This is a genomic window from Leifsonia araucanica (genome assembly GCF_051161895.1).
Lineage (GTDB): Bacteria > Actinomycetota > Actinomycetes > Actinomycetales > Microbacteriaceae > Leifsonia.
Genome location: NZ_JBMBTW010000002.1, coordinates 170,720 through 397,478 on the forward strand (window position 1 = coordinate 170,720; position 226,759 = coordinate 397,478).

A 226,759-nucleotide genomic window follows, 5' to 3' on the forward strand; every position below is an offset into this window, starting at 1 on the left:
GACCCTGCCACCAGCGAGGCGGGCAAGTCCGTCGCGCTTCCCCCGCGCTCGCCGCGGGTCGACATCTCCGGCGACCACGTCTCGCTGCTCTCGCAGGCGACGGGGCAGCTCTGGCTGACGACGGTGCCGCAGCTCGACCAGTTCAACGCGGGCTCCGGCTCGACCATCGACCTCGGCGGACGGACCATCGCGGCGATGGGTCCCGCGGGAGCGTTGTTCGCCTACCTGCCGGACACGAAGACGGTCACCAGGATCGACGTGACGGGCTCCGAGCCGACGACCACCTCGCAGAAGGTGCCGACGACGGGCGACGGAGCCTCGGCGGCGCTCACCGTCGTGGGTGGCAAGTGGGCGCTCTTCGATCCGGATGCGCGTGCCGTCTACCTGGCGGGGAGGACCGTCGACCTCTCCGGCTTCCTCCGCACCGGCGACGACGCCGTCGTGCAGCAGCCGTCCGCCTCCGGGGACGCGGTGTGGATCGCGACCAACTCCGGACTCATCGAAGTGCCGCTCGACGGCACGAAGCCGTCCCGCGCGTTCGCTGACGCGTCCGGCGCCCCAGCGGCTCCGATCACCGTCGGCGACTGCACGTACGCCGCGTGGGCCGGAGGAGCCGCGTGGTCGACCTGCGACGCATCCGGTGCAGGAAAAGCCTCGACGCTCAGGGAGGTTCCCGGCGGAGCGGCGCTCGCCTTCCGCGCCAACACGGGCAGGGTCGTGCTGAACGACGCCAAGTCCGGCGTCTCCTGGGCCGTGCAGAGCGGCAACACGCGCATCGACAACTGGGACGAGCTCGTCGCCAAGAAGAACACCAAGGAACTCGTCGACCAGTCCAGGCAGGACACGACGCCGCAGTACGAGAAGCAGCAGCAGCCTCCAGTGGCCGTCGACGACCAGTTCGGCGCGCGGCCGGGACGCGTGACGCCGCTGCCCGTGCTGCTCAACGACTACGACCCGAACGGCGACGTGCTCACGATCGACTCGTTCACCGGCATCCCGGTCGAGCAGGGCACCCTCGAGCTGACCAACAGCAACCAGCAGCTGCAGATCACCCTGCCGGACACGGCGAGTGGCACGATCGCGTTCGACTACACCATCTCGGACGGCAGGGGAGGCACGGCGTCCGCCCACGTGGTGGTGAGCGTGCGCCTGCCCACCGAGAACTCCCCGCCGGTCTGCGCCAGGGCGGCGAAGGCCGTCGTGCAGGCGGGAGGCCGGGTCACCAGCTCGGTGCTCAGCGAGTGCTACGACCCGGATGGCGACTCCTTCTTCCTCGCCGGGGCGAGCGTTCCCGGCCCGGACACCGTGACGTTCACGCCGCAGGGCCAGGTCGCGTTCTCCGACCACGGCCAGGGCGGCGACCTCAAGGACGTGAGCCTGGTGGTGTCCGACGCCCTCGCCCAGGGGACGGGGACGCTCGCCGTCACCGTGCGCGCGCCCGGCCAGGTGCCGATCATCGCCGACCCGTTCGCCGTGCTCGCCTATCAGGGCCAGGAGGTGACGGTGCAGCCGCTCGCGCACGTGCGCGGCGGGAACGGCACCGTGCGGCTGAGCAACGTCCCGAGCAAGGCCGACGCGACGATCACGCCCGACTACCAGGGCGGCACGTTCCGCTTCGACTCCGACCAGGTCGGGACGCACAACATCGAGTACACGGTCTCCGACGGCGTCGTCACCTCCACCGGCACCGTCCGGATCGACGTGAAGGCCCCGCCCGGCGCCAAGACGGCGCCCATCGCCGTGCCGCACACCGCGTTCATCCGGGAGCAGACCACCCAGGACGTGGATGTGCTCTCCACCGACATCGACCCGTCCGGCGGCGTGCTGCTGGTCACCGGGGTGACCGCGCCTCCGCCGACCAGCGGCGTCCGCGTCGAGATCCTCGGCCAGCGCACACTGCGCGTGACGCTCAACCGTCCGCTCGCCGGCCCGATGGACTTCCACTACCAGCTGAGCAACGGGCTCGCCGACGCGGTCGGCACGGTGACGGTCGTGCAGCTGCCGCCGCTGACCGTTCACCAGCCGCCGATCGCGGCGCCGGACTCCGTCTCGGTGCGCGTGGACGACGTGGTCGACATCCCGGTGCTCACCAACGACATCCAGCCGGACGGCGACAAGCTCACCCTCGACCCGACGCTGGCGACGCCGCTGCCGTCCGGCGCCGGCCTGCTCTTCGCGAGCGGCAGCCAGCTGCGCTACCTCGCGCCGTCGAAGCCGGGCAACTTCACGGCGGCGTACAAGGTGTTCGGCGAGGACGGCCAGTGGGCGACCGCCGAGGTCAACATCGCCGTCCGCGAGCGCGACGAGGCCACGAACAACCCGCCCGTGCCGAAGACGGTGACGGCGCGCGTGCTCGCCGGTGACACGGTCCGCATCACGGTGCCGCTGTCCGGCATCGACCCCGACGGCGACTCTGTCCAGTTCATCGGGCAGGAGACGAACCCGCAGAAGGGCGCCGTGATCGCCTCCGGCGCGGACTGGATGGACTTCCAGGCCGGAGACTACGCGGCAGGCACCGACACCTTCAGCTACGCGGTGGTGGATGCGCTCGGCGCGCGGGCGACCGGAACGGTCAGGGTCGGCATCGCCCCGCGCGTCGACGGAGCGCGGAACCCCGTCGCGGTCGAGGACGACGTGACGACCAGGCCGGGCAAGACCCTGAACATCCAAGTGCTCGCCAATGACAGCGACCCGGACGGCAGTCCGCTGACGGTCACCAAGGTGTCGTCGCTCGACGGCAAGGCGAAGGCGAAGATCACCGACGACATCGTGGTCGTCACCGCGCCGAAGGCCGAGGGGACGTACGGCTTCCTCTACACGATCCAGAACCAGCGCGGCGGCACGAGCGAGAACTTCGTGCGCGTGACGGTCAGCGCGAACGCCCCTCCCGCGCGTCCGGTGGTCTCCGACACCTCGCTCGGCCTGTCGGACATCCTGGGCAAGGACAGGGTCAACGTCAATGTCCTGGCCAACGTGTTCTTCGCGGACGGACCGGTCTCCTCGCTCAAGCTGCAGCTCGTGCCCGGCTACGGCACCAGCGCCCAGGTGACGGCCAACAAGCGGATCAGGATCACGATCGGCGCCAAGAGCCAGATCATCCCGTTCAAGGTCACCAACCCGGACGACGAGTCGATCTCCGGCTACGGGTTCGTGCACATCCCCGGATACAACGACGCCCTTCCGCAGGTGAAGCGCGGCGCCCCCGACCTCACCGTGGTCAGCGAGAAGACGCTGACGATCCACCTCAACGACTACATCGTGGCCGTCGGCGGACGCAAGGTGCGGCTGACCGACGCGGCGACCGTGCGGGCGACGCACGCGAACGGCGACGACCTCGTCGTCAACAACGACACCCTGCAGTACACGAGCACGTCGCGCTACTTCGGGCCGGCATCCATCTCGTTCCAGGTGACGGACGGCACGTCGGCCGGCGACCCGAACGGCAACGTCGCCACCATCGTGCTGCCGATCCAGGTCACGGCGCGGCAGAACCAGCCCCCGGTGTTCACCGGGGCGCTGATCGATTTCGAGCCTGGGCAGACGAAGACGGTCGACCTCACGAAGCTCACCAGCTACCCGTATGCGAAAGACCAGAACGAGCTGGCCTTCAGCATCCAGGACCCGAAACCCGACGGCGTCTCCGTCTCGCTCGACGGGCGCAAGCTCACGATCGCGGTCGCCGCCGGCACCGCGAAGGGCGCGCATCCCTCGATCGCGATCGGGGTGCGGGATGCGGTCAACGCCGGGCAGCCAGGACGCATCGACCTCAACGTGGTGCCGTCCACCAGGCCGCTGGCGAGTCCGCAGTCCGACACCGTGATCGCGCCCCGCGGCCAGACGACGAGCGTGGATGTGCTCGCCAACGACAAGGCGACCAACCCGTTCCCCGACAAGCCGCTCAGGGTCGTCGGCGTGCGCGGGCTGGGCAGCAGCGACCTGCCGAGCGGGGTCACCATCACGCCGAGCGCGGACAACTCGACCCTGAGCATCCAGGTGTCTGCGACGGCGGCGCCCGCCGACGCGACCGTGCAGTACGAGGTGGCGGATGCGACGGGCGACCCCGACAGGTACACCTGGGGAACGGTCACCGTGTCCGTGCAGGACAAGCCGGCCCCCGTCTCGAACGTGCAGATCACGGCGTTCGCCGACCGGTCGCTGACGGTGTCGTGGATTCCCGGCGCGTTCAACAACTCTCCGATCACCGGATTCGAGGTGACGGTCGCGAACGCGGCGACGGGCCAGGTCTTCTCCACCACGCCGTGCGCGACGACCAGCTGCGCCGTCCAGACGCCGGGCAACGGCCCGGACAACGCCGTCACCATCGCCGTGCGGGCGAAGAACGCGCTCGGGCTGTCCGACCCGACCGCATACACAGAGCCGGTCTGGTCGGACGTGATCCCCGGAGCCCCGTCCGGGCTGTCGTCGCAGCCGCTCGACCACGGACTGCGGATCAGCTGGACCAAGCCGGCCGACGTGCCGGGCGCCAGCCCGATCAGCTCGTACGTGGTCACCCTCGGCGGACAGACCGCCTCGCTCGCCGTGCAGCGCGGCGACGCGGTCGGCACCCAGTACTCGCTCAACCTCGCGGACGGCAGCATCGCGAACGGCGCGGCCATCGGATACGCGGTGTCGTCCCGCAACGACTTCTACGCCGGGCGCACGAGCTGGAACCAGAGCCAGAGCAGCGGCGTGCCCGCCGGCGCTCCGCTCGTCACCGGCCCCGCGCCGACGGCGACGCCGAGCATGACGGACGGGTCGACGGCCACGCTGAGCTGGCCGACGGTGTTCAGCGACAACGGCAAGGCGATCACGCGCTACTACGCCGGTGTCTTCCAGGGCTCGGCGATACCGAACTGCACGGTCACGGGTGTCGAGTCCGGCAACCCCGTGCTGCAGGTGGACCCCACCTCGTCGTCGTTCGTCGCGACGACGGGCACGAGCACCACCTTCCGCGGGCTGCAGCCGAACACGAGCTACAACTTCGTGGTCTACGCGTACAACGGACAGGGATGCACGCGCAGCACCTTCGCGACGGCCACCCCGCGGCAGGCACCGGGGGCTCCGACCGCCGTGAGCGTGTCCGGGCCGGTGTCCAGCTTCCCGGACCGCTACGACTTCCGGCTCGACGGCGTGACGTACCGCGCCGGCAGTGGGGCCAACCCGGTCGTGTCCTATCGGCTGACCGGTGCTGGCGTCAACGAGTCCGGCACGATCAACGGCACCTCGGGGCTGCTGACGGGAACAAACGGCAACCATTACGGCATACCGCTCACCCTGACGATCATCCGGATCTGCGAGGGCTACCCGGACGGCTCCACGCTCTGCAGCGATCCGGGCGCCCAGCTCAGCGTGCCGCTCGGCGTGGCCGTCGCGACCGACCTCGGCGGGGTCCGGTTCACCACCACTCCGGTCCCGGACACCGACCCTGTGACCTACACCTACGCGTACACCTGGACGTCGTGGCCGACGGGCTCCTACGACGCCGTGACGTACAGCTGCGACGGCGGCGTCACCCAGACGCCGATGCCCGCCGTCGGTCAGACCGCATCCTGTGCCCCGGTGGACCCGAGCTTCCCGCTGGTCGTCTCCGTGACCGTCGGCGGCAGCACGTACACCCAGAGCTACGCGAGTTCTGCCGTGCCGCAAGGGTAGGAACGGCCATACTGAATGACAATGCCCGCAATGCAGACGAACCCCCACGGCACCGGCCGCGGCACCACCAGAAGACGCTGAGAGGCCACGCATGACAATGACCCCCGAGCAGGCGACGTGGTTCTCCGGCGTCTTCGAGCGGCTGGTGTCGAACATCGACAGGGTGCTGCTCGGCAAGGCGCACATCATCCGGCTGTCCCTCACGGCGCTGTTCAGCGAAGGGCACCTGCTGCTGGAGGACTTCCCCGGCACGGGCAAGACGTCGCTGGCGCGCGCCATCGCGCAGAGCGTCCGCGGCACGAGCAACCGGGTGCAGTTCACCCCCGACCTGCTGCCGGGCGACATCACCGGCGTCAACATCTTCGACCAGCGCACCGGCGCGTTCGAGTTCCACCGCGGCCCGGTCTTCGCGAACATCGTGCTCGCCGACGAGATCAACAGGGCGAGTCCCAAGACCCAGTCGGCGCTGCTCGAAGTGATGGAGGAGGAGCAGGTCACGGTCGACGGCGTCCGCCACCAGGTCGGCGCCCCGTTCATGGTCATCGCCACGCAGAACCCGATCGAGCAGGCGGGGACGTACCGGCTTCCGGAGGCGCAGCTCGACCGGTTCCTGATGAAGGCGTCGATCGGCTACCCGGACCACGAGGCGACCCTGCGCATCCTGGAGGGGTCGGAGCACCGGGCGCACGAGATCGTCGTGCCGGAGGTCATCTCGGCGGCCACGGTGGTGGAGATGGCCGGCATGGCGCGCACGGTGCACGTCGACGCCACGATCAACGACTACGTCTCCCGGCTGGTGGATGCGACCCGCACGGCCGACGAGATCCGTCTCGGCGTCAGCGTGCGGGGCGCCCTCGCGCTCGTGCGCGCGTCCAAGACGCTCGCTGCGTCGGCCGGCCGGTACTACGTGACGCCCGACGACGTGAAGGCGCTGGCGGAGCCGGTGCTCGCCCACCGCCTCGTGCTCGACCCCGAGGCCGAGTTCGAAGGTGTGACAGCGTCGAGCGTGGTCGCCCAGATCCTGATCGAGACGCCGCCGCCCGGGGATCGGGTCGCCGTGTGAGCACCACCGTCAGTCGCACCCAGGCGGAGCTCACCAACGCCAGGGCGAGGATCGTCGGCACCAGGGACGGATTCCTGGCCGACGTGATCGTGCTGGTCGTGCGGTCGACCTCTGCCGCCTGGCGGGCGGTCTCCGGGGTGGCGCGCAGGATCGGCTCGGTGGTCACGCCGCTCGGCTGGGCTCTCGCCGTCGTCGCGATCCTCGGGCTGACCTCCGGCTATGTGTACGGCTGGCTGGAGGCGGTGGTGGTCGGCTGGTCTGCCGTCGCCCTGCTGGTGGTGGCCTCCGGCTACCTGGCGGGGCGAAACGCGTACCGGGTGCAGCTGGCCCTGCCGTCGAACCGCGTCGTGGTGGGGGAGAAGGCGCCCGGCGAGGTGATCGTGCGGAACCCCGTGCGTCGCAGGCTCCCCGGTGTGCGGGTCGAGGTGCCGGTCGGGCACGGCCTCGCCGAGTTCGCCGCTCCGTCGCTGGCCGGAGGCGAGGAGCACTCCGACGTCTTCCTGGTGCCGACCACGCGCAGAGGCATCGTACCGATCGGCCCCGTGCGCACGGTGCGCGCCGACCCGGTGGGCGTCGTGCGGCGCGAGATGGTGTGGGCGGAGTCGCTCGACCTGTTCGTGCATCCCCGGACCATCGCCATCCCGAGCATGAGCACGGGGTTCGTGCGCGACCTGGAAGGCGCCCCGACGCGCGACCTGACCGCGAGCGACATCGCGTTCCACGCGCTGCGCGAGTACGTTCCGGGCGACGAGCGCAGGAACATCCACTGGAAGTCGACGGCGAAGACCGGCAGCTACATGGTGCGGCAATTCGAGGAGACCAGGCGCAGCCACCTGCTGGTCGCCCTCAGCCTGTCGAGCTCCGACTACGGCAACGACGAGGAGTTCGAGCTGGCGGTGAGCGCCGCCGGTTCGCTCGGCGTGCGCGCCATGCTCGACTCGCGCACCGTATCCGTGGTCGCGAGCGCACGCACGCCGGACTTCGCGAAGAAGATCGTGCACACCGTCCGACGCCTCAGCGTCGTGAACAGGGGCAGGCTGCTCGACGACCTCGCCAGTGTCGAGTTGGCGCCGACGGCACTCCGACTGCCGGAGCTCGCGCAGATCGCGGCGGAGGAATCGACGGGCACCTCCATCGCGTTCCTCGTCTGCGGCTCGACCGTGACCGCCACGCAGCTGCGCGCCTCCGCATCGCACTTCCCGCTCGGCGTCGACGTGGTCGCCGTGGTCTGCGACGAGGGGGCGGTGCCCGCCCTGCGCAGGGTGTCCGACCTCAGCGTGCTCACCATCGGCTACCTGGAAGACCTGCAGAAGAGCCTGGCGAAACGGCTGGCGACCTGATGGCAGTGCAGCAGAAGACGAAGCGCACGACCGTCCCCGCCGTGGATGCGCGGAAGCGGCTGGCGGGCGCCGCCGTCGACACCACGTTCGCGATCGTCGCCACCGGGCTGGCCGCCGCGGCCTTCTGGCCGGTGTACCAGTCGTCCGCGTTCGCCGTGATGCTCGGCGTGACCCTCTTGGTCGGGGCGGCCATCGCCGTGCTCGGTGCGGTGTTCCGCTGGCCGAGCATCGTCGTCGCTCCGCTCGTCGTACTGGTGTACCTCGGTCTCGGCACCCAACTGGCGGTGCCGGGCGAGACGACGGCGCGCGGCCTGCTGCCCACCGCGCAGGGCTTCGGCGACCTGGTGCGCGCCACCTGGCTCAGCTGGAAGCAGCTCGTCACGATCTCGCTGCCGGTCGGGTCGTACCAGGCGCTGCTCGTCCCCGCGTTCATCCTGATCCTCGTCGCCGTCGTGGCGACGGTGTCGACAGCACTGCGCGCCAAACGAGGAGAGCTGGCCGCCATCCCGCCCATCCTCCTGATGCTGGCGGGCATCCTGCTCGGCTCCGGCACCTCCGCCGTCCCGCTCTGGCTGGCGCTGACCCTGTTCGCGGTGCTGCTCGGCTGGATGATCCGCTTCCGGCTGCGCAGACGGGCGGCGTCCGTGCGCAGTCTCACCGAGCAGAGCGGCGTCATCGTCGAGTCGGCCCGCGACAGGAGGATGACCGTCGGCCGCACCCTCGTCGGCGCTGCCGTCATCGTGGCCATCGCCTGCGTCGCCGGCACCGCCGCCGCCGTGCTCGCCCCGCCCGACCGCGAGCGCCAGGTGGTGCGCACCGCCGTCGAGCAGCCGTTCGACCCCCGCTCGTACCCGACGCCGCTGAGCGGCTTCCGCTCCTACCTCGAACCGGCCAAGGCCGACCAGCCGATGCTCACCGTCGACGGGCTCCCGTCCGACCGCCGGCTGCGCATCGCGACGCTCGACACCTACGACGGAGTGACGTACTCGGTCGGCACCGACGCGGTGACCAGCGCATCCGGATCGTTCACCCGCGTGCCGTACCGGATGGACCAGAACAGCGTCACCGGAACGCGCGACACCATCGCGGTGACCGTGCGCGACTACCGCGGCCCCTGGGTTCCCGGCAGCGGCCAGCTGCAGCAGATCACCTTCCACGGCTCGAACGCGCCGACGCTCTCCGGCGCGTTCTTCTACAACGACGTCACCGGCACAGGCGCCGTCACCCGCAGCCTCGCATCCGGCGACAGCTACACGATGGATGCGGTGGTCAAGCCCGAGGTCACCGCCGCCGGCCTCACGAAGGCGGAGCCGGGTAGCGCCGTGGTCCCGAAGCCCGCGATCATCCCGGACGAGCTCTCGCAGACGCTGCAGAAGTACACCGCCGGGGTGACCGGCGCCGGCGCAAAGCTCGCAGCCGCGCTTGACGGGCTCGCGGCCGACGGGTACATCAGCCACGGCATCGGACCGGACGAGCCGCCGAGCAGGTCGGGGCACGGAGCAGACCGCATCACGGAGCTGCTCACCGACATCCCGATGCTGGGCGACCAGGAGCAGTACGCCGTGACCGCTGCCCTGATGGCGAGGCAGCTGGGGTTCCCGGCCCGCGTCGTCGTCGGATTCGTCGCTCCGAAGGACCAGGCGAGCTCGGCGAGCGTCACCCTCACCGGTTCGGACATCTCGGCGTGGATCGAAGTGCAGACGGCGGACGGCTGGGTCACGGTCGACCCGACCCCGCCGCTGCGGCCCGTTCCGCCGAAGCAGCCGGACCAGCCGACGCAGATCACGCGCCCGCAGACCAACGTGCAGCCTCCCGTCGACGACACGCCCGCGCAGCGCGACGACCCGCCGCAGGCGCAGGTCGACAAGAGCAACACCCCGCAGCCCAACCCGCTCCTGGATGCGATCCTCACGGTGCTCACCATTCTCGGCTGGGTGGTGCTCGGCCTGGCGATCCTCTCCGCGCCGTTCCTCGCCGTCCTCGCCGCGAAGTGGCGGCGCAGGGCGCTGCGCAGGCGGGCGCCGACCTCGGTGGAGCGCATCGCGGGAGGGTGGCGCGAGTTCGCGGACACCGCGGTCGACCACGGCTACGACCCGCCGCCCGCTGCGACCAGGAAGGAGTTCGCCGGCACCATCGGCGGCTCCCGGGCGAGCGCCCTCGCGGCGGTCGCCGACCGGGCGGTGTTCAGCCCGATCGCCCCCACCGAGGAGGAGGCGGACACGGTCTGGAAGGCCGTCGACGAACTGCGCGGCCAGCTCGGCAAGCGCGACACACGGTGGAAGCGCCTGCTGGCGGCGGTTTCGCTCCGCTCGCTCGGCTACCGTGGGTGGAAGGGCAACGGAAGGAAAGGCAGACGATGAACTGTCGGGTGTGTGGCAGCGAATTGTCGGACGGAACCCTGTTCTGCGGCAACTGCGGAAGCTCGGTCACGGCGGCGCGCGTTCGGCCGCCTGCCGTCGCGGACTCCCGGCCCTCCGACACCTCCATCGTGGAGCGGCTGCCCAAACCGGCGGTCGCCGGACGGTTCCCGGGAGCGGAGCCCCTGGACGACGCGCCGATCCTGGTCGAAGACCTCGACACGGCGCCGCCGGTCGAGCAGGCACAGGTGACGTACACGCTCAGCTTCTCCACCGGCCCGAGCGTCGAGGTGTCGGGCACCGGCCTGATCGGCCGCCGCCCGATCACGCAGCCGGGGGAGCAGGTCGACCAGCTGATCACCGTCGACGACCCGGCCAGGAGCGTCTCGAAGACGCACCTCGAGTTCGGCATCGAGGCGGGGGAGCTGTGGATCTGCGACCGGTACTCCGGGAACGGGACGGTCGCACATCCACTCGGCGGCGTCGCCCGCCTCTGCGAGGCAGGACGACGCTACCGCGTGACGCGCGGCACCCGCGTGGAGATCGGCGACCAGTGGTTCGACGTCAGCTGAGCTGACGCCGCAGCGCCCCGCCGGGATGCGCGGCTAGGCGAGCGCGTCGGCGACCGTCCCGGAGGTGAGGCCGTGGGCCTCTGCCACGGCGGAGTTGGTCACCGTGCCCGCGTGCACGTTCAGGCCGAGCGCGAGGGAGGCGTCAGCAGACAGCGCCTCGCGCCAGCCGCGGCTCGCGATGGCGCGCGCGTACGGCAGCGTCGCGTTGGTCAGCGCGTACGTCGAGGTGTGCGGCACCGCGCCCGGCATGTTCGCGACGCAGTAGAACAGCGACTGGTGCACCGTGAACGTCGGGTCGGCATGGGTGGTCGGGTGGGAATCCGCGAAGCAGCCGCCCTGGTCGACGGCGATGTCGACGAGCACGCTTCCCGGCTTCATCCTGGACACCAGCTCGTTGCTCACCAGCTTCGGCGCCTTCGCGCCGGGAACGAGCACGGAGCCGATGACGAGGTCAGAGGCGACGACCGCCTTCTCGATCTCGAAGCTGTTCGAGGCGATGGTCTTGATGCGGCCCGCGTAGAGCGCATCCAGTTCGCGCAGGCGGGCGATGTTGGTGTCGAGCACCGTCACCTCCGCGCCGAGGCCGACGGCCACCGAGGTCGCGTTCGTGCCCGCGACACCGCCGCCGAGCACCGTGACGACGGCCGGGTGCGTGCCGGGAACGCCGGGGACCAGGAGGCCAGGGCCGCCGTTCGGCTTGAGCATGGTGTTCGCGCCGACGATCGGGGCGAGGCGGCCGGCCACCTCGCTCATCGGGGCGAGCAGGGGGAGGGCGCGGGACGGCAACTGCACGGTCTCGTACGCGATGGCGGTGACGCCGGAGTCGATGAGCGCGCGGGTGAGGTTCTCCTCCGCGGCGAGGTGCAGGTAGGTGAACAGCACGAGGCCGGCTCGGAAGTGCTGGTACTCGCTCTCGATCGGCTCCTTGACCTTGAGCACCAGGTCCGCGATCTGCCAGGTGGATGCGGCGTCCGGCAGGATCGTGGCGCCCGCCGAGGCGTAGAGCTCGTCGGGGATGGAGGAACCGACACCCGCCTCGGTCTCGACGTAGACCTCGTGCCCGTTCGCGACGAGGTCGTGCACGCCGGCCGGGGTGATCGCCACCCGGAACTCGTTGTTCTTGATTTCGCGGGGGATCGCGACCTTCATGGGGCTCCTTACACGTCGACGTGGTGGTTCGATGATCACCCTAGCCCGAACACAACGACGATTTCGACTGTCCGTTGGTCGTATTTGTGCTGATTTCGTGAATTCGCAGGGGAGAGGGTGCGGATTCCGCCAGCGCGTCTCCCTCGGAAGGGGCTGCACAACGGTTTCCCCGTCGAAAACGACGATCCGGAACGGATTTCGTGAAGATTGTGTTTCGGAATGGACGTTTTCCCCATTGGATGATGCGCACAGCACCGGCCATGTGCCAGTATCGACCCACCGCACGGGCACATCGAAGTGCCGGCGGGTTGTTGTGCGTGATCGTGTTCGACCCCGAAGGAGCACCACTCGTGAATTCCAGGCAGCTTCCGCAAGACCCGATGATCCAGAAACTGGTGGAATCCGCCAGGCGTTCTCAGATGACACGCCGCGGGCTCCTCGCCGGTGCCGGCGCCAGCGCTGCGGCGCTCGCCCTGGCCGCCTGCTCCACCGGCGGAGCGTCGAGCAAGCCGACCGCGGCCAAGGACGTGTCGTCGTCGGACAAGACGCTGACCTGGGCCAACTGGCAGGCATACCTCGACCAGGACGACAACGGCAAGTACCCGACGCTCATGGCGTTCGAGAAGCAGACCGGCATCACGGTCAAATACGACGTGGCCGTCGACGACAACAACACCTACTACGCCAAGGTGAAGGACCAGCTCGCCCTCGGCAAGGACATCGGGGCTGACACCGTCTGCCTCACCGACTGGATGGTCGCCCGCCTCATCCGGTTCGGCTACGTGCAGACCTTCGACGAGTCGGCCATCCCGAACAAGAAGAACCTGTCGCCGTCGCTTCAGGATGCCGACTTCGACCCTGGACGCAAGAAGTCCCTGCCCTGGCAGAGCGGTTTCGCCGGCATCTGCTGGAACAAGTCCAAGCTGCCGAACGGCCTCAAGTCGGTCGACGACCTGTGGAAGCCCGAGCTCAAGGGCAAGGTCGGCGTGCTGAGCGAGATGCGCGACACGATGGGGCTGCTCATGCTGCAGCAGGGCGTCGACATCTCGAAGAAGTTCAGCGACGACGACTTCAACAAGGCCATCGACAAACTGACCAAGGAGGTCAGCGACGGGCAGATCCGCAACATCAAGGGCAACTCGTACCTCAACGACCTCAAGAGCGGGGACACCCTCGCCGCGATCTGCTGGTCGGGCGACATCACCCAGCTGAACGCCGAGGCTGGAGACAACTGGGAGTTCATCCTGCCGGAGGCGGGCGGCACCCTGTGGAGCGACAACTTCGTCATCCCGATCGGCTCGCCGCGCAAGGCGAACGCCGAGAAGCTGATCGACTACTACTACCAGCCGGAGGTCGCAGCGGAGGTGGCCGCCTGGGTGAACTACATCACCCCGGTGGTCGGTGCGAAGGAGGCCGCGGTCAAGATCGACCCGGAGCTCGCAGACAACCAGCTGATCTTCCCGGACGACACCACCCTCTCGAACGCGCACATCTTCCGCACCCTCACCCCGGCGGAGGAGCAGAAGTACCAGGCGGCGTTCCAGAAGGTCATCCTGGGCGCCTGATGGCACGCGGAGCATTCGCCGAGTCCGGCGCCGACCTGCAGCTGGTCGGGATCAAGAAGCGCTTCCCGGGGTTCACGGCGATCGAGAACCTCGACCTCACCATCCCGGCCGGTTCGTTCTTCGCCCTGCTCGGGCCGAGTGGATGTGGGAAGACCACCACCCTGCGCCTCGTCGCCGGGCTCGAAGAGCCGACGGAGGGCCAGATCCTCATCGGCGGCAAGGACGTCACCAAGACCAAGCCGTTCCAGCGGCCGGTCAACACGGTGTTCCAGAGCTACGCGCTCTTCCCGCACATGACCATCCTGGAGAACGTGGCGTTCGGGCTGCGCCGCCGCAAGATCGGCGACCCTGTACAGAAGGCGCACGAGGCGCTGCGCCTGGTGGAGCTCGACCACCTCGCCTCCCGGCGGCCCGCCCAGCTGTCCGGCGGTCAGCAGCAGCGCGTCGCCCTGGCCCGTGCCGTCGTCAACCGGCCCGCCCTGCTGCTGCTCGACGAGCCGCTCGGCGCGCTCGACCTCAAGCTGCGCCGTCAGATGCAGCTGGAGCTGAAGTCGATCCAGAACGAGGTCGGCCTCACCTTCGTGCACGTCACGCACGACCAGGAGGAGGCCATGACGATGGCCGACACCGTCGCCGTGATGAACAAGGGCGAGATCGAGCAGATGGGCGCACCCGCTGTGCTCTACGAGCTTCCGGCCACGGTGTTCGTGGCGAACTTCCTCGGCCAGTCCAACCTGTTCGTCGGCCCGATCCTGGACGGGGGAGGAGACGTGCTCGGCGTGGATGTGGCCGGGCAGCGCATCCAGGTTCCCCGGTCGCGCGCTCAGCGGCACACCGGAACGGTCACGGTGGGCGTCCGGCCGGAGAAACTGTCGCTGTTCTCCGACCCGTCCGCGATCCCCGGCGGCTCGAACATCCTGGGTCCAGGCCGGGTGATCGACGTGTCGTTCAGCGGTGTGAGCACGCAGTACCTGGTGCAGGTGCCCGGCGCGGGCACGATCGTCGTGTTCGCGCAGAACCTGTCGAGCGGTCCCGTCGCCACCCTCGGCGGCGAGGTGTGGATCGCGTGGGACCCGTCGCACACCTTCGTGCTCGCCGACGAACCACCGGCGGACGGCCGCTTCGCCGACGACTCCGACACCCAGATGATCGCGACGCAGGCCAAGGAGCGCATGCTGACGGAGCTCGAGGAGGCCTGATGGCGCTCGCCACGTTCTCGTCGGCCGCACCGCCGACGGCGCAGGACCAGGAGCCGCCGCAGCGGCGCAGGAGCGGCATCGCGCTCGTGCTGCTGCTTCCGGGCATCCTGTACCTGGTGCTGTTCTTCCTCACGCCGCTGGTGTCGCTCATCATCACGTCGTTCCAGACTCCCGTGGTGGATGGGGACATCGGGCAGTACCAGGCCGCCTTCCAGTGGCAGAACTACACGGACGCGATCGCGGAGTACTGGCCGCAGATCATCCGGTCGTTCGTCTACGCGATCATCGCGACGGCCGCCGCTCTGGTGATCAGCTACCCCCTCGCGTACTTCATCGGCGTGAAGGTGCGGAAGTACCCCCTGCTGCAGAACCTGCTGATGACGCTCGTCATCGCACCGTTCTTCATCAGCTTCCTGCTCCGCACGCTGGCCTGGAAGCAGCTGCTCTCCGACGACTCCTGGTTCACCAGCTCGCTCAAGGCGCTGTCGATCCTGCCACCGGATGCGCACGTCACCGGCACGGCGTTCTCCGTCATCTTCGGTCTGACGTACAACTTCATCCCGTTCATGACGCTGCCGCTGTACTCGACGCTCGAACGACTGGATGTGCGCTACCTGGAGGCGGGAGCCGACCTGTACGCGAGTGCCTGGACGACGTTCCGCAAGGTCACCATCCCGCTGTCGATGCCCGGCATCGTCTCCGGCACGCTGCTGACCTTCATCCCGGCGGCCGGCGACTACATCAACGCGTCGCAGGACTTCCTCGGCGGCTCGGACACCTCGATGATCGGTAACGTCATCGAGACGAACTTCCTGGTGCTGCAGAACTACCCGACGGCCGCGGCCATGTCCGTGGTGCTGATGGCGGTCATCCTGGCGGTGGTCGGCGTCTATGTGAAGCGCAGCGGGACGGAGGATTTGCTGTGAAAGGCTTCCGTTTCAAGGGCCTCGGCCTCGGCGTCTACGCGTTCCTCGCGCTGGCGTTCCTGCTCATCCCGATCGTCTACACGTTCATCTTCTCGTTCAACGACGCGCTCAAGAACAACATCGCCTGGCGCGGGTTCACCTTCCGCAACTGGACGAACGTCTGCGACGCCGCCGGCATCTGCGACGCGTTCATGGCGAGCATCATCATCGGCATCGTCGCCACCGTCATCGCGACGGTGCTCGGCACGATGATCGCCATCGCGCTGATGCGCTACCGCTTCCGGTTCCGGTCGCAGACCAGCCTGCTGCTGTTCCTGCCGATGGCGAGCCCGGAGGTCGTGCTCGGTGCCGGCCTCGCCGCGCAGTTCCTCAGCCTCAGCGTGAACAAGGGCTTCGGCACGATCATCATCGCCCACGTGATGTTCTGCATCAGTTTCGTGGTGGTCACGGTCAAGGCGCGCGTCGCGAGCCTGGACCCCGCCCTGGAGGAGGCCGGACGCGACCTGTACGGGTCTCCGATCGCCGTGTTCTGGCGCATCACGTTCCCGCTGCTGCTCCCCGGCATCCTGTCGGCGGCGCTGCTGTCGTTCTCGCTCAGCTTCGACGACTTCATCATCACCAACTTCAACGCAGGTGCCGTGACGACGTTCCCGATGTACATCTACATCGCGGCGTCCCGCGGCATCCCCGCCCAGGCGAACGTGATCGCCTCCGCCGTGTTCATCATCACCATTCTCGTGGTGCTGATTACCCAGCTCACGGCGGCGGCACGAGCGAAACGGCTCGCCAGGAACGTGGGCTGACCGCTTCCGGTACCCGAGCCGAAGCACCCAGACCCCCAAAGGCGAGACGGCCCGACAGCACCCAGCTGCCGGGTCGTCACGTCGTTCAGAACAGGACGCCCGGGCCCCGCAGCACCCCGGATGCCGCTGCCCCGGCCAGGATCGCCGCCAGCACGGCGAGCGAGACGGCGAAGAACACGGCGTCCGTCCTGCCGAGCGGGACCGGCCGCCAGACGGTCCTCGGACTGCGGCCGAGTCCGCGCAGCTCCAGCGTGCCTGCCACCCGTTCTCCCCGGCGGATCGAGCCGACGAGCAGCGCGAACACCGCGGCGGCCAGCAGGCGCGGTCGCGCCCTGCGTCGTCCGGAGCGGCCGACCGGGCTGCGCACGAGCTGCGCCTGCCTGATCGTCGTCCACTCCGCTCCGAGGTCTTGGAGCATCCGGTATCCGGCGAGGATCGCGTATGTGACGCGCACGCTGAGCCCGGCGTGCTGGTGCAGGCTGTTCACCAGGGCGACGCCGTCTGTCGAGACGAGGAACGCGACGGCGAGCAGGCCGGTCAGCATGGTGCGTCCGGCGAGCGCGAGCCCGACCAGCACGCCCTCGGTCGTGACCCTGAGCATCCCGGCCTGCCAGAGCACGTCGCCCGGCCGGGTGAGGACGTTCACCACGAAGACGCTGACGGCGAAGAGCAGGAATGGCGCGAGTGACCGGGCGAGCGCCGTCACCCGCATCCCGGTGCCGGCCACGACGGCGGTGAACGCCACCAGCAGGAGCACGGCGGGCGTGACGGGGTCGAGCACGAACATCACGGCGACGGACACCACCAGCATCAGTAGGAGCTTGACGCTCGGGTTGCGTCTGGCCAGCGGCGAGTCGGCCACCTCCCGCACGAACGACGCGGTCACGACGGCACCCGCGCCCGGTCGACGGCGGTGACCGCCGCGCGCAGCTGGGCGGCGGTGTCGCAGCGGGCGGCGAACCAGCGCAGCAGCCGGGAGGGATGCACGCCCGCCGCGTCGACCAGGGCCGGCCGGGCGAGGAGCCCGGGCAGGTCGCCGTCGTATGCGATGCCGCCGTCCGCCACGACCACGACGCGGTCGGCCAGAGCGGCGACGAGCCGGAGGTCGTGGCTGGCGAACACGACGGCGCGCCCGGCGTCCGCCGTGCGGCGCAGCACCTCGGCGACGGCGACGGTGTCCCTCCTGTCGAGACCGAAGGTCGGCTCGTCCGCCAGCAGCACGCCGCGGGCATGGGCGAGCATCGCCGCGAGGCTCAGGCGGCGTTTCTCCCCGCCGGACAGCTGGTGCGGGTGCCGCTGGGCGAGCGCGGTGAGGCGGTGCTCGGCGAGCACGCCCTGCACGTCGAGGCTCCGGATGCTCCGCGCATCCAGGCCGCAGACCAGTTCGCGCTCGACCGTGCCGGCGACGAACTGGTGCTCCGGATTCTGGAAGACGAGCGCGGGACGGTCGCCCTCCACCCGCCCGGCGAGCGGCCGGAGCAGCCCGGCGAGCGTGCGCAGCACCGTCGACTTGCCCGCGCCGTTGGCGCCCAGCACCGCGACCGTCTCCCCGGCGTGCACGGCGAGGTCGATGCCGGAGACCGCCGGGGCGCCGCGGCGGCCCGCTGTGACGCCCACCGCCGTGAGCGCCGCGTCACCGAGCGGGCGCCCGGCCGCCTCCGCTTCCGCCTCTGCCCGCTCCGGGATGCGCGAGGAGAGGAAGCCGTCGAACGTCCCGTCCTCCACGCGGCCCTCCCTGCCCGTGATGGCCTGCAGCTCGGTGTCGAGCGGCAGCCAGCAGCCGAGCGCGTGCAGCCGCGCCGCGTTGGCGGAGAGGACGGCGTCGGTCGGTCCCTCCATCAGCACCGTCCCGTCGTCGCCGAACGCGACGGCCCGCTCCGGCAGCCCGGCCGTTCCCGCGTCGCCCGCGAACTCGTCCAGCCGGTGCTCGACCAGCACGACGGCCGGGCGCGTCTCGCGCACCGCGTCGTCGATCGCCTGCCGGACGGCGCGCACGCCGCGCGCATCCAGCATCGAGGTCGGCTCGTCGAGCAGCAGCACGGGCGGTTCGCCGACCACGGCGGCGGCCAGCGCCACCCGTTGCAGCTCGCCGCCGGACAGCTCCGCCGTCGAGCGCCCTTCGAGCGCGGCGGCCCCCGCCATCCGGAGGGCGGAGCGCACCCTGCCGTCGATCTCGGAGGGAGGGACCGCCGCGTTCTCCAGGACCAGGGCGAGTTCGGCATCCACCCGGGGGAGGCACACGCCCGCAGCGGGATCCTGACCGACCATCCCGATGACGGGAGAGCGCTCCACCACCGTGCTCGCCTCCGTGACGCCGTCGCCGATCCGCACCGACCCGTCGAGCACGGCGTGGACGCTGTGCGGGATGCTTCCCGCCAGCACCTGCAGCAGCGTCGACTTGCCGGACCCGGACGGCCCGAACACCAGCACGCGCTCACCGGCGGCGACCCGGAGGTCCACGCCGTTCAGCACGGGATGCTCCTGCAGCCGGTAGCGGACGGCGACGGCGTCGAGCGCGATCACCTGGCCGCCGCCGCGTCCCGTCCGATGGCGAAGTTGTCGACGGCGCCGGTGCGCTCCACCGCCCGCACCAGCACCTTCGCGAGCAAGCCGCCGATGATCGCGCCGGACAGCACCTGGATGATCAGCCTGGTCCAGAACAGGTCGGTGCCGTACCAGCCCGACCGGAACGCCGAGTAGAAGAACACCGCACCGGCCCCGAGCGCGCCGGACAGCGTGTACCGCAGCCAGCCGAACCGCCGGTAGCGCCCGGCCGCGAACGGCAGCTCGCTGCCAGCGCCCTGGATGGCGGCCGCGATCAGCAGCGTCGGTCCGACGGCCGAGCCGAGGAACACCACCTCGATCACGGAGGCGATCACCTCCGCCAGCACGCCGGCGAACGGCCGCCGCACGATCGCGATGGCGAGCGGCGCCACCAGCAGCCAGCCACCGAGGAGCACGTGCTGCACCAGGTCGCCGAACGGTCCGGCCAGCGCGGACAGGGCGATCCAGCCCTGCACCAGCGCCCAGTAGAGGAAGCCGAAGACGACCCCGAGCACGACGACCAGCATCAGGTCGCGCAGCGACCAGCCTCGCCGGACACCGGCGCTCATCGGGTCACGCTCGGGCTGTTGACGGAGATGGTGGCGTGCGTCGTCACGTGCGCGACGGAGCGGCCGACCGCCGCCCAGGTGCCGGCGATGGTGCCGACGATGTCTGCGAGGTCGCCGGAGAGCCTGGTGACGTAGTGGTCGCTGCCGACGTACGTGCCCGTCGCTTTCGCGTCGTCGATGGCCGCGTAGATGTCGCGCATGTGGTCGGCGGTGCGCTCAGGGGTGCCGTGGTCGTCGAGCGGGTAGAGCGCCCACTGGGCCAGCGCATCCACGCCGGTCCGCGGCACGTCCAGCGGGGCGTCCGAGAACACCGGGGGATGCTCTGGACGCTCGCAGGTGACCTCGCCCGGGCAACCGCGGGAGAGCATCACGGTGGCGACGACGTGGTGGCCGCCGGCGGAGGCTGCGGAGATCAGCGCGCTGACATAGCGCGCGATGTCCTGCTCGTGGCCGGTGACCCAGGTGCTGATCGGGTCGGTCTCGACCGTCAGCCCGGTGCTCGGCGTCGCGCCGAGAGCGCCGAGGATGACCTCGACGTAGTCGTCGCTCATCACCGAGAGGGTGATCCTGCCGCCGACGCCGAACGCGCGCGGCTCGATGGGTGGGGTGGGTGTTGCGTGCACTGTCGTGCCCTTCCTGTCGGAGGTGGGGCACGGGAAACACCGTCGCGGACGCGACGATATGCGAGAATTCAGCCTCCCTGCGCTGGCATGATCCAGATCAGGTTCGACGGTCGAAGCGTTCGACGCTTCCTCTCAGCCCGGTTCACCGGACTCCCGTGTTCGGGACCACCTTAGCGCGGTCCCGGACACGGGGCGTACGTCACGGGGCGTGCGTCACACGTACGACGCGCGGATCTCCCCGACCTGCTCGCCGCGGCCGTACACCGCGAGGTCGAGTCTCGGAGCGATGGCGTCGACCGCCTGGCGCTCGATCGCCCCGGCGTCCGCCAGCAGCGACAGGGCGACGATGCTCGCCGCGCGCAGGCTGCCGTCGAGGATCTTGAGCGCGACGGTGGTGCCGTCGGGGGCGGCCATCACCATCACGCCCTCTGCGCCGAGCTTGGCGAAGACGCCGAGCTCGTCGATCACCAGGGTGTTGGCGCGTCCGGGGCCGTCGATCGCCCAGCCGTTGGCCAGCACCGCGTTCTTGAGCGTCGCCGCGTTGCGGTAGAGCGCGAACGGGGAGCCCTCCGATGCGGTGGCGATGCGCTGGATGCCGCGGGCGAGGGTGCTGAGGGCCATCGCGAAGACCGGGGCTCCGCAGCCGTCGATGCCGGTCGCGACGACCTTGTCCCCTGTCAGCCGCTCGACCACATCCCGCACCTGCTGCTGCATGGGGTGCTGCGGGTCGAGGTAACTCTCGGTGGGCCAGCCGTTGACCATGCAGGCCAGCAGCATGGCGGCGTGCTTGCCCGAGCAGTTCATGAACAGCGGCTGCTTGTGGTCGCCTGCCCGGATCGCGTCGTCGCGCGCCGCGAAGTCGAGCGGCCAGTCGTTCGGGCACTGCAGGGCGTCCTCGGTGAGCTGCGCCTGCGCGAGCAGGCCGCGCACGACGGACAGGTGGGCGGGCGTCCCTCCGTGGCTGGCCGTGGCGAGCACGGCCGCGGCGCCCTCCAGCGGGACACCGGCGCCCATGACCGCGATGGCCTGGAACGGCTTCATGCTCGACCGGGGGAAGACGGGAGCGCTCGGAGCGCCGAGCGACCGGACGACGCTGCCGTCCGGTCCCAGCACGATGGCGGAGCCGACGTGACGGGACTCGATGAAACCGCTGCGCTCGACGACCGCCAGCTCGACGGCCTCCTCGCCGGTGAAGACCGCGGGGCTCACAGGGCGGAGAAGGCGTCGTCGAGCACCTGGACGGCGTCGGCGATCAGTGCGTCGGAAACGGCCAGGCTGGGCAGGAAGCGCAGGACGTTCCCGTACGTTCCTGCCGACAGGACGAGCAGCCCGTGCTGGGCCGCGTACGCCACGATGGCGGTGACGGCCTCAGGGTTCGGCTCCTTGCTGGTGGAGGCGGTGCCCGGCTGCACCAGCTCGATCGCCAGCATCGCGCCGATGCCGCGCACGTCGCCGATGATGTCGTACTTCTCCTGCAGGGCGAGCAGCGCCGGCTTGAGGGTGTTCTCGATGCGCTTGCCCTCGGCGAGGAGGTGGTTCTTCTCGATCGACTCGAACACCGCGACGGCGGCCGCAGCGGCGACGGGGTTGCCGCCGAAGGTGCCGCCGAGTCCGCCGGGCTGCGCGGAGTCCATGATCTCGGCGCGGCCGGTGACCGCCGCGAGGGGGAGACCGCCGGCGATGCCCTTGGCGCTCAGCACCAGGTCGGGCACGAGACCGAAGTGCTCGCTGGCGTAGTACGCACCCGTGCGCGCCATGCCGCTCTGGATCTCGTCGGCGATGAACACGACGCCGTTGGCCGTGCACCACTCCTGCAGGGCGGGCAGGTAGCCGTCTGCCGGAACCATGAAGCCGCCCTCGCCCTGAATGGGCTCGACGACGAGGCAGGCGAGGTCGGATGCGCCGACGACCTTCTCGAGGTATGCGATGGTGCGCGCTGCCGCCTCCGCACCGCTGAGACCGTCGTGATACGGGTACGAGCTGGGTGCGTGGTAGACGTCGCCGGCGAACGGACCGAAGCCGGTCGCATACGGCATCGCCTTGAAGTTCATCGCCATCGTGAGGTTGGTGCGCCCGTGGTACGCGTGGTCGAGCACAGCGACGGCACGGCGGCCGGTGTGCTTGCGGGCGATCTTGACACCGTTCTCCACGGCCTCCGCACCCGAGTTGACGAGCACCGTTTTCTTGGCGTGGTCGCCCGGCGTGTGCGCGGCGAGCAGCTCGGCGACGCGCACGTACTCCTCGTACGGCGTGATGGTGAAGAGCGTGTGGATGACGTCCTGCAGCTGAGCGGCAGCAGCATCCACGACGGCCGTCTCAGTGTGGCCGACCGTCGTGACGCCGATGCCGGCGCCGAAGTCGACGAACTGGTTGCCGTCGACGTCGACCAGGATGGCGCCGTTCGCCTTGGCGATGTAGACGGGAAGGGTGGACGAGACGCCGGTGGGGACCACAGCCAGGCGTCGCTGGTGCAGCTCCTGGGACTTCGGGCCGGGTACGGCCGTGACGATTCGGCGTTCTTGCGCAACGCTGTAAACGGGCGCGCTGGTGCTCAGAGTGTCGGTCATGATGAGACGAGTTTAGCTCCGGTGGCAGAATCGGACCATGAGGCTCGAGCACAGCTACGCGATCGACATCGAATGGACCGGCAACCGTGGAACCGGGACGAGCGGCTACAAGGACTACGGGCGGGAGCACGTCGTCACGGCCGAGGGGAAGCACCCCATCGAGGGCTCGGCGGACCGCACGTTCTTCGGCGACCGCGACCGCTGGAACCCCGAGGAACTGCTGCTCGCGGCGCTCAGCCAGTGCCACATGCTCAGCTATCTCGCCGAGGCGGCACTGGCCGGGGTCGTCGTGGTGGGATACACGGATGCGGCGACCGGAGTGATGGAGCAGACCGGCAACGGGGGAGGCCACTTCACCAGCGCCACCCTGCGCCCCCGCGTCACGATCGCCGACCCTGCTCAGGCCGAGCTGGCCGCCTCGCTGCACGCCCCTGCCGCGGCCAAGTGCTTCATCGCGGCGTCGGTGAACTTCCCCGTCGCCCACGCCCCCGAACTCCTCACCCTCGCCTGAAAATCGAGTCCGAAGTTATTCACGCGACGCGCCGGTTGCGGGCGTGAACAACGTCGGACTCGATTGCTATGCGTGGCGGGTGCGGACGGAGGCCGGGGTCGGGGTGGGCGCGGACGCGCGCTCCTCCTCTGCCCAGCGGTGGATGGCGGCCGCCCAGCGGCCGTCGCGGGTGAGCGGTGGAGGCTGCTCGGTGCCGGAGTCGCGGCGGGTGCGGAGCAGTGCCTGTTCGCGTTCGCGCTCGCCGAGTTCGGCGATCGACGTCAGCCACAGAGTGAGCGGATGCATGATAACCACCTAACTTGTTTTGGTGGTTAGAGCATACCGTAACCAGTTATCGAGTTACAATGGTTACATGCGTACGAATGCAGTCGAGCTCGGTGCCGACCTCCTGGTCGACTTCCTCAACACCTACGACGTCGAAGACGGCGTCGACGCCATCGACGACGCCGCCGGCTTCGCCGCCTGGGCGCAGGCGCGCGGCGTCGAGCCGGGCGACACGGAGGAGGCCAGGCGGGTGCGGGATGCGCTGCGCTCCGTGATCGACGGGGACGCAGCATCCCTCCCGTCCGTCGAGCTGCAGACCACCTGTGGGGAGCGCACCGTCGGCCTCATCGCCCGCACCGCGGCGCAGGCGGCGGTCGCGAGCTCGGTCATCCTGAGCATCCAGGGCAGGCTCGAACGCGTGAAGCTGTGCGGGGCGGACGACTGCCGCTGGGCGTTCTACGACAAGTCGCGCAACGGATCACGCACCTGGTGCAGCATGGGCGTCTGCGGCAACAGGCAGAAGGCGCGCACCTACCGCTCGAAGGCGACGGATGCGGATGCCGACACCGACGCTGACACCGACGCCGCCGGCGCTACCGACGCTCGGGGTGGAACGCCCGCTTGACGCGCTCGACCGCGTTGGCCGGGGGAGCCTCGTTGTACCGCTCGGCCAGCTCCTGCCCGGTGAGCCCGTGGATGGCCGCCATGATCTCGTCCGTCGCCTGACGGCGAGCGCGACCAGACTCCGCCGACCCGTACGTGCTCACGTCGATCGGCTCGCCGAACTTCACCGTGAACTTCCGGATGCGCGGCACCTTCGAGCCCACCGGCTGCAACTCGTTCGTGCCGATCAGGCCCACCGGCACGACCAGTGCGCCCGTGGTGAGGGCGAGCCAGGCGACGCCCGTCCGCCCCTTGTACAGGCGTCCGTCGAGCGACCGCGTGCCCTCCGGATACAGCGCGAACGCCGCTCCGGTGTCGATGATCCGCTTGGACTGCTCCAGCGCATCCTGGGCGGCCTGCCCTGCGCCGCGCTCGACGCCGACGGCTCCGATCGCCGTGAAGAACGTGCGGGAGACCCAGCCCTTGAAACCGGTGCCCTCGAAGTAGTGCGACTTGGCGAGGAACTGCACGCGCCGCGGAGCCATCAGCGGGATGACGATGCTGTCGATGAACGACAGGTGGTTGCTTGCCAGGATGATCTTGCCGGTGCGCGGCACGTTCTTGCGGCCGATGATCGTCGGCCGGTAGAGCAGCCGGGCGACGGGCCCGATGACCGAGCGTCCGAGCAGGTAGACGAAACCGGGCTTCTTCACCTCGGTCGTCCCATCGTCGGGTGCGGTCTGTGTCACGGATACGAGCGTAGTCTCGGGTGTATTCCGCGAACGGAATGCGTGCGGCCTCACCCGCCGTCGAACGGCCGGACCGGTTCGCAGCCGAACCCGCCGGTGTAGATCAGGCAGGCCGGAACGAACCCGGCGAACCGCACAGCGAGCGGCGAGCCGAACCAGGCGTTGTACAGCCGGGAGAAGTTGAGGTTGCCGAAGGTGGAGCACGCGCCGGCCGGTCCCGTCGGCTTCGCCAGCGTCTCCGCGTTCGGCTGGTACGGCGTGTAGTTGTAGAGGTTGGCCGTCGCCTGGTTGGCGATGGTCACCGTGCTCGTGCCGCAGGTGGCGTCCGGGTGGTACTGGATGGTGTTCTTGCCGATCCGGTATCGCCAGTCACCGGGATGCACGGTGTACTCCCGGAACTGCCACGCCGCCCGGTACACCTGGTTGAAGAACCCGAAGAACTTCGCGTCGCACTCCGCCGTGTCCGGGCACGCGTATCCCGTTGCCTTCTGGTATCCGGATGCGCTCGGCGCGGTGAGCAGCGACTGCTCCTTCTGCAGCAGCACGAGCAGCACCCGCGGGCTGATCGTGCACGCGGCGGCGACCCGCGCGATGACGTTGCTCGCCCGCTCGTTGCGCTGGCCGCGGAGGGCCGTGCAGCGCTCGGGGGAGGCCGCGACATCCGGTGTGTCGACGCGGTAGCGCGACAGACAGGGCACGCCGTCCTTCGGTTTGCACGGGCGGGCGGCCAGGAACTTCTGGATGTCGGCCTGCGTCATCGCGTTCGGGTTGAAGAAGCTGTCGTCGCTGATGATGTCGCCAGGATCGAACGACGCCTTCTGCTCGGCGAACACGCCGACGGCGGGCACCAGGGTGAAGACGGCGGCCAGGGCGGCCACCCCGGAGAGTGCGCGCCACCGTCGGCGAAGGAATCCCACGTCAGGCTCAGCCGAAGGTGGCGAGGGCTTCTTCGATCACGGACGCCGCGTCGTCGATCAGCTCCTCGCTGATGACGACCGACGGCAGCAGGCGCAGCACGCTGTCCCAGCTTCCGGCGTCGAGCGGGATGACGCCGTTCGCGGTCGCGTGCGCGAGGATCGCCTTCAGCGCGTCCGGGTTCGGGTTCTTCGTGCCTGGGATGACCAGCTCGACGCCGAACATCGCCCCCTTGCCGCGCACCTCGCCGACCACGGCGAAGCGGTCCGCCCAGTCGCCGATGCGTGCCCAGAGCGCCTTCTCGACCCGCTGCGCCTCGGCGAGCAGGTCCTCCTTCTCGAAGACGTCGAAGACGGCGAGCGCTGCCGCGGTGGAGACCGGGTTGCCGCCGAAGGTTCCTCCGATGCCGCCCGGCTGCACAGCATCCATGATCTCGGCGCGGCCGGTGACCGCCGCGAGCGGGAAGCCCCCGGCGATGCCCTTGGCGCTCGTGATGAGGTCGGGGACGACGCCGTGGTGCTCGATCGAATACCAGGTGCCCGTGCGGCCGATGCCCGCCTGGATCTCGTCGGCGACGAAGACGATGCCGTTCTCCGTGCAGAACTCGGACAGCCGCTTGAAGTATCCGGGGGCCGGGATGATGATGCCGCCGTCGCCCTGGATCGGCTCGACGAACAGCGCGGCCAGCTCGGTGGCTCCGATGTGGGTGTTGATGTAGTCGATGGTGCGCTCTGCCGCCTCCTCGCCCGTCATCCCCTCCGGGTCGCGGAACGGGTAGCTGATCGGCACGCTGTAGATCTCACCGGGGAACGGGCCCATGCCCGCGCGCTCCGGCCAGGGGCGGTACGTCATAGCCATCGTCAGGTTGGTGCGGCCGTGGAAGGCGTGGTCGAGCGTGGCGATGGCGCGGCGGCCGGTGAACTTGCGGGCGATCTTCACCGCGTTCTCGACGGCCTCCGCACCCGAGTTGACCAGGATGCTGTGCTTCTCGAAGTCGCCGGGGGTGATCTCGGCCAGCTTCTCGGCGACGCGCACGTAGTTCTCGTACGGCGTGACCGTGAACAGGGTGTGCGTGAGCTTCGATGCCTGCTCGAACGCGGCGGCGGCGACCTCGGGATGCGCGTGGCCGATGGTCGTGACGCCGATGCCGCAGCCGAGGTCGATCAGCCTGTTGCCGTCGACGTCGACCAGAATCGCTCCGGAGCCCGACTCCATGTAGATGTTCGCGAGGGTGCCCGCCCCGCGGCTGACCGACGCGACCCTGCGCTCCTGCAGCTCGATGGAGCGAGGGCCGGGAAGAGCGGTGACGAGGTTGCGGGTCTGCGGGACCGAGAATTCGCGAGTCATGTGTTCCATCGTATGCGGCGCTCGCTGTCAGGTTGGGCAAAGGAGGATGCGGCAGACTGGGTACTCCTGCCCGCATTCCGGAAAGTATCACTGTGCGCAAAACTCTCTCGATCGTCACCGCCGCCCTCGTCGTGGCCGGGCTCGCCGCCTGCAGCTCGGGGGCGCCAGAGCCGTCGGCGACACCGGCGGCGAACGCGTGCCAGAACGTGAAGGCGGGCGACGCATCGAAGTCGATCAAGGTCTCCGGCGACTTCGGCGCTACGCCGAAGGTCACGGTGCCGACTCCGCTCAAGACGACAGACATCGAGCGCAGCGTCGTCATCACGGGCAAGGGCGCTGAGGTCAAGGGCGGATCGTCTGTGGCGATCGCGCTCGCCGCGTACAACGGCATCACCGGAAAGGAGCTGACGCCCGCCGTCGGCTTCGACGGTCAGGCGCCGCAGACCATCCAGGTCGATGACAAGACATACGTTCCCGGCCTCGTCCGGGCCGTCGAGTGCCTTCCGCTCAAGTCTCGCGTCGTGCTCACGGCAACGGCCAAGGAAGCGTTCGGCAGCCGAGACATCTCCACGCTGAACATCAAGCCGACCGACCCGGTGGTCTTCGTCGTCGACCTCGCGAAAGAGGTGCCGACGCGGGCGGATGGCAAGTCGGTCACGCCTCCCGCGGGCTTCCCGACCGTCAAGCTCAGCTCGAGCGGCGAGCCGAACATCACGATTCCGAAGAGCGACCCGCCGACGGAGACCAAGATCGGCGTGCTCAAGCAGGGCGACGGCGACGTTGTGCAGCCGGGCGACACCGTCACCGTGCAGTACAAGGGCGTCCTGTGGAGGAACGGTCAGACCTTCGACTCCAGCTGGAGCCGCGGTGAGTCCGTGTCGTTCCAGACCACCGGCGTCGTCGTGGGCTTCAAGAAGGCTCTCGAAGGCCAGAAGGTCGGCTCGCAGGTCATCGCGATCGTCCCGCCCGCCGACGGATACGGTGCGAAGGGCTCCGGGGACATCAAGGCCACGGACACGATGGTCTTCGTCGTCGACATCCTCGACACCAAGCGCTGACCTTTCCGTAGCGCTGACCTTTCCGTAGAGCTGACCCTTCCATCGCGCTGACCCTTCCGTAGGCTGGACCCGTGCGCAGAGTCATCATCCTCGGTTCCACCGGTTCGATCGGCACCCAAGCCCTCGACGTCATCCAGGCGAACCCCGACCGCTTCACCGTGGTCGGGCTCACCGCCGGCAGCAACGCGGACGAGCTCGCCGCGCAGGCCGAGCGGTTCGGGGTGCGGGAGACCGCGCTCGGGGCCGACGACTCCGAGCGGCTGGTGCGCGGCGTCGAGGCCGATGTCGTGCTCAACGGGATCACCGGCTCCGTCGGCCTGGGCCCGACGCTCGCCGCGCTGGAGACGGGGGCGAGCCTGGCGCTCGCCAACAAGGAGTCGCTGATCGTGGGCGGGGCGCTCGTGAAGGCGGCGGCGGCTCCTGGGCAGATCGTCCCCGTCGACTCCGAGCACTCCGCCATCGCGCAGGCGCTGCGTTCCGGCACGCACGGCGAGGTGCGGCGGCTGGTGCTGACCGCATCCGGTGGGCCGTTCCGGGGCAGAACCCGCGCATCCCTCGCGGACGTCACGCCCGGGGAGGCGCTCGCGCACCCCACCTGGGACATGGGGCTCGTCGTCACCACGAACTCGTCGACCCTGGTCAACAAGGGGCTCGAAGTGATCGAGGCGCACCTCCTGTTCGATGTGCCGTACGACAGGATCGAGGTCACGGTGCACCCGCAGTCCGTCATCCACTCGATGGTGGAGTTCGTGGACGGCTCGACCATCGCGCAGGCTTCTCCTCCGGACATGCGGCTCCCGATCTCGCTCGGCCTCGACTGGCCGAACCGGGTGCCGGGCGTCGGCGTCCCCCTCGACTGGACCGCCGCGCACAGCTGGACCTTCGAACCGCTCGACGCCGAGGCGTTCCCCGCCGTCGCGCTGGCGAAACGCGTCGGAGAGGCGGGGGAGACGTACCCGGCCGTGTTCAACGCCGCGAACGAGCAGGCCGTCGCCGCCTTCCACGCCGGGGCCATCGGCTACCTCGACATCGTCGACACCGTCGAACGGGTGGTGGAGGCGCACCGCCCGGCCGGCGAGCTCACCCGCGAGAGCCTCGCGGAGGCCGAGCGCTGGGCACGGGATGCCGCCGACCGGTTGATCGCCGCCGCATAGCTCTGCCGCATAGCTTTACCGCATAGCTTTCCCCCGGCTGGTTCCAAGCTGATCGCGGCTAGCCTGTAGCCGTGGAATCCGTGCTGCTCTTCGTCCTCGGCGTCGTCATCATCCTGGTGGGCGTCGCACTGTCGATCGCGCTGCACGAGATCGGCCACCTCGTGCCGGCGAAGCTGTTCGGCGTCAAGGTCACGCAGTACATGATCGGCTTCGGCAAGACGCTGTTCTCGTTCCGTCGCGGCGAGACGGAGTACGGCGTGAAGGCCATCCCGCTCGGTGGCTACATCTCCATGATCGGGATGTTCCCCCCAGGCAAGGAGGGCGGCTCCGGCCGCAACGCCACCACAGGGTTCATGCAGTCGATGGCCCAGGATGCGCGGTCGGCGAGCGCGGAGACTGTGCTCGTCGGCGAGGAGAACCGCACCTTCTACAAGCTGCCGGTGTGGAAGCGCATCATCATCATGTTCGGCGGACCGTTCATGAACCTCCTCATCGGCGTCGTGCTGTTCGGCGTGCTGCTGATGGGCTTCGGCACCGCGCAGCAGTCGACGACGGTGGCGACGGTGAGCCAGTGTGTCATCGCGTCGAACAGCGCGCGCCAGACCTGCGCGGCCGACGATCCGACCGCACCGGCCGCCGCGGCGGGCATCAAGCCGGGCGACACCATCGTGAGCATCGACGGCACGCCGATCACCAGCTGGGCGCAGTCCACCAAGATCATCCGCGAGTCCGCCGACCGCACCCTCTCCGTCGTCGTCCTGCGCGACGGCGCACAGAAGACGCTGACCCTCACCCCCAAGACCAACACGGTCGCCAAGACCGACGCATCCGGTGCCGTCGTCAAGGACGCGGACGGCAAGGTCGCAACGCTCACCGCCGGATTCGCCGGCATCGGGTCGCTGCAGAAGCTCGTGCCGCAGCCGATCACCTCGGTGCTCCCCGCCGTCGGGGCGCAGACCGGAGCGGTCGTCGGCGTGATCATCCACCTGCCGCAGCGCATGGTCGACGTCTGGAACGCGGCGTTCGGCTCGGGCGAGCGCGACCCGAACGGGCCGGTGAGCCTGGTCGGCATCGGGCGGGCGGCCGGAGAGCTCACGGCGCTCGACGGCGTACCGGTGATCGACAAGGTGTACTCGATGATCGGGATCCTGGCGTCCCTGAACATCGCCCTGTTCGTCTTCAACCTCATCCCGTTGCTCCCGCTCGACGGCGGACACATCGCCGGGGCGGCGTGGGAAGGCATCCGGCGCACGTTCGCGAAGCTGTTCAAGCGTCGCGACCCCGGGCCCGTCGACATGGCCAAGCTGATGCCGCTGACCTTCGCGGTCGTGATCGTCCTCGGCGGGATGAGCGTGCTGCTGATGTACGCGGACATCGTCAAGCCGATCAACCTGTTCGGCTAGGCACCGCACACCCCGCGCCCAGCCGGTTCCCAAACAGCCGCGTAGGATTGGGGACGTGGCAGCAATCAACCTGGGGATGCCGAAGGTTCCCGAAACACTCGCACCCCGACGCAAGTCCCGTCAGATCAAGGTCGGCAAGGTCCTCGTCGGCGGCGACGCCCCGATCAGCGTCCAGTCGATGACCACGACGCCGACCACCAACATCAACGCGACCCTGCAGCAGATCGCCGAGCTCACCGCATCCGGATGCGACATCGTCCGGGTGGCCGTGCCGAGCCGCGACGACGCGGAGGCGCTGCCGATCATCGCGAAGAAGAGCCAGATCCCGGTCATCGCGGACATCCACTTCCAGCCCAACTACGTCTACGCGGCCATCGACGCCGGATGTGCGGCCGTGCGCGTCAACCCGGGCAACATCCGCAAGTTCGACGACCAGGTCGGCAAGATCGCCGCAGCCGCCAAGGCCGCGGGCGTCTCGCTGCGCATCGGCGTCAACGCCGGATCGCTCGAACCCAGCCTGCTGCAGAAGTACGGCAAGGCCACCCCGGAGGCGCTCGTCGAGAGCGCGGTCTGGGAGGCGAGCCTGTTCGAGGAGCACGACTTCCACGACTTCAAGATCTCGGTCAAGCACAACGACCCGATCGTGATGGTCAAGGCGTACCGTCTGCTGGCCGAGCGCGGCGACTGGCCCCTGCACCTCGGCGTCACGGAGGCCGGGCCCGAGTTCCAGGGCACGATCAAGTCGGCGACGGCGTTCGGCATCCTGCTCTCCGAGGGCATCGGCGACACCATCCGCGTCTCGCTCTCCGCTCCTCCCGCGCAGGAGGTCAAGGTCGGCCTGCAGATCCTGCAGTCGCTCAACCTGCGCGAGCGCAAGCTCGAGATCGTCTCCTGCCCCAGCTGCGGGCGCGCCCAGGTGGATGTGTACAAGCTCGCCAACGACGTCACCTCCGGCCTCGAAGGCATGAGCGTCCCGCTGCGCGTCGCCGTCATGGGCTGCGTCGTCAACGGACCGGGCGAGGCCCGCGAGGCCGACCTGGGCGTCGCATCCGGCAACGGCAAGGGCCAGATCTTCGTCAAGGGCGAGGTCATCAAGACCGTGCCGGAAGCCGAGATCGTGCAGACCCTGATCGCGGAGGCCAACCGCCTGGCGGCCGAGATGCCCGACGTGACCTCCGGCGAGCCGACGGTCACGGTGGGCGCGCACTAGGCGCACGACTTTCACAACGGCGGAGTTACGGGGCGACTCGCCGCTGTCCACTCCGGTATTGCGGAGATCAGCCCGTCGTGCTTCCGTTTCTCCGCTGGAACGGAAGCGGCGGCGTCTGCCGCACCGACTCCGTTGGAACGGAGAAACGGCGTCGGTGCGCCCGCTTCTCCGTTCGGGCGGAAAGGCGGGCGGCGCGTCGCGCGCATTCTCCGCGCGAACGTAACGCCCTACACGACGACCAGCGCCACCCGCCCGTCCGGGATGCTCGCGGCCGTGAGGCGCACCCGCACGACCGTTCCCGGCAGCACGGAGTCCGGGCGCGGCATCGACGCGACCACGGCAGGGTCGGCCAGCTGCACGGTCATGTCGCCGTTCCGGATGGCCAGCACCGTCGCGTCGAACTCGTCGCCGATCCTGTCGCTGAGCAGGGCGGCCTCGACGCGGTCGACGCTCGCCGCGCCCAGCTGCGCCGCGACGCGCGACGACGTCCCCATGATCGCGGGAAGCTCGCCGAGCGAGTCCGTCACCCACTCCGGCACCGGTCGCCCAGCGCTCAGCGCCTCGCAGATCACCAGCACCCACCGGTCCACGAGCCTGCGCAGGGGAGCGGTGGTGTGCGCATACGGAGCGGCGACGGCGGATTGCAGCGGGTCGGCGGGCGCCTCGCCCGCCATCACCACGTAGCCGGCCCCGCGAAACAGCCCGGTGGCCGCCTGCATCACCGCGAGAGCGCGCGGGTCCCCGTGGTCCAGGGTGCGCAGATACTCGCCGTACGACACGTCCTGTGGCCAGGGAAGGCCGAGTGCTGCCGTCTGCGCGCGGAACCCGGCGACCGCGTCGTCCGAGGGAGGCGGCATCGTGCGCAGGATGCCGACCCGCGCATCCAGCATCAGTCCGGCTGCGGCCATCCCGGTGAGCAGCGAGATCTGCGCGTTCCACTCCTCGACGGGCAGGGGAGCCCGGCGCTCGAGCGTGTACGCGCCGTCGCGGAACACGATCTCCTCGTCCGGCGCGTTCAGGCTCGCGCCTCCGCGCTCCCGCTCGCACTGGATGCGCAGCAGGCCCACCGCCTTGAGCAGCTGCAGCGTCTCCGGGCCTGAGCCGTCGTCGATCGCGGCCTGCGCCTCCGGATACGACCACTGGCGTCGCGACCGGATGGCGGCGCGGGCGACGGAGACGGAGACCTGGCGGCCGTCGGCGTCCAGGGCCAGCTCCCAGACGTACGCGCTGCGGTCCTCGCCGGCAAGCAGCGAACCGGCGTGCTCGCCGATGGCCGGCGGGTGCAGCGGGATGCGGCCGTCCGCCGCGTAGATCGTCTGCCCGCGCTTGCGCGCCTCGCCGTCGACCGCCCCGCCGGGATGCACAAGTGCCGGAACGTCGGCGATGGCGTAGCTGACCAGATAGCCGTCCGTCGTGCGCTCGATGTGCACGGCCTGGTCGAGGTCGGTCGAGCCCTCCGGGTCGATGGTGAGGAACTCGACCGCCGTCAGATCCCGGGAGGGGAGTCGCAAGCTGCCCGCCGCGGCCGCCGCTTCGTCCTCGACGGCGGCCGGGAAGCCGTCGGGGAGGTCGAGCGAGGTGCGCAGCGCAGCCAATGCCTCCGCGAGCTCGCTCTGGGCTGCTGAGGCGGTGACGTGCGTTCTGCGGTCGGGCATGCGGTCAGCCTATTCCGGCGGTGCGACACCGCCCCGTCCCCGCCGTCTAACATGGAACGGTGCCTACACGCCTGACGAACTACTTCCTCCGCACCCTCCGTGAAGACCCCTCCGACGCCGAGGTCACCAGCCACAGGCTGCTGGTTCGCGCCGGATACATCCGACGCCAGGCGCCGGGCATCTTCGCGTGGCTGCCGCTCGGCCTGCGCGTGAAGGGCAAGATCGAGGCCATCATCCGCGAGGAGATGTCGGCCGCGGGAGCGCACGAGGTGCACTTCCCCGCGCTGTTGCCGCGCGAGCCGTACGAGGTCACCGGCCGCTGGGAGGAGTACGGCGACGGGCTCTTCCGCCTGCAGGACCGCAAGGGCGCGGACTACCTGCTCGCGCCGACGCACGAAGAGGCGTTCACGCTGCTCGTGAAAGACCTGTACTCCAGCTACAAAGACCTGCCGCTGGCGATCTACCAGATCCAGGACAAGTACCGCGACGAGGCACGCCCCCGCGCCGGCCTCCTGCGCGGCCGCGAGTTCACGATGAAGGACGCGTACACCTTCGACTACACCGACGCCGGCCTCGACGCCAGCTACCAGGCGCAGCGGGATGCGTACGAGCGCATCTTCACCAGGCTCGGCCTCTCCTACGTGATCGTGCAGGCGGACGCCGGTGCGATGGGCGGTTCGCGCAGCGAGGAGTTCCTGCACCCCACCGTGGTCGGCGAGGACACCTTCGTGCGCTCGGAGGGCGGATACGCGGCCAATGTCGAGGCGTTCACCACGCTCGCCCCCGCCGCCCGCTCGTACGAGAAGCTGACGCCGCAGGAGGTGCTCGACACCCCGAACACTCCCACCATCCAGACGCTGGTGGATGTGGCCAACGAGAAGCACCCGCGACCGGACGGCCGCGCCTGGACGGCGGCGGACACGCTGAAGAACGTCGTGCTCGCCGTCACCCACCTGGACGGGACGCGCGAGCTGGTCGTCGTCGGGCTGCCCGGCGACCGCGAGGTCGAGCTGAAGCGCGCAGAGGTGGCGTTCGCGCCCGGTGAGGTCGAGCCGGCGACGGACGCCGACTTCCAGAAGCACCCCGGCCTGGTCAAGGGCTACATCGGCCCGTGGGGCGTCGACGGCCCCGTGCTCGGCGAGGAGTCCGCCACGGGCATCCGGTATCTGGTCGACCCGCGCGTCGTGGACGGCTCCGGCTGGATCACCGGCGCGAACATCGACGGCAAGCACGTCTTCGGGCTCGTCGCCGGTCGCGACTTCTCCTGGGACGGCACCGTGGAGGTCGCCGAGGTCAAGGAGGGCGACCCCGCTCCGGACGGCTCGGGCCCCGTCGAGCTGGCGCGCGGCATGGAGATCGGTCACGTCTTCCAGCTCGGCCGCAAGTACGCGGACGCGTTCGGCCTCAAGGTGCTGGACGAGAACGGCAAGCTCGTCACGGTCACGATGGGCTCGTACGGGATCGGCGTCACGCGCATCCTGGCGATCATCGCCGAGGAGAACAACGACGACAGGGGCCTGATCTGGCCGGAGTCCGTTGCGCCGTTCGACGTGCACGTCGTCGCCGCCGGCCGCGATCAGGTGGCGTTCGACGTGGCGGAGCAGGTGACGGCGACCCTCGAGGAGGCCGGCCTGGACGTGCTGTTCGACGACCGCCCCAAGGTCTCGCCCGGCGTGAAGTTCGGCGATGCCGAGCTGATCGGCGTCCCGCGCGTGCTGGTGGTTGGCCGTGGCGCTGCCGACGGCGAGGTCGAGCTCTGGAACCGCAGGACGGGCTCGCGCGAGACCCTGCTGATCGCGGACGCGCTGGCTGCGCTCACGGCGTAGCCGGCCGAAGCGGGGCGGCTAGAGCCGGATGGCGACGGCCCTGACACACCAGAACAGGCCGTAGGCGATCAGGCCGATGGCGATCAGGATGAGCAGGAACACGCCGAACGGAAGCTGGGTGAGCGACTTCAGCGCGCCGTCGAGACCGCCGGCCTTGCTCGGGTCCACGGTGATCGCCGCGTAGACGACGAGGCCGCCGACGATGCCAAGGGCGACGCCCTTGGAGATGTACCCGACGCGGCCGAGGGTCGTCGTGATGCCCGCCAGCGCGTTCGGTGGGAGGCGGAGGCCGCGCTCGAACTTGTGCGTGATCCCGTTGACCAGGAAGCCGATGCCGACGCCGACGATCGCCAGGCCGATCGCCGCCAGCAGGAAGACGCCGCCGGGGACCGCGAGCAGTTTCGAGCTCGCCGACTTCTCCGTGGCGGACGAGTTGGACCCTCCACCGGATGCGATGCTGATCGCGGTCACGGCGAGCACGGCGTAGACGATGCCCTTGCTGATCTCGACGACCCGCGTGCCCGCCTTGTGCGCCACGACGGTCTGCAGGATCTGCCACAGCGCGAGCGCGATCAGGCCGACGATCACCGCCCACACCACGAACAGCCCGCCCGGCACGTCGACGAGCGCCTTCAGGGCGCCGAACTGGTCGGCCTTGCCGCTCCCGCCTGCACCGAAGGCGACAGCGAGCGCGATGGCGCCGATCAGGATGTGCAGGATGCCGATGGCCGCATTTCCGACCCTGGCGAGGACGCGGACGGCTGGGATGCGCTCGACGCGTCTGGCGGCAGACGTGGGGGAGGTCATGTTCGGAACGGTACCCCCGTTCCGGCCGGTCGGAACATCGGGTACCGTAGTTAGTCGAGTCCGTCGCGCAGAACGCGGCGGCGAGATCTGAATAGAGGAGGCCGGCATGGACATCGACCTCAGCGTCTTGCGTCTCATGGAACGCGAGCGAGAGATTCCCTTCGATGAGCTGGTGCAGATCATCGAGCAGGCGATTCTGACCGCCTACCTGAAGCACACCGATCAGGCCGACCACAAGCACGGGCACACCGAAGAGCCGCCTGCGGCCCGCGTGCACCTCGACCGCAAGACCGGTCACGTGTCCGTGTACGTCCCCGAGAAGGACGACGAGGGCAACATCGTCGGCGAGGCCGAGGACAGCCCGAGCGACTTCGGTCGCATCGCGGCGTTCGCCGCCAAGCAGGTCATCAACCAGCGGCTCCGCGACATCGCGGACGACGCCGTGCTCGGCGAGTTCCGTGGCAGGGAGGGCGACATCGTCGCCGGTGTCATCCAGCAGGGGCCGAACCCCCGGATGATCCACGTCGACCTCGGCAGCGTCGAGGCGATCCTGCCGCCCGAGGAGCAGGTGCCCGGCGAGGAGTACACCCACGGGTCGCGCATCCGGGTGTACGTGACGAGTGTCTCGAAGGGCCTCAAGGGCCCGCAGATCACCGTGTCGCGCACGCACCCCGCGCTCGTGCGCAAGCTGTTCGCACTCGAGGTGCCGGAGATCGCGAGCGGCGTCGTCGAGATCGTGTCCCTGGCTCGCGAGGCCGGTCACCGCACCAAGATCGCGGTGCGCGCCACGGAGCCCGGAGTGAACGCCAAGGGCGCGTGCATCGGCGAGCTCGGACAGCGCGTCCGTGCCGTGACGGCCGAGCTGAACAACGAGAAGATCGACATCGTCGACTACTCGCCCGACCTCGCCACGTTCGTGTCGAGCGCCTTGTCGCCCGCCAAGGTCACCAGCGCGTTCGTCATCGACGAATCGCTCAAGGCCGTCCGCGCTCTCGTGCCCGACTACCAGCTGTCGCTCGCCATCGGCAAGGAGGGTCAGAACGCCCGTCTGGCAGCCAAACTGACGGGCGCGAAGATCGATATCCAGCCCGACTCGATCCTGGACAAGGAGTAGTCGCGCCCGACCGGGGTTGTGCGCGGGTGTAGGATGGAACCTGTTAGAACGTGCGTCGGATGCCGTTCTCGCGCTCCCCGATCCTCACTTCTGAGGGTCGTCGCCCAGAACTCGAAACTCGTGGTGGACCATTCCGCCACGCTTCCCGGGCGAGGCGCGTGGCTGCATCCGGTCGTCGGGTGTCTCGACAAAGCCTTGCAGAGGCGCGCCTTCGGGCGGGCTTTGAAGGTCGACGGGATGCTCGATACGACGGCCATCCAGGCCGCACTTGAAGAGAACAGGCTGAACGGCACAGTGAACTCAAATGAGTGACAACTAATGAGCGGCTCGAAATGAGACCCGTCCGTAACTAACGGTCTGCCCTGCTAGGGGTAGACCCCCTAGACAGGAGAATTGTGGCTGCAAAACCACGCGTACACGAGGTCGCAAGCGAACTCGGAGTCGACAGCAAGGTCGCCCTTGCGAAACTGAAAGAGATGGGCGAGTTCGTCAAGGGACCGTCCTCCAGCATCGAACCGCCGGTGGCGCGCAAGCTTCGCGCTGCCCTCGAGGCGGAAGGCTTCACGGCCGACAAGGCTGCAGCGGCAGCACCGGAGCAGAGGGCGGCAGCGCCGAAGTCCTCCGCTCCCGCGCCGGGCGCTTCGCGTCCGTCGTCTGCTCCCAACCCGGGCGGCACGGCCCCCAAGCCGGCGGCCCCGCTGTCGGTGGCAGAGCGCCAGGCCCTCGCGGAGCAGAAGGCTGCTGCCGAGAAGGCTGAGGCCGACAAGGCCGCGGCAGACGCCAAGGCACAGGCGGCGAAGGACGCCCCTGCGGCCTCCGCAGATGCCGCCGCGCCCGCAGCGCCGTCGGACGCCGTCAAGCCGAACACCGCTCGCCCGGCAGGCGGGAACGCCGCGAGCAGCAGCATCCCGCGCCCCGGCGCACCGCGCCCGGGCAACAACCCATTCGCATCCAACCAGGGCATGGGCCAGCGCCCGAGCGCACCACGTCCCGGCAACAACCCCTTCGCGAGCTCGCAGGGCATGGGCCAGCGCCCGTCGCCCGGCAATATCCCGCGCCCGACGCCTCCGCGTCCCGGTTCGCCGCGCCCCGGTGCCCCCGGAGCGGGCGGCAACCGTCCCGGCCAGCGTCCTGGCGGCGGTGGTGGAGGCCGTCCCGGCTTCCAGCAGCGTCCGGGTAGCGGCGGTGGAGCAGGCGCCGGTGCCGGTGCAGGTGGCTTCCAGCGCCCTGGCGGCGGCTTCGGCGGCCCGCGCCCGGCAGGCGGCGGCGGCGGTCGTGGTCGTGGACCGGGCGGTGGAACCGCTGGTGCCTTCGGTCGCGGTGGCGGCAAGAGCAAGGCCCGCAAATCGAAGCGCGCCAAGAGGCAGGAATTCGAGCTGAGGGAAGCTCCGTCGCTGGGCGGCGTGAGCGTACCCCGTGGCGACGGCAACACCGTCGTCCGGCTGCGCCGCGGTGCATCCATCTCGGACTTCGCCGACAAGATCGACGCCAGCCCCGGCAACCTGGTCACCGTGCTGTTCCACCTCGGTGAGATGGCGACGGCGACCGAGTCCCTCGACGAGGCGACCTTCGGCGTGCTGGGCGAGGAGCTCGGCTACAAGGTCCAGATCGTCTCTCCGGAGGACGAGGACAAGGAGCTGCTCGAAGGCTTCGACATCGACCTCGACCAGGAGCTCGAGGACGAGACGGACGAAGACCTCGAGATCCGTCCGCCCGTCGTCACGGTCATGGGCCACGTCGACCACGGTAAGACCCGTCTTCTCGACGCGATCCGCAACGCGAACGTCGTCGCAGGCGAGGCCGGTGGCATCACCCAGCACATCGGTGCGTACCAGGTGTGGACGGAGCACGAGGGCATCGAACGTGCCATCACCTTCATCGACACCCCCGGTCACGAGGCGTTCACCGCCATGCGTGCCCGTGGTGCGCAGGTCACCGACATCGCGATCCTCGTGGTCGCGGCGGACGACGGCATCATGCCGCAGACCATCGAGGCGCTCAACCACGCCCAGGCGGCCGGTGTGCCGATCGTGGTCGCGGTGAACAAGATCGACAAGCCGGACGCCAACCCGGCCAAGGTGCGCCAGCAGCTCACCGAGTTCGGTCTGGTCGCCGAGGAGTACGGCGGAGACGTCATGTTCGTCGACGTGTCCGCGCGGAACGACATCGGTATCCAGGACCTCCTGGACGCCGTGCTGCTCACCGCGGACGCCGGGCTCGACCTGCGCTCCAACCCCAACAAGGATGCGCGCGGTATCGCGATCGAGGCCAAGCTCGACAAGGGCCGCGGTGCTGTCGCGACCGTGCTCATCCAGTCGGGAACGCTGCGCGTCGGAGACTCGATCGTCGCCGGTACGGCCTATGGCCGCGTCCGTGCGATGGTCGACGAGAACGGCGACGCCGTTCACGAGGCGTACCCGTCGCGTCCTGTGCAGGTGCAGGGTCTGTCCAGCGTTCCGCGAGCGGGCGACACCTTCCTCGTCACCGAGGAGGACCGCACGGCCCGTCAGATCGCTGAGAAGCGTGAAGCGGCCGAGCGCAACGCCATGCTGGCGAAGTCGCGCAAGCGCATCTCGCTGGAAGACTTCACCCGTGCTCTGGAAGAGGGCAAGGTCGAGGCGCTCAACCTCATCATCAAGGGCGACGTGTCCGGTGCCGTGGAGGCGCTGGAGGAGTCGCTCATGAAGATCGAGGTCGACGACTCGGTCCAGCTCCGCATCCTGCACCGCGGCGTCGGCGCGATCACCGAGTCGGACATCGACCTGGCGACCATCGACAATGCGATCGTGATCGGCTTCAACGTCCGCCCGGACGTCAAGGCCCGCGAGCGTGCTGCCCGCGAGGGTGTGGATGTGCGCTTCTACTCGGTCATCTACAACGCGATCGACGACATCGAGAGCTCGCTCAAGGGCATGCTCAAGCCGGAGTTCGAAGAGGTCCAGTCCGGTGTCGCCGAGATCCGCGAGGTGTTCCGCTCCTCCAAGTTCGGCAACATCGCCGGTGTGATCGTCCGCTCCGGGACGATCACGCGCAACGCCAAGGCGCGCGTCATCCGCGACGGCGTCGTGGTCGGGGACAACCTGGCCATCGAGTCGCTGCGTCGCTTCAAGGACGACGTCACCGAGGTTCGGACGGACTTCGAGGCCGGTATCGGTCTCGGCAAGTTCAACGACATCCAGATCGGCGACGAGATCGAGACGACCGAAATGCGGGAGAAGCCCCGCGCGTAGGTGTGGAAAGGAGGTCCGGAGGGTTCGCCCTCCGGGCCTCCTCCCATCCCGCTCGGTGGTATCAGGGCAGTGAAGGAGAGACAACATGGCTGACCCGGCACGCGCGAGGAAGCTCGCGGACAGAATCAAGGTCATCATCGCCAAGCGGCTCGAACGCGGCGTTCGCGACCCGCGCATGGGCTTCGTGACCATCACGGATGTGCAGGTGACAGGCGATCTGCAGCACGCGTCGGTCTTCTACACGGTCTACGGCACCGACGAGGAGCGCACGGACACCGCTGCGGCCCTCGCAGCGGCCACCGGGATGCTGCGCAGCGAGGTGGGCAAGAACATCACCGCCCGCCTGACGCCGTCGCTCGAGTTCATCCTGGATGCGATCCCGGAGAACGCGGCGCACATCGAAGACCTGCTGCGCGAGGCGCGGCAGCGCGACACCGAGGTGGCCGGGCTGGCCGCCGGCGCAGCATACGCCGGTGACGAGGACCCGTACGTCAAGCCCCGCGAGGACGACGACGAAGACTGACCCCGGTCTTCCGCCTTCCCAGACAATCGAGCCGGGACTTGTGTACGCACCGCTACAGCGTTTCGCGTACACAAGTCCCGGCTCGATTGCTGCGTGCCGCGGCGTCAGGGGAGGGTGTAGCCGCCTGGGGCGGTGACGGCGAGGCCGTCGGCGAGGAGGCCCGCCAGGGCGCGGTCGCGCTGGGCGGCGTCCGGCCAGACGGACTCGAGTTCGGCGGCGGTCACCGGGATGTGCGAGGCGCGCAGTTCGGCCAGGATGCGTCCGCGCACCTGCCGGTCGCTGCCCTCGTATTTCTTCTGCACGGCCTTTTTCGGGCCGGCGTACTCCGGGTATCCGGCCATCCGCCAGGCGCACAGGTCGGCGAGCGGGCACACGTCGCAGCGCGGCGTCCTGGCCACGCAGACCAGCGCCCCGAGCTCCATCACGCCCGCGTTGAACGCTGCGGCCGCTGCACGCTCGGCGGGGAGCAGCGACTCCATCGCCGCGAGGTCGCGTCTGCTTGGCGGCGAAGGCTCGCCCTGGCCGTCGACGGCGCGGGCGATCACGCGCCGGATGTTCGTGTCGACCACCGGGTGCCGGTCTCCGTACGCGAACACCGCGACGGCGCGCGCCGTGTAGTCGCCGATGCCGGGGAGCGCGAGCAGCGCATCCACGTCGTCGGGGACGACACCGCCGTGACGCTCGGTGATGGCGACGGCGCAGGCGTGCAGCCAGAGCGCGCGGCGCGGGTAGCCGAGCGACTGCCAGGCGCGCACGGCCTCGCCCGGCGGGACGGCGGCGAGGTCCGGCGGCGTCGGCCAGCGGGTCAGCCACTCCTCGAGCCGAGGGATGACGCGGTTCACCGGGGTCTGCTGCAGCATGAACTCGCTGACCAGAGTGCCCCAGGCGGTGAAACCGTCGCGGCGCCACGGCAGGTCGCGACGGTTGGCGTGGAACCAGTCGATGACGGAGGCGGAGAACGAGTCCTGAGCATCCACCATCGTTCCAGCGTAATCGGTGCGCGCGCGGCTTAGGCTCGTGCCATGAAGCTTCCACCGACGCCGCGCGTCCTGTTCCTCCGCGAACTGGTCGGCGAGGTGACGCGCAGTTATGGGCACGGCCGCACGATGGTGGCGGTGGACGGAGTCACGGACACCGCGCCGTTCGCCGACGACCTCGCCGAGGTGTTCCGCGAGGCGGGCTACGATACCTTCCGCGCGTCGATGACCGACTTCCACCGCCCGCGCGCCGACCGCACCAGGCTCGGGCCGGAGTCGGCGCTCGACTACTACCGCGGCTCGTTCGACTACGTGACCTTCCGGCGCGTGCTGATCGACCCGTTCCGGATGGCGGGCAGCACCGGGTTCCAGACGGCGGCGTTCGACGAGCGCCGGGATGTGCCGATGGAGAGCCGCTGGGAGACGACCGGCCAGGATGCGGTGCTCGTGGTCGACGGCGAGTTCCTGCTGCGGCCGGAGCTGCGCGGGATCTGGCACTACTCCGTCGCGCTGGTGAACACGCCGCAGGACGCGATCTACGAGAACGACGCGGAGCCGCGGATGTGGGCGAGCGCGCTGGTGGACGACAGCGACCCCGAGCTGCCGCGGAGGGTGTTCGCGGACAGCTGCTAGACGACCGAGCGCATCCGGTCGACGACCACGGCGGGCTCGATGAACGCGCGCGTGCGCTCCACCTCGTGCACCAGGTCGACGATGGCGGCGTTGATCGGCGCCTCCCTGCCGAGGTCGTGGGCTTCGCCGACGATGGCGCCGTTGAGGTAGTCGATCTCGGTCAGCTGGCCGCGCCGGATGCTCTGCAGCGTCGACCCGGGGTTGGGGGTTGCGCCCATCCTGCGCTTCATCATGAGCGGCACGAGCTGGCCGGCCCAGAGCGGGGAGACGGCGACGAACCGCAGGATGCCGTTGCTGAGCCCCTGGATGCTGCCGTAGTGGATGCCGCGGTCGAAGCCGACCCGCACGGCCTCGCGCATGCTGGCTGTGACGATGCGGCGCAGCCGGCGGTCGCCGAGCGAGTCCTGGGCGCTCAGCCCGGTGATGGCGGGCATCGCGTTGATCTGGTTGACGATGAGCTTGGTCCACTGGGCGCCGTCGAAGTTGTCGACGGCGAAGGCGGGCATCGCCGCGTCGAGGACGCGGGTGGCGAAGACCGCGGCCTCCGGCGGTTCTCCGCTCCCGGCCCCGATGTATGTGTTCGCCGCCGTGGTCACGGTGACCCGGCCGGGGGAGAGGTAGCTGGCCGCGTAGAGGGCGAGGGCGCCGACGCACTGCGAGTCCGGGAGCATCGTCATGGCCTGGCGCAGCCCGGTCAGGCCGTTCTGCACCACGACGACCGGGATGCCGCCGAGCAGGTGCTGGTTCTCCCGGAGGGCGGCGGCCGCATCCTGGGCCTTCGTGCAGAGGAAGGCGAGTTCGGGCCGGGTGCGCAGCACCTCGTCAGCGGCCACCTGCGCGGTGTGCGAGCCCCACGCGCCGTCGAGACGTAGCCCGCTCTCGCGGATGGCGGCGAGCTGATTGCCGCGCGCCGTGACCTCCACCTGGTGGCCGACGCGGTCGAGCAGGGCTGCGATGGTGCCGCCGATGGCTCCCGCTCCGATGACGCCGATCCGCATCCCCCCACCCTAGCCGCGCGGCAGGGGAGGAGGGATGCGGTGCGACCGGATGCCGTCAGTCGACCAGTGCTGCCGCCTGCGGGGAGCCTTCGGCCGCCGCCGCCTCCGCGAGCTCGGTCTCCGCATCCTGGTGGCCGCGGCGGCGGATGCCGGACGGCAGGGCCAGCGAGATGATCGCGGCGACCCCGAGCACTCCGGCGCCGACCCAGATGGCCGGGATGGCGGCATCCACGTAGCCGGTGGGGGTCAGCGATCCGCCAGCGCCGGTGAACACGGCGGTGAGCACGGCGATGCCGAGGGCGACGCCGATCTCCCGGAGGGTGGAGTTGGTGCCGGACGCCTTCGCGTGGTCCTCGGCCTTCATGTTGGCCAGCACGGCGGTGGAGCTGGGGGCGAAGACCAGGCCCATGCCGATGCCGGCGAGGGCGAACGGCGGCCACATGGCCGAGTATTCGAGATCGGCGGACAGGGTGAGCGCGATCCAGGCCATCGCGACCGTGAGCAGGACCAGGCCGACGAGGATCGGCAGCCGGGTGCCCGTCCAGCCGGAGACGAGGCCGGTGAGTGGCGCGACCACCATCGGGGCGAGGGTCCACGGCATGGTCATCACACCGGCTTCGAGGGGCGTGTGGCCCTGGACCACCTGCAGGAACTGGATCAGGATGAAGACCGCCCCGAAGATCCCGAAGCTGAACGTCACGCCGACCAGGTTGGCCACGGTGAAGCTGCGGTCGCGGAACAGGCGCAGCGGCAGCAGCGGCGCGGATGCGCGGCCCTCCCAGAAGACGAACGCCGCGAGCAGCACGGCGCCGGCGATCAGGGAGCCGAGCACCTCGAAACTGTCCCAGCCCGCGTCGTTGCCGCGCACGATCCCGAACACGATCCCGAGGACGCCTGGGCCGGCGAGCAGCAGGCCGACGATGTCCGCCCGGACGCGCTGGCCGAAGCTGTTCGGCAGGGCGGCGAGCACGAGCGGCACGGCGATGACGCCGAGCGGGACGTTCAGCCAGAAGATGGCCTGCCAGTTCCAGCCCTGCACGACGGCGCCGCCGATCAGCGGTCCCGTCGCGACGCCGAGGCCCGCGATGCCTCCCCAGATGCCGATGGCGGCCGGGCGCATCCTGACGCTGACGCTTCCGGCCAGGAGGGTGAGGGACAGCGGCATGAGAGCTGCTGCTCCGACGCCCTGCACGGCCCGGGCCAGGATGAGCATCCAGGGTTCCGTGGCGAGGGCGCTCGCCGCCGAGGCGAGGGTGAAGACGGCAATGCCGCTGAGGAACACGGTGCGGCGTCCGAACCGGTCGCCGAGGGCCACCGCCATGAGCATGAGAGTGGCGAAGCTGAGCGTGTATGCGTTGATGACCCACTGCAGTTCTTCGATGGAGGCGCTGAGGTCTTTGGCGATCACCGGCAGGGCGCTGGTGACGACGAGGTTGTCGAGGGTCGCCATGAACATCGGGAGCGATGCTGCGACGACGGCCAGCCAGATCGGGATGCGGCGGGCGGTGGAGGGGGACGACATGGCGGCACATCCTGTCGAAGTCACGGGAATGTTGTTATCGGATGATTACAACAAGACCGAGATTAGTAATCGACTGATAACCTGTCAAGCGTGACCGACAAAATCAGTGAGCGCATTCCGGCGGAGGAGCGCAGAGAGCAGATCCTCGCCGCCGCCAGCCTCGTCTTCGGGGAACGCGGATACGTCGGCGCCACCACCGACCAGATCGCCAAGGCGGCCGGCATCAGCCAGCCATACGTCGTGCGGATGTTCGGCAGCAAGGAGAACCTCTTCGTCGAGGTGCTCTCGCGCGCCCTCGGCAAACTGCTCGTGACGTTCGAAGAGACCATCGCGGGCTGGAAGGCCGACGGCTCGCCCGACGACCAGATCGGCCGGCTGCTCGGCACGGCGTACGTCAACCTGATCGAGGACCGCGGGCTGCTGCTGTCTCTGATGCAGGCGTTCAGCATGGGCCACGACCCCGTCATCGGCGAGCAGGCCAGGCAGGGCTTCATCGCCATCTACACGATGCTGCGCGACGAGGCGGGCTTCGAACCCGAGCGCGTGCGCTCCTTCCTGGCGGAGGGGATGCTGCTGAACACGCTGCTCGGACTCCGCCTCCCCGAGAAGTACGGGATCGACGAGGCGGCGACGGAACTCCTCGAGTGCACGTTCCAGACCAAGCTGCAGCTGGTGCTCGACGTCGTCGGCACGAGAAGCGCCGAGAAGAGCGCATGACGGGCTCCGGCATCCTGCTCGTCGACAAGCCGCAGGGCTGGACGAGCCACGACATCGTCGCGCGCACCAGGAGGCTCGCGGGCACCCGCAAGGTGGGCCACGCCGGCACCCTCGACCCGATGGCCACCGGCCTGCTGATCGTCGGCCTCAACTCGTCCACCCGGCTGCTGACGTACATCGTCGGCACCGACAAGGAGTACCTCGCGACCATCCGGCTCGGCCAGAGCACCACGACGGACGACGCGGAGGGCGACATCGTCGACGAGGCGCCCCAGGATGCGGTCTCCGCGGTCACCGACGACGCCATCCGATCCGGCATCGCCGACCTCACCGGCGAGATCGAGCAGGTTCCGAGCTCGGTCAGCGCGATCAAGGTCGACGGCAAGCGCGCGTACGCGCGGGTGCGGGCGGGGGAGGAGGTCGTGCTGCAGGCGCGGCCGGTCACCGTCTCGGAGTTCGAGCTGCTCGCTACGCGGCGGCTGCCCGCCGCCATCGACCTCGACGTGCGGGTGGTCTGCTCGTCCGGCACGTACATCCGGTCGCTCGCCCGCGACCTGGGTGCTGCGCTCGGCGTCGGCGGGCACCTCACGGCGCTGCGGCGCACGCGGGTGGGCTCGTTCAGCGTGGAGGACGCGCATCCCATCGAAGCCCTCGACGTCGCCTCGGTGCTCGTTCCGGCCGCCGAGGCCGCCACGACGCTGTTCGAGCGGTTCGACCTGACGGAGCAGCAGGCCATCGACCTGACCCACGGGAAACGCATCCACGTCGCGGACAGGGAGAATGGGGGAGGCGAACCGCTCGCGGCCATCGCACCGACCGGACACCTGGTGGGACTCATCGAGTTCCGCGGAAAGGAAGCAAGAACCCTCGTGAACTTTCCGACAGACGAGATCGCGACCGCATGATCGAGTGGTTCACGGCGACGCAGGTGATCGTCGCCGCCGTCGCCGGCGTGCTCTGCATCGTGCTCGGACTGGCCGGACGCGTGCCCGGCGACCTCAGCATGGGCGCCGTCGCGCTGGTCGAGGTGCTGCTCATCGCCCAGCTGATCGTGACCATCGTCGCCCCGGCGGTGGGCAACCAGCCGAGCGGCAGCCTGCCCGAGTTCTACATCTACCTGATCTCCGCGCTCATCCTGCCGCCCGCCGGAGCGTTCTGGGCGCTGATCGAGCGCAACAGATGGTCGACGGTCATCCTGGGCGGCGTGTGCCTCGCCATCGCGGTGATGGTGTACCGGATGGGGCAGATCTGGTTCGTGCAGGGAGCCTGAGCCAGCGCGAATAGAATCGTAGGCGATGTCACACCACACCATGTCCGCGCGCGAACACCCGGAGAGCCCCACCGCCAGGCGGCGGATCACCGGCATCGGGCGTGTGCTCGTCTTCGTCTACGGAGTCCTCGCCCTCGCGGCGACCGGACGCAGCGTCTTCCAGATCATCGACCGCTTCCACGAGGCGCCGGTCGCGTTCACCCTCTCGGCGCTCGCCGCCGTCGTCTACATCGTGGCCACCGTCGCGCTGATCGCGCCGGGGGTCGCCTGGTACCGGGTGGCCTGGATCACCATCACCTTCGAGCTGGTGGGCGTGCTCGTGATCGGCTCGCTCAGCCTGTTCGCACCTGCCGCCCTCGGTCTGCACGACATCGACCCGTTCGGCCGGGATGCGACCGTCTGGTCGGTCTACGGCATGGGCTACCTGTTCATCCCGCTCGTCCTGCCGATCCTCGGTCTGATCTACCTGCGCGGGCACAAGCCGCGCCCGGCCGCATCGTGAAGGTCTTCCGGTCCGTCCAGGAGGTGCCGGACGGCTTCGGCCCGAGTGCGGTGACCATCGGCAAGTTCGACGGGGTGCACACCGGCCACCGCGCGGTGATCGCGCGGCTCTGCGAGGTCGCGGCCTCCGGAGGGCTCACCCCGACGGTCATCACCTTCGACAGGAACCCGCTGGAGCTGCTCGCGCCGGAGAAGTGCCCGACCGCGCTGGTCAGCGTCGAGCAGAAGCTCGACCTGCTCGCGGGAACCGGCGTCGAGGCGACGCTGATCGTCCCGTTCGACCGTGCGCTGGCCGACCTCAGCCCCGAGGAATTTGTGCAGCACATCCTGGTCGACAGGCTGCACGCCGCGGCCGTGCTGGTCGGGAGCGACTTCCGGTTCGGCAGGCGCGGGGCCGGCGACGTGGAGATGCTGCGCGCGTTCGGCGAGACGTACGGCTTCGTCGTGCATCTCATCGACGACGTGCGCCCGGAGCACGGACGCCGCGTCTCCTCCACCTGGATCCGCGAACTGCTCGCCGACGGCGACGTGGCGCACGCCGGCGAACTGCTCGGCCACATCCCGACCCTGCGCGGCGTCGTGGTACACGGGGCGAAGCGCGGCAGGGAGCTCGGCTTCCCGACGGCGAACCTGTCGCCGGAGTCGGAGGGGCTGATCCCGGCGGACGGCGTGTACGCGGGCTGGCTCACCGACGGCGGCGAACGCTATCCCGCCGCCATCTCGGTCGGCAACAACCCGACGTTCGAGGGCGTCCCGCAGAAGCAGGTCGAGGCCTACGTGCTCGACCGCGACCTCGACCTGTACGACCACCACGTCGAGATTTCGTTCGTCGAACGCATCAGGGGCATGGTCGCGTACGCGGGCATCGAGCCGCTGATCGCCCAGATCGCGGACGACGTGGCACAGGCCAGGAGCATCCTGCAGCCCGAGAACGCCAACTGATGACGGAACTCCCCGCCAGGCCCCTGTGGCATGGCCGCGCCATCGCGCTCATCGGCATCCTGCTGGTCGCCAGCAACCTGCGGACGGCCGTCGCCGCCCTCTCGCCGATCTTCTCGGAGATCCGCACGGAGTTCGCGGTTACCAGCGTCGGCGTCGGCCTGCTCGGGATGCTCCCGCCCATCTTCTTCGCGCTGTTCGGCCTGCTCGCGCCGTCGCTCACACGCAAGGCGAGCCTCGAGGGCGTGCTGATCGCGGCGCTCGGCGTGATGCTGCTCGGGCACGTCCTGCGGGCGACGGCCGGCTCGTTCGCCATGCTCGCCATCGGTTCGGCCGTGACCTTCGCGGGGATGGGCGTCGGCAACGTGCTGCTGCCCCCGCTGGTCAAGCGCTACTTCCCGGACAGGATCGGGCTGGTCACGTCGCTGTACGCGACCGTGATGTCGGTGAGCACGCTGCTGCCTCCGCTGGTCGCCGTGCCGGTGGCCGACGCATCCAACTGGCACGTCTCCGTGGGGATGTGGGGTGTGGTGAGCCTGCTGGCGATCCTGCCGTGGCTGCGCATCATCCTGACCAGGCGACCGGTGCATCCCGAGCACGACGTCGAGGTGGAGGGCGCTGAGCCCGGGATGCTGGGCAAGGTGTGGCACGCGCCGCTCGCCTGGGCGATGGCCGTGGTGTTCGCGGCGTCCAGCCTGAACGCGTACGCGATGTTCGCCTGGCTGCCGGAGATCCTGCACGACGTGGCGGGCTCGACGCCGGTGGAGGCCGGCGCGCTGCTGTCGCTGTACGCGGGCATGGGCATCCCGGCCGGGCTGCTGGTGCCGCTTTTGGCCGCCAGGATGCGCAACGTCGCCCTGCTGCTCTACGCGGGCGTTGCGTTCTTCGTGCTCGGCTATCTGGGGCTGATCATCGCCCCGGGCACGGCAACCTGGCTGTGGGTGGTGTTCGCCGGTCTCGGGCCGCTGCTGTTCCCGCTGTGCCTCGTGCTGATCAACGTGCGCACGCGCACGCACGAGGGCTCGGTGGCGCTCAGCGGCTTCACGCAGGGCCTCGGCTACACGCTCGGTGCGCTCGGTCCGCTCGCGGTCGGTGTGCTGCACCAGCTCACCGGCGACTGGACCGTCGCCCTCATCGTCCTCATCGGCACCGCGCTCGCTGCTGCCCTCGCCGGCACCGTCGTCGCCCGTCCCCACGCCCTCGAAGACCACTTCCGCCCATAAAAATCGAGTCCGAAGTTGTTCACGCCCCTACTCGGCGTGTCGCGTGAACAGGTTCGGACTCGATTGTCAGGGGAGGAGGTGGGCGCGGTGGATGAGCGCGGCCGCGCCGATGAGCGGGCCCTCGGAGGAGAGGGCCGAGGGGATGATGCGGACCTTGCGCACGTACGGGAAGTAGTGGTTCTCGATGACGCGGCGCATGTGATCGAACAGGTCGGGCGTCGAGTGCGAGAAGCCGCCGCCGATGGCGACGAGCTCCAGGTCGAGCAGGGCGGTCGCCGACGCGATGGCGCGGCCGACGGCCTCACCGGTGCGCGCGATGGCCTGGTGGGCCACCTCGTCGCCCGCCGCGTACGCCGCTGCCAGCTCCTCGCCCGTGTTCCCGGTGAAGCCGTGGCGCCGCGCCCAGGCGACGGTGTGCGGGCCGGAGGCGATGGCTTCGAGGGCGCTCGGGTTGCCGAACGTGTCCTCTCCGACCAGCTCGCCCACCTCCACATGCCCGATGTGTCCGGCGTTGCCCGTCGGACCGGTGATCACGCGGCCGCCCACGATGAGGCCCCCGCCGATGCCGGTCGAGACGACCATGCCCATCACGTTGTCGACGCCCTGCGCGGCGCCGACCCAGTGCTCGGCGAGCGTGATCGCCACGCCGTCCATCTCGAGCGTCACCGGGATGTCGAGCCCGGCGTCCGCGATGACGCCGGCGATGAAGTCGCGCATCGGGTAGTCGCGCCAGTGCGGGACGTTCAGCGGGGACACCAGGCCCCGGATGCGGTCGATCGGCCCAGCGCAGCCGATTCCCGCTCCGATGAGCGTCGCACCGGCGGGCACGGAGGCGATGGCGTCACGGACGACGCCGCCCACCGAGGCCTCGAGGTCGGCGACGGTCGCCGTGCGGCCCGTCGGGCGGCGGAAGCGGGACGATTCGAGCAGGCGACCGTCCGCATCGACGATGGCTGCTTCGACTTTGGTTCCGCCGAAGTCGACGGCGAGGGCGAGGGGAGTTGGCACGACCTTTACCCTAAACGAAACCGCCCGCGCTCATATGAGCAACATCCGCGCAACCGTTGCTCAGACGCGCATCCGGTTCCTAAGCTGGAACCGTGGCCATGAACGACACCGATGAGATCCTCGCCGTCAAAGCCGCTGAGCTGTACTACGAGGCGGGCAAAACCCAGGACGAGATCGGTCTCGCCCTCAGTGTCAGCCGCTGGAAGGTGGGACGGCTGCTCGTCGCAGCGCGCGAGCACGGCTTCGTGCGCATCGAGATCGTGCACCCGAGCGCCAGGCGGTTCTCGCTCGAACGCGAGCTGTGCGGCTTCTACGACCTGCAGGACGCCGTGGTCGTGCCGTCCCTCGACTCCGACTCGGACGTGCAGGCGCGCGTCGCGCAGGCCGCCGCCGATTACCTGACCACCCTGCGCCCCGTTCCCCGCACGCTCGGCGTGAGCTGGGGACGCACCCTGCACGCGGTGGCGGCGCGGCTGCGCCCCGGCTGGGCCGTCGGCGTCAACCCCGTGCAGATCAACGGCAGCGTGTCCAGCACCCGGCAGGCGACAGCGGCGGCGGACACCGCCGTCGTGATCGCCCGGAAGGCACAGGGCACGGCCACACTGCTTCCGAGCCCTGCCATCTTCGAGCACGCCGCCACCCGGCGCGCCATCGAGGCCGACCGATCGGTGCAGAGCGTCCTGGCGCTGGCGAGGAGCGCCTCCGCGTACCTGTTCAGCGCTGGCGTGGTCGACACCAGCTCCGTACACGTCGACTCCGGCTACCTGACCGCCGACGACGTCGCATCCCTCGCCGCGAAGGGCGCCGTCGGCGACGTGGTCGGCCGGTTCATCACCGAGGACGGCCAGGTCGCCGATCCGGAGCTCGACGGAAGGACCCTCGGCATCTCGCTCGACGAGCTCCGCGCCGCGCGCACCAGCATCGCCGTGATCGCGGGGGAGACCAAGCACAGGGTGGCGCACGCGATCGTGTCCAGCGGGCTGTGCAGCACGATCATCACCGACGAATCCACCGCGAACCATCTGCTCGGCCGCTCAGCGGCCAGCTGAAAGAAGGAGTGACGTGACCATCGAAACGACGCCGCCCGTGCGAACCCTCGCACCGGCGGCCAGGGCCGTGGAGGTGCTCGGGGGCGACTTCACCGAAGCCTCCCTGCGCCGCTACCTGAACGGCATCCCCGGGGTCGACGCCGTCGGCCTCGAGCAGCGCGCCGCCGGGCTCGGAACGCGCTCCATCAAGACCACCAGCAAGGCCTGGGCGCTCGACAAGATCATCGAGCTCATTGACCTGACCACCCTCGAAGGCGCTGACACGCCCGGCAAGGTGCGCTCGCTCGTCGCGAAGGCGCTCACGCCGGACCCGAGCGACCTCACCGCTCCCCGGCCGGCCGCCGTCTGCGTGTACGGCGACATGGTGCCGTACGCGGTAGAGGCGCTCGGCGCATCCCATGCCGGACGCTCCGGCGGTGCTCCCGGCAGCGTGAACGTCGCCGCCGTGGCGACCGCGTTCCCGAGCGGGCGCGCATCCCTCGCCGTGAAGCTGGCGGACACGGCGGACGCCGTCGCCGCCGGTGCGGACGAGATCGACATGGTGATCGACCGCGGGGCGTTCCTCTCCGGGCGCTACGGGCTCGTCTTCGACGAGATCGTCGCCGTGAAGGAAGCCTGCCGCCGCGCAGACGGCAGCTACGCCCACCTCAAGGTGATCCTGGAGACCGGCGAGCTGAACACGTACGACAACGTGCGCCGCGCATCCTGGCTGGCGATCCTCGCCGGAGGAGACTTCATCAAGACGTCCACCGGCAAGGTGTCCCCGGCGGCGACGCTGCCCGTCACGCTGCTGATGCTGGAGGTCGTGCGCGACTGGCACAAACTCACCGGCGAGGAGATCGGCGTGAAGCCGGCGGGCGGCATCCGGTCGTCGAAGGACGCCATCAAGTATCTGGTGACGGTCGCGGAGACGGTGGGCGAGCACTGGCTGCAGCCGCACCTGTTCCGGTTCGGGGCGTCCAGCCTGCTCAACGACGTGCTGCTGCAGCGTCAGAAGCTGAGCACCGGCCACTACTCCGGCGCCGACTACGTCACGATCGACTGACCAGCAGAGACCGAAGGCAGAACAATGAGTTTCCTCGAATACGCACCAGCGCCGGAGTCCAGGGCCATCCTGAACCTGCGCGACCAGTACGGCCTCTTCATCGACGGCGAGTTCGTCGAGGGCAACGGCACCCCGTTCCAGACCATCTCCCCGGCGACGGAGGAGCGCATCGCCACCATCGCGACGGCGAACACCGCCGACGTGGATGCTGCCGTCGCCGCAGCGCGCCGGTCGTACGAGCGCGTGTGGTCGAAGATGAGCGGCAGCGACCGCGGCAAGTACCTGTTCCGCATCGCGCGCCTCGTCCAGGAGCGCGCCCGCGAGCTCGCGGTGGCGGAGAGCCTCGACAACGGCAAGCCGATCAAGGAGAGCAGGGATGTGGACGTCCCGCTCGTCGCCGCCTGGTTCTTCTACTACGCGGGATGGGCGGACAAGCTCGACCACGCCGGTCTCGGCCCTGCGCCCCGCGCGCTCGGGGTCGCCGCCCAGGTGATCCCGTGGAACTTCCCGCTGCTGATGCTCGCCTGGAAGATCGCCCCGGCCCTGGCGGCGGGCAACACGGTCGTGCTGAAGCCGGCGGAGACCACCCCGCTGACCGCGCTCCTGTTCGCCGAGATCGTGCAGCAGGCGGGCCTCCCCGCCGGCGTCGTCAACATCGTCACCGGTGCGGGCGAGACCGGTCGCGACCTGGTCGACCACCCGGATGTGAACAAGGTCGCCTTCACCGGCTCCACCGCCGTCGGCAGGGAGATCGCCCGCGCCGTCGCAGGAACCGACAAGAAGCTGACCCTCGAACTCGGCGGCAAGGCGGCGAACATCGTCTTCGACGACGCCCCGATCGACCAGGCCGTCGAGGGCATCGTCAACGGCATCTTCTTCAACCAGGGGCACGTCTGCTGCGCAGGCAGCCGCCTGCTGGTGCAGGAGAGCATCCACGACGAGGTCGTCGACCGTCTGAAGAACCGCCTGTCGACGCTGCGCCTCGGCGACCCGCTCGACAAGAACACCGACATCGGCGCGATCAACAGCGCAGAGCAGCTGCAGCGCATCCGGGAGCTGTCCGACATCGGGGAGGCGGAGGGGGCTGACCGCTGGACGGCCGACTGCGCCATCCCGGAGAACGGGTTCTGGTTCGCGCCGACGATCTTCGACAACGTCTCCACCAGCCACCGGATCGCCCGCGAGGAGATCTTCGGGCCGGTGCTCTCCGTGCTCACCTTCCGCACGCCCGCCGAGGCCATCGCGAAGGCGAACAACACCCCGTACGGCCTGTCCGCCGGCATCTGGAGCGACAAGGGCAGCCGCATCCTGGCCGTGGCGGACAAGCTGCGCGCCGGTGTGATCTGGGCGAACACCTTCAACAGGTTCGACCCGGCCAGCCCGTTCGGCGGATACAAGGAGTCCGGCTACGGCCGCGAGGGCGGTCGCCACGGGCTCGCCGCGTACCTGACGCCCGGCCGCGCGCTCGGCGGCTCGTCCGCCGCGGCGCTGACCTCCGCATCCACCACGACCCGCAAGGGAGCGAAGAAATGAGCCGCCTGACCGTGCCGAAGACCTACAAGCTCTACATCGGCGGAAAGTTCCCGCGCAGCGAGTCCGGTCGCACGTACGAGGTCGTCTCCGCGAAGGGCGCCTTCCTGGCCAACGCGGCGAAGGCGTCCCGCAAGGACGCCCGGGATGCCGTGGTCGCCGCCCGCGGAGCGCTCGGCGGCTGGGCGGGCGCCACCGCGTACAACCGCGGCCAGGTGCTCTACCGCATCGCCGAACTGATGGAGGGCCGTCGCGCCCAGTTCGTCGACGAGGTGCAGCAGACGGAGGGCGTCTCCGCCTCCGTCGCCAGCGCGCAGGTGGACGAGGCGATCGACCGCTGGGTCTGGTACGCGGGCTGGGCGGACAAGTTCGCGCAGGTCGTCGGAAACGCCAACCCGGTCGCCGGGCCGTACTTCAACATCTCGGTGCCGGAGCCCACCGGTGTGGTCGCGATCGTCGCCCCGCAGGACACCGGGCTGCTCGGCTTCGTGAGCGCCGTCGCCCCCGCGCTGGTGGCGGGAAACACGGTGGTCGTGGTGGCGAGCGAGCGCTTCCCGCTGTCCGCGATCAGCCTGAGCGAGGTGCTCGCGACGAGCGACGTGCCCGGCGGTGTGGTGAACATCCTGACCGGCTCCCCGGCCGAGATCGCACCGTGGCTCGCCTCGCACGCCGACGTCAACGCGCTCGACCTGGTCGGCGCGGGCGGCCTCGAGTGGATCGACCTGCAGATCGCGGCGGCCGACACGCTGAAGCGCGTCCTCACCCCGGAGAACGGTCCGGATGCGGCGGCGCCGTCGCTCGACAGGATCGCGTTCTTCACCGAGACGAAGACGGTCTGGCACACCAAGTCGCTGATCTGATCCCGACCGATCCGTGCATCCATGAGGGGTGTACCGCAGCCCTGCGCAGCGGTACACCCCTCGCGCCTTTGCGCATCATGGGGGAGGATGAAGGAAAGACTTAGGAGGTCCGGATGACGGATCAGGGGATGTCGGGTATGGGTCCGACCGCCCTCGTCGGAGACAGTCTCACGCAGGGCGGCGACTGGCAGGCGTGGATGCCGGGGGAGACCATCTACAACTTCGGGGTCGGGGGAGACACCACGGACGACGTGGTGGCCCGTCTGTGGGATGTGATCAACGCGCAGCCCACCGTCGTGGTGCTGCTGATCGGCACGAACGACCTCGCCTGGCGGCGCTCGGTCGAGCACATCGTGCGCAACGTGGAGACCATCCTGGTCACGCTGCGCAGGGAGCTGCAGGAGACGCGCATCCTGGTGCAGTCGGTGCTGCCGCGCGGCCACGAGTTCGCGGACCAGATCCGCGACATCAACCGCCACCTGTGGCAGTTCGCGCCCACCGTGCACGCACAGTGGCTCGACCTCTGGCCCGCTCTGGCGCTGGAGGACGGCGAACTGAACCCCGCATACAGCGAGGACCGCCTGCACCTCAACGACGAGGGATACCGCGTCTGGCTGAACGAGCTGGTGCCCGCCCTGGAACGCCTGCGCCAGCAGCCGCCGACCAGCCGCGCGATCACGCTGCCCGACCTGGGCGGGGCGGCGTAACGCCGCCTGCACGCGGTCAGCGGCTGCGCAGCAGCCGCTCGTAGAAGCGGATCCCGCGGAGCCAGGTGGCCACGTGGATGCGCTCGTTGCGGGCGTGCAGCGTCGCCCGCTCCTCCCCGCTCATCTCGAACGGGGTGAAGCGGTAGACCGCGTCGCTGATCGTGGTGAAGTGGCGGCTGTCGCTGGCGCCGAGCATGATGTACGGCGTCACCACCGCATCCGGATGCACGGCCGAGATGCTGCCGGCGATCGCGTCCCACTCCTGACCGGTGGTGGGGGACACCGGCGACGGTTCGCTCGGGTCGATCGCCTCGATGCGCACCAGCGGGTCGCGGACGGCGCGGCGGAGGTGTGTCATGGTCTCGGCGACGCTCGACCCGACGGCGATGCGGACGTTGACGACCGCTTCGGCGGTCTCCGGCAGGGCGTTCGCGGCGAGGCTGCCGGACAGCTGCGTGACCGCCGTCGTCGTGCGCACGATCGCGCGGGTCTCGTCGCTCACCCGGCCGAGCACGGCGACCAGTGCGGGCTTCAGGCGCCTGGCCCGGGTGAACACCGCGCGCAGCGGGCCGGTGGCGTGGGCGCCGAGCGTCTCCACCATCTGCAGGTTGGTCTCGCTGAGGCCGGCGGGGAACGGTTTCGCGTTCAGCCGCGTGATCGCGCGCGCCAGCCGCACCGTCGCGGTCAGCTTGGGCGGGGTGGAGGCGTGCCCTCCGTTCTGCTCGACCGTCAGCCGGACGCTCGTGATGCCCTTCTCGCTGACGCCGACGACCGCGATCGGCTTCGCGACGCCGGGGAAGATGCCCTCGACGACCGCACCGCCCTCGTCGAGCACTAGGGCCGGCCGCACGCCGCGGTCGGCGAGGGAGGCGACGATCGTCTTCGCCCCGGACCCGACGGTCTCCTCGTCGTGGCCGAAGCTGAGGTACACGTCCGCGGCAGGGGTGTGGCCGGCGGCGACCAGCGCATCCACTGCTTCGAGGATGGCGACGAGGGCTCCCTTGTCGTCGAGGGTGCCTCTGCTCCACAGCACGCGGGCGTCGCCTGTTCCGGTGAGCTCGGCGCCGAACGGCGGGTGCTCCCAGCCGTCGTCGGTGGCCGGCACCACGTCGTAGTGCGCCATCAGGACGGTGGGGGCGCCGTCGCCTGCGCCGCGCCAGCGGTAGAGCAGCGGTAGAGCAGGGAGTGGCCGTGCTGCTCCCGTTCGAGCGCGGCGTGCAGGTGCGGATACAGCTCGGGCAGCGTGGCGATGAAGGTGTCGAACGCCTCCCAGTCCGTCTGTTCGACCGCATTGCGGGACATGGTCGGGATGCGCAGGAGCGTGCGGAAGCGGTCGATGGCGGCATCGTCGTCGATGCGCGCTGGATCGCTCACTCTCCCGCCGCCCGGCGGAACGCTGCGAGGGCGTCGTCGGAGTAGAGCACGAAGCGCACCAGCTCCACCGGCCCGAACGACGCGGCGAGCACGGCGCGGACCGTGCTGACCGCGATGCGGGCGGCGTCGTCCATCGGCCAGCCGTAGACCCCTGCGGAGATCGCGGGGAAGGCCACCGAGGTCGCGCCGACCTCGCGTGCGACGCGCAGCGATGAACGGTAGGCGTTCTGCAGCAGCTCTGTCCTGTCCTCCGTTGCGGACCAGACGGGGCCGACCGCGTGGATGACCCACGTGGCGTCGAGCTCGCCGGCGGTGGTGGCGACGGCCTGGCCGGTGGGGAGCCCATCCGGGAACGTCGTCGCGCGCAGTTCGCGGCAGGCGTCGAGGATGGCCGCACCGCCGCGGCGGTGGATGGCGCCGTCGACGCCTCCTCCGCCCAGGAGGGAGCTGTTCGCGGCGTTGACGATGGCGTCGACGTGCTCGTCGGTGATGTCGCCGCGGACGATCTGGATCAGGTCGTCCACCGTCAGCCCCTGTTGTTGGAGAGCTCGTACACCTTCAGCAGCTCGACGATGGCGTCGTCGCGCTGGCTGCCGCCCTCGTCGAACATCTCGGTGACGTGCGTCTTGAGATGGTTCTCGACGAGCAGCTTGTTGAGCGAGCCGAGCGACTTCTGGATGGCGAGGGACTGGGTGATGATGTCGATGCAGTAGTCCTCGTTCTCGATCATCTTCTCCAGGCCTCTCAGCTGGCCTTCGAGGATGCGCGTGCGGTGCATGGCGCGTTTCTTGATGTCTGCGATCACCCGTCCAGGATACCGCGCCGATCCCATATACCCCTATGGGGTATGTGTTACAGTCGAAGACATGGAAACGAGCTACGACATCCAGGGCATGACCTGCGCGCACTGCGCGCACGCGGTGAGCGAAGAGCTGGGGGCGCTCGACGGCGTCACGGCTGTGGCGGTCGACGTGGCGGCAGGCACGGCGACGGTCACCAGCGACGCCGCTCTCGCACGGGATGCGGTCCAGAGCGCGGTCGAAGAGGCCGGGTACACGCTGGCGCACCCCCGACAGCTTCCCCTGCTGTGACGAGCGCCGACACGGCCGCTCCCGGCATCCAGCTCGACCTCGCGATCGACGGGATGATCTGCGCCAGCTGCGTCGCCCGCGTCGAGAAGCGGCTCGGCAGGATCGACGGCGTCACCGCCAGCGTCAACCTCGCCACCGAACGGGCCAGGGTCACGGCCCCCGCGTCCATCGATCCAGCTCTGCTGGTCGCCGAGGTGCAGAAGGCCGGATACGGCGCGCACGTCATCGAAGCGGTGGAGCCACCCCGGGATGCGTCGTCGTCGTCCGCCCTGCGCCTGCGGCTGATCGTCAGCGCGGCGCTCACCGTGCCTGTCGTGCTGCTGGCCATGATCCCGGCCTGGCAGTTCTGGGGCTGGCAGTGGGTGTCGCTGCTGCTGGCGACGCCGGTGGTGCTGTGGGGCGGCTGGCCGTTCCACCGCTCTGCGGCGATGAACCTGCGGCACGGGGCGGCCACGATGGACACGCTCGTGTCGCTCGGCACGGCCGCCGCCTACCTGTGGTCGCTGTGGGCGCTCGTCTTCGGCACGGCGGGCGAACTGGGGATGCGGCATCCGTTCACCCTCGTCGCGGAGCCGGGCAGCGCATCCGGGGCCATCTACCTGGAGGTCGCTGCCGGCGTCACGACGTTCCTGCTGCTCGGGCGGTTCGTGGAGGAGCGGTCGAAGCGGAGGGCGGGCGCCGCGCTGCGCGAACTGCTGCAGGCCGGGGCGAAGGACGTCGCGATCCTGACCGGCGACGGGTCGGAGACGCGCGTTCCGGTCTCCGCGCTCGCCGTCGGCGATCGGTTCGTGGTGCGGCCGGGCGAACGCATCGCCGCGGACGGCGTGGTGCAGGACGGCGCCGCCGCCGTCGACACCAGCGCGATGACGGGGGAGTCCGTGCCGGTCGAGGTGTCACAGGGCGACACGGTCGCCGGAGGTACCATCGCGCACGCCGGCACGCTGGTGGTGCGCGCATCCCGGGTCGGAGCGGACACGCAGCTGGCCAGGATGGCGAAATTGGTGGAGGAGGCCCAGCTCGGCAAGGCGGCCGTCCAGCGACTGGCCGACCGGATCTCCGGCGTCTTCGTGCCCGTGGTCATCGCGCTCGCCCTGGCCACTTTCGGCGTGTGGATGCTCCTCGGCGGCGGCACGTCCGCCGCGATCTCCGCCGCGGTCGCCGTGCTCATCGTCGCCTGCCCGTGTGCGCTCGGTCTGGCGACCCCGACCGCGCTGCTGGTCGGCACGGGACGCGCCGCCCAGCTCGGCATCCTGATCACCGGCCCGGAGGTGCTCGAACGCACGGGCCGCATCGACACGATCGTGTTCGACAAGACCGGAACCCTCACCACCGGAGCGATGACGGTCACCGGCGTCGTGACGGCGGACGGGGTGGATGCGCAGGAGGTGCTGCTGCTCGCCGCGTCGGCCGAGCGCGGGTCGGAGCATCCGATCGGCCGGGCGATCGCTGCGGCAGTGGATGCGCATGCTCCCGTCACCGGATTCCGCGCCGTGGCCGGCTTCGGCGTGACCGCGCAGGTGGATGGACGGACGGTCGCCGTCGCACGCGCCGACACGCACGCGACGCTCCCTGACGTGCTCTCCAACGCGCTACGCGACGCCAGGGCGGCGGGCGCCACGGCGGTCGTCGTCTCCGTCGACGACGCACCGGCCGCGGTCCTCAGCGTCACGGACCCGCTGCGTCCGGACGCCGCAGAGGCGATCGGCCGGGTGCGGGCGCTCGGCCTGGAGCCCGTGGTGCTGAGCGGCGACCACGAGGAGACCGTGCGCGCCGTGGTCGCGCCGTTGCGCATCCAGCGCGTGGTGGGCGGGGCGACGCCGGAGGGCAAGGCGCAAGCCGTCCGGCGGATGCAGGACGACGGCCGGTCGGTGGCGATGGTCGGGGACGGCGTCAACGACGCTGCGGCGCTCGCGGCCGCCGATCTGGGCATCGCGATGGGCTCGGGCTCGGATGTCGCCATCGAGGCGGGCGACCTCACGCTGCTGCGCTCGGATCCGGTACTCGTGGCGGACGCGATCCGGCTGTCCAGGCGCACGGTCTCGATCATCAGAGGCAACCTGTTCTGGGCGTTCGCGTACAACGTCGCGGCCATCCCGATCGCGGCGTCCGGGCTGCTCAACCCGATGATCGCCGGGGCGGCGATGGCGTTCTCGAGCGTGTTCGTGGTGCTCAACAGCCTGCGGTTGCGACGGTTTTCCGGGCGTACGGTTTCTTCCTGACGCGGGCGTCATATTCGGCGCCGGGATGCGTCCATATCAGTGACCCTGTGTGCGATCTGAACAGTATCCCGGCGTGCCGCGTGCATTCACCCCTGAATGGGGGGTGGGGGAGGACATACTGCCGGGTCTATCCTCCACATAGGGGTTGAGAAATATTCGTTTTACAGGAAAGGCCCGACTTTGCTGAAGAACCTCAGCCCGCTGCTGTCCGGTGCGCTCTTGAGCGTCCTTGATTCCATGCACGATGGCGACATGCTTACCCTTGTCGGCAGCGGCTATCCACAAGAAGAAATAGTTTCACCCGTCATTCATCTCGGAGAGGTGACGACTGAAGCCGCGGCCGACGCGATTCTCAGTGTGTTCCCTCTCGACAACGACGATCCGTCGCCGATCACGTTCCTCGATCTCGCCGGTGAACCGTACGATGTCCCAGACGTGGCGTTCGCGGTGAACGGCATCGCTTCCGATGCCGAACTCCGTCGCGTGCCCATGACCCGTCTGGAGCTCGGCGAATTCGTCGAGCTCGCCCGCCATTCCGTTGTGACCGTGAGCGTGGGGTCGGACGCCCCACCATGCGCGTTCCTGTTGCGGAAAGGCCCCTGCTGAATCACACGCACAGCTGAACGTGGGCGTGCCGGAGCCTCATCGGCGCCGGCACGCCCCACCAGCGTGGATGCTCCTGCCGTAGACTCGGTGACCGTGTCCCGACCCACCACGCAGCCGACCTTCAACCGCGCGGCTCTCGCGCCCGGCATCCTCGGGGCGATCGTCCTGATCGGCGGCCTCGCCCTGATCGGGGGCGAGTGGTACCTCTACGTGCAGTATGCGGTGAGCATCCTCGCGCTCATCCTCTGCGTCTTCGCCGGACAGGCCAAGCAGTGGTGGTGGCTGGCCGGTCTGATCCCCGTCGCCGTGCTCTGGAACCCGGTCTGGCCGATCACCTTCGGAGACGTGGTCATCCGTCTCCTGCACCTCGCGGGCGCCGTGCTCTTCGTCGCCGTCGCGGTCACCGTGAAGATCCCCGTCGATCCGCGTCGCTGATTCGCGCATCCTCGCGTAAACTGGTGGTCGCGTCGCGAGTTCCTGCACGACGCGTCCCCGGCGCTCACCGCGGCGGGCGGGACCATTCGGTTCCCCGCCCGGACGCTGCGCCGGCCCTCACGCCATACGGCGTCCGCTCTTCGTCAGCGCGCGACGCTCCCCCTGGAGGACCATGTCTCGTTCCGGTCAACGCACCAGCTCGTCGCGCCAGCAGCAGCGACGCACCCGCCACGCGAACAACGACGGGCTGATCCCCGTCCTCGCGCGCAAAGTGCGGGAGGTGGAGGCGAAGGCCGCGGACGGCAAGAAGCTCGGACCGACCAATCGCACCAAGTTCCAGGTCATCGCGTTCCTCATGCGCGAGGAGAGGGCCAGGGCCAAGTCGGACCCCGAGCTGAGCGACGCCGCTCGCGCGGAGCAGCTGAAGCGTCTGGACGGCATCGCGACCATCCTGGCCAAGACGGCAGCGCGCGACACCTCGCTCATCGCCCTGCTGGAGAGCGAGTCCCCTCCCACGGCGACCGCGCAGACCATGCGCAGGGACTGGCTGCTCGAATCGGGCACGGAGCTCTCGCCGGACGACCTCATCATCACCGTGGAGCGTCCCGTCGCCAAGCAGGACAGCGTCATCACGCCGGAGCTCGCCGAGAAGCAGGTCATCCCGCAGTCCGTGCGTGCCAGGCAGCTCTCGAACCCGTTCCTCGCCCCCGACTTCTCGAAGGCCACGGCCGCGCAATCCGCTCCGCGGCGCCGACTCGACTCGTGGGAGCTGCTCGGCCCGCTGTTCAAGTCGTTCGAGTACGGCTCAGGCGGCCAGGCGGCCAGCATGGAGCTGCCGCCCGCTCCGGCCATCGACCGGTATTCGCCTCCCGGCCTCGAGCTGATGCACCACCAGGCCCGCTTCGTGGAGAGCGTCCGGCTCGGCCACCGCAGCTTCCTGCTCGCCGACGAGCCGGGCCTCGGCAAGACGGCGCAGTCCGTCCTCGCTGCCAGCGTCGCCGGCGCGTATCCACTGCTCGCCGTCGTGCCGAACGTCGTCAAGATGAACTGGGCGCGCGAGGTGGAGCGCTGGACGCCGCACCGCAGAGCGACGGTCATCCACGGAGACGGCGAGGGCCTGGATGCGTTCGCCGACGTCGTCATCGTCAACTACGAGGTCCTGGATCGGCACCTCGCCTGGCTGAGCACGCTCGGCTTCAAGGGCATGGTCGTCGACGAGGCGCACTTCATCAAGAACCTGCACTCGCAGCGCTCCAAGTACGTGCTCGGGCTCGCGGACGCGATCAAGAAGAACGGCGACCCCTTGCTGATGGCGCTCACCGGCACCCCGCTGATCAACGACATCGACGACTTCAAGGCCATCTGGCAGTTCCTCGGCTGGATCGACGGCAACAAGCCGGCGCCGGCCCTGATGGAGAAGCTCGAGGAGACCGAGCTGACGCCGGCCGACTTCGGCTTCTACGCCGCCGCGCGCGAGGCCGTCATCGACATGGGCATCGTCCGCCGCCGCAAGATCGACGTGGCCGCCGACCTGCCGAGCCGCCGCGTGGTCGACCTGCCGGTCGAGCTGGACGACGACCTCGGCCGTAGCATCCGCCAGGCGGAGAAGGAGCTGGCCGCACGCCTCGTCGCCAAGTTCCGCCGCGCATCCGCCGCCGGCCGGCCGGACTCGTTCGACGGAGACGACGACGCGCACCGTGCGCACCTCATCCGCCTCGTCGCGCAGTCTGAGCTGGAGGACGCACGCTCGTCCAAGAGCGGCGACAACGTCTTCACGATGGTCCGCAAGATCGGCCAGGCGAAGGCGGGGCTGGCCTCCGACTACGCCGCGCAGCTCGCGCGCTCCGTCGGCAAGGTGGTGTTCTTCGCCAAGCACATCGACGTGATGGATGCGGCGGAGGAGGCCTTCGCCGCCCGCGACCTCAAGACGATCTCGATCCGCGGAGACCAGACCGCGATCGCCCGCCAGCGGGAGATCGACGCGTTCAACAACGACCCGGAGGTGTCGGTGGCGGTGTGCTCGCTGACCGCCGCGGGCGTCGGGCTCAACCTGCAGGCGGCATCCAACGTCGTCCTGGCCGAGCTGTCCTGGACGGCGGCGGAGCAGACCCAGGCCATCGACCGCGTGCACCGCATCGGCCAGGAGGAGCCGGTCACGGCGTGGAGGATCATCGCCGCGCAGACCATCGACTCCAAGATCGCCGAACTGATCGACGCCAAGCAGGGCCTCGCGGCTCGCGCGCTCGATGGCTCGGATGTCGAGCCGGGCTCGGCGGACTCCGTGCAGCTGGATGCGCTCATCCACCTGCTGGAGGACGCGCTGGGCTAGTCGCCCGGGTGGGGGCCGCGCCGCCTCAGGCGATGTCGGCGTCGTCCGGGTCGAGAGGCACCGGCCGGTCGTCGTCCGGGACGAGGTCGTCGTCCTCGTCGTCGGCGACGGGCAGGTCGTCCTCGTCGCGAACGATGGGGGCCGGCTCGTAGTCGGCCTCCTGGGCTTCGCGGAAGTCGTCCAGCTCGTCGTCGCCGCCGCGCGTGTCGCTCTCGGTCATGCACCGAGGGTACCTCTCGCGCCTGCCGCGGTCGAGAGGCGAGTGTCAGCCGAGCGTGAAGACGAAGTACGGCCCTCTGCCGTCGTGCAGGATGCGCGCCTGGCCGGAGAATGCGGCGAAATCGCCCGTCCCCGTGCCGGGGATGATGTAGCCGAACGCCGAGTCGTCGCTCGGGTGCTGCAGCGCGCCGTGGTGCACGGTGAACGAGCCGGTCCTGCCGTCGTCGAGGGTGCCCGTCACCCGCTCGGCCGCGAGGTAGCCGCGGCTCTCCTCCGTGCCGGACGACACGAAGTGCGCGACGGACTCTCCGACCAGTCCCTCCGTGTACGTCTTCCGCATGGTGATCGCTCCGACCCAGTCCCCGTCGATGCCGGGAAGCTCTGCCGGGTCCCAGCCGGTGACCTCGAATCGGGCGGTGATCGTCTCGTGCTCGCTCATCCCCTCACCATAGAGAGGGGGCCGGTCGCCGTCTTGTAATTTCGCGACAGAGCGAATCTGCACTAGACAAGGGGCATGCCACAGCACTCCCAGGTCGAGATCGAGCGCAAATACGACGTCGACGAGACCACGGCCCCTCCGCTGCTGGTGGGCGTCGGCGCTGTCGCCACGCAGACGGAACCGGAGACCGCCGAACTCGTCGCCACCTACTTCGACACCGCAGACCTCACCCTGGCGCACGCGAGGATCGCGGTGCGCGTCCGCCGCGGGGGAGCCGACCAGGGCTGGCATGTGAAGCTGCCGGCCGAGGAAGGCCGCACAGAGCTGCACTGGCCGCTGACCGACGGGGACGACGTTCCGGAGGAGCTGATCGCCTCCGTCGCCGCCGTGGTCCCGGATGCGCGGATCGCCTCCGTCGCCGCCGTGGTCCCGGATGCGCGGATCGCGGAGGCGGAGCTGGTGCCGGTGGCCAGGGTCACCAACCGGCGCGTCACCGTCGTGCTGCAGGATGCGGCCGGGTTCGACCTCGCCGAGTTCTGCGACGACCACGTCACCAGCGAGAACCTCCGCAGCGGGGGCACCCAGTCGTGGCGCGAGTGGGAGGTCGAGCTGCTGAGCGGCGCACCAGACACCCGCTCCGGCCGCACCGCGCTGCTCGACGAGATCGAGGAGCGCGTGCTCGCCGCGGGCGCCGTGGTGTCGGCGAGCTCGTCCAAGCTGCAGCGCGCGCTCGGGCTCTAGCGGCAGCGCGAGCGGGTCCTGTACCCGCGTTTTTGTGCTGGTGCCCGGCGTCGGGCATGATTCACAGGTAGCGAATATCACCCAGGGAGCAGCATTTTGAAGATCGGCATCCTCACCAGTGGCGGCGACTGTCCAGGACTGAACGCGGTCATCCGCGGCGCTGTCCTGAAGGGCGACCGCGTCCACGGCTCCGAGTTCGCCGGTTTCCGTTACGGCTGGCGCGGCGTCGTCGACGGCGACATCATGCCGCTCGACCGGCACAGCGTCCGTGGCCTCTCCCGTCAGGGCGGCACGATCCTCGGCTCCAGCCGCACCAACCCGTTCGAGGGCGAGAACGGCGGCCCTGAGCACATCCAGGCGATGATGGACGAGAACGGCATCGACGCCATCATCGCGATCGGCGGAGAGGGCACGCTGACCGCTGCCCGCCGTCTCACCGACGCCGGTCTCAAGATCGTCGGCGTCCCGAAGACCATCGACAACGACCTGGCCGCCACCGACTACTCGTTCGGCTTCGACACCGCCGTCGAGATCGCGACCGAGGCCATCGACCGGCTGCGCACCACCGCGGAGTCCCACCAGCGCTGCATGGTGGTGGAGGTCATGGGCCGCCACGTCGGCTGGATCGCCCTGCACTCCGGCATGGCGGGTGGAGCGCACGCCATCCTCATCCCCGAGCAGCCGCAGTCGATCGAGCAGATCATCGAGTGGGTCGAGTCGGTCCGCGACCGCGGCCGCGCGCCGGTCATCGTCGTCTCCGAGGGCTTCCACCTCGACACGATGGAGGAGGCGCACTCCCACAAGGGCCTGGATGCGTTCAACCGTCCGCGCCTCGGCGGCATCGGCGAGATGCTCGCCCCGATGATCGAGGAGCGCACCGGCATCGAGGCGCGCGCCACCGTGCTCGGCCACATGCAGCGCGGAGGCGTCCCGAGCGCGTACGACAGGGTGCTCGCCACCCGCCTCGGCATGGCGGCGGTCGACGCCGTCTACGAGGGACGCTGGGGCTCGATGGTGTCGCTGCGCGGCACCGACGTCGTCAACGTGTCCATCGCCGACGCGACCGGCGGCCTGAAGACCGTTCCGCAGGCCAGGTACGACGAGGCTGCTCTGCTCTTCGGCTAGGCCGGCTGACTAGACTCCTCGTCACAGGCGTGAAGGAGTCGATGTGCCCAGGTGCGTTCAGTTCGACGAGTTCGGTTCCCGCGACGCTCTCCGGATCGTCGACACGGAGCGGCCGTGGCCAGGGCCCGGTGAGCTCGTCGTGCGGGTGATGGCGGCCGGCCTCAACGCCATCGACGTCAAGGCGTACCGGGATGCGGACGTCGCGTCCCGCTTCGGCGTCACCGTCCCGAGCTGTCTCGGCCAGGACTTCTCCGGGTTCGTCGAGGAGGTCGGCGAGGGGGTCACGCGCTTCACCGTCGGCGAGGCCGTCTTCGGCAGCGCGCCGTTCCGCACGTTCGCCGACTTCATCGTCGTGCAGGAGGACGGGGCCGTGCTGCACAAGCCGGACCCTCTCACCTTCGAGGCGGCCGGAGCGCTCGCGACGGTGGGCAGGACGGCCGTGGCGACCACGGCATCCATCGGCCTGACGGAGGACGACACGGTCCTCGTGAGCGCAGCGGCAGGAGGCGTCGGCGTGCTCGCCGCCCAGCTCGCGGTGCGCGCGGGAGCCACCGTGATCGGCACGGCGGCCTCGGAGAACCACGCGTATCTCGACGGGCTCGGGATCGTGCCCGTCGCCTACGGGGATGGCCTCGCCGACCGGGTGCTGGCTGCGCTCGACGGCGGCGCGCTGACGGCCGTGCTCGACAACCACGGCAGGGAGACCATCGAGGTGGGGATCGCGCTGGGCGTGCCGGTGGAGCGCATCAACACCATCGCCGCGTTCGGTCCCGACGCCCTCGGTGCGCGCACGGTCGGAGGGTCGGCGGCGGGCAACGAGGAGCTGGCCTGGCTGGCCGGGCTGCTCGCGGAAGACGAGTGCATCCTGCCGATCGACTCGATCTTCCCGATCGAGCGCGTCATCGAGGCGTTCGCCCGGCTGGAGGCCGGCCACGTGCGCGGGAAGATCGTACTGGTCACGGACTGAGAGGAAACATCATGGTTCCCGCAATCAACTACTGGGCGGTCATCATCGCCACGGCATCGAGCATGGCGGTCGGCGCCGTCTGGTACGCCAGAGGCGTGTTCGGCCGCTACTGGATCAAGGCCACCGGGCACGACGAGGAGTCGATGCAGAAGGGCGCGGCGGTCGCGCTCATCACCACGGTCGTCGTGAGCTTCATCACGGCGTGGGTGCTGGCGGGGGCGACCGACATCGCGTTCCGGTTCTACGGCGGCTCGTTCTTCTGGAGCGCCCTCCTCACGGGCGTGGTGCTCTGGGCGGGGTTCACGGCGGCGCGGATGATCACGCACGACGCGTTCGACAGGCGGCCGAGCGGGCTGACCATCCTGAACATCGCGCACGAGCTGGTGACGATCGTGGTGATGGCGATCATCATCGGGGTGTGGCCGCCTGCGGGGGCGTGAGGTCTCCGGCTGGGCGTGAGCGAGTGCCGGGCGGGCACGCTCTGGGTTTCGCAGGGTCGGGAGCCTAGACTCGCGGACATGGTTCTCACGAGCAGGCTCAGGAGCATCCGATGATCGCAGACGACACCGCCCGCCAGTTGCGTGCAGCAGGGCTCCGCTGGCGCCCGCAGTCCGGGGACACGTTCGCGATCGACCGCGACGAGCTCGCCGGCGACCGGTTCACGGTGAGCGACATGACCATCGAGCCGCACGAGTTCGACACGGGCACGATCCTCGGCTTCAACGGCACGACCGAGTGGGCCCTCGACTCGCTCGCCGTCGAAGACGCGCTGTGGATCCCGCGCGAGGATCAGCTGCGCGAACTCCTCGGCGGCTCCTTCCTGCACCTGGCGCGCACCCCGGACGGCTACCGCGTCAGCATCGCCATCGGCGGTGAGGAGCGCATGTTCGAGGACGAGGATGCGGCGACCGCGTACGCGACGGCACTTCTGTCGCTGATCGGGGCGTCGGTGTCCTGAGCCGGTGCCGCCGGTGCTGGTGCCGGGCACCCAGGGTCAGGCGAAGATCGACGCGTCCAGCTCGGCGACGCTGCGCACACCGGCGAGCCCCAGGGTGATGTCCAGTTCCGCGATGGTGTTCCGCAGCAGCTCCCGCACGCCGGCCTCGCCCGCGAGTGCGAGCGCGTAGACGTACGGGCGCCCGATCGCGACCGCGCGCGCGCCCAGGGCGAGCGCGACCACCGCGTCCGCCCCGCTGCGCACGCCGCTGTCGAACAGCACCGGGATGCGTCCGGCCACCGCTTCGACCACGTGGGGGAGCGCATCCAGTGCGGGCTGCTCGTTGTCGATCTGGCGCCCGCCGTGCGTCGACACCTGCACGGCGTCCATGCCCGCGTCGATCGCGCGCACGGCGTCGTCGGGGTGCAGCACGCCTTTGAGCACGATCGGCAGCGCGGTGCGCTCGCGCAGGAACGCGAGGTCGGCCCAGGTGAGCGCCGGGTTCGCGAACACGTCGAGGAACGTCTCGATGGCCGCGAGCGGCTCAGCGGAGCGGAGGTTGTCGCGCAGGCGGCCGGGGTGGTGGCGCAGGATGCTCGCGAACGAGGCGATCGTCGCGGGGGTGACGGGCGTGCGCTCTCTCGGGTGTCCAGCGGCGATGCGTTCCCGGACGAGGCGCAGGAAGACGGGATCGCTCGTGTACTGCGCGATCCCGCGGCCGCGGCTGAACGGCAGGTAGCCGAGATCGAGGTCGCGCGGCCGCCAGCCGAGCACGTGGGTGTCGAGGGTGACGACGATGGCCTCGCAGCCGGACAGCTCCGCGCGGGAGACGAGACTCTCGACCAGCTCGTTCGACGAACTCCAATACAGCTGGAACCAGCGGCTCGCGCCTTGGTTCACCGCATCCATGTCCCGGGCGACGGTCTCCATCGGCGTCGACGCCTGGTTGGACAGCATGGCCGGGATGCCGAGCGCGGCGGCGGCGCGGGCCGCACCGCTGTCGGCCGATGGATGCGCGAGGTCGAGCACTCCGATCGGCGCGAGCAGCAGCGGGGTGGGCCTGTGACGCCCGAACAGCTCGATGCCGAGGTCGCGCGACGACACGTCACGGAGCACCCGCGGCACGATCCGGTGGCTGCCGAACGCGGCCGTGTCCGCCCTGTCGGTGCGTTCGAGCCCTGCGGAACCCGCGACGTACGCGATCGCCGCCCGCGACATGCGACGCTCGGCCGCCCGCTCCAGCGCGGTGAAACCGACCGGGATGCGCGGGGTGCGCCCCGCCACGCCCGCGCGGTAGATGGCGGACTGGGCTTCACGACCGGCGCTGAGCGACATGGCAACATTCTGCACCGTGGGCGGAGCGGGTGGAGCGGGTGGAGCGGGTGGAGCGGGTGGCGTGGGCGGAGCGGGTGAAGCGGGTGGCGTGGGTGGAGCGGGTGGCGTGGGCGGCGGGGCCCGGCCGATGTGGCTCAGTGGGGTGGCACGGCTCAGTGGGAGCGGCGGCCGCCTCCGCGGCGCGGCGGGCGGCGCGGGCCGCCGGTCGGGCGCCTCGTCTGCTTCGAGCCTGGGCCGTTGGGGCCGGACGCCGGGCGCTTGCCCCCGTCCTTCCTGCCGCCGTCCTTCTTGCCGCCGTCCTTCTTGCCGCCGTCCTTCCTGGTGCCCTCCTTCGCCGCGTCGGCCTGCGCGGCCGCCACGTCGGGGTTCCGGGAGCTGTGGGCGGTGCGGCCGCGGACGATGCCGATGAACTCGTCGACCAGCTCGTGCTGCGCATCCCGTGGCCAGGCGAGTCCCACCCTGCTCTGCTCGGCGTCTTCGAGCTTCATCGCCACCACGTCTTTGCGGCGCAGGGACTTCGCGACCGACTGCGGCATCACCGCGATGCCGTCTCCAGCCGCGATGCTGCGGAACATCGCCTCGGACGGCTCGCCGTCGACCACCGCTTGGCCGTCGAGTTCGGCCAGGTGCAGCTTCTTCTCCAGGGTGAGGAGGTGTTCGTGGTGCATCGCGACCACGATGTCCTCGGAGTAGAGGGGGATCAGGTGGAGGCCGTCGGTGTCGACCGGCTCGCGCACGAAGGCCATGTCTGCCCCGCCGGTGTCGATGGCTGCGCGCTGGTCCGCATCCGGGACGCGGGAGACGATCAGCTGCACCTCGGGGTGGCGCTGCTCGAAGACGCGGGTCCATTTGCCGACGGTCACGCCGAGGGGGAAGACGATCGTGAACGTGGACGGCATTCTCCGAGGGTATCGAACGGATACCCTTGAACCTATGAGCGCCCAGAAGAAGCCCCAGACGATGAAGGCGGCGACCGCCGCGAAGAAGCTGGGGATCTACCTCCCGGCCGCCCCTGCCGAGTTCCAGGAGGGCGAGGTCAGCCGCACCGACTTCGACGAACTCGCCGCCAACCCGCCGGAGTGGCTGGTCACCCTGCGCGCGGAAGGACCGCACCCGCGCGACGTCGTCGCCCACAAGCTCGGCGTCTCCAACTCCGGCCTCGCCCGCGGTGGCGTCACCGAGGCGCTGACGACGGCGGAGATCAAGGCGCTGCTGGAGAACCCGCCCGCGTGGCTGGTCACCGAGCGCGCCACCCAGGCCGCCGTGCACGCGGAGAACGCCCGCGTCAAGGCACGCAACGCGGAGCGCGCCGCCCGCACCGACTGACCTCCGGCGCGCGTCCCGCGCTCGTCACCCCACCCGACGCGCGACAGGACGACGCACGCCCGCGCGTCAGCGCTGCGTACGCGCAGCCGACCGCGCGATGACCTCCGGACCGGTGACGAGCGCCCGGCGCCACGGCGCCACCCCGTCGATCTCGATCTGCAGCGAGAAGCTCAGGACGGTCCGGATGAGGACGATCAGCGCCAGCGCCAGGGCGTCGGTGAGCGACGGCGTCGAGGTGACCGTCCTGACCAGATCGGCGGCCACCAGCACTTCCAGTCCGAGCAGGATGACACCGCCGAAGCTCTCGCGGAGCGTCTTGAACGCCGTCCGCCCGGAGCGGGAGATCACCCAGGCGCGGATCGCGATGGCGACCGCGACGAGGAAGCCGACCGCCATCGCGCTGACGCCGACGACCTCGAAGGCGACCGCGATGGTGTCGAAGAAACCCTGACCGAACATGCGCTCATGCTGCCACAGCCCGGCCACGGTCAGCTAGCGCACCGCCCAGCGCGCCCCGCCCGGAGCACCCCGCCCCGCGTGCCCCGCGTCAGGACACGTGTACGGCCGGGCGGCGCTTCACGTCGCGTTCCGCCTCGCGCAGCACCTCGCGCGTCACAGGAGCCACCTCGCCGACACCCGTGATCAGGAACCGGAACATGTTGGAGATCGGGTTGCCCTCGGTCCACTCGAAGTAGATCGTCGGCACGACGCCGGTGACATCCCGGATCTCCAGCAGCACCGCCGCGATCGTGTTCGGAACGTTGCCCGCCTTCACCTGCAGCACCCGGTAGCCGTGCTTGACCACGCCGTGCACGATCAGGTCCTCCTCGAAGTCGGACGAGTCCGACCGGTGGACCTCGATGAAGATCGTGCGGGAGCGCTGCGGGATGTGGCTGTACTTGCGTTCGTCCTTGTTCTTCTGCTCGTACTCTTTCGTCGTGTCGACGTCCGGCTCGTGCGAGATGATCCGGATCTCGCCCTCCTCCGCGTCTTCGAGGACGAAGTCGAGCGCCGTGACGTCGAGAGTGACCGACGTAGCGCGCAGCTGGAACGACCGGCCGATGCGGGAGACGATCGAGATGGTGATGATGCCGATGATGAACAGGCTGGCGATGCGCAGGCCGTCCGGGCGCTCGAAGATGTTGGCGATGGTCGTGTAGACGAAGATCGTGGTGACGATCGCGAACGCGATGGTGCGCTTGCGCTGTCTCTTCCGCCAGGCCGACAGGGTGACGGCGAGGGATGCCGACGTGATCAGCACCAGCACGCCGGTCGCGTACGCGCCGCCCTGCGCATCCACGTCGGCCTGGAAGACCAGGGTGATGACGAACGCGATGAGCGTGAACACCAGCACCAGCGGGCGCACGGCGCGCGCCCACTGCGGCGCCATGCCGTAGCGGGGGAGGTAGCGCGGCACCAGGTTCAGCAGACCGGCCATCGCCGATGCTCCCGCGAACCACAGGATGAGGATGGTGCTGAGGTCGTAGACGGAGCCGAACACGTTGCCCAGGTATTCGTGGGCCAGGTAGGCGAGCGCGCGGCCGTTGGCGGAGCCTCCGGACTGGAACTCCTTCTGCGGGATCAGCAGCGTGGTGGTGAAGCTCGACGTGATGAGGAAGCAGCTCATGATGATGGCCGCGGTCGTCAGCAGGCGGCCGGCGCCCCGGATGCGTCCCCGCGGGTACTCCGGGTCGTCGTCCGGCCGTCCCTTGATCTGCGGCATGACCGCCACACCGGTCTCGAAGCCGGACAGGCCGAGGGCGAGCCTCGGGAAGACGAGCAGCGCGATCCCGACCACCATCAGCGGATTGCCATGCTGCGTGTTGAGCGCGGCCCACCAGTCGTCGATGGCAGTGGTGTGCTGGAACACCTCGACGATGGACGTGGCGACGACCACCACGTTGAGCGCCAGGTACACCGCCACCAGGACGACGGCGATGCCGATGGCCTCCCGGAAGCCCTTGAGGAACACCGCGCCGAGGAGCGCCAGGAGGAACAGCGTGATGCCGACCTGGTTGCCGTGGAACCACTCGGGCGTGTACGGGTTCTCGATCGCGTGGGCCGTGGCGTCCGCCGCGGACAGGGTGATCGTGATCATGAAGTCGGTGGCGGCGAAGCCGAGCAGCACGAGCACGAACAGCTTTCCCGCCCACCAGGGCAGCAGGCGTTCGAGCATCGCGATGGATCCGGAGCCCTTGAAGCTCTCCCTGGCAACCCTGCGGTACACCGGCAGGGCGCCGAGCAGGGTCAGGGCGACGAGCACGAGCGTGGCGAAGGGGGAGACCACCCCGGCGGCCAGGGCGGCGATGGCCGGCTGGTAGCCGAGGGTGGAGAAGTAGTCGACGCCGGTGAGGCACATGACCTGCCACCAGGTGTGCTGGCGTTCCGGCTTCCTGCCGTGCGGGCCCTGGTGGGTGCCGCGCTCGTCGATCAGTCCGGAGAGCAGCCAGTGCCGGAACGTGCTCTTCCCCGGCCTGGCCGGTTTCCGCGGCTCGTGCGCCTGGCCGGGAACCGGAGTCGGACTCGTGGGGGCAGTCTCCGCAGGAGTGCTGGACATCGGTTCCTTCGTTCTCGTGCAGGTCGGCGCGCAACTGAATTGTACGCACGGAGAGAGCGCGGGAACGTGCAGGGATGACGCGACGCGGCCGCGTCGGGCTAGCGGATCACCAGGCCGAGCTGCGGTAGTCCTTCAGGAACACGCCGTGCAGGTCTTCTCCGGCCTGTCCGCGCACGATCGGGTCGTACACGCGGGCGGCGCCGTCGACCAGGTCGAGCGGGGCGTGGAAGCCCTCCTCCGCCAGGCGCACCTTCGTGTAGTGGGGGCGCTCGTCGGTGATCCAGCCGGTGTCGACCGCCGTCATCAGGATGCGGTCCGTCTCGAACATCTCGCCCGCGCTGGTGCGGGTGAGCATGTTGAGGGCGGCCTTCGCCATGTTGGTGTGCGGGTGGCCCGGCCCCTTGTAGCGGCGGCCGAACACGCCCTCCATCGCCGAGACGTTGACGATGTACGCCCGCCCGGCCTCAGCGGCTGCCGTGGCGGCGGCCATGGATGCGCGCAGCCGGCTGATCAGCAGGAACGGTGCGGTGGTGTTGCAGAGCTGCACTTCCAGCATCTCCAGCGGGTCCACATCCTGGACCGCCTGGGTCCAGCTGTTGACAGTGTGCACATCCGGTACGAGCCCTCCGGCGTCGATGGCGGTGCCGTCGGCGTGCTTGGCGAGCGACGACGAGCCCGGCGCCATCGCGAGAGCAGCAAGCTCGTCGGCGGTGAGCGCAGACGGACCGGCGAGTTCGGCGACCGTGCCGGCGACGTTCGCGGCGGAGAGCAGGGGATGCGCGGCCACGGACGCCTCCAGCGCGTGCGGGTGCGGGTCCGCCGTGTGACCGAAGGTCTCCATCTCGGGCAGGGGACCGTCGGGGAGCGGCTGGCTCTCCGCCTCGGCGAGCAGCGAGTACGCTCCCGCCGAGCGACGGACGGTCTGGGCGGCGTTGTTGATCAGGATGTCCAGCGGGCCCTGCGCGGCGACGGAGTCGGCCAGCGCGATCACCTGGGCGGGGTCGCGCAGGTCGATGCCGACGACACGGAGGCGGTGCAGCCAGTCGGACGCATCCGGCAGCTGGGAGAAGCGGCGGACGGCATCCCGGGGGAACCGGGTGGTGATGGTGAGGTGCGCGCCGTCGCGCAGGAGCCGCAGGGCGATGTGCATCCCGATCTTGGCGCGGCCGCCGGTGAGCAGGGCGCGCTTGCCGGTGAGGTCGGTCCTCGCGTTGCGCTTGGCGTGGCTGAGGGCTGCGCAGTCGGGGCAGAGCTGGTGGTAGAAGGCGTCGACGAGCGTGTAGTGCTGCTTGCAGATGTAGCACGCGCGGGACTTCAGGAGGGTGCCTGCGCTCGCCGCCTCCGTGCTGGTGGTGAGGTCGAGGCCGCGGGTCTCGTCGTCGATGCGGTCCGGTGCTCCGGTCGCGGTGGCGGCGACGACGGCCTTGTCGGCCTCGGCGACGGCGCGGCGGATCTCCTTGCGCCTGGCCTGTTTGACGGCCTTGAACATGTGCGCGGTCGCCCGGCGCACGGTGATGAAGTCGGGGTGCTCCTCGTCGAGCTCGTGCAGGTTCTCCAGGACGCGGAGGGCCGCTGCGAGGTCTGCGGGGTCGACGCGGGACGCAGCGGAGCCGGATGCGCCGGATGCGCCGGGCGCATCGGAATCGAGCGCGTCGGAGTCGGGGGAGGGGGAGTCGGGGAGCACCGGAGAATTCTACGCGGTGGCGGCTGGACGCATCTCCAGCCAGCTCAGCCCGCGCAGGTCGACGCACACCGTCTCGCGTTTCTCGACGGCGACCACGAGCACGTCGCCGCAGACCGAGCAGCGCACCACCAGTCCGTGATCGTTCGGGTACACCCGCGCGACGGCGACGACGGCCTCGTCTCCGCAGCTGGCGCACTTGCCGACGGCGCTGGTGATGTCGGCGGCGAAGACCTCCGACAGCAGCCCGGCCGCCGCGTTCCCGTCGAGGTAGTCCAGTCCGGTCATGCCGCCCCTCCGATCCCGCCGTAGCGTTCGGTCCTGATGCGTGCAGGGTCGTGCCCGGCGTCCACCAGCCAGCCGGACACCGTCTCGACGAACGCGGTCGCGCCGCAGAGGTAGAACGTGGGGGTCGCGGTGACCGGCAGGACGGCCGCCGCCAGCGCCTCCGCGGTCAGCCGTCCCGCATCCACCGGCCAGTCGGGCGGGGTCTCGCGGGTGTAGACGTAGTTCACGGAGAGCGGGGCGGCCGTATCCCCGGCGAGCATGGCGAGCTCGTCGCGGTAGTAGACGGCCTCGGGGGAGCGCACGGAGTAGAGCAGCCGGAACGGTGCTGCGCTCGCCGCTGCGGCGTGCGCCCTCGCCATCGACATCAGCGGCACGACGCCGGAGCCTCCGGCGATCAGCTGGATGGGCGTCTGCTCACCCGGCCGCCAGACGAACCAGCCGCCGACCGGGCCGCGCACCTCCAGCTGCTCTCCCGTCGTCACGCCGCGCACGAGGTAGGGGGAGACCTCGCCGTCCGCGAGCTCCTCCACGGTCAGTTCGAGTTCGTCGCCGGGCAGGGCAGACGCGATCGAGTACGACCGCACCGCCTGGTATCCGTCGGGAGCCGTGAGCCTGATGTCGACGTGCTGCCCGGCCAGATGCCCGCTGAGGCCGGGGATGCGCAGCCGCAGCGTGCGCGCGGTCGGCGTCTCGAAGCGGGCGGCCACCACCTCCGCGACGCGCCAGGCCGTGCTCACCAGTAGCGCTCTTCTTTCCAGGGGTCCCCGTACATGTTGTAGCCGTTCTGCTCCCAGAACCCCGGCTGGTCCTGCGGCAGCATCTGCAGGCCGTTGACCCACTTGGCGCTCTTCCAGAAGTAGAGGTGCGGCACCAGCAGGCGCGCGGGCCCTCCGTGCTCCGGGGCGAGGTCCTCGCCGTCGAAGGTGTGGGCGATCCAGGCCTTCCCGTCGAGCAGGTCGGCGAGCGGGACGTTGGTGGTGTATCCGCCGTAGGAGTGCGCCATCGTGTACTCGTAGTCGGTGTCGACGCCCTCGAACAGGGTGTCGATGGCGACGCCCCGCCACGAGGTGCCGAGTTTCGACCAGCTGGTGACGCAGTGGATGTCCTGGGTCACGTCGTCCTGGGGGAGGGCGAGGAACTCGTCCCAGCTCCAGCGGTGCACCGTCCCGTTCTCGGTGGTGATGGTGAACGCCCACTCGTCGTGCGTGATGCGCGGCGTCGGACCGGCGGAGAGCACGGGGAAGCCCTCTGTGAGGTATTGGCCTGGCGGAAGTCGTGTGTCCTCGGTACGGCGGCGGCCGAGGAATCCGGAGGAGATGATTCCCATGCGCGCAGCTTATTACCCGGCCACCCGCGCGGTCTATGGTGTTGCCTATGACCGTCGTCAACCTCGGCACGCCGCGGAGCGCAGCTCTGCGGACAGAGCCGAGCACGGAGGGCCGCCCGGACACACGGGACCTCGTCGACCGGTACGGCAGAGTCGCCCGCGACCTGCGCGTCTCCGTGACGGAGAAGTGCTCGCTGCGCTGCACGTACTGCATGCCGGAGGACGGCCTGCCGAGCATCCCGCGCGACGACCTGCTGAGCGCCGTCGAGATCTCCAGGCTGGTGCGCATCGCCACGCGCGACCTCGGCATCACCGAGGTGCGGCTCACCGGCGGGGAGCCGCTGATGCGCGCAGACCTCGCCGAGATCATCGGCCTGTCCGCGGAGGCGGCGCCGGGCGTCGACCTCTCGATCACGACCAACGGGATCGGACTGGACCACCGCATCCGGAGCCTGGTGGATGCCGGGCTCACCCGGGTGAACGTCTCGCTCGACACGGTCGACAGGGAGCACTTCGCCCGCCTGACCCGGCGCGACAGGCTGCCGGCGGTGCTCGCGGGCATCCGCGCGGCGCACGACGCCGGGCTCACGCCGCTCAAGCTGAACGCCGTGCTGATGCGCGACACGCTCGCCGGCGCCCCCGACCTGCTCGCCTGGGCGATCGAGAACGGCTGCCGTCTGCGCTTCATCGAGCAGATGCCGCTCGACGCCGACCACACCTGGATGCGCGACAACATGGTGCCCGCCGCCGAACTCCTCGACGTGCTCGGCGCCCGTTTCACCCTCACAGAGGCGGGCAGGGTGGATCCCTCCGCGCCGGCGGAGGAGTGGCTGGTGGACGGCGGCCCTGCGACGGTCGGCATCATCGCCTCGGTGACGCGCTCGTTCTGCTCGGCCTGCGACCGTACCAGGATCACGGCGGAGGGCACGGTGCGCTCCTGCCTGTTCGGCGACGACGAGACCGACCTGCGCGCACTGCTGCGCGGCGGGGCGGACGACGCCGAGATCGCCCGCTGGTGGCGGGGAGCGATGTGGGGCAAGCAGGCCGGCCACGGGATCGGGGCAGACGGGTTCGTGCCTCCGGTGCGGAGCATGGGGGCGATCGGTGGCTGACGCGGCCGGAGCGGTGGACGGCACGGCCGACGGCGCCGCTGACGGCACCGTGCTCGTGCGGTACTTCGCCGCGGCCGAGGAGGCGGCTGGGCGGCCGGAGGAGCGCATCCGGTTGGCGGAGCCGACGCTCGGTGCCCTGCGCGCCGAACTGCTCGCCCGCTACGGCGCGCCGATGGAGCTGGTGCTGCGGTCAGGGTCGTTCCTGGTGGATGCTGTCGTGTCGCGCGACCCCGCCAGACGCGTGGCGGGGACCGTGGATGTGCTTCCGCCGTTCGCGGGCGGGTGACCTGACCCGATCTGACCTGACCGGTGCGCTAGGGTTGGCGCAACAGTGGGGGCTGAGCAGGGGAGGTGCGCGATGAGCACGCTGATGGACGAGTTCGCTGCGGTGCAACGGCGTCGGCGGAGGGTTGCGTTGCTGATCGTGGCGGCGATCGTCGCCGGGGTCGCCGCATGGCTGACCGGGCCGATCGGGATCGTGATGATCGGTTTCGGCGACGCGGCGGGCTGGGCGCTCGCGGCGGCCGGCCTGGTGCTGCTGGCGGCCATGATCGTGGCGATCGTCGCGGCGGTGCGCACCCGCGTCGCCCCGTCGAGCCAGCCGGGCAAGGCCAACCTGCGCTTCGACGACCCGCTCCCGTCCCGCAATCCGAACGGCGGCAACGCTATGAACGGCTTCCAGATCGGCTCCTGAGCCGCGGGCGCTCGTCGCCAAGCCATCGAGCCGGGACTTCTGTACGCGACACGCCGGGAGCGGGCGTACACACGTCCCGGCTCGATGACTCCGGACGTCAGAGGGCGTAGACGGGCAGGTCGGCGGGATCGACCGCGACGGTGACCGGTGTGCCCGGCATCAGGGCGAGGTCGGCGACGACCGACGGCGCGACCAGCGCGGGCAGGCTGTCGGTGCGCACGAGCACGAGGTCGCCGCGGGGCTCCAGGTCGTGCACGGTGGCGGGGAACTGGTTCGGGATGTCCGGCGCGGGATCGAGCGCGCGGAGCACCCGCACGGTCGACGGCCGAACGGCGGCGGCGACCCGTGAGCCGATGGGCGGGGCGGGGGAGGTGGCCGTTCCGTCGAGCACAGTTCCGTCGAGCACCGTTCCGTCCAGCGCGGTCCCGTTGTCGGTGACGATCCCGGATGCGGTGCGCCGCCCGGTCAGCAGCGTCACCCCGGTCAGCTCGGCGGTGAACGCGCGGCGGGGGCGGTCGAGCACGTCCCTGGTCGGTCCGTCGTCGACGATCCGGCCGTCGTGCATCACGATCACCCGATCGGCGAGCAGGTAGGCGTCGAGCGCGTCGTGGCTGACGATCACGGCCGTGCGCCCGGCGAATGCTCGCGCGAGTGTCTGCCGCACCTCGCCGGTCACGGCGACATCGAGCGCAGAAAGCGGCTCGTCGAGCAGCAGCAGCCGGGGTTCGGCGGCGAGGGCGCGGGCCACGGCGACCCGCTGCGCCTGCCCGCCGGACAGCTCGTCGGGGCGGCGGTCGGCGAACGCCTCCACACCAACGGAGCGCAGCCAGCCATCGGCGACGCCCCGCGCGTCGACCCGGGATGCGCGTCCGGCCCGCGGACCGAACTCCACGTTCTGCCGCACGGTCAGGTGCGGGAACAGCAGCGGCTCCTGCGCGAGCAGAGCCACCCCGCGGCGGTGCGGCGGGGTCCAGGCGCCGGGCAGGTCGAACAGCACGTCGCCGCCGAGCGTCGCCCGGCCGGTGTCGGGGCGGACGAGCCCGGCGAGCATCCCGAGCACGGTGGACTTGCCTGCGCCGTTCGGGCCGAGCACGGCGACGGTCTGGCCGTCCGCGATGCTGAGGTCGATGTCGGTCCCGCGCTCGGACAGCGTCGCGCGCATCCGGACGGTGGAGTCGGAGTCGCTCACCGCGCCGGCGCTGCGCTCCGCGTCGACGTCGTTCACCGCGCCGCCGCCTGCTCCGACCGGCGGGCAGACCCACCGGCCGCCCGCAGCCGCCGCCGTCCGGGCTCGCCGGCGCCGTGCGCCACCGCGACCACCACCACCGCCACCGCGATCAGCACCAGCGAGAGCGCGACCGCCGCATCCGGGTCGGTCTCCCGCTGCAGGTAGATCTCCAGCGGGAGGGTGCGCGTGACGCCCTGCAGGCTGCCCGCGAAGGTGAGGGTCGCGCCGAACTCCCCGAGGGCGCGGGCGAACGACAGGATCGCGCCGGACAGCAGCGCGGGGAGCACCAGCGGCAGCGTCACCCGGAACAGCACCGTCGCCGGCCGCGCTCCCAGAGTCGCGGCGACCGCCTCGAACCGGGTTCCCGCCGTGCGGAGGGCGCCCTCCAGACTCAGCACCAGGAACGGCAGGGCGACGAACGTCTGCGCCAGCACCACCGCCGTCGTCGAGAACGCCACGTCCAGCGAGCCGCCGAGGAGGCCGCGCCGGCCGAAAAGATAGAGCAGGGCCAGACCGCCCACGACCGGCGGCAGCACCAGCGGCAGCAGCACCACCGCGCGCACCACCCGCTGCCCGCGGAACGGCACCCGCGCCAGCACCGTCGCCATCGGCACCCCCAGCAGCACGCAGAGCGCGGTCGCGGCCAGCGAGGTGCGCAGGCTCAGCCAGAGCGCATCCAGCGACGACGGCGACGTGATCAGCGGGATGAACTCGCCCCAATCGACGCGCAGCAGCATCGCGACCAGCGGCAGCAGCACGAACAGGCCGCCGAGCACCGCCAGCGCGACGATCCAGCCGGGCACGTCGGGGCGGCGCGGCGGCGACGCCACGCTACGGCGCACCGAACCCGGCGGCCGCGAGCACGGCGCGGCCCTTCCCGCCCGTGACGAAGTCGACGAACGCCGCGGCCCCCTTCGGGTTCGGCGCCCCGGCCACCGCCACGATAGGGTACGTGTTGACCACGCCGGACGCCTCCGGGAACGCGACGGATGCGACCTTCGAGCCCGCTCCCTTCACGTCCGTCACGTATACGATCCCGGCGTCCGCCTCACCGGACTCCACCTTGCCGAGCACGTCGGTCACCGACGACTCCTGGCTCACCGGCGTGAGCGTCACCCCGCTCGACGCCTCCACCTTCGCGGTCGCGGCCCCACACGGCACCTGCGGAGCGCACACGACGGTCTTCACCCCCGGCTTCGCGAGGTCGGCGAACCCGGTGATCTTCGCCGGGTTGCCGGGAGGAACGGCGATGGCGAGGACGTTCGTGGCGAAGTCGACCGGTTTCCCGTCCGCCAGCTTCGCCGTGACCGCCTTCGCCATATTGGCCTCGTCCGCCGACGCGAACACGTCGGCGGGCGCGCCCTCGGTCAGCTGCGAGACCAGGTCGGACGACCCGGCGAAACTGAAGGTGACCTTCGCCCCGGGATGCACGGACTCGAACGCCTTCCCGAGCGCGGTGAAACTGGACGTCAGCGATGCAGCCGCGAACACGGTGACCGTGCCGTCGACCGTATCCGCCGACGCCGACCCCGTTGATGCGGTGGGCTGCGTCGCGGAGGAGGCCGCGCATCCGGAGAGCAGGAGGGCGGGGGCGAGGGCCGCTGCCGCGATGGCTGTCGCGATGGAGCGTCGATGCACGGTCGGTCGTCGGGGCACGGTCAGTCGTCTGGGCACGGTCAGTCCTTCCCGATGGGGGTCTCGACGATGACGGTGGTGGCCTTGACGACCGCGACGGCGACCGAGCCGGGTTCGAGCCCCAGTTCGCGCACCGCCTCGCTGCTCATCAGCGACACCACCCTGTGTGGGCCGCACTGCAGCTCAACCTGGGCCATCACGGTGTCCATCACGATGCCGGTCACCAGTCCGACGAAGCGGTTGCGGGCCGAGCGCGCGACGCCGGACGGGTCAGCGGGGAGGACGGCGTTCTGCTTCGCGAGCTGGGCGAGTTCGAGCCCGTCGACCACGGTGCGGCCCGCACTGTCCGTCGCGCTCCCGAGCGTCCCGGCGTCGATCCACCTGCGCACGGTGTCGTCACTCACCCCAAGGTAGAGCGCGGCGTCTTTTATCCGAATCTGCGGCACAAAACACACGATAGCGCCGCATCTGCGTCAGTGCACGCGGATCTACGGCTAGAGTCCCACCCATTCGGAGACGCCGTCGGCGAAGTGCTGGCGCTTCCAGATCGGCACGCGCGCCTTGATCAGCTCGACGAGAGCGGCGCAGGCCTCGAACGCCTCCGCCCGGTGCGGTGCTGCGACGGCGGCGATGAGCGCCGGGTCTCCGATGGTCAGCGAGCCGACCCTGTGCTCCGCGGCGACCCTGAGTCCCGTCTGCGCCGCGATCTCCTCGCAGCACTCGCGGAGGAACCGCTCGGCCTCCGGATGCGCCCGGTAGTCGAGCGAGACGACGCTGCGCCCGCCGTCGTGGTCGCGCACGATGCCCTGGAAGGAGACGACGGCGCCGGACTCGGCCCGCCAGACGAACTCGTCGACCGCCGTGCCGTCGAGAGGGTCGGCGCTGATCGAGGCGTAGACGTCGCTCATCGGGTGTGATCGCCTCCGCGCAGTTGGTCGAGCAGGTGGGGGAGCAGGTCGTCGAGCACAGCGAGGCCGTCGGACACGCCGCCGCGCGAACCGGGCAGGTTCACCACGACCGTGCCTCCCGCGACTCCGGCGACGCCCCTGCTCAGGGCGGCGAGCGGCGTGTGCGCAGCGCCGCGGGCGCGCAGGGCCTCCGCGACGCCGGGCAGGGTCCTGTCGAGCACGGCAGCGGTCGCCTCCGGCGTGCGGTCGGTGGGGGAGACGCCGGTGCCCCCGGTGGTCAGGAGGACGGCGGGGCGGGCGGACAGTGCATCCCGGATGGCCGGGGCGATGTCGACGTCCGCGACCACGCGCACCTCGGCGGGAAGGCGACGCTCGGCCAGCCACGCGGCGATCACCGGGCCGGTGGTGTCGTCGGCCTCCCCGGCGGCGGCGCGAGTGGAGGAGACGATGACGATGGCGGTGGATGCGGTGGGTGCGGTCGCGGTGTCGCTGCTGGCGTGGGCCGGTGCGCCCGCTGACTGCTCCGCCTCCGCGTCCTCCCTCCGCCACTCGCCGCGCTTCCCGCCGCTCTTGGACAGCAGCTGAACATCGGTCAGCGTCGCAGCGGGATCGACCGCCTTGATCATGTCGTGCAGGGTGAGGCCGGCCACCGCCACCGCCGTCAGGGCCTCCATCTCTACTCCGGTGCGTCCGTGCGTGCGGGTCGTCGCCTGGATGTCGATGACCCCGGCCTCCGCGTCGAGCGAGAACTCGATGTCCACCGCGGACAGCGGGAGCGGATGGCAGAGCGGAATCAGTTCCGAGGTGCGTTTCGCCCCGCCGATCCCGGCGAGCCGAGCCGTGGCGAGCACGTCGGCCTTGGGGAGGTCGTCGGCGCGGACCAGCCGCACCACGTCCGACCGGGTGACGACGCGCCCGCGCGCCACGGCCTCCCGATCGGTCTCCGGCTTGCCGCCGACGTCGACCATCCTGGCGCGCCCGTCGCCGTCGAGGTGGCTCAGCCGTGCCTGCGACCCAGCACCAGACCCCGCTGCAGCAGACCCCGCTGCACCGGACTCCGCAGCACCCGTTCCCACAGCATCCCCGCTCATAGTGTCCACACTGTCACGTCGTCGCCCGCCGCGAGCGTTTCCGTCTCCGCCGGCACGTCGATCAGCACGTCCGCCCTGGCCATCGCGGCCACCAGGTGCGAGCTCGGACCTGCCACCTGCTCGACCGTGCCGTCCGGCAGCCGCCTGCCACGCAGGAACTGCCGTTTCCCCACCACCGACCGCAGCTCGGCGGCGAGCTGCGCGGTCTCCACGCCCGCGGCGGCGAGCCCGGCGGAGGCACGCAGCAGGTCGCGCAGGAACACCGTGAACGACACCTGCGTGCTCACCGGGTTGCCGGGGAACGACAGCACGGGCACACCCGCGACGACCGCCGTGGCCTGCGGGCCGCCCGGCTGCATCGCGACCGTCACCACCTCGGCTCCGTGCGGCTGCAGCACCTCCCGCACCACCTCGTACGCGCCCTTCGAGATGCCGCCGGAGGTGACGACGAGGTCGCTCGCCCCCACCGCATCCATCAGCGCCCGCTCGAACTCGTCGTGGTCGTCGCTCGTCGCCGTGCGCACCGAGACGACGGCGCCGGACTCCTCCACCAGCGCGGCGAGCGCGATGCCGTTGGCATCGAACACCTGGCCGAACCCGGCGGGCGTCCCGTCCGTGCCCCTTTCGGCGCTGCCCTTTTCGGCACTCACGAGCTCGGCGCCGGTCGTGAGGATGCCGACGCGCAGCAGCTGGCGCACCTCGACGGCCTCCACCCCCGCAGCCGCCAGCGCGGCCAGGTGGCGCGCGGCGAGTCGGACCCCGGCCTCGACCAGCACGTCGCCCCTGCGCAGGTCGCTTCCCCGCTCGCGCACGAACTCGCCCGGGCGGCGGGACCGGCCGATCGTGACCACGGCGCCCCTCAGGTCGTCGTCGCGGCCGAGCACCAGGTCGGTGTCCTCCACCGGGACGATCGTGTCCGCTCCGCTCGGCACCGGCGCGCCGGTCATGATGCGCAGCGCCGTCCCCGGCGTGAGGATGACCGGAACGGTGTGCCCGGCCGGGATGTCGCCGCTGACCTCGAGCGCGACGGGGACGTTCCGGATGTCGGAGGAGCGGACGGCGTACCCGTCCATCTGCGAGTTGCGGAACAGCGGCAGGTCCACGTCGGAGCGCACGGCGGCGGCCGTCACCCTCCCGGCGGCCTCCGCGAGCGGCAGGCGCTCCGTCGTTCCCCCGGCGAGCAACGGCTCGACCAGCCGGGCGATGGTCTCTGCGTGCTCCTCGACCGTGCGCGGTGGCGTCATGGTCTCAGTATCGCGCCAGGTCGGCGTCGATGTCGCGTGCCCAGGCGTCGATGCCCCCGGACAGGACGATCCCGGATGCTCCCGCCTCCACCAGCCGTTTCCTCGCCGTCTCCGCCCGGATGCCGTGGTGGCAGACGATCACGATGGGGTCGTCGCCCAGCCGTGAAGCGACGCCCTCCGCGTCGTCCAGCACGACGCCCAGCGGAACCAGCAGAGAGCCGGGGATCTCGGCGATGTCCGCCTCCCACGGTTCGCGCACGTCGAGCAGCGTGTGCGGTTCGCCGGCGAGGAGCCTGGCGTGCAGCTCGGCCGGGCTGATCGAGTGGGCGACGGCGTCGGTCAGCCCGCAGAACGCGTCGTAGTCGATCAGGCCGGTGATCGGCGCGGCGGCGGGGTCGCGCTCGTACGCCAGCTCGCGCACATCGCCGCGCAGCGCGTCGTGGATGAGCACCCGGCCGATGAGCGGCGTCCCCGTCCCCGTGACGAGCTTGATCGCCTCGCTGACCATCACGCTGCCGATCATCCCGCATACCGACGGCAGCGCACCGGCCTCCGCGCAGCTGGCGACGCTGCCGGGCTCCGGAGGCACCGGGAACAGGTCGCGGTAGTGCGGTCCGTGCTCCGCCCAGCTGACGCCCGCCTGGCCGCCGAACTGGTGCACGGCGCCCCACACCACGGGCACGCCGGCGAGCACGGCGGCGTCGTTCACCAGATAGCGCGTGGGGAAGTTGTCGCTGCCGTCGAGCACCAGATCGAACCCGTCCAGGATGCGCTCGGCGTTCTGCGCGGTCAGCCGCTCGCGGAACAGCACCAGCTCGGTCTCCGCGTCCAGAGCGCGCACGGCGTCCGCCGCGGAGTCGACCTTGGCGCGCCCGACGTCGGCCGGGGTGTGGACGGTCTGCCTCGGCAGGTTGCTCCGCTCCACCCTGTCGTCGTCCACGATGCCGATGGTTCCGACGCCCGACGCGGCCAGTAACGGGAGCACAGCGGCGCCGAGCCCGCCCGCGCCGACCACGAGGACGCGGGAGTTCCGGATGCGGCGCTGGGCGAGCATCCCGAAGCCGGGCAGCTGGGCGGTGCGGGCGTATCGTGCCTCGCGGTCCGGCGAGAGGTCTGGTCCTGGTGCGACGAGCGGAGGAATCCCCATGAGCCCAGTATCGCTTGCGGAGGGGACGGTCTCTCAGTCGGCCGGTTGCTCAGGAGACGGTGACCTGGATGCTGTGCAGCCCGGTCGCGCCGTCGGGCACCACATCGGCGACCCGCGAGGTCTGCACCATGCCCGTCGCATCCGTCGCCCGCACCCGGATGGTGTGCGAGCCCTTCGTGGCCGCCCATGCGTACTTCCACTGCCGCCAGGTGTCGGCGGAGATCGCGTCGGCGAGCGTCGCCTCGTGCCACTCGCCGCCGTCGATCTGGACGTGCACGGCACTCACGCCGACGTGCTGCGACCAGGCGACACCGGCGACGGCCACCGTTCCGGCCGCGACCTGGCGGCCGGACGCGGGAACGTCGATCCGCGACGACAGCTTCACCGGGCCGCGCTGCGACCAGCCCCTGTCCGTCCAGTACGAGGTGACCGCGTCGAACCTGGTCACGTTCAGCTCGACCACCCACTTGGTGGCCGACACGTATCCGTAGAGTCCAGGCACGACCATCCGCACCGGGTAGCCGTGCTCCAGAGGGAGCGGCTGCCCGTTCATCCCGACCGCCAGGATCGCGTTCCGCTCGTCGGTGAGCGCCTCGATCGGCGTGCTCGCCGTCCAGCCGTCCTGGCTCTTCGACAGCACCATGTCCGCCTGCGGCTTCGGTTTCGCGCGGGCCAGCAGGTGCCGGATGGGGTAGCCGAGCCAGGTGGCGTTGCCGATCAGGTCGCCTCCGACCTCGTTGGAGACGCAGGTGAGGGTGGTGGTCGACTCCTCCAGCGGCAGCTTCAGCAGGTCGGCGAAAGTCAGCTCGACCTCGTTCTCGACCATGCCGGTGATGCGCAGTTTCCAGGAGGACGGGTCGATGCCGGGGATCTGCAGGGCGGTGTCGATGCGGTAGAAGTCGGCGTTGGGGGTGACGACGGGGGAGAGTCCGGCGATGTCGAACGACGCGCCGGCCGGGATGGGCGGGGCAGCGACCGCGGGCTTCGGCAGGTGGAACGCCGCGCGCGCCGCCGCTGCCGTGCGGTACCCGGTCGCCACGACCTGCCCGACGACCACGGCCAGCGCACCCACGGCTGCCGTGGTGGCGGTGGCGGTCACGAAGCGGCGCCTGGTCACGGCGCCGTCCGGCGAGATCCTGCTCGGCACAGTGCCGCGCAGCATCCTGGCCAACGACCCGAGCACGAGGATGCCGACACCGGCCGTCACGACCGACGGGACAGCATCCAGGAATCCTGCCCCAGACCGGGTGAGCGCGGCCAGCACGCCGAACGCGCCTCCCAGTCCGATCAGGATGCGCCCGAGCGGCGGCCTGCGCAGCTCCAGCCAGCCCGCCAGCGCTCCGGCGACCAGCAGCACGATGCCGAGCGAGATCACCAGCACGGCTTTGTCACCGGTGCCGAACAGGGCGATGACGCCCTCCTTCAGCCAGGCGGGGACGAGGTCGATCACCAGGGCGCCGACCACGAGCACCGGGCTGCCGTTCTGCACCAGGAACGCGCTGACCAGCTCCCCGGCCCCCACACCGGCGAGCACACTCGCCACCCCGGTCGACGCCGAGCGCCAGAACGACACCATGCGCCGAGAGTATGGCCGCAAGCTGGGACCGAGTCGAGTGCTGCGCCCGCGCCGCATCCGGGCGTGGGAGGCTTGACGCACGATGTCAGAACGCAGTCAGCTCCGCGTCGGGACGATCCCCGGCTACACCGGTCCAGCCACCCTGGACGACGACGCCATCTACGACACGTTCGTGGACTGGGTGGAGGAGGGCGGCATCAGCCTGTACCCGGCACAGGACGAGTCGGTGATCGAGATCGTCGCCGGCGCGAACCTCATCCTGAGCACACCGACAGGAACGGGCAAGTCCCTCGTCGCCGTCGCGGCGCACTTCGCCGCGCTGGCCCGCGGAGAGCGCAGCTTCTACACCGCACCGATCAAGGCGCTCGTGTCGGAGAAGTTCTTCTCGCTGGTGGAGACCTTCGGGGCGGAGAACGTCGGCATGATGACCGGGGACTCGGCCGTCAACGCCGATGCTCCGATCATCTGCTGCACGGCGGAGATCCTCGCGAACCTCGCCCTCCGGCACGGAGCGGACACCCCGGTCGGTCAGGTCGTCATGGACGAGTTCCACTTCTACTCCGACCCCGACCGCGGCTGGGCGTGGCAGGTGCCGCTGCTCACCCTCCCGCGCACGCAGTTCGTGCTCATGTCCGCGACCCTCGGCGACGTGACGGCGCTCGCCGACGACCTCAGCGCCCGCACAGGACGGGAGACCGCGACGGTCACCGGCGTCGAGCGCCCGGTGCCCCTGCACTACTACTACGAGCTCACCCCGGTGCACGAGACGGTCGAAGACCTGCTCAGCACCGGCCAGGCGCCCATCTACATCGTCCACTTCTCCCAGCTCGCCGCCCTCGAACGCGCGCAGGCCCTGTCGAGCGCGCGCATCGCCAGCAGGGAGCAACGGGATGCCATCGCCGAGCTGATCGGCGAGTTCCGCTTCACCACGTCCTTCGGCAAGACGCTCTCCCGGCTGCTGCGCCAGGGCATCGGCGTGCACCACGCAGGGATGCTGCCCAAGTACCGCAGGCTGGTCGAGCAGCTCGCCCAGCGCGGGATGCTCCGCGTCATCTGCGGAACCGACACCCTCGGCGTCGGCATCAACGTCCCCATCCGGACGGTGCTGCTGACGGCACTCACCAAGTTCGACGGCACCAGGATGCGCCAGCTGAACGCCCGCGAGTTCCACCAGATCGCCGGACGCGCCGGCCGGGCGGGTTTCGACACGGCGGGGACGGTCGTGGCCCAGGCGCCCGAGCACGAGACGGAGAACCTGAAAGCCATCGAGAAGGCGGGCGACGACCCCAAGAAGCGCCGCAAGATCGTGCGCAAGAAGGCGCCGGACGGCTTCGTCTCCTGGGGAGAGCCGTCGTTCAGGAAGCTGATCGAGGCCGAGCCGGAGACGCTGACCTCGTCGATGCAGATCACGAGCGCCATGCTCATCAACGTGATCGCCCGCGGCGGCGACGTGTTCGAGCACGTCCGCGCGCTGGTGTTCGACAACCACGAGCCGTGGAAACGGCAACTCGCCCTCGCCAGGCGCGCCCTCGGCCTCTACCGCTCGCTGCTCACGGCGGGCGTCGTCGAGAACGTGGACGGCCGCATCCAGCTGACCGTCGACCTGCAGCCGAACTTCGCCCTCAACCAGCCGCTGTCCCCGTTCGCGCTCGCCGCGTTCGAGCTCTTCGATCCAGAGGCCCCCGAGTACGCCCTCGACATCGTCTCGGTGGTGGAGGCGACCCTCGACGACCCACGGCCGGTGCTCTCCGCGCAGCAGTTCCAGGCGCGCGGAGAAGCGGTGGCGGCCATGAAGGCCGACGGTGTGGAGTACGACGACCGGATGGAGGCGCTGGAGCAGGTCACGCATCCCCAGCCTCACGCCGAACTGCTGGCCGCCGCGTTCTCCACCTATGCGGCCAGCCAGCCGTGGGTGGCCGACTTCGAGCTCAGCCCGAAATCGGTGGTGCGCGACCTCTACGAGCGCGCGATGACGTTCGGCGAGTACATCGCCCTCTACAAGCTCGCCCGCTCGGAGGGCGTGGTGCTCCGCTACCTGTCCGACGCATACCGGGCCCTCGGCCAGACGGTGCCGGCCGACCTCCGCACCGACGACCTCCGCGACCTGATCGAGTGGCTGGGCGAACTGGTCAGGCAGGTCGACTCGAGCCTGTTGGACGAGTGGGAGGAGCTCATCCATCCGGATGCTGCTGCGCACGCGGCATCCGCGGGAGAGCTGGCGCCTCCTGCGCCGCGGAACGTGACCACGAACCGGCGCGCGTTCTTCGTGCTGGTGCGCAACGAACTATTCCGCCGCGTGCAGCTGGCGGCCCTCGACAAGGTCCAGGACCTCGGCGCGGTCGAGGTGGAGGCCGCAGCCCTCGCCGGACTCGCCACCCCGACCTTCACCGAACTCGACTGGGACGAGGCCCTGGAGGCCTACTACGCCGACCACGACGAGATCGGCACGGACGCAGCAGCACGCTCGGCCGCCATGATCATCGTCGACGAAACGGCAGCGGCGACAGACGGCATCTGGAAGGTGCGCCAGATCTTCGCCGACCCGGCCGGCGACCACGACTGGGGGATCAGCGCCGAGGTGCTGCTGCCCGCGTCCGCGGAGGCGGGCGTCGCGGTGGTGTCGGTGACGGGCGTGGGGCGGCTGTAAGCGGGAGGGGCGGCGTTCAGCGGTCGGTGGGGTGCGGGGTTGGTGTGGTCATCCAGTAGCGGGTTTCGATTCCACCGCCTTCGCGATCACCGGGAAGGACTTTGCCCTGGTCGCGCTCAGCGTCGTCTTCCTCGTTCAGCGCGACGTCATCGCCTGGCCCGCAGGGCATGATCGCACCGATCCGATAGGAGTGCTTGGCTGCGTCGGTGTCGAAGCTCGCGCGAAGGACGGGGCCTCCTTCGGCGAACACGGTGGGGGTGGTGTCGGCGTTGACGGTGTAGACGAACATGCCGAGCGATTCCCAGTAGTCGGAGACGCGTCGGGCGTCATCGATCGGGTCGGTCCCTGCTGGCGCCCACCGGGCGTGGCTGTATGCGGCGCCCATTTTGCCGCCGGGTAGTTTGCACTCTTGCGCGTACGCGACGGCGGGTTAAGGCACCCAGCTGGTGACGTCGAGGTGCTCGATGGTGTCGAAGACGAAGTTGACGACGATGTCTCGTCCTTCTCGTGCGGGCATTCTCGGTTCGTCCTTTCCCGTGCACGCGGAGCTCGTGGTCGTCACGAGAGCGGCGAGGGCGATGGTCGTGACCGCTGCGCGGAAGGGCCGTGTTTGCGTGCTTCGCATGCGCGCGAACGTCTACTGGTCGCTGGGTTGCGGGGTTGGCGTCGTCATCCAGTAGCGGGTTTCATTGGACTCGCCTTCGTCGTCGCCGGGCAGGATTACTCCCTGCTCCTGTTTGGCGATGTCTTCGCCGTTCAGCGTGATGGCGTCGCCTGGCCCGCAGGGCATGATCGCGCCGATCCGGTAGGAGTGCTTGGCTGCGTCGGTGTCGAAACTGGCGCGGAGCACGGGGCCGCCACGGCCATACACGCGCGGAGTAGTGTCGGCGTTGACGGTGTAAACGTACATGCCGAGCGATTCCCAGTAGTCGGAAATGCGTCGGGCGTCATCGATCGGGTCGGTCCCTGCTGGCGCCCACCGGGCGTGGCTGTATGCGGCGCCCATTTCACCGCCGGGTAGCTTGCATTCTTGCGCGTACGCAGCGGCGGGGTATGCGACCCAGCCGGTGACGTCGAGTTGTTCGATGGTGTCGAAGACGAAGTTGACGACGATGTCGCGTCCTTCTCGTGCGGGCATTCTCGGTTCGTCCTTTCCCGCGCACGCCGAGCTCGTGACACAGACCACCCCGGCGAGGGCGATGGCTGCGAGGACTCTGTGGCGGTGTGTGGTGGTGCTAGTGGGCAATCGTTGATCCGTCGATGAGGGAGCGTTGGTAGTCGGTCGGCCCGAGCGGTTTGTATGGCGTGATATTCGTGGTCTCCCCCTTGATGGCGAGCGCGACGTTGTCAATGGATTCGGTGCCTTCGTCGAGGTATCCGGCGTCGTCGCCCTTGCCCTTGAGGGGGCTGTGGTCGGTGACGGGGCGGCCGGCGGGGCTGCCGGTGTCGACGCCGAAGGGGTGGGCGCCGAAGTCGGGGGTCACAGGGTTGAGGTGGTGGTCGCGGCTGCCGGTGCGGCCGGTCCAGGCCCATTGGTCTCCTGGTTCGGGTTCCCACGGGAAGACGTTGCGGGCTTGCCCGGCGTAGACGGTGTCGGCGTTCAGGTCTGTGGTGGTGTGGATGTTGTCGGGGAGGCCTGCGGAGCCGAGGGTGATGAACGTGTTCACGTGGATGCCGGGCTGGGTGAGGGCGACGGCGGCGGTGGTGGTGCCGTAGGAGTGGGCGACCACGTGCAGTGGGGGCATGGTGTCCCCGCGGACGGCAGCCAGCCCGGTGAGCGCGGTGGCGAGACGGTGACCGCCGGCGACGGCGTGATTGACGTCCAGGACCCCGAAGTCCAGGTTCACGACCGACGGGACGGGCGGGGGCTGGTAGCCGATCCACGACACCACCGCGCTCCCCTCGGGGAGCAGGTCGTGCAGGTTTTGTGCAGCTTGGGTCCACCCGGTCATGTCGTTCGTCGTCGTCCCCATCCCCGGAATCGCGTAAGTGACGCTCGTCGCGGTGTCCAGGTCACCGATCGAGATCGCGGCCAACGGCGGCTGATCCTCAGTCAGCGAGATCAGGAAGCGGGTCGCACCTTTTGGCGATCGTGTCAACGCGTCACGAATGTTCCGCAGCGCGTTCCGTTGGGATTCCATCTCGGTGAGGGACTGTTCCAGTTGCGCCATCTTCGCAAGGTCCATCCGCAGGGTCGGGCTGGCCCCGTCGACCTGTCTCCGTAACGCTTCGATGCGCGCATCGATATCGCTGATCGCCGCGGTCAACGCGATCTGGTTGGCGTGGTCGCGGGCGCCGTTAGGGATCCCTTCGAGGTTCCCGAACACCACCGGCAGTGTGGTCAGCAGCAGCTCTTGCTGTGCCGAGTACCGGTCGCCCGCATCCGGGTTCATGGTCTGCCACCACGCGTGGACCACGGCCGGGTCCATACGCTCCAGCTGTTTCCGCAGCCCGGGGGAGGCGGTCAGCAGCGCGGCAAGATCGTCCCCGCTGAGGGTGCCCAGCGCCGCCAGCAGCCGCCGGTCGCTCACCGTCGCGTCCGTGGCGGCGACGGCCAGGTCGAGGGCGGTATTCGAGAGCCGGGCGCCGCCGGCGGCGTCGAACGCGGTCGCGACCCGGTCGATCCAGGTGACGTCTTCCCGGTTCTCCTCCAGCAGACGCTGAGACCCGCCGAGGAAACTCGTCGACCCCACCGGCACCCACGAACAGGCGCTGGTGAACCTCGTCCAGGCGTTCTGCACCCGCTGCAACTCATCGCCCATCCGGATGTTGCTCGCCCCGGCCTGGCTGACGAACACCCGCAACCGGTCCGGGTCCGCCGACGACGTTCCCGCCAGCCCGCCACCGGATGCACGGTGCCGGTCGTGCGCAGCGAACGCGGCCGACACCGTCGGCGGCAGGACAGGGGTGTCGGAGGGTTGCGGGTCGAAGACCGCGTCCATGTTCGCCCCGACCCCGCCGAAGAAGTCGTCCGTGGCGCGGCGTCGCTCCCGCTCCTTTTCCCGCAGCCGCCACGCGGCCAAAGCCGCCTGCCGGTCGCGTTCTTCCTCCGCTTTCCGCTGCGCCGTCCAGACCGTGTCGGCGAGGTCGTGCAGGATCCCCGACAACCGGCCCCGGTCCTCGGACTCGATCGACGCGGCCACCGTGAACAGGTCCGCGTATCCGCCGGCGAACCCGTCGACCGCGTGCTCGACCGCTCCCCGCCGCAGCACGCCCTGCGTCCGCAACTCGTCGGACGCGACCCGCAACACCCCGGTCAACGCCGTCGCGGCAGCGTCATCGAAGGCAATCCCCATCACCACTCCCCGTGAAACCTCATCCCACGCACGAAACGTGGAATGTCACATTATCACGAGTAACGCATCACATGTGTTGGCTACTCCACGTGGTGCCGCCGCTCCAGCGCCGCCCCTTCCACGTCCACGTTCGGCAGCGCCTTGTCGAGCCATCGCGGCAGCCACCAGGCCGAGCGGCCGAGCAGGTGCATCAGGGCGGGCATCAGAAGCATCCGGACCACGAAGGCGTCGACGAGCACGCCGAAGGCGAGGCCGAAGCCGATCGAGCGAATCATCGTCGACTCGCTGAAGACGAAGCCGCCGAAGACCGAGATCATGATGAGGGCCGCAGCGATCACCACGGTGCGTCCGGCCCGGAGGCCCTTCGTGACGGCCAGGCGGGCGGAGGCTCCGTGCACGTACGCCTCGCGCATCCCGGACGCCAGGAACAGCTGGTAGTCCATCGCCAGGCCGAACAGGATGCCGACCAGGATCACCGGGAGGAAGCTCAGGATGGGGCCGGTGTGGATGCCCAGGGCGTCCGCTCCCCAGCCCCACTGGAACAGGGCGGTGATGGCTCCGTATGTCGCGAACAGCGACAGGATGAAGCCTCCCGTCGCGATGAGCGGCACCAGCAGCGAACGGAACACCAGGATCATGATCAGCAGGGACAGACCGACCACGACCACCAGGTAGAGCGGAAGCACGTCGGCGAGATTCTGCGAGATGTCGAGGTTGATCGCGGTCTGGCCGGAGACGCCGAGGGTGACGTCGCCGTCGAGGGTGCCGAGCGAGCGGAGGGCGCCGACGAGTTTCTCGGTGGAGACGCTGTTCGGGCCCTCGGTGGGGATCACCTGGAACGCCATCAGCCGGTGGTCGTCGGAGACCGCGATCGGCGCGACGGCGACCACGTCCTTCTGGTCGGCGAGGGTGCGGGCGACGTCGAGCTGGGTCGCGGTGACCTTGTCGTCCGCGAGCCCGGCCGGGACGTTCGCGGTGACGAGCAGCGGGCCGGTGGCGCCGTCCCCGAACGCGTCGGCGGTCTGCTCGAACGCGTTGTACGTGGTCGATCCGACGGGCTCCGAGGAGCCGTCCGGCAGGCCGACCCGCATCGACAGGGCCGGGATGGCCACCACCAGCAGGGCGGCGGCGGTAGCGATCACCGTGACGACGGCACGCCAGGTCGCCATCGGCTTCACGGTGCTGTCGTCGTGGTGCACCGTCCCCACCTTCGTCCTGGCGCGCTTGGAGAGCAGCCGGGTGCCGAGGAGGCCGAGGACGGCGGGCGTCAGCGTGATCGCGATGAGGACGGCGAGCACGACCGCGACGGCGCCGACCGTGCCCATCAGGCCGAGGAACGGGACGCCGGTGACGTTCAGCGCGAGCAGGGCGACCACGACGGTCGTGCCGGCGAACACCACGGCGTTGCCGGAGGTGCCGTTCGCGAGGCCCACCGATTCGTGCGGCTCCGCCCCCTCCAGCAGTTGCCGTCTGTGCCGCTTCACGATGAACAGCGAGTAGTCGATGCCGACGGCGAGGCCGAGCATGATGGCGAGCACGGGCGTGACGGACGCCATGTCCACGATCCCGGAGAACGCGAGCGACCCGAGCGCCGCGACGGCGACGCCGAACAGGGCGGTCACGAGGGGGAGCGCCGCCGCGACCAGCGAGCCGAGCACCACCACCAGCACGATCGCGGCGAAGACGACGCCGACCGCCTCTCCGACGCCCACGATCTGCGGGACGCCCTGGGCGATATCGGTGGAGAACGAGACCGTGACGCCGTCGATCGGCTTCGCCTCGAAGTGCTTGATGACGGCCTGCTTGGAGTCCTCGGACAGTTCGAGGCGGGGCTTCGTGAACGACACGTTGACCAGCGCCGTCGCGCCGTCCTTCGACACCACCCGGATGCCGTCGGACAGTTTCAGCAGCTCGGCGCCCTGCGAGAGCTCCTTCTGCTTCGCCTCGACGGTGGCGCGGTTGGCGTCGATGGTCTGCTGCTGCGCGTCGAGCTGCGTGGTCGGCAGGCCGGCGGCCTGGAGCTGCTGCTTCGCCGCATCCAGTTGCTGCTGCCCGGCGTCGAGCTGTGCCGCCGCCGCATCCAGCTGCGTGGTGCCGTCTGCGACCTGCGCCTGGCGGTCCGCCCGTTCCTTCTCGGTGCTGAACGGGTCGTTGACGCCGGACACGTCCGGAAGGCCGTCCGCGTCGGCGACGAGGGCGCTGATGTCCTTGCGCTGCGCGTCGGTGAGGGCGGAGCCGTCCTTGCTCTGGAACACCACGGTCCCCGAGGCGCCCGCGAAGTCCGGGAGCTTCTTCATCAGCTCGTCCACGACCGCCCCGGATGCGGTGCCCGGCACGTCGAAGCTCGTCGCGAGCCCCTTGAAACCGATCAGGAACCCGCCGACGGCGATGCCGAGCACGATGATCCAGGCCACGATCACCCGCCCGGCGCGTCGTGCGGAGAACTTCCCGAGGCGGTAGAGCAGTTCGGCCATGTCGCATCCCTTTCGTGGCGTCCGCGTCGATAATACGCAACGGTCCGTCTCGAAATATGCAGGTAAGCTGTGAGCCATGCCGGAAGGACGACGAGGGGCTCCCCGCAGCGAAGCGGCTCGGCTCGCCATCCTCGACGCCACGGCAGCGCTGTTCGCCGAACGCGGCTACGACCACCTGAGCATCGAGGGCATCGCCGCGCGCGCCGGCGTCGGCAAGCAGACCGTCTACCGCTGGTGGTCCGGCAAGAGCGAACTGATCGCGGAGTGCCTGCTCGAAGGGATGCTGCTGCCGGAGCGCTTCGTCCTGGCCGACACCGGCGACCTCCGGGACGACCTCACCTCCTGGCTCATCGAGGTGCTGACCGTGCTTGAGAGCGCGACGGGGGAGGCCCTGTTCCGGTCGCTCATCGCCGCGGCGACGGCCAACGCCGACGTCGGGAGCAGGCTGCGCGAATCCCTCGCAGACCCCCGCCTGTTCGCCACCAGGCTGCGGGATGCGCGCGCGTCGGGAGAGCTGCGCGCCGACCTCCCGATCGACGACGTGAGCGAGACCGTCATCGGCGCACTGATCTTCCGCGCCCTGGCCGGAGCGCCCTCCGACCCCGGATTCGCGGAGCGCCTGGTCGATCTCGTCCTCGGTCCCCGTCCGGTCAGCTCCCGGTGAAGTTGACCTCGCCCGCCAGCCGTGTGAGTATCTTCGTGGCTGCCTAACAGCGCCAGGTCACTTGCATGAATCCCCGATGAACTTCCGCGGGGCGGACTGTGTCCCGAGACGAGAAAGAAACCGGTGGATCTCACCCTCATCGTCGTGCTGGTCATCGCGCTGGCCCTGTTCTTCGACTTCACCAATGGCTTCCATGACACAGCGAACGCCATGGCCACCCCCATCGCCACCGGTGCGATGCGCCCGAAGGTCGCGGTCGCTCTCGCTGCCGTCCTGAACCTCGTCGGCGCGTTCCTGTCGACCGAGGTGGCGAAGACCATCTCGGGCGGCATCATCCGGGAAGGCGACGGTGGCGTGCAGATCACGCCGGAGCTGATCTTCGCCGGTCTGGTCGGCGCCATCATCTGGAACATGGTGACCTGGCTGCTCGGCCTGCCGTCGTCGTCCAGCCACGCCCTGTTCGGCGGCCTGATCGGCGCAGCCCTGGTCGGTGCCGGCCTCGGCTCCGTCGACTTCGTGGTCGTGCTCGACAAGGTCATCCTGCCCGCGGTGATCGCCCCGGTCACGGCCGGCGTGGTGGCGTACTGCGCCACGAAGCTCGCGTACTGGATCACCCGCCGCTACGACGGCCGCCCGGATGGTCGCGGCGGCTTCCGCTACGGACAGATCTTCTCCTCCTCCCTGGTGGCGCTGTCGCACGGAACGAACGACGCGCAGAAGACGATGGGCGTCATCACCCTCACGCTCATCGCCTCCGGTGCGCAGGCAGCGGGCTCCGGGCCGGAGCTCTGGGTCGTCATCTCCTGTGCGCTCGCCATCGCCATCGGCACGTACTCGGGCGGCTGGCGCATCATCCGCACGCTCGGCCGCGGCCTCACCGAGGTCAAGCCGGCGCAGGGCTTCGCGGCGGAGACGAGCACGGCGGCGACCATCCTGGCCTCCAGCCACCTCGGCTTCGCCCTCTCCACTACGCAGGTCGCATCCGGTTCGGTGATCGGATCCGGCCTCGGTCGCCGCGGGGCGTCCGTGCGTTGGGGCACGGCGGGCAGGATCGCCCTCGGCTGGCTGCTCACCCTCCCGGCCGCCGGCATCGTCGGGGCCGTCTCGGCCTGGCTCGTGGGCCTCGGCCCGATCGGCCTCGCGGTCGACGCGATCGCCGCTGTGATCGTGATCGTGCTCATCTTCTGGCTGTCCAACCGCAACAAGGTCGACAGTGAGAACGCGGTCGCCCCCGCCCCGGTCCAGGGTGTCAGCGAGGTCGCAGCATCCGGTCGCGCCGTCAAGATCAAGAAGGTCAAGCCGCTCAAGAAGCCGCGCGGCAAGGAGAAGGAATCAGCATGATCGACTGGGTCGCCTTCCTGATCGTCTTCGCAGCATCCATCGTCGGCGCGTGCGTCGTCGTCAGCCTGTACGCACTCGGCACCCGCCTCCTCGCCGTCGCCGGCCGGGCCCTCTTCGTCGAGCCGGTCGAGTTCACCGACGCGATCACCGTCATCTCTCCGGAGGAGGCGGCGCGCGCCCTCAAGAAGGCCGCGAAGGCCCGCAAGAAGAATCCCCTGTCGGACGCGCAGAAGCGCTGGGCGCTGACCGGCGCGTACGCCTGCTTCGTGGGGTGCGGGGCCGCGGTGCTGTATGGGCTGTATTTGATCATTCCGTTCTTCCACCAGTAAGGGCGCCTCGCGCGAGTGGCCGCGCGTGACATTCTGTATGTCACAATGGGTGGATGCACCATCGCGTCGCGTCGACGGATGTGCGCGTGCTGCGCCTTCGCGAGGGCGATGCGGTCGAGGCGACGGCTCCCCACGCGGGCGAGCTGGCCGTGCTGGTCCAGCTGAGCGGCAGGACCGACCTGCCGCAGGACACCCGGCCGGTAGTGGTCGGCCGCGGCGACATCGTCTCGCTCTCTCGTACGGCGTTGGGCCGAGCCCGGCTCGGCGTCGACTCGGACGCCCTGGCCCTGCTGCTCCCAGCCCGCACCGTGCCCGGCCTCGACGACGCCGTCGCGTCCGCCCGCGGCGGCGTGCTGCGGGCGCCGGACAGTGCGCTCCTCCCGATCGTGCTCCCGTTCGCGAAACACTTCGCCGAGCACGTCGCCGACCTCGGCGACCTGACAGCCCCCGCACCCCAGCAGCTCGTCCGCGGTGCGGCCAGGATGCTCGCTGCAGCCCTGTTCGCCGACCCGCCCGAGGCCGTGGATGCGCTGACCGCCGCCCGCGCATACATCGACACGAACCTCGGATGCACCCGTCTGAACCCCGCGATGGTCGCCGCGGCCACCTTCGTCTCTGTCCGCACCTTGCACGCCCTGTTCGCCCCCACGGGCGCATCGGTGAGCGCCCGGATCCGAAACCGCCGCCTCGACGCCTGCCGCCTCGATCTCGCCGACGACGGCTGCGCCCACCGCACGATCGCCGACATCGCCCTGGCCCACGGACTCGCCGACCCCGCCCACTTCAGCCGCCTGTTCGCCGGCCGGTTCGGGGTGTCGCCGCGTGCATACCGCGCCGGGCGGCGGCGCGAAGGGTGAGTTCGCGTCCGCCGACCGGCGCAGGGTCGGGTGCTGGGTCAGTCGATGGTGGACCGGCTCGCTGAGGCGGCCGGCGCTGACCCGGCGGACCCGCGGCGCCGCACGGCAGCGATGGTGAGGGCGAGCACCCCGAGCACCGCAGCACCGCCGCCCGCCATCCCGACCACGGCGGCGTCGGCGACGCGGGAGCCCGTGGCGGCCAGCCCCTGCGGGTCCGGAAGACCGGTCACGCCGGTGGTCGCGGCGTCGGCGTTGGCCGCGTGAGCGGACGCACCCTGCTCGCGTCCCGGATGCTCCACCCCCGGCTCATCCACCCCCGGGTCCTCCACGTCCGGCTCCTCCACACCCTCGTCGTCCCCGTCCTCCTCGTCGTACTCGTCGTCGACCGCACCCGGCGGGCGCGGCGGGTCCTCCGGCTCGTCCGGCGTCTCGACGGTGGGGGAGGTCCGGCTCAGGCTGAGTGAGAACGCCGCTTCGTCGTGGTTGGAGATGAGGCCTTTCGTCTGGTCGTTGAGGGTGGCCTGCACCGCCGAGTACGGGTAGTCGCCGCCGCCGAGACCGTGCGGGTACTCCTTCGTGAACGCGAGCGTCAGGTCGTCGTCGAGTGGTTTGCGCTCGGTGATCGTGATGTCGCCGTCGCGGTGGATGCGTACGTCGACGTAGTCCCGCGCATCCGGGGTGGAGTGCTCGTCGTCGAACAGCACCTCGAACCCGTCGAGCGCGTCCGCGTCCGACAGCACCAGGCGGGTGTCGATCATGTGCGTCTGCTCGGCGGACGACGGCGTCGAGCGGTAGCGTCGCACGGTGTCCTCGACGTCGGCCGTCGCTTCGGACAGATCATACGGCTGCGGGGCCGACTCGTCGCCGTTCGCCGGGCGGGTGACGCGGAGGTCGTCCAGCCGCATGTGCGGCAGCGGATGCGTCAGCGAGTTCTTGGCGAACAGGTACCACGCCTTGCGCTGCGCCGCCAGCAGATACTCCCCGGCCTCGTCGGTGGTGACCGTGAGGGGGACCGAACCGTCGACCCGGATGTCGAGCCCGACCTCGGAGGCGAGCTGGACGCCGGCGTTGACCGTGTCGATGATCTCCCTCGCGGTGTCGGCCGGGACGAGCCGGGTGAGGTCGTAGTAGTCGGAATCCTTCTCGATGTGGAAGCTCATGTGGAAGATGTCGATGCAGAGGGCGACGTACTCGGGGAGGTAGCGACCGGTGTGCGGGTCCTTGCCGAAGAAGTAGTAGGGGAGGCCGACGACGGGCGTGCCGTCGCTCTGGCGCATGCTGGGCAGGTCCATTCCGGCGTGCACGAGTTCCAGGCGTTCGACGTCGACGGCGACCGGGGAGAACTGCCCCCGGCGGGCGATGCTCGGCCGCTCCTCCCAGTCGAGCGCCGCGATCGGCTGGACGGGCGCATACGGGTCGTACAGCTCGGGATGCTCCGCCGCCGTCGACGCCGGTGACTCGAGCAGGGCGAGAGCAGTGGCCGCCGCTGCGGCGACTCCGATCGCTGTGGCCGTGAAAGATCTCATGGAACTCCTCAAGAAGGTCTTGTGGGTTCCGGCCTGGGATACAGAGTGCAGGTCGTCGTGCGGCGGGCGCAGCGGCGGGCGCGGTCTGTGCGCGCACATCCAATGTCGCGGATGATGCGCGCACGGATGCGCAAGAGGGATCAGTGGTCGAAGGGAAGAGGAGCGCCTTCGGGGAGTGCCGTCACGCCTTGGCTCGGGGTGAGGGTGACGAGTCCGCCGGTGTCGTTCATCGCGTACACGATGACGCGGTCGGCAGCGCTCGCGAGCGCGTCGCCGCTGGTGTACCCGTCGCCGCCGTCGCACGGGTCGGCGCGTGAACCGATCCGCACCACGGTTCCGGATTCGCCGCCTTTGACCGCATCGTCGACCTCGAACCGGTAGGCGCGCACGTCGCCGAGAGCGGTCCCGATGGTGCCGTCCCGTCCCGCGACGTGTCCGACGACGACCACGTCGGCCTGCCGGTATGCGGCGTCGGGGTCGGAGAAATCCGCCCAGCTCGGGCAGGAACGCACGATCGGCGCGCACCCGGAGAGGGTAGCGGCCGCGAGGACGAGCGCGCCGAGCGCTCCCGCGACGGCAATGGGCCTCCTCGTCCTGTGCACACGCTCATCATGCCCCAGGGTGCGGGACATCGCAGGGATGGCCGCGTCACACCGACGAGTAGGCTCCGTCGATGAGGAGGTTCTCGCCCGTCAAACCGCGTCAGTCGGTGCCGCGCAGGCGGGCCACCGTGCGCATCAGGTGGTAGACCACGATCGCCGCGATGGTGCCGAGCGCGATGCCGTTGAAGGTGAGCTGGCCGAGGTTGAGCGTGAAGTCCGCGATGCCGACGATGAGGGCCGTGGCGGCGGTGAACTGGTTGACCGGCTTCGAGAAGTCGACCTTGTTGTCGAGCCAGATCTTCACACCGATGATGCCGATGAGGCCGTAGAGGGCGGTGGTCACGCCGCCGAGCACACCGGCCGGGATCGTGTTGATGACAGCGCCGATCTTGGGGGAGAGGCCGAGCAGCACGGCCACGAAGCCCGCCACCCAGTATGCGGCGGTCGAGTAGACGCGGGTCGCGGCCATAACGCCGATGTTCTCGCCGTATGTGGTCGTTCCCGAGCCGCCGAAGAAGCCGGCGACGGTCGTCGCCAGGCCGTCGGCGAACAGGGCGCGACCGGTGAGCTTGTTCACGGACGGGTCGGTCAGCTGGGCGACGCCGCGGATGTGGCCGACGTTCTCCGCCACGAGCACCAGGACGACCGGCAGGAACGCGGGGAGGATGCCGAACGTCGCACCGGGGTTCTCGAACGGATTCGCCGGGAACGCGAACGTCGGGAAGCCCAGCCAGTCCGCCTTCGCGACGGCGGTGAAGTCGACCTCGCCGACGATCACGGCGAAGATGTAGCCGACCACCACGCCGATGAAGATCGACAGGCGGCCGAGCAGGCCCTTGAACAGCACGGTGCAAAGCAGCACGGCGAGCAGCGTGACGATGGCCGTCCACGGCGCCTTCACGAAGTTGTCCCGGGCGGCGGGAGCCAGGTTGAACCCGATCAGCGCCACGATCGCGCCGGCCACCACCGGGGGCATCAGGGCGTCGATCCAGCCGGTGCCGGTCAGGATCACGATCCCGCCCACGATGGCCAGCAGGATGCCGACGGCGACGATGCCGAACAGGGCCCCGCCCATCCCGTTGCTGGCCGTCGCCGCCGTGATCGGCGCGATGAAGGCGAACGACGAGCCCAGGTAGCTGGGCAGCCGGTTGCCGGTGATCAGCAGGAACAGGATGGTGCCGATGCCGGAGAAGAGCAGCGTGGTGCTCGGCGGGAAGTGCGTGAGCACCGGCACGAGGAACGTCGCACCGAACATCGCGACGACGTGCTGGGCGCCCAGACCGATCGTGCGCGGCCAGGTGAGCCGCTCTCCCGGGAGGACGACGGCCGAGGCCGCGACGTCTTTTCCGTCACCGTGTAGCTTCCAGGGCAGGGGCATGGCGCATCCTTCGCGTCGTATCGGGGCGTTGCGGGCGTCTAGGCTTATTGGCGCGCGTTCGCGCATGAAAGCCCTCGGAGATACTACGGGAGACGACCTTGTCCGCATCGCCTACGAACACCGAAACCGCGCCGACGTTCCGCGGCAGGCTCGACCGGTTCTTCGAGATCAGCGCCCGCGGGTCCAACTGGGCCACTGAGCTGCGCGGCGGCGTCCTGACCTTCGTGACGATGGCGTACATCGTCATCCTCAACCCGCTGATCCTCGGCGGGACGGAGGATGTGGCAGGCCACTCGCTGCAGGGGACGCAGCTCGCGGCGGTCACCGCTCTGAGCGCCGGTGTGATGACCGTGCTGTTCGGGCTGGTCGCCCGGCTGCCGTTCGCGTTCGCCGCCGGGCTCGGGATCAACTCGTTCCTCGCGGTCAACGTCGTGAAGATCCTCACCTGGCAGGAGGCGATGGGGCTCGTCGTCATCAACGGCGTCATCATCGTGATCCTCGCGGCCACCGGTCTACGCCGCCTGATCTTCAACGCCGTCCCTCCGCAGCTGAAGACGGCGATCACGGTCGGCATCGGCCTGTTCATCGCGTTCATCGGCTTCGTCGACAGCGGTTTCGTGCGCAGCACCAACATGTCGTCGCCTCCCGTGCAGCTGGGTGAGGCCGGGTCGATCGCCACCGTGCCGACCGTCGTGTTCCTCGTCGCGCTGGTGATCATGGCCGTGCTGATGGCCCGCAAGGTCAAGGGTGCCCTGCTGATCGGGATCGTCGCTGCCACCGTCGTCGCGATCGTCGCCGAGGCGATCTTCCACGTCGGGCCGTCGCTCGGCAAGAACCCGGCAGGCTGGAACCTCACCGTCCCGCAGCTGCCGACCTCGCTCGTCGCACTTCCCGACCTCAGCCTCGTCGGCCAGTTCGACGTGGTCGGCGCGTTCGGCCGCATCGGCGCCCTCGCCGCGATCATGCTCATCTTCACCCTCGTCTTCACCAACTTCTTCGACGCGATGGGGTCGATGACCGGCCTCGCCCGCAGTGCCGGTCTCGCCAAGGAGGACGGCACCTTCCCGCGCCTGCAGCCCGCGCTCATCGTGGAGGGCGTCGGCGCCATCGTCGGCGGTGGCACCTCCGCATCGTCGAACACGGTGTTCGTCGAGTCGGCATCCGGCATCGGCGAGGGGGCGAAGACCGGCTTCGCCAGCGTCATCACCGGCGCGCTGTTCCTGCTCGCGATGTTCTTCACCCCGCTGACCCAGGTGGTCCCGCTGGAGGTCGCCGCTGCCGCCCTGGTGATCGTCGGTGCGCTGATGGTCGTGCAGATCAGGCACATCGACTTCTCGGAGTTCTCGAGCGTCCTCCCGGTCTTCCTCACGATCATCGTGATGCCGCTGACGTACTCGATCGCCAACGGCATCGGCGTCGGCTTCATCAGCTGGGTGCTCGTCCGGTCGCTCTCCGGGAAGGCGCGCGAGATCAGCCCGCTGCTCTGGATCGTCGCAGCCGGCTTCCTGGTCTACTTCGCCAGGGGTCCGATCGAGGCCGTGCTCCCGCACTAGCGAAGATCAGCCCCCGATTCCACTCAGGGTGACCCCTGAGCGGAATCGGGGGATAACCGGATGGTGTGGATGCGCGCCCACCGATTGACTGGATGCACACCATCGATCGAGGAGAACCAGCACCCATGACCAACGTCGCATACCAGGCTCCTGCCAGGACGCTCAGCATCACGAGCTTCGTGCTCGGGCTCGCGTCGATCGTCTTCAGCTGGACGTTCGTCGCCCCCATCGCCGGCCTCGTGGTCGGCATCCTGGCGCTCGGCCGCGAACCGCAGGCGAAGGCGTTCGCCGTCTGGGGCATCGTCCTCAACTCGATCATGCTCGCCGGCGCCGTGTTCGTGGCGCTGCTCGCGGTGATCGGCGTCGGCGTCGGCCTCGCGTTCCTCCCGCTCGCCTGGCTCTAGCGCGCGCTCCAACCCCGGCAGCTCCAGCCCCGGACTTTTGCGGTCCCCAGGTTTGGGACAATGGAGAACGTGGACGACGAGAAGCAGCAGCAGAGCACCCGCACCCGCAGTTTCGTGACGCGAGGGCGGAAGACCGAGGCGCAGACCCGCGCCATCGACGAGCTCTGGCCGGTGTACGGCGTCGAGTTCGACGGGCAGCTCCTCGACCTGGATGCGGCGTTCGGCCGCCGGGCGCCGCGCGCGGTCGAGATCGGCTTCGGCAACGGCGAGAACCTGCTGACGCTCGCCGAGCGGCATCCGGACACCGACTTCCTCGGCGTCGAGGTGCACGGAGCGGGCGTCGGCCGCGTGCTCGGCGAGATGCGCGTGCGCGGCATCGAGAACATCCGGGTGGTGCGGCACGACGCCGTCGAGGTGTTCGAGCACGGCCTTGCCGAGCACAGCATCGCCGAGGTGATGATCTACTTCCCCGACCCGTGGCCGAAAGTCCGCCACCACCGCAGGCGCATCGTGCAGCCGGATGTGGCGAAGCTCATCGTCCGTGCGCTCGTCCCGGCCGGCGTGCTCCGGCTCGCCACCGACTGGGAGCCGTACGCCGAGCACATGATCGCCGTGCTGGATGCGGAGCCCGGCCTGGTGAACACCGCAGGAGAGAGCCTGTTCATCCCGCGTCCGGAGGACCGCCCCGTCACCAAGTTCGAGCAGAGGGGCGAACGGCTCGGGCACGCCATCTTCTATCTGGAGTACCGTCCGGCCGCGCATCCGTAGGATGGCCGCATGACACCTGCGCAGACCGCCGACGACCTCCGCGCCTCCTTCGATCGCGGCATCACGAAGCCCCTCTCGTGGCGGCTCGCCCAGTTGCGTGCACTGCGCAGGATGCTCACCGAGCGTTCGGCCGAATTCGAGGACGCCCTGCTGTCCGACCTCGGCAAGAACCCGACGGAGTCGCAGATCGCCGAGCTGGGGTTCGTGGTGGGCGAGATCGACCACATGACCAGGCATCTGCGCCGCTGGCTGCGGCCGAAGCGGGTCGGGGTTCCCGGCGCTCTGCTGCCGGCCGGCGCATCCATCGTCCGTGAGCCCGTCGGGGTGGTGCTGGTGATCGCCCCGTGGAACTATCCCGTGCAACTGCTGCTCGCTCCCGTCGTCGGCGCTCTCGCGGCGGGCAACGCCGTGCTGCTGAAGCCGAGCGAGCTGGCCCCTGCGACCTCCTCCGCGATGGCGAGACTGGTCCCGGAGTACCTCGACACCCGGGCCGTCGCCGTGGTCGAGGGCGGCGTCGAGGAGACCACCGGGCTGCTCGCCCAGCGCTGGGACCACATCTTCTTCACCGGCAACGGCCGGGTCGGGCGCATCGTCGCCGCGGCCGCCGTCGAGCATCTCACGCCTGTCACGCTGGAGCTCGGCGGCAAGTCGCCGGTCTACGTCGACGACACCACCGACCTGGATGCTGCGGCCCAGCGCATCGCCTGGGGCAAGTTCATGAACGCCGGCCAGACCTGCGTCGCCCCCGACTACGTGCTGGCGACCCCGAGCGTCGCCGCCCGCCTCGCGACCGCACTGGCCGCCGCCGTGAGCGACCTCTACGGCGCAGACCCGTCGACCAGCCCCGACTACGGCCGGATCGTCGACGACCGCCAGCTCCAGCGGCTGACGACGCTCCTGGATGCGGGCGCGACCGTCACCGGGGGAACCCACGACGCCGCATCCCGCTACCTGGCGCCGACCGTGCTCATCGACGTGCCACGCGACGCCCCGGTGATGCGGGAGGAGATTTTCGGCCCGATCCTGCCGATCGTCACGGTCGACGGGCTGGACGACGCCATCCGGTACATCAGGTCGGGCGACAAGCCGCTCGCGCTCTACGTGTTCAGCGAGGACAAGAGGGTGCGCAGGCGCTTCCTGACGGAGACGAGTTCTGGCGCCGTCGGCTTCGGCGTCCCGGCCGCGCACCTGGCGGTCGCGGGGCTGCCGTTCGGCGGGGTCGGCGCCAGTGGCATGGGCGCGTATCACGGCGAGCACTCGCTGCGCACGTTCAGCCACGAGAAGGCGGTACTGACGAAATCGCTGAAACCGGACACGATGCGGCTGATCTACCCGCCGTTCACCGAGGCGAAGGACCGGTTCGCCCGCAGGCTGCTCCGCAAGCTCGGCTGAACCGCTTAGCCCCCGACCGCGCGGGATGCACGGGGTAGGCTCGTATCGTCGGTGGCCACGAACGACCGACATCAGAATGCCAACCCAAAACGATAGGCAACGGAGCCAAGCGTGAATACCCCGACAGCAATGATGGACGAGCCGAAGACCCACCCGATTCCCGTGATCGACGCGTCGCAGAACGTCTCGGACGTTCCCACCCCGACCGCGGAAGGCGGCCCCGTCCGCACCGAATCCGACTCGCTCGGCAGCCGGGAGATCCCGGCGGACGCGTACTGGGGCGTGCACACGTCCCGCGCGCTGGAGAACTTCCAGATCGCCAAGCGCCCCATCTCGGTCTACCCGGATCTGATCGTGGCGCTCGCCAGCGTGAAGCAGGCGGCGGCGCGCGCGAACCTCGAGATCGGCGTGCTGGACAAACACAAGGCCGCTCTGATCGACCAGGCCTGCCAGCTCATCATCGACGGCAAATTCCACGACCAGTTCGTGGTCGGCGTCATGCAGGGCGGCGCGGGCACGTCCACGAATATGAACGCCAACGAGGTCATCGCGAACGTCGCGCTCGAACTCGACGGCCACGGCAAGGGCGAGTACCAGTACATCAGCCCGATCGACGACGTCAACCGCAGCCAGAGCACCAACGACACGTACCCGACGGCCATCAAGATCGCCCTCACCTTCGCTCTCGGGCACCTGCTCGACCAGCTCGCTCAGCTGCGCGACTCGTTCGCGCGGAAGGGCGAGGAGTTCCGGCACGTGCTCAAGGTCGGCCGCACCCAGCTGCAGGATGCGGTCCCGATGACGCTCGGGCAGGAGTTCCACGGCTTCGCGACCACGCTCACGGAGGACCACGCCCGCCTCACGGAGACGAAGTGGCTCCTCGCGGAGATCAACCTCGGCGCGACGGCCATCGGTACAGGGATCACTGCAGACCCCGGATACGCGGCAGCGGCCGTGCGCCACCTCAACGTGATCACCGGCCTCAACCTGGAGACGGCGCCCGACCTCATCGAGTCGACGAGCGACGCAGGCGCGTTCATGTCGTTCTCCGGTTCGCTGAAGCGCAGCGCCATTAAACTCTCGAAGATCTGCAACGACCTGCGCCTGCTGTCGAGCGGCCCGCAGGCCGGCCTCGGCGAGATCAACCTCCCGCCGCGCCAGGCCGGGTCGAGCATCATGCCCGGCAAGGTCAACCCGGTCATCCCGGAGGTCGTCAACCAGGTGGCGTTCTCGGTGGCAGGCGCCGACGTGACGGTGACGATGGCCGCCGAGGGTGGTCAGCTCCAGCTGAACGCGTTCGAGCCCGTCATCGCGCACTCGCTGCTGCAGTCGATCACCTGGATGACGCAGGCCTTCCACACGCTGCGCGTGAACTGCGTGGACGGCATCACCGCGAACGAGGAGCGCCTCGGAGCGATGGTCGGTTCGTCCGTCGGTGTGATCACGGCGCTCATGCCGCACATCGGATACGCGGCCGCTGCCGCGCTCGCCAAGACGGCGCTGCTCACCGGAGGCAACGTGGCCGACCTCGTCGTCGAGGCCAAGCTGATGAGCCGCGAGGACGTGACCAGGCTCCTGTCGCCCGCTCGCCTGAGCGGCCTCGAGGCGATCACCACGGCCATCCCGATCATCGACGCCGGCACCGACCCCACGGCGTAACGCAGGACGCGCGCGGCGACACGCCGCCGAAACCTCCGCTCACGCGGAGTTTTCGGCGCGCGTCGTCGCGTTCTCCGCTCACGCAGAGCTTTGGCGAGGGCGCCGGGTTCTCCGTTCGTCCGGAGTTTTGGGTAGGGTGACCTCGCGTTCTCCGTTCGTGCGGAGTTTTCTGCGGCGTGTCGCCGGGGTCTCCGTTTGGGCGGAGCTTCGCAGCGGGCAGCGGGCAGCGGGCAGCGGGCAGCGGGCAGCGGGAGGCGCGGCGCGTCAGTCCTGGCGCGCCGCCTCCGCGCGCTCTGCGCGGCGGAACAGCGCGACCATGTCGCGCGCGAGCTGGTGCGGGGCCGTCTCGCACGGGCTGTGTCCTGTGCTGTAGACCGCGAGCGTCGCGCCGAGCGCCTGCGCGTTGGCTGCGTGCAGGTGCGTCGGCCACAGGTCGTGGTTGCCGGTGGCGACCAGCATCGGGATGCGCATGGCTGCGACCCTGCCCCGCACATCCGGAACCCGTTTCATCAGCCCGACGATGTCGTCGACGCTCGACCGGCGGGTGAGGGCGAAGCGCGAGCGCACGAACGCGAGCCGCGACGGCGGCACCTTGTTCTTGTTCGTGACGATGCCCCAGATCATCAGCCCTGCGCCCTGGCGGCCGCCGAGGAACCAACTCAGCCAGCCGATCACCCTCACGCCGCGGAACGCCTGGCCGGGCTCCGGCGGCGTGGTCAGCAGCGTGAGGCTGCGGAACAGCCCGGGATGCTCGATCAGCGCCAGCTGCGCGAGCACGCCGGCGAACGAGTATCCGAGCACGTGGGCAGGTGGCCCGGACTGCAGGAACGCGACGATGTCGGTGACCAGCAGCTCGTACGTGTAGTGGCCGCCGGGCACGGGGCCGGCGTCCGCGGACTCGTACTGGCCGGCCAGGTCGAAGCTCTGCACGTGATACCCGGCGGCCACCAGGATCGGCGCCAGCAGGTAGAAGTCCTCCTTCGAACCCGTCACGCCCGGGATGAGCACCACGCGCGGGTCGGACGGGTCGCCGAGCGACACCACGGCGAGCTCGCCGCTCGGCGCGGCGAACCTGCTGAAGACGGCTCCGACCGGCGCGACGGACCAGTCGATGTCGGGAAGACCCGCATCCAGACGCGCAGCGTCGTCGTCGCCTCCGGCGACTCCGGGCCGCCTCTGTTCGATGGACACCCTTCCACGCTAGCCGACACGCCGGACCTTTCACGGCATCCAGCGCGTTTTCGTGACCCACCACCGCGCCCGATAGCCTGGGCAGGTGAGATTCTCGCACCTCAGCTCCACCACAGATCCAACGCCGCGTCTTGCGGCCGTCATCGGCGACGGCGCCCTCTTCCTCGAGGAGGTGATGGACCCGGCCCCGCGCGATCTGCAAGACCTGATCGAGCAGGGCGACGGTGTCCTCGCACACGTCAAGGCGGTCGTCGACAACGCACTCGCACAGCACACCAGCCTCACGCCGGTCAGGGAGCTGCGGCACGCCTCGGCTGTGCTGCGGCCGCCGGCGGTCATCGCGATCGGCGCGAACTACGCCGCTCACGCCGCAGAGCTCGCCCTGCGCTCGGAGAAGGCGGCCACCATCTTCTCGCTCTGGCCGAACTCGCTCGCCGGTCACGGCGGCACGACGACCTGGCCGGGGGACCTGACGACGCAGGTCGACTACGAGGCGGAGCTCGGCGTCATCATCGGCAAGCCGGCCCGGGATGTGTCGGTGCAGGATGCGCTCGACTACGTCTGGGGATACACCGTCGTCAACGACATCACGGCCAGAGACCTGCAGTTCTCCGAGGCGCAGTGGTCGCGCTGCAAGTCGTTCGACGGGTTCACCCCGAACGGTCCCGTCGTGGTGACGGCCGACGAGATCCGCGACCCGCAGGACCTCTGGCTGACCACGAACGTCGACGGCACGATCCTGCAGGACGCGTCGACGGCCGACATGGTGCGCTCCGTCGCCGAGATCGTCTCCTACCTGTCCAAGTCGGCGACGATCCAGCCGGGCACGCTCATCTCCACCGGCAGCCCGGGCGGAGCGGGATACTCGCGCACTCCGCCGGTGTTCCTCAAGGACCACTCGACCGTGACCGTCTCGATCGGCGGGATCGGCTACCTCACCACGTACTGCCGCGTCACCTGACGCAGGCGTAGGCGTAGGCGCAGATTCAGGCGATCGCGCCCGGCGCGTCGTCCGCGTGCTCGGCCTCCCAGCGGCGGCGCGCTGCGCGACGACGCCACGGCGACTCCTCCGGCAGGTGCATCCTGAGCGTGGTGTACGCCCAGCCGAGCCGCCGGCCGAAGCCGCGCCAAGTGCTGAACGGGCGGGCGGAGATGCCGACGGTGAGGCGTTCGTCGTAGCGCACCACCTGGCTGGGGTCGAGGTGGATGGCGAGGTCGAGGTCGTCGTGGATCTCGCGCATCCCGCGGTGCACGCGACCGCGCACGCTCTCCCAGACAGTGCGCCGCATGGCGAAGTTGGAGCCGAAGATCGGCGGGTGGCCGAGCCAGATCTCCATCGACCAGAAGTAGCCGCCGATGTAGAGCGTCTGCCCGAGGCCGGCGATGAGCGTGTTGCCGTCGTAGAAGATGCCTGGGCCGGTGAGCACGCCGATGTCCGGGTCGTCGACGAACTCGGCCTCGATGTGCAGCAGCCAGTCGACCGGGGGACGGGAGTCGGCGTCCAGGCGGGCGATGATGTCTGTCGATGCCGCGTCGTAGCCGGTGGATGCGGCAGGCCAGATCCCGCGCTGCGACTGCTCGATCACGGTGGCGCCCTTCGAGCGGGCCACGGCGGCGGTGTCGTCCGTGCTGCCGTTGTCGACGACGATGATCTCGTCGGCGGGCCGGAGCTGGGCCGCGAGGTCGTCCAGGCAGCGCGCGAGCATCTCGGAGTCGTTCAGGGCAGGGATCACGACGGCGATGGTTGGCACCTGCGAGATCCCCTCCTCCCTCAGCGCATGTCAGTCGAATGCATGTAAGTCCTCAGAGAGCCTACGCCTGCGCGGACCTCCACAGATGCATTCCGGCGTAGCTGCGCCACGGCGCCCAGCGAGCGCCGTATACGGCGAGCGCTTTCGCGTCGCCCGGCAGGCCGAGCTTGGCTGCCCCCTGACGGATGGCGAGGTCGCTGGTGAGCAGGATGTCCGGGCTGCCGAGCACGCGCATCGCGATGTAGCCGGCGGTCCACGGGCCGATGCCGGGAAGGGCGGTGAGCCGTGCCTCCAGCTCCTCGCGTGACTCGCCGACATCGATCACGAGCTCGCCGGAGGCGATGGCCGCCGCCGTGTTCACGATGGTGTCGATGCGTCTCGCCGGACCGCGCAGCACCTGCCTGCCGTGCGCGGCGATGTCGGCGGCGGTGGGGAAGAGGCGCGTGAACCCGCCGAGGTCGAGCGGGCGGCCGAGCGCGTCGGTGAGCCGGGTGAGCGCCGTGCGCGCGGCAGGGACGGAGATCTGCTGGCCGATGAGGGCGCGGAAGACGATCTCCTCCGCGTCGACGGCGCCAGGCACCCGGCGCCCTGGGGCGGCGGAGACGCTGGCCGCGAGGGCGGGGTCTGCGGAGAGGGCGGCGTCGATGGCGGCGGCGTCGGCATCCAGGTCGAGCAGGCGGCGCACGCGGGCGACGAGCGGCGCGAGGTCGGCCACGTCGGCGAGGGTCGCGTCGCACTCCACGTGCGGTGCCGTCGGCGTGCCGCCGAGGGTGAGCCGGACGACGGCAGGGCCGTGGGGGAGGGCGAGCGCGCGGCTGTACGTCTCCGCGTCTCCGCTCTCGACGCCCGCGATCGACCTGGCGCCGAGGAAGCCGAGGAGGGCTGCGCCGTCGAACGGCGCGCGGGCGGGGAGCCGGAGGCTCAGGGTGGCTGCCCCGGATTCGGCGGGTTCTCCGCCATCCTTCACGTCGGTGGATGCTGCCCGTGCGCCCGCCCGCCCCTTCGCGGACGCCCGGATCGCGCCGGGCGTCGTGCGGTAGATGTCGGCCATCGTCTCGTTGAACTGGCGCACGCTGGTGAATCCTGCAGCGAACGCCACGTCGGTGATCGACAGGTCGGTGCCCGCGAGGAGGAGCCGGGCGGTCTGCGCCCTGTGCGCCCTGGCGAGCGCGAGGGGTCCAGCGCCGAGCTCGGAGGCGAGCACCCGCCCGAGGTGGCGTGGCGTGTATCCGAGGCGCCGGGCGAGCCCAGGCACGCCCTCGCGCTCGACCGTCCCGTCCGCGATGAGACGCATGGCCCGGGCGGCGAGGTCGTCGCGGGTGTTCCACTCCGGGGAGCCGGGAACGGCATCCGGGAGGCAGCGCTTGCAGGCGCGGAGACCTGCCTCGTGCGCCGCGGCCGCTGTGAGGTAGAAGGTGACGTTGCCCGGCTTCGGCGAGACCGCCGGGCAGCTCGGGCGGCAGTAGATGCCGGTGGAGTGCACCCCGGTGATGAACTGCCCGTCGAACCGTGTGTCCCTGGCGCTCATCGCACGGTAGCGCTCGGCGAAGACCGGGTCGGCGAGCTTGTCTGTTTCGCGGTTCATGCCTCCAGCCTCGCACTCGGCACCGACGTTCGATAGCGGAAAACGGACACTACCCGCGTTGAATATGCTGAATCGCATGGACGTTCTGGATTGGTTGTCGGCAGCACTCGGTGAAGAGGCCATCGCGGCCGGGGTGCTCAGCACCGATCGGGAGGCGCTCGACGCGGCCCGCACGGATCGCTCCGGCTGGATCGCGGACGGAAGCCCGCTCGCCGTCGTCAACGCCACGGCCGTCGAGCACGTGCAGGCGACCATGCGCGCCGCCAGCGAGTTCCGCATCCCGGTCGTCCCCCGCGGAGCGGGCACTGGCCTGGCCGGGGGCGCGAACGGCACGGACGGCGCGATCGTGCTCAGCGTGGCCGGCATGAACCGCATCCTGGAGATCTCCGCCGACGACGAGCTCGCCGTCATCGAGCCCGGCGTCATCAACGCCGACCTCAACGACGCCCTCGAGCCGTACGGCCTGTTCTTCGCTCCCGACCCGGCGAGCAAGGCCATCTCCACGGTCGGCGGCAACATCGCCACCAACGCGGGCGGCCTGCTCTGCGCCAAGTACGGCGTCACCCGCGAGGCCGTCCTCGCCCTCGACGTCGTGCTCGCGGACGGACGTCTCGTCTCCACCGGTCACCGCACGGTGAAGGGCGTGACCGGGTACGACATCACCGCGCTGTTCGTCGGGTCGGAGGGCACGCTCGGCGTGATCGTCGGCGCCACGGTGCGCGCCATCCCGATCCCCGCCGGGGAGCCGACCACCATCGGAGCGCTGTTCCCGGATGTGCGGTCGGCGGCGGCTGCGTCCGCGCGCGTCACAGCATCCAGGCTCCGCCCCGCCGTGATGGAACTGCTCGACGCCGCCTCCCTCGATCGCATCTCCGCCCACCTCGGCGCGGACACCATCGCCTCGGCGTTCGGCACGACGGGAGGCGGCAGCTACCTGCTCGTGCAGTTCGACGGCCCGAGCGCTGCGGCGGACGCCGCCTCCGCCGCCGAGCTGATCGGGGCGGAGGGAGGCACCGTGCGCGTCTCCGCCGACGCGGACGACGGCGAGCGCCTGCTGGCCATCCGCCGCGCCTTCCACCCCGCGCTCGCCGCCACCGGAGAGGTGCTGATCGAGGACGTCTCCGTGCCTCGCTCCCGGATGCCGGAGATGTTCGCCGAGATCGAGCGGATCTCCGAGAAGTACGGGATGCCCATCCCCACCGTCGCGCACGCGGGCGACGGCAACCTGCACCCCAACTTCGTCTACACCGGCGCCGAGGTGCCTCCGGCGGTGTGGGATGCGGCGAACGAGCTGTTCCGCACGGCGATGGACCTGGGCGGAACGCTCACCGGCGAGCACGGCGTCGGTGTGCTGAAGCGACGCTGGCTCGCCGATGAGCTCGGCCCCGACTCCTACGACCTGCAGGTGAAGCTCAAGTCGGTCTTCGACCCGCTCGGCATCCTCAACCCCGGAAAGGTCTTCGGCTGATCCGCTGTTGCCGGCCCGGGTGGATGCGCGTCAGCGCACCGCCTGCGGCAGCAGCACCTCCACGTCCGCGTACGCGTGCTCGTCAGTGCGCGACGGCAGGTCGAACACGCGCCCGGCCTCCGTGGCGGCGTCGAACGGCGCCCATCCAGGGTCGCCGCCGACGATGAACGACACCGCGGCGCCGTGCACGTCGTCGGCGAGCGCCTGCGGAGGGTTCGTTCCGGCGATGTTCTGCACCCGCTCCGCGTCCAGGCAGTCGAAAAAGAACGGCACGTCGAGGCAGTGGCAGGCGCCGCCGATCGTCGGGGACGGCCAGGAGAACCGGTAGAGCCAGGTCGGCGCGCCGGCGGCGGCGCGCTCTCTAGCGATGGTCAGCGCCGTGGTGCGGAACATCCGGTCGGTGATGTACTGGCCGAGGATGTCGGCGGTGTCGCGCCCGTCGTGCACTGCTGCGTACGCGGCCGCGGTGTCGTCCGCCAGGCCGAACCGGGTGAGGACCGCGGGCGCTGGAACGGCGGCGAGCGCATCCCGCTGGGCGGTCAGCGCCATGTTGAACTCGTTGTCCGTCGCCCCGAGCACCAGCTCCTTCTCCGCACCGACGCCGGAGCGCAGGGCGGCGGCGACGGCCTGCGGCAGGAGGTCGCCGTCGACGACGGGACCCCAGACCAGGCCGCCGGCGGCGAGCTGGACGAGACCGGCCAGCGCGTCGTCCTCGCCGTCCTCGTCGCCCGGCGCCGACGCGGGTGAGGCGACCTGCGCCTGCAGCGCGAGGATGGTCGCCTCGTCGAGCGCGGACAGTCCCGCTCGGGTGGGCTGCACGCCGGCGAGCTCGGCCAGCCTGCGCCCGAAGACCTCCGCGTCTGCGACGGGCAGGTCGCTGGTCGCGCCGGAGATGCTGATGACGCGCTGGAACAGTGCGGCGGCCCGCGGCACGGCCAGCAACGACAGCACCGCTCCGCCTCCCGCCGACTGCCCGGCGATGGTCACCCGCGCCGGGTCTCCGCCGAACGCTCCGATGTTGTCCCGCACCCACTCGAGCGCCAGCAGCCAGTCCAGGACGCCCCGGTTCTGCGGAGCGTCCTCGATCCAGCCGAACCCGTCGAAGCCGAGCCGGTACGAGACGGACACGGTCACCACGCCGTCCCTGGCGAAGGCGGCGCCGTCGTACCAGGGGCTCGCGGGGGAGCCGGCGACGAACCCGCCGCCGTGGATGTAGACCAGCACGGGCAGCGCGGAGTCGCTGCGCGGCGCGGGCGTGACGACGTTGACGTTGAGGGTCGAGTCGCCGGGGATCGACGGCTCGGGGATCAGCGTGATCTCGGACAGCGCGGCACGCTGCGGGGTCGCCCCGTACGCGGTGGCGCCGAGCACCCCCTCCCACGCCGCGTGCGGGACGGGAGCGGCGAATCGGCGCTCGCCGGTCGGAGCCTCGGCGAACGGGATGCCGAGGAACGCGGCGGAGCCATCGCGCCAGACCCCGCGGACCCGGCCGGCGGTCGTGTCCACCTCGGGGGCGGTGGTCGGTGACGTCATCTGGATGATCCTCTCTCAACGGACGCTCGCTCCCGAACGTCAAAAACCGTGTGTTGCTTGGTAATGAGTATCGGTGACACGGTCGTTTAGTTCAAGCGTCGAATTAACTCAGGCGGACGACGAGGGCGCCGAGAACGGCTAGCGCGACGCGAGGCTCAGCGGGTCGGCGATGGCCGCATCCCGGGCCTGGTGCAGGGCGCCGAGCAGCGCGGCGTCCGCGCCGAGGCGGCCGGCGACGATCGGGGGAGCGGGCGCGAGCTGTTCGGCGGCGCCGATCCGCAGGCGGGGAGCGGCGGCCGCGGCGATCCGCGGCGCGAGGTCCGCCCAGTATCCGCCGAGCACGATCACGGACGGATCGAGCGCCATCCTGAGCAGTGCGATGGTCCTGGCGATCCACACCGCTGCCGCGTCGAACGCCGCCGTCGCCGCCGCGTCTCCCGCCTGCACCCGCTCGACCAGCTCGGCGAGCGCCGCGGTGAGGCCGTCCCGGTCGCGCAGCTCGGCCAGTCCCGCCGCGGCGAGCACGACGTCCGGCCCTGCGACGGTCACGAAGCAGCCGCGCTGGCCGCAGGCGCAGGGGAGTCCGTCGTGGTCGACGGGCAGGTGCCCGATCGCGCCGGCGAGCGAGTGCGCTCCCGCGATGAAGGCACCGTCGGCGAGGTACGCCCCGCCGATGCCGCTGTTGCTCTTCAGGTACAGCACGAACCGTTCGCCAGGCAGGCGCTGCGCCTCGGCCAGGGCGGCGGGCTCGTCGGAGGTGAGGATCGTGTCGGCCGGGAGGCGCGGCTCCCGCGCGCCGAGCATCCCGAGCACGTCCACCTGCCCCCAGCCGAGGTCGGTGTCCGCGAGCACGATCCTCGGCTCGCCGCCCACCGGCGCGAGCATCACGACGGTGAACCCGACCGGGATGCGGCCGAGGCGTTCGAGCGCGTCGAGCCCGGCGCCGAGGGTGTGCGCTGCGACGTCGAGCACGGCGTCAGGGTCGCCCATCGGCCTGCCGTGGTGCTCGGCGACGCGCACCAGCTCCTCCCCGGCGAGGTCGTGGGCGAGGAAGATGGCCTGATCGGCGTCGAGCTGCATGGCCGCGAACGCGATGCCGTCCGCCGCCAGGGCGAGCATGGTCTTCGGCCGCCCGTTCCCCGACCCGACCACCGCGGACTCGCGCACCAGCCCTGCCGAGCTCAATACGTCGACCAGGGCCGTGACCGTGCCCCGGGAGAGTCCTGTCGCCGCCGCGAGCTCGCTGCGCGCGCTCGGCCCGTCGACCAGCAGGCGCATCAGCAGCGCCAGGTTGTGGATGCGGACGTCGGCGCTGTCCAGTCCGGCTGCAGAACTCATAGCGTCAGAATCTCACACGGCGAACGAGCGGGGGCGGAGCATCCCGGCCGACGCTGATCCGACCCCGTTAAAGACTCGACGCCCGGTGGTGCGGCGATGCCTGCGACTCTCCCGGGCGACGAGTTGATCTTGTGATCTACGTCAAGGGTGCTCCGCATCCCGGGCGAGCGCAAGAGCGGATTTCGGACGTGCGCTCTCAGAGAACGCGCTTTGACGCGGGCCCGCGGAGCCAGTTGGATGGATGCATGGCAGAAAACACCAACCAGAAGCCCGAAGTCGACGCCCCCGACGGCCCGGCTCCCGAGACCCTCGAAATCGTCGACATCGTCGAGGGCACCGGCCCAGAGGCGACCGCAGGTTCCAAGGTGGACGTGCACTACCTCGGCGTCGAGTACGAGACCGGCGAGGAGTTCGACTCCTCCTGGAGCCGTGGGCAGTCCATCAACTTCCCGCTCAACAACCTCATCAAGGGCTGGCAGGACGGCATCCCCGGCATGAAGGTCGGCGGTCGCCGCAAGCTGACCGTCCCGCCCGCGCAGGCATACGGCCCGGCCGGTGGAGGTCACCCGCTTTCCGGCAAGACCCTGATCTTCGTGATCGACCTGCTCGGCGTCTCCTAGATCGTCACGATCTCCCAGACACGCGCACGAGGAAAGGCGCGGTGCGGCTCGAGGCCGCACCGCGCCTTTTTCACGCGTGACGTGGTTCGCGCCGGTCAGAGCGCCGGCGGGTGCATCAGCGTCGGGATGGCGATCCGGTTCCAGACGTTGATCGTCGCGATGGCGAGCAGCAGGTTCGCGAGGCCCTCCTCGCCGAACTCGGCGAGCGCGCGCCCGTAGAGGTCGTCAGACACGCCGCCCTGGATGAGGGTGACCTCCTCGGTCAGTTCGAGCGCCACCCGCTCCCGCTCACTGAACCACTCCGACTCCCGCCAGGTGATCACCGAGAACACCTTGCGCAGCGGGTAGCCGCCCGCCTGCAGGTCGACGGAGTGCATGTCGACGCAGAACGTGCATCCATTGATCTGGGATGCGCGGAGTTTGATGAGGTCGCCGAGCGGCTCCTCGACGTGCTGGGCCACATAGCCGTCGAGGTTGATGACCTTGCGGTAGCCGTCGGGGACGATGGAGGAGATGTCGATTCGTTCTGTCATGTGGCCAGCCTAGAAACGTCATTGGCCGCGGGTAAGCTCCAATTCGCCACATTCCGATCAGGCCAATCGCGGGAGGTCCCTGTGGACGTGCACGTGCAGATCGACGGCAGGGGCGACCGCGCCGACCGCATCTACCGGCAGCTGCGCGACGCCGTCCTGGATGGGCGGCTGCGGCACGGCGAGCGCCTCCCGGCCACCAGGGAGCTGGCGGAGCGGCTGTCCGTCTCGCGCTCCACCGTCGCGACCGCGTACGAACGCCTCACCGCCGAGGGCTACCTGGCGTCGCGGGTGGGGTCCGGCACTTTCGTGTCCGCGCCCACGGCCCAGCCGAGCCCGTCGGCGGCGCGCGGGGAGCGCACGGCGGCGCGTCCTGTGCAGCGCTGGGCGGACATCCACGACCCGTTGTGGATGGAACCGCTGCCGATCGCGTACGACTTCAGTGTCGGGACACCGGATCCCGCGCTGTTCCCCGCCGAGTCGTGGCGCCGGTTCGTCGCGGCCGAGCTGCGCGGCGGCATCCTGCGCTCCGGCCACTACCGCGATCCGGCTGGACTGCAACGGCTGCGGGATGCGCTGGCCAGGCACCTCGGCGTCGCCCGGTCGGTGGATGCGCTGGCCGACGACATCCTGATCACGAGCGGAGCGCAGCAGGCGTTCGACCTGATCGGGAGGGTGCTGCTCGACCCCGGCGACGTCGTCGCGGTCGAAGACCCCGGATACCCGCCGGTGCGGCAGTTGTTCGAGACGATGGGCGCGCGCGTCGTTCCCGTTCCGGTCGACGAGCACGGCATCCGGGTGGATGCGCTGCCCGACGGGGCGAAGCTGGTCTATGTGACGCCGTCGCACCAGTTCCCGCTCGGCGGCGTTCTCTCGTTCGAGCGTCGCACCCAGCTGCTCGCCTGGGCGAGCGCGAACGACGCGGTGATCGTGGAAGACGACTACGACAGTGAGTACCGATACGCCGACCGCCCGCTCGATCCGCTGCAGCGCCTCGACACCGAGGGCCGCGTCGTCTACGTCGGCACGTTCTCGAAGACCATGCTGCCCGCGCTCCGGCTCGGCTTCCTGGTGGCGCCGCCGTCGCTGATGCCGGCGCTGCGCAGCGCGAAACGGCTCACCGACTGGCACAACGACCACGTCACCCAGGCGGCGATGGCCCGGTTCATCGACTCCGGCGGCTTCGCCAGGCACGTCAGGCAGGCCACGAAACAGTACGGGATGCGGCAGCGCCAGATCCTGGAGCAGGCGGAGGCCATGCTCGGCGATGTGCTGCAGGCCGTGCCGTCGGTGGCCGGGCTGCACGTCTGCCTGCTCCCGCGGGACGGGGCCGTGTTCGACTCGGACCGCGCGGCGGCCGAGGCTGCGGCATCCGGGGTGTCCGTGCAGTCGATCGCCCGCTTCGGATTCGGCGAGACCCCGGCCTCCGGCCTCATGCTGGGCTTCGGCGCCATCGCGCCCGCCGACGTGCCGGACGGCCTGCGCGTGCTCGCCCGTGCCGTCGCGCGCTCGCACCGCGGCGGAGACGCGCAGCCGGAGCCGCGCGCCTCCGCGACGGGACGCGACTAGATCGCCGACCAGCCTCCGTCGGAGGCGAGGATGACGCCGCTGACGTTGGAGGAGTCGTCGCTGAGCAGCCAGGTGATGGATGCGGCGAGCTGCTCCGGCTGGGCAACCGGCGGCACCATCGTCTGCATCAGCGGGCCGAGGCGCTGGCCCGCCCATTCGGAGCGGAACGGCGCCTCGATGTTGGTGGCGACCGGTCCGGGTGCGACGGCGTTGGTGCGGATCCCCTTGGGGGCGTAGAACACCGAGGTGGACTTCGTGTATCCGACCACGGCGTGCTTCGAGGTCGTGTACGCGACGCCGGCAGCCGAACCGCGGAGGCCGGCCTCGGAGGTGACGTTGACGATGGAGCCGGCTCCGGCCTCGAGCATCACCGGGAGCACCGCGCGGGTGAGGCGCATGATGGCGGTGATGTTGATGTTCATCACGCGGTCCCAGGTGGCGTCGTCGATCTCGGCGGCCGGCTGGAAGCCGTCCATGATGCCGGCGACGTTGGCGAGCGCATCCACGCGTCCGCCCGCAGCGTCGAGGATGGCGGCGATGGTCTCCTCGCTGGACACGTCTCCTGCGACGGTCACCAGGTCGAGGTCCGGGTGCTCCGCGGTGAGCGCCTCCAGGCGGTCGGGGGCGATGTCGCTGGCGATCACGCGGCCGCCTTCCGCCGCGATGCGGAGCGCCGTCGCCCGGCCGATGCCCGAACCGGCGCCCGTGACGATGGCGGTCTTGCCGGCGAAGCGAGCGGAATCTGTTGTGCTCATTCCTGAATCTCCTGAGTCGTGTGTGGCGCTCGATCTGGGCGTCGATGTATTTATAGCACTCGGTGCCATAATGGAGATGTGAATTCGCCAGCAGCCGAACAGGAGCAGCAGCCCGCCGCACGTCGCCGCGGCCGTCCCGTGGACGTGGACCCGGACGAGGTCGCCCTGCTCGCCCTCCGGCACTTCGCCGAGCACGGCTACGAGGCGACCACGATGGATGACATCGCGCGCGTCGCCGGCATCGGGCGCCGCACGCTCTTCCGCTACTTCCCGAGCAAGCCCGCCCTCGTCTGGGGCGGCATGGAGCCCGTGGTCGCGCGCACGGCCGCCGAGCTCGACGCTGCACCGGACGACGAACCGATCGCATCCGTGCTTCACCGCGCCATCGCGCGCGCCCTCGACCTCCCCCCGGATCGCGTCGAGGCCACCCGACGGCGCCTGCTGCTCATCGGCTCCGACGACGCCCTCATCGGTTTCGGACTGAGTCGACTGGCCGCCAATCGGGATGTGCTCGCCGCGTTCATCGCGCGCCGCATGGGAACGGCGCCGGACGGCCTGCACGCGAAGGTGCGCGCCGACGCCCTCTCCGCCGCATCGTTCTCCGCGCTCACCTGGTGGGCGGCGAACAGCGACGACGATCCGGCCACCGTCGTCGCCGCCGCTCTGGATGCTCTGAGCGCCTGAAGCGCTCCGGCTAGCCGTTCGGCAGGATCACCGCGCGCCCGCGGATCTTCCCCTCGTGCAGCCGCTCGTACGTCTTCGGCGCCTCGTCGAGCGAATACGTCTCGATCTCCACCTCGATGGAGCCGGCGCGGGCCAGGTCGAGCACCTCGATCAGCTCGGAACGGGAACCCCAGTACGGCGTGCGCACAGCGACATCGTATGCGATGCGTCCGAAGCCGACGGCGAGCGCCCCTCCGCCGATCCCCACGATGGTCACGTCGCCTTCCGTCGCCGCCATCGCACCCGCGAGGTCGACTGTGGGCTGCACACCGACGAAGTCGAAGACCGCGTTCGCACCCCGGCCGCCGGTCAGGTCGCGGACGGCGGAGACCGCATCCTGGTTGGACAGCATCGTGTGGTGGGCGCCGACGGCCTTCGCCAGGTCGAGCTTCTCCTGGTTGACGTCGAGCGCGACCACCGTCGCCCCGGAGAGTGCGCGGAGGATCTGGATGCCGACGTGGCCGAGGCCGCCGGTGCCGATCACGACGGCCGTGGTGCCTGCGCCGAGTTTCGGCAGCGAGTTCTTGATCGCGTGATACGGGGTGAGGCCCGCGTCGGTGAGCGAGACGTTCTCGACCGGGTCGAGCCCGTCGAGCGGGACGAGATGGCGTGCGTTGTCGACCACCATGTACTCGGCCATCGAGCCCGGCGACCCGAGTCCGGGCGGCATGATCCCCTCCGCCTGGGCGTTGAGGCAGTAGTTCTCCTTGCCCTGCGCGCACATCAGGCAGTGGCCGCAGCCCCACGGGCCGTAGACGGCGACCGCGTCGCCGGGCTTCACGCCGGTGACCCCGTCGCCGACCGCCTCCACGATGCCTGCGCCCTCGTGGCCGAGGGTGAGCGGGAGTCCGTAGACGTACTGGTCGGCCGGAAGCCCCATGATGAACTCGTCGGAGTGGCAGACCCCGGCAGCGGTGACCTTCAGGAGCACCTGGCCGGGGCCGACGTCCGGATCGGCGATCTCGACGACCTCTGGACGGGAACCGATTTCGCGATATTGGAGTGCCTTCATACCGCGCACGATACTCCCTGCGGCTATCGCAGGGGCCGGCCGTCGCGCGTACGATACCGGCCATGCCGATCATCGACAGCTTCCCGCAGGGCACGCCGATCTGGGTCGATCTGCAGAGCACGGACCAGGCAGGAGCGGCCGCGTTCTACCGCCGGATGTTCGGCTGGGACGTGACGCCGGCGAGCGCCGAGACCGGCGGATACTCCGTCGCCACGCTGCGCGGTGTGCCCGTCACCGCCATCGGCCCGCTGCCGGAGAGCTTCCCGGAGGGGAGCACCTCGGTCTGGACCACGTACTTCCTCGTCGACGACATCGCCACATCCACCGCAGCCGCCACCGCGACAGGCGGGTCGGTGCTGCTGCCGCCCGGTGAGCTGGTGCCCGGACTGCAGCTCGCCGTGGTCGCCGATCCGGCGGGAGCGGTCTTCGGGCTCTGGCAGAAGGAGAGCGGCGCCGGGGACTCCCCGTGGCTGCGCGAGGAGCCGGGAGCCGTGGACTGGCTGGAGCTGGTCGAGAACGGCTGCGAGGCGTCGTACCCGTTCTACGAGTCGGTGCTCGGCGTCGGCGTGAGCCAGCTGGAGCTGGGAGACGGCCTGTACACGCTGTTCGACGTGGGGGAGGCGAGCGTCGCGGGAGCCTACGAGCCGGGAGGGGACGTGCCTCCGCACTGGCTGGTGTACTTCGCGGTGGCCGACCTGGATGCGGCGACGGTCCGCCTGACCGAGCTCGGCGGCGCGGTGCGCGGCGAGCGTGCGTCCGCGCCGGGCGTCGGCCGCTGGGTCGGTGCCGTCGACCCGTTCGGCGGCGCGTTCGCGCTGCTCGAACCGGAGCCGGAGGCCGCGTGAGCGCGGAGGGGGAGTGGCCTCTCGTCTGGTAAGCTTTCCAGGTTGCCGTCTAACGGCCGCGGATAAAGAGAGCCCAGGCATTCGGCCATCGGGCACCGCGCAACGAGAGAAAGGGGATCACCTCTATGGCACTTGATGCAGACGTCAAGAAGGCGATCATCGAAGAGTACGCGACCCACCCCGGTGACACCGGATCCCCCGAGGTTCAGGTTGCAATCCTGACCAAGCGGATCAAGGACCTCACCGAGCACCTCAAGGAGCACAAGCACGACCACCACTCGCGTCGTGGCCTGCTCCTCCTGGTCGGTCAGCGTCGCCGCCTGCTCGGCTACCTGTCGGACATCGACATCGCCCGCTACCGCTCGCTGATCGAGCGTCTCGGACTCCGTCGATAACTCAGGAGCCGCCTGTGGCAGCTCCTCGCTGACACCGCGAACTTCTTGCGAACGGGCCGTCACCCTCCGGGGTGGCGGCCCGTTTCGTCGTTCGCCCCGGTGGGAGCGGGCCCCCGCGCAGCACCCCGCCCACTAGAGTCGTGCCGTGGCCTCCCGGTTCGTGCCGTACATCGTCGTCGGCGTCCTCCATCTCCTGTCCGTGCTGCTCTCCGGCGTCCTGCCCGGCGCCGAGCTGCTCGTCGACCTCACCAAGCCGCTGCTGATGCCGGTGCTGCTGGTCTGCCTGCTCTGGGCTCTGCCGGCGCGCCGCGGCGAGGTGGCTGTACTCGGTTCGCTGGCCGTCCTCTTCGGCTGGCTGGGCGACGTGTCCCTGATGGATGTGGGCCCCGGCTTCGTGATCGGCCTCGGCTTCTTCCTGCTCGGGCACCTCGCGTACGTCGTGCTGTTCTGGCGCAGGATGCGCGTGCGCAGGCCGCCGTGGTGGGTGGCCGTCTACCTGCTCTGGTTCGCCGCGCTGCTCGGCGTGCTCGCCCCGCACGCCGGCGCGCTGCTCGTGCCGCTGGCGGCGTACGGGCTCGCCCTCGTCGCGCTCGGCGCATCCGGGGCCGCCTGCAACAGCTGGATCGCGGTCGGTGCCGCCTGCTTCGTGGTCTCGGACAGCCTGCTCGGCCTCGACAGGTTCCTGCCCGGCTTCGCCCTGTGGCAGGTGGATGCGCTGATCATGCTGACCTACATCGTCGCCCAGGGACTGATCTGCTTCGGCATCGTGCGCAGGATGCGCGCCGCAATGCCCGCCGCCGCCCCTGCGCCGCTCGCGCCCGCGGTGGGAGGCTAGGCCGGTACGCCTACCGGCCGCCTGCCAGCCCGGTCTACCGGGCCGCCGCCCGTGCCTCCACCGCGCGGTCGACGAGCGTCGCCGCCACCAGCGCCGACGCGACCACCGCCACCCCGATGGCCACGCCGATCAGCCCGATCACCGGCGACGCCAGCGGCAGGGCGAGCAGCAGGACCACGGCGATCCCGGTCTTGAGCGGTCGCACCACCACCTCGTCCACCAGCGGTCTGTGCAGCACGTACAGCATCACCAGGAACACCGCGACGGGCACGACCACCGCGTACTCCACCACCGTGTCGGACAGCGTGACCCCGCCCTCCGAGCCGCGCTGCACCGCCGTCTCGATTCCGGCGCCGAGCGCCGCGAGGGAGGCGAACACCAGGTAGTGACCGTAGCCCCAGTAGAACGAGCGGCCGCGCCGGGATCTCAGCCCCTCCGCGGCGGGCTCCAGGAAGTACAGCCACCAGAGCGCGAACAGCAGCACCAGGCCTGCGGAGGCGATCACCACCAGGGTGAGGGAGACGCCGTTCGCCTCCAGCGCCTTCTGCACCCCGATGGCCGACGCGGACACCGACTCGCCGAGAACGATGATCGTGAACAACCCGTACCGTTCGGCGATGTGGTGCGGATGCCAAGAGGTCTTGCCCGTCCGCTCCGCCCAGATCGGCACGGAGAGGTCGAGGGCCGCCGCGATCAGGAACGTCCACAGCCCGGTCTCCGGAGGCAGGAACAGCCTGGACACCCACAGCAGCTGCACCGCCGACACCCCCGCCGCGTAGCGGAAGGCCGTCACCCTGCCCTGGGGATGCTCGATCCCGGCCCTGATCCACTGGCTCACCAGCCCGACGCGCATGATCAGGTAGCCGATCGTGATGGCGGTGAAGTCGCCGCCGCCGAACGCGCTCGGCACCCCGGCAGCGAGCACCAGGACGCCGCCCATCTGCACGAGCGTCGTGATCCGGTACGGCACGTCGTCCGTGTCGTACGCCGACGCGAACCAGGTGAAGTTCATCCACGCCCACCAGATCGCGAAGAACACGGTCAGGTACGGCCCGATGTCGGCGGAGAGCTCTCCGTGCAGGGTTGCCTCCGCGAGCTGCGCCGCCACCTGGGCGATGGCGACCACGAAGGTCAGGTCGAACAGCAGTTCGAGCGGGCTCGAGACGCGATGGGCCTCGTCGGTCGCGCGGCCGGTCATCGGGATGCGGAAGGCGCTGGTCATGCATTCATTGTGGCCGAGGGGAGGGGCAGGCGGTGGGGCGCGTGCGCCGCCCGGCCGGGTGCGCCAGCATAGGGGTATGCTCCGCCGCCATCCCGTCCTCAGCATCGTCACGGCCCTGTACCTGGTCGCCGTCGGCTGGATCACCCTGTCGTCGCAGCCGCAGGACTCGGAGCAGAACACGTTCATCCGGGATGTCATCGCGCAGATCGGGCGGTTCCCCGCCACCTCCTGGGTCACGTACAACGGCGTCGAGTTCACCGCGAACATTGCCATGTTCGTGCCGATGGGCGTGCTGTTCACCCTGCTGCTCGGGCTGCGCAGGTGGTGGGTCGCCCTCCTCATCGGCGTCGTCGCCACCTGCACCATCGAGTTCATCCAGCTGTTCCTGCCGACCAGGTACAGCGACGTGCGCGACCTCATCGCGAACACCGCGGGAACACTGATCGGGATCGGCGTGGTCGCGCTGATCACGTGGCTGAAACGACGCGGGAATAGTCAGGGCACACCGTCCGTTGATGACGATATCCATGCAAACGCATTGAAATAGGGAGCAGCGGAAATGCAGTTCGGAATCTTCAGTGTCGGCGACATCACCACCGACCCCACCACCGGTCACACCCCGACCGACGCCTCGCGGTTGCAGGACGTCCTCACCATCGCCCAGCACGCGGAAGAGGTCGGCCTCGACGTCTTCGCGATGGGGGAGCACCACAACCCGCCGTTCTTCCCGTCGAGCCCTGTCGCCATCAACAGCTACCTCGCCGCCAAGACCAGCCGCATCATCCTCTCCACGGCCACCACGCTGATCACCACGAACGACCCGGTGCGCATCGCCGAGGAGTACGCGATGCTGCAGCACCTGTCCGGCGGCCGGATGGACCTCACCCTCGGACGCGGGAACACCGGACCGGTGTACCCGTGGTTCGGCGAGGACATCCGCCAGGGCATCCCGCTCGCGCTCGAGAAGTACGCGCTGCTGCGCCGCCTCTGGACCGAGGAGTTCGTGGACTGGGAGGGACGCTTCCGCACACCGCTGCAGGGCTTCCAGTCGACCCCGCGCCCGCTCGACGACGTGCCCCCGTTCGTCTGGCACGGCAGCATCCGCAGCCCGGAGATCGCCGAGCAGGCCGCGTACTACGGTGACGGGTTCTTCGCGAACCACATCTTCTGGCCGGCATCGCACACCCAGCAGATGATCGCCCTCTACCGTCAGCGCTTCGAGCACTACGGTCACGGCACCGCCGACCAGGCGATCGTCGGCCTCGGCGGTCAGGTGTTCATGCGCAAGAACTCGCAGGATGCCGTCGCGGAGTTCCGCCCGTACTTCGACAACGCGCCGGTGTACGGCCACGGCCCGACGCTCGAGGAGTTCACCTCGCAGACGCCGCTCACCGTCGGCAGCCCCCAGGAGGTCATCGACCGCACCCTCGGCTTCCGCGACTACGTCGGCGACTACCAGCGCCAGCTCTGGCTGATGGACCACGCCGGCCTTCCGCTGAAGACCGTGCTGGAGCAGCTCGACATCCTCGGCGGGGAGGTCGTGCCCGTGCTCCGCAAGGAGTTCGCGAAGGACCGTCCCTCCCACGTGCCGGACGGCCCCACCCACGCCGCGATGGTCGCCGAGCGCGACGCCGCGGAGCTCGTGGCCGACGCGGACGCAGCAGGCGCGGACGCCGTATCCACTGTTTCGGAGGTGAAGTGATGACCGCCAGGAAGATCGCCGTGATCTCGGCCGGTCTCAGCCAGCCGTCGTCGTCCAGGTTGCTGGCCGACCGGCTCGCCGAGGCGACCGTCCGCAGGCTGGAGGAGCAGGGCGTCGAGGTCGAGGTGACCACGATCGAGCTGCGGGATGTGGCGAAGGACGTGACCAACAACCTCCTCGCCGGGTTCCCCAGCCCCGCGCTCGCCGATGTCATCGAGGCGGTGACGGGAGCCGACGGCCTGATCGCCGTGACGCCCATCTTCACCACGAGCTACAGCGGGATGTTCAAGTCGTTCTTCGACATCCTCGACCCGACAGCGCTCGACGGGATGCCCGTGCTGATCGGCGCGACCGGAGGAACCGAACGGCACTCGCTCGCCCTCGAATACGCGATGCGCCCGATGTTCACCTACCTGCACAGCGTCGTCGTGCCGACCTCGGTCTACGCGGCGTCGGCGGACTGGGGGAGCGGAGCAGACACGGTCAAGGCGCTGCCCGACCGCATCGAGCGCGCCGCCGGCGAGTTCTCCACGCTGGTGAGCGCGTCCGACCGCTCGTCGCGCGTCAAGGATCCCTTCGCCCTCGACGGCGACTTCGCCTCGATGATCGGCGGGTTCCAGGGGGACTAGTCCTCCTGCTGCTCCTCCCGCCCGCGGGTAGGTTCGGTGCATGACAGACACCGTCGAGAAGTCCAGGCCGGATGCGCCACCGCTGTTTTTCGAAGCGGAGGCCGCCGGCCTGGACTGGCTCGCCGCCGTGACGCCCTCCGGCGGAGCGCGGGTGGTCGGCGTCGTGGAGGTGGCCCCCGGCCGGATCGTGCTCGAACGCGTCAAGGAGGCGCGCCCCACCCCGGATGCCGCCCGTGCCTTCGGCGCTGCCCTCTCGGTGACCCACGCTGCGGGCGCCGCCGCGTTCGGTGCTGCGCCGGACGGCTGGGACGGCCCGCTGTTCATCGGCACGCGTCGACTGCCGGTCGCCGCGGAGTCGTCCTGGGGACGGTTCTACGCGCGCGACCGCGTTCTGCCGTACCTGGACATCGCGGTGAACGCCGGCGGCGTGTCCGCTGCGCAGCTGCCGGTCATCAGGGAGGCCGTCGACCGGGTCGCGTCCGGCGAGCTCGACGACGGTGAGGCTCCCGCCCGCATCCACGGCGACCTGTGGAACGGCAACCTGCTGTGGGATGCGCGCGGCTGCGTGCTCATCGACCCGGCGGCCCACGGCGGCCACCGCGAGACCGACCTCGCCATGCTCGCCCTGTTCGGCGCCCCGCTGCTCGACGAGATCACGGCGGGGTACGACGCCGCCCGGACGCTGCGCGCCGGCTGGCGGGAGCGCATCCCGCTGCACCAGCTGCATCCACTGGCCGTGCACGCCGCGTCGTACGGGCCGTCGTACGGCGACGCGCTGGCCGCCGCCGCGCGCGCCACGCTCGCGCTCCCGCTGCCGGAATAACGGCCTCACCTGCTAGGATTCTTGTGGTCGGCTGCATGCCGACCGCAAACTCAATACTGAGTACCAAACGGAGCAGGCTGGCAGGAGCTGGTCCTCGGTGGTGGTATCCGGATGCGTATGGCGGCCCTGAAGGGCGCGCAACCGTGTATTTCTACTGATGGCCAGACGGGCACAGAACCGCGCCGGGACACCGTCCTGCGCGCAGGAAGCCGCACGTACACGGAGGACTTCCGTGTCGATCTGCCTGTTCCCCTGCTCCGATGGAGGAGTCGCCGCCCATACGGGGCGACGACGTAAAACAAAGGAGAAAGACCTCTTGGAAGGTCCCGAAATCAAGTTCGCCGAAGCAGTCCTGGACAATGGACGATTCGGCACTCGCACGGTCCGGTTCGAGACCGGACGCCTCGCACAGCAGGCACAGGGCGCCGTCGCCGCCTACCTCGACGAGGAGACCATGCTGCTGAGCGCGACCAGCGCCAGCAAGCACCCGAAGGACAACTTCGACTTCTTCCCGCTGACCGTCGACGTCGAAGAGCGTTCGTACGCAGCAGGCAAGATCCCCGGCTCGTTCTTCCGTCGTGAAGGCCGTCCGTCGACCGAGGCCATCCTGGTCTGCCGTCTGATCGACCGGCCCCTGCGTCCGTCGTTCGTCGACGGCCTGCGCAACGAGGTCCAGATCGTCATCACCGTCCTGAGCATCGCTCCCGACGAGTTCTACGACGCTCTCGCGATCAACGCCGCATCCATGTCGACCCAGATCTCCGGCCTGCCGTTCAGCGGCCCGATCGCCGCGGTGCGCCTCGCGCTCATCCCGGGCAACGGTGCTGCAGAAGACCAGTGGATCGCGTTCCCGAAGGCGTCGCAGCTGGAGGAGGCCGTCTTCGACATCGTCGTCGCCGGTCGCGTCATCACGGACAAGAACGGCCAGGAAGACGTCGCGATCATGATGGTCGAGGCCGAGGCCACCGAAGGCAGCTGGAACCTCATCCAGGCCGGCGCCACCAAGCCGAACGAAGAGGTCGTCGCACAGGGCCTCGAGGCCGCGAAGCCGTTCCTCAAGCAGCTCGTCGCCGCGCAGAACGTCGTCGCGGAGCAGGCCGCCAAGGCCATCGCCGACTACCCGGTGTTCCTGCCGTACTCGCAGGAGACCTACGACAACGTCGCCGGCCTCGCATACGACGAACTGGTGAACGTCTACCAGATCGCCGACAAGATCGAGCGCCAGAACGCCGACGACGCCCTCAAGGACCGCGTCAAGGTGGCCCTGACCGAGAAGGTCGAGGCCGGTGCGCTTCCCGCCGAGGTGCTCACGCAGTTCTCCGCGGCGTACAAGTCGGTCTCCAAGGTCGTCATGCGCGGACGCGTCCTCCGCGAGGGCATCCGCATCGACGGCCGTGGCCTCACCGACATCCGTCCGCTCGACGCCGAGGTGCAGGTCATCCCGCGCGTTCACGGTTCGGCGATCTTCCAGCGCGGAGAGACCCAGATCCTGGGTGTCACCACGCTGAACATGCTCAAGATGGAGCAGCAGATCGACTCCCTGTCGCCTGTCACGAAGAAGCGCTACCTGCACCACTACAACTTCCCGCCGTACTCGACCGGTGAGACCGGTCGCGTCGGTTCGCCGAAGCGTCGCGAGATCGGGCACGGCTTCCTCGCCGAGCGCGCCCTCGTGCCGGTGCTGCCGAGCCGCGACGAGTTCCCGTATGCGATCCGCCAGGTGTCCGAGGCTCTCGGCTCCAACGGCTCGACGTCGATGGGCTCCGTCTGCGCATCCACCCTGTCCCTGCTGAACGCCGGTGTGCCGCTGCGCGCCCCCGTCGCCGGCATCGCGATGGGCCTCATCTCCGACACCGTCGACGGTGAGACCCGCTACGCGGCCCTCACCGACATCCTCGGTGCGGAGGACGCGCTCGGCGACATGGACTTCAAGGTCGCAGGCACGAGCGAGTTCGTCACGGCGATCCAGCTCGACACCAAGCTCGACGGCATCCCCTCCGCCGTCCTGGCCGGTGCGCTGAAGCAGGCGAAGGATGCTCGGACGACCATCCTCAGCGTGCTGAACGCCGCCATCGACCAGCCGGACGAGATGGCCCCGACCGCGCCCCGCGTGATCTCGGTCCAGATCCCCGTCGACAAGATCGGTGAGCTGATCGGCCCGAAGGGCAAGACGATCAACGCCATCCAGGACGAGACCGGCGCCGACATCTCCATCGAGGAGGACGGCACCGTCTACATCGGCGCCGTCGACGGCCCGTCGGCCGAGGCAGCCCGCGCCCAGGTGAACGCGATCGCGAACCCCACCAACCCGGAGGTCGGCGAGCAGTTCCTCGGAACCGTCGTCAAGATCGCCGCGTTCGGTGCGTTCGTCTCGCTGCTCCCGGGCAAGGACGGCCTGCTGCACATCTCCGAGGTGCGCAAGCTCGCCGGTGGCAAGCGTGTCGAGAACGTCGAAGACGTGCTCGGCGTCGGCCAGAAGATCCTGGTGGAGATCACCAAGATCGACGACCGCGGCAAGCTGTCGCTCGCCCCGGTGCTCGCCGAGGCCGACGACGCGGACACCCACGGCCGCGACGCCGCCAGCGAGGGCCCCACGGCTCCCGCCGAAGGCGAGTAGTCCCGCCCGACCCACGAAGGCCGTCCCGACTCCGTCGGGGCGGCCTTCGTCGTCCCCGCCGATGGCTGCGGTCAGCGCGCGGCGTCTCTGGCGAGCAGGGGATGCAGGCGGTAGGGGATGAGCTCGCCCATGTCGAGCGCGGTCTCCGCGCGCTCGACGCCGTCGGCGGCCTGGATGGCGCCGGTGATGCGGAACAGGTCCTCCGCGTCCGTGCAGACGACGCGCACGAGCAGATCGGACGGACCGGAGAGCCCGTGCGCCGAGACGATCTCCGGGATGGTCGCCAGCTGCTCCACGATCGTCGCGAGCTTCTGCTGGTGCACGTGCACCGTCACGAACGCGGCCAGCGGGTAGCCGGCGGCGTTGGCGCTGATCCGGCGATCGAACGACAGGAACACCCCGGACCGCTCCAGCTCCGCCACTCGCGACTGCACCGTGTTGCGGCTCAGCCCGAGGCGGTCGGCGAGCGTCACGTTGGACGATCGGGGGTCCTCCGTGAGGGCCACGAGGATGCGTCGGTCGGTGCTGTCGATAGTGCGCATAGTGTGAAAGCTAGCACGCGGCGACACGGCCGGATAGTGCAGGTTGCACGGTCGACACGCCGATGGTTGTGCGTGGTGATCCGAAAGCGTAACGTTCCGGGTAATTCCGGCAAGGACGCCGGAAGCCGGTCCACAGCGCCACAAGCGTGAGGGCCGGGCGCGAGAGTGAAGGTTGCGTGAACCGTGACGATCGACAATCAGCCTGACATCCGGATGTCCGACGACGACGGTCGGATGGACGATGTGCACCTCGGCGAGCTGCGGCTCGGCGGCATCGACACCGTGCAGCTCCTGACTCCCGACGGGATGCGGTTGAGCGACGACAGGTACGACGCCTGGATCTCCGACATCGGCGACGAGCAGCTCCTCTCCTTCTACGAGGACATGGTCGTCATCCGCCGCATCGACACCGAGGCGACCGCCCTGCAGCGCCAGGGCGAGCTGGGACTCTGGCCGCCGCTGCTCGGCCAGGAGGCCGCCCAGATCGGCTCCGGCCGCGCCCTCCGCTCCGACGACTTCGTCTTCTCCAGCTACCGTGAGAACGGCGTCGCGTACTGCCGCGGCGCCCAGCTCACCGACCTGGTCAGGGTCTGGCGCGGCACGGCGCAGTCCGGCTGGAATCCGTACGACATCAACATGGCCACTCCGCAGGTCATCATCGGCGCGCAGACGCTGCACGCCACCGGATACGCGCTCGGCATCCAGGCCGACGGCACCGACGCGGTCGCGGTCGCGTATTTCGGCGACGGCGCCACCAGCGAGGGCGACGTGAACGAGGCGATGATCTTCGCCGCGACCTATGCCGCCCCCGTCATCTTCTTCTGCCAGAACAACCAGTACGCGATCTCCGAGCCCGTCGCGCTGCAGGCGCAGCGGCCGATCGCCGAACGCGCTCCCGGGTTCGGCATCCCGAGTGTGCGGGTGGACGGCAACGACGTGCTGGCCGTGCTCGCGGTGATGCGCTCTGCGCTCGAACGGGCGCGCTCCGGAGGCGGCCCGACCTTCATCGAGGCGGTCACATACCGGATGGGTCCGCACACCACCGCGGACGACCCCACCCGCTACCGCGACCCCTCCGAGCTCGAGCAGTGGAAGGTCAAGGACCCGATCGCTCGCGTCGGCGCATACCTCAGCCGCAGCGGCGCGCTGGACGCCGCCCGCGAGGAGCAGGTAGCCGCGAAGGCCGACGCCGTCGCCGCCGAGCTGCGCGCCGGATGCGTCTCGCTGCCCGACCCGGACCCGATGACCGTGTTCGACAACGTGTACGCCGAAGCGCACACCGGCATCGCCCGCGAGCGCGACCACTACTCCCGCTACCTCAGAACCTTCGTCGGAGGTGACTCGCGATGACGACGCTGACCATGGCGAAAGCCATCAACGCCGGGCTCCGCCACGCGCTGGCGGACGACGACCACGTGGTGCTGATGGGCGAGGACATTGGCACCCTCGGCGGCGTCTACCGGGTGACGGACGGCCTGCAGACCGAGTTCGGTCCGCGCAGGGTGATGGACTCGCCGCTGGCCGAGTCGGGCATCCTGGGCACGGCGGTGGGCATGGCGTACCGCGGGTACCGTCCGGTGGTGGAGATCCAGTTCGACGGGTTCATCTACCCGGCGTTCGACCAGATCGTGAGCCAGGTGGCGAGGATGCACTACCGGACGGCCGGCGCCGTGCGGATGCCGATCACCATCCGGGTGCCGTTCGCGGGCGGGATCGGCGCTGCCGAGCACCACTCCGACTCTCCGGAGGCCTACTTCGCGCACGCGGCGGGGCTGCGCGTGGTCAGCCCGTCCGGTCCGGAGGACGCGTACACGCTCATCCGGCAGGCCATCGCCTCCGACGACCCCGTGCTGTACTTCGAGCCGAAGCGCCGCTACCACGTGAAAGGCGAGGTGGATGAGGACGCCCCACTCGCCGACGCCCGCCCGATGGGCACGGCGCGCGTGGTCGTCCACGGAAGCGATGTGACCCTCGTGACCTACGGTGGCCTGGTGCAGACCGCCAGGGATGCGGCCGCCGCTGCCGCCGACGACGGCGTCTCCATCGAGGTGATCGACCTGCGCTGCCTCTCGCCGCTCGACGTCGACACGGTCGCCGCTTCGGTGCGGAAGACCGGCCGCCTGGTGATCTCGCACGAGGCCGCGCTGTCCGGCGGGATGGGGGCGGAGATCGCCGCGTCCATCACCGAGCGCTGCTTCTACCACCTGGAGCACGCGCCGGTGCGCGTCACCGGCCACGACATCCCGTACCCGGCCGCGAAGCTGGAGGGGGCGCACCTGCCCGACCTCGACCGCATCCTGGACGGCGTGGACCGCGCGCTCGACCGCCCGAACTCGCTGAGCGGGGTGGAGGAACTGTGACCGTCAAGGAGTTCGCCCTCCCGGATCTCGGCGAGGGGCTGACGGAGTCCGAGCTGGTCAGCTGGCGGGTCGCGGTGGGCGACACGGTGCAGCTGAACCAGATCATCGCCGAGGTGGAGACCGCGAAGGCGCTGGTCGAGCTGCCTGCGCCGTACGAGGGCCGCGTGTCGCAGCTGTTCGTGGAGCCGGGCGTGACGGTGTCGGTGGGGGAGCGGATCGTGGCGTTCGAGGTGGGCGGCCCGGAGGAGCCCGCACCGGATGCGCCGACTCGGGATGCGCAGGAGCCCGCCGTCGTGGACGCCCCGGAGCCCAACCTGGTCGGCTACGGCGCGAAGGCCGACTCGACGGCGCGACCGCAGCGCCGCGCCCGGGTGGCGGCGTTCGCGGCGGGGGCGACGACGGTTCCGGATGCGCGGGTGGCTGCGCCGTCCGACGTGCCCAGCGCTGCGCCTACCGCCGACCGGCCGCGCAGCACGCCTCCCGTTCGGAAGCTCGCGCGTGAGCTCGGCGTCGACCTCGCGAGCATTGCGGGAACCGGCGAGCGCGGGCTGGTCACGCGTCACGATCTCGAGGCGTTCCTGGAGGCTGCGACCGGTGCCGCCTCGACTGGTGCGACCACTGCCGCCTCCGCGGCAACCCCCACGGGCCGCGAGACGCGCATCCCGATCAAGGGGGTGCGCAAGGCGACGGCGGAGGCGATGGTGCGCAGCGCGTTCACCGCTCCGCAGGCGACCGTCTTCCTCACCGTCGACGCCACGCCGACGATGGAGCTGGTCGAGCGGCTGCGGGCGGCCGCCGAGAGCCCGGAGCGCCGCCCAGGGCTCCTCACCGTCATCGCGAAGGCGCTCTGCATCGCCGTCCGCCGCACGCCGGAAGTCAACGCGCGCTGGGACGACCCGGCGCAGGAGATCGTGCAGTTCGGCTACGTCAACCTCGGGATCGCGGCCGCGACGCCGCGCGGGCTGGTCGTGCCGACGGTGCGGGATGCGGACGCGCTCGGCCTGGGCGACCTGGCCGCGAGCATCCGGAGCCTGGCGGAGACCGCGCGGGCAGGACGCACCGCGCCGGAGAGCATGACGGGCGGGACGATCACGATCACGAACGTGGGGGTGTTCGGGATCGACGCCGGCACGCCCATCCTGACGCCGGGCGAGGCCGCGATCCTCGCGGTCGGTGCTGTGCGTCGGCAGCCGTGGGAGTTCCGCGGCGAGGTCGCGCTGCGCGACGTGCTGACGCTCGCGCTCTCGTTCGACCACCGCCTGGTCGACGGCGAGCAGGCCGCCCGTTTTCTCGCGGACATCGGCCGGATCGTCTCGGACCCTGCCTCCGTCCTCACGATGGTCTGACGCCTCCGCATCCGTTCGAGCGGAGATCCCGGTCCTCCGGCCCCGGATCTCCGCACCAACGGAGGAATCTGCGGCGCGTCGGCCCGAACCTCCGCGCGAACCATAAAAACGGAACCTCGGGGAGACACGCCGCCGGGAACTCCGTTTGGACGGACGTTCGGCCGCATCCCGGGCAGTTCTCCGGCGGAGCGGAGCGCGGACGGGGAGTCGGTGGACGGGCGGGTGACGCGGAGCGGGAGGCGCTGCGGGCTACGCGTGCAGGGCGGCGTTGAGCTCGACGCCGCCGCCTGCGCGGCGGAGGACCTCGACGGCGCCTGTGAGCGAGTTGCGGCGGAAGAGCAGGCCGGGCACGCCGGACAGCTCCACGGCCTTGACCGTGCGGGGCGCGCCGTCGGCCGTCGGCACGTCTCCGACGAGCACGACCTTGGTGCCCGCGGTCACGTACAGCCCGGCCTCGACGACGCTGTCGTCGCCGATCGAGATGCCGATGCCCGAGTTCGCGCCGAGCAGCGCCCGCTCACCGATGGCGACCCGCTGGGTGCCTCCGCCGCTCAGCGTTCCCATGATGGATGCGCCGCCGCCGATGTCGGAGCCGTCGCCGACCACGACGCCCTGCGAGATGCGGCCCTCGACCATCGAGGTGCCGAGCGTGCCGGCGTTGAAGTTGACGAAGCCCTCGTGCATCACCGTCGTGCCGGGGGCGAGGTGCGCGCCGAGCCGCACGCGGGAGGCGTCGGCGATGCGCACGCGGTCGGGCGTCACGTAGTCGAGCAGGCGCGGGAACTTGTCGATGCCGGTCACCTGGATGCCCGCCCGCTGCAGCTGCGGGCGCAGCCGGGAGTAGTCGGCGGGATGCACGGGGCCCGCGTTGGTCCACGCCACGATCGGCAGGTGGCTGAAGACGCCGTCGAGGTTCACCGTGTTCGGGGCGGCGAGCAGGTGCGAGAGCAGGTGGAGGCGGAGGTACGCATCCGGGGTGGAGGCCGGAGCGGCATCCAGGTCGATCTCGACCGTCACGATGTCGACGCGCACGTTGCGGCGGGCGTCTTCGACGGCCAGCGCCTCGAACTCGGCCGGAGCGATCCAGCGGTCGCGCCCGGCGGGCAGGGAACCCAGCCGCGGCTCGGGGAACCAGGTGTCGAGCACGGTGCCGTCGCCTGCGACGGTCGCGAGGCCGTAGCCCCAGGCGGTGCGGGGGGATGCTGGCGCGGCGGATTCGGAGGAAACGTCGGAGGGCATGGCTCTAGATTAGTAGGGTGCCTCTCGACCTCAGCGCCTCGTCCATCGACATCACCCGCCAGATCTGCGACATCGAATCGGTGTCGGGCAACGAGAAGGAACTGGCCGACGCGATCGTGGAGGCGCTCAGCGGCCTCGACCATCTGGAGATCATCCGCGACGGCGACACCGTCGTCGCGCGCACCGATCTCGGCAGGGAGCGCCGCGCCGTCATCGCCGGTCACATCGACACCGTGCCGCTGAACGACAACCTGCCCACCCGCTTCGAGACCGCGGACGGCATCCAGTACCTCTGGGGCCGCGGCACGGTGGACATGAAGTCCGGCACCGCCGTGCAGCTGAAGCTCGCCGCCGAGCTCACCGACCCGGCCATCGACATCACCTGGATGTGGTACGACCACGAGGAGGTCTCCGCCGACCTCAACGGCCTCGGCCGCCTCGCGCGCAACCGGCCCGACCTGTTCCAGGGCGACTTCGCCATCCTGGGCGAGCCGAGCAACGGCGTCGTCGAGGGCGGCTGCAACGGCAACCTGCGGGTGGAGGTGCGCACGTACGGACTGCGGGCGCACTCGGCCCGCGGCTGGATCGGCGACAACGCCATCCACAAGGCCACGCCCATCCTGGACACCCTGGCTGCGTACACGGCGCGCGAGGTCGAGGTCGACGGGCTCGTCTACCGCGAGGGCCTGAACGCGGTCGGCATCACCGGTGGCGTCGCCGGCAATATCATCCCGGACGAGTGCATGGTGCACATCAACTACCGGTTCGCGCCGTCCCGCACCTCCGAGGAGGCCATCGCGCACATGCACGAGCTGTTCGGCGACTACGAGATCACCGTCGTCGACCGTGCGGACGGCGCCCGCCCCGGACTGGATGCGCCGCTCGCGCAGGAGTTCCTCGCCGCGGTCGGCGGAACGGCCAAGCCGAAGTACGGCTGGACGGACGTGGCACGGTTCAGCGCGATGGGCATCCCGGCCGTCAACTACGGCCCCGGCGACCCGCTGAAGGCGCACGCAGACGACGAGCGCGTCGCGGTCGATCAGATCACCGCCGTCGAGGCGGGACTCCGCGCCTGGCTGACCGGTGCTTCCCGCCGCTGACGTCGAGGCGCCGCCGGCGGCGGGCGGCTTCCAGCGCACCTGGGCGCGCTGGTGGGTGCGGGTGCTGGCCGTGTACGCGGCGAGCAGGGTCGTCTCCACCGTCTTCCTGCTGATCTTCGCGAGCGTGCAGGGCAAGAACCCCTGGACGGGAGCGCACCCGGACTACTTCTCGTTCGCGACGATCTGGGACGGGCTCTGGTACAACATCGTCGCCGTCTCGGGCTACCCGTCGTCCCTGCCGACGGTCGACGGTATCCACGTCACCGAGAACGCGTGGGCGTTCATGCCCGGATACCCCGGCCTCGTGAACGTCGTCATGTTCCTGACCAGGATGCCGTGGGCGCCCGCCGCCGTCACCGTCTCCGTGCTCTGCGGGGCAGGGGCGGCGCTCGTCTTCTACCGGCTGATGCTGCGGGTCGGCCTGTCAGCGTCGACGAGCCTGTTCGCGGTGGTGCTGTTCTGCGTCTCTCCGGTCTCACCGCTGTTCCAGCTGGCGTACGCGGAGTCGCTGTACCTGCTGCTGCTCGCCACCGCCCTGCTGCTGCTCGTCGAGCGGCGGTACGGCTGGCTGTTCCCCGTGGTCACGGTCATGGCGTTCACCCGTCCGAGCGGACTGGCGTTCGCGCTGGCACTCGGGATGCACGTGATCTATCGCTGGGTGGTGCGCCGCCGCGACCCGTTCCCGGTGCGCGACCGCATCCTGAGCCTGTCGCTGACGGTGTTCAGCGGGCTGGCCGGGCTGGCGTGGCCCGCCATCGCCGCCGCGGCGACCGGGTCGATCACGGCGTACACGGACACCGAGCTGGCCTGGCGCTCTCCATACATCGGATACACGCACCTGGTGCCGTTCGCGTCGTGGTTCCAGGGCGCGTACTGGTGGTCGAACGCCATGCTCGGGCTGCCGGGCTGGCTCGGCATCGTGGTGCTCGTGATCGTGCTCGCCCTCTTCGCGATCACCCTGTTCTCGCCCGGTGTGCGGAGGCTCGGCGTCGATCTGCGGTTCTGGATCGTGGCGTACGCGCTGTATCTGCTCGCCGTGTTCTTCCCGCAGTCGAGCACGTTCCGGCTGCTGATGCCGCTGTTCCCGCTGCTCGGTGCGATGGCGCTGCCGCGCAGCAGGGTGTACCGGGTGGGGCTGGTGCTGCTCTTCCTGGCGCTGCAGGTGGGCTGGCTCGCGATCGCCTGGGGTGTCGACGGAGCCGACTGGTCGCCCCCGTGATCGGCGGTCAGCCCCGAACGCGGGTGGATTCGATTTCCGCCCGTCCGCTCCGATGACAGATAATAGACATACATCCACGAAAGGGGAGCTGCATGGCGGCCATGAAGCCGAGGACCGGGGACGGGCCAATGGAGGCTGTGAAGGAGGGTCGGCTCATCATCGTGCGGGTGCCGCTCGAAGGTGGGGGACGGCTCGTCGTCTCCGTCAACGACGCGGAAGCCAAAGAACTTCACGATGCTCTCGCGAGCGTCGTGACGACCTCCTAGCGCACACGAACGAGTACCCGAGGAACGGGCCCCACGGGGCCCGTTCCGCCGTTAGGGCGTCGGTTACGGCGTCAGCTTGGTGAGCTGCAGCAGGCCGTCTCCCGCGGGGGAGAGCGCGGCGATCACGGCGCCTGAGCCCGCGGTCTCCGTGATGAGCGTGCGGAAGCCGGTCGCGACGTCGTCCCGCGCCGCGGGGTCGGAGACGCGGCCCTTCCAGAGCGCGTGCGCCACGAGCACGGTTCCGCCGGGGCGGGCGAGGCGGAGGCCGTGCTCGACGTACTCGATGACCGAGCCGGGGTCGGCGTCGACGAAGACGATGTCGTAGGAGTTCTCGTTCATCCGGGGGAGCACATCCAGTGCCCTGCCGGTGATCAGCCGCACCCGGTTGGAGGCGATGCCCGCCTCGGTGAAGAACCCGCGGGCGTGCTGCTGGTGGTCGACCTCGGAGTCGATCGAGGTGAGCTGCGCCTCCGTGCCGCCTGCGAGAAGCCACAGGCCGGAGACGCCCACGCCCGTGCCGATCTCGACGATGCTCTCCGCCGCCGTCGCGGCGACGACGACAGCGGCCTGCGCACCGATGCTCGGCGCGATCGGCTCGATGCCCAGTTCGAGCGACTGCTGCCTGGCGCGCGCGATCACCTCGCTCTCGACGATGACGTCGTCGGCGAACTTCCAATTCGAATCTTTGTCAGACACAGTGCTCCCGATGCTCTCCGGTCCAGGATACGGCCAGGACGCACAGCAACACCGCAGGCGCGACCGCGATACCCTTGCTCCTGTGTTCGGTCTGACTTTCGACAAGTTGCTCATCGTGGCGGTGATCGCTGCCTTCTTGCTCGGACCGGAACGCCTTCCCACCTACGCGGCCAAGCTCGGCAAATTCACCAGGTCGCTGCGCGATTTCGCGAACGGCGCCAAGACCAGGATGCGCGACGAGATGGGCCCGGAGTTCGACGAGGTCGACTGGAAGAAGCTGGACCCGCGCCAGTACGACCCGCGCCGCATCATCCGCGAGGCGCTGCTCGACGATCCGGCCGCCACGTCGACGGTCACGGAGAGCAGCATCAAGCCGGTGACCGAGTCGGCGTACGCGCAGCGCAAGCGCAAGCTGGAGGCCGGCGCGGTCCCGCCGTTCGACACCGAATCCACCTGAGCGGAAGCCCGTAGCGCTGAATCCTCCTGGGAGGCCCCCGCATCCAATACGATGCGGGAATGATCGCAACGGAGCAGACGGTCGCACGCGCGACGGTCACGCGCTACGCCGTCGGCTCGCTCGGCACGGGCGGCTTCTCCACCCTGCCGGGGCTGGTGCTCGTCTACTACCTGACGGACACGCTCGGCGTCGCCGCGATCGTCGCCGGCCTCGTCGTGACGCTCGCCAAGGTGTGGGATGTGATCATCGACCCGGTGATCGGCGCCCGCTCCGACCGGATGCTCGCCGTCGGCGGGTCGCGCCGCCCGATGATGATCCTCGGCGCCGTCACCCTCCCCGTGCTCTTCCTGCTCACGTTCGCCGTGCCGGTCGGGACGCCCGAGCCGCTCGCGGCCGTGTGGGTGTTCGTGGCGTTCCTGCTGACGGCGACGGCGTTCAGCCTGTTCCAGGTGCCGTACATCGCCTTGCCCGCTGAACTCGCCTCCGGCTACGACCAGCGCACCAGGCTACTGACCTGGCGTGTTGTGGTGCTCACCTTCGCGATCCTGCTGTTCGGCGCGGGTGGCCCTGCCTTGCGGTCGCTCGGCGGCGACAACCAGTTCGCCGGCTACTTCCTGATGGCGCTCGTCGCCGGTGTGGTGATCGGGGCCGGGATGCTCGTGTCGGCGTTCGTCGCACCGCGCCGGCCGGCATCCACCGTCGTCCCGCCGACGGTGGGGGTGCTCACGACGCTGCGCACGAACTACGCGGCCGGGGTGGCGGCGCTCCGCGACAGCCAGCCGTTCCGGGCGCTGCTGCTGACCTTCCTGCTGCAGGGGCTCGCCACCGGGCTGATGCTCGCCGGTGCCAACTACGTGGCCACCTGGGTGCTGCACTCCGAGGATGCCGTGACGTTCTTGTTCGTCGCGCTCATCGGTCCTGCGCTGATCGTGACGCCGCTCTGGGGCGTGATCTCGCGCCGGATCGGCAAGGAGCGCGGGTTCGTGGCCGCGAGCATCCTGTTCGGGGTGGCCGCGCTCTCGATGGTGCTGCTGGTGTGGTTCCCTGGGGCGTGGGTGTACGCGCCGGTCGCGCTGGTCGGTGCAGGGTACGCCGGGATGCAGTCGCTGCCGATGGCGATGCTGCCCGACGTGATCTCGCACGACGCCACCCGCAACGGACCCGGCAGGGCCGGGACGTTCGGCGGGATGTGGACGGCGGGGGAGACCACCGGGATGGCGCTCGGCGCGACCGTGCTGACGATCATCCTGGCGCTCACCGGCTACGTCACCCGGTCGATGACGGAGTCCACGGCGATCGCAGCGGGCCAGCCGGCGAGCGCCGTCGTCGGCATCGTGATCGGTTTCAGCATCGTTCCAGCGGCGATCGTGGCGCTCAGCCTCATCCCGCTCGCCCGGTACGGCCTGCGCAAGGAGGACATCGATGGTCGCGTTTGACTCTGCGGCGATCCTGGGGCGGCTCGCCGCGCTCCGGGCGGCGGACGCCCCGACGCACGGCGGTCGCGTGCTGAGCTACGTCTACGACTCGGGTCTCGCCGAGGTGGACGAGCTGGCCGCGCAGGCGATGCGCCTGGTGCAGCCCGTGAACGGGCTCGACCCCACCACGTTCACCTCGGTGGCCGTGATGGAGCGCGAGGTGCTCGGCTTCGCTCGCGAACTGCTGCACGGAGCGGACGACGTGGTCGGCTCGGTGACGTCGGGCGGCACGGAGTCGTGCCTGCTCGCCGTGAAGACCGCGCGCGACGTCTGGCGCGCGGCGGGCGGCACCGGCCGGGCGCGGATGGTCGCTCCCGTGACGGTGCACGCGGCGTTCCAGAAGGCGGCGCACTACTTCGACGTGGACCTGGAGCTCGTCTCCGTGCATCCGGAGACGGGTGTGGTCGACGCGGACGCGATCGTCGGCAGGCTCGGCGCAGACGTCGCGCTCGTCGTCGTCTCCGCGCCCGGATACCCGCTCGCGGCGCTCGACCCTGTCGAGGCCGTCGCCGCCGCCTGCGCGGACGCCGGCATCGCTCTGCACGTGGATGCCTGCATCGGCGGCTGGATCCTGCCATTCTGGCGGAACGCCGACGGCTCTCCGCTGCCGCTCTGGGACTTCCGCGTTCCCGGCGTCACCAGCATCTCCGCCGACCTGCACAAGTTCGGCTACGCACCGAAGGGCGCGAGCGTGCTGCTGCAGCGTGGCCGCGACCGACAGAGGATGCAGTACTTCGCGACCACGGGCTGGCCGGGCTATCCGGTGGTCAACCCGACGATGCTCGGCTCCAAGTCGGCCGGAGCCCTCGCGGCGTCCTGGGCGATCGTGCAGGCGCTCGGGGCCCGCGGCTTCGCGGAGCTGGCCGAGTCCTGCCGCCGGGCGACGCGCGCGCTGGCCGACATCATCGGCGACATCGACGGCCTGCGGATCGTGGGGGACCCGGTCGGGCCGCTGCTCGCGGTCGCCACCGACGAGTCCGTCCCTCCCGAGCGCCGCGTCGACCCGCACCACTGGGCGGACAGGGCGGGGCGCCGCGGCTGGCACCTGCAGCTGCAACCCGGTCTGGTTCAGCCGGACGGCACGCGGCTGCCGCACACCACGCACCTCACGATCACCCCGGTGACCGAGGAGCGCGTGGACGAGCTCGAGGCGGCGCTGCGCGCCTCTGCCGACGAGGTGCGCGGCGTGCCGGCGGTCGACCCCTCTGCGATCCTCGGGGCGCTCCCGCCGGGCCTCGCGGACGGCCCGCTCGACGCGGAGACGGCGTGGGGCGTGCTGCAGGCGATCGGGCTCGCCGGCGCGAGCGACGACGCGTCAGGAGCCACGCTGCCGGACGAGCTGGCGCCGTTCCTCGCGCTGATCGGGGCGCTGCCCCGGCCGCTCACCGAACGTCTGCTGATCGAGCTGCTCGCGCGGATCGTCGAGCCGACCGAGAGCTGACCCCCTGAGACCTGCGCCGCCCGGGCGAGACTCAGACCACCGAGATCCCGAGCTTCCGCCCGGAGAGTCCGCGCGCCCGGGTGGCGAGCCTATCCGCCACCGACCGGATGGCCACGGCTGCGGCATCGGCGGGGTCGGTGACCACGATCGGCGCGCCCGTGTCTCCACCTGCTCGCAACGGGATGCTCAGCGGCACCGACGCGAGCAGCGGCACCTCCTCGTCCTGTCCGGCGGAGAGGCGGCGCGCGACCTCGGCCCCGCCGCCGCTGCCGAACAGGTCGAGCACGGTGCCGTCCGGCTGGGGGAGCCCCGCCATGTTCTCGATGACGCCGATGACCTTCTGGCCGGTCCGACGGGCGAGCACGCCACTGCGCTCAGCGACGTCGGCGGCCGCGGGCTGCGGGGTGGTCACCACGATCACCTCGGCGTTCGGCAGCAGCTGGCCCACCGAGATCGCCACGTCCCCCGTGCCGGGCGGCAGGTCGAGCAGGAGCACGTCGAGATCGCCGAAGAACACGTCGCCGAGGAACTGCTGGATGGTGCGGTGCAGCATCGGGCCGCGCCAGGCGACGGCGGCGGACGGCGAGTCCACGAACATCCCGATCGACACCACCTTCACCCCGTAGGCGACGGGAGGCAGGATCATGTCGTCCACGCGCGTCGGGCGCTGTGCGACGCCCTCGGCGTCTGTAAGGCCCAGAATGCCGGGGATCGAGAAGCCGTGCACGTCCGCATCCACGATCCCGACCCGCAGGCCACGCTCCGCGAGGGCGACGGCGAGGTTGGCGGTGACGGTCGACTTGCCGACGCCGCCCTTTCCGCTGGTCACCGCGTAGACGCGGGTGAGCGAGTCCGGCCCGAACTGCTGGGCCCGGGATGCGCGGCCTCCGCGCAGCTTCTCGGTGAGCGCCCTGCGCTCCTCCTTCGACATCACCGTCACGTCGACCGTGACGGCGGTGACGCCGGGCACGCTCGCGGTGGCGGTGCGCACATCCCGTTCGATCGTGTCGGCGGCCGGGCAGCCGACGATCGTCAGCTTGACGCCCACCCTCGCGTGCCCGGACGGGTCGACGGCGACGCCGCCCACCATGTCCAGCTCGGTGATGGGCTTGCGGATCTCGGGGTCGAGCACACCGGCGAGGGCGTGCATGACCGTGTCGGCCAGCTCAGCCACGCGCCTGCGCTCCGTCGCCTTCCCTGCTGCCATCGTCGTCGCGCCGGTCCAGGTCGTCGAGGAGGGCGCGCAGCTCGGCGCGGATGAAGTCCTTGGTCGCGATGTCCTTGATCGCCAGCCGCAGGGCGACGACCTCGCGCGCCAGGTACTCCGTGTCCGCCAGGTTGCGCTCCGCGCGCTGCCTGTCCTGCTCGATCTGCACGCGGTCGCGGTCGTCCTGCCTGTTCTGGGCGAGCAGGATGAGCGGGGCGGCGTACGATGCCTGCAGCGACAGCACCAGGGTCAGCGCGATGAAGCCGAGCGCGATCGAGTCGAACCGCCAGGCGACGGGGGCGAGGGTGTTCCACGCCATCCAGAACACCACGAAGACGGTGAGGCCCAGGATGAACCAGGGCGTGCCCATCGCGCGGGCGATCCACTCGGTGAACCGGCCGAACCTGTCGTTGTTGTCGACGGTCTGGCCGCGGCGGGGGATGACGGTGGTGCGGAGGCCCTTGGGCGCATCCAGGCGGGTGTCCTGCTTACCTCGTGCCATTGCCGCCCCTCCTTCCGTTCACAATGCGGATACTGCCGGTCTGATCGGAGACGGGCGCGCGTTTCACGGGCTCGTCTTCGTCGCGACTTCGCCAGTCGTCTGGCAGCAGGTAGTCGAGGATGTCGTCAATGGTCACCACCCCGACCAGTCGGTGGTTGTCGTCCACGACGGGAACGGAGACCAGGTTGTAGCTGGCCAGGATGCGCGACACCTCTGCAGCGGAGGTGTTCGCCGTCACCGGTTCCAGGCTCGGGTCGAGCAGGGTGCCCAGGCGCACGTGCGGCGGGTAGCGGAGCATCCGCTGGAAGTGCACGACGCCGAGGAAGCGCCCGGTCGGGGCCTCGTACGGCGGCAGGGTCACGCACACCGCCGCGCCGAGCGCCGGGGCGAGCTCGTGCCTCCTGATCAGGGCGAGTCCTTCCGCGACGGTGGCGTCGGCGGAGACGATGATGGGCTCGGTCGTCATCAGACCGCCCGCGGTATCCGGCGCATAGCTGAGCAGCATGCGCACGTCCTCCGCCTCCTCCGGCTGCATCAGTTCGAGCAGGTGCTCTCCACGCTCGTCGGACAGCTGGGCGATGAGGTCGGCGGCGTCGTCCGGCTCCATCTGGTCGAGCACGTCCGCCGCGCGGTCGTCGTCGAGCTTGGCGAGGATCTGCACCTGCTCGGACTCCGGCATCTCCTCGAGCACGTCGGCGAGACGGTCGTCCGGCAGCTCTTCCGCGACCTCGAGCATCCGGAGCGGTGGGAGGTCGAGCAGGGTGTTCGCGAGGTCGGCCGGCTTCAGCTCGGAGTACGTGGCGATCAGCTGCTCGGCGGACTGCGCCTCGCCGCGCGCCTGCTTCTCGCGCACCTCGTTCCAGGTGACGAACGTGGTCGGGCCCTTGCCGAACGGGGACGATCCGGACTTCGGGCGGCGCACGAAGAGCTGGCTGATCGCCCACTCTCCCGTCGCGGACTCCTCGATCGCCACGTCCTCGATGGTCGCCTCGCCCGTGCCGTCGGCGAACAGCACCTTGCGGCCGAGCATCTCGGCGATCACGCGCACCTCGCCGCCGCGCTGCTCGAATCTGCGCACGTTGATGAGGCCGGTCGTGATGATCTGGCCGCTGCCGATGCTGGTCACCCGGCCGATGGAGACGAACACCCGCCGCTTGCCAGGGATCTCGACGATCAGCCCAACGACGCGCGGCGGATCGCTTTTTCGGTAGACCACCAGGACGTCGCGCACCTTGCCGACCCGGTCGCCGACCGGGTCGAAAACGGTGCACCCTGCCAAACGGGCGACGAAGACTCTGGTGGCACTCACATGTAATAACTTAAGCCCTCCGGCCGTCAGGTCGCTGCGGATGGAAGAATGGAGCGATGAGCAGCCAGAGTCCGCTTGGCGGACGCAACCGTGTCATGTTCCCCACGCTCCCGCGCGGAGAGGTCGTCGCCACATACGAGACCTACCCGGAAGCGCAGCAGGCGGTGGATGTGCTGGCGCGCGCGGACTTCCCCGTCGACAAGGTCTCGATCGTCGGAAGCGACCTCAAGAGCGTCGAACGCGTGACGGGGAAGCTGACCTGGGGGCGTGTCGCGGTCGCCGGTGCGGCATCCGGTGCGTGGCTCGGAATCTTCTTCGGCCTGCTGCTGGTGATCTTCTCGCCGCAGGTCAGCCTGGCGTTCGTGCTCGCCGCCGTGCTCATCGGCGCCGGGTTCGGGATGCTGTTCGGCGTCGTCTCGTACGCCATCAACCGCCGCCGCCGCGACTACACCTCGGTGATGCAGGTGATCGCGACCAGCTACTCGGTGCTCGTCGACTCCGACCTCGTCAACCGCGCACGCAACCTGATGCAGGGCGGCGTCGGAGACGGCAGGGAGGCGCCGGTCGCGCACCCGTCCGACCCGCCGGTGGCGCCGCATCCGTCCGACCCTCCGCCCGCGTTCCCGCAGCCGGAGCACCCGTCCGATCCGCCGCCTGCGCCGCCAGCGCCGCCCGCTCCGGCTGGGCCGCCCGCGCCTGAGGAACCGCGCTAGCGCAGTCGCTGCACCCACGCCTCCACGTCGTCCGCCGTGCGCGGGATGGCGATGGAGAGGTTCTCCGCGCCGTCCTCGGTGACCAGGATGTTGTCCTCGATGCGCACGCCGATCCCGCGGAACGCCTCCGGCACCGTGAGGTCGTCGGGCTGGAAGTACAGGCCGGGTTCGATGGTGAAGGTCATGCCGGCCTCGAGCACGCCGTCCAGGTAGAGCTCGCGCCGGGCCTGCGCGCAGTCGTGCACATCCAGTCCGAGGTGGTGGCTGGTGCCGTGCACCATGTAGCGGCGGTGGTGCTGGTTGTCGGCCTGCAGAGCCTCCTCAGCGGTGACCGGCAGCAGCCCCCACTCCGCCGTGCGGCGGGCGATGACCGCCATCGCGGTGGCGTGGATCTCGCGGAACCGGATGCCGGGACGCACGATCGCGAACGCGGCGTCCGCCGCTTCGCGCACGGTCTCGTAGACCAGCCGCTGCGTCTCGGTGAAGGTGCCGTCGATGGGGAACGTGCGGGTGATGTCCGCGGTGTAGTAGCTGTCGACCTCCACGCCGGCGTCCAGCAGGATGAGGTCGCCGGGAACCACGGGGCCGTCGTTGCGCGTCCAGTGCAGGATGCACGCGTGCGGTCCGCTCGCGGCGATCGTGTCGTAGCCCACCGCGTTCCCGTCAGCGCGGGCACGGCCGTTGAAGACGCCCTCGACCAGGCGCTCGCCGCGGGGATGCGCGGTGATGCGCTCCAGGTCGCCGATCACGTCGTCGAAGCCGCGCGCGGTCGCCGCGATGGCGGAGCGCAGCTCGGCCACCTCGTACGCGTCCTTGACCAGCCGCAGCTCGGACAGGTCGCGCGCCAGCTGGTCGTCCGTGTCGTGCTGTTCCGGGTCGTAGCCGGGCGCTGAGGCGTCGTCTCCTGCGAGGACGAGGCGGAGCGCATCCACGGAGTCGGTGATCGCTGAGTCGGCCTCGCGCAGCACGATGGTGTCTGCGTCGGTGGCGTCGACGACCGCATCCAGGTCGGCGATGCCGCGGGTGGCGAGCGCGAGATCGCTGGCGACCTGCGCGAGCGACGGGCGCGGGCCGATCCAGAACTCGCCGATCTCCGGGTTTGCGTAGAACTCGTCGGAGTCGCGGCCGGCGCGCTCACGGAAGTAGAGCGTCGCGTCGTGGCCGGCGTCCGTCGGTTCCAGCACGAGCACGCTGCCCGGCTCGGAGTCGGAGCCCCAGCCGGTGAGGTGCGCGAACGCCGAGTGGGCGCGGAAGGCGTAGTCGGTGTCGTTCGAGCGCTGCTTGAGGCGCCCGGCCGGGATGATCAGGCGCTTGCCGCGGTAGAGCTCGGAGATCGCCGCGCGGCGGGCCGCGGCGAACGACGCCTGCTCCCGCGCATCCGGCAGCGTCTCCTCCCGCTCGGCCCAGCCGCTTCCGATGTATTCCTTGAAGCCGTCCGAACCCGGTGTCGTCGACCGGTTGGAGGTGGCGCGCGGGGCGGGGGCTGCTGTTGCCGGCTGGGTCTGCTGCTGCGAGGACATGCCGACCATTCTTCCACTCCTAGGATGGAGTGCATGGCTGATGTGCGACGCTTCCGTGGTCCCATCGACCTGCACACCCACTCGTCCGTCTCCGACGGCACCGAGACACCGGCGGAGCTGGTGCGGGCTGCAGCGGTCGCCGGGCTCGGCACGGTCGCGCTCACCGACCACGACTCCACCGCCGGCTGGCTGGATGCTGCGGCCGCCGGAGCAGAGGTGGGCGTCACCGTCCTCCCCGGCATGGAGCTCAGCACGCGCATCGAGTTCGCCAGCGTGCACATGCTGGGCTACCTCTTCGACCCGCAGAACCCGGCGCTCGTGGCGGAGACGGCGCGCATCCGGGAGGGCCGGCTGACCAGGGCGGAGGAGATGGTCAACCGCATCGCGGAAGACTACGACATCACCTGGGCCGACGTGATGGACCAGGCCACAGAGGGGGCGACCGTCGGACGCCCGCACATCGCGGACGCCCTCGTCGCCCGCGGGCTCGCCAGCGACCGCAGCGCCGCCTTCGCGGGCATCCTGCACTGGCGAGGCGGCTACTATCAGCCGCACTACGCTCCGGAGCCGCTGACCGGGGTGCGTCTCATCCGCGAGGCGGGCGGCGTCCCCGTGCTCGCGCATCCGGCGACGGGCGGGCGCGGCAGGGTCATACCGGAGCAGCGGCTCGCCCGGCTGGTGGATGCCGGCCTCTTCGGCCTGGAGATCGACCACAGGGAGAACACCGAGGACGGCAAGGCCAGACTGCACGAACTGGCCGCGAAGTTCGGGCTCGCCGTGACCGGGTCGAGCGACTACCACGGCGACGGGAAACCGAACCGGCTGGGGGAGAACACGACCGATCCTGAGGTTGTTGACAGGATCATCGAAGAAGCGACAGGCGCGGCGCCCTTCTACGCGTCCTGAGGTTTTCTGCTTAGCCTGGGTCGGGGTTCGAAGCACGGAGCCCAGGATCGAGCACGGGAGACGAGGTCAGGCGTGAGCCGACGGAGCTGGTCAGCAGCGGCAGCGGCCGCGGTGCTGGTCGCCGCCATCGTGACGGCGGGAGGAGCATCCCCTGCCGTCGCGGACACCTCGTATCCGTCGTGGGACGACGTGCAGGCGGCGAAGGCCAACGCCGCGGCCAGTCAGGCGGAGGTGGACCGCATCAACGGTCTGCTCGCCTCGCTGCAGACCTCCGCGGACGCCGCAGGCGACCTCGCGATCAAGCGCGCGGGCGAGTACGGGCAGGCGGAGGCCGCCCTGCAGGCGGCGACGCAGAAGGCGGACGACCTGCGGACGGCCGCGACGGCGGCGAGCACCAAGGCGGCGTCTCTGCGCTCGCAGAGCGGCAAGCTCGCCGAGCAGCTCACCCGCTCGGGAGGGGCGGAGGTGTCGTTGCGGCTCTTCCTCACCGGGAACAGCTCGGTCAAGTCGTCGGAGCTGCTCTACCAGCTCGGTGCCGTCTCCAAGCTGGCCGACCAGGCGAGCACCCTGTTCGCGCAGGCCACGGCGCAGAAGAACCTCGCAGCATCCCTCAGCGAGCAGGCCGCCCAGGCCCGCACCATCCGCGACGGGCTGGCGACGCAGGCCAAGACGGCGCTCGACGCCGCCAAGGCGGCCAAGCAGGCGGCGGATGCGCAGCTCGCCGACCAGAAGCAGCACGCCACCACCCTGTACGCGCAGCTCGCCGCGCTGAAGAACACCGAGGCGTCGGTGGAGCAGAAGTACGCGGAGGGTGTCGCGGCGGCGCAGGCGGCGGCAGCGCAGGCCGCAGCGGCCGCAGCGGCGGCGGGCGACGGAGGGGCGGACGGCTTCGCCCCACCTCCGGGTGTCGACGTCGACCCGGCCGGAGCGCAGAACTACGCGTCCAGTGTGCTCGGGTCGTACGGCTGGGGTGGAGACCAGATGGGCTGCCTGATCCGGCTCTGGAACCAGGAGTCCGGCTGGCGCACCGACGCGTACAACACCTCGAGCGGCGCATACGGCATCCCGCAGTCGCTTCCCGCGAGCAAGATGTCGTCGGCGGGCGGCGACTGGATGACCAACTACCGCACGCAGATCAACTGGGGTCTGGGCTACATCAGCGGCCGCTACGGCTCACCCTGCGGAGCCTGGACCCACGAGATCGGCTACAACTGGTACTAAGAAATCGAGTCCGGACTTATTCACGCGACACGCCGGAGCGGTGCGTGAATAAGTCCGGACTCGATTGGTCCTGGCGCTGGTCAGGCGGTGGGAGCCGTCGGGGCTCCGCCGCGGGAGCGACGACGACGGCGGCGCGGTGCGCTGTTGCCGTCGTGGTGCTCTGCTCCTCCGCCGTCGTGGGTTCCGGATGCCGGGGTGTCCGTCGCCGGGGCGGTCTCGGCCGAGCCTGCTCCGCTCGGGCGGCCACCGCGGGTGCGGCGACGGCTGCGCTGGCTGTCGCCGGCAGCGTCGGATCCGCCGGAGCGTCCGCCCTCTGAGCGACCACCCTCGGAGCGACCGCCTTCAGAGCGTCCACCGTCCGAGCGTCCGCCCGAGCGCTGCGCGCCGTCGGCCTTCACCGCGGGCGTCGCCTTCAGGCGGCCCTTGGAGCCGGCGGGGATGTCCAGGTCGGAGTACAGGTGCGGCGACGACGAGTACGTCTCCGTCGGCTCCGGCTGGCCGAACTCGAGGGCGCGGTTGATGAGCGCCCACTTGTGCAGGTCTTCCCAGTCCACGAACGTGACGGCGATGCCGGTCTTGCCGGCGCGTCCCGTGCGGCCTGCACGGTGCAGGTAGGTCTTCTCGTCGTCCGGGATGGTGTGGTTGATGACGTGGGTCACGTCGTCGACGTCGATGCCGCGGGCCGCGACGTCCGTGGCGATCAGGATGTCCTTCTTGCCGGCCTTGAACGCGGCCATCGCGCGCTCGCGCTGCTCCTGGTTGAGGTCGCCGTGCACGGCGGCGGCGTTGAAGCCGCGGTCGTTGAGCTCCTCGACCAGCTTGGCCGCCGCGCGCTTGGTGCGTGTGAACACCACGGTCTTGCCGCGGCCCTCCGCCTGCAGGATGCGGGCGACGACCTCGTCCTTGTCGAGCGAGTGGGCGCGGTAGATCAGGTGCTTGATGTTCGCCTGGATCTGGCCCTCGTCCGGGTCGGTCGCGCGGATGTGGATGGGGCGCGTCATGAAGCGGCGCGCCAGGGCGACGATCGGGCCGGGCATGGTCGCGGAGAACAGCATGGTGTGGCGCGTTGCCGGGGTCTGCGCGAACAGCTTCTCGATGTCGGCGAGGAAGCCGAGGTCGAGCATCTTGTCCGCTTCGTCGAGCACCATCTCGCGCACGTTGGAGAGGTTGAGGAGTCGCTGGCCGGCGAGGTCGAGCAGACGGCCCGGCGTGCCGACGACGATCTGCGCGCCCGACTTGAGCTGGGCGATCTGGCCTTCGTACGCCTTGCCGCCGTAGATGGCGACGACCTCGGTGTCGCGGTTCGCCGCCGCCTGGGAGAGGTCTTCGAAGACCTGGACGCACAGCTCGCGGGTGGGGACGACGACGAGTGCCTGCACCCCGGGCTCCGGGTGGAGTCCGAGACGCTGGATGATCGGGAGGCCGAAGCCGAAGGTCTTGCCGGTGCCCGTCTTGGCCTGGCCGATGATGTCCTGGCCGTCGAGAGCGAGCGGGATGGTCTGCGCCTGGATGGGGAAGGGCTCGATGATGCCCTTCGCGGCGAGAGCGTCGACCATGTCCTGGTCGATGTTGAGTTCAGAGAAAGTCACTAGAGAATATGCCTGTCGATCGTGAGTTGAAGGTCTACGCCTTGTTCCTCGTTCGCAGGCGTAGGGCCGTCGATCCAGCGCCGACGGCGGCACCAGCTTACTGGACGTCCCCGTTACACTGCTGTACGTGGCAACCTGGATCTCCCGACGCCGGCCCCCGGTCGAGCTTCCCCGACTGACGCCGCGGAACACTCCCACGCAGGCGATCCGCGTCGATCTACACGAGGTCATGCCCGATCTGCTGCCGTATCTCGGCCAGGCCGCCTACCTCCAGCTGGAGACGTTCCAGACCCTCTCGCGCGTCGTCGGAGAGGTGGATGCGCTCTCCGCCAAAGAGAAGGTGGCTGCGGCGGCCGGCCACGCGCTGTCCAAGCACCAGGGCGTCGTGGCGGAGATCCGCCGCCGCGGAGACGACCCTGCCGAGGTGATGAAGCCGTTCGCCGACGAGATCGACGGCTTCAGCGCGCTGACGACCGGGACGGACTGGCGCGAGACACTGCTGGCCGTGCTGGTGACGAGCGGCCTGCTCGACGACTTCTTCATCCGCCTGGCGGCCGGGCTCCCCGGCGACGTCGGCCCGCGCATCGCCCAGTTGCTCGGCTCGGACGGCGGCCAGGAGGGCGTGCTCGACGTGCTGCGCGACGAGATCGAGGCCGACCAGCGGCTGTCGTCGCGCCTGGCGATGTGGGGGAGGCGCCTGGTGGGCGACACGCTCCTCGTCGCACGCTCGGCGCTGCACCTGTCCGGCAACCCCGCGAAAGACGACGAGCGCATCGAGCCGATCTTCACCGAGCTCATCGCGGCGCACACCCGCAGGATGGACGCCCTCGGCCTCACGGCCTGACGCGGCCTCACGGCCTGACGCGGCCTCCTGGCCTGACGCGGCCTCGGGCCGACGCGGCCCCATCGGCAGCGGGTGTTCGACCGGAGTTCTGCCGTGACACGCCGCCGGGTTCTCCGCCCGAGCGGAGAAACTCGGCGCATCGGCCCGAAACTCCGCCCGAACGGATCGGGCGCGACGCGGAGGTCCGTTGCGTCGGAGAAGGCGCGCGTGGCCGGGATCTCCGTCGTTGCGGAGGATGCGGGCGCAACGGCCGGGATCTCCGCAGTTACGGAGAGTGCGGCGGCGTGTCGGGCGCGGATTCCGTTCGAGCGGAGCCGGTGGGACGGCTTCAGCGCGCGACGGCGCCCTTGGTGAGGTCGGCGAGCATCCGGTCGTCGTGCGCGGTGCGGACACGGCCGATGACCACGTCGACCACGGCGACCACCAGGGCGGTGCCGAGGAGCGTGATCCACCAGATCCAGCCGCCGTTCCACTTCAGGCCTGCCCAGGTGAGGGCGACCCAGAGCACGCTCGACACCATGACCCCGAGAGCGGGCATCAGCACGGCGCCGTGCGTGTGACGGTTCGGCAGCAGATAGCGGGCGGCGAGGCCGATGATGGCCCCGCCGAGCGCGACGAAGAGCAGTTCCACGCTGGCGAATCTAGCCGACGAAGCCGATGCGGCGCGACTCGTCCGAACCGATCTCGATGTATGCGATGCCGGCCGTCGGGACGACGTACAGCTTGCCCTTGTTGTCGGTGAGGCGGACGAATCCGGTGCCGCTCGAGAGCGCTGCCTCGACCTGCGATGCGATCTCCTCCGCCGTCTGGGACGACTCGAAGCTGAGCTCGCGAGGAGCGTTGACGATTCCGATGCGGATCTCCACGTGTGGTGCCTTTCGAATCTGACCGGCGGATGTGAGTTCAGACTACGACACGCAGCCTGCGGCGCTGCGCCGCGTTCTCTGTCGGCGGACGCCGGTAGCGTTTCAGGCATGACGATCCGAGGTTTCCGACCGCCGCCTTCCGCGGAGCAGACGGCGGCCGACCTCGCACTCGACGACACGCAGGCGGCCGTCCTCGCGCTGCCGGACGGCGCATCCGGTGCCGTCATCGGCGCGCCGGGCACCGGCAAGACCACCGCGCTGGTCGAGGCGCTCGCCGAGCGGGTGCTGCAGCGCGGCTACGGCACGGGGGAGGTGCTCGCGATCAGCGCATCCCGGTCGGCGGCCACCCGGCTGCGCGACAGGCTCGCGCTGCGGATCGGCGTCCCGACCAACGGCCCGCTGGCGAGGACGGCGACGTCGCTCGCGTTCCAGCTCGCGGGGGAGCGCGCCAGGGCGGCGGCACTGGAGCCGCCCCGCCTGCTCACCGGCGGCGAACAGGACCAGATCATCGCCGAGCTGATCGACGGCCATCTCGAAGACGGCACGGGACCGGCCTGGCCGGAGCCGCTGGTCGCCGACGTGCGCACCCTCCGCGGCTTCCGCACCGAGCTGCGCGAGCTGATGGCGCGCTGCGTCGAACTCGGCGTCACACCCAGCAGGCTCTCCGAGCTGGGCGCGATCACGGGGCACGACGAGTGGAGGGCCGCCGCGCGTTTCATCGCGGAGTACCAACGCGTGGTGGACAGCTATCGCGGCACCTTCGTCGACTCGTCGGAGCTGATCGCCGAGGCCGTGTCCGTCGTGCGCGGCGGCAGCTCGCTCGACCGGCTGAGGGCGATCTTCGTCGACGACCTGCAGGAAGCGACGCTCGCCGCCGTCTCCCTGCTGCGCGCCTTCGCCGCCCGCGGCGTGGCGATCGTGGCGTTCGGCGATCCGGATGTGGCGTCCACCACGTTCCGCGGGGCGGAGGCGACGGCCATCGGCCAGCTGGAGGCGCGGCTCGGCGTCCCCGTCACGCGCTTCGTCCTCGGCACGGCGCACCGCCAGACGCCGGCGCTCCGCGACCTCACGACGCGCGTCACCGAGCGCATCGGCACGGCGGCGGCCGGCGTCCAGCGCCTCGCAGCAGCAGGCCGGGATGCGCCGCCGTCCGGCCAGGAGGTCGTGCGCATCGAGGCGTCGTCCGCCCCGGCAGAGGCGGCGCGGCTGGCGCGCAGGCTGCGGGAGCAGCACCTGATGAACGGTGTGCCGTGGAACAGGATGGCCGTCGTCGTCCGCTCCGGCGCGCACGTGCCTGGCCTCGCCAGGTCGCTCGCGGTCGCCGAGGTGCCGACCAGGACCAGCGTCGCAGGGCGCGCTCTGCGCGACGACTTCGCCGCCCGGCAGCTGATCACGGTCGTCGGCGTGGAGCTCGGCGCCGTCGAGCTCGACCCTCCCGTGGTCTCCGACCTGCTTCTCGGGCCGTTCGGCGGCCTCGACGGCATCAGCCTGCGCCGCCTGCGGCTGGCCCTCCGCCAGGAGGAGCTGGCCGGCGACGGCAACCGCTCGGCCGACGACCTCCTCGTGGAGGCGCTGAGCGCGCCCGGCCGGTTCTCCACCATCGACTCCGCCCCGGCACGCCGCGCATCCCGGCTCGCTGAAACCATCGCGGCCGGACGCGAGAAGGCGCAGAACGGCGCCACTATCGAGGAACTGCTCTGGCACGCCTGGGAGCGCAGCGGGCTCGCCAAGCGCTGGCTGGAGCAGTCGGAGCGCAGCGGCATCGTCGCCGACGAGGCCAACCGCCACCTCGACGGCGTCGTCGCGCTCTTCACCGCCGCCAGGCGGTTCGTCGAGCGCTATCCGGAACGTCCCGCGTCCGACTTCGTCGTCGAACTGCTCGGCGCAGAGGTCCCGGAAGACACCCTCGCCGCGCAGACGGCGGGGGAGGCCGTGCTGGTCTGCACCCCGAGCGCCACCATCGGCGCCGAGTTCGACATCGTCGCCGTCGCAGGCCTGCAGGAGAGCGTCTGGCCCAACCTGCGCCTCCGCGGCTCCCTGCTGCACCCCCAGGCGCTCGCGGACGCACTCGCCGGAACCACATCGGACACAGTGGACGAACGCGCCCAGGTGCTCGGCGACGAGCTCCGCATGTTCGCGCTCGCGGTGTCCAGGGCGCGCACGCAGGTCATCCTCACGGCCACCGCCAACGACGACGAGCAGCCGTCCCCGTTCCTCCGGCTCGCCGGCGATCTGGCCTACGACGACACGGACGACTCCGTGCATCCACTGTCGCTGCGCGGGATGGTCGGGCGGCTGAGGCGGCGGCTGGTCACCACCGGCGCCCCGGATGCGGCCGACGCCCTCGCGCGTCTCGCTGCCGCGGAGGTGGAGGGCGCGAGCCCGGACGACTGGTACGGCCTGATCGCGCCGTCGACCGAGGAGCCGCTGGTCGACCTCGACGATCCGGATGCGGTGGTCAGGGTCTCCCCGTCGCGCCTGGAGACCTTCGAGAAGTCGCCGCTCGCCTGGTTCGTCGACGCGATGGCGTCCTCGCCGAGCGGCCTCGCCGCCGGGATCGGCACCGTCGTGCACGCGGTGATGGAGCAGGTCAGCACCGAGCCGGACGGCGACCTCAGCGTCGAACGCGTCTGGCGCGGCGTCGAGGAACGCTGGAACGAGCTGCAGTTCGAGTCCCCGTGGCTCGAGGAGAAGGAGCGCAGGCGCACCAGGAAGCTCGCAGAGGGCGTCTCCGAGTACCTGCGCGACTTCGAGCGGGCGGGAGGGGCGCTGCTCGGCTCGGAGGGCGCGTTCGAGCTCTCCGTCGGCCGCGCGCTGATCCGCGGCACCATCGACCGCGTCGAACGCACTCCGGAGGGAACAATCGTCATCGTCGACCTCAAGACAGGCAACACCGTGCCGAGCGCCGCGCAGGTGGCCGGGCACGCCCAGCTCGGCGCGTACCAGCTCGCCCTGGAACACGGGGCAGTGGATGCGGCGGAGGGCGCCCCGTCCGGCGGCGCGAAGCTGCTCTACGTGAGCAAGGGCGTGCGCGGAAAGAGCTACAGGGAGGTGGCCCAGGAGCGGGTCGACGGCGACGGGCTCGACCGACTGAAGGCCAGGGTCGAGCAGGCAGCGGCCGGGATGGCGGGCAGCACGTTCGCCGGAGTGGTCGACCTCGGAGACAGGGACCCGCACGCGAAGTACGAGTACCGCATCCACCTCGTTCCGGCGGTCAGCGCATGATCGGGGGGCGCCCATGATCGAGGAGAACGGCGACGGCCTGCTGGAGTGGGGAGCGGACGAGGCGACGCTCGACTTCGTGGAGCAGGCGTTCACGCTCGCGCACGAGGAGCATCCCCGACCCGTGCGCAGGATCAGTGCGGTCGAGATCGCGGAGGCGCTGGGGCTGCCCACCCCCACGCTGCAGCAGCAGGCCGTGATCGAGGCGCCGCTCGAACCGGCGATCGTCGTGGCCGGCGCAGGCAGCGGCAAGACGGAGACGATGGCCAACCGGGTGGTCTGGCTGCTCGCCAACGGGCACGTCAGGGTGCCGGAGATCCTCGGCCTCACCTTCACCCGCAAGGCGGCCGGTGAGTTGGCGATCCGCATCAGGAAGCGCATCGAGCAGCTGGTGGCGTCCGGGCTGACCGACATCGAGTTCGACCCGTTCGACGCGCCGGAGGTGGCGACGTACAACGCGTTCGCCAACGCGATCTTCCGCGAAAACGCGCTGCTGATCGGGCGAGAGCCGGAGTCCGCCGTGCTCAGCGAGGCGTCGGCGTGGCAGGTCGCCCGCCGCCTCGTGGTGACGAGCACCGACGACCGGCTGGTCGAGCTCGAGAAGAGCGTCGACACCGTCACTTCGGCCGTCATCTCGCTCAGCCGCGCGCTCAGCGAGAACGTGGTCGAGGCTGCGGACGTGCTGCGGATGACCGAGCGGTTCCAGACCATCGCCGACCTGCCCACCGGCAGCGGGAGGGTCAAGGAGCTGTACGCCTCCGTGCGCGCGGCCATCCAGGTGGTCGGTGCGCTCCCTCCGCTGCTCGACCTCGCGGAGCAGTTCGCGGCGGAGAAGGTGCGCCGCGGCTTCGTCGAATACTCCGACCAGGTCGCGCTCGCGCTGCGCGTCAGCGAGCGCGTTCCGTCCGTCGCAGACGACTACCGGTCCCGCTACCGGGTGGTGCTGCTCGACGAGTACCAGGACACCTCCGTGGTGCAGACCCGCCTGCTCTCGGGCCTGTTCGGCGGGCAGGCCGTCATGGCGGTCGGCGACCCGCACCAGTCCATCTACGGCTGGCGAGGGGCGAGCGCCGCCAACCTCGGCCGGTTCTCGCTCGACTTCACCGGCACCCGCGACGGCGCCGCCGAGTACGCGCTCAGCACCAGCTGGCGCAACCCCACGAGCGTGCTCGACGCCGCCAACGCGCTGGTCGCCCCGCTGACCGCGAGCTCGCCCGTCCACGTCGAGCAGCTGCAGCCGAGGCCCGGCGCGGAGAAGGGCGAGCTGCTCGCCGTCTTCGAGCAGACCGTCGCCGACGAGGCGGAAGCGGTCGCCGCGTGGCTGGGCGCTCGCCTGGCCACCCGGGATGCGCGCGGTGCCGTGCCGAGCGCCGCCATGCTCTGCCGGTCGCTCAAGAAGATCGACGTCTTCACCGCGGCGCTTTCGCGGAGGAACATCCCGTATCACGTGCTCGGGCTCGGCGGCCTGCTGGAGCAGCCGGTGATCGCCGACCTGGTGAGCGCCATGCGCGTCATGCACGACCCGACGGCCGGCTCCGAGCTGATCCGGCTGCTCACCGGAGCGCGCTGGCGGATCGGGCCGAAGGACATCCAGGCGCTGCGGAACGTCGCATCCTGGCTCGCAGCGCGCGACCACCGGTTCCAGGAGCTCGATCCCGAGGTGCGCAGGCGCCTGCGGCAGTCGGTGGCGGGCGACGAGTCCGCGTCCCTCGTCGACGCCCTCGACTTCGTGGTCGAGGCGAAGGACGGGCACTCCCAGCTGGCCGGGTTCAGCGAGGCCGGCCTGCACAGGATGCGCGAGGCCGGCCGCCAGCTCGACCATCTGCGATCCAGGGTCGGTCTCGACCTGCTCGACCTGGTGACGCTGGTGCAGCAGGAACTGCTGCTCGACATCGAGGTGGCCGCGAACGAGACAGCCCAGCTCGGCCAGGCGAGCCTCGACGCGTTCGCCGAGCAGGTCTCCTCCTATCTGGCCAGCGACGATCAGGCCACGCTCGGCTCGTTCCTCGCCTGGCTGGCCGAGGCGGAGCGCAGAGACAACCTCGCGCCGCGCAGCGAGGAGCCGGAGCCCGGCACGGTGCAGATCCTGACCATCCACGGGTCGAAGGGCCTCGAATGGGATGTGGTCGCCGTGCCGCGGATGGTCGACGGCGAACTGCCGGGCGGGCCGCAGAGCAAGCGCGGCTGGTTCGAGTTCGGCGCTCTGCCGTACGAGTTCCGCGGAGACTCCACCGAGCTGCCCGTGCTGGCCTGGCGCACGGCGGAGACGCAGAAGGACATCGACGAGTCGATGACCGCGTTCGAGGAGGAGATCGTCGCGCGGCACGCCGCAGAGCAGCGGAGGCTCGTCTACGTCGCCGTCACCCGGGCGAAGGAGCACCTGCTGCTCTCCGGGTCGTACTGGTCGACGCAGAAGAAGCCGCGCGGACCTGGCGCGTACCTGCTCGAGCTGCAGGCCGCCGGTCTGCTTCCGGACGACGCGTTCCCGGAGTGCGCTGAGCCGGACGAGAACCCGTTCGCGCTCGACGCGCAGACGGTGACGTGGCCGCTCGACCCGCTCGGCGTGCGGCACGACAGGGTGCACGCCGCCGCAGCGGCCGTCAGGAACGCGCTAGAGCGCGGGCCAGGCGACGGAGGAATCTACGCCGCCGACCTCGACCTGCTGCTCGCCGAGCGTGCCCGCCGCCTCGACGACGCCGGCCTGGTCGAGCTGCCGACGCGCATCCCCGCCTCGCGGTTCAAGGACTACGTCACCGATCCCGGGTCCGTCGCGGCAGCCCTCCGCCGCCCGATGCCCGAGCGCCCGTACCGGCAGACCCGTCTCGGCACCCTGTTCCACGGCTGGGTGGAGCAGCGATACGGCACGGTGGCGGGAGCTGCAGACGTCATCGACGCCGCGGCATACGAACTGGACGACCCGGCAGGGGAGCAGCTCGAGGCCGAGCAGCTGGCCGAGCTGCAGCGCACCTTCGCGGCGAGCGAGTGGGCGGGCCGCCGCCCGGACGAGGTGGAGATCGAGATCCACGTCACGCTCGCCGGGCAGGTGGTGGTCTGCAAACTGGATGCGGTCTACCCGGCGGACGACGGCGTGCACAGCCATCAGATCGTCGACTGGAAGACCGGCAAGGCGCCGCGCGACGCCGCCGACCTCGAACGCAAGCAGCTCCAGCTCGCCCTCTACCGGCTGGCGTACGCGCAGTACGCCGGCGTCGACCCGGAGAAGATCGACGCCGTCTTCTACTTCGTGGCCGACGACGAGGTCATCCGGCCTGAGCGGCTCTACTCCGCGGAGGAGTTGCGGTCGCTCTGGTCCTCCTCGACGGGCTTCATCCCGCCGGCGTGACCGTAGGCATCCGAGCTGCGGTCGCCCGGCGTGCGGTCGAGCATCGCCTCGACGTCGTCGATCGCGAGGATCGGTCCCGTCGCGGTCGACAGCGGGGTGACCGCATTGCTGTGCACCCGGTCGACCAGGCCGTCGAGCATCTGCACGGCGTCGTCGACGATGCTCTGGTCGCGCACCTCGCGGCCGTGCAGCAGCCAGCGGGCGACCTCGAGCTCCGCGTACAGCATCGCGCGCTGCGTGAACTGGCGGTCGGTGGCGACCTGGCGCGTCGAGGCGTATGCGCCGAGCGCGCCCTCCGTCGCCTCCGGGTTCATCGCGAGAAGCCAGTGCAGGTCACGTGCAGGGTCGCCGACGCGCAGCGCCGACCAGCCGAGCACGGCGAGCACGGTCTCGTCCTCCACCAGGAACGAGTCGGCGGTGAGGGCCCCGTTGACCACGGTGGGCTGGAACTGCCAGAGCGACTGGTCGGCCGACGCATCGCGCCAGCGGTCGCGGAGCGCACTGGGCAGCAGACCGGTGGATGCGGCGGACTCGATCAGGGCCGTGGTGGACGTGTGGCACTCCGCGGCGCTCAGCACCGGGAGTCCCGCCTCGCCGACGAAGTTGGTCGGGAGCGTGTGGATGGCCGCGATGGCGTGCCCGATCGATCCGGCCAGGCCGTCGCCGGGCGGGATGTCGTCGACGTCGATGTGGTGGCCGGGCAGGAAGTCGTAGACGATCGCGCGCGTGCCGCCGACGGGAGCCTGGCCGAGATAGGTCGGCACGTCGAACGGGAGGCGGCTGCGGATGCCGGTGGTCAGCGCGCGCAGGGCGACCAGGTCGGCGCTCTGCTCGGTCTCCGCCGCCTGCGACGTGGGAACCCGGATGACCGACGTTCCGCCGTCCCGCCCGCTGAGCAGCGCGGAGTCGAACTCGCCCGCGCCCCCGAGTGTGTAGCTGCGGGCACCGGAGACCTCGAGCCCCGGCACGGCCGAAGTGGCCAGCGCGGCTAGAGTGAGATGGGATCTGGCCATGCGCCAAGGTTAATTGGACTTCCCCGCGTGAGCCGTTCGCCACGCCCCGAAAGGACCTCGATGTCGCCCATCCCATTCGATTCGCTGCCGCTCTCGCGTCACGCCGTCGACCGCGATCATGTCTCCCGGTCGCGTCCAGCGCTGTTCGACGAGCTCTGGGAGGAGCCGTCGACGCGCGTGCTCGCGCTCTGGAAGGGCAGGGCGCTGCTTACGGCGGACAGCGTGGAGGCGGCGACGCCCGCCGCGGACGGCTGGGGCGCATCCGGTGCCGGCGCTGCCGCGCTCGAGCTGCTTCCCGTCGAACGGGTGACCTCGGCACTGGTCAGGGTCTACCTGGGACGCACGCTCGTCGCGAGCGACGCGGAGCCCGCCGGCACGGCCGTCGTGCTCGAAGTGCTGACCGACGCCGCCGCGCAGGAGCTCGAACCGGATGAGGCCCGCTGGGGGAACCTGCGCACCGTCGCCACCGCGCTCACCGACCGTGACGCCGGGCTGTTCACCGAGGCGCTCGCGATCGCCAACTGGCACGCCTCCCACACCCACTGCCCGCGCTGCGGCACGCCGACCGTCGTGGAGCAGGCCGGCTGGGTGCGCCGCTGCTTCGAGGACGGCTCCGAGGTGTTCCCGCGCACTGACCCCGCCGTGATCGTGACCGTGCTGGATGCGGACGACCGGCTGCTGCTCGGATCGAACGCGATGTGGGAGAACTCGCGATACTCGCTGCTGGCCGGTTTCGTCGAGCCGGGGGAGTCGTTCGAGTCCGCCGTGCAGCGTGAGATCTTCGAGGAGGCGGGCATTCGGGTGGTCGACCCGCAGTACAAGGGGTCGCAGCCGTGGCCGTTCCCCGCATCGGTGATGGTCGGCTTCACGGCCCGGCTGGCCGACGACCAGGCGCCGTCCGGGCTCGCACCGGACGGGGAGGAGATCCTCGACCTGCGCTGGTTCAGCCGCACCGAGCTGTGGGAGGCGCGCGAGCAGGTCATCCTGCCCGGCCGGTCCTCGATCGCCCGCGCCCTGATCGAAGACTGGTACGGCGGATCGTTGGACGAGGCTCCGGTGGCGCGGTGACCGGGGCGGCACGGTGAATCCGGACAGTCTGCTCGACGGGCTGGATGCGCAGCAGAGGGTCGCCGCCGAGGCGCTGCTCGGGCCGGTCTGCATCCTGGCCGGTGCTGGAACGGGCAAGACGCGCGCGATCACGCATCGCATCGCGTACGGCGTGGCCTCCGGTGCGTACGCGCCGAACCGCGTGATGGCGCTCACCTTCACCAACCGTGCGGCTGCCGAACTGCGCGGGAGGCTGCGCCAGCTGGGCGCGGGCGGTGTCGCGGCGCGCACCTTCCACGCCGCTGCGCTGTCCCAGCTGAACTTCTTCTGGCCGCAGGTGGTCGGCGGCCAGCTGCCGAGCGTGCTCGACGGCAAGGGCAGGGTGCTCGGCCAGGCGGCAGAGCGCCTGAAACTGCGTGTCGACACGGCGACCCTGCGCGACGTGGCCGCCGAGGTGGAGTGGCGCAAGGTGTCCGGACTCAGCATCGAGCAGTACGCCTCCGCCGTCGCGGACCGCACCGTGCCGGGCACCCTCACCGCCGAGCAGCTGGTGCTGATGCTGCAGACGTACGAAGACCTCAAAGACGAGCGGAAGCAGATCGACTTCGAGGACGTGCTGCTCGTCTGCGCGGGGATGATCGAGATCGAGCCGGCCGTGGCGATGCAGGTGCGCGAGCAGTACCGCTTCTTCGTGGTGGACGAATACCAGGACGTCTCCCCGCTGCAGCAACAGCTCCTCGATCTGTGGCTCGGCGGCAGACGCGACGTCTGCGTCGTCGGCGACGCCAGCCAGACGATCTATTCGTTCGCCGGGGCGCGCAGCGCGTACCTGCTCGACTTCGAGCGGACGCATCCGGGGGCGACGGTGGTGCGGCTGGAGCAGAACTACCGCTCGACGCCCGCCGTGGTGGATGCGGCGAACCGGCTCATGCGCGGCCGTGCGGGCGCGCTGACGCTGCACTCGGCGGCAGCGGTGGTGGCGACGCCGGGCGAGGCGGCTACGGGTGCGGCCACGCCGGGTGCGGCCGACTCCGCTGCGCCGGGCATCCCGTCGCCGACGGCGTACGAGAGCGACCGGGACGAGGCCCGCGCCGTCGCCCAGAAGATCGCCGCAGAGCTCGCGGCGGGGGCGAAGCCGGAGGACATCGCGATCCTCTACCGGGTGAACGTGCAGGCCGCCGCCATCGAGCAGGCGCTCGGCGATCTCGGCATCAGCTACCAGATCCGCGGCTCGAAGCGCTTCTTCGACCTGCCGGAGGTGCGCCAGGCGATCATGTCGCTCCGCGCAGCCAGCGTCGCGGTCGGCGACGAACCGCTCTTCAAGTCGGTCAGCGACGTGCTGCGCTCGCTGGGCTGGAGCCAGGAGCCGCCGGAGACACGGGGCGCCGTGCGCGACCGCTGGGAGTCGCTGAACGCCATCATGGGCCTGGTCGACACGATGCCGCCCGGCACGTCGTTCCGTCGCTTCACCGACGAACTGCTCACCCGACAGGCCGGCCAGCACGAGCCGACCCTGTCCGCCGTGACCCTGGCGACCCTTCACTCGGCGAAGGGCCTGGAGTGGGAGTCGGTCTACCTCGTCGGCCTGAGCGAGGGGCTCGTGCCGATCAGCTACGCGAAGAGCTTCGAGCAGATCGACGAGGAACGCCGCCTGCTCTACGTCGGCATCACCCGGGCGCGCAGCAACCTGCAGCTCAGCTGGTCGCAGTCGGGCCAGTACGCCGGTCGCTCCTCGGTGCGCCAGCCGTCGCGGTTCCTCGCCGAGATGGCCCCGCACGTGCCCGTCAGTCGCTGAGCGTCACGCGGGGTCGGCCGGCAACCCCAGGCACCCGCATCCCGGATGCGCGGCCCAGTCCGTCTCCTCTCTCGCGCCGGTGCCGTAGTCGACCGCCACGCTCGACCGGCTGAGTGCGCGGCCGCCACGCAGCCGGTCGAGCACCGCGAAACCGGCCACGCCGGAGGCGGCGGCCGCGACGAGCGGCGTCTCGCGCCGCGCATCCCGGGTGTACAGCTGCGTGGCCATCGCGGGCCAGGCCGGATCGGCGTCCGTGATCCGCAGGTCCACGCAGCCGAGGCACGGTCCAGCGCCCGGGTCGACGAAAGGCCCGACGCGCACCCGCTCGTCGCCGAACACGATGGCCAGGTGCGGCACGTCCCTGCGCAGCCAGCGGCGATGCCGCTCCGGCTCGACCGCGAACGAGCCGACCACGACGGCGGCCGCTGCCGTGTCGACGGCAGGGTCGTCCCAGGTCAGGCCGCTGCGCGCATCCACCCCGGCCTCGCCGAGCGCCTCGATCAGTCGGGCGGCGGTCTGGCCCGCGCCGTCGATCACGACGACGGGGCGCTCGCCCTCCGCCTCCGGCGGCGGCGCCAGCACGGGTGCGAGACGCTCCAGCAGCCGCGTGGGAGCCCCGGCGTCCGCGCGCGCCCTCCTCGCCACCATCTGCAGCCCGGACATCGTCACCCCGGCGTCGAGCGCCACGAGCATCCGCTCGTCCGCGTTGCTCAGGTCGTCCAGCGTCAGCACCGCCGTGTCCACTCCGAACTGCAGGGTACTGGGCGACCGCCAGACCCGGTGGATGCGGGGATCGAGTGCGTAGACCATCCCGGCATCATCCCGCAGCCGGCCGGGCAGCGCGGGAGTTATCCACAAGCCGGAGGCGCCGTCCACACGCTCAGCGGGCGTGCGCACCGTGCTTCCTCGTCGCCCACCGCTTCCGCAGCCCGTTGAGCCCGCGCGTCGTCGGCCGCTCGACGATCAGGTAGCACACGCACGACGCGACAACGGCGACGCCGAGCGCCAGTGTCACGCTCACCCAGCCGAACCGCGCCCCGGTCAGCCCGACGATGGCGAGTGCCGCGGGAACGGCAGGCGCGATCAGGGGATGCGTCAGGTACAGCGAGTACGACGCGTCGCCCAGCCAGGTCAGCCAGCGCGGGATGAACGGGGAGATGCGGTCCTCGAACAGGACGGCGACGAGCAGGATGCCCACGATCGCCACCCAGGTGATCACGCTCACCGCGTTGCCCGAGGCGTACGGGCCGACGAACTCGATGAGCGTCCAGAGCGCGACGATCCACGCACCCCACAGCAGGGCCGAACGTGTGTTGCGCCGGATCGTCCAGCGGGCCAGCACCATCCCGGCGAGGAAGAACAGCACGATCGGGTCGAAATAGAACGCCCAGGCCGGCCAATCCGGTCCGCGCAGGATGTTCCCCAGAGACACGAGCGAGAGCACGATGCCGCAGAACCGGATCGGGTCGACGCGCAGCGCGATGGCGACGCTGACCAGCAGGTAGAACGCCATTTCGAAGATCAGTGTCCAGCCGACGGCGAACAGCGGCTGCACGTCGCCGTCGATGTTGCGCGACGGCAGGAACGCGTAGGAGAGCACGGTCGTGTCCCACCGGAGCGCCGCGTGGAGCACGAGCGACGGCACGGCGACCAGCGTGATGAGCTTGATCGTGGTCACGATCCAGTAGAGCGGGGCGATCCGGATCACGCGGCGCAGCGCGAAGTCCGCCCAGTCGCGGCCGCCGCGGCCGTCAGCCGTGAGAAGCATCACGAAGCCGCTGATGCCGAAGAACAGCATGACGCCGAGCCCGCCCTCGTACCAGACGCGCATCGACGGGTCGAGCCGTTCGGAGGTGTAGTACGTGGCGTGCGCGAGGACGACGAGGGCAGCGGCGACGAAGCGGAGTGCCTGCAAGCCTCGGTAGGTCTTGCGCGGCCGCTCCGCTGGGGAAGCTGGCGGGCGGAAGGTGCTGCGACGGGGACGGGATTCGAGAGACGTGCGCGTTAGATCAAACATATCAACAAAACATTACAAGTTTGAATGCGGCTGATTATCTAAAACACCTGTGTGCTCTCCTTCGAACGAAAAAAGCGCCGCGCCCCGAAGGGCACGGCGCTGAATCCGGCAGGCCGGCGAGCTCGCAGACCGGCGGCCTATTCCTCCGTCGGTCGCTCCGTGTCGCCGCGGAGCAGGTCTTCGAGGGCCTGGTCGACCGCGTCGCGCTCCGGCTCCTGGCCGTTCGCGGTGGCGGTGAGCCTGGCGACGATCGCCGACGGGTCGTCGAGGTCGCTGGACTGGGGGAGCAGGTCGGGGTGCGACCACAGGTCGTCCCTGGCCTCCTGGCCGACGGCGTCGGTGACGGCCTGCCACATCGCGGCGGCGTCGCGCAGCCTGCGGGGGCGCAGTTCGAGGCCGACGAGCGTCGCGAACGCCGACTCGGCCGGGCCACCGGATGCGCGGCGCCTGCGGACCATCTCCGCGATGGCGTCCGCCTTCGGCAGCAGCCGGGTGGCGTTGGCGGTGACCACATCCACCCAGCCTTCGACGAGCGCGAGCACCGTCTCCAGGCGGGCGAGCGCCTCCTGCTGCTCCTCGGTCTTCGGCGGGATCAGCGCGCCGCTGACCATCGCCTCGCGCAGCTCTTCCGGGTTGGAGGGGTCGAAGCCCTCCGCCAGTTCTTCGAGCCGGTCGGTGTCGATGGTGATGCCCTTGGCGAAGGCCGTGATCTGGGTGATCAGCTGCAGCCGCAGCCACTTGGCGTGGCGGAACAGGCGGGCGTGGGCGAGCTCGCGCACCGCGAGGTAGAGCTGCACCTGGTCGGCCGGGATGTCGAGGCCGTCGCCGAACTCGGCGACGTTCTGGGGGAGCAGGGCCGCCTGGCCGTCGGCGAGCAGCGGGATGCCGATGTCACCGCCGGAGACGACCTCCTTGGCGAGCTGGCCGACCACCTGGCCGAGCTGCATCGCGAAGAGGGCTCCTCCGACGCTGCGCATGATCTGCCCGGCGTTGGCGAGCATCCCCTGCATCTCTTCCGGCGCCTGCTCGGTGAGCACGCGGGTGAGCGCGTCGGAGATGCTGAGGGCGACGGGCTCCGCGAGCTGCGTCCAGAGCGGCATCGTCTGCCTCGCCCATTCCGCGCGGCCGATCAGCTGGGGCGGGCTGGTGAGCTCGGACACCGTGGTGACCTGGTCGAGCCAGAGGGCGGCGACGTTGAACGCCTGGTCGAGCGTCGCGCGCTCGGCCGGGGTGACGGAGTGGGCGCCCTCGGACGCGAGCGTGCGGGCCTGCTCGAGCGAGAGGTCCCAGTTGATGCCGCCGTCGGTGTTTCGCATCGCGTTCTGCAGCTGGCCGATCAGGGCCTGGATGCTCGCTGGATCGCTCGGCAGTCCTGCGGCCCCTGCCAGCTGGCTCGGGTCGATGGACGCGTTTCCGGAGAGCATCTCGCGCAGCAGGCGGGCCAGCTCGTCGTCCGGTTCCTTGTTGGGATCGTCGGCCATCGTTACGCCTCTTTCGTGTGGTCCGGCTTTCAGGCTTGGAATCTACGCTAGACCGTGTACGACGGCGCCGGGTGAGAATTGGCCTAGGCTCGGGCTCTGGATGTGCGCCCGTGGCGAACAGACGAGCGACCAGCCGATGCACCACACGAAAGGGACAGTGCGTGAGCCTCTTCAGCGACGACGAACTGCAGCCGCCTGCGGAGGAGAGCACCACCAGGGTCGCCCCTCCCCGGCGGGTGATCGCGGGATGGATCGCCGTCGGCGTCGCCTTCGCGCTGACCCTCGTGCTCGCGGTCGCGCCGGCGCCGTTCGTGATCGAGCAGCCCGGTCCCGTCTTCAACACGCTCGGGAAGGACCAGCCGGTCGGGTCGAAGGAGAGCGACAAGGCGAAGCCGCTGATCAGCATCCCGTCGCAGAAGACGTACCCGACGGCCGGCTCCCTCGACCTGCTGACCGTCTCCGTCGTCGGCAACCCGGACCAGCGGCCCAGCTGGTTCGACATCATCTCCGCCTGGTTCCAGCCGAGCAAGGCCGTGCTGCCGGTGGACGTCGTCTTCCCGCCCGGCACCACCACCGAGCAGTCCAACGCGGAGAACGCCGCCCTGATGGTCAACTCGCAGCAGGATGCGGTGGCCGCCGCCCTCAACCACCTCGGCTACGACTTCCCGGAGGCCGTCGCGGTCAAGCAGGTCATCAAGGGGACACCGGCAGCCGGCGTGCTGAAGGTGGACGACGAGATCACCAGCGTGAACGGCGAGCCGGTGCCCGGCGTCGCGACCCTGCGCGAACTGATCGACAAGAACGGCACGGACAAGGCGGCCGAGGTCGGCATCATCCGCGGAGGCGCGGCATCCACGGTGTCGATCACGCCCGTGAAGTCGGGCGCGCAGACGGTCCTCGGCATCGGAGCAGGAATGGACTACACCTTCCCGTTCGACGTGAAGATCCAGCTCGACAACGTGGGAGGGCCGAGCGCCGGCCAGATGTTCGCGCTCGGGATCATGGACCAGCTCACCCCTGGATACCTCAACGGCGGCAAGAAGGTCGCGGGCACCGGCACGATCGACAACGAGGGCAACATCGGCCCGATCGGCGGCATCCGGCAGAAGATGTACGCAGCGAGGGACACCGGGGGAGCCACGTACTTCCTGGCGCCCGCGACGAACTGCAACGAGGTCACCGGACACATCCCGTCGGGGCTGCACGTCTTCGCGGTGAAGACGCTGGACGACTCGCTCGCCGCACTGAAGGCGATCAGCTCGGGAGGCAGCACCTCCGGCCTGGCCACCTGCCCTGCTTCATAGCGCTTACATAGGCTTCGCCCAGCGCCCGCCGCGAGCTTCGCCGCAGGCGTATTCGATACGGCGTTCTCCAAGCGACGGACGCCTAGGATGGATTTCTGACCTTGCCACGCGAGAGCAATGAGGGCCATTCGTGAGTTCAACAGCAGCAGTCCGACCACCTGGGCGCCGTCGCGCGGCCATCTGGATCACCCTGGGGGTGATCGTCGCTCTGGTGATCGCCTTCTTCGTCTTCGCCGGACTGTACGCGGACATCCTGTGGTACCAGCAGGTCGGTTTCCTCAACGTCCTCACCACACAGTGGTTCGGCGCGATCACGATGTTCTTCATCGGGTTCCTCGGCATGGCCGTGCCCCTGTGGCTCGCCATCCAGCTCGCATACCGGCTGCGACCGGTCTACGCCAAGCTGAACTCGCAGCTCGACCGCTACCAGCAGGTCGTCGAGCCGCTGCGCCGCCTCGCGATGTACGGCATCCCGATCGTCTTCGGCATCTTCGCCGGCGTCTCGGCGGGCAGCCGCTGGCAGACCGCCGCCATGTGGCTGAACGGCACGGCGTACGGCAAGACCGACCCGCTGTTCCACCTCGACATCGGCTTCTACCTGTTCGCGCTGCCGTTCTACCGCGGCGCCGTCGGGTTCGCATCGGCCGTGGTGCTCATCGCACTGCTGGCAACGCTCGCCACCTGCTACCTCTACGGTTCGCTGCGGGTGAGCGGGCGCGAGGTGCGCATCTCGAAGGCCGCGCGCATCCAGATCTCGGTCATCTCGGCGCTCTACCTGCTGCTGCAGGGTGTGAGCATCTGGCTGGACCGGTACGCGACCGTCACGGACTCCAACGTCAACGACATGATCAACGGTGCCGCGTACACCGACGTGAACGCCACCATCCCCGCCCGCGCGGTGCTCGCCGGTGCGGCGGTCTTCGTGGCGCTGCTCTTCGTGCTGACGGCCTTCATCGGCCGCTGGCGCTTCCCGATCGTCGGAACCGCGCTGCTCATCGTCGCAGCCCTCATCGCCGGTGCGATCTACCCCTGGGTGATCCAGCGCTTCCAGGTCGAGCCGAGCCAGAAGACGCTCGAGACGCCGTTCGTGCAGAACGGCATCGACGCCACCCGGGATGCGTACGGCCTCAGCGACATCGACGTCATCCCCTACAACGCCACGACGGACGTCGAGCAGGGCCAGCTGCGCCAGGACGCGCAGACCACGGCGCAGATCCGCATCATCGACCCTGCCGTCGTCAGTCCGTCGTTCCGCCAGCTGGAGCAGTTCCGCCAGTACTACGCGTTCCCGAACAACCTCGCCGTCGACCGTTACGACATCGGCGGCAAGGAACAGGATGCGGTGGTCGCGGTCCGCGAGCTGCAGCAGTCCGGCCTGACGAGCGCCCGCAACTGGTACAACGACACCATCGTCTACACGCACGGCTACGGCCTCGTGGCCGCGTACGGCAACAAGCGCTCCGTCGACGGCCAGCCCGTGTTCCTGGAGTCGGGCATCCCGAGCCAGGGGTCGCTCGGCACGTACGAGCCGCGCATCTACTTCGGCCAGCAGTCGCCGACGTACTCGATCGTCGGCGGTCCGAAGGGCGGCAAGAACGTCGAGCTCGACTACCCCGGCGGCAAGGGTGACGCGCAACAGACGTACACGACGTTCAGCGGGGAGGGCGGCCCGAAGCTCGACAACATCTTCAAGCGGCTGGTCTACGCGCTCAAGTTCCAGGACGAGCAGATCGTGCTGTCCGACGCGGTCAACAACGACTCGCAGATCCTCTACGACCGCGACCCGGTCAAGCGCGTGCAGAAGGTGGCGCCGTACCTGACGCTCGACTCGCAGGCGTACCCGACGGTCGTGGACGGCCGGGTCAAGTGGGTCATCGACGGATACACCACGAGCGACCAGTACCCGTACTCGCACGTCGGCAGCCTGAGCGACGCCATCGCGGACACCGAGACGCCGAAGCCGGCATACGCCTTCGACGACATCAACTACATCCGCAACTCGGTCAAGGCCACGGTCGACGCCTACGACGGCTCCGTCACGCTCTACGCCTGGGACGCCAAGGACCCCATCCTGAAGACGTGGGAGAAGATCTACCCCGCCACGGTCAAGCCGATGAGCGACATGAGCTCGCAGCTCCTCAGCCACGTGCGCTACCCGGCGGACATGTTCAAGGTGCAGCGCTCGGTGCTCGGTCAGTACCACGTGACCGACGCGGGATCGTTCTACTCGCGGGAGGACGCGTGGACGACGCCGAACGACCCCGTGTCGTCGCCGACCGATCCCACGCTGCAGCCGCCGTACTACCTGACGATGCAGATGCCCGGTCAGAAGGCGCCGTCGTTCTCGCTGTACACCACCTTCATACCCCAGGCATCCAGCGAGTCGAGCAGGTCGGTGCTGAAGGGCTACCTGGCCGTCGACTCCGATGCGGGCTCGACGAAGGGCAAGGTCTCCTCGGCCTACGGCAAGTTGAGACTCTTGACCCTGCCATCGAGCGACACGGTGCCAGGGCCTGGACAGGTGCAGAACACGTTCAACTCCGACCCGACGGTCTCCGCGCAGCTCAACCTGCTCAGACAGGGCAAGACCGACGTGATCAACGGCAACCTGCTGACCCTGCCGGTGGGTGGCGGTCTGCTCTATGTGCAGCCGGTCTACGTCAAGTCCACGGGCGAGACGAGCTACCCGCTGCTGCAGAAGGTGCTGGTGGCGTTCGGCGACAAGATCGCGTTCGAGGACACCCTCGACCAAGCGCTCGACGCGCTATTCGGCGGTGACTCCGGCGCGACCGCCGGCGACAACAACGTGCCGCAGACCGGGGGAGGCACCGGAGGAACGGGCGGTACAGGAGGCACCGGAGGAACGGGCGGCTCCCAGACCGGCTCAGGCGGCTCGGGCTCGGCGCAGAACAACCCGGCTCTGCAGCAGGCGCTCGCACAGGCGAAGCAGGCTCTCGCCGACCGTGAGACGGCGCTGAAGGCGGGCAACTGGGCAGAGTACGGCCAGGCCGACCAGCGCCTCCAGCAGGCGCTGCAGGACGCACTCGCGGCAGAGGGCACCAGCTCCTCCAAGTAGCGGGCGGACTCCGACGGGCGGGGCGTGCATCCACGGGATGCACGCCCCGCCCCTTTTTCGTGTGCTCGGTCCTGTATGTTCAGCCGCCGTACAAAGTGTCGCGGGCGGGGACGCGCGCGAGTGGCGGATTTCCGCGACGCGCCACCGCGAGGCCAGGAAACGCTTGCGAAAACTTTGATTGTCGACTTTACTAACAAACATGCTGGTCGACGAAGGACGGCGCTCCACCGCGAGCGAGCACAGCACGATCCCGCAGGATCGCGGCATGGTTCCCGGGCGTGCGCTGCGCCCGCGCGGCAAGGTGCTCCCCGAGCACGCCCGCAATCACAACCGCTCCCTGGTGTTGCAGACGCTGTATCGCGCCGGCCAGGTGAGCAGGGCGGACATCGCGAGGGAGACCGGCCTCACCAGGGTCACCATCTCCGACCTCGTCGGCGACCTGATCGCCGAGGGCCTGGTCATCGAGCTCGGTCAGCGGGACGACGCGCGACCGGGCAAGCCGGCCGTGCTCCTCGACATGAACAGGGCGGCGACGCAGATCGTCGGCGTCGACCTCAGCGAGCACTCCGCCTTCCGCGGCGCGGTGCTCGACATCGACGGCACGATCCTGGCGACCGCGGAGGTCGCTCTCGCCGGCAGCCACGGCGAGGAGGCCGTGGCCAAGGTACTTGGGCTCGTGGACAGGCTGGTCGGGATGACGACGGCGCCCATCCTGGGAATCGGCATCGGCTCGCCCGGCATCGTCGACCCGTCCGGCACGGTCGTTGCCGCCCCGAATCTCGGCTGGACGGACCAGCCGCTGCAGCGCCGGATCGAAGAGCGCACCGGTCTGCCGGTGTTCGTGACGAACGACGCGAACGTCGCGGTGCTCGCCGAGCACGGCTTCGGCGGCGCGCACGGGGACATGATGCTCATCAAGGTGGGCCACGGCGTCGGCTCCGGGCTGCTCGTCGCCGGTGCTCTGGTGCTCGGCAGCAGGTTCGCCGCCGGTGAGATCGGCCAGGTGATGGTCGGCACGGACGACGGCGCGGAGGCGGAGTACGACAGGGAGAAATGCCTGGAGGCCTGGCTCGCCGTGCCCCGGCTGGAATCGCGCGTCGCGGCCGCGGCGATCGCCGGAGAGCCCGTCCATCAGGTGCTGCGGGTGGCCGGCCAGCGGCTCGGCGTGGCGCTCGCACCGATCGTCGGCGCACTGAACCTGTCCGAGGTCGTTCTCAGCGGCCCGGAGGAACTGCTCGACGGCGCGCTGATCGATGCGGTGGGGGAGACCCTGCGCAACCGCACGATGGCCGGCTTCCACTCGGACGCCACGCTCCGCATGACGAGTCAGGGCCGGGACATCGTGGTGCGCGGCTGTGTGGTCATGGTGATGTCGGCGCAGCTCGGGGTGTCCTGATGTCCCTGGTGCTCGACCGTCCGGCGACCTCGGAGGTGATCGCCCGGTCGTTCGCGTTCGCGCCGGCAGCTCAGGATGCGCTTCCCGCCTTCCGTGGGCGCTGCACGGTGGTGCGGCTGGCCACCGTCGACAACGAGCTGCTCGGCGTGCCGCGCTGGTCGACCCTCGCCGAGGCGTGGGCGGAACCGGACTCGCCGTCCGGGCGGCAGTGGGCCGCCAACCCGGTGGTGTCCGTCGCGGAGGGTGACGACCCGCATCTGGTGCTGGCGACGCAGGCTCCGGTGGTGATCGTCGGCGTCGACAACGAGCGGAGCGCGTGGGTGCGCGCCGTGGTCGACGCGGTGCGCGCATCCTGCCGGTCGGTGCTGGTGGTGGATCTCGGGCACAGGCTGACCGGTCACGCCTATGCGGACATCGCGACGTTCGGGTTCGACAGAGCGCGCGGGGGAGCGCTGCTCGATCTGCTGACCGGCGCGCACGAGCACGCACACGAGCACCGGGCGGAGCGGGACGGCGCGGCCTAGAGCGCCCAGCTGACCCCGAGGGTCGACTGCATGGCGTGCTGTGCCGCGCCGCGGAAGGGCTGTTCGAGCGCGACCTTCGCGTAGCGGAAGCTGAGCGGCATGGCCGCACGGACCGGGTGCCGCGCCGCCTCTGCGCGCAGGTGGCCGATGAACTCCTCGCCGAGCTTGGGCGCCGTACCGCCCAGCACGACGTTCGGCACATCCAGTGCTGCCCCGACGAGCAGCAGCGACCGGGCGAGCACGCGCGCGCCGAACGCGATGCGCTCCCTGGATTCCGGCGTCGCGGCGAGTCCGGCCACATCCACGGATTCCAGGTCGGTTCCGTGCGGGAGGCCGAGCAGGGCAGTGACGGAGACGACCTCTTCGAGGCAGCCGCGGTTGCCGCACGGGCAGAGCGGCGCATCCTGGCCGAACAGCACGGGCACGTGGCCGATCTCGCCTGCACGGTGGGCGGCACCGGCGAGCACGCTGCCGTCGACGATGAACGCAGCGCCGACGCCGGTGCTCAGCGACACGACCATCTGGTTGGCGCCGAACTGGTCGGAGCTCGAATAGTCGGCGAGGGCTTCGGCGTCGGCGTCGTTGACCAGGTGCACGGGGGCGTCGACGATGCCCAGGAGCGCGGCGCCGAGGTCGACGTCCGTCCAGCCGAGCTGCACGGACTCCCGGATGAGCGGGCCGTCCGCGATGCCGGGCACCTGCACGCCGACGGCGACGATGGCCGCGGTGGTGGATGCGGCGAGCCTGCGCACGACGGACTGAACGTCCTCGATGGCGCCGGGCGCAGACGGGCGCTGCGACACGGTGGTCAGCTCGGCCCCGAGCAGGTTGACGACCGCGCCGCGCACGAGACCCGGCTGCACGATCACCGACAGCAGCACGTGTCGTTCCTGATCCACCTGCAGCGTCGTCGCGCGCTTGCCGCCCGTGCTCTCGGCGCGCTGCCCTTCGAGGACGAGGCCGTCGGAGATCAGCCCGGAGAGGAGGGAGGACACGGTGGCGGAGGTGAGGCCGGTGCGCCGGGCGATCCCGGCGCGCGTCGCCGTGCCCCCACCGGAGAGGACGAGCTGCAGGGCGCTCCGGACGTTGCGCTCACGGATGGCGGCCTGCGTCGCCGTGCTGTGATCGTCTGCCACTGTCTTCCGCTCCTCGGTGCGCATTTCCTCGGTGTGCATTCCCTCGGTGCGCGTTGCTCCCCGCTGACGACCATAGCGAATCGGGCTCGCCCGGGATGCTGCACGGACTGGCGGGTCGCCGGGGGTGGGCGGATGATGTGGAGATGGGTTACGGACTGATGCTGGTGGATGTGCAACGCAACATGCTCGACGGCGAGACGGCGATCGAGGGTGCTGCGGCGTTCCGCGAGACGATGTCCGGGCTGCTCGAACGGGCGAGGGAGGCGCGCATCCCGATCGTCCACGTGCAGAACGACGGACGGCCGGGAGACCCGGACGAGCCGGGGACGCCGGGCTGGGAGTTCGTCTTCCGACCGCTGCCGGGCGAGCCGGTGGTGCGCAAGGACGTGGCCAACACGTTCGAGTCGAACCCCGCGCTCGCCGACGTGCTGCACGCGATGGGCGTCTCCACCCTGATCGTGGCCGGGCTGCAGAGCGAATACTGCATCCGGTCGACGGCGCTCGGCGCGCTGGAACGCGGCTTCGAGGTGATCCTGCCCGCCGACGGGCACGCCACGTACGACGACGGCGAACCGGCGGAGGACATCCGTGAGCGGATCGAAATCGAGCTGACCGCCGAAGGCGTCACCGTCGTGGATCTGGTGGAGGTGCGGTTCGACTGAGTCGGGTCACGCGGCGTATGCGTCCGCGAGACTGCCCCACACGTGCTCGTGCGGGCCCTCGTCTTCGAGGTCCAGACTCACATCCTTCGCGGCCGTGTGCATCCCCGCCGCCTCCATCGAAGCCACCACCAGGGTGGTGTACATGAAGTGCGCCAGGTTCTCATGACCGTGAACGTCGTCCCGGCGGAGCGGCGTCCGCTCTTTCGTGGATGCCCGCAGGGCGACGTGTTTGATCTCGTTGTTCGTGTTCCAGCTCAGGTTGACGAGCGAGCGGAACCGGGTGGACCCGCGCAGAAGCGGTGAGACGAGGTCGGTGATCGTGCTCGCGGTCGACGGGGTGCGCCCGTGAACGTTGCGCTGCACCCAGTGGGAGAGGTGCTCCCAGCCGATGGCGAGCGAGCTGATCCTGTTGCGGCGGTCTGTGATGGTGGTGCGGTGCTCTCCGCTGAGCGCGGAGGCGATGTACGGAACGTTGTGGCAGAGCGTCATCCACTCGAGGATGCCGCGCAGGCCGCCGATGGAGTGGATGTCGAGCTTCCCGCGCGTCCCGACCCGCATCCACGGCGCGAGCGCTGACGTGTCCGCGGTCTGGCCGAGAAGCGCCCTCGACCACCATTCGCTCGCGACGACCTCGCCGGGGCGGCCGTCGACCGTCGACCAGACCCACAGCTCTCTGGAGGCGTCGATGCCGGTCTCTCCGACAGCCTCCAGCAGCGTCTGCGCGGCGAACAGCGCGCTCCGTGCGTCGCTCAGTGAGGTCGGCGCATCGAACTCGAGTTCCAGACAGACCTGCTCGAGGTCGCTGCTCGCGATGGTGCGGGGCGCGTTCCGCTCGCTGGAGAATCGCGACGAGAACGTGAATGCGCGCACCGTCGTCCCGCCAGTGAGGTCACCGCTTGCCGCGTCGAGCTCGTCCAGCACCGCGTGGTCCACCGGCCAGACGCTGCGCCCGTTCACGTGGAGGTCCGCGTCGGGGTTCGAGGCTCGGAAGAACTTCGCGGACGCGCGCGGGTCGAGGCCGAGCCAGACGCGGGTGACCCGCGTCGGATCGGGAATCTCCGTCGCAGCGATCTCCGCCCAGCTGACCAGCAAATCGTCGAGTAGCAGCTCCCGCGTCTCCATGTCGCCGCGGCCGGCGGCCACGGTCGCGTGGAAAGTCGACCCGCGCTGAGAGTGCCCGGCCACGGATGCTGGAATCCACATCCGCTGAAAATCAGGCGTCAGCTTGAGGGTCGGTCCGGAGGGATGCATGGAGAGGAACGCTCGTTCGTCCGTCGCGGGAAGCTCGACGTTCAGGCCCGTTGTGATCGCAGGTCTCATCGGATCGAGTGTATGAGGAAGCGGAGCCGTGCGGGCGCAGGCAGCTCACCACCCGCCTCCGCCGCCTCCACCCCCGCCGCCTCCGGAGAAGCCGCCGCCACCGGCGCCGCCGGTGAAGCTGCTGCCGCCCGAGCCGGAGTATGACGAGACCGGCGGCGTCGTCGCGAACGGGGTGCCGTGGTACAGCGAGCTGAACGCGGCGACTTGGAGGGGGAGGAGCGCCGGGTTGGCCGAGCCGGGCATCCACTCGGGTTGGGTGGCGGTGACCTCGTAGGAGTGGGCGAGTTCGCGCATCCACTCCTTCTCGACGCCCCACACGATCGCGTACGGCAGGAGCTTCTCGTTGAGTTTGACCACGGCCGTGCCGTCGCGCGCGTCCACGCGCTCCGCGCCTTCCGGGCTCTGCAGCACGCGGAAGCGGTCGGCCTCGGCGAGGGCGAGATAGTCGCGCAGGCCGAGGAGATAGTCCCGGAGCTCGACCCCCTTCTCGGTGAGCAGGTTCGGCACGGCGCTCAGCGGGAAGACGGCGATGGTTGCGACGATCACGCCGGCGAAGCCCCATCCCAGCACGGCCGTCGTCGCGTTCTGGGTGGTCGACCAGGCGAACACGACGATCCAGGCGATGAGGATCAGCACGATGCCCAACCGGAACAGGAGCGGGAGGCGGCTTTTCGGGCGTGCCCTCAGGCCGCGTTGGGTCACCACGGTGTTCAGTGCGCCGCCGAGTCCGGCCAGGCGGTCGCCGAGAACCTGGTTCTGCGGGTCGAGCACTTCCTCGTGGCCGGGTTCCGCCGCACCGAAGACCCTGGTCAGGATGTCGCGCTCCGCGTCGTCCCTCACGGTCGCGGGGTCGGCGAGGAGGCGCAGGCCGAACGGCCGGGACTGGGAGGCGTCCGAATGGTCGATGATCGCAGCGACCCGGTTGACGGCGAAGCCGACGAGCTGGGCGGGCAGCGCGCGGTCCTCCCGCTTCAGGAGCGTGGCGGCCAGGGCGGGGAACACGCCGGGCGGCGGGGTGTACTGCGGCACGATGATGCCGCGTCCGCGCGGCGTCCGCCAGAGGACCGAACGCGCGACCAGGGCGCCCGCGACGATCAGCGCGGCGATGGCCAGCAGGATCCAGGGCAGCACGGCGAAGGGGAAGGCATCCCTGGCGTCCGGCGGGGGAGCGAACGTGCCCGGGCGGAAGCCGACGGCGATGGTGACATTCTGCCGGGGCGGCACCGTCTCGTGGCTCACGGAGATCACCGTCCCGTCCGGTGCGGGAGCCGACGAGATGGTGCACGGCGTGATGCTGCCCTGCTCGCCGACGTAGCAGGACTGCTGACCGGTCAGCGCACCCGTCAGCGCGCTGTCGAGATGGAGACGTGCGCTGACCTTGCCGAACGGTTGATCCCATCCGGTGCCGTTGACGTCCCAGTAGAACTCGTCGTCGTGCGTGTCGGCGAACGGCCGGACCACGAAGCGTTGGGTGTAGGTGATCACGTAGGTCTGGCGTCCGTGCACGTATGCGTCGGCGGAGCCGATCGTGAGCCGGGCGAAGCCGTCCTGATCGTCGCGGGTGAACGGGATGGCTGCGCCGTCCGCGTCCGTGACCGAACGGACGTCGAGCCGGAGATCGGTGTGCTGATTCGACAGCGGGATGGCGCGGACGATGCCGTGGTTCTGATCGAATGACGGGAACTCGGCCACCAGCGTCTCGATGGTCGTCAGCGTCGAGTCCTTGTTCGCGTCGCGCGTGAGCGTGTAGTCGGCGTCGAAGGAATCGAAGGTGAAGTCGGCGGTGTCGGCGCGGACGGGTCCGGCGGGCTGGACGGGACCGGCGGCCTGGGCGGGACCGGCGGCGACCGCTGCCGTCGCGGGCCCGGCGCCGATCAGGCCGAGCGCGACGACGGCGGCGACGATGACGGCGCGAATTCGAGGCAACCAAGACACGAGAATGAGGCTACCCGAGGGTGCTGACCGGTCGAGACGCAAAGAACAAGGCCCGGATTTCCGTGGAAATCCGGGCCTTTCTGGTTGCGGGGGCAGGATTTGAACCTACGACCTCTGGGTTATGAGCCCAGCGAGCTACCGAGCTGCTCCACCCCGCGTCACAAGAATTTACTTTAGCACCGGCCGGCGGCGAAGGGAAAATCGGGGTCGCATCCCGGGCGTGCCGCGTCGTCGGCGGCGGTCGCCGGTAGACCGATCTGTCGATGCCGTGTTTCGGGGCCGGAACCGGAGCGGCCCCGCCGGTAGAGTCGACGCAGGGAGGGCGCCCATGCCGAGTTCGCTTCAGAAGTACCGGGTCTGCGTGATCGAGGACGATCCGGATGTCGCCTTCTACATGAAGACCGTGCTGGAGAAGCGCGCGGATGCGTCGGTCATCGCGATCACCGATCCGTCGAAGGCGTTGGCCGCCATCGCCGACTTCGAGCCGGACCTCGTGCTCACCGACATCGAGATGCCCGGCATCTCCGGTCTCGACCTGCTCAAGGAGCTGCGCAGCCAGTATCCCGGGATGCCCGTCGTCGTGATGACGGCGCACGTGTCCGTCGACTACGCCGTGTCCGCTCTGCGGGCGCAGGCGGACGAGTTCCTGACCAAGCCGGTCTCCTCCGCCGATCTGGTCTCCATCGTGACGCGGCTCGCCGAGCAGGGGCGCACCAAGAAGGCCGCGCAGCGTCCGCAGGTGGTGCTGGCCATCGGCGCGCATCCCGACGATGTCGAGATCGGTGTCGGCGGCATCCTGTCCGCCCACCGGGATGCGGGCAACACCGTGGTCATCCTCACCATGTCGAGGGGTGCACGGGGAGGGGATGCGGACGACAGGCAGCACGAGTCGCTGGCCTCCGCCGAGCTGCTCGGCGCCCGCCTGTTCATGGAGGACCTGGAGGACACGCAGATCTCCGCGGCCGACCCGACCGTCGGCATCATCGAGCGCGTCGTCGCCGAGGTGCAGCCGGACATCGTGTACACGCACTCCGCCCACGACCGCCATCAGGACCACCGCGCCGTGCACTCCGCGACCCTGGTGGCCACCCGGTCGGTGCGCACGGTCTGCTGCTATCAGAGCCCGTCGGCGACGATCGACTACCGGCCGACCCGGTTCGTGCCGATAGATGGTTTCACAGACGCGAAACTGCGACTGATCGATTGCTTCCGGTCGCAGACCGAGCTCCGCTCCTACCTCGAACCCGATTTCGTGCTCGCCACGGCGCGCTACTGGTCGCGGTTCGGCGGAGGGCAGAGCTGCGAGCCGCTCGAAGTGATCAAAGACACCGCCGACATCTCGGTGCCCGCATCGTCCCTGACGACGGACGCCAGGACGAGAGCGAAAGAAATGGATAGAGGAACAGAGAAGTGACCCGTGTTCTCGTGACAGGCGCAGGCGGCCCAGCCGGTGTCGCCGTCATCCGCTCCCTGCTGGCCCGCGACGACGTGCAGGTGCTCGCCGCCGACATGGACGGCTGGGCGAGCGGCCTCTACCTGGTCGACGCCGCCGACCGACGCATCGTGCCGGCCGGGAAGTCCGCAGGATTCGTCGACGAGCTGATCGGGATGTGCGAGGCGGACGGCATCGACGTCCTGTTCTCGACGGTCGACGTCGAGCTGCCCGGCCTCGCAGCCCGGCGCGACGACCTGCTCGCCGTCGGAACGGCGCTCGCCGCCCCCAGCATCGAGACGCTGACCGTCTGCCTCGACAAGTACCTGCTCGCCGAGCGCTGCGCCGGGTCGCTCGCCGTTCCGGAGACGCGGCTGCTGAACGCGGACGGCGTCGCGCACGACTGGACGTTCCCCGTCATCATCAAGCCGCGCAGCGGAGCGGGCTCCCGCGGCGTCCGCCTCATCCCCGACCGCGAGACGCTCGAGTCGCTCGGCACGGACGAGAGCATCCTGATCCAGGAGAACCTCCCCGGCGACGAGTTCTCCGTCGACGTGCTCGCCGCACTCGACGGCAGCGTGATCGCCGCCGTTCCCCGCTCGCGCGAACGCGTCGACTCCGGGGTGTCCATCGCCGGACGCACGGTGAAGCGCGACGAGCTCTCCCGCACGGCGGCCGACGTGGCGCGCGCGATCGGGCTCACTGGAGTGGCGAACGTGCAGCTGCGGTACAGCACGGCGGGCATCCCGGCCCTGCTGGAGGTGAACCCGCGCTTCCCCGGCGCGATGCCGCTCACCATCGCCGCCGGCGTCGACATGCCGTCGCTGCTGCTCGACCTGGTCACCGGGTTCGGCGCACCCGCCACGGTCGACTTCGTCGAGCTGGCGAACGTGCGCTTCCTCGAAGACGTGTTCCTCGACCCGTCCGACGTCCTCGTGTCCGAGAACGCCGCCCACGCGGAAGGCCCGGGCGAGGAGTGACGACGGCCCCGCGCGAGCTGCTGCTCGGCGACTACCACGTCCACTCCACCTTCTCCGACGACGCGGTCAGCACTCTCGCGGAGAACCTCGCTGCCGCGGAGGCGGCCGGTCTCCGCGAACTGCGGCTGATCGACCACGTGCGGGCGTCGACCACCTGGGTGCCCGAGTTCGTCCGCGCCGTCGCTGCCGAGCGCATCCCGAGCGGTCTCACGGTGTTCACGGGGGTGGAGACGAAGCTGCTGGATGCGTCCGGCGCCATCGACACGCCGCCCGACCTGATCGTCGGAGGTGACGGTGGGGTCGACGCCATCGTGATCGGCGACCACCAGTTCCCCGGCACGGACGGCCCGTGGTCGCCGCGCGAGACGACGGAGCGCCTGGCGGCGGGACTCTCGGAGGACGACGCGCTGGATCAGCTGATCACCGCGAGCATCCTGGCCATGCAGCGCACGCCGAACGCGCAGCTGGCGCACTGGTTCTCGATCCTGCCCAAGGTGGGCCTGTCGGAGGACCAGCTGGGCGCCGACCGGCTCTCCGCCTGGGCGGAAGCGGCGGCACGCACGGGCACGATCGTCGAGGTCAACGAGAAGTGGGCGTGTCCCGGTCCGGAGGCCGTCGCGGTCCTGATCGCGGCCGGTGCACGCATCGTCGCGTCGACGGACAGCCACGACGCGGTGGACGTCGGTCGATACGAACGTGTGGCGCACATCCTGGACGACGCCTATCGTCGTTCCCAGGACGACGTCGAACGAGCACGAGAACGAGCAGCAGGGGAGGAGGACCGATGAGTCCCATCCAGATCGACAGTGAGACGTACGACGAGATCCAGCGCGAGATCGACGCGAACAAGCGCTGGGAGTTCCGTCTGCTGCCGTACGCGGGGATCGCGCTGGTCGTGCTGGCCGCGATCGTCGTGGTGCGCACGGTGTTCCTCACGTGAGCGGTGCAGGCATTCCGAGGGTCGTCATCGCCGATGACGACGACGACATCCGCGGGCTGATGCAGATCGCCGCGCGCCGCGCGGGCGTCGAGGTGGTCGCGGCCGTCGACAACGGTCCGGCGGCGCTCGACGCCGTGCGGGCGGGCGGGATCGACCTCGTGGTCCTCGACATCTCGATGCCGGGGATGAACGGGGTGGAGGTGGCTGAGGCGGTCAGGGCCGATCCGGTCGCCAGCGCGACGCTCATCCTGATGGTCTCCGCGTCCGTGCAGCTGCTCACCGACCATGGCGTCGTCGCCGAACGATCGGACAGCTTCATCATCAAACCGTTCAGCCCCAAGGTCCTCACCGCGCGGATCCGGGAGATGCTCGGGATGGAGGCGACGGTATGACCCTCGACCGCTGGCTCGGCAGGATCTCGCTCGACTCTCCCACCCCGTTCGTCAAGCAGCTTCCGACGATCATCGGCTTCCTGATCGCCATCGGCGTCATCCTGCTCCCGGTGAGCCCGTGGCCGACGGAGCCGCTCTACTTCACGATCGGCGTCGTGCTCGCCGCCCTGGCGAGCATTCTGTCGTTCGCCCTTCCGTGGAAGAAGATCCGCACGGAGTGGTCGATCCTCATCCCGGTGGTGTCGCTGATCGCGGTCGGACTGTTCCGTCTGGGGACGGGCGGATCGACCTCGCCGTACGGCGCACTGCTGCTGCTGCCGTTCGTGTGGATCGCGACGGAGGAGGGCAGGATCAACGCCGTGATCGCGGCGCTCGGCACGTTCCTCGTGCTCCTCGCCCCGCTCATCTCGACCTCGGTGCCCAGCACGGTCGGCGACCTGGTGCGCGCGTTCTTCTCCCCGCTGATCTACATGATCGTCGCCGTCGTGATCAACGAGATCGCGCACAGGGTGAGGGTGCAACTCGCCGCGGCCAACGAGGCGGCGAAGCTCCGCAAGGAACTGCTCGAGCAGGCGGTGCGCGCCCAGGACGAGCTGGTGCTCAACGAGGCTCGCCTCAAGACGGCCAACCGGCTCATCCAGAGCATCTGGAACGCCGTCACGGAGCAGTCCGTGATCGGCACGGACCTCGACGGGCTGATCGACGTCTGGAACCCCGGCGCGGAGAAGATGCTCGGACTGACCGAGAAGCAGGCGCTCGACGGCCGGCGCCACATCATCGACTTCCACCTGGCCTCCGAGCTGGAGGAGCGCCTGCGCGCGATGGACGCGCGCGTGCAGACCGTGTCCAGCGCAGAGGACTTCTCCGCCCTGGTGGATGCTGTCCGCTCCGGCTACGCGGACGTGCGCGACTGGACCTACGTGCGCCCGGACGGCAAGCAGGTGCCCGTGCAGGTGGCAGCGACGCCGCGCCTGGACGAGAACGGCCACAGAGTCGGCTTCATCTTCGTGGCGACGGACATGACCCAGGCCCGCGAGTTCGCGCGCCTCAAGGACGAGTTCGTCGGCCTCATCTCGCACGAGCTGCGCACGCCGCTCAGCTCGATCCTCGGCTATCTGGAACTGATGCGCGACGACGAGGACGACCCGCTCTCGCAGGAGCAGCTGCAGTACCTCGGCGTCGCGGAGCGCAACGCGCACCGCCTGCTGCGGCTGGTCGGCGACCTGCTGTTCACGGCGCAGGTGGAGTCCGGCCGGTTCCCGCTGGAGCACAAGGACGTCGACCTCGGCCCGCTGATCGCGGCCTCCGTCGAGTCGGCCGGCCCCGTGGCGGCCAACGCTGGGATCACCCTGGCCGCCGAGTTCCCGGATGAGCCGGTGACGATGTTCGGCGACCCTGTGCGCATCGGCCAGTCCGTCGACAACCTCGTCTCCAACGCCATCAAGTTCACCCCGTCCGGCGGCACGGTCACCGTGACGCTGTCCACGGACGGAGGGGATGCGGTGATCGCGGTCAGCGACACCGGCATCGGGATCCCGGCCGTCGAGCTCGGGCAGCTGTCCAACCGGTTCTTCCGCGCATCCACCGCCACCCGCAACGCGGTGCCGGGCGTCGGACTGGGTTTGACGATCACGAAGGCCATCGTCACCGCCCACGGCGGGAGCATCGACATCGCCAGCGAGGAGGGCGTCGGCACCACTATCAGCCTGCGCCTGCCGCTCGAGGTCACGACGGATGCGGTGGTCGAGGGAGGCCGATGATGGACGAGGCTCAGACGGTCACCGTCGCCGTGGTGCAGTTCACGCCCACCGACGACAGAGTGCACAACCGGGATGCGGTCGCCGCGTTGGTCGCGGTCGCGGCGGGCCGGGGGGCGCGGCTGGTGGTGTTCCCGGAGTACTCGTCGTACTTCGAGCATCCACTGGGCTCCGGCTTCGCACGCAACGCCGAGCCGCTCGACGGCGCGTTCGTCGGGGCGCTGGTCGAGGCCGCGCGCGAGCACCAGGTGTTCGTGGTCGCCGGGCTGGTGGAGAGCACGGAGGACAGGCACCGGTTCTCCAACACGCTCGTCGCCGTCTCCCCGGACGGCGACGTGGTCGCCACCTACCGCAAGCAGCACCTCTACGACGCGTTCGGCGCGAGCGAGTCGGAGTGGGTGGTCCCCGGAGCGCTCGACGCACCGCAGACGTTCGACGCCGACGGGATCACGGTCGGGATGCAGACCTGTTACGACCTGCGCTTCCCCGAGGTCACCAGGCGCCTGGCCGACGCGGGGGCCCAGCTGGTGCTCGTGCCGGCGGAGTGGGTGCGGGGGCCGCTGAAGGAGCAGCACTGGCGCACGCTGATCGCCGCGCGCGCCATCGAGAACACGCTGTACGTCGCAGCCGCCGACCACGCGCCGCCGATCGGCGTCGGGTCGAGCACCGTCGTGGACCCGATGGGCGTCGCGCTCGCGACGATCGGGGAGACCACCGGGGTGGCCGTCGCCGAGGTCGACGCCGAACGCGTGCGCTCCGTCCGGGAGCTCAATCCGGCCCTCGCGCTCCGCCGCTACCGGGTGGAGCCGATCGACTGAGGCGCGCCGCAGCGCACGCCCGTCCGGTCAGTGTCGCAGCCCGGTCAGTGTCGCAGCCCGGCGAGCTGGGCGGCCGCCCGCTCGAGCACCTCGGTGCGCTTGCAGAACGCGAACCGGACGAGGGATGCGGTCCGCGCCCGGTACTCGTCCGTGCAGAACGCGGACAGCGGCACGGCCACCACCCCGGCGAGGTGCGGCAGTTCGCGGCAGAACCGCACGGCGTCGTCGAAGCCGAGCGGGGCGGCGTCCGCCACCACGAAATACGTTCCGTCGGAGTTCGCGACACCGAAGCCGGCCTCGCGCAGGCCGGCCGACAGCAGGTCCTTCTTGCTCCGGAGGGTCTCTGCGATGCCGGTGAAGTAGTCGTCGCCCAGCCGGAGCCCGGCCGCGATGGCCGGCTGGAAGGGTGCGCCGTTCACGTAGGTGAGGAACTGCTTCACGGTGAGGATCGCGGTGACGAGCTCGGCCGGGGCGGTGAGCCAGCCGATCTTCCAGCCCGTGGTGTTGAACGTCTTCCCTCCCGACGAGATCGTCACCGTGCGCTCCCGTGCCCCGGGCAGCGTGGCGATGGGGACGTGGGGGAGACCGAAGGTGAGGTGCTCGTACACCTCGTCGGTGACGATGATGGCGTCGTGCTCGTGCGCCAGCTCGACGATCGTGCGCAGCACCTCGGCGCCGAGCACCGTGCCCGTCGGGTTGTGCGGCGTGTTCACGAGGATGATCCTGGTGCGGTCGGTGACCGCATCCCGCAGCTCGTCGAGGTCGGGCTGGAAGTCGGGCAGCCGCAGCGGCACCGTCCGGTGCCTGCCGTCCGCGAGGCCGATGAGGCCGCCGTATGCGTCATAGAACGGCTCGAAGGTGACGACCTCGTCTCCCGGCTGCAGCAGGGCGAGCAGGGTGGCGGCGATGGCCTCCGTCGCCCCAGCTGTCACCAGCACCTCGCGGTCCGGGTCGACGGTGAGGCCGTAGAAGCGCTGCTGGTGCTCGGCGATGGCGAGCCGCAGCTCGGGGATGCCGATGCCCGGCGGGTACTGGTTCCTGCCGTCCCGGATGGCGGAGACGGCGACGTCGAGGACCTCGGCGGGCCCGTCCTCATCCGGGAAGCCCTGGCCGAGGTTGATCGCGCCGGTGCGCACGGCGAGCGCGCTCATCTCGGCGAACACTGTCGAGGCGATCGTCCCGTCCGCCCCGAGCAGCCCGGCGCCGCTCGCCGCCCGTCTCCACGCGCCTGGCACCGTCATGGTCACGTCCTCTCGCCGTCCTGCCTCCCAACCTACGGGGTGTCGGTCACCGGATGCATTCGGTACGTTGTGCAGAGTCATTGACAGGCGGTAGCTCGTCCACAGGGGCCGCAAATAGAACACCCAGGTTCGCATCCCAAGCTGTCAGTGCTTGGAAGGAGCAACACCATGACTGACACCCCGATCACTCCGGAGCCCGCGAAGGCCCAGCACGACGCCGACACCGAGTCGGTCGTGGGCGCTGCAGCCGAGACTCCCGCCGCAGCAGAGAACCAGGCGCCGGCCGCGCCCGCCGAGTCGGCGGAGACCGCAGCACCGGCGGCCCCCGCGGCGCCCGCCGCCCCCGCCGCTGGCACGCCCGCTTGGGAGGCGCCCGCCGCCGCCGAGACGGCACCCGCAGCACCGGCTGCGGCCGCCGCGTCCGCCGCTGAGCAGCCGACGGGCGCTCAGCCCACCGCGCAGCAGCCGACGGCTCCCGTCGCACCGGCCGCGCACACCACGCAGCCGACGCAGCCCGTCCCGCCGCAGCCGTACGGCCAGCAGCCCACGGCCCAGCAGCCGACGGCGCAGCAGCCCAACTACGGCAACGGCGCTTTCGGCCAGCCCGCATACCAGGGCGTGCCGCAGCAGCCGTACGCCCCGCACACCCAGCAGGGCCCGTACGCCACGGCCCCTGGCGTCGCGGCCGCAGACAAGCCGGCCAAGAAGCGCAACACCGGCATGATCATCGCCACCCTCGCGATCGGCGCCCTCATCGGCGGCGTCGCCGGAGCGGGAGCCGGTGTCGGCATCTACGCGGCCACCAGCTCGAACAACGCCACGATCAAGACCGTCTCGGGTCCGCAGAACATCACGGTCAACGACGCGAACAACGCCACGACGGTCACCGCCGTCGCCGCGAAGGCGTCCCCGAGCGTGGTCACCATCTCGGTGACCGGGTCGAGCGAGGGAGGCACGGGCTCCGGCATCGTCCTCACCTCCGACGGCTACGTCCTCACCAACACGCACGTCGTGACCCTCGACGGCCAGGCATCCAACGTGACCGTCAGCGTCCAGGACAACGACGGCAAGATCTACACGGCCAAGATCGTCGGCACGGACCCGACGACCGACCTCGCCGTGATCAAGCTGGACGGCGCATCCGGGATGACCCCGATGAAGTTCGCCGACTCCAGCAAGCTGAACGTCGGGGACACCGCGGTGGCCATCGGCGCGCCGCTCGGCCTGTCCGGCACCGTCACCGACGGCATCGTCAGCGCCCTCAACCGCAGCATCAGCATCGCGTCGTCCGCCGCCCCCAAGTCGGGAGACGACTCGTCCGGCGGCAGCGGGGGAGACAACAACGGAAACCCGTGGAACTTCGACTTCCCGGGCCAGGGCGGCTCCGGCCAGCAGCAGCAGCAGCAGCAGGCGACCGCGACCATCTCGCTGCCGGTCATCCAGACCGACGCCGCGATCAACCCCGGCAACTCGGGCGGCGCCCTGCTGAACAGCAAGGGCGAGCTGATCGGCGTCAACGTCGCCATCGCCAGCGCGAGCGGTTCGTCGTCGAGCGGCAGCCAGTCGGGCAGCATCGGCGTCGGCTTCGCCATCCCGGCGAACCTCGCGGAGCGCGTCTCGCAGGAGATCATCAAGAACGGCTCGGCGACGCACGGCCTGCTCGGCGCATCCGTCACCGACTCGTCCTCCGACGCCAAGGCGAAGAACGTCGGCGCCATCATCAAGGAGGTCACCTCCGGAGGAGCGGCAGCCGCTGCCGGCCTGAAGGCGGGCGACGAGGTCGTGAACTTCAACGGCCTGCCGATCACCAGCGCGACCGATCTCACGGCTCAGGTCCGCGCCCTCGCGGCCGGTGCCAAGGCGGACGTGACGTACATCCGCGACGGCCAGACCAAGACGACCACCGTCACGCTGGGTTCCCTCCCGGCGAGCTGATCGCCACCAGCGCCACCACGAGGCCGTCCCGCAGCAGCGGGGCGGCCTCGTGCCGTGCGGGGGTGCGGTTCCCAGGCGCGGCGATCCACGGCTGATAAGCTCGATTGACCCGAAAACGACGAATGGAACCGATGCCGGACAACACTGTGCACACCCTTCCCGGTGTCTCGTACGTGATGCCCGTTCTGAACGAAGTCACTCACGTGCGGGCGGCCGTCGACAGCCTCCTCGCGCAGGACTACGCAGGACCGTTCGAGGTGACCGTCGCCCTCGGCCCGAGCATGGACGGCACCACGGAGCTCGTCGAGGAGCTCGCGGCGATCGACAACCGCATCCACATCGTCGAGAACGTCGTCGGCTCCACGCCGGCCGGGCTCAACCTGGCCATCCGGCAGTCGCACTACCCGGTGGTCATCCGGGTGGATGCGCACTCGGTGCTTCCCCCCGACTACGCCCGCATCGCGGTCGAGACCATCCTGGAGACGGGCGCCGACAACGTCGGCGGGCTGATGGATGCGCAGGGCACCACCCCGTTCGAGCGCGCCGTCGCGCGCGCATACGGCAGCCGCATCGGCCTGGGCGGCACCAAGCTGCACGTCGGAGGCGAGGCAGGACCGGCCGAGACCGTCTACCTCGGCGTCTTCCAGCGCGACCGGCTGCTCGAAGTGGGCATGTTCGACGAGGACATCAAGCGCGGGCAGGACTGGGAGCTCAACCGCCGCCTGCGCTCCACCGGGGGGACGGTGTGGTTCACCCCGCGCCTCAAGGTCACGTATCGTCCGCGCCCCAACCTGTACCGGCTGGCCAGGCAGTTCGTCTCCACCGGCGTGTGGCGCGGAGAGCTGGCGCGCCGCTTCCCGGCCGCAAACGGGCTGCGCTACTTCGCGCCGCCGCTGATGGTGGTCGCCGTGGCCGTCGGGCTGCTCCTCGGCATAGCCGGCATCGTGCAGGCCATCGTCGGGGCTGCACCGTGGCTGCTCATCGGTTTCGCGATCCCCGCGTTCTACGTGCTCATCGTGCTCGTCTCCGCGCTGGTCTGGGGACGCTCTCTGCTCGCAGGGCCCGACGGCGGCTTTCGTTCGTTCTTGTGGTTTCTCGTAGTCTTGCCGTGCATCCATTTCTGCTGGGGGAGCGGGTTCATCCTCGGATACCTGTCGCTCACCCGGAACATCACTGCCCACACGGGAAGGTAGCCATGTCAGCCCCAGGAGCCGGCGCGCACGGAGCGCGCCCGACCTCGATCGCCGAACTGCGCGCCGTCGCGCAGCCGCCCGAGGTGCGCGGCCGACGCAACGCCGAGCACTGGACGGCGTCGCTCTACCTGCGCAACTTGTCTCCCTACCTCACCTGGTTCCTGCTCAAGACGTCGATCTCGGCCAACGGCGTCACCGGGCTGATGATCCTCACCGGATGGGCGACGGCCGCGAGCCTGCTCATCCCGGGCATCGGCGGTGCGGCGCTCGCGCTCATCCTCGGTCAGCTGCAGATGCTCGTCGACTGCTGCGATGGCGAGGTGGCGCGCTGGCGCAACACGTCGTCTCCCGCGGGGATCTTCCTCGACAACGTCGGGCACTACTCCACGGAGACGCTGATCGCCATCGCGCTCGGCATCCGCGCCGCCGGATACCCGTTCGAAGCTCCGGCCGATTACCTCTGGACCAACCTGGGCACGCTGCTCGCCCTCATCATCGTGCTCAACAAGGCGCTCAACGACATGGTGCGCGTCGCCAGGGCGAACGCCGGGCTCGGCAAGCTGGCCGACACGCAGGCGGCGTATGCGCCCACCCACGGCGTGATCGCCCGCCTGCGCCGTGCCGCCCGCTTCGTCCCGTTCCACCGCCTGTACCACTCGGTGGAGCTGACCATCATGATCTTCGTGTTCTCGATCGTCGGGCTGTTCATCGGCGACCAGCTGGCGAACCGCATCCTGCTGTCCGTGCTGGTGCCGCTCGCACTGCTGGCGCTGATCGGGCACTTCGTGGCCATCATGTCGTCGAAGCGCGTCCGTGGCTGACCGGCAGGTCGCCGTCGTCGTGCTCACCCAGGGCACGCGACCGGAGGAGCTGCGCCGCGGCGTCGACTCGGTGCTGGCGCAGACGGGGGTGACCACCGACATCGTCGTGGTCGGCAACGGCTGGGATCCTGCGACCTCGGACCCCGCGCTGCCGGAGGGTGTCCGCACCCTGCACCTCCCGGAGAACCTGGGCATCCCGGCCGGACGCAACGCCGGCGTGCCGCTGGTGACCGGCGACATCCTGCTCTTCCTGGACGACGACGCGTGCATCCCGTCGCCGCAGTTCCTCAGCGACGCGATCGGCAAGCTGGAGGCGGACCCGGGCATCGGGATGATCCAGCCGCGCATCGTCGACCCGTCCGGCACGATGTCGCCGCGGCGCTGGATCCCGCGCATCCGCAAGGGCGACCCGGCGCGCCCGAGCAACGTCTTCTCGGTGTGCGAGGCGGTCATCGTGCTGCCGCGCAGCGTGTTCGATGCGGCAGGCGGCTGGGCCGCCCCGTTCTTCTACGCGCACGAGGGCATCGACCTGGCCTGGAAGGTCTGGGACCAGGGCCTGCGCACCTGGTATGCGGGCGACCTGATCGCCAACCACCCGGCGGTGTCGCCCACCAGGCACGCGTACTACTACCGGCTCAACGCCCGCAACCGGGTGTGGCTGGCGCGCCGCAACCTCCCCGCCGTGCTGGCGCCGCTCTACGTGGGTTCGTGGACGGGCATCCAGCTGCTCCGCTGGTTCAGGAAGCCGGCGGTGCTGAAGGCGTGGTTCGGCGGCTGGCGGGAAGGCTGGCGCACCGACCCCGGAGAGCGCCGCCCACTCCGCTGGCGCACGGTCTGGCGGATGACGCTGGCCGGCCGCCCGCCCATCGTCTGAGCGCTGCCCCAGCGCTGCGCGCGCTCAGTCGCCTGCCCGCTCGCCTGGTGCCCCTTGCCCCGGCTTAGTCGTCGGCGCGCTCGTCGAGTGCGAGCAGGTCGGTGTCCTGTCCCTGCCCCTGCTCCAGCTCTGCCGGGGCGTCGGTCGCTGCCCGGCGGCGGGGGACAGCGCCTCGCAGCACTTTCCCGGCGCGGACGGCGGCACCACCGGCGCTCGCGCCCATCCTGCGCACGCCGTCGGTCGTCGCGGCGAGGGAGCGGCCGGCGATGTCCGGCTTCTTCTCGCCGATTGCGACCGGCCGGATGACCGGGTCGGTCGCCGCCGGGAAGACTTCGGGCGCGCGGCCGAAGGCCAGGCGGGAGTTCTGCACGACGCGCCTGCCCAGGATGTTGTTCCCCGCGCCACCGATGACGGCACCGACGCCGAACGGGATGGCGCGGCCGATGATGCCCGCCCCTCCGCGGATCGCGAATTGCCGGATGAACGCGCTCTTCAGCCTGTCCACCAGCGGCCCGACCATCATCGTCGGCAGGCTGGACGTGACCATCTCGCCCCAGTACGCGCTGCGCCCGGCACCGGATCCTGCGACCTGCCCGGCGAGCTGGCGGACGAGGTCCGAGCCCTCCTTGCCGAGCATCATCGTGAGCACGAGGGCGCGGGCGCGTTCCGGGTCGTCCACGGCGATGCCGTGCAGCTCGCTGAGCGACTGCGCGTAGAGGGCGGTCGCTTCCAGGAAGGCGGCCGTCTCGAGACCGGAGAGTGCGATGGTGACGCCGGTGCCGATCGCCGGGATGACGGCGGTGACACCGACCGCGGCTCCGCCGGTGGTCACGGCGGCCAGGTAGCGGCGTTCGAGGATGGCGGCGAGCTGCGCGGGGGTCGCATCCGGGTTCCTGCGCCGGATGCTCCGCAGGTGGGCCAAGACGGCCGGCCGGTGGATCGCGAGGAAACGGTCGAGCGTCGAGTTGAGCACGCGGGGCGTCTCGGCGCCGGACGGCGCGCCCCCGGTGACCGATACGAGCGGTTTCTGCTGTCTAGCCATCGCCTCCGAGTGTATGCGTACATTCTGCGAGGAACACGGGGGTTGACTCTCCCGTGTTCCTCGCGTGGGCGTGCCGGACTCAGAGCGGGCGGCGCGAGCGCCCGTGCCGTGACCGCAGGTAGTCGGAGGCGGGAAGCACGCTGTAGACCTCCGGCAGATGCTCACCGGTCAGATCGGTGGTGAGGGCGCCGACGTCGACCCCGAGCACGCTCGCGATGCGCAGGATGGTCACGAGGCTCGGGTTGGCGACGCCGCGCTCGATCTTGCCGTAGTTGGTGACGTGCATCTGCGCGAGGTCGGCCACGTTCTCCTGGCTGAGACCGAGCTCGATGCGGACGCTGCGCACCCGACGACCGAAGATCAGGGCGGCTGGGGACAGGGGTTCTGGGGACATAAACAATAAATACGGCGAGCGTGCGTCCGTGGCCAGAGCCGAAACACCTCGGACTCTTTCACCGTGTGCGTAAAAGATGTGAAATACATGCGATGCCCGGCGCGCCTAGAAGCTGACGTTCCAGAGGTATTCCGTGCCGTCCGGATGGAACCACCGGACGACGAGGATCGTGTCTCTGGCAACGTCGCGCCCGATCACCGTGGCGACCACCGACGCATCCGGGGCGATCGTGCTGGGCGAGCTCACGCGGAGCCGGGAGCGGCCGGAGATGCTGACCGTGACCCCGCTGAGCACATCCCGGCTGGTGTTCACCAGCCGGTAGAGCGGGGGAGCGCTGCGGTCGACCACCCACGGAACGGGGCGTGCGACGGCGTGCCCCGCTCCGGATGCCGGTGGCCGGCGCACCACGGGGGCGCGGAGCGCGGACGGGCGCCGGAGGGCGGAGGGACGACGGGTCTCGGAGGGACGGTGGGCTTCATGGGGACGGCGGATCATGGCTACAAACTAATGATGGCGTCTGACGCGGGAGCCGTCTGGTCGGGTGTTCGTGCCCTTTATGTGGACAACGTGTCGTAATTTAAATTGTGGAGGGATTGGCGGGCCTGTGGAAACCGCCGTTGACCGGGAGTTTCGATCAGCTCCCGTAGTCGCGGTTGTAGAGCTCGAGCACGTCGTCGATGGAGCCGTCGAGCACCAGGGAGCCCTTGTCGAGGTAGAGGCCGCGTTCGCAGAAGCGGCGCAGGTCCTTCTCGTTGTGCGAGACGAAGAAGAGCGTCCTGCCGCCCGCGAGTAGCTCCTCGATGCGCCGGTAGCACTTCTCTCGGAAGCCCCGGTCTCCGACGGCGAGCACCTCGTCCACCAGGATGATCGGCTCTTCGAGCTGCGAGATCACGGAGAAGGCGATGCGCACCTTCATGCCGCTCGACAGGTGCTTGTACGGGGTGTCCACGAAGTCGCGGATCTCCGCGAAGTCGATGATGCTGTCGAACCGCTCGTCGATCTGCGAGCGCGACATCCCGTGCAGCCCGGCGGTCAGGTAGACGTTGTCGCGCACCGTGAGATCGTCGACGAACCCGCCGGTGATCTCGATCAGCGGCGCGACGCCGTCCTCGACCCGCACGAAGCCCTCGTCGGGCAGCATGACGCCGGCCACCAGCTTCAGCAGCGTGGACTTGCCCTGGCCGTTGCGGCCGACGACGCCGATGGCCTCACCCTCGCCCACGCTGAAGCTGACGTTGCGGAGCGCCCAGAAGTCGTCGGGGCGGGTGCGGCGCTGCCGCGAGCTGAACAGGTCTTTGAACGAGCGCCGGCCTCCGCGGTTCCTGCGGAACCGCACGCCGAGGTCGGCCACGTCGATGATGGGTGCCGTCATCAGATCTCCTTCAGGACGGCGCGCTCGCTCCGCCGGAACACCAGGACGCCGACCACCAGCAGGATGAGCGACACCAGGGCGCTCATCAGCACGAGATACCAGTCCAGCTCCTTCGCGAAGAAGGTGGCCCTGTACAGGCTGAACAGACCGGTGAGCGGGTTGAACGCCGCCAGGTCTTTCAGGATGTGGATGTGTTCGAGGTCGCGTGCGCTGTAGATGATCGGGGACGCGTAGAAGAGGAAGCGCAGGAACAGCTTGATCGCGCGCTCCAGGTCGCGGAAGAACACCACGAGCGGTGCGACGATCAGCCCGACGCCCACGGTCAGGATGACCTGGATCAGCACGGCGAGCGGGAACAGCAGGATGTCGACGTTGATGGTCGCCCCTCCGATGATCGCGAAGAACGCGAGCACGGGGAGGGACAGCAGGAACTCGATGCCCTTGGATGCGACGATCCTGTTCACCCAGATCGAGCGCGGGATCATGGTCGACCGGATCAGCTTCGACTCGCGGAGGAAGGCCCTGGTGCTGTCCGAGACCGCGCCGTTGAACCACATCCAGGGCAAGAGGGCGGCGAGCAGGAAGACGATGTACGGGTCTTCGCCGACGTTGCGGTGGAAGATCTGCGTGAAGACGAGCCAGTAGATGCCGCTCATCACCAGGGGGTCGAGGATCGACCACAGGTAGCCGAGCACGCTGGTCGAGTATCGGACCCGCAGGTCGCGCTTGGTCAGCAACCAGAGGGAGTGCCGATAGCGGGCGAACTTCGTTCGCTGCGCAGGGCGCACGGCAGTGAATGTACTGGTCACGGAACCCATCGTATTGATCGAAGCTGCGTGCTCGTCACGCAGCCCACATGACTATACGAAAATACAGCGACGACGCGTGAATTTCGTTTGCGCGGCGGACTACACGAAGAGGTTCGCGCGCTCCAGGTCTTCCTGGAAGTCGACCTCGACGGCGTACAGGTCGGAGATGTCGACAGGCTCGACGAGCATCCCGTCCTGCTCGATCGCGAGCTCGATGCCGCGCTCGAAGTAGTCCTGGTCGCCGACGCGCTGCAGCTGGCGCAGCAGGCCCGCCTTGTCTGCGCTGGAGATGTAGTTGATGCCGACGGCCTCGCCCAGACCGTTCTTGACGGTCTTCGACAGCTCCTGGATGTAGCCCTCTGCTCCGGTGGTGTACTTGACCTCCTCGTCGGCGACCGACGAGGTGTTGACGGTCACGAACGACTGGTCGCGGTTGACGGTGGCTGCTGCACGCACGAGGACGGCCGGGTCGAAGACCACGTCGCCGTTCATCCAGAGCACGCCGCCGTTGCCGGACGCCTGCAGGGCGCGCATGAGGCTCTTGGAGGTGTTGGTCTGGTCGTACTGCTCGTTGTAGACGAAGGAGGCGTCGGGGAAGGCCTCGATGATGTGCTCGAGCTTGTAGCCGACGACGATCGTGACCTTGGCGTCCTTGCCGAAGGCAGCGTGGATGTTGTCGAACTGCTGCTGCATGATGGTGCGGCCGTCGCTGAGCTCGGTGAGAGGCTTCGGAAGGCTTCGTCCGAGTCGGCTGCCCATGCCGGCTGCCAGAATCACTACCTGGGTCGTCACAATTGTCTCCTTGGGTTCCGTGCGGACGGGTGATGGTGACCTTCTGGCCGCCACGTCACCGAAGTCTGGTTGAGGGTTCGCCCAGGGTTCAGCCGCACTTACGCGTATCGACACCCCTTCATGCCTCCGCCAGAATACCGGCGCACCCATTCGAGGGGCAGGGGTTGACGGATGTCGTTGTTGGGTCGTTATGTACCTCACAGGACTTTCCTAGGCTGCAGGACCGCTCCAGATGGCTGGGTGGGGCTCCGAAGACCCGGGCGTCTTGGTACGTTAGCTGCGTGAGTTCCGAGCAAGCGCCATCCGACAGCACCGAGCCGATCACGGCGCGCACGCCGGGGACGCCGAGACGGAAGACCACACAGAAGACATCGAGCGCTGGGGAGCGGACGGGGGACGAGATGGCCGCGAATGCAGGTGAGGGAGACGGTGTCTCCTCGCCGCCGACGAAGGCTGCGAAGCCCGCGGCGGTGAAACGCGCTCCGAGCGCGAAGACGGCGGCGGCAGCCGCTGGTTCGAGCACGCGCAGCGCATCGCCGCGCGCACCGCGCACCACGAAGCCGCGTGCGACGAAGGCGACCCTGCCGGTCGAGACGACCGCGACGATCGAGGTCGCCGCGCCCGCCGAGGTGGCTGCGCCTGCTGCGGTGGATGCGCCCGCCGAGGTTGCCGTGCCCGACGCGGTCGACGCGCCCGCCGCATCCACTGCTGCCACCACCCAGACGAAGGCGGCGCCCACCTCCACCGAGAGCGTGCTCAGCGTCACCGGGCTCTACAAGCGCTTCGGCGACACCGTCGCCGTCGACGGCGTGTCGCTCGACGTGAAGGAAGGCTCCTTCTACGGCATCGTCGGGCCGAACGGCGCGGGAAAGACCACGACCCTCTCCATGATCACCGGGCTGCTCCGGCCGGACGCCGGACGGGTGCTCGTGCACGGCATCGACGCCTGGACAGACCCCGTCCGCGCCAAGCGCGCGATCGGCGTCCTCCCCGACAAGCTGCGGCTGTTCGACCGGCTCACCGGCGCCCAGCTGCTCCACTACTCCGGCACGCTGCGCGGACTGAGCGCCAAGACCGTGCGGTCGCGCTCCGCCGACCTCGCGACGGCGTTCGGCATCGAGGACGCCCTCGACCGCCTCGTCGCCGACTACTCGGCGGGCATGACCAAGAAGATCGCGCTGGCCGCTGCGATGATCCACTCGCCGCGCCTCCTCGTGCTCGACGAGCCGTTCGAGTCCGTCGACCCCGTGTCCGCGGCGAACGTCATCGAGATCCTGCAGCGTTACGCGGCGGCGGGCGGCACGGTGGTGCTGTCCAGTCACGGCATGGACCTCATCCAGCGGGTGTGCGACAGCGTCGCGATCATCGTGCAGGGCAAGGTGCTCGCGGCGGGGACCATCGACGAAGTGCGCGGTGAGCAGACCCTCGAGGAGCGGTTCGTCGAGCTGGCAGGCGGGCGCAAGGCAGCGGAGGGCATGGAGTGGTTGCACAGTTTCTCGGACTGAAGCTGCGCCTCATGGGCAACGCCTTCCGGCGGAGCCCGTGGCAAGTCGTCGGCCTCTCGGTGGGGCTGGTCTACGGTTTCTTCGTCACCTTCGTGGTCGTCGGCAGCCTCATCGCCGCCCGCTTCGTCCCTGACGTCGCCCAGGTGCACCACGTGCTCGTGGTCGTCGGCTCGATCGTCGTGGCCGGGTTCTTCCTGCTTCCGCTGGTGTTCGGGGTCGACGACACGCTCGACCCGCGCGCGTTCTCGCTGTTCGGCATCCCGAACCGGCAGCTGTCGACCGGGCTGCTGCTCGCCGCGCTGATCGGCATCCCGTCCATCGTGCTGACCATCTGCGCCGTCGGGACGGTCGTCACCTGGTCGCGGGATCCCGGCACCACGCTGATCGCGATCGTGTCCGCCGCGCTGCTGGTGCTGACCTGCGTCCTGGCGAGCCGCGTCTCGACGTCGGTGGCGTCGTTCCTGCTCGCCACCCGCCGGTCGCGCGAGTTCGGCGGGGTCATCGGCATCCTGATCATCGTGCTGATCGCGCCGGTGATCATCCTGCTGATGACCATCGACTGGGGACGCGACGGCCTCGGCGTGCTGTCCGGGTTCGCGGCCTGGCTCGGCTGGACGCCGCTCGGCGCCGTGTGGTCCGTGCCGGGAGAGGCCGCGGAGGGCGCGTGGGGCATCGCCGTGCTCAAGCTCCTGATCGCCGCGGCGACGGTCGGCCTGCTCTGGCTCGCCTGGACCTCGCTGGTCGCGAAGATGCTCGTCACCCCGCAGCGCGAGGCGCACGCCAAGGCGTATCACGGGCTCGGCTGGTTCGGCCGGTTGAAGGGCGGCCCGACGGCCGCCATCGCGGCCCGCTCGATGACCTACTGGGGACGCGACTCCCGCTACTGGATCTCGTTGGTGATGATCCCTGTCGTGCCCATCTTCGTGATCGTCGCGCTCACCCTCGCCGGCATCCCGGGCCACTACGTGTCTCTCGTGCCGCTGCCGCTGGTGTGCCTGTTCCTCGGCTGGACCATCCACAACGACGTCGCGTACGACAGCACCGCCATCTGGTTGCACGTCGTCTCCGGCACCCGCGGCATCGCCGACAGGGTGGGCAGGATGTTCCCGCCGATCCTGTTCGGCATCCCGGTGGTCATCATCGGCTCGATCATCACGGCCGCGGTGTACGGCGACTGGGCCGTGCTGCCCGCTGTCGGCGCGCTGAGCGGCGCCATCCTGCTGATCGGGCTCGGGCTGTCCAGCCTGTTCTCCGCGCTCTTCCCGTATCCGGCCACCAAGCCGGGCGACAGTGCGTTCGCGCAGCCGCAGACCTCTGGTGCCTCTGCGGCGCTGGTGCAGGCGCTGAGCTTCTTCGCGATCCTGATCCTCGCGTCGCCGATCATCGTGTTCCTCGTGCTGGGCCTGACGCTCAGCCCGTTCTGGCTGGGCATCGCCCCTGTGGCGGCCATCGTGCTCGGCTTCGGCGTCCTCTTCGGCGGCCTCTACCTCGGTGCGAAGGCCTTCGACCACCGCGGCCCGGAGCTCATGGCGTTCGCCAACCGCAACGACTGAGCCGATTGTGGCGCGACGCGTGGAACGTAGACTGGTGGGCATGTACGACGACAGCATTTCGGAACCCGGCGGCCTGCCGGACGGCGGAGGAACGGCGACGCTCGACCGCGAGCTCGAAGAGCTCCTGCAGAACGAGGCCATCGAACCCGGTGACCACGAGCGCTTCTCGCACTACGTCAAGAAGGAGCAGATCCTCGAGTCCGCCATGACGGGCAAGCCGGTCAAGGCGCTCTGCGGCAAGATGTGGACCCCGGGCCGCGACCCGCAGAAGTTCCCGGTGTGCCCCAGCTGCAAAGAGATCTACGAGAAGCTGCGCGACGAGTAACCGGCGCGCAGCCCGGGTGGATGCGGCCCGGCTGGATGCGGCGCAGCCGCTTTACACGTAGAGCGTCGGAAGCACGGGGTCGCCCCGCCCGACGCGGAACGCCTGGTCGGGAAGCTCCGCCATCGCGAGCGCCCTGTGCTCCCTGGCCGCGGCCGTCCCCGCCGCGCCCAGGTGCTCGCGGTGCACGACACCGTCGGTGATCAGCGGCACGAGCAGGTCGCGTCCGCGGTCGTTGACCGTCGCGCCCTTCTCGATCACGTGGATGGCCTCTGCCACCGCCACGCCCTTGTCGTCCAGCCGCCGCACCGGATGCTTGCGGCCGCCGACCGTGGCCTTGCCGTCGGACTTCTTGGCCACCGGGATCCACTCGCCTGTGCCGTCGTGCTCGCGGTGCGCGACCAGCTTGTAGACCATGCCGGACGCCGGATGTCCGGAGCCGGTGACCACGGAGGTGCCGACGCCGTACGAGTCGACGGGGGAGGCGGCGAGGGCGGCGATGGTGAACTCGTCCAGGTCGTTGGTGACCGTGATCTTGGTGTTCGCGGCTCCGAGCCCGTCGAGTTGGTCGCGCACCCGGCGGACGAGGTTCGGCAGGTCGCCGGAGTCGAGGCGGACGGCGCCGAGCCCGGTGCCGGCGACGCGGACGGCGGTGTCGATCGCCTTCTCGACGTCGAACGTGTCGACCAGGAGCGTGGTGCCGGGGCCGAGCGCATCCACCTGGGCGCGGAAGGCGTCCTCCTCACTGTCGTGCAGGAGGGTGAAGGCGTGCGCGGCCGTTCCCATCGTCGGCACGCCCCAGGCGCGGCCGGCCTCCAGGTTGGAGGTGGCGCTGAACCCGGCGATGAATGCGGCGCGCGCGGCGGCCACAGCTGCCCGCTCGTTGGCGCGCCGGGAGCCCATCTCGGCGACGGGGCGGCCGCCGGCGGCGGTGACCATCCTGGCGGCGGCGCTCGCGACGGCGGAGTCGTAGTTGAAGACGCTGAGGAGGAGGGTCTCCAGGATCACCCCCTCGGCGAACGGCGCGTCGACGACGAGGAACGGCGAGCCGGGGAAGAACACCTCGCCCTCGCGGTACCCGGAGATGGTGCCGCTGAACCGGTAGTCCGCGAGCCAGTCGATGGTCGCATCCCGCACCACGTTGTTGCTGCGCAGGTAGTCGAGCTCTGCGTCTCCGAACCGGAACTGCTCGATCAGTTCGAGCAGCCGTCCCGTTCCGGCCAGGATGCCGTAGCGGCGCCCGGCGGGCAGGCGGCGGGTGAACGCCTCGAACACGCACTCCCTGTCGTGCGTGCCGCTGAGCAGCGCGGCGTCGAGCATGGTGAGTTCGTAGCGGTCGGTCAGCAACGCGGAGGAGGCCATCACCCGTTCAGCCTAGCGAAGGCCGCGTGCGGCCGGGCCGCGGCAGCGCTCTCGTTGTAGGCTGGCTTCTTGTGACCGATGCACCGATTGGGATTTTCGACTCGGGCGTCGGCGGGCTCACCGTCGCACGCGCCGTCCGCGATCAGCTCCCGAACGAGTCCATCCTCTACGTGGGCGACACGCTGCACTCCCCGTACGGGCCGAAGCCGATCGCCGACGTGCGCCGCTTCTCGCTCGACGTGCTCGACTTCCTGGTCGACCAGGGCGTGAAGATGCTCGTGATCGCCTGCAACACGGCGTCGTCCGCTATGCTCCGGGATGCGCGGGAGCGCTACTCCGTGCCGGTCATCGAGGTCATCCAGCCGGCCGTGCGCCGCGCGGTCGCCGCCACCCGCAGCAACAGGGTGGGTGTGATCGGCACCGTCGGCACCATCAACTCCCGCGCGTACGAGGACGCCTTCGCCGCCGCCCCGTCGCTCGAACTGTTCACCCAGGCCTGCCCGCGCTTCGTGGAGTTCGTCGAGGCCGGTGTCACCAGCGGAGACGAGGTGCTGCAGGTGACCGCCGAATACCTGCAGCCGCTGCGCGACGCCGATGTGGACACGCTCGTGCTCGGCTGCACGCACTACCCGTTCCTCAAGGGCGCGATCTCCTACGTGATGGGGGAGGGCGTCTCGCTCGTGTCGAGCGACACCGAGACGGCCAAGGACGTGTACCGCACCATCGTGGGCGGCGGGCTGGAACGCACGTCGCCGCTGCCTCCGACCATCCACTACGAGGCGACGGGGGCGGACACCGAGACCTTCCTGCGCCTCGCGCACCGGTTCATCGGTCCGCAGGTCGCCTCCGTCGACCTCGTGCAGACCGGCGTGATCGAGCTGCCGCGCCCGTGATCGACGCGCCGGCCGCAGCACCCAGAAACGCTTCATCCAGCATCCCCGCATCCAGCATCACCGAGGAGAAACCGTGACCGACATCATCCGCGCCGACGGGCGCACCACCCACCAGCTGAGGCCGGTCACCATCGAACGCGGCTGGAGCACGCAGGCCGAGGGCTCTGCGCTCATCTCGTTCGGCAACACCAAGGTGCTCTGCACCGCGTCGTTCACGAACGGCGTGCCGCGCTGGATGGCCGGCAAGGGCAAGGGCTGGGTGACCGCGGAGTACTCGATGCTGCCGCGCTCGACCAACAGCCGCATGGACCGCGAGTCCGTCAAGGGCAAGATCGGCGGCCGCACGCACGAGATCAGCAGGCTGATCGGCCGCAGCCTGCGCGCGGTGGTCGACATGAAGGCGCTCGGCGAGAACACCATCGTGCTCGACTGCGACGTGCTGCAGGCGGACGGCGGCACCCGCACCGCCGCGATCACCGGAGCGTACGTCGCCCTGGCCGACGCACTGGAGTGGGGTCGGGAGCACCGCTTCATCGGCCAGAAGGCCACCCCGCTGATCGACTCGGTCTCTGCGGTCTCGGTCGGCATCATCGACGGGGAGCCGATGCTCGACCTCGCATACGTCGAGGACGTGCGCGCCGAGACGGACATGAACGTCGTCGTCACCGGCCGCGGCCTCTTCGTCGAGGTGCAGGGCACGGCGGAAGGCGCGCCCTTCGACCGCCGCGAATTGGATGCGCTGCTCGACCTCGCCGTCGGCGGAGCGGCCGACCTCGCCCAGATCCAGACCGCAGCGCTGGCCGCGACGCCGGGCGGAGCGCAGGACTGATGGTCCGCGTCGTCCTCGCCACGCACAACCAGCACAAGGCTGCCGAGTTCCAGCAGATCCTCGGGGACGCGGTCCCCGGCCTCGAGATCGTGGCGTACGACGGTCCGGAGCCGGTCGAGGACGGCGTCACCTTCGAGCAGAACGCGCTGATCAAGGCGCGTGCGGCGACGGCGCACACCGGGCTGCCCGCCCTCGCGGACGACTCGGGCATCTGCGTGGATGCGATGGGCGGGGCACCGGGGATCTTCTCCGCCCGCTGGGCGGGTTCCCACGGCGACGCAGAGGCGAACCTGCGGCTGCTGCTCGACCAGCTCGCCGACCTGCCGATCGGCACGCGCGGCGCGCACTTCACGGCGACGCTCGCGCTGGTCACCCCGGACGGCGACGAGACGGTGGTGGAGGGGCAGTGGCCCGGCCGCATCGCGCGGACCGCTCGCGGGACGAACGGGCACGGCTACGACCCGATCTTCGTGCCGGCCGGGCACGAGAGCACGGCCGCCGAGCTCGGGCCGGCGGTGAAGAACGCCGAGAGCCACCGCGCGCGAGCGTTCGCGGCGATGGTCCCCGCGCTGACCGCGCTGGTGGAGCGCTCGCGCTGAGCGCTCGGCAGCGGGCCTCGGCAGTGAGAATGAGAACGGCACTCATTCCTATCTAGGCCGCTGATCTGGCGGGTCGCGCATCCACTGCATACCGTTGATGGTGATGAGTCACAACCACGGGCATTCCGCCAACCGCAACCGGCTCCTGATCGCCATGGGGATCGTCGCGACCGTTCTGGTCGTCGAGGTGGTCGGCGCGTGGCTGAGCGGCTCGCTGTCGCTGCTCGCGGACGCCGGGCACATGCTCAGCGACCTGACGGGGCTGATCGTGGCGCTGCTCGCGACCATCGTCGCCGCTCGCCCGGCCAGCGACAGGCAGACGTTCGGCTACCGCAGGGCTGAGGTGTTCGGCGCGCTCATCAACGGGCTGATCCTCCTGGTGGTCGCCGTCGGTGTCACCATCGGAGCGATCGGCAGGCTGGTGGCGGGCGAGTCGGAGGTGCAGAGCATCCCGATGCTGATCGTCGCGGCCATCGGGCTGGTGGCGAACCTCGGCGCCCTGCTGCTGCTGCGCCCGGCCGCCGGGCACTCGATCAACATGCGCGGCGCGTACCTGGAAGTGCTCGGCGACCTGATCGGGTCGGTGACGGTGATCGTCGCGGCCGTGGTCATCCTGGCCACCGGCTTCGTGCAGGCGGACGCCATCGCGTCGCTGCTGATCGCGGTGTTCATCGTGCCGCGTGCATACCTGCTGCTGCGGGATGTGATGCGCGTGCTCAGCGAGGCGGCTCCCGCGGACACCGACGTGGCGGAGATCAGGGACCACATCCGGAAGACGCCGGGGGTGGTCGCGGTGCACGACGTGCACGTCTGGGCGATCACGTCGGGCGCCCCGGTGTTCACGGCGCACGTGGTGGTCGAGCCGTCGGTGTTCAGCTCCGGCAAGACGGGCGACCTGCTGGACGAACTCTCCGGATGCCTGTCGAAGCACTTCGACGTCGAGCACTCCACGTTCCAGCTGGAACCGGCGGAGCACGCCGCCCACGAGGACGAGTTCCACGCCTGACGGTCGCAGCCGTGACGCTGCTCGGCCAGGCGGTCAGGCGTCCGGGTATCAGGCGTCCGGGTGTCAGGCGTCCGGGTGTCAGGCGTCCGGCGTCGTCCGGGGCTCGGGCGCGCTGGTGGGCTCGCCGGCTTCGGCCGCCGCTGCCGCCTTCTTCTTCGCCTTGTGCAGCGACTGGAAGTAGTGGATGAGCGTGGGCACCAGCGTGATCAGCACGGCGCCGATCAGGATGATGTCGATGTAGCTGGAGACGAAGTTGGCGACGGGCGGGATGTAGCCGATGAGGAATCCGAAGTAGGTGAGCCCTGCGCCCCAGATGAGCGCGCCGATGGCGTTGTAGAGCGAGTACTTCTTGTAGTTCATGTGCCCGACGCCGGCCGCGACGGGCGCGAAGGTGCGCACGATCGGCACGAAGCGGGCGACGATCACGGCGAGGGCGCCGAAGCGGTCGAAGAACGCGTTGGTGCGGCGCACGTTCTCCATGCTGAACAGACCGCTCTCTTTGCGTTCGAAGACCCGTGGACCGAACTTGTGGCCGATCAGATAGCCGACCTCGCCGCCGAGGAACGCGCCGAACGCGATCACCAGGCAGACCCACCAGATGTCGACGCCGAACACCAGCGAGGTGTGCGTGAGCAGTCCGGAGATGACGAGGAGCGTGTCACCCGGTAGGAGGAACCCGACGAGCAGGCCCGTCTCCGCGAACACGATCGCGCCGACGACGACGAGCGCCCACGGACCGGCCGCATCGATGATGGTGTGCGGGTCGAGCCACGGGATGAGTCCGGCGTGATGGATCAAGATTCTCCAGAGGGCGTTCGGTGCGGGATGCTGCCGAGTTTAGTGGCCGCCACCTGCAGAGACCATGCGAATGTGCACGCCGTGAGAAAAGATCATCCTGTAGTCTGACCCTGCGCCGTCCCTGCGTCGTCCCTGCGCCCGCTGGGAGACGTCCGGTGCTTGGTGCGGGAGAAGGGACTTGAACCCTCACGCTCGAAAGCACAGGAACCTAAATCCTGCGTGTCTGCCAATTTCACCACTCCCGCGGTGCGCTAGGCGCGGCTACGACAATAGCTCATGCACGCGCGGGGCGACCTCGGTGCCGTAGAGCTCGATGGCCTTCATCAGGTGGTCGTGGCCGAGGGTGCCGTTGCTGATCTTGAGGTCGAAGCGCTCGATGCCGAGCCCGTTGGCGGTGTACGCGATCTTCTTCGCGACCGTCTCCGGCGAGCCGACGAACAGGGCGCCGTCCTCTCCCGCCTCGTGCTCGAACCGTGCGCGGGTTGCGGGCGGCCAGCCGCGCTCGCGGCCGATCCTGTTGGTCATCGCCTCGTAGTGCGGCCAGAGCGTCTCCTTGGCCTCCTCGTCGGTGGCGGCGATGAAGCCGGGGGAGTGCACGCCGATCGGGAGGGTGGTGTCTCCGCCGAACTGTTCGAGCGCGTTGCGGTACAGCTCGGCCAGCGGCTTGAAGCGCATCGGGCCTCCGCCGATGATCGCGAGCATCAGCGGCAGGCCGTAGTGGGCGGCGCGGACGACCGACTCCGGGCTTCCTCCCACGCCGATCCAGGTCTTCAGCAGGCCGTTCTCCAGGTGCGGGTACACCGACTGGCCGTCGAGGGATGCGCGGAGAGCGCCCGTCCACGTCACCGGCTCCTGCTTGCGCACCTCGGTGAACAGGTTCAGCTTCTCCTCGAACAGTTCCTCGTACTGGCCGAGGTCGTAGCCGAAGAGCGGGAACGACTCGATGAACGACCCTCTGCCGAGGATGACCTCCGCGCGGCCGCCGGAGACGCCGTCGAGCGTGGCGAAGCGCTGGAACACCCGCACGGGGTCGTCCGAACTGAGCACGGTGACCGCCGAACCCAGGTGGATGCGCTCGGTCTGCCCGGCGATGGCGGCCAGCACCACCTCGGGCGCCGACACGGCGAAGTCTTTGCGGTGGTGCTCCCCGACGCCGATGAAGTCGAGGCCGACCTGGTCGGCGAGCACGCCCTCCGCCACCACGTTGCGCAGCACCTGCGCCTGGGGGAGCGGCTGGCCGTCCGCGTCGTTGGTGACGTCGCCGAACGTGTCGATCCCGAGTTCGAGCTTCGTGCTCATACTGTCCTCATCCCGTGTCGCAGGTGTATGCGTTTGCATACACCTCAACACTGTTGCACCGAGACTATTCCGTCGCGGACGCGAAGGGGGAGAGAGCTATTCGCTCGGCCGGGCGCGGCGCGGGACGTAGCGGGGGATGTACCGGGCGAGCATCGCGGCGCCGACGAAGCCGAGCACACCGATCGCGCCGCTGGCGAAGGCGAGGGAGACCACGGCCGTCAGCAGGGACACCAGCAGCGGGGCCGCCGCCTGGCCGGCGTCTCCCGCGAACCGCCACGCGCCGAGGAACGGGGCAGGCTGATCCTTCGGGGCGAGGTCGGCACCGAGCGTCATGATGATGCCGGAGCCGATGCCGTTGGCGACAGAGAGGAAGAGCGAGACGCCGATGTACCAGGCGACGCGCGCATCCAGGTCGTGGGTGAAGGCGAGCGTGAGGAAGCCGAGCGCCAGGCCGAGCATCGACGGCAGGGCGCTCCACATCCGCCCGAAGCGGTCCATGATCTGCCCGCTCGCGTAGAACAGGGCGAAGTCGACGGCACCGGCGATGCCGATGATGAGCGCCGTGTTCGCCTCGCTCAGGCCGATGCTGATGGCCCACAGGGGCATCAGCACGGTGCGGGCCGACCGGATGGCGCCGATCAGCGCGACGCCGGTGCCCATCCTGGCCAGCACGGCCCTGAACGACCAGATGGTGCGGAACAGGCCGTGCGTGCGCTCCTCCGCCTCCTCTTCCCCTGCGGTCAGCACCTCGCCGCCCTCGACCGCCGCGGCCGGGCTCGGCCCGAACATCTTCTCCGGGTCCGGCAGAACGATCAGCACGACCACCGAGCCGAGGCAGCTGACGATGAAGATCCAGAACACCGACTGCGTCGAGCCGGTGATGCTGATCACGAGCGAGGCGATCAGCGGTCCGACGAACCAGCCACAGCGGAAGATGCCGCCGAGCGTCGACAGCGCCCTGGCGCGGTAGCGCTGCGGGACGTACGAGGTCATGAACGCGTGGCGCGCGAGGGCGAACACTGCCGTCGCCAGGCCGACCACGAAGATCCCGACCATGAGCACCCAGTAGTTGGGAGCGACCAGGCAGACGCCGACGCCGAGGATCGCGACGACGGCGGCGTAGATCATCGAGGCGCGCTCGCCGATCCGCGACACCACCCAGCCGCTCGGGATGTCCCCGGCCAGCTCGCCGAGCATCACCATCGAGGAGATGAAGCCCGCGATGGCCAGGCTCGCACCGAGATTGCCCGCCGCGATGGGGATGATCGGGATGATCGCGCCCTCGCCGATGGAGAACAGCAGCGTGGGGAGGAAGGCGGCGAGCGCCACGGACCGGAAAGAGAAGGGTCGCTCGTCGGAAGTCATTTCTTTAACACACTACAACTGGATGCGCGGGGCCCCGGCGGCCGGACCTCCCCGGTAGGCTGGTCGGCGACATGATTGAAATCGATCTTTCCCAGCAGATCGCCGAACTGCGCTCGACGTTCGCCGACATCCGTTCCGTGGTGAACGTGGACGCGCTCACCGCCGAGATCGCCTCGCTCAGCGAGCAGGCGGGCGCTCCCGACCTCTGGGACGACACCGAGAACGCCCAGAAGATCACCAGCGCGCTCAGCCACCGGCAGTCCGAGCTCGCCCGCATCACCTCGATCGAGCGCAGGCTCGACGATCTCGAAGTGCTCGTGGAGATGGCCAACGACGGCGAGGGCGACGAAGCCACCGCCGCCGAGGCGCGCACCGAGCTCGAGTCGCTGCAGAAGAGCCTCGGCGACCTCGAGGTGCAGACGCTCCTGAACGGCGAGTACGACCCGCGCCCAGCCGTCGTCACGATCCGCGCGGGCGCCGGTGGTGTGGACGCCGCCGACTTCGCCGAGATGCTGCTGCGCATGTATCTCCGCTGGGCCGAGCAGCACAAGTACCCCGTGCAGGTCATGGACACCAGCTACGCGGAGGAGGCGGGCATCAAGTCGGCCACCTTCGAGGTGGACGCGCCGTACGCCTTCGGCACGCTGTCCGTCGAGGCGGGGACGCACCGCCTGGTCAGGATGAGCCCGTTCAACTCGGCGGGCAAGCGCCAGACCTCGTTCGCCGCGGTCGAGGTCATCCCGCTGATCGAGGAGACCGAGTCGATCGAGATCCCGGACAACGACATCCGGGTGGATGTGTTCCGGTCGTCCGGCCCGGGTGGCCAGTCCGTCAACACCACGGACTCCGCCGTCCGCATCACCCACCTCCCCACGGGAACGGTGGTCTCGATGCAGAACGAGAAGAGCCAGATCCAGAACCGCGCCGCCGCCATGCGCGTGCTGCAGAGCCGCCTGCTGCTGTTGCAGCGCGAGGCGGAGGCTGCGGCGAAGAAGGAGCTCGCAGGCAACATCACCGCCAGCTGGGGCGACCAGATGCGCAGCTACGTGCTCGCGCCGTACCAGATGGTCAAAGACCTGCGCACCGACTACGAGGTCAACAACCCCGCCAACGTCTTCGACGGAGACCTCGACGGCTTCATCGCCGCGGGCATCCGGTGGCGTGCAGGCGCGAAGGCCGACGCGTGAGCGGCCAGCCGTCCGCGGTGATCGAGGTCGCCTCAGTCGTCGACGACGAGCTGGTGGATGCTGTCGTCACGCTGCTCCCGCAGCTCTCGTCCAGCGCGACCTTCGACAGGGCGCTCCTGGAGCGCGTCGTGGCGAGCGAGGCGGCGACCCTGTTCGTCGCCCGCCTCGACGGCGCGATCGTCGGTATGGCGACGCTGGTCGCGTACGCCATTCCGACCGGCCTCCGCGGTCACATCGACGACGTGGTCGTCGACGAGAGCACCCGCGGCCGCGGTGTCGCCAGGAGCCTGCTCGAGGCGATGATCGCCCGCTCGGCCGAACTCGGCATCCGCACCCTCGACCTCACCTCCCGCCCGTCCAGGGTGGCGGCGATCAGGCTCTACGAGTCCGTCGGGTTCGTGCGCAGGGACACCAACACGTTCCGATTCGCCGGATAGCTCGCTGACGGCTGCCGTTCGGGCCGCATCCAGGCTTGTCGCGCAATGGTGAGTCGCTACTGCGGATCGGCCCAGGGTTGCTTAGTCTCTAGAGGTCATGATCCGGTTCGAACACGTATCCAAGCAGTATTCGGGCACCTCGCGCCCGGCACTCAACGCCATCAACCTCGAAGTGCTGCGTGGGGAGTTCGTCTTCCTCGTCGGTGCATCCGGCTCGGGCAAGTCGAGCTGCCTGCGGCTCATCCTCAAAGAGGAGAAGCCCACCACGGGGAAGATCCATGTGCTCGGGCAGGACCTGGGCACGATCTCGTCGCGCAAGGTCCCGTACTTCCGCCGCAACATCGGCGTGGTGTTCCAGGACTTCCGCCTGCTGCCCAACAAGACGGTCTTCGAGAACGTCGCGTTCACGCTGCAGGTGATCGGCAAGTCGCGCGGCTTCATCCAGGAGGCCGTCCCCGACGTGCTGAAGATGGTCGGCCTCGACGGCAAGGCGCAGCGCCTCCCGCACGAGCTGTCCGGTGGTGAGCAGCAGCGCGTCGCCATCGCCCGCGCGGTGGTGAACAAGCCGCAGGTGCTCCTGGCCGACGAGCCGACGGGTAACCTCGACCCCGCGACCAGCGCCGGCATCATGGCCGTGCTCGACCGCATCAACGCGGGCGGCACCACGGTGCTGATGGCCACGCACGAGGCGGCGATCGTCGACCAGATGAAGCGTCGCGTGATCGAGCTCGTCAACGGGCAGATCATCCGCGACGAGCGTCACGGCGGCTACGGCGTCACCGCGGCGATCCCCACCATGCAGGCCGCGGAGCAGCTGCAGGATGCGCGTCCGGCGTCCGCGCCGGTGCAGCAGCAGCCGCAGCAGCCGGTGTACGCGCAGCAGCAGCAGCCGGCGTACGAGCCGCAGCACGAGATGGCCAGGCCGCACGTTCCCACGTCCGACCCCGCGGCGCCGGTCAGCGTTCCGGTACCGGTCCAGGCCGCACCGCAGCAGACGCAACCCGCCCCCGCCGAGCCGCAGCAGCCGGTGGCCGTCCCGCAGGCCGGGGTCGCGCATCCGGAGCCCGTGTCGGCGCAGCAGCAGCAGACGCCGTCTCAGCAGCAATACCCCGCGCCGGTGCAGTTCGCGACGGCCGCGACAACGCCGCCGCCTCCTCCGCCGCCTCCGGCGAACGATAACAAGGACCTCCCCGACCACCTCAACTTCACCGCGAACCTCGACCTCCGGGGTCTGCGGGATGACAGCGACTCCAACGGCGAGCAGAATGTGGGGCCGACCAAATGAGATTCGGCCTGATCTGGTCAGAGGCAGCGAACGGGCTGCGCCGCAACGTGTCGATGGTCGTCTCGGTCATCCTCGTCACCTTCATCTCGCTGACGTTCGTCGGCACCGCCGTGCTGCTGCAGATGCAGATCAACCAGATGAAGACCTACTGGTACGACCGTGCCCAGGTGGCCGTGTACATGTGCACGGAGACCGACAACTGTGTCGGAGGGGCGGCGAACGAGCAGACCATCGCCGCCGTGAAGAAGCAGCTCGAGTCTCCTGAGCTGTCCCCGTACATCCAGAAGTTCTACTTCCAGGATCAGAAGCAGGGCTACGAGCAGTTCAAGCAGCAGTTCAAGGGCAACCAGATCGCCGACTTCGTCACGCCGGAGATGATCCCGCAGACGTTCTGGGTCAACCTGAAGGACCCGAGCAACTCGGCCGTGCTGACCGAGACGCTGTCCGGTGCCGCCGGTGTGCAGAGCGTCGTCGACCAGCGCAGCTACCTTGACCAGATCTTCTCGATCCTCCGCGCGGCCAGTTTCACCGCCATCGGCATCGCAGCGCTGATGCTCGTGGCGGCTGCCTTGCTGATCGCCACGACCATCCGGTTGTCGGCGTTCTCGCGAAGACGGGAGCTCGGCATCATGCGGCTGGTGGGTGCGTCCAACCGGTTCATCCAGACGCCGTTCATCCTGGAGGGCGTGTTCGCTGCACTGATCGGCTCGATCCTGGCGGCGGGGGCGGTGTACGGGATCGTGCACTTCTTCGTGCGCGGGTTCCTGTCCGAACGCATCCAGTCGATCAACTTCGTCGGGGAGGGGGATGCGCTCGTCGTGGCGCCCCTGCTGCTCCTCGTGGGGGTGGTTCTGGCGGCGGCGTCGGCGAACTTCGCGATCAGTCGCTACCTGAAGGTCTAGTTCGCCATATACTGGATGGCTGCCTTGCGTACCGCGGGCGGCATCCGATCGAACGCGTCAGGAGTGAGCTGTGCCCAGGGAACGTGGCCAGAAGGTGGTGGCCACCAATCGCAAAGCCCGCCACGACTACACCATCGAAGACACCTATGAGGCCGGTCTGGTCTTGACGGGGACCGAGGTGAAGTCGTTGAGGGCCGGTCGCGCATCCCTCGTCGACGGATACGCGTTCGTCGACGGAGGCGAGGCGTGGCTCGACGCCGTGCACATCCCGGAGTACGCGGACGGCACCTGGAACAACCACGCCCCGCGACGCAAGCGCAAGCTGTTGCTGCACAAGGCGCAGATCCTCAAGATCCACAACAAGGTGAAAGAGGGCGGGTACACGATCGTCCCGCTGCAGATCTACTTCAGCGACGGGCGCGCGAAGGTCGAGATCGCGGTGGCCAAGGGCAAGCGCGAGTACGACAAGCGCCAGGCGCTGCGCGAGCGGCAGGACAAGCGCGAGGCCGACAGGGCCATGTCGAGCAGGAAGCACCTGGGCGAGTAGCCGCACGCAGCGCCTCGGCGTAGCCGCGGCAGGGGAGTGCGGGCGGCGCGTCCGGAGCGCGTGGCAGACTGAACGCATGAGTTCGATCGCACCGCGCATCCCCGTGAACGGCACGTACAACTTCCGCGATGTCGGCGGCTACCGGGCCGACGGCGGAACGATCCGATCGGGCAAGCTGTTCCGTTCGGACGGCCTGCACTCGCTGGGCGAGACGGGCAAAGACGCGCTGCGCGAACTGGGCGTACGGGTGATCATCGACCTGCGCGACGACTTCGAGTTGAAGACGCTGCCGGACGACCTCGACGGGCTGGACGTGGAGGTGCTGCACCTCCCGGTGTTCGAGGGCTCGGGCGCCTCCCAGGCCACGATCGGCGCGACCCTGGTCGACCTCTACGCGAAGATCGTGCTGCAGCACACGGATGTGGTGATCACCGCCCTGCGCGAGATCGCGGACACCGGCGACGAGGGCGTGGTGGTGCACTGCACGGCGGGCAAAGACCGCACGGGCATCGTGATCGCGCTCGCCCTGCTCGCGGTCGGCGTCGACCGCCGGACGGTGGTCGACGACTACGCGCGCACGCAGGCGAACCTCGCCGGCCCCTGGCTCGAAGGCATGCTGAAGCTGGTGCAGAGCCACGGCGTCGAGGTGACTCCCGATCTGCGCGTGATCATGGGAGGCAGCCCGCCGGAAGCGCTCGAGTCGGCCCTCGACCTGATCGACCGCGAGCGGGGAGGCGTCCACGCCTACCTGAAGGACGCCGGGCTGGACGACCTGGAGCTGGCCAAGCTTCGCTCGGTGCTGGTCGAGGAGAGTTGACGCGCGACGCGTTGTCGTGGCGACGCGGCACGCGGCTTATCGGCGTCGCGGCTCAGGACGCTGCGAAGCGCGCGTGCACCTGGACCGCGATGGTGATGTCCTCCGGCTTCAACGCCAGCGTCCCACCGCCGACGTCTGCGGACGCCGCCCTGGCGAACATCGGCTGCGACTGCTGCTGTGCGGAGGTGTGGTCGCCGAGCATCCCCGGATCGCTGAGCGCGAGCGGCTTGACGGAGCCGAGCCCGAGGCTGGTGGCGTAGACGGTCGCCTTCGCGACGGCGTTCTCGACCGCCCGGCGTCGCGCCTCCTGCACCAGGGTCTGCTTGCGCGCCTCCGTCAGCGCCCAGGTCACACCGGACACGGTCACGCCGTCGAGCAGCGACACGACGCCGACCCAGTCGGACAGCGCGCCGAGGTCGCTGAACTTCGCCTCGATGCCGACCTGGGCGTGGTACACGATCGGCAGCTGCTTGCCGTTCTGGTTCCACGGCCGCTCTCCCCACACCCGCAACTGGTCGGACGACCACCAGGTGACGGGCCCGGACTGCGGATTGTGGATGTCCCGCAGCTCGCTGGTGAGGGAGAGATGGCGTTGCGTCGTGAGCGCGAGCACCTCATCCCGGCTCGGTCCGTCGTACGCGACGGTGAGGCGGACGGTGCCGCGTTCGGCAGGCTGATGCAGTTCGTATTCGCCCTGGACGGTGATGATCGTGTCGGCCATCCTCCGATCGTGGCATAGAACGGGGCCTCGGGATGCTGTAGGATAAGAAGCTCGCCGCAAGCGGTGAGAACAGTATCTGGACAACTCAACAGCGCGTGACAGCGACCCAGCCTCACCGGCTGCGCACGGGGATGATCGGTTTCGACATTGTCTGCGAGAGTGTGAGAAGCGGGTCGAGGATGCATGCTTATCTCGTAAACGATGCATGCAAAAAACAAGTGCCAATTCAAAGAGCACTGTCTCTGCCAAGGCAGACTTCGCCCTCGCGGCGTAAGTTCTTCCAAAGCAACTTATGAGACCGTCAAGCCGGGAATAGCTCTCTACCCGGATTCTGGCGTCATCTAGAGAGCTTGCCTCCATGTTGAGTATCAGGGCGTGGAGGGACGTGCACTGATGCTGGGCTCGTCGGTTTAGGTGCCAGTGGCAAATTCCGGAGCCGAGTAGAACGTCAACACTGGCTACACCCGTAGAAGGCATATGACCACAGCAGTGGACGGGGGTTCAATTCCCCCCATCTCCACCATTGGTCGCTGTCACGCGTTGTTCGAGTCCGGCGAAGTCCCTGGCACGGCCCCCTGCGAGTTAGGGTGAGGTCGTGAAGTCACGGACGCGGGACATGGTGTTGATCGACGGCGGCTCGTTCCTGATGGGATCGGACGAGTTCTATCCCGACGAACGGCCCGTCCATGAGCGCGACGTCCGTTCGTTCTCGATCGACCGCTATGAAGTCACGAACGAGCAGTACGCGGAGTTCGTCGATTCGACCGGCTACGTGACCGTCGCAGAGCGCGAGCTCGACCCCGCGGCGTTCCCCGGAGCCGATCCCGCTTCCCTCGTCCCCGGCTCGATGGTGTTCACCCCGTCGGCCGGTCCGGTCGATCTGAACGACTGGCGCAACTGGTGGACGTGGACGCCGGGCGCCTTCTGGCGGCGGCCGTTCGGGCCGGGCTCGTCCATCGCCGACCGGATGCAGCATCCGGTCGTGCACGTTGCGTTCGAGGACGCCCTGGCGTATGCGGGGTGGGCAGGGCTGCGCCTCCCGACCGAGGTCGAGCACGAGTACGCGGCCCGGGGTGGCCTGGATGGGGCGCGTTTCGCCTGGGGCGAGGAGATCTATCCGGACGGCACCGCGCAGGCGAACTCCTGGCTCGGCCGCTTCCCGTACGACAACCAGGGTGTCGGCGGCACCGCGCCCGTCGGTTCGTACCCGGCCAACGGATACGGGCTCTACGACATGGTCGGCAACGTCTGGGAATGGACGTCCGACTACTACACGCCCCGGCACCTGCGTCTGTCCGATAAGCCGGTGGATGCCGGCAAGCGGCAGAACCTGCTCGCAACGGCGAGCGCCCAGCCGGAGTTCCCGGAGATCGCGCGGCGCGTGCTCAAGGGCGGATCGCATCTGTGCTCGCCGGACTATTGTCTTCGGTTCCGTCCGGCTGCGCGCTCACCCCAGGCGGAGGACACGGGCATGTCGCACATCGGGTTCCGCTGCGCACGCGACGCCTGAACCGCCTCGCGGCGGTCGAGGCTCACGCTGACGGAGCTGCCGGGAAGATCTCCGACCAGTCGTTCTTGACGCTGACGACGGTGTAGCCGCGGGCGTCCGCCTCGGCGAGCGCCCGCTCGGCCCCCTTGTCGTACGGGATGTCTCCGCGGCCGGTGTCGTCGTCGTGGTGGATGAGCAGTGCGAGGCCGGTGCCGGAGCGCCGGGTGAAGTCCAGCATCGGGATGTCGCCGTTGGCGTTGCCCCCTGCCAGCAATGGCCGCCGGCCGATGCGGTTCCAGATGCGCGCTGGTTTCTCGAGTCCGTCGTCGAAGAAGGCGAGGGATGCGCCATACCGCAGTTCTCCGGATTCTTCGTCGTACGTCAGTTCGTACGCCGACCCGACGACGCGTTCGGGGGGAACGCCGTAATAACCCTCCGACATGGGACGCATGAAGTCCCGTTCGCCCGCCGACACGATGTAGCAGACGAAGCCGTTGGCGCGGAGGTAGTGCAGCAGCTCGACCATCGGCTGGTAGACCGTCTGGGCGTACGGTCTGTCCAGGACAGGGTGGTGCGCCGTGCGGTAGAACTCGGACACGGAACGGGCGTAGTCCTCGACGCTGCTCCGTTCCGTCACTTCGACGAGGGCGCCGATGAGCGCGTGGAGGTCGTCGTCGTCGCCGTCGTAGTGCTTGTCAACGGCTGCTCCGATCCACGAGAGGTCGCCGCTGGCCACGGCGGTGTACGGCTGGTGCCGCGCGAGTGCGGGGTCGGCGCGGAGTCTGGTGCGCCATTGCTCCACGACGTAGTGCAATTGCGTCGGCATCGGCTTCTCGATCCAGAGGGTGCCGTCGTTGTCGAAGACCGCGACGCGCTGCTCGACAGGGACCGCCCCCGGTCCTGTCGCGACCGACTCGACGAACGAGACGATCGCCGCCAGGGTTGGGGTGTCTCGCCAGGACGGTAGGTGCGGTTCAGCCATCGTGGGCCTCCTCGATCGCCGCGGCTCGGGATGGAGTCAGCGCAGGTGCTGCGATTGTCCACCACTTTCGCCGAGAGAACGAGTCTGTTGCGAAGCTTTTCCAGTTGCTAGGGTCCAGCCATATCGTTCCGTTATGCGAGGGGGCTCGGATGCCTGAGAAGCCGAACATCATCCTGTTCATGTCTGACGATGTCGGTTGGGGGGATCTGGGCTGCTACGGCGGCGGCGAGAACCGTGGCGCGCCGACGCCGAACCTCGATCGCCTCGCCGCTGAGGGCTTGCAGTTCTTGTCGTTCTACGGGCAGCCGAGCTGCACGCCGGGACGGGCTGCGGCGATCACCGGCCGACTCCCGATCCGCAGCGGTATGACCACTGTCGCTTTCCCCGGCCAGGGCGGCGGACTTCCGGCGGCAGAGTGGACGTTGGCCAGCGTGCTCAAGAAGGCGGACTACGACACCTGCCACATCGGAAAATGGCATCTCGGAGAGGCCGACTACGCCATGCCGACCGCTCACGGGTTCGATCAGATGTTCAACACGACCCTCTACCACCTGAACGCGTACACATACACCGACAAGGCGTACAACCCGGACTTCCCGTTCGACGATCCGGCCACCATGAAGATGTGGGGCAATGTGACCGGCGCTCTGGAAGGCACGACGGGGGAGCAACCGCACGAGGTGGAGAAGGTCGACTCGTCGAACATCCCGTTCATCGACGAGAAGTCGACGGCTATCGCGCTGGACTACCTCGAGGAACACGCGGCCGGCGAGAACCCGTTCTTCCTGTACCTCAATACCGCCAAGCTGCACCAGCCGAATCTGCCGCATCCGGATTTCGAAGGTTCTTCGCTCGCGAAGTCGAAGTATCTCGACTCCCTCGTCGAACTCGATCACCGGGTCGGGCAGGTCGTCGACAAAGTCCGGGAGCTGGGCATCGCCGAGAACACCCTGATCATCTGGACGACGGACAACGGCGCGTGGCAGGACGTGTATCCCGACTGCGGGTACACGCCGTACCGAGGCACCAAGGGAACCGACTACGAGGGCGGCAGCCGTGTCCCCGCCATCGCGTGGTGGCCGGGGACTATCGAGGCCGGGCGGCGCAATTCCGAGATCGTCGGGTCGCTGGATCTGATGGCGACGTTCGCGAGCATTGCGGGCGTGGACCTTCCGACCGAGGATCGCGACGGCGAACCGACCATTTTCGACAGTTACGACCAGACCGCCCTCCTGAAAGGCGAGGGCCCGTCGACGCGAGATCACTGGTTCTACATGACCGAGACGGAGGCCATCCCGGGCGCCATCCGCCTCGGCAAGTGGAAGGCGATCTGGAACGTCCGCGACGGCTGGCGCGGCCCCGCGTCGTACACGGCGATCGTGCCGGAGCTGTTCGACCTGTGGCAGGACCCGCAGGAGCGGTACGACATCTTCATGAACAGTTTCGCCGAGAAGACCTGGCAGCTGCCGCAGATGGCCGACCGGTTGCTCGGAGTGCTTCCCACGTACACGAAGTACCCGAACCGGCCGATCCAGACCGCGGGCATCAGCTATGCGATCTTCGAGACCGACGACGCTCAGGTGCAGGAGCAGATCAAGAAGATGCTTCACGGGCTCTCGTCGTCGAACTGATCGCAGATCGGGCGGGGGCGGCTTTTCTCGTCTCCGCCCGCCAGAATGGTGTGCGATGAGCGCATACTTCGAACGTCTCGACGACAGCCGTTTCCGTCCGCTGCCCGACGCCGGTGGGGCGTGGAACGATGCGGAGATCCACTTCAGTCCGCTCGGCGGCCTGATCGCCCACGCGATGGATGTGCACCGGGCGGCGCACGGTGCGGCCGGGATGTCTCTCGCCCGGCTCAGCTTCGACATCCTGGGGTTTCTCGCCGCCGACGTGTGCGAGATCGCGGTGGAGACGCTGCGTCCGGGGCGGACGATCGAGCTGGTGCAGGCGACCGTCGTCATCGCGGGGAGGGCCGTGGTGCTGGCGCGCGGCTGGTACACGATCGACTGCGACACCCGCGAGGTCGCCGGTGGCGAGTCTGCGACGTTCTCCGTGCCGGAGGAGGGGCACGAGTGGGGGATCGCGGACACTTGGCCCGGTGGCTACGTCGCGTCGCTCGAGATGCGCGCCGAGGAGCCGCCGCGGCCCGGGCGCGGGATGGCGTGGCTCCGCACCGATCGGGAGCTCGTGGCCGGGGAGGCCGTCAGCGCGCACGCCGCGTTCATCGCCCTGGTCGACACCGCCAACGGGATCGCCGTTCGCCAGCAGCCCGGCGAGTGGATGTTCCCCAACCTCGACCTCACGATCCACCTGCACACGCAGCCGACCGGGCGCTGGGTCGGGCTCGACACGACCGTCACGTTCGGGCCCACCGGGCAGGGGCTGACCAGTTCCGGACTCCACGACGAGCGGGGACCGGTGGGCAGTGCGGAGCAGACGCTGACTGTCCGGCGACCGGCGGCGCCCGGCTCCCGTTAAGGCCCGCGCCACCTCCCGGTCTCCCGGCCGCCGTACGCTCCTGGGGTGCCGCAGCAGAGTGAGAGCCCCCGCACCGTCGCGTCGCAGGACATCGCCGCCGACCTGCGGAGGCGCATCCAGTCGGGGGAGTTCGTGGCGGGGATGCGGTTGCCGAGCGAGGCGTCGCTGGCGGAGGAGTACCGGGTGACCAGGAGCCTCGTGCGCGGGGCGATGGCGAAGCTGGCGCGGCAGTCGCTGGTGCTCGCGCGGCCGAGGGACGGCTGGATGGTGCAGGCGCGGCACCACACCCAGGTGTTCGACAGGATGCTGTCGTTCGCCCAGTGGGCGGAGGCGGGCGGACGGGTCGCCGGCGGGCTGATCTCGGAACGGGTGCGGCGTGGGGCGGATGCGCGGGAGGCACAGCAGCTGGGGGTGCGGCCGGGGGAGCGCATCCTGTGCTTCACCAGGGTGCGGACGCTGGACGGGCTGGTGGTGATGGTGGAGCGGTCGGCATGGGCGCCGTGGGTGGCGGATGTGGTCGACGGGATGCCGGACGACGTGTCGTCGACCACGGCGGCGCTGGCGCTCGAGGGGATCAGGGTGACGTCGGGCAGCCACCGGATCGAGGCGGTCGCGGCGTCCACTCAGGATGCTGCGCTGCTGGGGGTGCGGCGGTCCAGCCCGCTGCTGCAGGTGTCGCGCACGACGGCGACGAGGGATGGCCGGGTCGTGGAGCTCGGGGTCGACCGGTATCTGGCCGGAACGATCGCGTTCGATGTGAACGCAGGGGAGAGCACCCGCGCGGTGGTGTGACAGTCGCGTCGCGACGCCGCATCGCGACGCCGTCCCGCGACGCCGCACAGCGACGCCGTCCCGCGACGCCCAGTGTGAACACTCGGCGCGCGAATTCGGCCGTGCACGCGCATCCGGGGCCTTCGGTCGCCTGGCGTTCACCGGCGGTTTCCTTCGGTTTGGTCGGCTGTCCGCGGCCTTGAACGAATCAGACACCAGGAGAGCCATGTCCAGCGAGCCGGAAGACTTCATCCCTGACCCGTACGAGCGCGCGGAGACCGTTCCTCCGGAGGTGCTGAGGTCCGGGCTGTCCCGGCGCGGGATGCTCAAAGCGCTCGGGCTGCTCGGCGGCGCCGCGGTGCTGGGCGGCACGACCGGTGCGGCGTGGGCGGGGCAGGCCGGGCAGGCGGCGGGCGCTGCGCGGCACGCGCCCGCGTACGTGCTGCCCGACGGTTTCGCCGGGGACATCAGCGACCTGAAGCACGTCGTCGTGCTCGTGCAGGAGAACCGTGCCTTCGACCACTACTACGGCGCCCTACCCGGCGTGCGCGGGTTCGAGGACAAGCAGGCGCTGCGGTTCCAGAACGGCACCGACGTGTTCTCGCAGCCGAGCGGGGCGTCGTTCGTGAAGCCGAGCAGGGTCACCACCGTCGCCGGCACGACGACCGGGCTCGACCACTCGTACTCCGGCGGGCTCGGCGCGTGGGCGGGCGGCCGGTACAACAACTGGATCGGGGCCAAAGGGCCGTCCACGATGAACTACGTCACCGGCGAGGAGATCCCGTGGCAGTGGTCGCTCGCCAGCGCGTACACGATCTGCGACGCCTGGCACTGCTCCGTGATGGGCCCGACCACCCCGAACCGGCTCTACCACTGGACGGGCACCTCCAACGGCGTCACGGACAACGGAGGGGAGTCCAACGGCACCCGCACCTGGCAGACATACCCGGAGGCGCTGCAGAAGGCGGGCGTCTCGTGGCGCATCTATGTCGACAACAGCAACAACGGCAGCAGCTGGGTCGGCGACTACACCGACAACCCGATCCGCGGGTTCGCGGCGTTCACCACCTCCGGCAGCACGGCGACCGACGCGGCCAACCGGGTGGATGCGGTCAAGAACGCCCCGGGGACCGGCCTCGTCTGGCGGGCGGGGTCGGCGCCGTACGCCCCGACCGGCGCCGCCAACAACGACAGCGACGCCAACCTGAACGCCGTGCTCAAGGACTTCATCGCCGCCTGCCAGCCCGGTGCGGCCCAGCCCCTCCCGCAGGTGTCGTGGGTGGTCGCGCCGTACGGCTGGACCGAGCACCCGTCGGCGAACCCGGAACACGGGGCGCACTTCAGCAACCGGGTCATCCAGACGCTGCAGAGCAATCCAGAACTGTGGAAGAGCACCCTGCTGATCATGACGTTCGACGAGAACGACGGATACTACGACCACGTCCTCCCACCGTTCGCCGAGCCGGGCACGCCCGGCGAGTACTCCGGCAGCACGCCCATCGGCTACGGCGCCCGCGTCCCGGCGATCCTGGTGTCGCCGTGGACTCGCGGAGGCTGGGTCAACAGCGAGACGTTCGACCACACCTCGATCCTGCAGTTCCTGGAGACCTGGACGACGGCGCTGGGCACCCCGGCGCTCAGCACCACCATCACGCAGTGGCGGCGCGGGATCAGCGGCGACCTGACGAGTGCGCTGGACTTCGCGCATCCGGTGGTGGACATCCCGTCGCTGCCGGACACCGAGGCGCTGGTGCAGATCGCGCGCGCAGGAGGAACGATCAGCACGCAGGTGCCGCCGGCGGACAAGTGGGACGGCGGCGCGCTGCGCCCCCGCCCGCTGTCGTTCCACCCGCACGGCACGTTCGAGGAGGACAGGGAGACCGGGACCGTGACCGCGCGGCTGAGCCTCGTCGGGGGCGCGGCGGGGAAGGCGGTCAGCCTGCAGGCGTTCCCCGACAAGTACCTGCCGTTCAGCAACACGCCGCACACGGTGACGGCAGCGTCGCCCGCGGCGTACAGCTGGGATGCGGCGGCGCACGACGGTCGGTATGCGTTCACCGTGTACGGACCGGACGGGTTCGTGCGCTCGCACGCGGGCACCGTGCTGCCCGCCGGGCAGGACAACGCGGGCGTGCCCCGGGTGGACGTCGCACTGGTCGCGGGGAGCGAGCCCACCCTCACGATCGCGCTGCACGACGACGGCCTGCAGCCGGTGCACTACACGCTCACCGCCAACGACTTCGCCGGAGGCACGCGCAGCGTGTGGGTGCACCCCGGCGCCACGGAGACGATCACCTGGCCGACCACGGACGGGTACTACGACGTGATCGTCACGGCGGCGACCGGCACCGGGTGGCAGCACCGGTATGCGGGGCGCGTGGCGCAGCTGACCGCGTGACCTGACTGGCGCAACGCGCCACCACTGCACCCGCACCTCACCGCACCACCACCGCCGACCCCGCCCGACCCGACTCCGGAGAACCCCATGACCGTGCAGAGCGTCATCAACCGCCTCGTCCCGCGCACCGTGGCGCACCGCATCCTGGCCTCCGTCGCAGCGCTGGCGGTGGCCGCAGCCGGAACCGGGGTGATCGTCGGCGTGGCGAACGCGGCGGCCGCGAGCCCCGCCTTCGATCCGCAGGATGCGATCACACCGGTCGCGTCGTACACGTTCGACGGCGACACGGGCTCCGTCGTCACCGACAGCTCCGGCAACGGGAACGACGCGAGCTGGAAGGGCACGCCGTCCTACGTCGGCGGGGTCTCGGGCAAAGCGGCCGTGGTCGGCGGTGGGGCCAACTACATCAAACTCCCGAGGGTGGCGGGGAAGACGGATGCGTCGTCCAGCTTCTCCTACGAGTTCTGGATCTCCGAGCAGTCGCGCACCAGCTACGGCCCCATCATCAGCAACCAGGACTTCGACTCATGCAACAACGCGGGCATCACCCTCTACAACCAGGCGACGGCCGGGGTGCTCGAAGCATGCTGGGGGAAGACGGCCGGCGGGACGAAGCAGTACGTGCACGGCATCTCCGGCAGCATCCTCAACGCCTGGCACCACGTCGCCGTGGTGATCGACCGCACTGCGAACACCGGGACGTTCTACGTCGACGGCGTGCAGAAGGCGACGGCACCCGCCGGGTCGATCACCGCATCCACGGCGTTCGACAGCGGGCTGGCGTTCAACATCGGCGGACTGAGCGGCAGTGAGAGCGACACCGGAGACGGGTACGTCAATGCGTCCGTCGACAGCGTCAACTTCTTCGACGCCGCCATCCCCGGCAGCCAGGTCGCCGCGGACTTCGCGGCGAGCAAGCCGACCGTGGTCACGTACACGGTGGCGTTCGACGGCAACGGCGCCGGGGGAGGGTCGACGGCGTCGCAGACGCTCACCACCGGTCAGACCGCAGCGCTGACCGCGAACGGGTACACCCGCGCCGGGTACCAGTTCCGCGGCTGGGCGACCAGCGCATCCGGAGCGGTCGTGTACGCCGACAAGCAGAGCGTCACCGATCTGGCGTCGGCGGCGGGAGCCACCGTGACCCTGTATGCGGTGTGGAACCGCTACCGGGCGCCGGGGGACTCGGTCGCGCCGATCGTGTCGTACGACTTCGACGACGACACCGGCACGACGGTGGCCGACAGCTCGGGCAGCGGCAACGTGGGTGCCTGGTCAGGCACGCCGTCGTACGGAGCCGGCATCTCCGGCAAGGCGGCATACGTGAACTCGCCGGCGGGAAGCGTCCAGGGTGTCAACTTCTTCAGCCTGCCGCTGATCGCGGGGCGCACGGATGCGTCGTCCAGCTTCTCCTACGTGTTCTGGATGAACGAGGCGGCCACCAGCTCCGACTCGCCGATCGTCTCCAACCAGGACTTCACCCACTGCTACAACAAGGGCACGACGCTCTACAACACCGCGGGCCAGCCGGGTGTGCTGCGCGCCTGCTTCGGCCGGAACGGCACCTCCACCGCGCAGAACTACCTTCCGCAGGTCAGCGGCAGCTCGGTCATCGGGGCGTGGCACCAGGTGGCCGTCGTCGCCGACCGCGCGGCCGGCACCATGACCACCTACCTGGACGGCCAGCAGACGGCGCAGAACGCCGGGCTGACAAGCGCGTTCTCCCTGGTGAGCGGCAACCCGTTCCGGGTCGGCGCCGAAGGCTCAGGAGCGGACACCGGGGACGGGTTCGTCAACGCATCCATCGACGACTTCGACTTCTACGACACCGCGATCGGCGCCGCCCAGATCCTCAACGAGTACACAGCGGCACTGCCCGCCACGACGCCGTCGGACAGCGGGGCCACCCTCGCCGCCGGATTCGTGACGGACACCTTCCGCGCGCCCGCCGTGCGTGCGGGCGGCGCTGTCGCTCAGCGCGTCGGCGGGCTCTGGAACGGCGCGGCGGTCACCGGATACTCAAAGGTCGCCGGCGACGACTGGCTCAGCGTCGCGGCGGACGGCACGGTCACCGGTACGGCTCCCTCGAAAGCTCCCGCCGACCCGGCGACCATCACCGTACAGGCGACGGACGGGAGCGCGAGCTCCCGCATCACCGTGGAGGTGCCGGTGCTCGGCGCCACCGACCCCGTGCAGCTCGCCGCGGCGACCTGGAACCTGTGGGATGCGGGCAGCCACGTCAGCGACGCGACGTTCAAGGAGCTCGCGGTGATCGCCGCCAACGGGCTCGACGTGATCGGGGTGCAGCAGGACGACGGCACGGTCGCCACCCGCCTCGCCAAGGCCCTCGGCTGGTACGCGGTCACGGGCGGCGACGGCGCGTCCATCGTGTCGGCGTACCCGGTGGATGCGGCCAGCAGCCGACGCGCGGCGGTCGCGGCAGCGCTCCCCGCCGTCGGCGCCACCGCCCACGTGCTCGGACGCGACGTGCGCCTGTGGAGCGCCGGTCTCGACGGAGCGGGCTACGGGCCGAACGCGGCCTGCCAGGGCGGAGTGACCGACCCGGCAGCGCTCGCCGCCGCGGAGAAGACGACGGCGCGCTACGACCAGGCGACGGCGCTCGCCGCGGCGCTGCGTGGCGACGCGTCCGCTGCGGGGAAGACCCCCGTCATCCTGCTCGCCGACCTGGAGTCTCCGTCGCCGGACGACTGGACGGCCGCGACGGCCGCGGCGCACTGCGGGGTCGGCGCTGTGGCCTGGCCGGTCCCGGCCGCGTTGACGAAGGCCGGGCTGACGGACACCTACCGCGCCGCGCATCCGGACCCGGCGGCCGCCGCGGGGAACTCGTGGTCGCCGATCGTGGCCACCGACCCGTCGACGGGCACGCCGGAGCCGCAGGACCGCATCGACTACGTCTACGCTGCGGGCGCCGACCTCGCCGTGCTCGGCTCGAACACGCTGGTGGCGGGGTGGCCGTCGCCGAGGAACGTCGCGGGCAACGCGTGGCCGAGCAACCACCGCGCGGTCGTGACGACGTTCCGGCTCGACCCGGCCGCGGTGAGCACGCCGACTCCCACGCCGACCCCGACTCCCACCGCGACGCCGACGCCGACCGCGACGCCGACGCCGACCGCGACACCGACGCCCACCAGCACCCCGACCGCGCCGGGCACTCCGGGGACCACCCCGACCCCCACCGCGACTCCCACCGACCCGTCCGTGCCGTCGCCGACCGGCTCGGCCGACCCCGGAGCGGCCCCCGCAGGCACGAAGCCGCCGCGCGGAGGCGACGACGCGCTGGCGTGGACGGGCTCGCAGCTCCCGATCGCGCTGATCGTGGCGGCCGTCGCGGCCATCCTCGTCGGGGTGATCGTGCGACGCAGGAGGTACGGGGCGAAGTCGGATCGCGGATAGACGGGCGCCTCCGCGGGGAAGACCGTCCCGTGCCGTAGGGTGTCGGCGTGAGCATCGACGCCGACACCCTCCTGCTCGGGCCGCGCGGACGACGCGCGTCGCTCATCGTCGCGGCGCGATCCAGCGGAGACGAGGCCATCTCGTCGACCCTTCTCGGCGCGGTGATGGAACTCGGCGGAGCGCTCGATCCCGCGATGGGCCACGGCAGGGTCCACCTGACCCTGATGGCACAGGGCGGAGACGGAGACGAGGACGAGGACGACCACGAGCCGTTCGCACCGATCACCACTCCCGATGACCTCGGTGCTGCCCTCCTGACCGCGCCCATCCACGACCACCTCATCGACCCGCTCGCCGTGCTCGACGAGGTGGTCGGAACCGCGCGCTATTGGCAGGAGCCCGAGGGAGAGGATTTCCTCACAGCCCTCCCCGCTCTCCGTCCTGCGCTGCTCCGCTCCGCCCGCGTGCTCCTCGCCCATCCGGATGCGCAGTGGTGGGACGAGCCGGTCGATCCCGCCGACCAGTGGGCCGTCGACTTCGATCGCGACGAGCCCCTGCAGACGCGAGCGGGCACGCCGGATGTCGGAGGCTTTCGCACCGCCGCGGTGGCCGAGGAAGAGCGCGCACGCCTCGACCGGCCGTCCGACGTGACCGCGAACTACTCGGGAACCTGGTGGTCCACTCCGCTCGTCTGGTCGGCGTCGTTCACGACGACCAGGAGCATCGGCGACCACGGGCCCGCTGGGCTCCGGCTGGTCGAGGACTCGATGGGCTGGGAGGCCGCGCACGCCAGGCGGGTGCGCATCCGGCCGTCCGCGCGGGTCTACGAGCTCCGTCGCGCAGAGGACTGGACTGAGCTGTGCCGTCGTTACCCGCTCGACGTGACCGCCTCCCGCCGGCACGACTGGTATCGCACGACGGGGAGGGACGGTGCCTGGGTGATCCCGGACTGGACCGCGGTCGCCGAGCAGTACG

Annotated in this window: 209 protein-coding genes, 2 tRNA genes, 1 other RNA gene and 1 riboswitch (2 of these 213 cut by a window edge); of the genes, 123 read left to right on the forward strand and 89 right to left on the reverse strand. The window is 70.0% G+C overall.

Features of this window, described 5'->3' with window-relative positions:
* From ACN6M5_RS00805 to ACN6M5_RS00825, 5 genes are all read left to right on the forward strand, one after another.
* A protein-coding gene (locus tag ACN6M5_RS00805) for an Ig-like domain-containing protein (RefSeq protein ID WP_434948171.1) crosses the window boundary here: on the forward strand, positions 1-5,652 show its 3' portion. The gene continues 303 nt to the left of window position 1, outside the view; the window shows 5,652 of its 5,955 coding nt (coding positions 304-5,955); its start codon lies beyond the left edge, outside the window; it ends in the stop codon at positions 5,650-5,652.
* A gap of 91 nt (positions 5,653-5,743) precedes the next feature.
* Positions 5,744-6,715: an AAA family ATPase gene (locus tag ACN6M5_RS00810; protein ID WP_085369359.1), complete on the forward strand. Its 972-nt coding sequence runs from the start codon at positions 5,744-5,746 to the stop codon at positions 6,713-6,715.
* On the forward strand, positions 6,712-8,055 hold the full coding sequence (locus tag ACN6M5_RS00815) for a DUF58 domain-containing protein (RefSeq protein ID WP_085369358.1): 1,344 nt from the start codon (positions 6,712-6,714) through the stop codon (positions 8,053-8,055). The genes ACN6M5_RS00810 and ACN6M5_RS00815 overlap by 4 nt, the downstream gene beginning before the upstream one ends.
* The gene (locus tag ACN6M5_RS00820; protein ID WP_434948172.1) at positions 8,055-10,415 is read left to right on the forward strand and encodes a transglutaminase TgpA family protein; all 2,361 of its coding nucleotides are present in this window, start codon (positions 8,055-8,057) and stop codon (positions 10,413-10,415) included. The genes ACN6M5_RS00815 and ACN6M5_RS00820 overlap by 1 nt, the downstream gene beginning before the upstream one ends.
* Before the next feature lie 23 nt (positions 10,416-10,438).
* Positions 10,439-10,984: a hypothetical protein gene (locus ACN6M5_RS00825; RefSeq protein ID WP_518525480.1), complete on the forward strand. Its 546-nt coding sequence runs from the start codon at positions 10,439-10,441 to the stop codon at positions 10,982-10,984.
* 33 nt (positions 10,985-11,017) lie between these two features.
* Here ACN6M5_RS00825 and ald read toward each other — a convergent pair whose 3' ends face one another.
* On the reverse strand, positions 11,018-12,133 hold the full coding sequence (ald, locus tag ACN6M5_RS00830) for an alanine dehydrogenase (RefSeq protein ID WP_434948174.1): 1,116 nt from the start codon (positions 12,131-12,133) through the stop codon (positions 11,018-11,020).
* 419 nt (positions 12,134-12,552) lie between these two features.
* On the opposite strand from ald, the gene ACN6M5_RS00835 reads away from it, so the two are divergent.
* Genes ACN6M5_RS00835 through ACN6M5_RS00850 form a run of 4 tightly spaced genes read left to right on the forward strand, consistent with a single transcriptional unit; the run spans position 12,553 to position 16,626 of the window.
* Positions 12,553-13,698, forward strand: coding sequence for an ABC transporter substrate-binding protein (locus ACN6M5_RS00835; RefSeq protein ID WP_247597340.1), 1,146 nt, complete (start codon positions 12,553-12,555; stop codon positions 13,696-13,698).
* Entirely contained in the window at positions 13,698-14,897 is a 1,200-nt protein-coding gene (locus ACN6M5_RS00840) for an ABC transporter ATP-binding protein (protein WP_434948175.1), read from the forward strand. Before ACN6M5_RS00835 ends, ACN6M5_RS00840 begins: the two co-directional genes overlap by 1 nt.
* Positions 14,897-15,823, forward strand: a complete 927-nt coding sequence (locus ACN6M5_RS00845) for an ABC transporter permease (protein ID WP_085369354.1) — start codon at positions 14,897-14,899, stop codon at positions 15,821-15,823. The genes ACN6M5_RS00840 and ACN6M5_RS00845 overlap by 1 nt, the downstream gene beginning before the upstream one ends.
* Complete coding sequence (locus ACN6M5_RS00850) at positions 15,820-16,626, forward strand: ABC transporter permease (protein WP_085369353.1); 807 nt, start codon at positions 15,820-15,822, stop codon at positions 16,624-16,626. The genes ACN6M5_RS00845 and ACN6M5_RS00850 overlap by 4 nt, the downstream gene beginning before the upstream one ends.
* 85 nt (positions 16,627-16,711) lie before the next feature.
* Here ACN6M5_RS00850 and ACN6M5_RS00855 read toward each other — a convergent pair whose 3' ends face one another.
* The 6 genes from ACN6M5_RS00855 to gabT all read right to left on the reverse strand — a co-directional run bounded on the left by ACN6M5_RS00855 (position 16,712) and on the right by gabT (position 22,929).
* Positions 16,712-17,512, reverse strand: coding sequence for an energy-coupling factor transporter transmembrane component T family protein (locus ACN6M5_RS00855; RefSeq protein ID WP_434948176.1), 801 nt, complete (start codon positions 17,510-17,512; stop codon positions 16,712-16,714).
* Positions 17,509-19,149: an ABC transporter ATP-binding protein gene (locus ACN6M5_RS00860; RefSeq protein ID WP_434948177.1), complete on the reverse strand. Its 1,641-nt coding sequence runs from the start codon at positions 19,147-19,149 to the stop codon at positions 17,509-17,511. The genes ACN6M5_RS00855 and ACN6M5_RS00860 overlap by 4 nt, the downstream gene beginning before the upstream one ends.
* Positions 19,146-19,739: an ECF transporter S component gene (locus ACN6M5_RS00865; protein WP_434948178.1), complete on the reverse strand. Its 594-nt coding sequence runs from the start codon at positions 19,737-19,739 to the stop codon at positions 19,146-19,148. The genes ACN6M5_RS00860 and ACN6M5_RS00865 overlap by 4 nt, the downstream gene beginning before the upstream one ends.
* Entirely contained in the window at positions 19,736-20,362 is a 627-nt protein-coding gene (locus ACN6M5_RS00870) for a YkoF family thiamine/hydroxymethylpyrimidine-binding protein (protein ID WP_434948179.1), read from the reverse strand. The genes ACN6M5_RS00865 and ACN6M5_RS00870 overlap by 4 nt, the downstream gene beginning before the upstream one ends.
* Before the next feature lie 57 nt (positions 20,363-20,419).
* A riboswitch (TPP riboswitch) is annotated at positions 20,420-20,529 on the reverse strand.
* A 46-nt stretch (positions 20,530-20,575) separates the two neighbouring features.
* Complete coding sequence (locus ACN6M5_RS00875; RefSeq protein WP_434948180.1) at positions 20,576-21,571, reverse strand: asparaginase; 996 nt, start codon at positions 21,569-21,571, stop codon at positions 20,576-20,578.
* Positions 21,568-22,929 (reverse strand): 4-aminobutyrate--2-oxoglutarate transaminase, encoded by a 1,362-nt coding sequence (gabT, locus tag ACN6M5_RS00880; RefSeq protein ID WP_168689066.1) that lies wholly within the window; start codon positions 22,927-22,929, stop codon positions 21,568-21,570. The genes ACN6M5_RS00875 and gabT overlap by 4 nt, the downstream gene beginning before the upstream one ends.
* A gap of 37 nt (positions 22,930-22,966) precedes the next feature.
* Here gabT and ACN6M5_RS00885 point away from each other — a divergent pair, with 37 nt between their 5' ends.
* Entirely contained in the window at positions 22,967-23,440 is a 474-nt protein-coding gene (locus tag ACN6M5_RS00885) for an OsmC family protein (RefSeq protein ID WP_168689067.1), read from the forward strand.
* A 66-nt stretch (positions 23,441-23,506) separates the two neighbouring features.
* On the opposite strand, the gene ACN6M5_RS00890 is transcribed toward ACN6M5_RS00885, so the two are convergent.
* Positions 23,507-23,725, reverse strand: a complete 219-nt coding sequence (locus tag ACN6M5_RS00890; RefSeq protein ID WP_434948181.1) for a hypothetical protein — start codon at positions 23,723-23,725, stop codon at positions 23,507-23,509.
* Positions 23,726-23,792: 67 nt separating this feature from the next.
* Between ACN6M5_RS00890 and ACN6M5_RS00895 the strand changes: the two genes are divergently transcribed.
* Positions 23,793-24,329, forward strand: a complete 537-nt coding sequence (locus ACN6M5_RS00895) for a CGNR zinc finger domain-containing protein (protein ID WP_434948182.1) — start codon at positions 23,793-23,795, stop codon at positions 24,327-24,329.
* Here the strand turns inward: ACN6M5_RS00895 and ACN6M5_RS00900 are convergent.
* The 3 genes from ACN6M5_RS00900 to ACN6M5_RS00910 are packed head-to-tail and all read right to left on the reverse strand — an operon-like array spanning position 24,298 to position 27,327.
* Complete coding sequence (locus ACN6M5_RS00900; protein ID WP_434948183.1) at positions 24,298-25,056, reverse strand: lysophospholipid acyltransferase family protein; 759 nt, start codon at positions 25,054-25,056, stop codon at positions 24,298-24,300. The two genes, ACN6M5_RS00895 and ACN6M5_RS00900, sit on opposite strands and share 32 nt — an antisense overlap.
* Positions 25,057-25,106: 50 nt before the next feature.
* Positions 25,107-25,973: a LasA N-terminal domain-containing protein gene (locus ACN6M5_RS00905; protein ID WP_434948184.1), complete on the reverse strand. Its 867-nt coding sequence runs from the start codon at positions 25,971-25,973 to the stop codon at positions 25,107-25,109.
* A 7-nt stretch (positions 25,974-25,980) separates the two neighbouring features.
* Positions 25,981-27,327 carry an aminotransferase class III-fold pyridoxal phosphate-dependent enzyme gene (locus ACN6M5_RS00910; protein ID WP_434948185.1) on the reverse strand — a complete coding sequence of 449 codons (1,347 nt, stop codon included), beginning with the start codon at positions 27,325-27,327 and terminating at the stop codon, positions 25,981-25,983.
* Between the two features lie 83 nt (positions 27,328-27,410).
* Between ACN6M5_RS00910 and ACN6M5_RS00915 the strand changes: the two genes are divergently transcribed.
* From ACN6M5_RS00915 to ispG, 4 genes are all read left to right on the forward strand, one after another.
* Positions 27,411-28,376 carry an FKBP-type peptidyl-prolyl cis-trans isomerase gene (locus ACN6M5_RS00915; protein ID WP_434948186.1) on the forward strand — a complete coding sequence of 322 codons (966 nt, stop codon included), beginning with the start codon at positions 27,411-27,413 and terminating at the stop codon, positions 28,374-28,376.
* Positions 28,377-28,447: 71 nt separating this feature from the next.
* Positions 28,448-29,530: a 1-deoxy-D-xylulose-5-phosphate reductoisomerase gene (locus ACN6M5_RS00920; RefSeq protein WP_434948187.1), complete on the forward strand. Its 1,083-nt coding sequence runs from the start codon at positions 28,448-28,450 to the stop codon at positions 29,528-29,530.
* A gap of 71 nt (positions 29,531-29,601) precedes the next feature.
* Positions 29,602-30,933: a M50 family metallopeptidase gene (locus ACN6M5_RS00925; RefSeq protein WP_434948188.1), complete on the forward strand. Its 1,332-nt coding sequence runs from the start codon at positions 29,602-29,604 to the stop codon at positions 30,931-30,933.
* A 55-nt stretch (positions 30,934-30,988) separates the two neighbouring features.
* Entirely contained in the window at positions 30,989-32,143 is a 1,155-nt protein-coding gene (gene ispG, locus ACN6M5_RS00930; protein WP_434948189.1) for a flavodoxin-dependent (E)-4-hydroxy-3-methylbut-2-enyl-diphosphate synthase, read from the forward strand.
* A 227-nt stretch (positions 32,144-32,370) separates the two neighbouring features.
* On the opposite strand, the gene ACN6M5_RS00935 is transcribed toward ispG, so the two are convergent.
* A complete protein-coding gene (locus ACN6M5_RS00935) occupies positions 32,371-33,798 on the reverse strand; it encodes an RNB domain-containing ribonuclease (RefSeq protein WP_434948190.1) in 1,428 nt (475 codons plus the stop codon).
* 59 nt (positions 33,799-33,857) lie between these two features.
* On the opposite strand from ACN6M5_RS00935, the gene ACN6M5_RS00940 reads away from it, so the two are divergent.
* Positions 33,858-35,624 (forward strand): proline--tRNA ligase, encoded by a 1,767-nt coding sequence (locus tag ACN6M5_RS00940; protein WP_434948191.1) that lies wholly within the window; start codon positions 33,858-33,860, stop codon positions 35,622-35,624.
* 18 nt (positions 35,625-35,642) lie between these two features.
* Here the strand turns inward: ACN6M5_RS00940 and ACN6M5_RS00945 are convergent, their stop codons facing one another.
* Positions 35,643-36,431, reverse strand: coding sequence for a DUF1206 domain-containing protein (locus ACN6M5_RS00945; RefSeq protein ID WP_434948192.1), 789 nt, complete (start codon positions 36,429-36,431; stop codon positions 35,643-35,645).
* Between the two features lie 106 nt (positions 36,432-36,537).
* On the opposite strand from ACN6M5_RS00945, the gene nusA reads away from it, so the two are divergent.
* From nusA to rbfA, 4 genes are all read left to right on the forward strand, one after another.
* Positions 36,538-37,545 carry a transcription termination factor NusA gene (gene nusA / locus ACN6M5_RS00950; protein ID WP_085369337.1) on the forward strand — a complete coding sequence of 336 codons (1,008 nt, stop codon included), beginning with the start codon at positions 36,538-36,540 and terminating at the stop codon, positions 37,543-37,545.
* Positions 37,546-37,578: 33 nt separating this feature from the next.
* Entirely contained in the window at positions 37,579-37,857 is a 279-nt protein-coding gene (locus ACN6M5_RS00955) for a YlxR family protein (RefSeq protein WP_434948193.1), read from the forward strand.
* 83 nt (positions 37,858-37,940) lie between these two features.
* Positions 37,941-40,775: a translation initiation factor IF-2 gene (infB, locus tag ACN6M5_RS00960; protein ID WP_434948194.1), complete on the forward strand. Its 2,835-nt coding sequence runs from the start codon at positions 37,941-37,943 to the stop codon at positions 40,773-40,775.
* A gap of 85 nt (positions 40,776-40,860) precedes the next feature.
* Positions 40,861-41,298, forward strand: coding sequence for a 30S ribosome-binding factor RbfA (gene rbfA / locus ACN6M5_RS00965; protein ID WP_085369335.1), 438 nt, complete (start codon positions 40,861-40,863; stop codon positions 41,296-41,298).
* 104 nt (positions 41,299-41,402) lie between these two features.
* Here the strand turns inward: rbfA and ACN6M5_RS00970 are convergent, their stop codons facing one another.
* Positions 41,403-42,278, reverse strand: coding sequence for an iron-sulfur binding domain-containing protein (locus tag ACN6M5_RS00970; protein ID WP_434948195.1), 876 nt, complete (start codon positions 42,276-42,278; stop codon positions 41,403-41,405).
* Between the two features lie 42 nt (positions 42,279-42,320).
* On the opposite strand from ACN6M5_RS00970, the gene ACN6M5_RS00975 reads away from it, so the two are divergent.
* Positions 42,321-42,908 carry a nucleoside/nucleotide kinase family protein gene (locus ACN6M5_RS00975; protein WP_434948196.1) on the forward strand — a complete coding sequence of 196 codons (588 nt, stop codon included), beginning with the start codon at positions 42,321-42,323 and terminating at the stop codon, positions 42,906-42,908.
* On the opposite strand, the gene ACN6M5_RS00980 is transcribed toward ACN6M5_RS00975, so the two are convergent.
* Both ACN6M5_RS00980 and ACN6M5_RS00985 read right to left on the reverse strand, forming a co-directional pair.
* Positions 42,905-43,906, reverse strand: a complete 1,002-nt coding sequence (locus ACN6M5_RS00980; RefSeq protein WP_434948197.1) for a ketopantoate reductase family protein — start codon at positions 43,904-43,906, stop codon at positions 42,905-42,907. The two genes, ACN6M5_RS00975 and ACN6M5_RS00980, sit on opposite strands and share 4 nt — an antisense overlap.
* A gap of 55 nt (positions 43,907-43,961) precedes the next feature.
* Complete coding sequence (locus ACN6M5_RS00985) at positions 43,962-45,428, reverse strand: DHA2 family efflux MFS transporter permease subunit (protein ID WP_434948198.1); 1,467 nt, start codon at positions 45,426-45,428, stop codon at positions 43,962-43,964.
* Between the two features lie 90 nt (positions 45,429-45,518).
* On the opposite strand from ACN6M5_RS00985, the gene ACN6M5_RS00990 reads away from it, so the two are divergent.
* From ACN6M5_RS00990 to ACN6M5_RS01015, 6 genes are read left to right on the forward strand one after another with little or no spacing between them, the layout of a single operon-like run.
* Positions 45,519-46,145: a TetR/AcrR family transcriptional regulator gene (locus tag ACN6M5_RS00990; protein WP_085369330.1), complete on the forward strand. Its 627-nt coding sequence runs from the start codon at positions 45,519-45,521 to the stop codon at positions 46,143-46,145.
* Positions 46,142-47,050, forward strand: coding sequence for a tRNA pseudouridine(55) synthase TruB (gene truB, locus ACN6M5_RS00995; RefSeq protein WP_434948199.1), 909 nt, complete (start codon positions 46,142-46,144; stop codon positions 47,048-47,050). Before ACN6M5_RS00990 ends, truB begins: the two co-directional genes overlap by 4 nt.
* On the forward strand, positions 47,047-47,415 hold the full coding sequence (locus ACN6M5_RS01000; RefSeq protein ID WP_434948200.1) for a hypothetical protein: 369 nt from the start codon (positions 47,047-47,049) through the stop codon (positions 47,413-47,415). The genes truB and ACN6M5_RS01000 overlap by 4 nt, the downstream gene beginning before the upstream one ends.
* Positions 47,416-47,440: 25 nt before the next feature.
* Positions 47,441-47,917, forward strand: coding sequence for a hypothetical protein (locus tag ACN6M5_RS01005; protein ID WP_085369327.1), 477 nt, complete (start codon positions 47,441-47,443; stop codon positions 47,915-47,917).
* Positions 47,914-48,858, forward strand: a complete 945-nt coding sequence (locus ACN6M5_RS01010) for a bifunctional riboflavin kinase/FAD synthetase (RefSeq protein ID WP_434948201.1) — start codon at positions 47,914-47,916, stop codon at positions 48,856-48,858. The genes ACN6M5_RS01005 and ACN6M5_RS01010 overlap by 4 nt, the downstream gene beginning before the upstream one ends.
* Positions 48,858-50,078, forward strand: coding sequence for an MFS transporter (locus tag ACN6M5_RS01015; protein WP_434948202.1), 1,221 nt, complete (start codon positions 48,858-48,860; stop codon positions 50,076-50,078). Before ACN6M5_RS01010 ends, ACN6M5_RS01015 begins: the two co-directional genes overlap by 1 nt.
* A gap of 66 nt (positions 50,079-50,144) precedes the next feature.
* Here the strand turns inward: ACN6M5_RS01015 and ACN6M5_RS01020 are convergent, their stop codons facing one another.
* A complete protein-coding gene (locus ACN6M5_RS01020) occupies positions 50,145-51,086 on the reverse strand; it encodes an ROK family protein (protein ID WP_168689086.1) in 942 nt (313 codons plus the stop codon).
* A 98-nt stretch (positions 51,087-51,184) separates the two neighbouring features.
* Here ACN6M5_RS01020 and ACN6M5_RS01025 point away from each other — a divergent pair, with 98 nt between their 5' ends.
* From ACN6M5_RS01025 to ACN6M5_RS01045, 5 genes are all read left to right on the forward strand, one after another.
* Positions 51,185-52,135, forward strand: coding sequence for a sugar-binding transcriptional regulator (locus ACN6M5_RS01025; protein WP_168690811.1), 951 nt, complete (start codon positions 51,185-51,187; stop codon positions 52,133-52,135).
* A gap of 13 nt (positions 52,136-52,148) precedes the next feature.
* On the forward strand, positions 52,149-53,180 hold the full coding sequence (gene deoC / locus ACN6M5_RS01030) for a deoxyribose-phosphate aldolase (protein WP_085369322.1): 1,032 nt from the start codon (positions 52,149-52,151) through the stop codon (positions 53,178-53,180).
* A 24-nt stretch (positions 53,181-53,204) separates the two neighbouring features.
* Positions 53,205-54,713, forward strand: a complete 1,509-nt coding sequence (locus ACN6M5_RS01035) for an aldehyde dehydrogenase family protein (RefSeq protein ID WP_434948203.1) — start codon at positions 53,205-53,207, stop codon at positions 54,711-54,713.
* Positions 54,710-55,570 carry an aldehyde dehydrogenase family protein gene (locus ACN6M5_RS01040; protein ID WP_434948204.1) on the forward strand — a complete coding sequence of 287 codons (861 nt, stop codon included), beginning with the start codon at positions 54,710-54,712 and terminating at the stop codon, positions 55,568-55,570. Before ACN6M5_RS01035 ends, ACN6M5_RS01040 begins: the two co-directional genes overlap by 4 nt.
* A 113-nt stretch (positions 55,571-55,683) precedes the next feature.
* Positions 55,684-56,277, forward strand: coding sequence for an SGNH/GDSL hydrolase family protein (locus tag ACN6M5_RS01045; protein ID WP_434948205.1), 594 nt, complete (start codon positions 55,684-55,686; stop codon positions 56,275-56,277).
* Between the two features lie 16 nt (positions 56,278-56,293).
* Here ACN6M5_RS01045 and ACN6M5_RS01050 read toward each other — a convergent pair whose 3' ends face one another.
* Genes ACN6M5_RS01050 through ACN6M5_RS01065 form a run of 4 tightly spaced genes read right to left on the reverse strand, consistent with a single transcriptional unit; the run spans position 56,294 to position 58,456 of the window.
* The gene (locus ACN6M5_RS01050) at positions 56,294-57,400 is read right to left on the reverse strand and encodes a M20/M25/M40 family metallo-hydrolase (protein WP_434948206.1); all 1,107 of its coding nucleotides are present in this window, start codon (positions 57,398-57,400) and stop codon (positions 56,294-56,296) included.
* Positions 57,400-57,651, reverse strand: a complete 252-nt coding sequence (locus tag ACN6M5_RS01055) for a hypothetical protein (RefSeq protein WP_434948207.1) — start codon at positions 57,649-57,651, stop codon at positions 57,400-57,402. The genes ACN6M5_RS01050 and ACN6M5_RS01055 overlap by 1 nt, the downstream gene beginning before the upstream one ends.
* A complete protein-coding gene (locus ACN6M5_RS01060; RefSeq protein ID WP_434952278.1) occupies positions 57,648-58,181 on the reverse strand; it encodes an O-acetyl-ADP-ribose deacetylase in 534 nt (177 codons plus the stop codon). The genes ACN6M5_RS01055 and ACN6M5_RS01060 overlap by 4 nt, the downstream gene beginning before the upstream one ends.
* Positions 58,178-58,456 carry a metal-sensitive transcriptional regulator gene (locus tag ACN6M5_RS01065; RefSeq protein WP_085369317.1) on the reverse strand — a complete coding sequence of 93 codons (279 nt, stop codon included), beginning with the start codon at positions 58,454-58,456 and terminating at the stop codon, positions 58,178-58,180. Before ACN6M5_RS01065 ends, ACN6M5_RS01060 begins: the two co-directional genes overlap by 4 nt.
* A gap of 61 nt (positions 58,457-58,517) precedes the next feature.
* Between ACN6M5_RS01065 and ACN6M5_RS01070 the strand changes: the two genes are divergently transcribed.
* The 5 genes from ACN6M5_RS01070 to ACN6M5_RS01090 all read left to right on the forward strand — a co-directional run bounded on the left by ACN6M5_RS01070 (position 58,518) and on the right by ACN6M5_RS01090 (position 64,331).
* Positions 58,518-58,742 (forward strand): heavy-metal-associated domain-containing protein, encoded by a 225-nt coding sequence (locus ACN6M5_RS01070; protein ID WP_168689089.1) that lies wholly within the window; start codon positions 58,518-58,520, stop codon positions 58,740-58,742.
* Complete coding sequence (locus ACN6M5_RS01075; RefSeq protein WP_434948208.1) at positions 58,739-60,961, forward strand: heavy metal translocating P-type ATPase; 2,223 nt, start codon at positions 58,739-58,741, stop codon at positions 60,959-60,961. The genes ACN6M5_RS01070 and ACN6M5_RS01075 overlap by 4 nt, the downstream gene beginning before the upstream one ends.
* A gap of 180 nt (positions 60,962-61,141) precedes the next feature.
* Complete coding sequence (locus tag ACN6M5_RS01080) at positions 61,142-61,567, forward strand: RbsD/FucU family protein (protein ID WP_085369314.1); 426 nt, start codon at positions 61,142-61,144, stop codon at positions 61,565-61,567.
* Between the two features lie 93 nt (positions 61,568-61,660).
* On the forward strand, positions 61,661-62,002 hold the full coding sequence (locus ACN6M5_RS01085) for a DUF6804 family protein (RefSeq protein ID WP_434948209.1): 342 nt from the start codon (positions 61,661-61,663) through the stop codon (positions 62,000-62,002).
* 172 nt (positions 62,003-62,174) lie between these two features.
* Positions 62,175-64,331, forward strand: a complete 2,157-nt coding sequence (locus ACN6M5_RS01090) for a DEAD/DEAH box helicase (protein ID WP_434948210.1) — start codon at positions 62,175-62,177, stop codon at positions 64,329-64,331.
* 25 nt (positions 64,332-64,356) lie between these two features.
* On the opposite strand, the gene ACN6M5_RS01095 is transcribed toward ACN6M5_RS01090, so the two are convergent.
* Positions 64,357-64,551: a hypothetical protein gene (locus ACN6M5_RS01095; protein WP_168689091.1), complete on the reverse strand. Its 195-nt coding sequence runs from the start codon at positions 64,549-64,551 to the stop codon at positions 64,357-64,359.
* A gap of 45 nt (positions 64,552-64,596) precedes the next feature.
* Entirely contained in the window at positions 64,597-64,989 is a 393-nt protein-coding gene (locus ACN6M5_RS01100; protein ID WP_168689092.1) for a DUF3224 domain-containing protein, read from the reverse strand.
* A 75-nt stretch (positions 64,990-65,064) separates the two neighbouring features.
* Between ACN6M5_RS01100 and ACN6M5_RS01105 the strand changes: the two genes are divergently transcribed.
* From ACN6M5_RS01105 to ACN6M5_RS01125, 5 genes are all read left to right on the forward strand, one after another.
* The gene (locus ACN6M5_RS01105; RefSeq protein WP_434948211.1) at positions 65,065-65,730 is read left to right on the forward strand and encodes a CYTH domain-containing protein; all 666 of its coding nucleotides are present in this window, start codon (positions 65,065-65,067) and stop codon (positions 65,728-65,730) included.
* 96 nt (positions 65,731-65,826) lie between these two features.
* Positions 65,827-66,855, forward strand: coding sequence for a 6-phosphofructokinase (locus tag ACN6M5_RS01110; protein WP_085369308.1), 1,029 nt, complete (start codon positions 65,827-65,829; stop codon positions 66,853-66,855).
* Between the two features lie 43 nt (positions 66,856-66,898).
* The gene (locus tag ACN6M5_RS01115) at positions 66,899-67,822 is read left to right on the forward strand and encodes an NADP-dependent oxidoreductase (RefSeq protein ID WP_434948212.1); all 924 of its coding nucleotides are present in this window, start codon (positions 66,899-66,901) and stop codon (positions 67,820-67,822) included.
* An 11-nt stretch (positions 67,823-67,833) separates the two neighbouring features.
* Entirely contained in the window at positions 67,834-68,262 is a 429-nt protein-coding gene (locus ACN6M5_RS01120; protein WP_434948213.1) for a DUF1761 domain-containing protein, read from the forward strand.
* Positions 68,263-68,372: 110 nt separating this feature from the next.
* Entirely contained in the window at positions 68,373-68,780 is a 408-nt protein-coding gene (locus ACN6M5_RS01125) for a hypothetical protein (protein WP_434948214.1), read from the forward strand.
* 36 nt (positions 68,781-68,816) lie between these two features.
* On the opposite strand, the gene ACN6M5_RS01130 is transcribed toward ACN6M5_RS01125, so the two are convergent.
* Positions 68,817-70,094 (reverse strand): alpha-hydroxy-acid oxidizing protein, encoded by a 1,278-nt coding sequence (locus tag ACN6M5_RS01130; RefSeq protein ID WP_434948215.1) that lies wholly within the window; start codon positions 70,092-70,094, stop codon positions 68,817-68,819.
* Between the two features lie 152 nt (positions 70,095-70,246).
* A complete protein-coding gene (locus ACN6M5_RS01135; protein WP_434948216.1) occupies positions 70,247-70,993 on the reverse strand; it encodes a LysR family substrate-binding domain-containing protein in 747 nt (248 codons plus the stop codon).
* A 34-nt stretch (positions 70,994-71,027) separates the two neighbouring features.
* Here ACN6M5_RS01135 and ACN6M5_RS01140 point away from each other — a divergent pair, with 34 nt between their 5' ends.
* On the forward strand, positions 71,028-71,420 hold the full coding sequence (locus tag ACN6M5_RS01140; RefSeq protein ID WP_085369303.1) for a DUF5997 family protein: 393 nt from the start codon (positions 71,028-71,030) through the stop codon (positions 71,418-71,420).
* Between the two features lie 66 nt (positions 71,421-71,486).
* On the opposite strand, the gene ACN6M5_RS01145 is transcribed toward ACN6M5_RS01140, so the two are convergent.
* The 6 genes from ACN6M5_RS01145 to ACN6M5_RS01170 all read right to left on the reverse strand — a co-directional run bounded on the left by ACN6M5_RS01145 (position 71,487) and on the right by ACN6M5_RS01170 (position 77,273).
* Positions 71,487-71,879, reverse strand: coding sequence for a DUF1622 domain-containing protein (locus tag ACN6M5_RS01145; protein WP_434948217.1), 393 nt, complete (start codon positions 71,877-71,879; stop codon positions 71,487-71,489).
* Positions 71,880-71,967: 88 nt separating this feature from the next.
* Entirely contained in the window at positions 71,968-73,977 is a 2,010-nt protein-coding gene (locus ACN6M5_RS01150) for an APC family permease (protein ID WP_434948218.1), read from the reverse strand.
* Positions 73,978-74,083: 106 nt separating this feature from the next.
* Positions 74,084-75,661, reverse strand: a complete 1,578-nt coding sequence (locus ACN6M5_RS01155) for an SDR family NAD(P)-dependent oxidoreductase (protein WP_434948219.1) — start codon at positions 75,659-75,661, stop codon at positions 74,084-74,086.
* 9 nt (positions 75,662-75,670) lie between these two features.
* A complete protein-coding gene (locus tag ACN6M5_RS01160) occupies positions 75,671-75,946 on the reverse strand; it encodes a DUF6510 family protein (protein WP_085369299.1) in 276 nt (91 codons plus the stop codon).
* Entirely contained in the window at positions 75,943-76,683 is a 741-nt protein-coding gene (locus tag ACN6M5_RS01165) for a ferredoxin reductase (RefSeq protein WP_434948220.1), read from the reverse strand. Before ACN6M5_RS01165 ends, ACN6M5_RS01160 begins: the two co-directional genes overlap by 4 nt.
* Complete coding sequence (locus tag ACN6M5_RS01170; protein WP_168689102.1) at positions 76,680-77,273, reverse strand: sulfite oxidase-like oxidoreductase; 594 nt, start codon at positions 77,271-77,273, stop codon at positions 76,680-76,682. Before ACN6M5_RS01170 ends, ACN6M5_RS01165 begins: the two co-directional genes overlap by 4 nt.
* A gap of 47 nt (positions 77,274-77,320) precedes the next feature.
* Here ACN6M5_RS01170 and moaA point away from each other — a divergent pair, with 47 nt between their 5' ends.
* The 3 genes from moaA (at position 77,321) to ACN6M5_RS01185 (ending at position 79,079) form a co-directional block, all read left to right on the forward strand.
* Complete coding sequence (gene moaA, locus ACN6M5_RS01175) at positions 77,321-78,385, forward strand: GTP 3',8-cyclase MoaA (RefSeq protein WP_434948221.1); 1,065 nt, start codon at positions 77,321-77,323, stop codon at positions 78,383-78,385.
* Positions 78,378-78,671 (forward strand): MoaD/ThiS family protein, encoded by a 294-nt coding sequence (locus tag ACN6M5_RS01180; RefSeq protein WP_434948222.1) that lies wholly within the window; start codon positions 78,378-78,380, stop codon positions 78,669-78,671. The genes moaA and ACN6M5_RS01180 overlap by 8 nt, the downstream gene beginning before the upstream one ends.
* Positions 78,672-78,743: 72 nt before the next feature.
* Entirely contained in the window at positions 78,744-79,079 is a 336-nt protein-coding gene (locus ACN6M5_RS01185) for a hypothetical protein (protein WP_085369295.1), read from the forward strand.
* A gap of 97 nt (positions 79,080-79,176) precedes the next feature.
* Here the strand turns inward: ACN6M5_RS01185 and ACN6M5_RS01190 are convergent, their stop codons facing one another.
* From ACN6M5_RS01190 to ACN6M5_RS01230, 9 genes are read right to left on the reverse strand one after another with little or no spacing between them, the layout of a single operon-like run.
* Positions 79,177-80,241 (reverse strand): sulfate/molybdate ABC transporter ATP-binding protein, encoded by a 1,065-nt coding sequence (locus ACN6M5_RS01190; RefSeq protein WP_434952280.1) that lies wholly within the window; start codon positions 80,239-80,241, stop codon positions 79,177-79,179.
* Between the two features lie 59 nt (positions 80,242-80,300).
* Positions 80,301-81,137, reverse strand: coding sequence for an ABC transporter permease (locus tag ACN6M5_RS01195; protein WP_434948223.1), 837 nt, complete (start codon positions 81,135-81,137; stop codon positions 80,301-80,303).
* 1 nt (position 81,138) lies between these two features.
* Positions 81,139-81,981, reverse strand: a complete 843-nt coding sequence (gene modA, locus ACN6M5_RS01200) for a molybdate ABC transporter substrate-binding protein (RefSeq protein WP_434948224.1) — start codon at positions 81,979-81,981, stop codon at positions 81,139-81,141.
* Positions 81,982-81,983: 2 nt separating this feature from the next.
* Complete coding sequence (locus ACN6M5_RS01205; RefSeq protein ID WP_168689106.1) at positions 81,984-82,388, reverse strand: TOBE domain-containing protein; 405 nt, start codon at positions 82,386-82,388, stop codon at positions 81,984-81,986.
* 48 nt (positions 82,389-82,436) lie between these two features.
* Positions 82,437-82,850: a molybdenum cofactor biosynthesis protein MoaE gene (locus ACN6M5_RS01210; protein WP_434948225.1), complete on the reverse strand. Its 414-nt coding sequence runs from the start codon at positions 82,848-82,850 to the stop codon at positions 82,437-82,439.
* Positions 82,847-83,941, reverse strand: a complete 1,095-nt coding sequence (gene moaCB, locus ACN6M5_RS01215) for a bifunctional molybdenum cofactor biosynthesis protein MoaC/MoaB (RefSeq protein WP_434948226.1) — start codon at positions 83,939-83,941, stop codon at positions 82,847-82,849. The genes ACN6M5_RS01210 and moaCB overlap by 4 nt, the downstream gene beginning before the upstream one ends.
* Positions 83,938-85,185 (reverse strand): molybdopterin molybdotransferase MoeA, encoded by a 1,248-nt coding sequence (locus tag ACN6M5_RS01220; protein ID WP_434948227.1) that lies wholly within the window; start codon positions 85,183-85,185, stop codon positions 83,938-83,940. The genes moaCB and ACN6M5_RS01220 overlap by 4 nt, the downstream gene beginning before the upstream one ends.
* 4 nt (positions 85,186-85,189) lie before the next feature.
* Complete coding sequence (locus tag ACN6M5_RS01225) at positions 85,190-86,332, reverse strand: ThiF family adenylyltransferase (protein WP_434948228.1); 1,143 nt, start codon at positions 86,330-86,332, stop codon at positions 85,190-85,192.
* Positions 86,333-86,381: 49 nt separating this feature from the next.
* Complete coding sequence (locus ACN6M5_RS01230) at positions 86,382-87,908, reverse strand: molybdopterin-dependent oxidoreductase (protein ID WP_434948229.1); 1,527 nt, start codon at positions 87,906-87,908, stop codon at positions 86,382-86,384.
* Positions 87,909-87,990: 82 nt separating this feature from the next.
* Here ACN6M5_RS01230 and ACN6M5_RS01235 point away from each other — a divergent pair, with 82 nt between their 5' ends.
* Complete coding sequence (locus tag ACN6M5_RS01235; protein WP_434948230.1) at positions 87,991-90,555, forward strand: DEAD/DEAH box helicase; 2,565 nt, start codon at positions 87,991-87,993, stop codon at positions 90,553-90,555.
* Positions 90,556-90,571: 16 nt separating this feature from the next.
* Here ACN6M5_RS01235 and ACN6M5_RS01240 read toward each other — a convergent pair whose 3' ends face one another.
* The 5 genes from ACN6M5_RS01240 to ACN6M5_RS01260 form a co-directional block, all read right to left on the reverse strand.
* Positions 90,572-90,940, reverse strand: a complete 369-nt coding sequence (locus tag ACN6M5_RS01240) for a hypothetical protein (RefSeq protein WP_434948231.1) — start codon at positions 90,938-90,940, stop codon at positions 90,572-90,574.
* A 45-nt stretch (positions 90,941-90,985) separates the two neighbouring features.
* Entirely contained in the window at positions 90,986-91,180 is a 195-nt protein-coding gene (locus ACN6M5_RS01245) for a hypothetical protein (RefSeq protein WP_434948232.1), read from the reverse strand.
* A 12-nt stretch (positions 91,181-91,192) separates the two neighbouring features.
* A complete protein-coding gene (locus tag ACN6M5_RS01250) occupies positions 91,193-91,693 on the reverse strand; it encodes a hypothetical protein (protein ID WP_434948233.1) in 501 nt (166 codons plus the stop codon).
* 97 nt (positions 91,694-91,790) lie between these two features.
* Complete coding sequence (locus tag ACN6M5_RS01255; protein ID WP_434948234.1) at positions 91,791-93,851, reverse strand: alpha/beta hydrolase; 2,061 nt, start codon at positions 93,849-93,851, stop codon at positions 91,791-91,793.
* 80 nt (positions 93,852-93,931) lie between these two features.
* Positions 93,932-96,325, reverse strand: a complete 2,394-nt coding sequence (locus tag ACN6M5_RS01260; protein WP_434948235.1) for an MMPL family transporter — start codon at positions 96,323-96,325, stop codon at positions 93,932-93,934.
* 76 nt (positions 96,326-96,401) lie between these two features.
* On the opposite strand from ACN6M5_RS01260, the gene ACN6M5_RS01265 reads away from it, so the two are divergent.
* The 4 genes from ACN6M5_RS01265 to ACN6M5_RS01280 all read left to right on the forward strand — a co-directional run bounded on the left by ACN6M5_RS01265 (position 96,402) and on the right by ACN6M5_RS01280 (position 99,516).
* Positions 96,402-96,989 carry a TetR/AcrR family transcriptional regulator gene (locus tag ACN6M5_RS01265; RefSeq protein WP_434948236.1) on the forward strand — a complete coding sequence of 196 codons (588 nt, stop codon included), beginning with the start codon at positions 96,402-96,404 and terminating at the stop codon, positions 96,987-96,989.
* A 123-nt stretch (positions 96,990-97,112) separates the two neighbouring features.
* On the forward strand, positions 97,113-98,330 hold the full coding sequence (locus ACN6M5_RS01270; RefSeq protein WP_085369284.1) for an inorganic phosphate transporter: 1,218 nt from the start codon (positions 97,113-97,115) through the stop codon (positions 98,328-98,330).
* The gene (locus ACN6M5_RS01275; protein WP_434948237.1) at positions 98,327-98,659 is read left to right on the forward strand and encodes a peptidase; all 333 of its coding nucleotides are present in this window, start codon (positions 98,327-98,329) and stop codon (positions 98,657-98,659) included. The genes ACN6M5_RS01270 and ACN6M5_RS01275 overlap by 4 nt, the downstream gene beginning before the upstream one ends.
* Before the next feature lie 53 nt (positions 98,660-98,712).
* Complete coding sequence (locus ACN6M5_RS01280; RefSeq protein WP_434948238.1) at positions 98,713-99,516, forward strand: helix-turn-helix domain-containing protein; 804 nt, start codon at positions 98,713-98,715, stop codon at positions 99,514-99,516.
* A gap of 38 nt (positions 99,517-99,554) precedes the next feature.
* Here ACN6M5_RS01280 and ACN6M5_RS01285 read toward each other — a convergent pair whose 3' ends face one another.
* The 3 genes from ACN6M5_RS01285 to ACN6M5_RS01295 all read right to left on the reverse strand — a co-directional run bounded on the left by ACN6M5_RS01285 (position 99,555) and on the right by ACN6M5_RS01295 (position 103,022).
* Positions 99,555-101,042 carry a hypothetical protein gene (locus ACN6M5_RS01285; RefSeq protein ID WP_434948239.1) on the reverse strand — a complete coding sequence of 496 codons (1,488 nt, stop codon included), beginning with the start codon at positions 101,040-101,042 and terminating at the stop codon, positions 99,555-99,557.
* A 140-nt stretch (positions 101,043-101,182) separates the two neighbouring features.
* On the reverse strand, positions 101,183-101,644 hold the full coding sequence (locus ACN6M5_RS01290; RefSeq protein ID WP_434948240.1) for a hypothetical protein: 462 nt from the start codon (positions 101,642-101,644) through the stop codon (positions 101,183-101,185).
* A gap of 100 nt (positions 101,645-101,744) precedes the next feature.
* Positions 101,745-103,022 carry a uracil-xanthine permease family protein gene (locus ACN6M5_RS01295; protein ID WP_434948241.1) on the reverse strand — a complete coding sequence of 426 codons (1,278 nt, stop codon included), beginning with the start codon at positions 103,020-103,022 and terminating at the stop codon, positions 101,745-101,747.
* Between the two features lie 98 nt (positions 103,023-103,120).
* On the opposite strand from ACN6M5_RS01295, the gene ACN6M5_RS01300 reads away from it, so the two are divergent.
* From ACN6M5_RS01300 to ACN6M5_RS01320, 5 genes are all read left to right on the forward strand, one after another.
* A complete protein-coding gene (locus ACN6M5_RS01300; protein WP_434948242.1) occupies positions 103,121-104,575 on the forward strand; it encodes an NCS2 family permease in 1,455 nt (484 codons plus the stop codon).
* A gap of 125 nt (positions 104,576-104,700) precedes the next feature.
* Entirely contained in the window at positions 104,701-104,979 is a 279-nt protein-coding gene (locus tag ACN6M5_RS01305; RefSeq protein WP_168689121.1) for a hypothetical protein, read from the forward strand.
* Between the two features lie 69 nt (positions 104,980-105,048).
* Complete coding sequence (gene trmB, locus ACN6M5_RS01310) at positions 105,049-105,747, forward strand: tRNA (guanosine(46)-N7)-methyltransferase TrmB (RefSeq protein ID WP_434948243.1); 699 nt, start codon at positions 105,049-105,051, stop codon at positions 105,745-105,747.
* A 9-nt stretch (positions 105,748-105,756) separates the two neighbouring features.
* Positions 105,757-107,139 (forward strand): aldehyde dehydrogenase family protein, encoded by a 1,383-nt coding sequence (locus ACN6M5_RS01315; protein WP_434948244.1) that lies wholly within the window; start codon positions 105,757-105,759, stop codon positions 107,137-107,139.
* A gap of 132 nt (positions 107,140-107,271) precedes the next feature.
* Entirely contained in the window at positions 107,272-108,798 is a 1,527-nt protein-coding gene (locus ACN6M5_RS01320) for an aspartate ammonia-lyase (RefSeq protein ID WP_434952282.1), read from the forward strand.
* A gap of 264 nt (positions 108,799-109,062) precedes the next feature.
* Here the strand turns inward: ACN6M5_RS01320 and ACN6M5_RS01325 are convergent, their stop codons facing one another.
* Positions 109,063-109,989, reverse strand: a complete 927-nt coding sequence (locus ACN6M5_RS01325; RefSeq protein ID WP_434948245.1) for an alpha/beta fold hydrolase — start codon at positions 109,987-109,989, stop codon at positions 109,063-109,065.
* Between the two features lie 85 nt (positions 109,990-110,074).
* On the opposite strand from ACN6M5_RS01325, the gene ACN6M5_RS01330 reads away from it, so the two are divergent.
* On the forward strand, positions 110,075-110,950 hold the full coding sequence (locus ACN6M5_RS01330) for a fumarylacetoacetate hydrolase family protein (protein ID WP_085369269.1): 876 nt from the start codon (positions 110,075-110,077) through the stop codon (positions 110,948-110,950).
* 25 nt (positions 110,951-110,975) lie between these two features.
* Here ACN6M5_RS01330 and ACN6M5_RS01335 read toward each other — a convergent pair whose 3' ends face one another.
* Positions 110,976-111,740 (reverse strand): glycosyltransferase family 2 protein, encoded by a 765-nt coding sequence (locus tag ACN6M5_RS01335; RefSeq protein ID WP_434948246.1) that lies wholly within the window; start codon positions 111,738-111,740, stop codon positions 110,976-110,978.
* A gap of 61 nt (positions 111,741-111,801) precedes the next feature.
* Complete coding sequence (locus ACN6M5_RS01340) at positions 111,802-113,325, reverse strand: AlkA N-terminal domain-containing protein (protein WP_434948247.1); 1,524 nt, start codon at positions 113,323-113,325, stop codon at positions 111,802-111,804.
* A gap of 76 nt (positions 113,326-113,401) precedes the next feature.
* Here ACN6M5_RS01340 and ACN6M5_RS01345 point away from each other — a divergent pair, with 76 nt between their 5' ends.
* Positions 113,402-114,793, forward strand: a complete 1,392-nt coding sequence (locus ACN6M5_RS01345) for an FAD-binding oxidoreductase (RefSeq protein WP_434948248.1) — start codon at positions 113,402-113,404, stop codon at positions 114,791-114,793.
* A gap of 30 nt (positions 114,794-114,823) precedes the next feature.
* On the opposite strand, the gene ACN6M5_RS01350 is transcribed toward ACN6M5_RS01345, so the two are convergent.
* Both ACN6M5_RS01350 and ACN6M5_RS01355 read right to left on the reverse strand, forming a co-directional pair.
* On the reverse strand, positions 114,824-116,326 hold the full coding sequence (locus tag ACN6M5_RS01350; RefSeq protein WP_434948249.1) for a carboxylesterase/lipase family protein: 1,503 nt from the start codon (positions 116,324-116,326) through the stop codon (positions 114,824-114,826).
* 138 nt (positions 116,327-116,464) lie between these two features.
* Positions 116,465-117,664 carry an ROK family protein gene (locus tag ACN6M5_RS01355; RefSeq protein ID WP_434948250.1) on the reverse strand — a complete coding sequence of 400 codons (1,200 nt, stop codon included), beginning with the start codon at positions 117,662-117,664 and terminating at the stop codon, positions 116,465-116,467.
* A gap of 245 nt (positions 117,665-117,909) precedes the next feature.
* Between ACN6M5_RS01355 and ACN6M5_RS01360 the strand changes: the two genes are divergently transcribed.
* Positions 117,910-118,284 (forward strand): FKBP-type peptidyl-prolyl cis-trans isomerase, encoded by a 375-nt coding sequence (locus tag ACN6M5_RS01360; protein WP_168689130.1) that lies wholly within the window; start codon positions 117,910-117,912, stop codon positions 118,282-118,284.
* A 95-nt stretch (positions 118,285-118,379) separates the two neighbouring features.
* On the opposite strand, the gene ACN6M5_RS01365 is transcribed toward ACN6M5_RS01360, so the two are convergent.
* Positions 118,380-118,817, reverse strand: a complete 438-nt coding sequence (locus ACN6M5_RS01365) for a carboxymuconolactone decarboxylase family protein (protein ID WP_434948251.1) — start codon at positions 118,815-118,817, stop codon at positions 118,380-118,382.
* Positions 118,818-118,898: 81 nt separating this feature from the next.
* Between ACN6M5_RS01365 and pdxR the strand changes: the two genes are divergently transcribed.
* Positions 118,899-120,383, forward strand: coding sequence for a MocR-like pyridoxine biosynthesis transcription factor PdxR (gene pdxR / locus ACN6M5_RS01370; RefSeq protein WP_434948252.1), 1,485 nt, complete (start codon positions 118,899-118,901; stop codon positions 120,381-120,383).
* On the opposite strand, the gene ACN6M5_RS01375 is transcribed toward pdxR, so the two are convergent.
* Positions 120,380-121,138, reverse strand: a complete 759-nt coding sequence (locus tag ACN6M5_RS01375; protein ID WP_085369260.1) for an SDR family NAD(P)-dependent oxidoreductase — start codon at positions 121,136-121,138, stop codon at positions 120,380-120,382. The genes pdxR and ACN6M5_RS01375 overlap by 4 nt on opposite strands.
* A 78-nt stretch (positions 121,139-121,216) precedes the next feature.
* Between ACN6M5_RS01375 and ACN6M5_RS01380 the strand changes: the two genes are divergently transcribed.
* Complete coding sequence (locus ACN6M5_RS01380; protein WP_434948253.1) at positions 121,217-121,822, forward strand: TetR family transcriptional regulator; 606 nt, start codon at positions 121,217-121,219, stop codon at positions 121,820-121,822.
* A gap of 10 nt (positions 121,823-121,832) precedes the next feature.
* Here ACN6M5_RS01380 and ACN6M5_RS01385 read toward each other — a convergent pair whose 3' ends face one another.
* The gene (locus ACN6M5_RS01385; protein ID WP_434948254.1) at positions 121,833-122,873 is read right to left on the reverse strand and encodes an NAD(P)-dependent alcohol dehydrogenase; all 1,041 of its coding nucleotides are present in this window, start codon (positions 122,871-122,873) and stop codon (positions 121,833-121,835) included.
* A gap of 62 nt (positions 122,874-122,935) precedes the next feature.
* On the opposite strand from ACN6M5_RS01385, the gene ACN6M5_RS01390 reads away from it, so the two are divergent.
* The 3 genes from ACN6M5_RS01390 (at position 122,936) to ACN6M5_RS01400 (ending at position 124,948) form a co-directional block, all read left to right on the forward strand.
* A complete protein-coding gene (locus ACN6M5_RS01390) occupies positions 122,936-123,718 on the forward strand; it encodes a VOC family protein (RefSeq protein WP_434948255.1) in 783 nt (260 codons plus the stop codon).
* 125 nt (positions 123,719-123,843) lie between these two features.
* Positions 123,844-124,113 carry a 30S ribosomal protein S15 gene (rpsO, locus tag ACN6M5_RS01395; RefSeq protein ID WP_055892416.1) on the forward strand — a complete coding sequence of 90 codons (270 nt, stop codon included), beginning with the start codon at positions 123,844-123,846 and terminating at the stop codon, positions 124,111-124,113.
* Positions 124,114-124,258: 145 nt separating this feature from the next.
* The gene (locus tag ACN6M5_RS01400; protein ID WP_434948256.1) at positions 124,259-124,948 is read left to right on the forward strand and encodes a lysoplasmalogenase; all 690 of its coding nucleotides are present in this window, start codon (positions 124,259-124,261) and stop codon (positions 124,946-124,948) included.
* 34 nt (positions 124,949-124,982) lie between these two features.
* On the opposite strand, the gene ACN6M5_RS01405 is transcribed toward ACN6M5_RS01400, so the two are convergent.
* The gene (locus tag ACN6M5_RS01405) at positions 124,983-126,170 is read right to left on the reverse strand and encodes a low temperature requirement protein A (RefSeq protein ID WP_434948257.1); all 1,188 of its coding nucleotides are present in this window, start codon (positions 126,168-126,170) and stop codon (positions 124,983-124,985) included.
* Between the two features lie 76 nt (positions 126,171-126,246).
* Between ACN6M5_RS01405 and ACN6M5_RS01410 the strand changes: the two genes are divergently transcribed.
* The 5 genes from ACN6M5_RS01410 to ACN6M5_RS01430 all read left to right on the forward strand — a co-directional run bounded on the left by ACN6M5_RS01410 (position 126,247) and on the right by ACN6M5_RS01430 (position 131,941).
* A complete protein-coding gene (locus ACN6M5_RS01410) occupies positions 126,247-126,717 on the forward strand; it encodes a VanZ family protein (protein ID WP_434948258.1) in 471 nt (156 codons plus the stop codon).
* A gap of 12 nt (positions 126,718-126,729) precedes the next feature.
* Positions 126,730-127,872 (forward strand): LLM class flavin-dependent oxidoreductase, encoded by a 1,143-nt coding sequence (locus tag ACN6M5_RS01415; protein ID WP_434948259.1) that lies wholly within the window; start codon positions 126,730-126,732, stop codon positions 127,870-127,872.
* Complete coding sequence (locus ACN6M5_RS01420; protein ID WP_434948260.1) at positions 127,872-128,501, forward strand: FMN reductase; 630 nt, start codon at positions 127,872-127,874, stop codon at positions 128,499-128,501. The genes ACN6M5_RS01415 and ACN6M5_RS01420 overlap by 1 nt, the downstream gene beginning before the upstream one ends.
* Positions 128,502-128,541: 40 nt before the next feature.
* Positions 128,542-129,324: a fructosamine kinase family protein gene (locus tag ACN6M5_RS01425; protein WP_434948261.1), complete on the forward strand. Its 783-nt coding sequence runs from the start codon at positions 128,542-128,544 to the stop codon at positions 129,322-129,324.
* A gap of 316 nt (positions 129,325-129,640) precedes the next feature.
* The gene (locus tag ACN6M5_RS01430; protein ID WP_085369418.1) at positions 129,641-131,941 is read left to right on the forward strand and encodes a polyribonucleotide nucleotidyltransferase; all 2,301 of its coding nucleotides are present in this window, start codon (positions 129,641-129,643) and stop codon (positions 131,939-131,941) included.
* 71 nt (positions 131,942-132,012) lie between these two features.
* Here ACN6M5_RS01430 and ACN6M5_RS01435 read toward each other — a convergent pair whose 3' ends face one another.
* Entirely contained in the window at positions 132,013-132,483 is a 471-nt protein-coding gene (locus tag ACN6M5_RS01435; RefSeq protein ID WP_168689139.1) for an Lrp/AsnC family transcriptional regulator, read from the reverse strand.
* 234 nt (positions 132,484-132,717) lie between these two features.
* Between ACN6M5_RS01435 and pdhA the strand changes: the two genes are divergently transcribed.
* Genes pdhA through ACN6M5_RS01450 form a run of 3 tightly spaced genes read left to right on the forward strand, consistent with a single transcriptional unit; the run spans position 132,718 to position 136,189 of the window.
* Entirely contained in the window at positions 132,718-133,833 is a 1,116-nt protein-coding gene (pdhA, locus tag ACN6M5_RS01440) for a pyruvate dehydrogenase (acetyl-transferring) E1 component subunit alpha (RefSeq protein ID WP_256921977.1), read from the forward strand.
* A complete protein-coding gene (locus tag ACN6M5_RS01445) occupies positions 133,830-134,843 on the forward strand; it encodes an alpha-ketoacid dehydrogenase subunit beta (RefSeq protein WP_434948262.1) in 1,014 nt (337 codons plus the stop codon). Before pdhA ends, ACN6M5_RS01445 begins: the two co-directional genes overlap by 4 nt.
* The gene (locus ACN6M5_RS01450) at positions 134,840-136,189 is read left to right on the forward strand and encodes a dihydrolipoamide acetyltransferase family protein (RefSeq protein WP_434948263.1); all 1,350 of its coding nucleotides are present in this window, start codon (positions 134,840-134,842) and stop codon (positions 136,187-136,189) included. Before ACN6M5_RS01445 ends, ACN6M5_RS01450 begins: the two co-directional genes overlap by 4 nt.
* A gap of 249 nt (positions 136,190-136,438) precedes the next feature.
* Here the strand turns inward: ACN6M5_RS01450 and dapD are convergent, their stop codons facing one another.
* Positions 136,439-137,428, reverse strand: coding sequence for a 2,3,4,5-tetrahydropyridine-2,6-dicarboxylate N-succinyltransferase (gene dapD, locus ACN6M5_RS01455; RefSeq protein ID WP_434948264.1), 990 nt, complete (start codon positions 137,426-137,428; stop codon positions 136,439-136,441).
* 17 nt (positions 137,429-137,445) lie between these two features.
* On the opposite strand from dapD, the gene dapE reads away from it, so the two are divergent.
* From dapE to ACN6M5_RS01470, 3 genes are all read left to right on the forward strand, one after another.
* The gene (dapE, locus tag ACN6M5_RS01460) at positions 137,446-138,528 is read left to right on the forward strand and encodes a succinyl-diaminopimelate desuccinylase (RefSeq protein WP_434948265.1); all 1,083 of its coding nucleotides are present in this window, start codon (positions 137,446-137,448) and stop codon (positions 138,526-138,528) included.
* A complete protein-coding gene (locus tag ACN6M5_RS01465; RefSeq protein ID WP_434948266.1) occupies positions 138,512-139,747 on the forward strand; it encodes a hypothetical protein in 1,236 nt (411 codons plus the stop codon). The genes dapE and ACN6M5_RS01465 overlap by 17 nt, the downstream gene beginning before the upstream one ends.
* A gap of 92 nt (positions 139,748-139,839) precedes the next feature.
* The gene (locus ACN6M5_RS01470; protein WP_082581279.1) at positions 139,840-140,013 is read left to right on the forward strand and encodes a DUF3117 domain-containing protein; all 174 of its coding nucleotides are present in this window, start codon (positions 139,840-139,842) and stop codon (positions 140,011-140,013) included.
* Positions 140,014-140,076: 63 nt separating this feature from the next.
* On the opposite strand, the gene ACN6M5_RS01475 is transcribed toward ACN6M5_RS01470, so the two are convergent.
* Positions 140,077-140,709 (reverse strand): O-methyltransferase, encoded by a 633-nt coding sequence (locus ACN6M5_RS01475; protein ID WP_085369425.1) that lies wholly within the window; start codon positions 140,707-140,709, stop codon positions 140,077-140,079.
* Positions 140,710-140,791: 82 nt separating this feature from the next.
* On the opposite strand from ACN6M5_RS01475, the gene ACN6M5_RS01480 reads away from it, so the two are divergent.
* From ACN6M5_RS01480 to ACN6M5_RS01490, 3 genes are read left to right on the forward strand one after another with little or no spacing between them, the layout of a single operon-like run.
* Positions 140,792-141,166: a twin-arginine translocase TatA/TatE family subunit gene (locus tag ACN6M5_RS01480; RefSeq protein ID WP_085369536.1), complete on the forward strand. Its 375-nt coding sequence runs from the start codon at positions 140,792-140,794 to the stop codon at positions 141,164-141,166.
* Positions 141,167-141,225: 59 nt separating this feature from the next.
* Positions 141,226-142,602, forward strand: coding sequence for an MFS transporter (locus ACN6M5_RS01485; RefSeq protein WP_434948267.1), 1,377 nt, complete (start codon positions 141,226-141,228; stop codon positions 142,600-142,602).
* Positions 142,589-144,082 carry a pyridoxal phosphate-dependent decarboxylase family protein gene (locus tag ACN6M5_RS01490; protein WP_434948268.1) on the forward strand — a complete coding sequence of 498 codons (1,494 nt, stop codon included), beginning with the start codon at positions 142,589-142,591 and terminating at the stop codon, positions 144,080-144,082. The genes ACN6M5_RS01485 and ACN6M5_RS01490 overlap by 14 nt, the downstream gene beginning before the upstream one ends.
* A gap of 31 nt (positions 144,083-144,113) precedes the next feature.
* Here the strand turns inward: ACN6M5_RS01490 and ACN6M5_RS01495 are convergent, their stop codons facing one another.
* From ACN6M5_RS01495 to ACN6M5_RS01505, 3 genes are read right to left on the reverse strand one after another with little or no spacing between them, the layout of a single operon-like run.
* Complete coding sequence (locus ACN6M5_RS01495; RefSeq protein ID WP_434952284.1) at positions 144,114-145,232, reverse strand: Mrp/NBP35 family ATP-binding protein; 1,119 nt, start codon at positions 145,230-145,232, stop codon at positions 144,114-144,116.
* A gap of 16 nt (positions 145,233-145,248) precedes the next feature.
* Positions 145,249-145,791 (reverse strand): DUF1003 domain-containing protein, encoded by a 543-nt coding sequence (locus tag ACN6M5_RS01500; RefSeq protein WP_168689145.1) that lies wholly within the window; start codon positions 145,789-145,791, stop codon positions 145,249-145,251.
* Positions 145,778-147,100: a magnesium transporter MgtE N-terminal domain-containing protein gene (locus ACN6M5_RS01505; protein ID WP_168689146.1), complete on the reverse strand. Its 1,323-nt coding sequence runs from the start codon at positions 147,098-147,100 to the stop codon at positions 145,778-145,780. The genes ACN6M5_RS01500 and ACN6M5_RS01505 overlap by 14 nt, the downstream gene beginning before the upstream one ends.
* Positions 147,101-147,156: 56 nt before the next feature.
* Here ACN6M5_RS01505 and ACN6M5_RS01510 point away from each other — a divergent pair, with 56 nt between their 5' ends.
* Entirely contained in the window at positions 147,157-147,813 is a 657-nt protein-coding gene (locus ACN6M5_RS01510) for a YflT domain-containing protein (RefSeq protein ID WP_085369430.1), read from the forward strand.
* Here the strand turns inward: ACN6M5_RS01510 and ACN6M5_RS01515 are convergent.
* Entirely contained in the window at positions 147,810-149,342 is a 1,533-nt protein-coding gene (locus ACN6M5_RS01515; protein WP_434948269.1) for an aminopeptidase P family protein, read from the reverse strand. The genes ACN6M5_RS01510 and ACN6M5_RS01515 overlap by 4 nt on opposite strands.
* A 24-nt stretch (positions 149,343-149,366) precedes the next feature.
* Here ACN6M5_RS01515 and ACN6M5_RS01520 point away from each other — a divergent pair, with 24 nt between their 5' ends.
* Both ACN6M5_RS01520 and ACN6M5_RS01525 read left to right on the forward strand, forming a co-directional pair.
* Positions 149,367-150,239, forward strand: a complete 873-nt coding sequence (locus ACN6M5_RS01520; RefSeq protein ID WP_085369432.1) for a PHP domain-containing protein — start codon at positions 149,367-149,369, stop codon at positions 150,237-150,239.
* Between the two features lie 72 nt (positions 150,240-150,311).
* Complete coding sequence (locus tag ACN6M5_RS01525; protein WP_434948270.1) at positions 150,312-151,460, forward strand: aggregation-promoting factor C-terminal-like domain-containing protein; 1,149 nt, start codon at positions 150,312-150,314, stop codon at positions 151,458-151,460.
* Positions 151,461-151,540: 80 nt separating this feature from the next.
* Here ACN6M5_RS01525 and ACN6M5_RS01530 read toward each other — a convergent pair whose 3' ends face one another.
* The gene (locus tag ACN6M5_RS01530; protein WP_434948271.1) at positions 151,541-153,049 is read right to left on the reverse strand and encodes a DEAD/DEAH box helicase; all 1,509 of its coding nucleotides are present in this window, start codon (positions 153,047-153,049) and stop codon (positions 151,541-151,543) included.
* Positions 153,050-153,278: 229 nt separating this feature from the next.
* Here ACN6M5_RS01530 and ACN6M5_RS01535 point away from each other — a divergent pair, with 229 nt between their 5' ends.
* Positions 153,279-153,893, forward strand: coding sequence for a ferritin-like fold-containing protein (locus ACN6M5_RS01535; RefSeq protein ID WP_434948272.1), 615 nt, complete (start codon positions 153,279-153,281; stop codon positions 153,891-153,893).
* A gap of 328 nt (positions 153,894-154,221) precedes the next feature.
* On the opposite strand, the gene ACN6M5_RS01540 is transcribed toward ACN6M5_RS01535, so the two are convergent.
* Together ACN6M5_RS01540 and ACN6M5_RS01545 are read right to left on the reverse strand one after the other, a co-directional pair.
* Complete coding sequence (locus ACN6M5_RS01540) at positions 154,222-154,524, reverse strand: hypothetical protein (RefSeq protein WP_085369436.1); 303 nt, start codon at positions 154,522-154,524, stop codon at positions 154,222-154,224.
* A gap of 10 nt (positions 154,525-154,534) precedes the next feature.
* Positions 154,535-154,759: a DUF3107 domain-containing protein gene (locus ACN6M5_RS01545; protein WP_085369437.1), complete on the reverse strand. Its 225-nt coding sequence runs from the start codon at positions 154,757-154,759 to the stop codon at positions 154,535-154,537.
* Between the two features lie 108 nt (positions 154,760-154,867).
* Between ACN6M5_RS01545 and ACN6M5_RS01550 the strand changes: the two genes are divergently transcribed.
* Entirely contained in the window at positions 154,868-157,984 is a 3,117-nt protein-coding gene (locus ACN6M5_RS01550; protein WP_434948273.1) for an ATP-dependent helicase, read from the forward strand.
* 13 nt (positions 157,985-157,997) lie between these two features.
* Positions 157,998-161,324, forward strand: coding sequence for an ATP-dependent helicase (locus tag ACN6M5_RS01555; RefSeq protein ID WP_434948274.1), 3,327 nt, complete (start codon positions 157,998-158,000; stop codon positions 161,322-161,324).
* Here ACN6M5_RS01555 and ACN6M5_RS01560 read toward each other — a convergent pair.
* Complete coding sequence (locus tag ACN6M5_RS01560; RefSeq protein ID WP_085369440.1) at positions 161,261-162,337, reverse strand: phosphotransferase; 1,077 nt, start codon at positions 162,335-162,337, stop codon at positions 161,261-161,263. The two genes, ACN6M5_RS01555 and ACN6M5_RS01560, sit on opposite strands and share 64 nt — an antisense overlap.
* 60 nt (positions 162,338-162,397) lie before the next feature.
* Here ACN6M5_RS01560 and nudC point away from each other — a divergent pair, with 60 nt between their 5' ends.
* Complete coding sequence (gene nudC, locus ACN6M5_RS01565; protein WP_434948275.1) at positions 162,398-163,405, forward strand: NAD(+) diphosphatase; 1,008 nt, start codon at positions 162,398-162,400, stop codon at positions 163,403-163,405.
* 13 nt (positions 163,406-163,418) lie between these two features.
* Positions 163,419-165,179: an ATP-dependent helicase gene (locus ACN6M5_RS01570; RefSeq protein ID WP_434948276.1), complete on the forward strand. Its 1,761-nt coding sequence runs from the start codon at positions 163,419-163,421 to the stop codon at positions 165,177-165,179.
* A gap of 3 nt (positions 165,180-165,182) precedes the next feature.
* Here the strand turns inward: ACN6M5_RS01570 and ACN6M5_RS01575 are convergent, their stop codons facing one another.
* The 3 genes from ACN6M5_RS01575 to ACN6M5_RS01585 form a co-directional block, all read right to left on the reverse strand.
* A complete protein-coding gene (locus ACN6M5_RS01575; protein ID WP_434948277.1) occupies positions 165,183-165,989 on the reverse strand; it encodes a hypothetical protein in 807 nt (268 codons plus the stop codon).
* Positions 165,990-166,059: 70 nt separating this feature from the next.
* On the reverse strand, positions 166,060-167,094 hold the full coding sequence (locus ACN6M5_RS01580) for an acyltransferase family protein (RefSeq protein ID WP_434948278.1): 1,035 nt from the start codon (positions 167,092-167,094) through the stop codon (positions 166,060-166,062).
* A gap of 239 nt (positions 167,095-167,333) precedes the next feature.
* Positions 167,334-168,677 (reverse strand): zinc-dependent metalloprotease, encoded by a 1,344-nt coding sequence (locus ACN6M5_RS01585; RefSeq protein ID WP_434948279.1) that lies wholly within the window; start codon positions 168,675-168,677, stop codon positions 167,334-167,336.
* 161 nt (positions 168,678-168,838) lie between these two features.
* Here ACN6M5_RS01585 and ACN6M5_RS01590 point away from each other — a divergent pair, with 161 nt between their 5' ends.
* The 4 genes from ACN6M5_RS01590 to ACN6M5_RS01605 all read left to right on the forward strand — a co-directional run bounded on the left by ACN6M5_RS01590 (position 168,839) and on the right by ACN6M5_RS01605 (position 174,977).
* Positions 168,839-169,981: a YlbL family protein gene (locus ACN6M5_RS01590; protein ID WP_434948280.1), complete on the forward strand. Its 1,143-nt coding sequence runs from the start codon at positions 168,839-168,841 to the stop codon at positions 169,979-169,981.
* A gap of 130 nt (positions 169,982-170,111) precedes the next feature.
* On the forward strand, positions 170,112-173,057 hold the full coding sequence (locus ACN6M5_RS01595) for a UPF0182 family membrane protein (RefSeq protein WP_434948281.1): 2,946 nt from the start codon (positions 170,112-170,114) through the stop codon (positions 173,055-173,057).
* Between the two features lie 199 nt (positions 173,058-173,256).
* On the forward strand, positions 173,257-174,453 hold the full coding sequence (locus ACN6M5_RS01600) for an ROK family transcriptional regulator (protein WP_434948282.1): 1,197 nt from the start codon (positions 173,257-173,259) through the stop codon (positions 174,451-174,453).
* Positions 174,453-174,977 carry a hypothetical protein gene (locus tag ACN6M5_RS01605; RefSeq protein ID WP_434948283.1) on the forward strand — a complete coding sequence of 175 codons (525 nt, stop codon included), beginning with the start codon at positions 174,453-174,455 and terminating at the stop codon, positions 174,975-174,977. Before ACN6M5_RS01600 ends, ACN6M5_RS01605 begins: the two co-directional genes overlap by 1 nt.
* Here the strand turns inward: ACN6M5_RS01605 and ACN6M5_RS01610 are convergent.
* Positions 174,974-176,113 carry an ROK family transcriptional regulator gene (locus ACN6M5_RS01610; protein WP_168689162.1) on the reverse strand — a complete coding sequence of 380 codons (1,140 nt, stop codon included), beginning with the start codon at positions 176,111-176,113 and terminating at the stop codon, positions 174,974-174,976. The two genes, ACN6M5_RS01605 and ACN6M5_RS01610, sit on opposite strands and share 4 nt — an antisense overlap.
* Positions 176,114-176,256: 143 nt before the next feature.
* Between ACN6M5_RS01610 and ACN6M5_RS01615 the strand changes: the two genes are divergently transcribed.
* Positions 176,257-176,775 (forward strand): isochorismatase family protein, encoded by a 519-nt coding sequence (locus ACN6M5_RS01615; RefSeq protein WP_434948284.1) that lies wholly within the window; start codon positions 176,257-176,259, stop codon positions 176,773-176,775.
* A 6-nt stretch (positions 176,776-176,781) separates the two neighbouring features.
* Here ACN6M5_RS01615 and ACN6M5_RS01620 read toward each other — a convergent pair whose 3' ends face one another.
* From ACN6M5_RS01620 to ACN6M5_RS01630, 3 genes are all read right to left on the reverse strand, one after another.
* Complete coding sequence (locus ACN6M5_RS01620) at positions 176,782-178,095, reverse strand: hypothetical protein (protein ID WP_434948285.1); 1,314 nt, start codon at positions 178,093-178,095, stop codon at positions 176,782-176,784.
* A 45-nt stretch (positions 178,096-178,140) separates the two neighbouring features.
* The gene (locus tag ACN6M5_RS01625; RefSeq protein WP_434948286.1) at positions 178,141-180,030 is read right to left on the reverse strand and encodes a DUF2207 domain-containing protein; all 1,890 of its coding nucleotides are present in this window, start codon (positions 180,028-180,030) and stop codon (positions 178,141-178,143) included.
* Positions 180,031-180,111: 81 nt separating this feature from the next.
* Positions 180,112-180,188: transfer RNA gene (locus ACN6M5_RS01630), tRNA-Met, on the reverse strand.
* A gap of 170 nt (positions 180,189-180,358) precedes the next feature.
* Between ACN6M5_RS01630 and ACN6M5_RS01635 the strand changes: the two genes are divergently transcribed.
* Genes ACN6M5_RS01635 through ACN6M5_RS01665 form a run of 7 tightly spaced genes read left to right on the forward strand, consistent with a single transcriptional unit; the run spans position 180,359 to position 186,349 of the window.
* Positions 180,359-181,444, forward strand: a complete 1,086-nt coding sequence (locus tag ACN6M5_RS01635) for a response regulator (RefSeq protein WP_085369451.1) — start codon at positions 180,359-180,361, stop codon at positions 181,442-181,444.
* Complete coding sequence (locus ACN6M5_RS01640; protein ID WP_434948287.1) at positions 181,441-182,442, forward strand: ATP-grasp domain-containing protein; 1,002 nt, start codon at positions 181,441-181,443, stop codon at positions 182,440-182,442. Before ACN6M5_RS01635 ends, ACN6M5_RS01640 begins: the two co-directional genes overlap by 4 nt.
* A complete protein-coding gene (locus ACN6M5_RS01645) occupies positions 182,439-183,230 on the forward strand; it encodes a PHP domain-containing protein (RefSeq protein WP_434948288.1) in 792 nt (263 codons plus the stop codon). The genes ACN6M5_RS01640 and ACN6M5_RS01645 overlap by 4 nt, the downstream gene beginning before the upstream one ends.
* Positions 183,227-183,382, forward strand: coding sequence for a hypothetical protein (locus ACN6M5_RS01650; protein WP_168689167.1), 156 nt, complete (start codon positions 183,227-183,229; stop codon positions 183,380-183,382). The genes ACN6M5_RS01645 and ACN6M5_RS01650 overlap by 4 nt, the downstream gene beginning before the upstream one ends.
* Positions 183,379-183,774: a response regulator gene (locus tag ACN6M5_RS01655; RefSeq protein WP_434948289.1), complete on the forward strand. Its 396-nt coding sequence runs from the start codon at positions 183,379-183,381 to the stop codon at positions 183,772-183,774. The genes ACN6M5_RS01650 and ACN6M5_RS01655 overlap by 4 nt, the downstream gene beginning before the upstream one ends.
* The gene (locus ACN6M5_RS01660; protein WP_434948290.1) at positions 183,771-185,534 is read left to right on the forward strand and encodes a sensor histidine kinase; all 1,764 of its coding nucleotides are present in this window, start codon (positions 183,771-183,773) and stop codon (positions 185,532-185,534) included. The genes ACN6M5_RS01655 and ACN6M5_RS01660 overlap by 4 nt, the downstream gene beginning before the upstream one ends.
* The gene (locus ACN6M5_RS01665; protein WP_434952286.1) at positions 185,534-186,349 is read left to right on the forward strand and encodes a carbon-nitrogen hydrolase family protein; all 816 of its coding nucleotides are present in this window, start codon (positions 185,534-185,536) and stop codon (positions 186,347-186,349) included. Before ACN6M5_RS01660 ends, ACN6M5_RS01665 begins: the two co-directional genes overlap by 1 nt.
* A gap of 44 nt (positions 186,350-186,393) precedes the next feature.
* Here the strand turns inward: ACN6M5_RS01665 and ACN6M5_RS01670 are convergent, their stop codons facing one another.
* Positions 186,394-187,590 (reverse strand): pyridoxal phosphate-dependent aminotransferase, encoded by a 1,197-nt coding sequence (locus tag ACN6M5_RS01670; protein ID WP_434948291.1) that lies wholly within the window; start codon positions 187,588-187,590, stop codon positions 186,394-186,396.
* Between the two features lie 168 nt (positions 187,591-187,758).
* Here ACN6M5_RS01670 and ACN6M5_RS01675 point away from each other — a divergent pair, with 168 nt between their 5' ends.
* The 4 genes from ACN6M5_RS01675 to ACN6M5_RS01690 all read left to right on the forward strand — a co-directional run bounded on the left by ACN6M5_RS01675 (position 187,759) and on the right by ACN6M5_RS01690 (position 192,413).
* Positions 187,759-189,525 carry a S1C family serine protease gene (locus ACN6M5_RS01675; protein WP_434948292.1) on the forward strand — a complete coding sequence of 589 codons (1,767 nt, stop codon included), beginning with the start codon at positions 187,759-187,761 and terminating at the stop codon, positions 189,523-189,525.
* Positions 189,526-189,656: 131 nt separating this feature from the next.
* On the forward strand, positions 189,657-190,718 hold the full coding sequence (locus tag ACN6M5_RS01680) for a glycosyltransferase family 2 protein (RefSeq protein WP_085369458.1): 1,062 nt from the start codon (positions 189,657-189,659) through the stop codon (positions 190,716-190,718).
* 2 nt (positions 190,719-190,720) lie between these two features.
* Entirely contained in the window at positions 190,721-191,539 is an 819-nt protein-coding gene (locus ACN6M5_RS01685) for a CDP-alcohol phosphatidyltransferase family protein (RefSeq protein WP_168689172.1), read from the forward strand.
* Entirely contained in the window at positions 191,532-192,413 is an 882-nt protein-coding gene (locus ACN6M5_RS01690) for a glycosyltransferase family 2 protein (RefSeq protein ID WP_434948293.1), read from the forward strand. The genes ACN6M5_RS01685 and ACN6M5_RS01690 overlap by 8 nt, the downstream gene beginning before the upstream one ends.
* A 64-nt stretch (positions 192,414-192,477) precedes the next feature.
* Here ACN6M5_RS01690 and ACN6M5_RS01695 read toward each other — a convergent pair whose 3' ends face one another.
* From ACN6M5_RS01695 to ACN6M5_RS01720, 6 genes are all read right to left on the reverse strand, one after another.
* The gene (locus ACN6M5_RS01695) at positions 192,478-193,455 is read right to left on the reverse strand and encodes a hypothetical protein (RefSeq protein WP_434948294.1); all 978 of its coding nucleotides are present in this window, start codon (positions 193,453-193,455) and stop codon (positions 192,478-192,480) included.
* 79 nt (positions 193,456-193,534) lie between these two features.
* Complete coding sequence (locus ACN6M5_RS01700; protein ID WP_434948295.1) at positions 193,535-193,849, reverse strand: helix-turn-helix domain-containing protein; 315 nt, start codon at positions 193,847-193,849, stop codon at positions 193,535-193,537.
* Between the two features lie 105 nt (positions 193,850-193,954).
* Positions 193,955-194,344 carry a hypothetical protein gene (locus tag ACN6M5_RS01705; protein ID WP_247597352.1) on the reverse strand — a complete coding sequence of 130 codons (390 nt, stop codon included), beginning with the start codon at positions 194,342-194,344 and terminating at the stop codon, positions 193,955-193,957.
* 139 nt (positions 194,345-194,483) lie between these two features.
* A complete protein-coding gene (locus ACN6M5_RS01710) occupies positions 194,484-195,221 on the reverse strand; it encodes an ABC transporter ATP-binding protein (RefSeq protein WP_085369462.1) in 738 nt (245 codons plus the stop codon).
* Positions 195,221-196,030: an ABC transporter permease gene (locus ACN6M5_RS01715; RefSeq protein WP_434948296.1), complete on the reverse strand. Its 810-nt coding sequence runs from the start codon at positions 196,028-196,030 to the stop codon at positions 195,221-195,223. Before ACN6M5_RS01715 ends, ACN6M5_RS01710 begins: the two co-directional genes overlap by 1 nt.
* Before the next feature lie 99 nt (positions 196,031-196,129).
* Positions 196,130-196,822 carry a phosphocholine cytidylyltransferase family protein gene (locus ACN6M5_RS01720; protein ID WP_085369463.1) on the reverse strand — a complete coding sequence of 231 codons (693 nt, stop codon included), beginning with the start codon at positions 196,820-196,822 and terminating at the stop codon, positions 196,130-196,132.
* 281 nt (positions 196,823-197,103) lie between these two features.
* On the opposite strand from ACN6M5_RS01720, the gene ACN6M5_RS01725 reads away from it, so the two are divergent.
* From ACN6M5_RS01725 to ACN6M5_RS01735, 3 genes are read left to right on the forward strand one after another with little or no spacing between them, the layout of a single operon-like run.
* A complete protein-coding gene (locus ACN6M5_RS01725) occupies positions 197,104-198,327 on the forward strand; it encodes an ABC transporter ATP-binding protein (protein ID WP_434948297.1) in 1,224 nt (407 codons plus the stop codon).
* A complete protein-coding gene (locus ACN6M5_RS01730; protein ID WP_434948298.1) occupies positions 198,303-199,880 on the forward strand; it encodes a hypothetical protein in 1,578 nt (525 codons plus the stop codon). The genes ACN6M5_RS01725 and ACN6M5_RS01730 overlap by 25 nt, the downstream gene beginning before the upstream one ends.
* A 40-nt stretch (positions 199,881-199,920) precedes the next feature.
* Positions 199,921-200,205: a DUF3039 domain-containing protein gene (locus ACN6M5_RS01735; protein ID WP_085369466.1), complete on the forward strand. Its 285-nt coding sequence runs from the start codon at positions 199,921-199,923 to the stop codon at positions 200,203-200,205.
* A 51-nt stretch (positions 200,206-200,256) separates the two neighbouring features.
* Here the strand turns inward: ACN6M5_RS01735 and ACN6M5_RS01740 are convergent, their stop codons facing one another.
* The gene (locus ACN6M5_RS01740) at positions 200,257-201,564 is read right to left on the reverse strand and encodes a nicotinate phosphoribosyltransferase (RefSeq protein WP_434952288.1); all 1,308 of its coding nucleotides are present in this window, start codon (positions 201,562-201,564) and stop codon (positions 200,257-200,259) included.
* A 71-nt stretch (positions 201,565-201,635) separates the two neighbouring features.
* Here ACN6M5_RS01740 and murI point away from each other — a divergent pair, with 71 nt between their 5' ends.
* The 4 genes from murI (at position 201,636) to ACN6M5_RS01760 (ending at position 204,891) form a co-directional block, all read left to right on the forward strand.
* A complete protein-coding gene (murI, locus tag ACN6M5_RS01745) occupies positions 201,636-202,457 on the forward strand; it encodes a glutamate racemase (protein ID WP_085369468.1) in 822 nt (273 codons plus the stop codon).
* A 73-nt stretch (positions 202,458-202,530) separates the two neighbouring features.
* A complete protein-coding gene (rph, locus tag ACN6M5_RS01750) occupies positions 202,531-203,286 on the forward strand; it encodes a ribonuclease PH (RefSeq protein ID WP_085369469.1) in 756 nt (251 codons plus the stop codon).
* Complete coding sequence (rdgB, locus tag ACN6M5_RS01755) at positions 203,286-203,885, forward strand: RdgB/HAM1 family non-canonical purine NTP pyrophosphatase (protein ID WP_085369470.1); 600 nt, start codon at positions 203,286-203,288, stop codon at positions 203,883-203,885. Before rph ends, rdgB begins: the two co-directional genes overlap by 1 nt.
* A gap of 103 nt (positions 203,886-203,988) precedes the next feature.
* Positions 203,989-204,891 carry a cation diffusion facilitator family transporter gene (locus ACN6M5_RS01760; RefSeq protein ID WP_434948299.1) on the forward strand — a complete coding sequence of 301 codons (903 nt, stop codon included), beginning with the start codon at positions 203,989-203,991 and terminating at the stop codon, positions 204,889-204,891.
* Positions 204,892-204,969: 78 nt separating this feature from the next.
* Here ACN6M5_RS01760 and ACN6M5_RS01765 read toward each other — a convergent pair whose 3' ends face one another.
* The 4 genes from ACN6M5_RS01765 to ACN6M5_RS01780 all read right to left on the reverse strand — a co-directional run bounded on the left by ACN6M5_RS01765 (position 204,970) and on the right by ACN6M5_RS01780 (position 208,353).
* Positions 204,970-205,689 carry a DedA family protein gene (locus ACN6M5_RS01765; protein WP_168689178.1) on the reverse strand — a complete coding sequence of 240 codons (720 nt, stop codon included), beginning with the start codon at positions 205,687-205,689 and terminating at the stop codon, positions 204,970-204,972.
* Between the two features lie 160 nt (positions 205,690-205,849).
* Positions 205,850-205,934 (reverse strand) — tRNA-Leu (locus ACN6M5_RS01770).
* 16 nt (positions 205,935-205,950) lie between these two features.
* On the reverse strand, positions 205,951-206,988 hold the full coding sequence (locus ACN6M5_RS01775; protein WP_168689179.1) for an LLM class flavin-dependent oxidoreductase: 1,038 nt from the start codon (positions 206,986-206,988) through the stop codon (positions 205,951-205,953).
* A 96-nt stretch (positions 206,989-207,084) separates the two neighbouring features.
* Positions 207,085-208,353 (reverse strand): MFS transporter, encoded by a 1,269-nt coding sequence (locus tag ACN6M5_RS01780; RefSeq protein ID WP_085369475.1) that lies wholly within the window; start codon positions 208,351-208,353, stop codon positions 207,085-207,087.
* A gap of 71 nt (positions 208,354-208,424) precedes the next feature.
* On the opposite strand from ACN6M5_RS01780, the gene prfB reads away from it, so the two are divergent.
* From prfB to ACN6M5_RS01810, 6 genes are all read left to right on the forward strand, one after another.
* Entirely contained in the window at positions 208,425-209,540 is a 1,116-nt protein-coding gene (gene prfB, locus ACN6M5_RS01785; protein ID WP_085369476.1) for a peptide chain release factor 2, read from the forward strand.
* Entirely contained in the window at positions 209,537-209,977 is a 441-nt protein-coding gene (locus ACN6M5_RS01790) for a GNAT family N-acetyltransferase (RefSeq protein ID WP_085369477.1), read from the forward strand. Before prfB ends, ACN6M5_RS01790 begins: the two co-directional genes overlap by 4 nt.
* A 97-nt stretch (positions 209,978-210,074) precedes the next feature.
* Positions 210,075-211,262 (forward strand): cell division ATP-binding protein FtsE, encoded by a 1,188-nt coding sequence (gene ftsE, locus ACN6M5_RS01795; protein ID WP_434948300.1) that lies wholly within the window; start codon positions 210,075-210,077, stop codon positions 211,260-211,262.
* Positions 211,259-212,164 carry a permease-like cell division protein FtsX gene (gene ftsX, locus ACN6M5_RS01800; protein WP_085369479.1) on the forward strand — a complete coding sequence of 302 codons (906 nt, stop codon included), beginning with the start codon at positions 211,259-211,261 and terminating at the stop codon, positions 212,162-212,164. Before ftsE ends, ftsX begins: the two co-directional genes overlap by 4 nt.
* A 70-nt stretch (positions 212,165-212,234) precedes the next feature.
* A complete protein-coding gene (smpB, locus tag ACN6M5_RS01805; protein WP_055892644.1) occupies positions 212,235-212,711 on the forward strand; it encodes an SsrA-binding protein SmpB in 477 nt (158 codons plus the stop codon).
* Positions 212,712-212,787: 76 nt separating this feature from the next.
* Positions 212,788-213,528 (forward strand): tyrosine-protein phosphatase, encoded by a 741-nt coding sequence (locus ACN6M5_RS01810; RefSeq protein WP_434948301.1) that lies wholly within the window; start codon positions 212,788-212,790, stop codon positions 213,526-213,528.
* Between the two features lie 52 nt (positions 213,529-213,580).
* Here ACN6M5_RS01810 and ACN6M5_RS01815 read toward each other — a convergent pair whose 3' ends face one another.
* Positions 213,581-214,249 carry an SIMPL domain-containing protein gene (locus ACN6M5_RS01815; protein ID WP_085369481.1) on the reverse strand — a complete coding sequence of 223 codons (669 nt, stop codon included), beginning with the start codon at positions 214,247-214,249 and terminating at the stop codon, positions 213,581-213,583.
* A gap of 127 nt (positions 214,250-214,376) precedes the next feature.
* On the opposite strand from ACN6M5_RS01815, the gene ssrA reads away from it, so the two are divergent.
* Positions 214,377-214,772: a transfer-messenger RNA gene (ssrA, locus tag ACN6M5_RS01820) on the forward strand.
* A gap of 93 nt (positions 214,773-214,865) precedes the next feature.
* Positions 214,866-215,759, forward strand: a complete 894-nt coding sequence (locus ACN6M5_RS01825) for a formylglycine-generating enzyme family protein (protein WP_434952290.1) — start codon at positions 214,866-214,868, stop codon at positions 215,757-215,759.
* 22 nt (positions 215,760-215,781) lie between these two features.
* On the opposite strand, the gene ACN6M5_RS01830 is transcribed toward ACN6M5_RS01825, so the two are convergent.
* Complete coding sequence (locus tag ACN6M5_RS01830; protein ID WP_434948302.1) at positions 215,782-216,720, reverse strand: HAD family hydrolase; 939 nt, start codon at positions 216,718-216,720, stop codon at positions 215,782-215,784.
* Positions 216,721-216,869: 149 nt separating this feature from the next.
* Here ACN6M5_RS01830 and ACN6M5_RS01835 point away from each other — a divergent pair, with 149 nt between their 5' ends.
* The 6 genes from ACN6M5_RS01835 to ACN6M5_RS01860 form a co-directional block, all read left to right on the forward strand.
* Positions 216,870-218,351, forward strand: coding sequence for an arylsulfatase (locus tag ACN6M5_RS01835; protein ID WP_168690830.1), 1,482 nt, complete (start codon positions 216,870-216,872; stop codon positions 218,349-218,351).
* A 55-nt stretch (positions 218,352-218,406) separates the two neighbouring features.
* Positions 218,407-219,201 carry a thioesterase family protein gene (locus tag ACN6M5_RS01840; protein ID WP_434948303.1) on the forward strand — a complete coding sequence of 265 codons (795 nt, stop codon included), beginning with the start codon at positions 218,407-218,409 and terminating at the stop codon, positions 219,199-219,201.
* A gap of 45 nt (positions 219,202-219,246) precedes the next feature.
* The gene (locus ACN6M5_RS01845; RefSeq protein WP_434948304.1) at positions 219,247-219,993 is read left to right on the forward strand and encodes a GntR family transcriptional regulator; all 747 of its coding nucleotides are present in this window, start codon (positions 219,247-219,249) and stop codon (positions 219,991-219,993) included.
* A gap of 205 nt (positions 219,994-220,198) precedes the next feature.
* Positions 220,199-222,370 (forward strand): alkaline phosphatase family protein, encoded by a 2,172-nt coding sequence (locus ACN6M5_RS01850; protein ID WP_434948305.1) that lies wholly within the window; start codon positions 220,199-220,201, stop codon positions 222,368-222,370.
* An 87-nt stretch (positions 222,371-222,457) separates the two neighbouring features.
* Positions 222,458-225,784 carry an InlB B-repeat-containing protein gene (locus tag ACN6M5_RS01855; RefSeq protein WP_434948306.1) on the forward strand — a complete coding sequence of 1,109 codons (3,327 nt, stop codon included), beginning with the start codon at positions 222,458-222,460 and terminating at the stop codon, positions 225,782-225,784.
* Positions 225,785-225,831: 47 nt separating this feature from the next.
* Positions 225,832-226,759, forward strand: the 5' portion of a protein-coding gene (locus ACN6M5_RS01860; protein ID WP_434948307.1) for a hypothetical protein. 197 nt of this gene lie beyond the right edge of the window; the window shows 928 of its 1,125 coding nt (coding positions 1-928); it begins with the start codon at positions 225,832-225,834; its stop codon lies beyond the right edge, outside the window.

Excerpts from the sequence above, each read along its gene's own strand:
- ACN6M5_RS00810 (WP_085369359.1), top strand. The coding sequence starts at position 5,744 with ATGACAATGACCCCCGAGCAGGCGACGTGGTTCTCCGGCGTCTTCGAG.
- ACN6M5_RS00820 (WP_434948172.1), top strand. The coding sequence starts at position 8,055 with ATGGCAGTGCAGCAGAAGACGAAGCGCACGACCGTCCCCGCCGTGGAT.
- ald (WP_434948174.1), bottom strand. The coding sequence starts at position 12,133 with ATGAAGGTCGCGATCCCCCGCGAAATCAAGAACAACGAGTTCCGGGTG.
- ACN6M5_RS00835 (WP_247597340.1), top strand. The coding sequence starts at position 12,553 with ATGACACGCCGCGGGCTCCTCGCCGGTGCCGGCGCCAGCGCTGCGGCG.
- ACN6M5_RS00840 (WP_434948175.1), top strand. The coding sequence starts at position 13,698 with ATGGCACGCGGAGCATTCGCCGAGTCCGGCGCCGACCTGCAGCTGGTC.
- ACN6M5_RS00845 (WP_085369354.1), top strand. The coding sequence starts at position 14,897 with ATGGCGCTCGCCACGTTCTCGTCGGCCGCACCGCCGACGGCGCAGGAC.
- ACN6M5_RS00865 (WP_434948178.1), bottom strand. The coding sequence starts at position 19,739 with ATGAGCGCCGGTGTCCGGCGAGGCTGGTCGCTGCGCGACCTGATGCTG.
- gabT (WP_168689066.1), bottom strand. The coding sequence starts at position 22,929 with ATGACCGACACTCTGAGCACCAGCGCGCCCGTTTACAGCGTTGCGCAA.
- ACN6M5_RS00885 (WP_168689067.1), top strand. The coding sequence starts at position 22,967 with ATGAGGCTCGAGCACAGCTACGCGATCGACATCGAATGGACCGGCAAC.
- ACN6M5_RS00890 (WP_434948181.1), bottom strand. The coding sequence starts at position 23,725 with ATGCATCCGCTCACTCTGTGGCTGACGTCGATCGCCGAACTCGGCGAG.
- ACN6M5_RS00895 (WP_434948182.1), top strand. The coding sequence starts at position 23,793 with ATGCGTACGAATGCAGTCGAGCTCGGTGCCGACCTCCTGGTCGACTTC.
- ACN6M5_RS00910 (WP_434948185.1), bottom strand. The coding sequence starts at position 27,327 with ATGGAACACATGACTCGCGAATTCTCGGTCCCGCAGACCCGCAACCTC.
- ACN6M5_RS00935 (WP_434948190.1), bottom strand. The coding sequence starts at position 33,798 with ATGCCCGACCGCAGAACGCACGTCACCGCCTCAGCAGCCCAGAGCGAG.
- ACN6M5_RS00945 (WP_434948192.1), bottom strand. The coding sequence starts at position 36,431 with ATGACCTCCCCCACGTCTGCCGCCAGACGCGTCGAGCGCATCCCAGCC.
- nusA (WP_085369337.1), top strand. The coding sequence starts at position 36,538 with ATGGACATCGACCTCAGCGTCTTGCGTCTCATGGAACGCGAGCGAGAG.
- ACN6M5_RS00955 (WP_434948193.1), top strand. The coding sequence starts at position 37,579 with ATGGAACCTGTTAGAACGTGCGTCGGATGCCGTTCTCGCGCTCCCCGA.
- rbfA (WP_085369335.1), top strand. The coding sequence starts at position 40,861 with ATGGCTGACCCGGCACGCGCGAGGAAGCTCGCGGACAGAATCAAGGTC.
- ACN6M5_RS00970 (WP_434948195.1), bottom strand. The coding sequence starts at position 42,278 with ATGGTGGATGCTCAGGACTCGTTCTCCGCCTCCGTCATCGACTGGTTC.
- ACN6M5_RS00975 (WP_434948196.1), top strand. The coding sequence starts at position 42,321 with ATGAAGCTTCCACCGACGCCGCGCGTCCTGTTCCTCCGCGAACTGGTC.
- ACN6M5_RS00980 (WP_434948197.1), bottom strand. The coding sequence starts at position 43,906 with ATGCGGATCGGCGTCATCGGAGCGGGAGCCATCGGCGGCACCATCGCA.
- ACN6M5_RS00985 (WP_434948198.1), bottom strand. The coding sequence starts at position 45,428 with ATGTCGTCCCCCTCCACCGCCCGCCGCATCCCGATCTGGCTGGCCGTC.
- truB (WP_434948199.1), top strand. The coding sequence starts at position 46,142 with ATGACGGGCTCCGGCATCCTGCTCGTCGACAAGCCGCAGGGCTGGACG.
- ACN6M5_RS01000 (WP_434948200.1), top strand. The coding sequence starts at position 47,047 with ATGATCGAGTGGTTCACGGCGACGCAGGTGATCGTCGCCGCCGTCGCC.
- ACN6M5_RS01005 (WP_085369327.1), top strand. The coding sequence starts at position 47,441 with ATGTCACACCACACCATGTCCGCGCGCGAACACCCGGAGAGCCCCACC.
- ACN6M5_RS01015 (WP_434948202.1), top strand. The coding sequence starts at position 48,858 with ATGACGGAACTCCCCGCCAGGCCCCTGTGGCATGGCCGCGCCATCGCG.
- ACN6M5_RS01025 (WP_168690811.1), top strand. The coding sequence starts at position 51,185 with ATGAACGACACCGATGAGATCCTCGCCGTCAAAGCCGCTGAGCTGTAC.
- ACN6M5_RS01035 (WP_434948203.1), top strand. The coding sequence starts at position 53,205 with ATGAGTTTCCTCGAATACGCACCAGCGCCGGAGTCCAGGGCCATCCTG.
- ACN6M5_RS01040 (WP_434948204.1), top strand. The coding sequence starts at position 54,710 with ATGAGCCGCCTGACCGTGCCGAAGACCTACAAGCTCTACATCGGCGGA.
- ACN6M5_RS01045 (WP_434948205.1), top strand. The coding sequence starts at position 55,684 with ATGACGGATCAGGGGATGTCGGGTATGGGTCCGACCGCCCTCGTCGGA.
- ACN6M5_RS01050 (WP_434948206.1), bottom strand. The coding sequence starts at position 57,400 with ATGGCGCACTACGACGTGGTGCCGGCCACCGACGACGGCTGGGAGCAC.
- ACN6M5_RS01070 (WP_168689089.1), top strand. The coding sequence starts at position 58,518 with ATGGAAACGAGCTACGACATCCAGGGCATGACCTGCGCGCACTGCGCG.
- ACN6M5_RS01090 (WP_434948210.1), top strand. The coding sequence starts at position 62,175 with ATGTCTCGTTCCGGTCAACGCACCAGCTCGTCGCGCCAGCAGCAGCGA.
- ACN6M5_RS01095 (WP_168689091.1), bottom strand. The coding sequence starts at position 64,551 with ATGACCGAGAGCGACACGCGCGGCGGCGACGACGAGCTGGACGACTTC.
- ACN6M5_RS01100 (WP_168689092.1), bottom strand. The coding sequence starts at position 64,989 with ATGAGCGAGCACGAGACGATCACCGCCCGATTCGAGGTCACCGGCTGG.
- ACN6M5_RS01105 (WP_434948211.1), top strand. The coding sequence starts at position 65,065 with ATGCCACAGCACTCCCAGGTCGAGATCGAGCGCAAATACGACGTCGAC.
- ACN6M5_RS01120 (WP_434948213.1), top strand. The coding sequence starts at position 67,834 with ATGGTTCCCGCAATCAACTACTGGGCGGTCATCATCGCCACGGCATCG.
- ACN6M5_RS01125 (WP_434948214.1), top strand. The coding sequence starts at position 68,373 with ATGATCGCAGACGACACCGCCCGCCAGTTGCGTGCAGCAGGGCTCCGC.
- ACN6M5_RS01130 (WP_434948215.1), bottom strand. The coding sequence starts at position 70,094 with ATGTCGCTCAGCGCCGGTCGTGAAGCCCAGTCCGCCATCTACCGCGCG.
- ACN6M5_RS01135 (WP_434948216.1), bottom strand. The coding sequence starts at position 70,993 with ATGCCGTCCACGTTCACGATCGTCTTCCCCCTCGGCGTGACCGTCGGC.
- ACN6M5_RS01140 (WP_085369303.1), top strand. The coding sequence starts at position 71,028 with ATGAGCGCCCAGAAGAAGCCCCAGACGATGAAGGCGGCGACCGCCGCG.
- ACN6M5_RS01145 (WP_434948217.1), bottom strand. The coding sequence starts at position 71,879 with ATGTTCGGTCAGGGTTTCTTCGACACCATCGCGGTCGCCTTCGAGGTC.
- ACN6M5_RS01150 (WP_434948218.1), bottom strand. The coding sequence starts at position 73,977 with ATGTCCAGCACTCCTGCGGAGACTGCCCCCACGAGTCCGACTCCGGTT.
- ACN6M5_RS01160 (WP_085369299.1), bottom strand. The coding sequence starts at position 75,946 with ATGACCGGACTGGACTACCTCGACGGGAACGCGGCGGCCGGGCTGCTG.
- ACN6M5_RS01170 (WP_168689102.1), bottom strand. The coding sequence starts at position 77,273 with ATGGGAATCATCTCCTCCGGATTCCTCGGCCGCCGCCGTACCGAGGAC.
- moaA (WP_434948221.1), top strand. The coding sequence starts at position 77,321 with ATGACCGTCGTCAACCTCGGCACGCCGCGGAGCGCAGCTCTGCGGACA.
- ACN6M5_RS01185 (WP_085369295.1), top strand. The coding sequence starts at position 78,744 with ATGAGCACGCTGATGGACGAGTTCGCTGCGGTGCAACGGCGTCGGCGG.
- ACN6M5_RS01190 (WP_434952280.1), bottom strand. The coding sequence starts at position 80,241 with ATGCGCGCGACGCTGTCCGAGCGCGGGACCGACATCGACCTCAGCATC.
- ACN6M5_RS01210 (WP_434948225.1), bottom strand. The coding sequence starts at position 82,850 with ATGAGCGACGTCTACGCCTCGATCAGCGCCGACCCTCTCGACGGCACG.
- moaCB (WP_434948226.1), bottom strand. The coding sequence starts at position 83,941 with ATGAGCGGGGATGCTGTGGGAACGGGTGCTGCGGAGTCCGGTGCAGCG.
- ACN6M5_RS01220 (WP_434948227.1), bottom strand. The coding sequence starts at position 85,185 with ATGACGCCACCGCGCACGGTCGAGGAGCACGCAGAGACCATCGCCCGG.
- ACN6M5_RS01225 (WP_434948228.1), bottom strand. The coding sequence starts at position 86,332 with ATGGGGATTCCTCCGCTCGTCGCACCAGGACCAGACCTCTCGCCGGAC.
- ACN6M5_RS01230 (WP_434948229.1), bottom strand. The coding sequence starts at position 87,908 with ATGGTGTCGTTCTGGCGCTCGGCGTCGACCGGGGTGGCGAGTGTGCTC.
- ACN6M5_RS01235 (WP_434948230.1), top strand. The coding sequence starts at position 87,991 with ATGTCAGAACGCAGTCAGCTCCGCGTCGGGACGATCCCCGGCTACACC.
- ACN6M5_RS01240 (WP_434948231.1), bottom strand. The coding sequence starts at position 90,940 with ATGGGCGCCGCATACAGCCACGCCCGGTGGGCGCCAGCAGGGACCGAC.
- ACN6M5_RS01245 (WP_434948232.1), bottom strand. The coding sequence starts at position 91,180 with ATGCGAAGCACGCAAACACGGCCCTTCCGCGCAGCGGTCACGACCATC.
- ACN6M5_RS01250 (WP_434948233.1), bottom strand. The coding sequence starts at position 91,693 with ATGCCCGCACGAGAAGGACGCGACATCGTCGTCAACTTCGTCTTCGAC.
- ACN6M5_RS01255 (WP_434948234.1), bottom strand. The coding sequence starts at position 93,851 with ATGGGGATTGCCTTCGATGACGCTGCCGCGACGGCGTTGACCGGGGTG.
- ACN6M5_RS01260 (WP_434948235.1), bottom strand. The coding sequence starts at position 96,325 with ATGGCCGAACTGCTCTACCGCCTCGGGAAGTTCTCCGCACGACGCGCC.
- ACN6M5_RS01265 (WP_434948236.1), top strand. The coding sequence starts at position 96,402 with ATGCCGGAAGGACGACGAGGGGCTCCCCGCAGCGAAGCGGCTCGGCTC.
- ACN6M5_RS01275 (WP_434948237.1), top strand. The coding sequence starts at position 98,327 with ATGATCGACTGGGTCGCCTTCCTGATCGTCTTCGCAGCATCCATCGTC.
- ACN6M5_RS01280 (WP_434948238.1), top strand. The coding sequence starts at position 98,713 with ATGCACCATCGCGTCGCGTCGACGGATGTGCGCGTGCTGCGCCTTCGC.
- ACN6M5_RS01285 (WP_434948239.1), bottom strand. The coding sequence starts at position 101,042 with ATGAGATCTTTCACGGCCACAGCGATCGGAGTCGCCGCAGCGGCGGCC.
- ACN6M5_RS01295 (WP_434948241.1), bottom strand. The coding sequence starts at position 103,022 with ATGCCCCTGCCCTGGAAGCTACACGGTGACGGAAAAGACGTCGCGGCC.
- ACN6M5_RS01305 (WP_168689121.1), top strand. The coding sequence starts at position 104,701 with ATGACCAACGTCGCATACCAGGCTCCTGCCAGGACGCTCAGCATCACG.
- ACN6M5_RS01315 (WP_434948244.1), top strand. The coding sequence starts at position 105,757 with ATGACACCTGCGCAGACCGCCGACGACCTCCGCGCCTCCTTCGATCGC.
- ACN6M5_RS01320 (WP_434952282.1), top strand. The coding sequence starts at position 107,272 with ATGGACGAGCCGAAGACCCACCCGATTCCCGTGATCGACGCGTCGCAG.
- ACN6M5_RS01340 (WP_434948247.1), bottom strand. The coding sequence starts at position 113,325 with ATGAACCGCGAAACAGACAAGCTCGCCGACCCGGTCTTCGCCGAGCGC.
- ACN6M5_RS01345 (WP_434948248.1), top strand. The coding sequence starts at position 113,402 with ATGGACGTTCTGGATTGGTTGTCGGCAGCACTCGGTGAAGAGGCCATC.
- ACN6M5_RS01350 (WP_434948249.1), bottom strand. The coding sequence starts at position 116,326 with ATGACGTCACCGACCACCGCCCCCGAGGTGGACACGACCGCCGGCCGG.
- ACN6M5_RS01355 (WP_434948250.1), bottom strand. The coding sequence starts at position 117,664 with ATGAGTTCTGCAGCCGGACTGGACAGCGCCGACGTCCGCATCCACAAC.
- ACN6M5_RS01360 (WP_168689130.1), top strand. The coding sequence starts at position 117,910 with ATGGCAGAAAACACCAACCAGAAGCCCGAAGTCGACGCCCCCGACGGC.
- ACN6M5_RS01365 (WP_434948251.1), bottom strand. The coding sequence starts at position 118,817 with ATGACAGAACGAATCGACATCTCCTCCATCGTCCCCGACGGCTACCGC.
- ACN6M5_RS01375 (WP_085369260.1), bottom strand. The coding sequence starts at position 121,138 with ATGAGCACAACAGATTCCGCTCGCTTCGCCGGCAAGACCGCCATCGTC.
- ACN6M5_RS01385 (WP_434948254.1), bottom strand. The coding sequence starts at position 122,873 with ATGAAGGCACTCCAATATCGCGAAATCGGTTCCCGTCCAGAGGTCGTC.
- ACN6M5_RS01390 (WP_434948255.1), top strand. The coding sequence starts at position 122,936 with ATGCCGATCATCGACAGCTTCCCGCAGGGCACGCCGATCTGGGTCGAT.
- rpsO (WP_055892416.1), top strand. The coding sequence starts at position 123,844 with ATGGCACTTGATGCAGACGTCAAGAAGGCGATCATCGAAGAGTACGCG.
- ACN6M5_RS01405 (WP_434948257.1), bottom strand. The coding sequence starts at position 126,170 with ATGACCAGCGCCTTCCGCATCCCGATGACCGGCCGCGCGACCGACGAG.
- ACN6M5_RS01410 (WP_434948258.1), top strand. The coding sequence starts at position 126,247 with ATGCTCCGCCGCCATCCCGTCCTCAGCATCGTCACGGCCCTGTACCTG.
- ACN6M5_RS01415 (WP_434948259.1), top strand. The coding sequence starts at position 126,730 with ATGCAGTTCGGAATCTTCAGTGTCGGCGACATCACCACCGACCCCACC.
- ACN6M5_RS01420 (WP_434948260.1), top strand. The coding sequence starts at position 127,872 with ATGACCGCCAGGAAGATCGCCGTGATCTCGGCCGGTCTCAGCCAGCCG.
- ACN6M5_RS01425 (WP_434948261.1), top strand. The coding sequence starts at position 128,542 with ATGACAGACACCGTCGAGAAGTCCAGGCCGGATGCGCCACCGCTGTTT.
- ACN6M5_RS01435 (WP_168689139.1), bottom strand. The coding sequence starts at position 132,483 with ATGCGCACTATCGACAGCACCGACCGACGCATCCTCGTGGCCCTCACG.
- pdhA (WP_256921977.1), top strand. The coding sequence starts at position 132,718 with ATGGACGATGTGCACCTCGGCGAGCTGCGGCTCGGCGGCATCGACACC.
- ACN6M5_RS01445 (WP_434948262.1), top strand. The coding sequence starts at position 133,830 with ATGACGACGCTGACCATGGCGAAAGCCATCAACGCCGGGCTCCGCCAC.
- dapD (WP_434948264.1), bottom strand. The coding sequence starts at position 137,428 with ATGCCCTCCGACGTTTCCTCCGAATCCGCCGCGCCAGCATCCCCCCGC.
- ACN6M5_RS01470 (WP_082581279.1), top strand. The coding sequence starts at position 139,840 with ATGGCGGCCATGAAGCCGAGGACCGGGGACGGGCCAATGGAGGCTGTG.
- ACN6M5_RS01485 (WP_434948267.1), top strand. The coding sequence starts at position 141,226 with ATGATCGCAACGGAGCAGACGGTCGCACGCGCGACGGTCACGCGCTAC.
- ACN6M5_RS01490 (WP_434948268.1), top strand. The coding sequence starts at position 142,589 with ATGGTCGCGTTTGACTCTGCGGCGATCCTGGGGCGGCTCGCCGCGCTC.
- ACN6M5_RS01495 (WP_434952284.1), bottom strand. The coding sequence starts at position 145,232 with ATGCACGCCCTCGCCGGTGTGCTCGACCCCGAGATCCGCAAGCCCATC.
- ACN6M5_RS01500 (WP_168689145.1), bottom strand. The coding sequence starts at position 145,791 with ATGGCACGAGGTAAGCAGGACACCCGCCTGGATGCGCCCAAGGGCCTC.
- ACN6M5_RS01510 (WP_085369430.1), top strand. The coding sequence starts at position 147,157 with ATGAGCAGCCAGAGTCCGCTTGGCGGACGCAACCGTGTCATGTTCCCC.
- ACN6M5_RS01515 (WP_434948269.1), bottom strand. The coding sequence starts at position 149,342 with ATGGTCGGCATGTCCTCGCAGCAGCAGACCCAGCCGGCAACAGCAGCC.
- ACN6M5_RS01520 (WP_085369432.1), top strand. The coding sequence starts at position 149,367 with ATGGCTGATGTGCGACGCTTCCGTGGTCCCATCGACCTGCACACCCAC.
- ACN6M5_RS01535 (WP_434948272.1), top strand. The coding sequence starts at position 153,279 with ATGCCCGATCTGCTGCCGTATCTCGGCCAGGCCGCCTACCTCCAGCTG.
- ACN6M5_RS01550 (WP_434948273.1), top strand. The coding sequence starts at position 154,868 with ATGACGATCCGAGGTTTCCGACCGCCGCCTTCCGCGGAGCAGACGGCG.
- ACN6M5_RS01555 (WP_434948274.1), top strand. The coding sequence starts at position 157,998 with ATGATCGAGGAGAACGGCGACGGCCTGCTGGAGTGGGGAGCGGACGAG.
- ACN6M5_RS01560 (WP_085369440.1), bottom strand. The coding sequence starts at position 162,337 with ATGGCCAGATCCCATCTCACTCTAGCCGCGCTGGCCACTTCGGCCGTG.
- nudC (WP_434948275.1), top strand. The coding sequence starts at position 162,398 with ATGTCGCCCATCCCATTCGATTCGCTGCCGCTCTCGCGTCACGCCGTC.
- ACN6M5_RS01575 (WP_434948277.1), bottom strand. The coding sequence starts at position 165,989 with ATGGTCTACGCACTCGATCCCCGCATCCACCGGGTCTGGCGGTCGCCC.
- ACN6M5_RS01585 (WP_434948279.1), bottom strand. The coding sequence starts at position 168,677 with ATGGCCGACGATCCCAACAAGGAACCGGACGACGAGCTGGCCCGCCTG.
- ACN6M5_RS01600 (WP_434948282.1), top strand. The coding sequence starts at position 173,257 with ATGCTGGTCGACGAAGGACGGCGCTCCACCGCGAGCGAGCACAGCACG.
- ACN6M5_RS01605 (WP_434948283.1), top strand. The coding sequence starts at position 174,453 with ATGTCCCTGGTGCTCGACCGTCCGGCGACCTCGGAGGTGATCGCCCGG.
- ACN6M5_RS01615 (WP_434948284.1), top strand. The coding sequence starts at position 176,257 with ATGGGTTACGGACTGATGCTGGTGGATGTGCAACGCAACATGCTCGAC.
- ACN6M5_RS01620 (WP_434948285.1), bottom strand. The coding sequence starts at position 178,095 with ATGAGACCTGCGATCACAACGGGCCTGAACGTCGAGCTTCCCGCGACG.
- ACN6M5_RS01635 (WP_085369451.1), top strand. The coding sequence starts at position 180,359 with ATGCCGAGTTCGCTTCAGAAGTACCGGGTCTGCGTGATCGAGGACGAT.
- ACN6M5_RS01650 (WP_168689167.1), top strand. The coding sequence starts at position 183,227 with ATGAGTCCCATCCAGATCGACAGTGAGACGTACGACGAGATCCAGCGC.
- ACN6M5_RS01660 (WP_434948290.1), top strand. The coding sequence starts at position 183,771 with ATGACCCTCGACCGCTGGCTCGGCAGGATCTCGCTCGACTCTCCCACC.
- ACN6M5_RS01665 (WP_434952286.1), top strand. The coding sequence starts at position 185,534 with ATGGACGAGGCTCAGACGGTCACCGTCGCCGTGGTGCAGTTCACGCCC.
- ACN6M5_RS01670 (WP_434948291.1), bottom strand. The coding sequence starts at position 187,590 with ATGACGGTGCCAGGCGCGTGGAGACGGGCGGCGAGCGGCGCCGGGCTG.
- ACN6M5_RS01675 (WP_434948292.1), top strand. The coding sequence starts at position 187,759 with ATGACTGACACCCCGATCACTCCGGAGCCCGCGAAGGCCCAGCACGAC.
- ACN6M5_RS01680 (WP_085369458.1), top strand. The coding sequence starts at position 189,657 with ATGCCGGACAACACTGTGCACACCCTTCCCGGTGTCTCGTACGTGATG.
- ACN6M5_RS01685 (WP_168689172.1), top strand. The coding sequence starts at position 190,721 with ATGTCAGCCCCAGGAGCCGGCGCGCACGGAGCGCGCCCGACCTCGATC.
- ACN6M5_RS01695 (WP_434948294.1), bottom strand. The coding sequence starts at position 193,455 with ATGGCTAGACAGCAGAAACCGCTCGTATCGGTCACCGGGGGCGCGCCG.
- ACN6M5_RS01700 (WP_434948295.1), bottom strand. The coding sequence starts at position 193,849 with ATGTCCCCAGAACCCCTGTCCCCAGCCGCCCTGATCTTCGGTCGTCGG.
- ACN6M5_RS01705 (WP_247597352.1), bottom strand. The coding sequence starts at position 194,344 with ATGATCCGCCGTCCCCATGAAGCCCACCGTCCCTCCGAGACCCGTCGT.
- ACN6M5_RS01710 (WP_085369462.1), bottom strand. The coding sequence starts at position 195,221 with ATGACGGCACCCATCATCGACGTGGCCGACCTCGGCGTGCGGTTCCGC.
- ACN6M5_RS01735 (WP_085369466.1), top strand. The coding sequence starts at position 199,921 with ATGTACGACGACAGCATTTCGGAACCCGGCGGCCTGCCGGACGGCGGA.
- ACN6M5_RS01740 (WP_434952288.1), bottom strand. The coding sequence starts at position 201,564 with ATGGCCTCCTCCGCGTTGCTGACCGACCGCTACGAACTCACCATGCTC.
- rdgB (WP_085369470.1), top strand. The coding sequence starts at position 203,286 with ATGGTCCGCGTCGTCCTCGCCACGCACAACCAGCACAAGGCTGCCGAG.
- ACN6M5_RS01760 (WP_434948299.1), top strand. The coding sequence starts at position 203,989 with ATGAGTCACAACCACGGGCATTCCGCCAACCGCAACCGGCTCCTGATC.
- ACN6M5_RS01775 (WP_168689179.1), bottom strand. The coding sequence starts at position 206,988 with ATGAGCACGAAGCTCGAACTCGGGATCGACACGTTCGGCGACGTCACC.
- ACN6M5_RS01780 (WP_085369475.1), bottom strand. The coding sequence starts at position 208,353 with ATGACTTCCGACGAGCGACCCTTCTCTTTCCGGTCCGTGGCGCTCGCC.
- prfB (WP_085369476.1), top strand. The coding sequence starts at position 208,425 with ATGATTGAAATCGATCTTTCCCAGCAGATCGCCGAACTGCGCTCGACG.
- ftsE (WP_434948300.1), top strand. The coding sequence starts at position 210,075 with ATGATCCGGTTCGAACACGTATCCAAGCAGTATTCGGGCACCTCGCGC.
- ftsX (WP_085369479.1), top strand. The coding sequence starts at position 211,259 with ATGAGATTCGGCCTGATCTGGTCAGAGGCAGCGAACGGGCTGCGCCGC.
- ACN6M5_RS01810 (WP_434948301.1), top strand. The coding sequence starts at position 212,788 with ATGAGTTCGATCGCACCGCGCATCCCCGTGAACGGCACGTACAACTTC.
- ACN6M5_RS01815 (WP_085369481.1), bottom strand. The coding sequence starts at position 214,249 with ATGGCCGACACGATCATCACCGTCCAGGGCGAATACGAACTGCATCAG.
- ACN6M5_RS01825 (WP_434952290.1), top strand. The coding sequence starts at position 214,866 with ATGGTGTTGATCGACGGCGGCTCGTTCCTGATGGGATCGGACGAGTTC.
- ACN6M5_RS01830 (WP_434948302.1), bottom strand. The coding sequence starts at position 216,720 with ATGGCTGAACCGCACCTACCGTCCTGGCGAGACACCCCAACCCTGGCG.
- ACN6M5_RS01835 (WP_168690830.1), top strand. The coding sequence starts at position 216,870 with ATGCCTGAGAAGCCGAACATCATCCTGTTCATGTCTGACGATGTCGGT.
- ACN6M5_RS01840 (WP_434948303.1), top strand. The coding sequence starts at position 218,407 with ATGAGCGCATACTTCGAACGTCTCGACGACAGCCGTTTCCGTCCGCTG.
- ACN6M5_RS01850 (WP_434948305.1), top strand. The coding sequence starts at position 220,199 with ATGTCCAGCGAGCCGGAAGACTTCATCCCTGACCCGTACGAGCGCGCG.
- ACN6M5_RS01855 (WP_434948306.1), top strand. The coding sequence starts at position 222,458 with ATGACCGTGCAGAGCGTCATCAACCGCCTCGTCCCGCGCACCGTGGCG.